General features: G+C 66.6%; 175 protein-coding genes, 1 pseudogene and 1 riboswitch. Of the genes and pseudogenes, 82 read left to right on the forward strand and 94 right to left on the reverse strand.

The genetic code is table 11. The annotated features are described in order from the left end of the window. The 11 genes from pyk to QLQ86_RS10515 all read right to left on the reverse strand — a co-directional run. The coding region (gene pyk, locus QLQ86_RS10465) for a pyruvate kinase (RefSeq protein ID WP_282816883.1) at nt 1-1,459 on the reverse strand (1,459 nt) is incomplete at its 3' end. After that, nucleotides 1,456-2,781, reverse strand: a complete 1,326-nt coding sequence (locus QLQ86_RS10470) for a glycerate kinase type-2 family protein (RefSeq protein ID WP_282816884.1) — start codon at nt 2,779-2,781, stop codon at nt 1,456-1,458. The genes QLQ86_RS10470 and pyk, both read right to left, overlap by 4 nt. Nucleotides 2,782-2,981: 200 nt before the next feature. Continuing rightward, a complete protein-coding gene (locus tag QLQ86_RS10475; RefSeq protein ID WP_282816885.1) occupies nt 2,982-3,869 on the reverse strand; it encodes a 2-hydroxy-3-oxopropionate reductase in 888 nt (295 codons plus the stop codon). A gap of 211 nt (nt 3,870-4,080) precedes the next feature. Then, nucleotides 4,081-4,860 carry a hydroxypyruvate isomerase gene (hyi, locus tag QLQ86_RS10480; RefSeq protein ID WP_282816886.1) on the reverse strand — a complete coding sequence of 260 codons (780 nt, stop codon included), beginning with the start codon at nt 4,858-4,860 and terminating at the stop codon, nt 4,081-4,083. A 50-nt stretch (nt 4,861-4,910) separates the two neighbouring features. Continuing rightward, the gene (gene gcl / locus QLQ86_RS10485; RefSeq protein ID WP_282816887.1) at nt 4,911-6,686 is read right to left on the reverse strand and encodes a glyoxylate carboligase; all 1,776 of its coding nucleotides are present in this window, start codon (nt 6,684-6,686) and stop codon (nt 4,911-4,913) included. A 250-nt stretch (nt 6,687-6,936) separates the two neighbouring features. Further along, the gene (locus QLQ86_RS10490; RefSeq protein ID WP_282816888.1) at nt 6,937-7,701 is read right to left on the reverse strand and encodes a 2-keto-4-pentenoate hydratase; all 765 of its coding nucleotides are present in this window, start codon (nt 7,699-7,701) and stop codon (nt 6,937-6,939) included. A gap of 3 nt (nt 7,702-7,704) precedes the next feature. Next, complete coding sequence (hydA, locus tag QLQ86_RS10495) at nt 7,705-9,135, reverse strand: dihydropyrimidinase (RefSeq protein ID WP_282816889.1); 1,431 nt, start codon at nt 9,133-9,135, stop codon at nt 7,705-7,707. Nucleotides 9,136-9,163: 28 nt separating this feature from the next. Further along, nucleotides 9,164-10,465 carry a TRAP transporter large permease gene (locus tag QLQ86_RS10500; protein ID WP_282816890.1) on the reverse strand — a complete coding sequence of 434 codons (1,302 nt, stop codon included), beginning with the start codon at nt 10,463-10,465 and terminating at the stop codon, nt 9,164-9,166. After that, on the reverse strand, nt 10,462-11,073 hold the full coding sequence (locus QLQ86_RS10505; RefSeq protein ID WP_282816891.1) for a TRAP transporter small permease subunit: 612 nt from the start codon (nt 11,071-11,073) through the stop codon (nt 10,462-10,464). Before QLQ86_RS10505 ends, QLQ86_RS10500 begins: the two co-directional genes overlap by 4 nt. A 57-nt stretch (nt 11,074-11,130) precedes the next feature. Continuing rightward, nucleotides 11,131-12,189, reverse strand: a complete 1,059-nt coding sequence (locus QLQ86_RS10510) for a TRAP transporter substrate-binding protein (protein ID WP_282816892.1) — start codon at nt 12,187-12,189, stop codon at nt 11,131-11,133. A gap of 61 nt (nt 12,190-12,250) precedes the next feature. Continuing rightward, nucleotides 12,251-12,988, reverse strand: coding sequence for a maleate cis-trans isomerase family protein (locus QLQ86_RS10515; RefSeq protein WP_282816893.1), 738 nt, complete (start codon nt 12,986-12,988; stop codon nt 12,251-12,253). A gap of 269 nt (nt 12,989-13,257) precedes the next feature. On the opposite strand from QLQ86_RS10515, the gene QLQ86_RS10520 reads away from it, so the two are divergent. The 5 genes from QLQ86_RS10520 (at nt 13,258) to QLQ86_RS10540 (ending at nt 17,647) form a co-directional block, all read left to right on the forward strand. Further along, nucleotides 13,258-14,256 (forward strand): TRAP transporter substrate-binding protein, encoded by a 999-nt coding sequence (locus tag QLQ86_RS10520; protein WP_282816894.1) that lies wholly within the window; start codon nt 13,258-13,260, stop codon nt 14,254-14,256. Continuing rightward, nucleotides 14,253-14,807: a TRAP transporter small permease gene (locus QLQ86_RS10525; RefSeq protein WP_282816895.1), complete on the forward strand. Its 555-nt coding sequence runs from the start codon at nt 14,253-14,255 to the stop codon at nt 14,805-14,807. The genes QLQ86_RS10520 and QLQ86_RS10525 overlap by 4 nt, the downstream gene beginning before the upstream one ends. Then, nucleotides 14,804-16,084, forward strand: coding sequence for a TRAP transporter large permease (locus tag QLQ86_RS10530; protein WP_282816896.1), 1,281 nt, complete (start codon nt 14,804-14,806; stop codon nt 16,082-16,084). Before QLQ86_RS10525 ends, QLQ86_RS10530 begins: the two co-directional genes overlap by 4 nt. Nucleotides 16,085-16,125: 41 nt before the next feature. Beyond that, nucleotides 16,126-16,896: an aspartate/glutamate racemase family protein gene (locus QLQ86_RS10535; RefSeq protein ID WP_282816897.1), complete on the forward strand. Its 771-nt coding sequence runs from the start codon at nt 16,126-16,128 to the stop codon at nt 16,894-16,896. 64 nt (nt 16,897-16,960) lie between these two features. After that, a complete protein-coding gene (locus QLQ86_RS10540; protein WP_282816898.1) occupies nt 16,961-17,647 on the forward strand; it encodes a GntR family transcriptional regulator in 687 nt (228 codons plus the stop codon). A gap of 79 nt (nt 17,648-17,726) precedes the next feature. Here QLQ86_RS10540 and QLQ86_RS10545 read toward each other — a convergent pair whose 3' ends face one another. The 3 genes from QLQ86_RS10545 to puuE all read right to left on the reverse strand — a co-directional run bounded on the left by QLQ86_RS10545 (nt 17,727) and on the right by puuE (nt 20,297). Then, the gene (locus QLQ86_RS10545; RefSeq protein ID WP_282816899.1) at nt 17,727-18,215 is read right to left on the reverse strand and encodes an ureidoglycolate lyase; all 489 of its coding nucleotides are present in this window, start codon (nt 18,213-18,215) and stop codon (nt 17,727-17,729) included. Nucleotides 18,216-18,224: 9 nt separating this feature from the next. Beyond that, nucleotides 18,225-19,058 carry a bifunctional allantoicase/(S)-ureidoglycine aminohydrolase gene (locus tag QLQ86_RS10550; protein WP_282816900.1) on the reverse strand — a complete coding sequence of 278 codons (834 nt, stop codon included), beginning with the start codon at nt 19,056-19,058 and terminating at the stop codon, nt 18,225-18,227. A 300-nt stretch (nt 19,059-19,358) separates the two neighbouring features. After that, the gene (puuE, locus tag QLQ86_RS10555) at nt 19,359-20,297 is read right to left on the reverse strand and encodes an allantoinase PuuE (protein WP_282816901.1); all 939 of its coding nucleotides are present in this window, start codon (nt 20,295-20,297) and stop codon (nt 19,359-19,361) included. A 404-nt stretch (nt 20,298-20,701) separates the two neighbouring features. Here puuE and QLQ86_RS10560 point away from each other — a divergent pair, with 404 nt between their 5' ends. The 9 genes from QLQ86_RS10560 to QLQ86_RS10600 all read left to right on the forward strand — a co-directional run bounded on the left by QLQ86_RS10560 (nt 20,702) and on the right by QLQ86_RS10600 (nt 29,887). Next, nucleotides 20,702-21,448 carry an aspartate/glutamate racemase family protein gene (locus tag QLQ86_RS10560; protein WP_282736786.1) on the forward strand — a complete coding sequence of 249 codons (747 nt, stop codon included), beginning with the start codon at nt 20,702-20,704 and terminating at the stop codon, nt 21,446-21,448. 143 nt (nt 21,449-21,591) lie between these two features. Further along, entirely contained in the window at nt 21,592-22,974 is a 1,383-nt protein-coding gene (locus QLQ86_RS10565) for an NCS1 family transporter (protein WP_282736787.1), read from the forward strand. 66 nt (nt 22,975-23,040) lie between these two features. Then, a complete protein-coding gene (locus tag QLQ86_RS10570; RefSeq protein ID WP_282816902.1) occupies nt 23,041-24,498 on the forward strand; it encodes an NCS1 family nucleobase:cation symporter-1 in 1,458 nt (485 codons plus the stop codon). A 174-nt stretch (nt 24,499-24,672) separates the two neighbouring features. Next, nucleotides 24,673-25,422, forward strand: coding sequence for a FadR/GntR family transcriptional regulator (locus QLQ86_RS10575; RefSeq protein ID WP_326521281.1), 750 nt, complete (start codon nt 24,673-24,675; stop codon nt 25,420-25,422). Beyond that, entirely contained in the window at nt 25,419-26,567 is a 1,149-nt protein-coding gene (dgoD, locus tag QLQ86_RS10580) for a galactonate dehydratase (RefSeq protein ID WP_282816904.1), read from the forward strand. Before QLQ86_RS10575 ends, dgoD begins: the two co-directional genes overlap by 4 nt. Before the next feature lie 45 nt (nt 26,568-26,612). Further along, nucleotides 26,613-27,383: an SDR family NAD(P)-dependent oxidoreductase gene (locus tag QLQ86_RS10585; RefSeq protein WP_282736791.1), complete on the forward strand. Its 771-nt coding sequence runs from the start codon at nt 26,613-26,615 to the stop codon at nt 27,381-27,383. Further along, the gene (locus QLQ86_RS10590; protein ID WP_282816905.1) at nt 27,380-28,378 is read left to right on the forward strand and encodes a 2-dehydro-3-deoxygalactonokinase; all 999 of its coding nucleotides are present in this window, start codon (nt 27,380-27,382) and stop codon (nt 28,376-28,378) included. The genes QLQ86_RS10585 and QLQ86_RS10590 overlap by 4 nt, the downstream gene beginning before the upstream one ends. Before the next feature lie 19 nt (nt 28,379-28,397). Beyond that, a complete protein-coding gene (locus tag QLQ86_RS10595; protein ID WP_282816906.1) occupies nt 28,398-29,012 on the forward strand; it encodes a 2-dehydro-3-deoxy-6-phosphogalactonate aldolase in 615 nt (204 codons plus the stop codon). Continuing rightward, nucleotides 29,009-29,887: an SMP-30/gluconolactonase/LRE family protein gene (locus tag QLQ86_RS10600; RefSeq protein WP_282816907.1), complete on the forward strand. Its 879-nt coding sequence runs from the start codon at nt 29,009-29,011 to the stop codon at nt 29,885-29,887. Before QLQ86_RS10595 ends, QLQ86_RS10600 begins: the two co-directional genes overlap by 4 nt. Nucleotides 29,888-29,891: 4 nt before the next feature. Here the strand turns inward: QLQ86_RS10600 and QLQ86_RS10605 are convergent, their stop codons facing one another. The 3 genes from QLQ86_RS10605 to uraH all read right to left on the reverse strand — a co-directional run bounded on the left by QLQ86_RS10605 (nt 29,892) and on the right by uraH (nt 32,310). Continuing rightward, the gene (locus QLQ86_RS10605; protein WP_282736795.1) at nt 29,892-30,623 is read right to left on the reverse strand and encodes a GntR family transcriptional regulator; all 732 of its coding nucleotides are present in this window, start codon (nt 30,621-30,623) and stop codon (nt 29,892-29,894) included. Between the two features lie 80 nt (nt 30,624-30,703). Continuing rightward, complete coding sequence (locus QLQ86_RS10610) at nt 30,704-31,906, reverse strand: urate hydroxylase PuuD (protein ID WP_282736796.1); 1,203 nt, start codon at nt 31,904-31,906, stop codon at nt 30,704-30,706. Nucleotides 31,907-31,956: 50 nt separating this feature from the next. Then, complete coding sequence (uraH, locus tag QLQ86_RS10615; RefSeq protein ID WP_282736797.1) at nt 31,957-32,310, reverse strand: hydroxyisourate hydrolase; 354 nt, start codon at nt 32,308-32,310, stop codon at nt 31,957-31,959. A gap of 228 nt (nt 32,311-32,538) precedes the next feature. On the opposite strand from uraH, the gene uraD reads away from it, so the two are divergent. Next, a complete protein-coding gene (gene uraD, locus QLQ86_RS10620; RefSeq protein ID WP_282816908.1) occupies nt 32,539-33,063 on the forward strand; it encodes a 2-oxo-4-hydroxy-4-carboxy-5-ureidoimidazoline decarboxylase in 525 nt (174 codons plus the stop codon). 161 nt (nt 33,064-33,224) lie between these two features. Here uraD and QLQ86_RS10625 read toward each other — a convergent pair whose 3' ends face one another. Together QLQ86_RS10625 and QLQ86_RS10630 are read right to left on the reverse strand one after the other, a co-directional pair. Further along, nucleotides 33,225-34,688 carry a uracil-xanthine permease family protein gene (locus tag QLQ86_RS10625; RefSeq protein ID WP_282816909.1) on the reverse strand — a complete coding sequence of 488 codons (1,464 nt, stop codon included), beginning with the start codon at nt 34,686-34,688 and terminating at the stop codon, nt 33,225-33,227. A gap of 179 nt (nt 34,689-34,867) precedes the next feature. Beyond that, nucleotides 34,868-35,731: a hypothetical protein gene (locus QLQ86_RS10630; RefSeq protein ID WP_282816910.1), complete on the reverse strand. Its 864-nt coding sequence runs from the start codon at nt 35,729-35,731 to the stop codon at nt 34,868-34,870. 251 nt (nt 35,732-35,982) lie between these two features. Here QLQ86_RS10630 and QLQ86_RS10635 point away from each other — a divergent pair, with 251 nt between their 5' ends. Then, complete coding sequence (locus QLQ86_RS10635; protein WP_282816911.1) at nt 35,983-36,606, forward strand: phosphoribosyltransferase; 624 nt, start codon at nt 35,983-35,985, stop codon at nt 36,604-36,606. 105 nt (nt 36,607-36,711) lie between these two features. On the opposite strand, the gene QLQ86_RS10640 is transcribed toward QLQ86_RS10635, so the two are convergent. The 3 genes from QLQ86_RS10640 to QLQ86_RS10650 all read right to left on the reverse strand — a co-directional run bounded on the left by QLQ86_RS10640 (nt 36,712) and on the right by QLQ86_RS10650 (nt 38,674). Beyond that, nucleotides 36,712-37,068 (reverse strand): phasin family protein, encoded by a 357-nt coding sequence (locus tag QLQ86_RS10640; RefSeq protein ID WP_282736802.1) that lies wholly within the window; start codon nt 37,066-37,068, stop codon nt 36,712-36,714. 183 nt (nt 37,069-37,251) lie between these two features. After that, nucleotides 37,252-37,941, reverse strand: coding sequence for a glutathione binding-like protein (locus QLQ86_RS10645; protein WP_282735278.1), 690 nt, complete (start codon nt 37,939-37,941; stop codon nt 37,252-37,254). 25 nt (nt 37,942-37,966) lie between these two features. Next, complete coding sequence (locus QLQ86_RS10650; RefSeq protein WP_282816912.1) at nt 37,967-38,674, reverse strand: glutathione S-transferase N-terminal domain-containing protein; 708 nt, start codon at nt 38,672-38,674, stop codon at nt 37,967-37,969. Nucleotides 38,675-39,021: 347 nt separating this feature from the next. Between QLQ86_RS10650 and QLQ86_RS10655 the strand changes: the two genes are divergently transcribed. Together QLQ86_RS10655 and QLQ86_RS10660 are read left to right on the forward strand one after the other, a co-directional pair. Then, nucleotides 39,022-40,719, forward strand: a complete 1,698-nt coding sequence (locus tag QLQ86_RS10655) for an L-lactate permease (protein ID WP_282735276.1) — start codon at nt 39,022-39,024, stop codon at nt 40,717-40,719. Between the two features lie 129 nt (nt 40,720-40,848). Further along, nucleotides 40,849-42,291, forward strand: coding sequence for a phospholipase D family protein (locus QLQ86_RS10660; protein ID WP_282816913.1), 1,443 nt, complete (start codon nt 40,849-40,851; stop codon nt 42,289-42,291). Nucleotides 42,292-42,297: 6 nt separating this feature from the next. On the opposite strand, the gene QLQ86_RS10665 is transcribed toward QLQ86_RS10660, so the two are convergent. From QLQ86_RS10665 to QLQ86_RS10710, 10 genes are all read right to left on the reverse strand, one after another. Continuing rightward, entirely contained in the window at nt 42,298-42,822 is a 525-nt protein-coding gene (locus QLQ86_RS10665) for a gamma carbonic anhydrase family protein (protein WP_282735274.1), read from the reverse strand. 34 nt (nt 42,823-42,856) lie between these two features. After that, nucleotides 42,857-43,870, reverse strand: a complete 1,014-nt coding sequence (ltaE, locus tag QLQ86_RS10670; protein ID WP_282735273.1) for a low-specificity L-threonine aldolase — start codon at nt 43,868-43,870, stop codon at nt 42,857-42,859. 73 nt (nt 43,871-43,943) lie between these two features. After that, on the reverse strand, nt 43,944-46,949 hold the full coding sequence (locus tag QLQ86_RS10675) for an FAD-binding and (Fe-S)-binding domain-containing protein (RefSeq protein ID WP_282816914.1): 3,006 nt from the start codon (nt 46,947-46,949) through the stop codon (nt 43,944-43,946). Between the two features lie 36 nt (nt 46,950-46,985). Further along, nucleotides 46,986-48,194 (reverse strand): pyridoxal-phosphate-dependent aminotransferase family protein, encoded by a 1,209-nt coding sequence (locus QLQ86_RS10680; protein WP_282735271.1) that lies wholly within the window; start codon nt 48,192-48,194, stop codon nt 46,986-46,988. Nucleotides 48,195-48,256: 62 nt separating this feature from the next. Then, nucleotides 48,257-49,444, reverse strand: coding sequence for a CaiB/BaiF CoA transferase family protein (locus tag QLQ86_RS10685; protein WP_282816915.1), 1,188 nt, complete (start codon nt 49,442-49,444; stop codon nt 48,257-48,259). A 35-nt stretch (nt 49,445-49,479) separates the two neighbouring features. Then, the gene (locus tag QLQ86_RS10690) at nt 49,480-50,265 is read right to left on the reverse strand and encodes an enoyl-CoA hydratase/isomerase family protein (protein ID WP_282816916.1); all 786 of its coding nucleotides are present in this window, start codon (nt 50,263-50,265) and stop codon (nt 49,480-49,482) included. 28 nt (nt 50,266-50,293) lie between these two features. Then, entirely contained in the window at nt 50,294-51,574 is a 1,281-nt protein-coding gene (locus tag QLQ86_RS10695) for a TRAP transporter large permease (protein ID WP_282735268.1), read from the reverse strand. Further along, complete coding sequence (locus tag QLQ86_RS10700) at nt 51,571-52,089, reverse strand: TRAP transporter small permease (protein ID WP_282735267.1); 519 nt, start codon at nt 52,087-52,089, stop codon at nt 51,571-51,573. Before QLQ86_RS10700 ends, QLQ86_RS10695 begins: the two co-directional genes overlap by 4 nt. Nucleotides 52,090-52,165: 76 nt before the next feature. Beyond that, nucleotides 52,166-53,239, reverse strand: coding sequence for a TRAP transporter substrate-binding protein (locus QLQ86_RS10705; RefSeq protein WP_282735266.1), 1,074 nt, complete (start codon nt 53,237-53,239; stop codon nt 52,166-52,168). 139 nt (nt 53,240-53,378) lie between these two features. Beyond that, the gene (locus QLQ86_RS10710) at nt 53,379-53,840 is read right to left on the reverse strand and encodes a GlcG/HbpS family heme-binding protein (RefSeq protein ID WP_282735265.1); all 462 of its coding nucleotides are present in this window, start codon (nt 53,838-53,840) and stop codon (nt 53,379-53,381) included. 180 nt (nt 53,841-54,020) lie between these two features. Here QLQ86_RS10710 and QLQ86_RS10715 point away from each other — a divergent pair, with 180 nt between their 5' ends. After that, nucleotides 54,021-54,704, forward strand: coding sequence for a GntR family transcriptional regulator (locus QLQ86_RS10715; protein WP_282816917.1), 684 nt, complete (start codon nt 54,021-54,023; stop codon nt 54,702-54,704). A 3-nt stretch (nt 54,705-54,707) separates the two neighbouring features. Here the strand turns inward: QLQ86_RS10715 and glcC are convergent, their stop codons facing one another. Further along, complete coding sequence (gene glcC / locus QLQ86_RS10720; protein ID WP_282816918.1) at nt 54,708-55,487, reverse strand: transcriptional regulator GlcC; 780 nt, start codon at nt 55,485-55,487, stop codon at nt 54,708-54,710. Nucleotides 55,488-55,682: 195 nt separating this feature from the next. Here glcC and glcD point away from each other — a divergent pair, with 195 nt between their 5' ends. The 5 genes from glcD to QLQ86_RS10745 all read left to right on the forward strand — a co-directional run bounded on the left by glcD (nt 55,683) and on the right by QLQ86_RS10745 (nt 60,367). After that, entirely contained in the window at nt 55,683-57,182 is a 1,500-nt protein-coding gene (glcD, locus tag QLQ86_RS10725) for a glycolate oxidase subunit GlcD (protein WP_282735262.1), read from the forward strand. Nucleotides 57,183-57,191: 9 nt separating this feature from the next. Next, the gene (gene glcE / locus QLQ86_RS10730; protein WP_282816919.1) at nt 57,192-58,295 is read left to right on the forward strand and encodes a glycolate oxidase subunit GlcE; all 1,104 of its coding nucleotides are present in this window, start codon (nt 57,192-57,194) and stop codon (nt 58,293-58,295) included. 1 nt (nt 58,296) lies between these two features. Beyond that, entirely contained in the window at nt 58,297-59,532 is a 1,236-nt protein-coding gene (gene glcF / locus QLQ86_RS10735) for a glycolate oxidase subunit GlcF (RefSeq protein ID WP_282816920.1), read from the forward strand. Between the two features lie 10 nt (nt 59,533-59,542). After that, entirely contained in the window at nt 59,543-59,944 is a 402-nt protein-coding gene (locus tag QLQ86_RS10740) for a GlcG/HbpS family heme-binding protein (protein WP_282816921.1), read from the forward strand. A 156-nt stretch (nt 59,945-60,100) separates the two neighbouring features. Then, the gene (locus QLQ86_RS10745; RefSeq protein WP_282735259.1) at nt 60,101-60,367 is read left to right on the forward strand and encodes a DksA/TraR family C4-type zinc finger protein; all 267 of its coding nucleotides are present in this window, start codon (nt 60,101-60,103) and stop codon (nt 60,365-60,367) included. Nucleotides 60,368-60,402: 35 nt separating this feature from the next. On the opposite strand, the gene QLQ86_RS10750 is transcribed toward QLQ86_RS10745, so the two are convergent. Both QLQ86_RS10750 and QLQ86_RS10755 read right to left on the reverse strand, forming a co-directional pair. Beyond that, on the reverse strand, nt 60,403-60,687 hold the full coding sequence (locus tag QLQ86_RS10750) for a hypothetical protein (protein ID WP_282735258.1): 285 nt from the start codon (nt 60,685-60,687) through the stop codon (nt 60,403-60,405). Between the two features lie 248 nt (nt 60,688-60,935). After that, nucleotides 60,936-62,591, reverse strand: a complete 1,656-nt coding sequence (locus QLQ86_RS10755; protein WP_282735257.1) for a BCCT family transporter — start codon at nt 62,589-62,591, stop codon at nt 60,936-60,938. A gap of 105 nt (nt 62,592-62,696) precedes the next feature. Here QLQ86_RS10755 and QLQ86_RS10760 point away from each other — a divergent pair, with 105 nt between their 5' ends. Genes QLQ86_RS10760 through QLQ86_RS10770 form a run of 3 tightly spaced genes read left to right on the forward strand, consistent with a single transcriptional unit; the run spans nt 62,697 to nt 66,114 of the window. Continuing rightward, nucleotides 62,697-63,617 carry a DMT family transporter gene (locus QLQ86_RS10760; RefSeq protein ID WP_282816922.1) on the forward strand — a complete coding sequence of 307 codons (921 nt, stop codon included), beginning with the start codon at nt 62,697-62,699 and terminating at the stop codon, nt 63,615-63,617. Nucleotides 63,618-63,668: 51 nt separating this feature from the next. Then, nucleotides 63,669-65,240, forward strand: a complete 1,572-nt coding sequence (locus QLQ86_RS10765; RefSeq protein ID WP_282735255.1) for a bifunctional GNAT family N-acetyltransferase/carbon-nitrogen hydrolase family protein — start codon at nt 63,669-63,671, stop codon at nt 65,238-65,240. Nucleotides 65,241-65,244: 4 nt separating this feature from the next. After that, entirely contained in the window at nt 65,245-66,114 is an 870-nt protein-coding gene (locus tag QLQ86_RS10770) for a M90 family metallopeptidase (protein ID WP_282816923.1), read from the forward strand. Here the strand turns inward: QLQ86_RS10770 and QLQ86_RS10775 are convergent. Further along, a complete protein-coding gene (locus QLQ86_RS10775) occupies nt 66,051-66,929 on the reverse strand; it encodes a LysR family transcriptional regulator (protein WP_282816924.1) in 879 nt (292 codons plus the stop codon). The two genes, QLQ86_RS10770 and QLQ86_RS10775, sit on opposite strands and share 64 nt — an antisense overlap. A 126-nt stretch (nt 66,930-67,055) precedes the next feature. On the opposite strand from QLQ86_RS10775, the gene QLQ86_RS10780 reads away from it, so the two are divergent. Together QLQ86_RS10780 and QLQ86_RS10785 are read left to right on the forward strand one after the other, a co-directional pair. Next, nucleotides 67,056-68,231 (forward strand): TauD/TfdA family dioxygenase, encoded by a 1,176-nt coding sequence (locus QLQ86_RS10780; RefSeq protein WP_282735252.1) that lies wholly within the window; start codon nt 67,056-67,058, stop codon nt 68,229-68,231. An 85-nt stretch (nt 68,232-68,316) separates the two neighbouring features. After that, entirely contained in the window at nt 68,317-68,997 is a 681-nt protein-coding gene (locus QLQ86_RS10785; RefSeq protein WP_282735251.1) for a TVP38/TMEM64 family protein, read from the forward strand. A 5-nt stretch (nt 68,998-69,002) separates the two neighbouring features. Here QLQ86_RS10785 and QLQ86_RS10790 read toward each other — a convergent pair whose 3' ends face one another. Then, nucleotides 69,003-70,331, reverse strand: coding sequence for a glycosyltransferase (locus tag QLQ86_RS10790; protein WP_282735250.1), 1,329 nt, complete (start codon nt 70,329-70,331; stop codon nt 69,003-69,005). Beyond that, nucleotides 70,328-71,278: a LysR family transcriptional regulator gene (locus QLQ86_RS10795; RefSeq protein WP_282735249.1), complete on the reverse strand. Its 951-nt coding sequence runs from the start codon at nt 71,276-71,278 to the stop codon at nt 70,328-70,330. Before QLQ86_RS10795 ends, QLQ86_RS10790 begins: the two co-directional genes overlap by 4 nt. A gap of 108 nt (nt 71,279-71,386) precedes the next feature. Between QLQ86_RS10795 and QLQ86_RS10800 the strand changes: the two genes are divergently transcribed. The 3 genes from QLQ86_RS10800 (at nt 71,387) to QLQ86_RS10810 (ending at nt 74,491) form a co-directional block, all read left to right on the forward strand. Beyond that, on the forward strand, nt 71,387-72,460 hold the full coding sequence (locus QLQ86_RS10800) for a tartrate dehydrogenase (RefSeq protein WP_282816925.1): 1,074 nt from the start codon (nt 71,387-71,389) through the stop codon (nt 72,458-72,460). A gap of 279 nt (nt 72,461-72,739) precedes the next feature. After that, on the forward strand, nt 72,740-74,131 hold the full coding sequence (locus QLQ86_RS10805; protein ID WP_282816926.1) for an NAD(P)/FAD-dependent oxidoreductase: 1,392 nt from the start codon (nt 72,740-72,742) through the stop codon (nt 74,129-74,131). Between the two features lie 12 nt (nt 74,132-74,143). Further along, the gene (locus tag QLQ86_RS10810) at nt 74,144-74,491 is read left to right on the forward strand and encodes a hypothetical protein (protein WP_282816927.1); all 348 of its coding nucleotides are present in this window, start codon (nt 74,144-74,146) and stop codon (nt 74,489-74,491) included. Between the two features lie 86 nt (nt 74,492-74,577). Here the strand turns inward: QLQ86_RS10810 and wrbA are convergent, their stop codons facing one another. Beyond that, on the reverse strand, nt 74,578-75,174 hold the full coding sequence (gene wrbA / locus QLQ86_RS10815) for an NAD(P)H:quinone oxidoreductase (RefSeq protein WP_282816928.1): 597 nt from the start codon (nt 75,172-75,174) through the stop codon (nt 74,578-74,580). 377 nt (nt 75,175-75,551) lie between these two features. Here wrbA and QLQ86_RS10820 point away from each other — a divergent pair, with 377 nt between their 5' ends. Beyond that, nucleotides 75,552-75,995: a hemerythrin domain-containing protein gene (locus tag QLQ86_RS10820; RefSeq protein WP_282735244.1), complete on the forward strand. Its 444-nt coding sequence runs from the start codon at nt 75,552-75,554 to the stop codon at nt 75,993-75,995. Here the strand turns inward: QLQ86_RS10820 and QLQ86_RS10825 are convergent. Next, nucleotides 75,992-76,870 carry a class I SAM-dependent methyltransferase gene (locus tag QLQ86_RS10825; protein WP_282735243.1) on the reverse strand — a complete coding sequence of 293 codons (879 nt, stop codon included), beginning with the start codon at nt 76,868-76,870 and terminating at the stop codon, nt 75,992-75,994. The genes QLQ86_RS10820 and QLQ86_RS10825 overlap by 4 nt on opposite strands. Nucleotides 76,871-77,113: 243 nt before the next feature. On the opposite strand from QLQ86_RS10825, the gene QLQ86_RS10830 reads away from it, so the two are divergent. The 6 genes from QLQ86_RS10830 to QLQ86_RS10855 all read left to right on the forward strand — a co-directional run bounded on the left by QLQ86_RS10830 (nt 77,114) and on the right by QLQ86_RS10855 (nt 82,270). Beyond that, nucleotides 77,114-77,941 (forward strand): DUF1338 domain-containing protein, encoded by an 828-nt coding sequence (locus QLQ86_RS10830; RefSeq protein ID WP_282735242.1) that lies wholly within the window; start codon nt 77,114-77,116, stop codon nt 77,939-77,941. Continuing rightward, the gene (locus QLQ86_RS10835) at nt 77,931-78,917 is read left to right on the forward strand and encodes a succinylglutamate desuccinylase (protein ID WP_282816929.1); all 987 of its coding nucleotides are present in this window, start codon (nt 77,931-77,933) and stop codon (nt 78,915-78,917) included. Before QLQ86_RS10830 ends, QLQ86_RS10835 begins: the two co-directional genes overlap by 11 nt. A 207-nt stretch (nt 78,918-79,124) precedes the next feature. Beyond that, the gene (locus QLQ86_RS10840; protein WP_282735240.1) at nt 79,125-79,895 is read left to right on the forward strand and encodes an ABC transporter ATP-binding protein; all 771 of its coding nucleotides are present in this window, start codon (nt 79,125-79,127) and stop codon (nt 79,893-79,895) included. A 22-nt stretch (nt 79,896-79,917) separates the two neighbouring features. Continuing rightward, nucleotides 79,918-80,622, forward strand: coding sequence for an ABC transporter permease (locus QLQ86_RS10845; protein WP_282735239.1), 705 nt, complete (start codon nt 79,918-79,920; stop codon nt 80,620-80,622). Further along, nucleotides 80,622-81,353, forward strand: coding sequence for an ABC transporter permease (locus tag QLQ86_RS10850; RefSeq protein WP_282735238.1), 732 nt, complete (start codon nt 80,622-80,624; stop codon nt 81,351-81,353). The genes QLQ86_RS10845 and QLQ86_RS10850 overlap by 1 nt, the downstream gene beginning before the upstream one ends. Nucleotides 81,354-81,499: 146 nt before the next feature. Next, complete coding sequence (locus tag QLQ86_RS10855; protein ID WP_282735237.1) at nt 81,500-82,270, forward strand: transporter substrate-binding domain-containing protein; 771 nt, start codon at nt 81,500-81,502, stop codon at nt 82,268-82,270. Between the two features lie 72 nt (nt 82,271-82,342). On the opposite strand, the gene QLQ86_RS10860 is transcribed toward QLQ86_RS10855, so the two are convergent. From QLQ86_RS10860 to QLQ86_RS10895, 8 genes are all read right to left on the reverse strand, one after another. Next, nucleotides 82,343-83,083 (reverse strand): glutamine amidotransferase-related protein, encoded by a 741-nt coding sequence (locus QLQ86_RS10860; protein ID WP_282735236.1) that lies wholly within the window; start codon nt 83,081-83,083, stop codon nt 82,343-82,345. 81 nt (nt 83,084-83,164) lie between these two features. Then, complete coding sequence (locus QLQ86_RS10865; RefSeq protein WP_282816930.1) at nt 83,165-84,346, reverse strand: iron-containing alcohol dehydrogenase; 1,182 nt, start codon at nt 84,344-84,346, stop codon at nt 83,165-83,167. Between the two features lie 14 nt (nt 84,347-84,360). Continuing rightward, nucleotides 84,361-85,746: an aldehyde dehydrogenase family protein gene (locus QLQ86_RS10870; RefSeq protein ID WP_282816931.1), complete on the reverse strand. Its 1,386-nt coding sequence runs from the start codon at nt 85,744-85,746 to the stop codon at nt 84,361-84,363. Between the two features lie 258 nt (nt 85,747-86,004). Then, nucleotides 86,005-87,384 carry a glutamine synthetase family protein gene (locus QLQ86_RS10875; RefSeq protein WP_282816932.1) on the reverse strand — a complete coding sequence of 460 codons (1,380 nt, stop codon included), beginning with the start codon at nt 87,382-87,384 and terminating at the stop codon, nt 86,005-86,007. A 93-nt stretch (nt 87,385-87,477) separates the two neighbouring features. Beyond that, nucleotides 87,478-88,533, reverse strand: coding sequence for a TRAP transporter substrate-binding protein (locus QLQ86_RS10880; protein WP_282735232.1), 1,056 nt, complete (start codon nt 88,531-88,533; stop codon nt 87,478-87,480). An 88-nt stretch (nt 88,534-88,621) separates the two neighbouring features. After that, nucleotides 88,622-89,944 (reverse strand): TRAP transporter large permease, encoded by a 1,323-nt coding sequence (locus tag QLQ86_RS10885; RefSeq protein ID WP_282816933.1) that lies wholly within the window; start codon nt 89,942-89,944, stop codon nt 88,622-88,624. Next, nucleotides 89,941-90,453, reverse strand: coding sequence for a TRAP transporter small permease subunit (locus QLQ86_RS10890; RefSeq protein ID WP_282816934.1), 513 nt, complete (start codon nt 90,451-90,453; stop codon nt 89,941-89,943). The genes QLQ86_RS10885 and QLQ86_RS10890 overlap by 4 nt, the downstream gene beginning before the upstream one ends. A gap of 169 nt (nt 90,454-90,622) precedes the next feature. Continuing rightward, on the reverse strand, nt 90,623-91,582 hold the full coding sequence (locus QLQ86_RS10895; RefSeq protein WP_282816935.1) for a LysR family transcriptional regulator: 960 nt from the start codon (nt 91,580-91,582) through the stop codon (nt 90,623-90,625). Nucleotides 91,583-91,683: 101 nt separating this feature from the next. Here QLQ86_RS10895 and QLQ86_RS10900 point away from each other — a divergent pair, with 101 nt between their 5' ends. Then, on the forward strand, nt 91,684-92,508 hold the full coding sequence (locus tag QLQ86_RS10900; RefSeq protein WP_282816936.1) for a TraX family protein: 825 nt from the start codon (nt 91,684-91,686) through the stop codon (nt 92,506-92,508). Between the two features lie 30 nt (nt 92,509-92,538). Here the strand turns inward: QLQ86_RS10900 and QLQ86_RS10905 are convergent, their stop codons facing one another. The 3 genes from QLQ86_RS10905 to QLQ86_RS10915 all read right to left on the reverse strand — a co-directional run bounded on the left by QLQ86_RS10905 (nt 92,539) and on the right by QLQ86_RS10915 (nt 95,451). Next, a complete protein-coding gene (locus tag QLQ86_RS10905; protein ID WP_282816937.1) occupies nt 92,539-93,741 on the reverse strand; it encodes a cation:proton antiporter in 1,203 nt (400 codons plus the stop codon). Nucleotides 93,742-93,808: 67 nt separating this feature from the next. Next, nucleotides 93,809-94,162: a cytochrome b5 domain-containing protein gene (locus tag QLQ86_RS10910; RefSeq protein ID WP_282735226.1), complete on the reverse strand. Its 354-nt coding sequence runs from the start codon at nt 94,160-94,162 to the stop codon at nt 93,809-93,811. Then, nucleotides 94,159-95,451 carry a ferredoxin reductase family protein gene (locus QLQ86_RS10915; RefSeq protein WP_282816938.1) on the reverse strand — a complete coding sequence of 431 codons (1,293 nt, stop codon included), beginning with the start codon at nt 95,449-95,451 and terminating at the stop codon, nt 94,159-94,161. The genes QLQ86_RS10910 and QLQ86_RS10915 overlap by 4 nt, the downstream gene beginning before the upstream one ends. Before the next feature lie 249 nt (nt 95,452-95,700). On the opposite strand from QLQ86_RS10915, the gene QLQ86_RS10920 reads away from it, so the two are divergent. Then, nucleotides 95,701-97,140, forward strand: coding sequence for an ethylbenzene dehydrogenase-related protein (locus QLQ86_RS10920; protein ID WP_282816939.1), 1,440 nt, complete (start codon nt 95,701-95,703; stop codon nt 97,138-97,140). Next, nucleotides 97,137-97,688, forward strand: a complete 552-nt coding sequence (locus tag QLQ86_RS10925; protein ID WP_282735223.1) for a DUF2231 domain-containing protein — start codon at nt 97,137-97,139, stop codon at nt 97,686-97,688. The genes QLQ86_RS10920 and QLQ86_RS10925 overlap by 4 nt, the downstream gene beginning before the upstream one ends. 77 nt (nt 97,689-97,765) lie before the next feature. Here QLQ86_RS10925 and QLQ86_RS10930 read toward each other — a convergent pair whose 3' ends face one another. Further along, on the reverse strand, nt 97,766-98,878 hold the full coding sequence (locus QLQ86_RS10930; protein ID WP_282735222.1) for a 5-(carboxyamino)imidazole ribonucleotide synthase: 1,113 nt from the start codon (nt 98,876-98,878) through the stop codon (nt 97,766-97,768). Between the two features lie 27 nt (nt 98,879-98,905). Further along, nucleotides 98,906-99,427 (reverse strand): 5-(carboxyamino)imidazole ribonucleotide mutase, encoded by a 522-nt coding sequence (gene purE, locus QLQ86_RS10935; protein WP_282816940.1) that lies wholly within the window; start codon nt 99,425-99,427, stop codon nt 98,906-98,908. Nucleotides 99,428-99,661: 234 nt separating this feature from the next. On the opposite strand from purE, the gene QLQ86_RS10940 reads away from it, so the two are divergent. After that, on the forward strand, nt 99,662-100,180 hold the full coding sequence (locus tag QLQ86_RS10940; RefSeq protein ID WP_282816941.1) for a hypothetical protein: 519 nt from the start codon (nt 99,662-99,664) through the stop codon (nt 100,178-100,180). 69 nt (nt 100,181-100,249) lie between these two features. Here the strand turns inward: QLQ86_RS10940 and QLQ86_RS10945 are convergent, their stop codons facing one another. The 6 genes from QLQ86_RS10945 to QLQ86_RS10970 form a co-directional block, all read right to left on the reverse strand. Then, nucleotides 100,250-102,259, reverse strand: a complete 2,010-nt coding sequence (locus tag QLQ86_RS10945; protein ID WP_282816942.1) for a TRAP transporter permease — start codon at nt 102,257-102,259, stop codon at nt 100,250-100,252. 25 nt (nt 102,260-102,284) lie between these two features. Next, nucleotides 102,285-102,794: a DUF1850 domain-containing protein gene (locus QLQ86_RS10950; RefSeq protein WP_282735218.1), complete on the reverse strand. Its 510-nt coding sequence runs from the start codon at nt 102,792-102,794 to the stop codon at nt 102,285-102,287. A gap of 4 nt (nt 102,795-102,798) precedes the next feature. Next, the gene (locus QLQ86_RS10955) at nt 102,799-103,758 is read right to left on the reverse strand and encodes a TAXI family TRAP transporter solute-binding subunit (RefSeq protein ID WP_282816943.1); all 960 of its coding nucleotides are present in this window, start codon (nt 103,756-103,758) and stop codon (nt 102,799-102,801) included. A 164-nt stretch (nt 103,759-103,922) separates the two neighbouring features. Then, nucleotides 103,923-105,119: an L-2-hydroxyglutarate oxidase gene (gene lhgO / locus QLQ86_RS10960; protein WP_282816944.1), complete on the reverse strand. Its 1,197-nt coding sequence runs from the start codon at nt 105,117-105,119 to the stop codon at nt 103,923-103,925. An 86-nt stretch (nt 105,120-105,205) separates the two neighbouring features. After that, a complete protein-coding gene (gene glaH, locus QLQ86_RS10965) occupies nt 105,206-106,186 on the reverse strand; it encodes a glutarate dioxygenase GlaH (protein WP_282816945.1) in 981 nt (326 codons plus the stop codon). A gap of 154 nt (nt 106,187-106,340) precedes the next feature. Continuing rightward, nucleotides 106,341-107,780: an APC family permease gene (locus QLQ86_RS10970; RefSeq protein ID WP_282816946.1), complete on the reverse strand. Its 1,440-nt coding sequence runs from the start codon at nt 107,778-107,780 to the stop codon at nt 106,341-106,343. 407 nt (nt 107,781-108,187) lie between these two features. On the opposite strand from QLQ86_RS10970, the gene QLQ86_RS10975 reads away from it, so the two are divergent. The 4 genes from QLQ86_RS10975 (at nt 108,188) to QLQ86_RS10990 (ending at nt 113,761) form a co-directional block, all read left to right on the forward strand. Then, on the forward strand, nt 108,188-108,466 hold the full coding sequence (locus QLQ86_RS10975; RefSeq protein ID WP_250060479.1) for an XRE family transcriptional regulator: 279 nt from the start codon (nt 108,188-108,190) through the stop codon (nt 108,464-108,466). A 259-nt stretch (nt 108,467-108,725) separates the two neighbouring features. Continuing rightward, nucleotides 108,726-109,502: a sulfate reduction electron transfer complex DsrMKJOP subunit DsrO gene (gene dsrO, locus QLQ86_RS10980; RefSeq protein WP_282816947.1), complete on the forward strand. Its 777-nt coding sequence runs from the start codon at nt 108,726-108,728 to the stop codon at nt 109,500-109,502. Continuing rightward, nucleotides 109,486-110,667, forward strand: a complete 1,182-nt coding sequence (gene nrfD, locus QLQ86_RS10985) for an NrfD/PsrC family molybdoenzyme membrane anchor subunit (RefSeq protein ID WP_282816948.1) — start codon at nt 109,486-109,488, stop codon at nt 110,665-110,667. The genes dsrO and nrfD overlap by 17 nt, the downstream gene beginning before the upstream one ends. Continuing rightward, entirely contained in the window at nt 110,660-113,761 is a 3,102-nt protein-coding gene (locus tag QLQ86_RS10990) for a molybdopterin dinucleotide binding domain-containing protein (protein ID WP_282816949.1), read from the forward strand. Before nrfD ends, QLQ86_RS10990 begins: the two co-directional genes overlap by 8 nt. A gap of 29 nt (nt 113,762-113,790) precedes the next feature. Here the strand turns inward: QLQ86_RS10990 and egtD are convergent, their stop codons facing one another. Continuing rightward, a complete protein-coding gene (gene egtD, locus QLQ86_RS10995; RefSeq protein ID WP_282816950.1) occupies nt 113,791-114,753 on the reverse strand; it encodes an L-histidine N(alpha)-methyltransferase in 963 nt (320 codons plus the stop codon). 137 nt (nt 114,754-114,890) lie between these two features. Between egtD and selD the strand changes: the two genes are divergently transcribed. Then, nucleotides 114,891-117,185, forward strand: coding sequence for a selenide, water dikinase SelD (selD, locus tag QLQ86_RS11000; protein WP_282816951.1), 2,295 nt, complete (start codon nt 114,891-114,893; stop codon nt 117,183-117,185). Between the two features lie 45 nt (nt 117,186-117,230). Here the strand turns inward: selD and senB are convergent, their stop codons facing one another. Then, entirely contained in the window at nt 117,231-118,226 is a 996-nt protein-coding gene (gene senB, locus QLQ86_RS11005) for a selenoneine biosynthesis selenosugar synthase SenB (protein WP_282816952.1), read from the reverse strand. A 23-nt stretch (nt 118,227-118,249) separates the two neighbouring features. Here senB and senA point away from each other — a divergent pair, with 23 nt between their 5' ends. Continuing rightward, the gene (gene senA, locus QLQ86_RS11010) at nt 118,250-119,611 is read left to right on the forward strand and encodes a selenoneine synthase SenA (RefSeq protein WP_282816953.1); all 1,362 of its coding nucleotides are present in this window, start codon (nt 118,250-118,252) and stop codon (nt 119,609-119,611) included. 159 nt (nt 119,612-119,770) lie between these two features. On the opposite strand, the gene arcC is transcribed toward senA, so the two are convergent. From arcC to QLQ86_RS11050, 8 genes are all read right to left on the reverse strand, one after another. Then, on the reverse strand, nt 119,771-120,682 hold the full coding sequence (arcC, locus tag QLQ86_RS11015) for a carbamate kinase (RefSeq protein WP_282816954.1): 912 nt from the start codon (nt 120,680-120,682) through the stop codon (nt 119,771-119,773). Between the two features lie 77 nt (nt 120,683-120,759). Continuing rightward, nucleotides 120,760-122,013, reverse strand: coding sequence for an arginine deiminase (locus QLQ86_RS11020; protein ID WP_282816955.1), 1,254 nt, complete (start codon nt 122,011-122,013; stop codon nt 120,760-120,762). Between the two features lie 141 nt (nt 122,014-122,154). After that, nucleotides 122,155-123,843 carry a dihydroxy-acid dehydratase gene (gene ilvD, locus QLQ86_RS11025; RefSeq protein WP_282816956.1) on the reverse strand — a complete coding sequence of 563 codons (1,689 nt, stop codon included), beginning with the start codon at nt 123,841-123,843 and terminating at the stop codon, nt 122,155-122,157. Nucleotides 123,844-123,891: 48 nt separating this feature from the next. Beyond that, entirely contained in the window at nt 123,892-125,466 is a 1,575-nt protein-coding gene (locus QLQ86_RS11030) for a hypothetical protein (protein ID WP_282816957.1), read from the reverse strand. A gap of 68 nt (nt 125,467-125,534) precedes the next feature. Then, a complete protein-coding gene (locus QLQ86_RS11035; protein WP_282816958.1) occupies nt 125,535-126,923 on the reverse strand; it encodes an SLC5/6 family protein in 1,389 nt (462 codons plus the stop codon). Further along, a riboswitch (TPP riboswitch) is annotated at nt 126,913-127,032 on the reverse strand. (Overlaps the previous gene by 11 nt.) A 65-nt stretch (nt 127,033-127,097) precedes the next feature. Continuing rightward, entirely contained in the window at nt 127,098-127,685 is a 588-nt protein-coding gene (locus tag QLQ86_RS11040; protein ID WP_282735201.1) for a peroxidase-related enzyme, read from the reverse strand. 116 nt (nt 127,686-127,801) lie between these two features. Continuing rightward, the gene (locus tag QLQ86_RS11045) at nt 127,802-130,921 is read right to left on the reverse strand and encodes a DUF3427 domain-containing protein (RefSeq protein WP_282816959.1); all 3,120 of its coding nucleotides are present in this window, start codon (nt 130,919-130,921) and stop codon (nt 127,802-127,804) included. A gap of 239 nt (nt 130,922-131,160) precedes the next feature. After that, on the reverse strand, nt 131,161-132,660 hold the full coding sequence (locus QLQ86_RS11050; protein ID WP_282816960.1) for a CoA-acylating methylmalonate-semialdehyde dehydrogenase: 1,500 nt from the start codon (nt 132,658-132,660) through the stop codon (nt 131,161-131,163). A gap of 255 nt (nt 132,661-132,915) precedes the next feature. Between QLQ86_RS11050 and QLQ86_RS11055 the strand changes: the two genes are divergently transcribed. Next, the gene (locus tag QLQ86_RS11055) at nt 132,916-133,866 is read left to right on the forward strand and encodes a LysR family transcriptional regulator (protein WP_282816961.1); all 951 of its coding nucleotides are present in this window, start codon (nt 132,916-132,918) and stop codon (nt 133,864-133,866) included. Nucleotides 133,867-133,938: 72 nt separating this feature from the next. Next, nucleotides 133,939-134,955: a GlxA family transcriptional regulator gene (locus QLQ86_RS11060; RefSeq protein ID WP_282816962.1), complete on the forward strand. Its 1,017-nt coding sequence runs from the start codon at nt 133,939-133,941 to the stop codon at nt 134,953-134,955. Between the two features lie 79 nt (nt 134,956-135,034). Here the strand turns inward: QLQ86_RS11060 and QLQ86_RS11065 are convergent, their stop codons facing one another. Next, on the reverse strand, nt 135,035-136,405 hold the full coding sequence (locus QLQ86_RS11065) for a selenium-binding protein SBP56-related protein (RefSeq protein WP_282816963.1): 1,371 nt from the start codon (nt 136,403-136,405) through the stop codon (nt 135,035-135,037). A gap of 448 nt (nt 136,406-136,853) precedes the next feature. Here QLQ86_RS11065 and katG point away from each other — a divergent pair, with 448 nt between their 5' ends. Next, on the forward strand, nt 136,854-139,034 hold the full coding sequence (gene katG, locus QLQ86_RS11070; RefSeq protein WP_282735197.1) for a catalase/peroxidase HPI: 2,181 nt from the start codon (nt 136,854-136,856) through the stop codon (nt 139,032-139,034). A 93-nt stretch (nt 139,035-139,127) separates the two neighbouring features. Here katG and QLQ86_RS11075 read toward each other — a convergent pair whose 3' ends face one another. Continuing rightward, entirely contained in the window at nt 139,128-140,597 is a 1,470-nt protein-coding gene (locus QLQ86_RS11075; RefSeq protein WP_282816964.1) for a protein adenylyltransferase SelO, read from the reverse strand. Between the two features lie 105 nt (nt 140,598-140,702). Continuing rightward, complete coding sequence (locus QLQ86_RS11080) at nt 140,703-141,575, reverse strand: LysR substrate-binding domain-containing protein (protein ID WP_282816965.1); 873 nt, start codon at nt 141,573-141,575, stop codon at nt 140,703-140,705. 122 nt (nt 141,576-141,697) lie between these two features. Between QLQ86_RS11080 and QLQ86_RS11085 the strand changes: the two genes are divergently transcribed. After that, nucleotides 141,698-142,582 carry a DMT family transporter gene (locus QLQ86_RS11085; protein WP_282816966.1) on the forward strand — a complete coding sequence of 295 codons (885 nt, stop codon included), beginning with the start codon at nt 141,698-141,700 and terminating at the stop codon, nt 142,580-142,582. A 93-nt stretch (nt 142,583-142,675) separates the two neighbouring features. Beyond that, nucleotides 142,676-143,182, forward strand: coding sequence for a methylated-DNA--[protein]-cysteine S-methyltransferase (locus tag QLQ86_RS11090; protein WP_282816967.1), 507 nt, complete (start codon nt 142,676-142,678; stop codon nt 143,180-143,182). A 51-nt stretch (nt 143,183-143,233) separates the two neighbouring features. Here QLQ86_RS11090 and QLQ86_RS11095 read toward each other — a convergent pair whose 3' ends face one another. Further along, entirely contained in the window at nt 143,234-143,905 is a 672-nt protein-coding gene (locus tag QLQ86_RS11095; protein WP_282816968.1) for a GntR family transcriptional regulator, read from the reverse strand. A 184-nt stretch (nt 143,906-144,089) separates the two neighbouring features. On the opposite strand from QLQ86_RS11095, the gene dctP reads away from it, so the two are divergent. From dctP to QLQ86_RS11130, 7 genes are all read left to right on the forward strand, one after another. Further along, nucleotides 144,090-145,091 (forward strand): TRAP transporter substrate-binding protein DctP, encoded by a 1,002-nt coding sequence (dctP, locus tag QLQ86_RS11100; protein WP_282816969.1) that lies wholly within the window; start codon nt 144,090-144,092, stop codon nt 145,089-145,091. Nucleotides 145,092-145,166: 75 nt separating this feature from the next. Continuing rightward, on the forward strand, nt 145,167-145,685 hold the full coding sequence (locus QLQ86_RS11105; protein WP_282816970.1) for a TRAP transporter small permease subunit: 519 nt from the start codon (nt 145,167-145,169) through the stop codon (nt 145,683-145,685). A gap of 2 nt (nt 145,686-145,687) precedes the next feature. Then, entirely contained in the window at nt 145,688-147,022 is a 1,335-nt protein-coding gene (locus QLQ86_RS11110; RefSeq protein ID WP_282735189.1) for a TRAP transporter large permease, read from the forward strand. 16 nt (nt 147,023-147,038) lie between these two features. Beyond that, on the forward strand, nt 147,039-148,394 hold the full coding sequence (locus QLQ86_RS11115; RefSeq protein WP_282816971.1) for a malonyl-CoA decarboxylase: 1,356 nt from the start codon (nt 147,039-147,041) through the stop codon (nt 148,392-148,394). After that, complete coding sequence (locus QLQ86_RS11120) at nt 148,391-149,908, forward strand: malonate--CoA ligase (protein ID WP_282816972.1); 1,518 nt, start codon at nt 148,391-148,393, stop codon at nt 149,906-149,908. The genes QLQ86_RS11115 and QLQ86_RS11120 overlap by 4 nt, the downstream gene beginning before the upstream one ends. Nucleotides 149,909-149,917: 9 nt before the next feature. Next, a complete protein-coding gene (locus tag QLQ86_RS11125; RefSeq protein WP_282816973.1) occupies nt 149,918-150,517 on the forward strand; it encodes a 2-hydroxychromene-2-carboxylate isomerase in 600 nt (199 codons plus the stop codon). Further along, on the forward strand, nt 150,514-151,251 hold the full coding sequence (locus QLQ86_RS11130; protein ID WP_282816974.1) for a haloacid dehalogenase type II: 738 nt from the start codon (nt 150,514-150,516) through the stop codon (nt 151,249-151,251). The genes QLQ86_RS11125 and QLQ86_RS11130 overlap by 4 nt, the downstream gene beginning before the upstream one ends. 9 nt (nt 151,252-151,260) lie before the next feature. Here QLQ86_RS11130 and QLQ86_RS11135 read toward each other — a convergent pair whose 3' ends face one another. Beyond that, nucleotides 151,261-151,911, reverse strand: coding sequence for a flavin reductase family protein (locus QLQ86_RS11135; protein ID WP_282816975.1), 651 nt, complete (start codon nt 151,909-151,911; stop codon nt 151,261-151,263). 78 nt (nt 151,912-151,989) lie between these two features. Beyond that, a complete protein-coding gene (locus QLQ86_RS11140; protein ID WP_282816976.1) occupies nt 151,990-152,442 on the reverse strand; it encodes a hypothetical protein in 453 nt (150 codons plus the stop codon). Nucleotides 152,443-152,617: 175 nt separating this feature from the next. Here QLQ86_RS11140 and recC point away from each other — a divergent pair, with 175 nt between their 5' ends. The 3 genes from recC to recD are packed head-to-tail and all read left to right on the forward strand — an operon-like array spanning nt 152,618 to nt 162,556. After that, entirely contained in the window at nt 152,618-156,313 is a 3,696-nt protein-coding gene (gene recC, locus QLQ86_RS11145; RefSeq protein WP_282816977.1) for an exodeoxyribonuclease V subunit gamma, read from the forward strand. Beyond that, a complete protein-coding gene (recB, locus tag QLQ86_RS11150; protein WP_282816978.1) occupies nt 156,310-160,347 on the forward strand; it encodes an exodeoxyribonuclease V subunit beta in 4,038 nt (1,345 codons plus the stop codon). The genes recC and recB overlap by 4 nt, the downstream gene beginning before the upstream one ends. Beyond that, nucleotides 160,340-162,556: an exodeoxyribonuclease V subunit alpha gene (recD, locus tag QLQ86_RS11155; RefSeq protein ID WP_282816979.1), complete on the forward strand. Its 2,217-nt coding sequence runs from the start codon at nt 160,340-160,342 to the stop codon at nt 162,554-162,556. Before recB ends, recD begins: the two co-directional genes overlap by 8 nt. Here the strand turns inward: recD and QLQ86_RS11160 are convergent. Continuing rightward, entirely contained in the window at nt 162,545-162,700 is a 156-nt protein-coding gene (locus QLQ86_RS11160; protein WP_282816980.1) for a hypothetical protein, read from the reverse strand. The genes recD and QLQ86_RS11160 overlap by 12 nt on opposite strands. A 121-nt stretch (nt 162,701-162,821) precedes the next feature. Between QLQ86_RS11160 and QLQ86_RS11165 the strand changes: the two genes are divergently transcribed. Together QLQ86_RS11165 and QLQ86_RS11170 are read left to right on the forward strand one after the other, a co-directional pair. Continuing rightward, on the forward strand, nt 162,822-163,838 hold the full coding sequence (locus QLQ86_RS11165) for a TauD/TfdA dioxygenase family protein (protein WP_282816981.1): 1,017 nt from the start codon (nt 162,822-162,824) through the stop codon (nt 163,836-163,838). 186 nt (nt 163,839-164,024) lie between these two features. After that, a complete protein-coding gene (locus QLQ86_RS11170) occupies nt 164,025-165,218 on the forward strand; it encodes a GGDEF domain-containing protein (RefSeq protein ID WP_282816982.1) in 1,194 nt (397 codons plus the stop codon). 231 nt (nt 165,219-165,449) lie between these two features. Here the strand turns inward: QLQ86_RS11170 and QLQ86_RS11175 are convergent, their stop codons facing one another. The 3 genes from QLQ86_RS11175 to QLQ86_RS11185 all read right to left on the reverse strand — a co-directional run bounded on the left by QLQ86_RS11175 (nt 165,450) and on the right by QLQ86_RS11185 (nt 169,032). Then, a complete protein-coding gene (locus QLQ86_RS11175) occupies nt 165,450-166,121 on the reverse strand; it encodes a hypothetical protein (RefSeq protein WP_282816983.1) in 672 nt (223 codons plus the stop codon). Next, entirely contained in the window at nt 166,122-167,522 is a 1,401-nt protein-coding gene (locus tag QLQ86_RS11180) for a selenium-binding protein SBP56-related protein (RefSeq protein ID WP_282816984.1), read from the reverse strand. It lies immediately after the preceding gene. Between the two features lie 925 nt (nt 167,523-168,447). Then, nucleotides 168,448-169,032, reverse strand: coding sequence for an ion transporter (locus QLQ86_RS11185; protein WP_282816985.1), 585 nt, complete (start codon nt 169,030-169,032; stop codon nt 168,448-168,450). A 110-nt stretch (nt 169,033-169,142) separates the two neighbouring features. On the opposite strand from QLQ86_RS11185, the gene QLQ86_RS11190 reads away from it, so the two are divergent. Then, nucleotides 169,143-169,763: a tyrosine-type recombinase/integrase gene (locus QLQ86_RS11190; protein ID WP_282816986.1), complete on the forward strand. Its 621-nt coding sequence runs from the start codon at nt 169,143-169,145 to the stop codon at nt 169,761-169,763. A 123-nt stretch (nt 169,764-169,886) separates the two neighbouring features. Here QLQ86_RS11190 and QLQ86_RS11195 read toward each other — a convergent pair whose 3' ends face one another. Then, nucleotides 169,887-170,393, reverse strand: a complete 507-nt coding sequence (locus QLQ86_RS11195; RefSeq protein ID WP_282816987.1) for a GNAT family N-acetyltransferase — start codon at nt 170,391-170,393, stop codon at nt 169,887-169,889. Between the two features lie 563 nt (nt 170,394-170,956). Continuing rightward, on the reverse strand, nt 170,957-171,487 hold the full coding sequence (locus tag QLQ86_RS11200; protein WP_282816988.1) for an outer membrane beta-barrel protein: 531 nt from the start codon (nt 171,485-171,487) through the stop codon (nt 170,957-170,959). Nucleotides 171,488-171,630: 143 nt separating this feature from the next. Between QLQ86_RS11200 and QLQ86_RS20200 the strand changes: the two are divergent. Continuing rightward, nucleotides 171,631-171,905, forward strand: a pseudogene (locus QLQ86_RS20200) (hypothetical protein); the annotation flags it as partial. A 237-nt stretch (nt 171,906-172,142) separates the two neighbouring features. Here the strand turns inward: QLQ86_RS20200 and QLQ86_RS11210 are convergent. The 6 genes from QLQ86_RS11210 to QLQ86_RS11235 form a co-directional block, all read right to left on the reverse strand. Next, nucleotides 172,143-172,784: a hypothetical protein gene (locus tag QLQ86_RS11210; RefSeq protein WP_282816990.1), complete on the reverse strand. Its 642-nt coding sequence runs from the start codon at nt 172,782-172,784 to the stop codon at nt 172,143-172,145. A gap of 680 nt (nt 172,785-173,464) precedes the next feature. After that, the gene (locus QLQ86_RS11215; RefSeq protein WP_282816991.1) at nt 173,465-173,965 is read right to left on the reverse strand and encodes a hypothetical protein; all 501 of its coding nucleotides are present in this window, start codon (nt 173,963-173,965) and stop codon (nt 173,465-173,467) included. 104 nt (nt 173,966-174,069) lie between these two features. Continuing rightward, complete coding sequence (locus QLQ86_RS11220; protein WP_282816992.1) at nt 174,070-175,431, reverse strand: KAP family P-loop NTPase fold protein; 1,362 nt, start codon at nt 175,429-175,431, stop codon at nt 174,070-174,072. A gap of 374 nt (nt 175,432-175,805) precedes the next feature. After that, nucleotides 175,806-176,681: a hypothetical protein gene (locus QLQ86_RS11225; RefSeq protein WP_282816993.1), complete on the reverse strand. Its 876-nt coding sequence runs from the start codon at nt 176,679-176,681 to the stop codon at nt 175,806-175,808. A gap of 105 nt (nt 176,682-176,786) precedes the next feature. Further along, nucleotides 176,787-177,248, reverse strand: coding sequence for a hypothetical protein (locus QLQ86_RS11230; RefSeq protein WP_282816994.1), 462 nt, complete (start codon nt 177,246-177,248; stop codon nt 176,787-176,789). Between the two features lie 269 nt (nt 177,249-177,517). After that, on the reverse strand, nt 177,518-177,847 hold the full coding sequence (locus tag QLQ86_RS11235; RefSeq protein ID WP_282816995.1) for a DUF427 domain-containing protein: 330 nt from the start codon (nt 177,845-177,847) through the stop codon (nt 177,518-177,520). A 228-nt stretch (nt 177,848-178,075) separates the two neighbouring features. On the opposite strand from QLQ86_RS11235, the gene QLQ86_RS11240 reads away from it, so the two are divergent. The 7 genes from QLQ86_RS11240 to QLQ86_RS11270 all read left to right on the forward strand — a co-directional run bounded on the left by QLQ86_RS11240 (nt 178,076) and on the right by QLQ86_RS11270 (nt 183,329). After that, nucleotides 178,076-178,363, forward strand: coding sequence for a sll1863 family stress response protein (locus tag QLQ86_RS11240; protein WP_282816996.1), 288 nt, complete (start codon nt 178,076-178,078; stop codon nt 178,361-178,363). Nucleotides 178,364-178,379: 16 nt separating this feature from the next. Beyond that, complete coding sequence (locus QLQ86_RS11245; RefSeq protein WP_282816997.1) at nt 178,380-179,060, forward strand: 5'-methylthioadenosine/S-adenosylhomocysteine nucleosidase; 681 nt, start codon at nt 178,380-178,382, stop codon at nt 179,058-179,060. Between the two features lie 126 nt (nt 179,061-179,186). After that, entirely contained in the window at nt 179,187-179,519 is a 333-nt protein-coding gene (locus QLQ86_RS11250; protein ID WP_282816998.1) for an antibiotic biosynthesis monooxygenase family protein, read from the forward strand. A gap of 16 nt (nt 179,520-179,535) precedes the next feature. Further along, a complete protein-coding gene (locus QLQ86_RS11255) occupies nt 179,536-180,390 on the forward strand; it encodes a sirohydrochlorin chelatase (protein WP_282816999.1) in 855 nt (284 codons plus the stop codon). Nucleotides 180,391-180,509: 119 nt separating this feature from the next. After that, the gene (locus QLQ86_RS11260; RefSeq protein WP_282817000.1) at nt 180,510-180,908 is read left to right on the forward strand and encodes a DUF4168 domain-containing protein; all 399 of its coding nucleotides are present in this window, start codon (nt 180,510-180,512) and stop codon (nt 180,906-180,908) included. A gap of 296 nt (nt 180,909-181,204) precedes the next feature. Then, entirely contained in the window at nt 181,205-182,224 is a 1,020-nt protein-coding gene (locus QLQ86_RS11265) for a CNNM domain-containing protein (RefSeq protein WP_282817001.1), read from the forward strand. Nucleotides 182,225-182,369: 145 nt separating this feature from the next. Beyond that, nucleotides 182,370-183,329, forward strand: coding sequence for a LysR family transcriptional regulator (locus QLQ86_RS11270; RefSeq protein ID WP_282817002.1), 960 nt, complete (start codon nt 182,370-182,372; stop codon nt 183,327-183,329). On the opposite strand, the gene QLQ86_RS11275 is transcribed toward QLQ86_RS11270, so the two are convergent. From QLQ86_RS11275 to QLQ86_RS11300, 6 genes are all read right to left on the reverse strand, one after another. Next, nucleotides 183,303-184,040 carry a glutathione S-transferase family protein gene (locus tag QLQ86_RS11275; protein ID WP_282817013.1) on the reverse strand — a complete coding sequence of 246 codons (738 nt, stop codon included), beginning with the start codon at nt 184,038-184,040 and terminating at the stop codon, nt 183,303-183,305. The two genes, QLQ86_RS11270 and QLQ86_RS11275, sit on opposite strands and share 27 nt — an antisense overlap. A 4-nt stretch (nt 184,041-184,044) precedes the next feature. Beyond that, complete coding sequence (locus tag QLQ86_RS11280; RefSeq protein WP_282736721.1) at nt 184,045-185,088, reverse strand: methylenetetrahydrofolate reductase; 1,044 nt, start codon at nt 185,086-185,088, stop codon at nt 184,045-184,047. Continuing rightward, on the reverse strand, nt 185,085-185,567 hold the full coding sequence (locus QLQ86_RS11285) for a methylenetetrahydrofolate reductase C-terminal domain-containing protein (protein WP_282817003.1): 483 nt from the start codon (nt 185,565-185,567) through the stop codon (nt 185,085-185,087). The genes QLQ86_RS11280 and QLQ86_RS11285 overlap by 4 nt, the downstream gene beginning before the upstream one ends. 79 nt (nt 185,568-185,646) lie before the next feature. After that, entirely contained in the window at nt 185,647-187,296 is a 1,650-nt protein-coding gene (locus tag QLQ86_RS11290) for an acyl-CoA synthetase (RefSeq protein ID WP_282817004.1), read from the reverse strand. Between the two features lie 72 nt (nt 187,297-187,368). Then, complete coding sequence (locus QLQ86_RS11295) at nt 187,369-188,169, reverse strand: enoyl-CoA hydratase (RefSeq protein WP_282817005.1); 801 nt, start codon at nt 188,167-188,169, stop codon at nt 187,369-187,371. 26 nt (nt 188,170-188,195) lie between these two features. Then, nucleotides 188,196-188,645 (reverse strand): OsmC family protein, encoded by a 450-nt coding sequence (locus QLQ86_RS11300; protein WP_282736717.1) that lies wholly within the window; start codon nt 188,643-188,645, stop codon nt 188,196-188,198. A 460-nt stretch (nt 188,646-189,105) separates the two neighbouring features. Here QLQ86_RS11300 and QLQ86_RS11305 point away from each other — a divergent pair, with 460 nt between their 5' ends. Next, nucleotides 189,106-190,530, forward strand: coding sequence for a dihydrolipoyl dehydrogenase (locus QLQ86_RS11305; RefSeq protein WP_282817006.1), 1,425 nt, complete (start codon nt 189,106-189,108; stop codon nt 190,528-190,530). Nucleotides 190,531-190,697: 167 nt separating this feature from the next. Further along, nucleotides 190,698-191,189 (forward strand): Lrp/AsnC family transcriptional regulator, encoded by a 492-nt coding sequence (locus QLQ86_RS11310; RefSeq protein ID WP_282817007.1) that lies wholly within the window; start codon nt 190,698-190,700, stop codon nt 191,187-191,189. Between the two features lie 208 nt (nt 191,190-191,397). Here QLQ86_RS11310 and QLQ86_RS11315 read toward each other — a convergent pair whose 3' ends face one another. After that, a complete protein-coding gene (locus QLQ86_RS11315; RefSeq protein WP_282817008.1) occupies nt 191,398-192,663 on the reverse strand; it encodes an MFS transporter in 1,266 nt (421 codons plus the stop codon). Nucleotides 192,664-193,197: 534 nt separating this feature from the next. Here QLQ86_RS11315 and QLQ86_RS11320 point away from each other — a divergent pair. From QLQ86_RS11320 to QLQ86_RS11340, 5 genes are all read left to right on the forward strand, one after another. After that, a complete protein-coding gene (locus tag QLQ86_RS11320; protein WP_282817009.1) occupies nt 193,198-194,367 on the forward strand; it encodes a glycine cleavage T C-terminal barrel domain-containing protein in 1,170 nt (389 codons plus the stop codon). Between the two features lie 202 nt (nt 194,368-194,569). Further along, a complete protein-coding gene (locus tag QLQ86_RS11325; RefSeq protein ID WP_282817010.1) occupies nt 194,570-195,046 on the forward strand; it encodes a methylenetetrahydrofolate reductase C-terminal domain-containing protein in 477 nt (158 codons plus the stop codon). A gap of 141 nt (nt 195,047-195,187) precedes the next feature. Beyond that, nucleotides 195,188-196,063, forward strand: coding sequence for a formyltetrahydrofolate deformylase (gene purU / locus QLQ86_RS11330; protein ID WP_282817011.1), 876 nt, complete (start codon nt 195,188-195,190; stop codon nt 196,061-196,063). 14 nt (nt 196,064-196,077) lie between these two features. Further along, nucleotides 196,078-196,938, forward strand: coding sequence for a bifunctional methylenetetrahydrofolate dehydrogenase/methenyltetrahydrofolate cyclohydrolase FolD (gene folD, locus QLQ86_RS11335; RefSeq protein ID WP_282736710.1), 861 nt, complete (start codon nt 196,078-196,080; stop codon nt 196,936-196,938). Nucleotides 196,939-197,019: 81 nt separating this feature from the next. Next, on the forward strand, nt 197,020-198,245 hold a 1,226-nt coding region (locus QLQ86_RS11340), incomplete at its 3' end, for a BCCT family transporter (RefSeq protein WP_282817012.1).

Below are 198,245 nucleotides of genomic sequence, written 5' to 3' on the forward strand. Positions count from 1 at the left end.
CGAGGATCTTCAGGGTATTGGTGCCGCCATGGGCGTTCATGTGGTCGCCCCGGGTGAGGATCACGTGGTCGCCGGGCTCGGCGATGCCCTGCTCCACCAGTCGCTGCAGCGCCCGGTCGTTGAGCTCGGCGGCCGACATCTCGCTGGTGTCGAAGGGCAGCGAGACCACCCCGCGATAGAGCGCCATACGCCGCTGGGCCACCGGGTTGTGGGCCAGGCCGACGATGGGCAGCCCCGAGCTGATGCGCGAGGCGATCAGCGGCGTGTAGCCGGAGGCGGTCATGCAGGCGATGGCGGCGACCCCGGCGAGGTGGTTGGCGGCGTACATGGCGGAGAGCGCGATGGTCTCGTCGATCTGCGAGAAGCCCTCATGGATGCGGTGGCCGGACTCCTGGATGCGCCGCTCGCGCTCGGCGCCCAGGCAGACCCGGTCCATGGCCGCGACGGTCTCCACCGGGAAGTCGCCGGCGGCGGTCTCGGCGGAGAGCATCACCGCATCGGTGCCGTCGAGCACCGCGTTGGCGACGTCGAACACCTCGGCGCGGGTGGGCAGCGGGGCCTCGATCATCGACTCCATCATCTGGGTGGCGGTGATCACCGCGCGGTTGAGCGTGCGGGCGTGCTTGATGATGCGCTTCTGGGTGCCGATCAGCGCGGCGTCGCCGATCTCCACGCCCAGGTCGCCGCGCGCCACCATCACCGCCTCGCTGGCGCGGATGATGGCGTCCAGCGTCTCGTCGTCGGCCACCGCCTCGGCGCGCTCCAGCTTGGCCACCAGGCCGATCTCGCGGCCGGCCTCGCCGAGCCGCTCGCGGGCCTCGACCATGTCGGCGGCGCTGCGCGGGAAGGAGATCGCCAGGTAGTCGACGCCGATCGCCACGGCGGTCTCCAGGTCGGCCTTGTCCTTGTCGGTCAGCGCCGGGGCCGAGAGGCCGCCGCCCTGCTTGTTGATGCCCTTGTTGTTGGAGAGCGTACCGCCCACCACCACGCTGGTGTGGATCAGGTGGTCGGCGACCCGGTTGACGTCGAGCACCACCCGGCCGTCGTCGAGCAGCAGGCGGTCGCCGGGGCCGACGTCGTCGGCCAGGGTCTTGTAGTCGCAGCCGACGCGGGTCTCGTCGCCCTGGTCGCTGCCCAGGCCCATGTCGAGGATGAAGGACTGCCCCTCCTCGAGTTCCACGGCGCCCGCCTTGAAGCGGGCGATGCGGATCTTGGGGCCCTGGAGGTCGCCCAGGGCGGCGACGCTGCGCCCCAGGCGGTCGGCGATGGCGCGGACCCGTTCGAGGCGGCGGCGGTGGTCATCGGGGCTGCCGTGGGAGAAGTTGAGGCGCACCACGTCGACGCCGGCCTCGAGCATCGCCTCGAGGACGCCCTCCCGGTCGCTGGCCGGGCCCAGGGTGGCGACGATCTTGGTGCGACGGATGGGGGTATGGGGCGGAGCAGGAAGGGGACGGGTCATGGGGTCCTCGGCAGTACCAGGATGGCACGGAAATCGTTGACGTTGGTGCGCGTCGGCCCGGTGACGATCAGATCGTCCAGGGCCGCGAAGAAAGTATACGCATCATTGCGTGACAGATAATCGACGGGGTCAAGGCCCCGGGCGTGGGCACGCGCCCAGTCCTCGGGGGCGAATAGCGCCCCGGCATTGTCCTCGGACCCGTCGATGCCGTCGGTGTCGATGGCCAGGGCATGGATGCCCTCGGCGCCGCGCAGGGTCTCGAACAGCCCCAGCAGGTACTCGACATTGCGCCCGCCCCGGCCGTCGCCCTGCACGGTGACGCTGGTCTCGCCTCCCGAGAGCAGCAGCAGGGGGGCGCGGCGTCCGTCGCGGGCGGCCAGCGCCAGGCGTCCCTGGGCACGCCCCAGCTCCCGGGCTTCGCCTTCCAGGTCGTCGCCGAGCAGGCGCACCTCGACACCCGCGGCCTCGGCGGCGATGCGGGCCGCCTCGAGGGCATCCCGGGCCCGGGCGAGGACCTCGCTCGCGTCGCGGGCGAAGGCCTTGTCCCCGGGATGCGGGGCCGGGGCATTGGCCGCCAGGTGACGGCGCACCCCCGCGGGGATCGCGATGCCATGGCGCTCGAGGATCGTCAGGGCGTCAGCGGGCGTCGTGGCGTCCGGCAGGGTCGGCCCCGAGGCCACCAGCGAGGCCTCGTCGCCGGGCACGTCCGAGATCAGCCAGGTCAGCACCCGGGCCGGGTGGGCCGCCGCGGCCAGGCGGCCGCCCTTGATGGCGGAGAGATGGCGGCGCACGGCATTGATCTCGCGGATCGGCGCACCGCAGCGCAGCAGTTCCCTGTTGATCGCCTGCTTCTCGGCCGGGGTGATGCCCGGCGCCGGCAGGCTCATCAGCGCCGAGCCGCCACCGGAGATCAGCGCGATGACCAGGTCGTCCGCGCCCAGGTCCGCCACCGCCTCGAGCATGTGCCGGGCGGCCCGCTCGCTCAGGTCATCGGGCATGGGGTGGGAGGCCTCGAGGACCTCGATGTGGCGACAGTCGACACCCCGCCCTTGTACACCATGGCCATGACGGGTCACCACCAGGCCCTCGAGGGGCGCCTGGGGCTGGCGGGCCTGCCAGGCACGCTCCAGCGCCGCGGCCATGGCGGCGGCGGCCTTGCCGGCCCCCACCACCCGGGTGCGGCCTCGCGGCGGCGCGGGCAGCACGGCGGGCAGCAGGGCATCGGGATGGACGGCGGCAACCGCGTGCTCGGCCAGCTGCCGGAGCCAGGCCCGCGGCGTCTCGGCCGGGTCGCGGGCGACCAGCGGGGTCAGGGTATTCATGGGGATCTCCTTCACGAAAAAGGCCCGGTGACGAGCGGGGTGCTTCAGGGGGAACCCGCCACCGGGCAAGGATCGCCATCGGCGATCCGGCAGGCGACGACCCGACGCCTGCCGTCAGGGAGCAGTCACCTCCCTGTCGCCCGCCGGCTCAGGAGAAACGGCGGGCAGAACTCACGACCTGTACAGGGGCACGAGCCCCTTCACTCCTGGCCCACCTCGTGGTCGGCCAGCGCCTCCAGGGCCCGCAGGATGCCGGCGTGATCCCAGTCGGCGCCGCCGTGGGCGGCACAGGCCTGAAACAGCTGTTGGGCGTTGGCGGTGCCGGGCAGCGCCAGGTTGAGGCTGCGTGCCCCGTCCAGGGCCAGGTTGAGGTCCTTCTGGTGCAGGCGGACCTTGAAGCCCGGGTCGAAGGAGCGGCTGATCATTCGCTCGCCGTGAACGTCGAGGATCTTCGACTGGGCCAGGCCACCGAGCAGCGACTCGCGCACCTTGGCCACGTCGGCCCCGGCCTTGGAGGCGAACAGCAGGCCTTCGGCCACCGCCTCGATGGTCAGCGCCACCACGATCTGGTTGGCCACCTTGCAGGTCTGGCCGGCGCCGTGGCCCCCGATGTGGGTGATGGTCTTGCCCATCACCTCGAGGATCGGCATGGCGCGCTCGAAGCCCTCCTGGGTGGCGCCCACCATGATCGTCAGCGCCGCGTTGATGGCGCCACCCTCGCCGCCGGAGACCGGGGCATCGACGTACTCGCCGCCGGCCTCGTGGATGCAGCGGGCGAAGTTCTGGGTCGCCAGGGGGGCGATGGAGCTCATGTCGATCACCAGGGTGCCGGGCCTGAGGCCCTCGGTGACGCCGCCCTCGCCGAAGAGCACCTCCTCGACGTCGGGGGTGTCGGGCACCATGGTGATGATCACCTCGGCCTCGGCGGCCACCGCCGCGGGATTCTCCACCTCGCGCATGCCCTTGTCGGCGAGGGTGGCATCGAGGGTGCCGCGCTTGACCGTCACCAGTTCATGGCCGGCGTCCAGCAGGTGGCCCGCCATGGGACGGCCCATGATGCCGAGGCCAATAAATCCGATCTTGCTCATGGTCTCTCTCCTGTCGTGTCTTGTTACCTTGCTTCGATGAGGTGCCTGCATGTCTGCTCGGGGCTGATCCGGCGACAGGCCCTGCGAGGAGGCGCTGTGAACCCCTCCCTGGGCGCTACCGATGCCGTCCCTGGCATAGGACCTCCTCTTCGGCCTGCCCCCGGCGCCCCTCGCTGTGACTATCAGTCGCTATTCCCGATAAGTAGGACCTTCAGCCGCAGACGGCGTCCAGCCAGCCAAGCCCCTCCTGGGTGCCCGCCCTCGGCTTGTACTCGGCGCCGACCCAGCCTTGGTAGCCCAGGCGATCGAGGTGCGCGAACAGGAAGGGATAGTGGATCTCGCCGGTGCCTGGCTCGTGGCGCCCCGGGTTATCGGCGATCTGGACATGGGCGATGCGATCGAGGTGCTTCTCGATGGTCGGGGCCAGGTCCCCCTCCATGACCTGCATGTGGTAGATGTCGTACTGCAGCTTGAGGTTGTCGCTTCCCACCTCGTCGAAGAGGGCGAGCGCCTGCTCGGTGCGATTGAGGAAGAACCCCGGGATGTCGCGTGTGTTGATCGGCTCGGCGAGCAGCAGGATGCCGGCGGCCTCGAGCTTCTCGGCGGCGAAGCGCAGGTTGTCGACCAGGGTGCGGTGGGCATCGGCCTCGCTGACGCCCTGCGGCGGGATGCCGGCCAGGCAGTTGACCTGGGTGTTGCCCAGCACGCGGGCGTACTCGATCGCCTCGTCGACGCCGCTGCGGAACTCCTCGACGCGATCCGGGTGGCAGGCGATGCCACGCTCGCCGGCCCCCCAGTCGCCCGCCGGCAGGTTGAACAGTACCTGGGTCAGGCCATGGTCATCGAGGCGCTGCTTGATCGCGGCGGCCTCGAACTCGTAGGGGAAGAGATACTCCACGCCCCGGAAGCCGGCACCGGCGGCGGCCGCGAAGCGGTCGAGGAACGCCTCCTCGGTGAACAGCATGCTGAGATTGGCGGCAAACTTGGGCATATCGAACTCCTTGCGTCTTGCCTTCTGGATGGTGTCTCGACGAACCGCGGTCAGACGGTGGCGGTGATGGCACTGGGGGCATCGGTGACGCTCTCGGCCAGTTCCTCGAATTCGTTGATGGCGTCGATCTCGGTGCCCATGGCGATGTTGGTCACCCGCTCGAGGATCACCTCGACCACCACCGGCACCCGGTGCTCGGCCATCAGCTCCCGGGCCTGGGCGAAGGCCGGGCCGATCTGCTCGGGCCGAGTCACGCGCAGCGCCTTGCAGCCCAGCCCCTCGGCCACGGCGAGGTGGTCGACGCCGTATTCGCCCAGCTCGGCGGCATTGACGTTCTCGAAGGAGAGCTGGACACAGTAGTCCATGTCGAAGCCGCGCTGGGCCTGGCGGATCAGCCCCAGGTAGGCATTGTTCACCAGCACGTGGATGAAGGGCAGCTTGAACTGGGCGCCGACCGCCAGTTCCTCGACCATGAACTGGAAGTCATAGTCGCCGGAGAGCGCGACGATCTCGGCCTCGGGGTCGGCGCGCCGCACGCCCAGCGCCGCCGGGATGGTCCAGCCCAGGGGGCCGGCCTGGCCGCAGTTGATCCAGTGGCGCGGCTTGTGGACGTGAAGGAACTGGGCACCGGCGATCTGCGACAGGCCGATGGTGCTGACGTAGCGGGTGTTCGGGCCGAACGCCTTGTTCATCTCCTCGTAGACCCGCTGGGGCTTGACCGGCACGTTGTCGAAGTGGGTCTTGCGCAGCAGGGTGCGCTTGCGCTCCTGGCACTCCGCCGCCCAGGCCGTGCGATCCTTGAGGCGGCCCGCGGCCTTCATCTCACGGGCCACCTCCAAGAAGAGGTCGAGTGCCGCGCCGGCGTCGGAGACGATGCCATAGTCGGGCCCGAACACCCGACCGATCTGGGTCGGCTCGATGTCCACGTGGACGAAGGTGCGACCCCGGGTATAGGTCTCCACCGAGCCGGTATGCCGGTTGGCCCAGCGGTTGCCGATGCCCATCACGAAGTCCGAGGCGAGCAGGGTCGCATTGCCGTAGCGGTGGGAGGTCTGCAGCCCCACCATGCCGGCCATCAGCTCGTGGTCGTCGGGGATCGCCCCCCAGCCCATCAGGGTGGGGATGACCGGCACCCCGGTGAGCTCGGCGAACTCGACCAGCCGGTCCGAGGCATCGGCATTGATGATGCCGCCGCCGGCCACGATCAGCGGGCGCTCGGCCGCCTGGAGCATGGCGATGGCCTTCTCGGCCTGGGCCCGGGTCGCGGCGGGCTTGTAGGCCGGCAGCGGCTCGTAGGTGTCCGGGTCGAACTCGATCTCGCTCATCTGCACGTCGATGGGCAGGTCGATCAGCACCGGCCCCGGGCGCGAGGAGCGCATCAGCTGGAAGGCGTGCTGGAAGGCGCGTGGTACCTGGGCCGGCTCGAGCACCGTAACCGCCCACTTGGTGACCGGCCCGGCGATCGCCTGGATGTCCACCGCCTGGAAATCCTCCTTGTGCAGCCGGGCGCGGGGCGCCTGGCCGGTGATGCAGAGGATCGGGATGGAGTCGCCCGAGGCGGAATAGAGCCCGGTGATCATGTCGGTGCCGGCGGGGCCGGAGGTACCGATGCACACCCCGATGTTGCCGGCCTTCGTGCGGGTGTAACCCTCGGCCATGTGCGAGGCGCCCTCGACATGGCGGGCCAGGACATGGTCGATGCCACCCAGCTTGCGCATCGCGGCATAGAAGGGATTGATGGCAGCACCGGGTACCCCGAAGGCGACATCGATGCCTTCCTTGCGGAGCACGTGAACGGCGGCTTCAGCGGCAGTCATGCGCGTCATGACATTTCCTCCTGTGAGGGGATTGTTGTTTTTGAAAAATATTTCTGTATACAGAGACTAGGCACCCCGCCGCGGGCCGTCAATATTTACTGGAAAATATTTCCACTTAATTTGGAATAATAAAATACCCAAGCCATTTCATTGGCTTGGGTTACTGAAAAATATACAGAAAATCAGTCTCTCACGTCAGGTAGGGCACCGACGTTGGGAGCCACCAGAGGCGAATCAGGGATGCTTTCGTATCCAATGCTCAAGCATCGAGCCGCAACAGCGCTTCGCCGATCCCGGGGAAGGCCAGCCTGGCCTCCTGCCCGGCACGCATCGCCACCACCCCGTTGAAGGTGCCGGTGGTGATCACCTCCCCGGCATCGATCCCACGCCCGCTGGCACGAACATGCGCGTTGATCATCTCCACCAGCAGTCTCGCCGGGTCACCGCCGGGGTGGCCGCCCTTCCCGCTGATCACCGTCTCGCCGTCCAAGTCGAGGCGGTAGGGCGCATCGCGCATCTGGCTCAGGTTTTCGGGCGGTGCAGCAGCGCCTAGCACGAAGGCTCCATGGCTCAGCCCATCGGCCAGCTGCCACAATGGCGGCACCTCGGGCCAGGCCTCGAAGCGGCTGTCGACCAGCTCGATTGCCGCATGCAGGCTGGCCACCCGGGGAATGATCTCCTCGAGCCGATAGGGCACATCGCGCGGAACCACGGCCTCCCCCATCACTACGGCCAGTTCGGGCTCCAGATAGACGCGGTGGAAGTCACCACGCGAGAAGCGGGCTGGCGACAGCTGGCTGCGTTCTGCGAACAGCCGCGAGTAGCGAGGGATTTCGCCCATGACGATGCCGCCCAACTTCCAGCCGCTGGGGGTGCCGAGGGCCGCGGAGATGCGCGCCTGTAGGGCATAGGCCTGCGTCTCGTCCTCCAAGACCAGGTCCTCGGGGACCGGGATCATGGCCCCGGGGGGATAGGCCGCCAGCAGGCGTTGGGCGGCCGTCTCGATCACGGTGTCAGGCTGCATGCCTCAGAACCCCTTCGCCTGCCCGCGCGGCCGGGCCGGCAGCGGCTTGTCACAGGTCAGGAAGCGCCCATGCCCTGCCTCGGCGCTGGGCTCTCCGTCGCGGGAAACCGCGACCCCCCGGCACAGGGCCAGCATCGGGCGCCCGGTCAGTTCGAGGCCCTCGTAGGGGGTGTAGTCCACGGCGTGGTGCAGCGAGGCGTTGCGCACAGTCGAGTGCGCCCGAGGATCCCAGAGGGTGAGGTCGGCATCGCTGCCGATGGCGATGGATCCCTTGCGCGGATAGAGGCCGTAGATCTTCGCGGGATTGGTGGCAGTCAGGGCCACGAATCGGGTCGGGTCGATTCGCTGCTTGATGACCCCCTCCGAGAAGAGGATCGACAGGCGGGTCTCGAGCCCCGGAATCCCATTGGGGATGTGGTGGAAGCCAGCCTCCTCCCCGTGCAGCTTCTTGCCCCGGGGATCGTCATAGCGAAACGGCGCGTGGTCGGATGAGAAGACCTGGAAGACCCCGCTCTCCAGAGCCTGCCAGACCGCCTCCTGGGCCGCCTTGTCGCGTGGGGGCGGGCTGCACACGCACTTGGCCCCTTCGAAGCCTTCCTGGTCGAGGTCAGAGGCGGTCAGCATCAGGTACTGGGGGCAGGTCTCGCCATAGACACGCAGGCCGCGACCCTGAGCCCAGCGGATCTGCTCGATGGCCTCGGGACCGGACACGTGAACGATCAGCAGCGGCACGTCGATCAACTCCGCCAGCGAAATGGCCCGGTGGGTAGCCTCACGCTCGGCGATCGCCGAATGTGCCACACCGTGGTAGAACGGCGACGTCTGCCCCTGGGATTCGAGCAGCTCAGTCAGGTAGGCGATGCAGTCGGCGTTCTCGGCATGCACCATCACCATGCCGCCCTCGCGGCGGGCCATGGCCAGCACCTCGAGCACTTCGCGATCGTTCAGCTTCAGATCGTCGTAGGTCAGGTAGATCTTGAAGGAGCTGTAGCCCTCGGCGATCAGCGCCGGCAGCTCCTCCTTCAGTACCGATTCGGTCGGATCGGTGACGATCATGTGAAAGGCGTAATCGACCATCGCCTTCCCCTCGCTGCGGCGATGGTAGTCCTCCACCGCTGCTCGCAGACTCTGGCCCTTCTGCTGGGCGGCAAAGGGAATCACCGTGGTCGTGCCGCCACAGGCCGCCGATCGGGTGCCTGTCAGGAAGTCGTCGGCCATGACCGCCCCATCCCCCAGCGGCTGGTCCAAGTGGCAGTGCGCATCGATGCCGCCCGGCATCACCCAAAGCCCCCGGGCATCGATGACCTCGCCGGCTTCTCCCAGGTCCTGGCCCAAGGCGACGATGCGCCCATCCTTGATGCCGATATCGGCATCGTAACTGTCGGCCGCGGTGATGATGCGGCCATTGGTGATCAGGGTATCGAAACGAGTCATGTCCATTACCTTGTCGTTTTTCCGGAACCTAGCCCATGGCCTCGGGCAGCCACATCACGAGTCCGGGCCAGAGAATGATCAGCAGCACGAACAGCAGCATGATGGCCAGGAACGGCAGGCTGCCGACCATCACGTCGGTGATGGAGCCGCGCCCGCGCACGCCCTGGACCACATAGAGGTTCATGCCGATCGGCGGGGTGATCAGAGAGATCTCCATCATGATCACCAGGAAGATGCCGAACCACACCGGGTCGAAGCCGAACTGGACCACCATGGGCACCACGATGGGCACGGTCGCGATCATCATCGACAACGTCTCGAGGAAGCAGCCCAGCACGAGATAGAAGACCACCAGCGCCAGGATCAGACCCAGCGGCGTGAGGCCCAGGTCAGCGACCCAGCGTGTCAGGGTGGTGGGGATGCCAAGGATCCCGACGATGTAGTTGAGGAAGAAGGCCGCCACGATGATCAGCATGATCATTGCCGTGGTGCGCGCCATCGACAGGAAGCACTCGTGCAGCATCGTCCAGGTCAACTTGCGGTTCCAGGCGGCCAGCCCCAAGGCCGCGATGACGCCCAGGGCGGCCGCCTCGGTAGGCGTCGCCCAGCCGCTGTAGATGCTGCCGATGACGATAGCGAACACGAAGGCCGGGGGCAGCAGGTCCACCAGCGAGGCGAGACGCTCGGGCAGGGTCGAGCGCTCGGAGGCCTGGCCTACCACCCCGGGTCGCAGCAGGCTGAAGGCCATGATGGTCAGCATGAAGGCCCCCGCCAGAGCCAGTCCCGGAAGTATCCCCGCGATGAACAGCTTGCCGATGGAGGTGTTGGTGATGGCGCCGTAGATGATCATGTTGATGCTGGGCGGGATCAGGATACCCAGGGTCGCCCCGGCCGCCAGGGTGCCGAGCGCCAGCCGCTCGCTGTAGCCACGCTCGGCGAAGGCCGGCAGCGCCACGGTGCCGATGGTGGCCGCTGTGGCTACCGAGGAGCCCGACATTGCGGCAAACACCGAGGAGGCTCCGATGTTGGTATGCAGCAGCCCGCCCGGCATGCGATCGAGCCACACCGAAAGCGCGCTGTACATGCGCTCGGTAATCCCGCTGCGAAGGAGCAATTCTCCCAGCAGGATGAACAAGGGAATCGCCGTCAGGATGAAGTCATTCAGGGTGCCCCACAGGGTATCGCCGAAGGAATAGAGCAGCGGCGTACCCAGGTACATCAGGGTACCCAAGGTGGCGATGGTGAAGATCGACACGGCCACGTGGATGCCGGCCGCCATCATGCCCAGCATGATGACGAAACCGACCATGACCTCGAAGGCTCCGATCATGACCCTGCCCTCCCCTGCTCGGTGGCGATGCCGCTGCCATAGTCCTGGCGCGCCTCGTCCAGTTCATCGTCGGTGGAGCGCGGTCCATACTCCCGGTCCAGCGTCGCCAGTTGGCCGGTGACCAGCAGCTTGACTGCCCGGCCCGCCAGCAGCACCGTCAGTACGGTGAAGACGCCAAGCCCCATCACCCAGAGACTCTGCGGGATCCACAGCGGCGTCTGCAGTGGCGTGCTGGCCAGGCTGCCGAACTCCAGGGTTTCCTTGAGCGTTTCGACAGCGCGCCACAGCATGAAGGCCGAGAAGGCTGACAGCAGCAATATCGCGATGGCGTTGAGCGGTGCCTGCAGCATTCGTGGAAGGCGCGTCAGCAGCACGTCGACCCGAGTATGGGCACGGTGCAACAGGGCGTAGGCGAAGCTGAAGGAGACGCCGATGGCCAGCACGTAGCCACCGATCTCGTCGACGCCTTGCAAGGAGAAGTTGAACAGTTTGCGAGCCACCACCTCGAAGGTGATCAGCAATGAGAGCCCGAGGGACGCGTAGCCGGCGGCTATCGCGGCGCCATGCGCCAGCCGCCTGGCCAGCAGATAGGGGTGCTGTGAAGACATTGTGATACTCCCATGAGGCTCCGGCCGATCCGTGCCGACCGGAGCGCGCCAGCGGCATTACTCGGTAATGGTCATGCCGGCGGCATCACCCACCGTCTCATTCCAGACCTTGACGCAACTCTCGTACTGCCGGCTGCAGGTCCCGGCCCACACGGGGAGCACTTCTTCCTTGGTGATCGCTTCCACCTGCTCACGGGAGGCCGGATCGATCTCCACCAGCGCCATGTCGTAGGCCTCGTGACGGGAACAGCTGTCCTGGCCAGTGTTGCAGGCGATGGCATCGTCGTTGACGCCATAGGCCAGCTCCCACATCTGCTCCTCGAGCCGCTCGAATGCCTCGGTAAGCGCCTGCTGTTGCGACTCGTCGAAACGGTTCCAGGTATCCAGATTCATGAAGTGACCCTGGACCGAGTAGGAAAGCGGCAGTGGCACGAAGGTATCGGTCACCTCGGGCCACTTGCCGTTGTTGCCGGCGGAGGGAGCGGTGACACCGCAGTCTGCCACGCCGCGCTGCAGTGCCAGATAGACCTCGCTGAACTGCAGGGTTACCGGGGTCGCACCTAGCCCCTCCACCAGCCGAGACATGGAAGGGGTGAAGACACGTACCTTCTTGCCGGAGAGGTCACCTACGTCGTCGATGTCCCCGTTGCAGAACATCATCTGCGGGCCGAAGGGCCAGAGCGTCATCAGCTTGGCGTTGAAACGCTCCTGCAGGCGCGCGTCGAAGGCCTCCCGCACGGCATCGACTGCTTCGCGTTGGGCATCCAGGTCCGGCGACACCCCCGCCAGGTCGATGCCCTCGAAGAAGGGCTCGTCACGGGAGGCCATGCCGATCTGCACCGACATGACGTCGAAGGCCCCAGAGCGGATGTTGCGCAGGGCATCGGCAGCCTCCACGCCGATGGCATCCATGGTGTTGTAGACCACCGCCAGGTCGTCACGGGCGTTCAGCTCCTCGAAGAAGGGACGTTCGACCTCATCCACGTGAAGCTTGTTGCCCGAGAAGTTGCCGACCACGCGCAGCGTGGTCTCGGCCTGGGCCAGGCCGCCAGCCACGATGCCGCCCGCCAGTGAAACGCCGAGCGCCAGGGCCTTGAAGGGAGTCTTGATGGACATGAGGTCACCTCGTCTTTGACTTTGTTGTGGGTGGTGCATCGATCATCGAGCGTCCGTGTCATCACGCGCCGAGGCGCGGGTCCTGGAAGAGCTGCCCCCAGCCCGTGACTCGAGTGGGGTCAACTCCGGCCAGCGCCAGCGTCTTCCATACCGTGACGCTCACCGAGTCGTATATCGGAATACCGAGCTCCCGCTCCAGGGCCGGCACGATGCCCGCCCCGCGCAGGTTGGTGCAGAGAATGGTGATTGCCTGGGGGGCATCACGGGCGACATCGCGGACCATGTCCGCCAGGGTCTGCTCGTCATACTCAGAGAACGAGAAGTTGCCCTTGTCGTTGAGGTGCCGCTCACTCACCACCTCGAATCCCTCCGAGGCGTAGTTGGCGACGATCGCCGATTGGATGTCCTCCAGGTAGGGCGTCACCAGCCCCAGGCGCGTCACCCCGGTGCGCTCGAGCGCCTCGTTGAGTGCCAGCACGCTGGTGGTGGCCGGCACGCCGGTGGACTCGGTGATGGCAGCGCACAGTCGACGATCGGCCGCGAAGCCCATCCAACTGGCGGAGGTGCCGTTCCAGGCGATGACATCCATGCGGGCATCGTTGAGCAGCCTAGCGGCCTCGAGCAGCGGCGCTGGGTCGAACTGGGCCAATGCCTCATCGCGCATGGATATCTCGCGGACGGTGAAGCGCTGGAAATGGGCGGTGACCTCGGGGAAGAGGTCCCTGAGCAGCGCCGCGGTATAGGGCTCCAGCACGGTGTTGGAGGACGGCGTGAGCATGCCAATGAGGGTGCGATCCATGGGTGGCTCCGGGATTGTTCTTGATATTCGGTATACTGTATCCGAGATACAGATAAATCCTTGCACAGGAGCCGAACTTTGCAAGTGCCAAACTGATAAAATGCCGCTTTTAGAGGATAAAAAATCTACTAACTTGTTGAATTATATGTATTAAAAAAAATACAGTATTCAGTATTTTGTATTTCTTTAAAACCTGTCCTAAGGTTCACCTAGTCGCCCTGCCCTGGCAGACGACCGCCAAACCATTCGTGGAAGAAGAGGACTCCCGCATGACAACAACAACGCGCATTGCCCAATACTCCGCCACGGCACTGCTGACCCTCAGCCTCGGGTCGCCCCTGGTGGCCAATGCCGAGACCCTGCGTTTCGGTGGTAACTTCACCGACGATCACTCCAGCAGCCGCGCCATGGAGATCTTTCGTGACAGCCTGGCCGAGCGCACCGGTGATGACCTGACGGCCCAGTTGTTCCCCAACATGCAGTTGGGCGGCGCCGGCGAGAACGTCGACCAGGTCAGCACCGGCGCCATCGCCGGCACCTGGATCGGCATCTCCTACCTGTCGCGTACCGTGCCCGAACTGGAGGCCATGAGCCTGCCCTTCGCCTTCGACAGCCGCGACGAGGCCTTCGCGCTGATCGACGGCGAGGTGGGTCAGATGCTCGACGAAAAGCTTGCCGAGAAGGGCTTCACCGCCCTGGGCTATATGGAGTTGGGCTTCCGCCACGTCACCAATGACGAACGACCCATCGAGTCCATCGAGGACTTCGAGGGCCTGAAGATCCGCCTGCAACCCAACGAGACCCACCTGGACACCTTCCGCGCCATCGGTGCGAATCCAGTGTCGATGGACATCAACGAGGTCTACGGGGCCCTGCAGCAGGGCGTTCTGGACGGCCAGGAGAACCCCTACAGCATCATCAGCACCAAACGGCTGGACGAGGTGCAGCAGTACCTCTCCGACAGTGGGCACTTCTACGACTTCATCGTGGTCGTCGCCAACCGCAGCACCTTCAACGACCTGAGCGACGAGCAGCAGCAGGCGGTTCTCGAAGCGATGGATGAGGCCGTGGCCTGGCAGCGTCAGACCGCCGCCGAGGAGGACCAGGCAGCACGCGAAACCCTGATCGAGCGGGGCATGGAGTTCACCCCCATCAGCGACGAGACCCGCGCCGAACTGCGCGAGGCCAGCCAGGGCGTGGTGGATGACCTGCGCGAGAAGATCGGTGCTGAGATCGTCGACCGGGTCCTCGAGGAGCTAGCGTCATGACACCCGCAGGGCAGCGGCTGGAGGCAACCGCCTCCAGCCCCTTCAAGCGCTCTTTCCTGTACGGGCTCGTGATCCTGGATCGCAGCTCGTACTACGCCATTCTTGTGGCGATGGGCATGATGACGCTGCTGGTGTCCGCCCAGGTGTTCACCCGCTACGTGCTGTCGAGCTCCATCGACTCCGCCGACGAACTCTCGCGGTTGTTCTTCGTGTGGGCGATCTTCCTGGCCATCCCCCACGGCATCAAGGTCGGTATTCACGTGGGCATCGATGCCCTGGTGACCCATTTCCCGGAGCCCCTTCAGCGCCTGCTCGCCCAGCTGATGTCCTGGGTCGGCGCCGCCATGATGGGCGCGCTGTTCTGGATCAGCATCGGTGCGGTGGCCAGCAAGTGGCAGGAGATGATGCCGACCCTGCCGGTCACCGCCGCCCTCTTCTACATCGCCGTGCTGGTCTGTGCGGCACACAGTTGCCTGCATCTGGTGGCTCAGGCCCTAGGCCTGGAGCCACTGCCCAGCGCCCCGGAACGTCGCGGAGGAACCCCGTCATGACCCCGGCCATCGTCTTCACCTTCCTGGGCTTCGCGCTGTTGCGCATGCCCCTGGCCTTCGCCCTCGGCGTCGCCTCACTGGTCGGCCTTTATGTAGGCGGTATGGACTTCTCGGTGCTGCCTCAACGCATGATGCACTCGGTCAACAGCTTCCCGCTGATGGCCATCCCTCTCTTCATGCTGGCGGGCGAGCTGATGGTGGCAGCCGGCATCCTGCAGCGCCTGGTGGATTTCGCCAACTCGCTGGTTGGTCGCGTGCATGGCGGGCTGGCCCACGTTGCCATCGTCGCCGGCATGGTGCTCGCGGCGGTGAGCGGGGCCGCCGTCGCCAGCGCCAGCGCCCTGGGCAGCTCGCTGGTTCCCTCCATGCGCCAGCAGTACGGCACCGGCTACAGCAGTGCCGTGGTCGCCTCGGCTGCCAATCTTGGCGCCATCATCCCGCCCAGCAATGCGATGATCGTCTATGCCCTGATGGCCGGTTCCACGGTCTCGGTGGGCGGACTGTTCATGGCAGGCGTAGTGCCGGGCATCATCCTGGCGCTTGGCTTCATGGGGCTGGCGACCTTCATCTCACTGCGGCGCCGCTATCCGCTGGCCGGCGGCGAGCTCGGCCTCAGGCACGTGCTGGTTCAGACATGGCGTGCACTGCCGATCCTGCTGATGCCCATCGTGGTGGTCGGCGGCATCGTCGCTGGGGCCTTTACCCCTACCGAGGGGGCGGCGATCGCCGTGGTCTATGCCCTGTTCATCGGCTTCTTCGTGACACGTCAGTTGCACATCGCTGACCTGCCCCGGGCGATGTTCAACGCTGCCATCACCGCCGCCATGGTGGGCGCGCTCATCGCCTTTGCCTCGACCATGACCTTCGCCTTCACCCTCGACCTGATTCCCATGCAACTGACCAGCTGGCTGCAGGACTTCACCCAGGATCCGCTGGTGTTCCTGCTGCTGGTGATGGTGCTGCTGATCGGAGTGGGGATGTTCATCGAGTCCAACGCGGCCTACATCATGCTGGTGCCGCTGCTCGCCCCCATCGCCCTGACCTACGGGATCGACCCGTTGCTGTTCGGCTTCCTCTTCGTGATGAACCTGGTGGTGGGCATGATGACGCCCCCGGTGGGCGTGCTGCTGTTCGTGATGTGCGGCATCTCCCGGATCAGCCTCAACGAGCTGATGAAGAGTGCCTGGCCCTTCATCGCCTTCCAGTACGCCATGCTCTTCGCCTGCATCGCCTTCCCGGGCCTCGTTACCTGGCTGCCTCGCGCCCTGGGCTACTGAGCCGACCCACATCATAACCATAACGATTGAAGGAACACGCCATGAAACTCCTGGTCATCAACCCCAATATTTCAGGCGACGTGACCCGCCTGATCGAGTCCGAGGCACGCCGCAGCATCCGACCCGGTACCGAGCTGACCATGGCCACCGCCCCGTTCGGGGTGGCCTATATCGAGACGCGAGCCGAGGCACAGATCGGCGGCTATGCCGCCATGCAAGTCGCCGCCGAGTGCCATGCCGACCACGACGCGGTGGTGATGGCCGCCTTCGGCGACCCCGGCCTCTCCGCCCTGCGCGAGATCCTGGGGATCCCGGTGGTGGGGATGACCGAAGCCGCTCTGGTCAGCGCTTGTCAGGTCGGCAGCCGGTTCTCCGTCATCGCCATCTCCCAGCGCATCCAGGCCTGGTATCGGGAGACGATCTCGGCCTGCGGGTTCAGCAGCCGCCTGGCCAGCATTCGTGCTCTGGATGAACCCCTGGCGCATATCGGCCGGATCCAGGAGGATCAGGGCGAGAGGCTGGTTGCCCTGGCGGAACGCGCCGTACAGGATGATGGCGCCGATGTATTGATCCTCGCCGGGGCCCCGCTGGCGGGCCTGGCCCGCAGCGTGGCCGGCCGCTTGCCGGTGCCGGCCCTGGATGGTGTTACCTGCGCCCTGCATCAGGCCCAGGCTCTGGTCGACCTCGGCGCCGCGGCGCCCATCGCCGGAAGCTTCGCCCTGCCTCCCGAAAAGCCCTGTAAGGGGCTGCCCGAGGCGCTTGCCCGGCTGGTGGGTCGAGACCTTGCCAGGTCCGTCACACCGGTCGGCTGATTGTGTCTTTACCAAGTGTTCGGAGACAATCGCCGCGTCTCCTCAGCAAAGAGGAATGGATGACATGACGATGGAAGGAGCCGCCCTGCTCGGGCGACGACGCATCACGACGCCCTCGCTGGCCGAGGAGGCATACCAGGCACTGCACGACCTTATCGTTCACGGGCGACTGGCACCGGGTCAGCGGCTGATCGAGCCGGAGCTGTGCGAGCAACTCGGCATTTCCCGCACACCGCTGCGCGAAGCCCTGAAGATGCTGGCCGCGGATGGCCTGGTGACGCTGCGGCGCAACCGCAACGCTCAGGTATCGCTGATCGACCCCCAGGAGTTGGAGCATCTCTTCGAGGTGGAAGCCGGTCTCGAGAGCCTGGCCGCGAGCCTGGCCGCTCAACGCATGACGAATACCGAACTCAAGCGACTGGAGACGCTGCAGGAGCGCCTGGAGCGGCTCCTGAAGAAAGGGGATCGGAATGCCTACTTCGAGCTCAACCAGCGGATTCATGGCCTGATCGTGGCCGGTGCCAAGAACCCGGTGCTCGCAGAGACTCACCGAAGCCTGCTGGGGCGGCTGGAACGGGCACGCTACCTGGCCCTGGACCGCCTTGGCCGCTGGGGCGAATCCACCCAGGAGCATCGCGAGATCCTGGAGGCACTTAAGGCCCGGGATAGTGACCTGGCACGACGCCTGCTGGCCGATCATGTGCAGCATACCGGTGATGCAATCGCCGCCATCAATCGCCCGCTTCCCTGACCTCATGGCAAAGCGTTTTCCTGATGGAGGGCACACGGTGCCTCCGGCTTCGTGAGCCCTCGATATCCCCGGTGGGTGTTCAGTCCAGAGTCACGCGAACCGCCACCGGATGCTCGTCGCAGTTGTTCCCCTCCCCACCGCGATCGATCACCAGAAATTCCCCTTCCCGCTCCAGCACCGACTGGATGGCGTGCCAGGTGCCGGCATGGTAGTTGACCCCCTGGCGGCCGTCGGTGACGAAGGCGCGCACCTCGGCGGGATCGATCTCGTCGCCCGGCGGTGCGACGACCACCACAAACCTTTCTTCATGGAGCGGCATGAAGGCCTGGCTGCCCAGCGGGTGACGCTCGAGGAAGTCGAGCTCCAGTGGTATTTCCACCGGCTGGCTGACGAAGATGCTGATCAGCGTCCTCGCCCCCTCCCCAAGCGTCTCGACTTTCGCCAGATCGTGATAGCGCCGGGTGCGCCCGGCGTTGATGGGAAACCAGTCCGCCCTACGAGTATCGATGACGTCGCCGAAGAGGGCGAAGGCCTCGGCAGTCAGCGGTTCGGCTTTCAGTTCCAGCATGTCGACCTCCTAGCGACCACCCAGGCGCAGCTTCGGGTGGCGATTGACGTCCTTGTAGAGCAGGTAGCGGAACGGCCCCGGGCCGCCGGCGTAGCAGGCCTGGGGGCAGAAGGCGCGCAGCCACATGAAGTCCCCGGCCTCGACCTCCACCCAGTCCTGGTTGAGGTGGTAGACCGCCTTGCCCTCCAGCACATAGAGGCCGTGTTCCATGACGTGGGTCTCGTCGAAGGGAATCACCGCGCCGGGCTGGAAGGTGACGATGTTGACGTGCATGTCGTGGCGCACGTCGGCCGGGTCGACGAAGCGCGTGGTGGCCCAGCGCCCCTCGGTATCCGGCATCTCGTTGGGCGCGATATCGTTCTCGTTGACCACGAAGGCCTCAGGCACCGCGAGTCCCTCGACCCGCTCGTAGGCCTTGCGCACCCAGTGGAAGCGCACCGGAGAGTCGGCCTCGTTCCTCACCCGCCAGTCGCTACCCGGCGGGATGAAGGCGTAGCCACCGGCTGCCATGTGGTGGCGCTCGCCGGCCAGGGTCAGGGTCATCTCGCCCTCCACCACGAACAGCACGCCCTCCGCTTCGGGGTCGAGCTCGGGGCGCTCGCTGCCGCCGCCGGGGGCGACCTCCATGATGTACTGGGAGAAGGTCTCGGCGAAGCCGGAGAGTGGGCGCGCCAGCACCCAGAGTCGGGTGCCCTCCCAGAACGGCAGGTTGCTGGTGACGATGTCGCCGAATACCCCCTTGGGAATGACGGCATAGGCTTCGGTGAATACCGCCCGGTCGGAGAGCAGCTGGGTCTGGGGCGGATGGCCCCCGTGCGGAGCATAGTAGGTGCGTCGGTTCATGGTATTTCCTGAATCATTGGATCTCTGGCTTCGCTTTGGGGATAAGTCCCTCGGGGCTGATCCGGGGCGACAGGCCCCGGAGCGCCGGACCGTCGAGGAGGCGCTGTGAACCCTTCCCTGGGCGCTACCGACGCCCTGCGGCGCTCTCGCATCCTGCTCCGCTTGCAGGGCCGGTGCTGACCATCCATGGTCAGCCCGTTCGGAGCAATGCTCCTCACCCCTGGCGTAGGACCTCCTCTTCGGCCTATCCCCGGCGCCCCTCGGTCGTCCAGGAAGCGAACCCACTCGAGTGCAATTTTTTTAGCGGCCCGGCGCCGGATGGTGCTCCGCCCAGTGCCGGGCGATATCCACCCGCCTCGCCACCCAAACCCGGTCGTGGGCCTCGATATGGTCGAGGAAGCGCTGCAGGGCGCGGAAGCGGCCCGGGCGGCCCAGCAGGCGGCAGTGCATGCCCACCGAGAGCATCTTCGGTGACTCCTCGCCCTCCGCGTAGAGCACGTCGAAGGCGTCGCGCAGGTAGGTGAAGAAGTGGTCGGCGGTGTTGAAGCCCTGGGGCGCGGCGAAGCGCATGTCGTTGCTGTCCAGGGTATAGGGGACGATCAGGTGGTCGTGCTCCATGCCTTGGCTGTCCGCCTCGCGGGTCCAGAACGGCAGGTCATCGCCGTAGTAGTCGCTGTCGTAGAGGAAGCCACCCTCATCGAGCACCAGCCGGCGGGTGTTGGGGCTGTCGCGACCGGTGTACCAGCCCAGCGGCTTCTCGCCATAGAGGCGCTGGAAGATCGCCATCGCCTTCTTCAAATGCTCACGCTCGACCTCTTCCGGCACCTCCTGGTAGTGGATCCAGCGGTAGCCATGGCAGGCAACCTCGTGACCCAGCTCCTTGAAGGCATGGGCCACCTCGGGGTGGCGCTCCAGGGCCATGGCCACGCCGAACACGGTGAGCGGCAGGCCGCGGCGCTCGAACTCGCGCAGGATGCGCCATACGCCGGCCCGCGAACCGTACTCGTAGATCGACTCCATGCTCAGGTGACGATCGGGGAAGGCGGGGGCACCGATGATCTCGGAGAGGAACTGCTCGGAGCCCTCGTCGCCGTGCAGCACGCAGTTCTCGCCACCCTCCTCGTAGTTGAGCACGAACTGCACTGCGACCCTCGCCCCACCCGGCCAGTTGGCATGGGGCGGGGTGCGGCCGTAGCCGATCAGGTCACGGGGATAGTCGGATGAGCGAAGGTGCGTCATGGCAAAGCGTCCTGGTTGTTCTGGCCCCTTACCCGGCAAGGAAGCCGAGGGCGGCGCGCATCGTGTATACAATACAAACATAGAGTGTGCCCATGTCATCCGCAACCCCTCGACCAAGCCCAGGGCAAGATCAGCACAACCGAGGACGCCAGCCACAATTATTGTATACACAAATTATCGATAAATGTCCGCAACTTGCTGCCAGTCGTGTCCGCTCACCGGGCTGCCAGACCGGCGACATTTGCGAAGATCGCCTACCTTCAATCTCAACTACTTGATATTCAAGAGTTAAATTTCCGATCAGCGCACCGCACATCCGGACTTGCAGCCTGTGCCCACGCGGGCTATTTTGTGTACAAAGACAAACTATCTTGTTCACGAAAAATTCCAGGAGAACCCGCGCCATGCACATCCGCGTCATCAACCCCAATACCAGCGCCGAGATGACGGCGACGATCGGAGAGGCGGCGAGCCGCATCGCCTCCCCCGGTACCCGCGTCTCCGCGCGACATCCGGACCATGGGCCAGTCTCCATCGAGAGCCACTTCGACGAGGCCGTCAGTGCGGTCGGCGTGCTCGAGGAGGTGCTGGCCGGGGAGCGCGAGGGCGCCGATGCCTACGTGATCGCCTGTTTCGGTGACCCCGGCCTGCTGGCCGCCCGCGAGTTGACCCGGGCGCCGGTGATCGGTATCGCCGAGGCCGCCTTCCATATGGCCACCCTGATCAGCACCCGCTTTTCCATCGTCACCACCCTGGGGCGCACCGGCATCATCGCCGAGCACCTGCTCGAGCAGTACGGCTTCTCCCATCACTGCCGGCGGGTACGCGCCGCGGAGATTCCGGTGCTCGACCTGGAGGAGAACGGCGATGCCGCCCTGGTGCGCATCATCGATGAGTGCCGGCGAGCCCGCGACGAGGACAACATCGGCGCCATCGTGCTGGGCTGCGGCGGCATGGCCGACCTGACCGACACCATCAGCCGCGAGGTCGGCCTGCCGGTGGTCGAGGGGGTGACCGCCGCCGTCAAGCTGGCCGAGGCCCTGGTTGGCCTGCGGCTTTGCACCAGCAAGCATGGCGACCTGGCCTTCCCGCGTCCCAAGCCCTTCACGGGGCGCTTCGAAGGTTTCTCCCAGTTGACGTCGGAGCGCTGAACGGCACGCTTCGTGCATCGATAGCCGTAACGAACAACCACAACGCATCGCGCCACGGGCGCACGCCACGCCGCAAGCCTTCCACGGCAGCCCACTGCCGGAAGACAACCACAAGCACAGAAACGACTTGCGAGGACATCACCATGAGCCATCCCACTCCCGAAAGCACGGCCGCGGCCCCGGGGATCGCCGCATCTCCCACACACGCCGACCGGGGCACCAAGGCCCCCGGCCAGGAATCCCTGGCGCCCCAGCAGACCCGCATCATGGGCCGGCCCTCCTACTTCCTGGCCTGGTTCGGTGGCTGTGTCTCGATCGGCACCTTCGCCATGGGCTCCAGCGTGGTCGGCACGCTGAACCTGATCCAGGCGACCCTAGCCATCGCCATCGGCTGCTTCGTGATCGGCATCGCGCTCGCCATCAATGGTGCCGCCGGCTACAAGTACGGCATCCCCTTCATGGTCCAGGCGCGCAGCGCCTTCGGCTTCGCCGGGACCCGCATCCCGGGACTGGTACGCGCCGTGCCGGCCATCGTCTGGTACGGCTTCCAGAGCTGGATCGGTGCCGGCGCCCTGAACATGGTCTCGGCGACGCTGTTCGGCTTCGATAACCTGGTGTTCTACTTCATCACCTTCCAGTTCCTGCAGATCGGCCTGTCGGTGATGGGCTTCCAGGGCATCAAGTGGCTGGAGAACATCGGCAGCGCCTTTATCCTCGCCTCACTGACCTACATGTTCTATGCCACGGTGCAGCGCTACGGCGACGAGCTGTCGGCCAGCCTGCTGACCATGGAAGGCTCCTGGGGCATGCCGTTCTGGGGCGCCACAATGCTGTTCCTGGGCATCTACAGCACAATGATGCTCAACGTCAGCGACTACTCCCGGGAGCACAAGCACGGCACCGGCCCCGGCATCCTGACCACCATCTATGCCATGTCGATCCTGCCCTGCACCCTGTTCATGGGCCTGATCGGCTACATGGTCTCCGAGGCCACCGGCACCGCCGACCCCATCCAGGTATTCGCCAACGCCGTCGACAACACCCCGCTGCTGATGACCACCCTGCTGTTCATTGCCTTCGCCCAGGTCACCACCAACGTGCTCAACAACGTGGTACCGCCGACCTATGTGCTGATGGACGTATTCAAGATGAAGTTCCCGATCGCCACCGTGATCGTCGGCCTGCTGGCCTTCGCCACCTTCCCCTGGAAGCTGGTGCAGCCCGAGTCCGCCGCCGGCCTGCAGCTCTTCGTGCAGACCTACTCGGCCTTCCTCGGTCCGATCTTCGCCATCCTGGTGGTCGACTACTACATCATTCGCCGCCGTACCCTGGATCTCGGCAAGCTGTATGACGAGACCGGCCCCTACCAGGGCGTCAACTACGCCGCCCTGATCGCCACCCTGGTGGGCATCGCCGCCGCCCTGAGCTTCTCCGCGGTCTCCTGGTACGCCAGCCTGATTCCGGCCGGCCTCACCTACTACCTGCTGATGAAGCACTGGGCCCCCTGCCAACGCTTCTGCCAGTAGGTCTGTCACGACGGCTCGACCGAAGCCGGTCGAGCCGCCCGAGCAACAATGACAATGGTGACCCCGATGAAAGAGAGCGAACTGGACATCCAGACGATCGACCCGACGCTGTACAACGAGGACCTGGCGCCGCTCAAGCCCAGCGAACGGAACTGGGGCGCCTTCGAGATCTTCAACGTCTGGTCCAACGACATCCAGAGCCTGTTCGGCTACACCCTGGCGGCCTCGCTGTTCCTGACCTACGGGCTTAACGGCTGGGCGGTGATGGCGGCGATCATCCTGGCCGGGGTGATCGTGATGTATCTGGTCAACCTGACCGGCAAGCCCAGCGTGAAGTACGGCATCCCCTTCCCGGTGATGGTGCGCGCCAGCATGGGGGTGCGCGGTGCCAACCTGCCGGCGATGCTGCGAGCCATCATCGGCATCTTCTGGTACGGCGTGCAGACCTACTTCGCGTCCACCGCCGTGGCCCTGCTGATCACCGCCCTCGTCGGTGCCGGCAACGGCAGCACCTTCCTGGGCCTCTCGGCCGTGGCCTGGGTCTCCTTCGTGATCGTCTGGCTGTTCCAGATCGCGATCTTCTGGCAGGGCATCGAGCGCATCAAGCACTTCCTCAACTGGGCTGGCCCGCTGGTCTATGTGGTGATGGTGGTGCTGATGATCGTGGTGTGGTTCCAGGCCGGCAGCGACCTGCTGCCCGCGGTGAGCACCATCTTTAGCGCCGACACCGAACGCTCGGGCAGCGCCGTGGGCGCCTTCCTCGCCATCGTCGGCACCATGGTCGCCTACTTCGCCGCGGTGGTGATCAATTTCGGCGACTTCACGCGCTTCGTGAAGACCGAGCGCCAGATGAAGCTCGGCAACCTGCTGGGGCTGCCGCTCAACGTCGCCTTCTTCTCGTTCATCGCCCTGATCATCACCGCCGGCACCCTGGTGCTGTTCGGCGACGCCCTGACCAACCCGGCAGACATCGTCGAACGGGTCGACTCCCTGCCGCTGACCATCGTCGCGGCGCTGACCTTCTTCGCCGCCACCGTGGGCATCAACCTGGTCGCCAACTTCATCCCGCCGGCCTACGACCTGGCCAACCTCTTTCCCAGCAAGATCAGCTTCAAGGTGGGTGGACTGATCACCGCCGTGCTGGCCTTCTTCGTCGGCGCCCTCTGGGTCTCGCTGATCAGCCGGATCGGCGTGCCCGGGTTCGTCAATGCGCTGGGCGCGGTCGTCGCCCCCTTCTACGGCATCATCGTGGTGGACTACTACCTGGTGAAGCGCCAGCACCTAGACATGCAGGAGCTGTTCTCCTCCGCGCCGGGCAGCGCCTACTACTACGTCAAGGGCTGGAACCGGCGCGCACTGCTGGCCTTCGGCGGCGCCGCGCTCTTCTCGATCTCCACCGTGCTGGTGCCGGCGCTCTCCGGCCTCAACGGCTACGGCTGGATGATGGGGGCTGCCCTGGGCGGGCTCTTCTACTTCGGCCTGATGCAGAGCCAGCGCTCGGTCAGCGTCACCAGCGGCGCCTGAGACGCGCCCGCCGCTCATGACGCGCCCCGGGCCACGGCCCGGGGCGCGTCATTTCCCGCAACTTGAGTCACCTGCCAGCCCATCCCTCCGTCATAGCCCGGTCACCCTCATCTTGCCCTTGTTAAATGTCTGACATTATATACTATAAGATCAGATATTTTATCGGAGCCGATGATGCTCGATGATCTTGTCCTTCCCGCCGATGGCGGCGCCCCGGCGCTGGCGGCGGTCCTGGCCCGCGCCATCCTCTCCGGGCAGTTGCCGGCCGGGAGCGACTTCCCGCGGGAGAAGGACCTCTGCGAATACTTTGCCGTGAGCCGCAACCGGGTGCGCAACGCCCTGGCCAGCCTGGCCGCCACCGGGCTGGTCGAGCGCACCGCGGGGCGCGGCAGCCGGGTGCGTGAGGTCACCGACTGGCACCTGCTCGATCCCCTGATGAGCGACTGGCTCGCCGGCCTGTCGCGTCCGGACCCGCGCCTGGTCCGCGAGATCTATGCCTTCCGCCTCTCCGCGGAGCCACAGGTGGCCGAGCTGGCCGCCCTGGCGGCGGACGGCCGGGACCTGGAACGCCTGGAGGCCGCCTTCACGGGCATGCGCGACACCGCCGGCGCCGGCCTGCACCAGCAGCACGCCGAGCATGATGTGGCCTTCCATGCTGGCGTCTACCAGGCCACCCACAACCTGGTGTGGCGCCAGATGGGCCACCTGCTGCGCCCCTCCATCATCGCGCTGATACAGCACTCCCAGCACCAGGCCGACTCCCTGGAGGACAGCCTCGAGCGCCACCGCCGGGTGATGGAGGCGATCCGGCTGCGCCAGCCAGAGACCGCTCGCCGGGCGGCCCGGGCGGTGCTCGAGCGCACGGCGACGGACCTGGGACTGATCCCGGATTCCACTCTTCCCACCGAAGGATACCCCGCATGAAGATCACCCGACTCAAGACCTGGCAGGTACCGCCGCGCTGGCTGTTCCTCAAGATCGAGACCGACGAGGGCTGCCATGGCTGGGGCGAGCCGGTCATCGAGGGTCGCGCGGCCACCGTGGAGGCGGCGGTCCATGAGCTCGCCGACTACCTGGTCGGCCAGGACCCGCACCGCATCGAGCACCTGTGGAACACCCTCTATCGCGCCGGCTTCTATCGCGGTGGGCCGATCCTGATGAGCGCCATCGCCGGCATCGACCAGGCGCTGTGGGACCTCAAGGGCCGTGATCTGGGGGTGCCGGTGCACCAGCTGCTGGGCGGCGCGGTGCGCGACAGGATGCGCATGTACGCCTGGACCGGTGGCGATCGCCCCAGCGACGTGGGCGCCGGCGCCCGCGTGCTGGTGGAGCAGGGGTTCACCGCCTTCAAGATGAACGGCACCCCGGAGCTGGCGATCGTTGACTCGCACCGCAAGGTCGACGAGGCGGTGGCACGCGTGGCGGAGGCCCGCGACGCCGTGGGGCCCGAGGTGGGCATCGGCATCGACTTCCACGGCCGTGTGCATCGTCCCATGGCCAAGGCGCTGCTGCGCGAGCTGGAGCCCTTCCACCCGATGTTCGTCGAGGAGCCGGTGGCCCCCGAGCACCTGCCCTGCCTCAAGCAGATCGCCGGCGGCCTGGGCTATCCGCTGGCCACCGGCGAACGGCTGCACACCCGCTTCGAGTTCCGCGACCTGCTCGCCGACGGCATGATCGATATCATCCAGCCCGACCTCTCCCACTGCGGCGGCATCAGCGAGGGGCTGAAGATCGCCGCCCTGGCCTCGGCCCACGACGTGGCGCTGGCCCCGCACTGCCCGCTCGGCCCGCTCACGCTGGCCGCTTCCCTGCAGCTCGATGCGGTGTGCCATAACGCCTTCATCCAGGAGCAGAGCATGGGCATCCACTATAACCGCGACAATGACGTGCTCGACTACCTGGTCGACAAGTCGGCGCTGGCCATCGAGGACGGCTTCTGCGCCATCCCCCAGGAGCCGGGGCTCGGCGTGGAGATCGATGAGGCCTTCGTCGAGGAACGCGCGCGGGTCGGCCACCGCTGGCGCAACCCGGTATGGACGCATGAGGACGGATCCATCGCCGAATGGTGAAAAATGCCGATCTGTTTCAGCGTTTCCTGAGAAAAGGAGAAGGACATGAGTTTCAACTTTCACGATCTGACCTTCGGCGACCTGAAGGGCCAGAGCGTCTTCATCACCGGCGGTGGTTCGGGCATCGGCGCGGCACTGACCGAGGGCTTCCTGGCCCAGGGCGCCAGGGTGGCCTTCGTCGGCCTGTCCGACGCCGGCGAGTTCTGCGACGCCATGGAGGCGAAGTACGCCAACCGGCCACTGTTCATCGAGTGCGACATCCGCGACGTGGCGGCGCTCGAGGCCGCCGTCGCCCGGGCCCGCGAGACTCATGGCCCGATCGGCGTGCTGGTCAATAACGCCGCCCGGGACACCCGCCACTCGCTGGAGGAGTGGAGCGTCGAGGAGTGGGACGACGCCATCGCCACCAACCTGCGCCCACAGTTCTTCACCGCGCAACAGGTCGCGCCGGACATGCGTGCGCTGGGCGGCGGCGCCATCATCAACCTGTCGTCCAACAGCGTTCACCTGGGCCTTTCCGGCTACCCGACCTATGTCACCGCCAAGGCCGGCATCCTGGGCCTGACCCGGGCGCTGGCCCGGGAGCTCGGCGGTGATGCCATCCGCGTCAACTGCCTGATCCCCGGCTGGGTGATGACCGAGCGCCAGAAGGCGCTGTGGGTCAACGACGCCGACCTGAAGGAGTGCCTGGAGCAGCAGTGCCTCAAGGAGGCGATCCCGGTGGAGGACATGGTCGGCCCCTGCCTGTTCCTGGCGTCAAACGCGTCGAGGATGATGACCGGCCAGGAACTGATCGTCGACGGAGGCCGGGCATGAGCCAGACCCGCGAGGTCGCCGAGCGCCTCAGCTGGGTCGCCGTGGACTGGGGCTCCAGCAACCTGCGCGCCTGGGCCATGACGGACGACGGACAGGTGGTGGCCCGCGCGGGCTCCGAGCGCGGGATGCTTGCGCTGACGCCTGACGACTACGAGGCCACCCTGCTGGCGACAATCGGCGACTGGCTGCCCGCCGAGGGCCGCGTGCCGGTGCGGGTCTGCGGCATGGCCGGTGCCCGCCAGGGCTGGCGGGAAGCCGCCTACCTGCCGGTGCCGACGCGGCTGGACGGCCTGGCCCGGGGCGCGGTCAGGCCCGCCCTCGAGGATTCGCGCCTGGACGTCATGCTGCTGCCGGGACTCTGCCAGCACCCCGATGACGCCGGACGCCACTTCGATGTGATGCGCGGCGAGGAGACCCAGCTCGCCGGCCTGGTCGCCCGGGAACCCCGGACCACGGGCCCCGTCTGCCTGCCCGGCACCCATGCCAAGTGGGCCCGCCTCGAGGCGGGCGCGATCACGCGCTTCGCCACCTACCTCACCGGCGAGCTCTACCAGTGGCTCGCCGGCCAGTCGGTGCTTCGGCACTCCCTGAACCACGGGCCGGGCGAGGACGACCTGGCCGAGCCCGGCGGCCACGAGGCCTTCGTCGCGGCAGTGCAGGAGGTGGCGGCCGCCCCCGAGACCTTCGCCACTCGGCTGTTCGGCCTGCGCGCCCAGGACCTGCTGGACTCTGGTCTGCCACCTGGCCAGGCGCGCGGCGCACGACTGGCGGCCAGGCTCTCGGGCCTGGTGATCGGCCTGGAACTGGCCGGTGCCCGGGCGGCGCTGGCCGAGGGCGAGACCGTCACCCTGATCGGTACCGAGACGCTCGCTGCCCGCTATGCCCTGGCCCTGGAGGCGCTGGCCATCGGCTGCCGTTGCGTCGATGGCGAGGCCGCGGTGCTGGCCGGCCTCGGCCTGGCCCATGCCACTCTCGCCAGAGCCCCCCGAACCTGAACTCGAATGGAGCGCCACCATGTCCCTTCCCCTGATCGGCATCCTGCGCGGCATCACCCCCCACGAGGCCGTCGAGGTCGGCGAGGCGCTGCTCGCCGCCGGCATCGAGCGCATCGAGGTGCCACTCAACTCCCCCGACCCGCTGGAGAGCATCCGCCGGCTCGCCGGGGCGCTGGGCGACCGGGCCCTGATCGGCGCCGGCACCGTGCTGACCCCGGGCCAGGTGCGCGACGTCTTCGCCGCCGGCGGACGCCTGGTCGTCTCCCCCAACTGCCGCCCGGCGGTGATCGAGGAGAGCCGCCACCTGGTCATGGAATCCTGGCCCGGCGTGGTGACCCCCTCCGAGGCCTTCGAGGCCCTGGACGCGGGCGCCACCGGGCTGAAGCTGTTCCCGGCGGTACAGGTCGGCATCGAGGGCATGAGTGCCCTGCGCGCCGTGCTGCCGGCGGGTACCAGGCTCTTTGCGGTGGGAGGCATCGGCATGGACAACTTCGGCGCCTGGCGCGCCGCCGGCATCGATGGCGCCGGCCTGGGCAGCGCGCTCTACACGCCCGGCCTCACCGCCGCCGAGGTGGGCGAACGGGCCAGGGCGCTGGTCGCCGCCTGGCGCGCGGCCGACGGCGAAGCAACATGAATGGCGCCACGGCCAGGGTGGCGGTCGCCTGCGGCTGCGAGCTCGGCGAGGGGCCCCAGTGGCATGCCGTCTCTGGGCGCCTTACCTGGTGCGACATCCTCGGCCGCCGGCTGCACTGGCTGGACCCCACCAGCGGCGAGACCGGCCACCGCGCGCTCGACCAGATGGTCTCGCTGGCGGTGCCCATCGCGGGAGGTGGCATGCTGCTGGTCGGTGAGGATCGCCTGGCGCGCTTCGACCCGACAACCGGTGTCCTGGAGCGCTTCTGTGACTTCGAGGCCGGAAACCCGCTGACACGCGGCAACGACGGCCGGGTCGACCGCCACGGCAGCCTGTGGCTCTCCAGCATGGGAAAGGGTGCCGAGCTCGGGGCCGGACGACTCTACCGCCTGCACCGCGGCACCCTGGTGGAGCTGCGCGCCGGACTGACCATCCCCAACGCGATCTGCTTCTCCCCCGGCGGTGAGGTCGCCTGGTTCACCGATACCGCGAGCGGGGTCGTGATGCGCTGGCCGCTGGACCGCGAGGGCTGGCCCCTGGGCGAACCGGCGCCCTGGGCCGACTTCTCGGCGCAGCCGGGCAACCCCGACGGGGCCGTGGTCGATGCCGAGGGGCACCTGTGGCTCGCCCTGTGGGGGGCCGGCCGGGTGGTGCGCCTGGACCCACAGGGCCGCGAGGTGGACGCCATCACGCTGCCGACCTCGCAGCCCTCCTGCCCGGCCTTCGGCGGGGAACGCCTCGACCGGCTCTACATCACCACCGCGCGGGAGGGCATGGACGCGGCCCGGTGGCGGGAGGAGCCCGACGCCGGACACCTCTTCGTCGCCGACCCCGGGGTGCCGGGCCTCGCCGAGCCGACGTTGCGCCTGGCCTGAGCCCTCAGTCGGAGAAGATGCGGTGGAGGTCCGGCGCCTCCGCCTCCTCCTCGACGATGGAGAGCGAGGCCTCGATGGCCTTGAGGTGGCGGCCCATGAAGGCCTGGGCCCGCTCCCCGTTGCCGGCCTCCAGGTAGACGATCAGGTCGTCGTGGTCGTGGGACTCGCAGCCGAGGTGGCCGGGGTTGCCATAGACCGCGAGGATCAGCGAGGAGCGCGAGCAGAGCCGCTCGACGAAGTCGGCCAGGGTGGCATTGCCGGCGATGCGTGCCAGGCGGGCGTGAAAGTCCGCCGACAGCCGGATCGCCGTGCTCTGCTCGCCGGACTTCAGGGCCTGGCGCTCGCGCCGGGCCATGTCGCGAAGCTCGTGCAGGTCGTCATCGGTGATGCGCCGGGCGATCTCCGGGATCAGGCCGCACTCGACCATCTGGCGGGCGTCGAACACGTCCTTGGCTTCGTCGGCCGTGGGCCGGGTCACGCTGGCTCCCCGGCGCGGGGTCAGCGTGACCAGCTGCTCCAGGGCCAGGCGCTGGAGGATCTTGCGGATGCCGGTCCGGCTGATGCCGAAGACCTCGGCCAGGGCGTCCTCGCGCAGGCGTGCCCCGGGCCTGAGGCGGTGCTCGATGATGGCGTCACTGATCGAGCGGTGGATCTCCTCGTGGCGCTCGGCACCGTCCCCATTCTTGCCCGGTCGGCCCGCGCCGCCACGTTCGTCAACCGTCTGGCGCTGGTTCATCGAGTCCCCTCCTCCCCTGTTCGTCACCGGCATGCGCGATCATTGTATACATATCGGCGGCCTGCCGGCGACCGGCCGGTTCACTCCTCCCAGGCGGCGATGGTCTCGCGCTCCTCCTCGGTCATTCCGGTCATGTTGCCCAGCGGCATGTAGCCGCTTGCCACCACTTCCTTGACCTTCGCCTGCTGGCTCTGGAGCTGTTCGAGGGTGTCATAGGCCATGCCGGCCGGCGGCGCATTGAAGCCCTGCTGGGTCGGCTCGCGGGAATGGCAGGCCACGCAGCGCGCCTCGACGATCGCGTGTACCTCATCGAGGTCAGGGCCCGACGAGGCCGTGGCATTGGCCTGGCCGCCGCCGGAGGGGGCCCCCATCCAGAACGCCACCAGGAGCAGGGCCACCCCGGCCACCGGATAGGCCGGGCGCTTGTGACCGGCATGCATCAGCACGAAGTACTGGCGGATCAGGGCGCCGGCGAAGATGAACAGCGACATGATCACCCAGGCCAGCTCATGGGAATAGGCGAAGGAGTAGTGGTTGCTGATCATCAGCAGCACCACCGGCAGGGTGAAGTAGGTGTTGTGCACCGAGCGCTGCTTGCCGCGCTTGCCATCCAGGGGATTCGGCGTCTCGCCGGCCTTCATCGCCTTCACCATGCGACGCTGGCCGGGAATGATCCAGAAGAAGACATTGGCCGACATCGCGGTGGCCATCACCGCGCCGGTGAGCAGGAAGGCGGCACGCCCCGAGAAGATCTGGCTGCTCAGGTAGGCCACCACCACCATCATCACCGCCACGGCGATGCTCAGCAGTCCGTCGCGCTGCATGTCGGGGCTGATGCGCTTGCACAGCTCGTTGTAGACCACCCAGCCGGCCAGCAGGAAGGCCAGCGCCATGACATTGGCCTGCCAGCCGCTCATGCCCGCCGCCCAGGCCCAGTCGCTGCCCGGATTCACCAGGTAGAAGCTCGGGTTGACCATGTAGAGGATGACGAACAGGCCGAAGCCGGTAAGCCAGGTGGTATAGGCCTTCCAGAACGACCAGTGCAGGTCCTCGGGCAGCTTGGCGGGGGCGCTGGCGTACTTCTGGTTATGGTAGAAGCCGCCACCGTGCACCGCCCACATCTCGCCGAAGACGCCCTTCTCCCGGTCCTCGGCGGCCTTGGGTGTGCGCAGGCTGTTGTCCAGCATCACGAAGTAGATCGACTCGCCGATCCAGGCGATGGCGGCGATGACGTGCAGCCAGCGCAGCATGAAGTTGGTGAAATCCAGCAGATAGGCTTGCATGAGGGGAACCTCGTCTTGCGTGTTGTTGTGGAGGAAGGCGGTGGCGCCCCTCAGCTGCCGCGGTAGGTGGAATAGCCATAGGGGGAGAGCAGCAGCGGCACATGGTAGTGCTGCCCGGCATCGGCCACGCCGAAGCGCAGCGGGATCACGTCGAGGAAGCGCGGCTCCTCGGCCTCGATGCCCCGGGCGCGCAGGTAGTCGCCAGCGTGGAAGACCAGCTCGTACTCGCCGGTGGCGAAGTCGCCGCCCTCCAGGAGGGGGGCATCGCAGCGCCCGTCATCGTTGGTGACGACCTCCTTGAGCCGGGTGCGGGTCTCGCCCTCGAGGCGGAAGACCTCGATGCGGATGCCCTGGCCGGGGCGGCCCTGGGCGGTGTCCAGCACATGAGTGGTCAGGTATCCCATGGGGTTCTCCTTTGCGTGTCGCGTCGGTACGTGCCTGGCGCTGCCCTGACCGGGCAGGCATCATGAAGTCCACAATGAGGACAGTTTTAGCCTTTATTGGGGTACATTTCAAAATTTTTTTGTATACACTTTATGGAAAGGGCATCGAGATACTTCGATCACCCGCCACGGCCTGCCCGCCGCCGCGTGCGCCACCAGGCCGCAACACCAAGCAGAGGAGCCCCCAGGATGACCGACAAGATCCTCACCCCGCGTCCCAGCCGGCTGGACCAGCAGGCCTTCGTGACCCACTACGGCGACATCTACGAGCACTCTCCCTGGGTCGCCGAGCTCGCCTGGCAGCGCGGCCTGTCTTCCTCCGAGGACACCCCCCAGGGGCTCGCCGAGGTGATGGGTGCCGTGCTGCGTGAGGCCAGCCCCGAACGCCAGCTCGAGGTGATCCGTGCCCACCCGGACCTCGCCGGCAAGGCAGCCGTCGCCGGTGAGCTGACCGACGACTCGACCCGCGAGCAGGCCGGCGCCGGCCTCGACCAGTGCACGCCCGAGGAGCTGGCCCGCTTCGAGCGCCTCAACGCCGACTACAAGGCGAAGTTCGGCTTCCCCTTCGTGATGGCCGTCAAGGGCAGCGACCGTCATGCCATCCTTGCCGCCTTCGAGGCGCGCCTGCCCAACGACCCGGCCGAGGAGCGCCGCACCGCCATCGAGCAGATCAACCGCATCGCTCGCTTCCGCCTGGACGCCCGGATCAACTGAGCGATGGGCTCCTCCGGCACGCCCGCCGGCCGCTAAGAGGGGCCCCGCCCCCGCTGAGCTCCCCAAACGCAAGCGAGCAGCCGAGAAGTCGGCTGCTCGCTTGCAGCCTTGCCGGACGGGGGCTTCTCCCACCCGGCAAGGCGGATCACGCGGCACTCGCCTCAGCCGCCTCGCGCGCCCCCCGCGGCACGGCTGGCCCTGGCGCCTTCCCGCCCGGCAGCACCGATCTCCTCGGCATGGGGGCCACCCTCGGTCTGGCCGGCGGCCTCCGCATCCGCCCTGGCGATCTCCTCGCGCTCCCGGGCCTCGTCGGCCAGCGAGGTGCGGGGCAGCACGATATTGAGCACGAAGGCGGTGATGGCCGCCACCACGATGGGCGCCCCACCGATGAGGTTCTTCAGCATCGCCGGGAACTGCTCGATCGCGGCGGGCACCTGGGCGATCCCCAGGCTAAGCGCCAGCGCCAGCCCCACGATGGTCATGTTGCGGGCCGACAGCTCATCCTTGATGAGCAGCTGGATCCCGGTCATGGTGATCATGCCGAAGACGATGATGGTGGCCCCGCCCAGCACCGGGTAGGGAATGGTGGTCATGATGGCGCCGAACTTGGGACTCAGGCCGGCCAGGATCATGAACAGCCCGGCGATGGCCAGCAGATAGCGGCTGATTACCTTGGTCATCGCCACGATCCCGACATTCTGGCTGAACGTGGAGGTCGGCAGGGCCCCGAAGAAGGCACTCACGACCGTAGTCAGGCCGTTCCCCAGCAACCCGCCGGTCAGCTCTCGAGTCTTCAGCTCGCGGTTCATGCCGCCCACGGTAGTGGCGGACAGGTCGCCGATGGTCTGCACGGAGTTGATCACGCAGATCACGACCATGGACACGATGGCGGCGGTATGGAACTCCATCTCGAAGGGCATCACCTCCGGCACCGCGACCCACTCGGCCTCCGCCACGGAGGCGAAGCTGACCATGCCAAGGGCCAGCGAGAGCAGGTAGCCCACCAGGATGCCGACCATGATGGCCGACAGCTTGACCACCCCCCTGCCGAACTGGGAGGCCACCAGGACCGTGAGCAGCGTGACCAGGCCGACGGCCCAGTTGATGGGCGCCCCGAACCCCGGCGCGTCGGTGTTGCCGCTGCCCGCCATGTAGCGGATGGCGATGTCGTAGAGCGACAGGCCGATCACCAGCACCACGGTCCCCGCCACCACCGGCGGGAAGAGGTGTCGGATGTACTGGATGAAGTAGCCCACCACCATCATGGTGATGCCGCCGACCAGCTGGGCGCCGATGAGACCCTCGATGCCGAACTGGCCGCCCACCGCGATGAGCGTGGGCACATAGGCGAAGCCCACCCCGAAGATGGCGGGGAGTCGCGCACCGAACTTCCAGACACCGTAGAGATGGAAGAGCGTGCATACCCCGGAGGCCAGCACGGCGATCTGGATCAGCAGCAGCTTCTCGGCGGGCGTCGCGCCCACCACGCCGGCGATGATGATGGGCGGCGTGATGACACCGGCCAGCATGGCGAGGACATGCTGCAGGGAGATCGGCAAGGCCTTGGGTAGCGGTGGCTTGCCGTGGAAATCGAAGATCGAGGTGTTCCTGGGGTTTGTCTGCATGGGTAAGACCACTGCTGTTGTTGTCTTCATATTTTTGTATACAAAATACCCTGGCATACTGTCGCACACTTTGAAATTCACTTACTCACAAAGTCGTACACAATCATAGTCCGGCGCTGTCCGGGTTCCCGACAGCCGTCAGCTGGGCGGGAGCCCCGTGATCGCCGGTCGCGCCCGGCCTAGAGGTGCCACTCCAGCTGGAACATCAAGGCATCGGTATCCACGCCCGGCTTGCCGTGGTTGCCGAACTTGTTGCGCCAGTACTCATAGCCGGCGCCGACCCACAGGGTGTTCTCGCCACCCCAGGCCAGCCGCCCCACATCCAGCATCAGGCTGGACCGCATCAGCTGCTCGGTCTCGGTGGCCACCCCGAAATAGTCGTCGCCCTTCTCGCCGTTGAGGTTGAAGAAGCCCTGGAACTTCATCGGCAGCGGGCCCGCCTCGAACGGCAACCCCCAGGCCAGGCTGAGCTGGTAGTAAGGGTCGAAGGAGAGACTGTTACGGTTGCCGGGCAGGCCACAGGCCTCGAGGCCGCAGTGGTTCCACTCATGGCTGTAGAGGAGGCTGAGGTCGACGAAGCCGCGCGGCACATCGAGCTTGAGGGTCGGCCCCACCAGCAGCTGGCGCTTGCGCGGCGCGAAGGCCGTGTTCTTGGTATTGAGGTCGACGCCGACCGTCAGTGCCATGTCCCTGACCGGGCCGAAGGCGATCGGCGCCTCCAGGATCTTGCCGGCGTGAAGCTGGTGACGGTAGACGAGGTAGGCCTCGGTGGCGCCGCTGCTGCTGCCACTGGCCGGGTCGGCACTGTCCGACTGCAGCAGGTCGAGGTTGAGAAAATTCTGGCCAAGCGCGTAGCCGGTGACATGGGTGACCTGCAGGACGTGCTTTGCCACCCGGTCGGAATTGCCGGGCTCGTGGAACTGGGTGCCGTAGCGGTAGCCGATGGCGGTATCGCTCCAGTCGTCCGCCTGGGCCGCGCCGGTCGCGAGCGTGGCCAGGAGCGCAGCACCGGCGGCCCATTGGCGGGAGGGGCTATCGAGCATGGAAGCATCTCCGGTTGTTGGTGTTGTAGCGAGACGGTCTTGCTTGCCGGGCCGGCGTGCCCGCGACGCTTGGACGACACTCGGCCCGACAATATGTCTTACACTACACAAATATTTTGTATACCGGAAACAATTTCCATTGACCACACTGAGAGGCGCGACAAGGTCGACACCCGCGCCGGACGAGTGTTTCGCACAGCAGTAGTGGCGGCCTACACTGGAGACACCTCTTCCCAATCAGGAGCACCGACATGTTCCGTGATCGCCTCGATGCCGCCGAGCGCCTGGCTCGACGCCTCTCCCACCTGAAGGGGCAAGACCCCCTGGTCCTGGCCATCCCGCGGGGCGCGGTGCCCATGGGCCGACTGATCGCCGATGCCCTCGAGGGCGACCTGGACGTGGTGCTGGTACGCAAGCTGGGGGCACCGGGCAATCCCGAATTTGCCATCGGCGCGGTCAGCGAGGATGGCAGCGTGGCGTTGGAGGAAACGGCGCGGCGGTACCGCGAGGAGGCGGTGACCCGCGAGACGGAGCGGCAGCGAGCCCTGCTCGAGGAGCGCCGCCGCCGCTATACGCCGGTGCGTGCCCCCATCGACCCGAAGGGACGCATCGTGGTGGTGGTGGATGATGGCAGTGCTACCGGGGCCACCATGGCGGCGGCCCTGAGCACCCTGAGATCACGGGGTCCGCAGACGCTGATCGCCGCCATGGGGGCGGCTCCGCCGGACACCGTGGCACGGCTCGAGACCCTGGCCGACGAGGTGGTCTGCCTGGAGATGCCCTGGAACTTTCAGGCCGTGGGCCAGTTCTTCGCCGACTTCAGGCAGGTAGAGGACGAGGAAGTCATCGCGCTGCTGGGCAGCGAACACGGCTGAGGGGGTCAGGAGGCCCGCGAAAAAAGAACACGGGCGCCACCCGAGGGTGACGACCCGTGAATGCCGGCCGGAGCCGGCGCTTGCCATGCTCGATGTCCTATCGCCTTACTTGGCTGCCGTGGTGGCGGCCTTGACGCCGTCCTCGGCGAGCTTCTGGCTCTTCTGGACGTACTCCTGGCTCAGGCTCATGATCTTCTCGGCGTCGCCGCGCAGACGCTCGCCCATGTCCTGGGTGGCCTTCTGCTGGGACTGCACGACCGACTTCAGGCTGTCGGCGTCACGCACGTCCAGCCAGCCGCGGGCCTGGGCCAGGCCCATGTCGGCCAGGGCACGGACCGCGTCGAACTGGGCGGCGACCAGCTTCTCGGTGTAGTCGAGGTTGAGGGCGCCGAAGTTGCGTGCGGGTGCCACGAACATGGACTCGAACTGTTCGGTGGCCTGTTGGGTGGTTGCCTTGCTCATGAAACACCTCCATTTGTGGTGGGACTCCAGGGCCTGTCGCCCGGTGCTGCATTGCAACATAGCAGGCCTTTTTGTGCGGCGCAACATGAAGAGGGACATATCCGTCCAGTACCACGCCGTCGGCCATGAACAACGACGCCCGGCCGGGGCCGGGCGTCGCGGGGAGGGGCGAATGCGTGCCGCTCAGTGCTCGCCGAACAGGTGCCGGCGGGCCTCCTCATCCATCTCCACCCCGTTGCTCGGGTTGACCCGCTCGACCAGCGCATAGGCCCGCTGCACCGCCGGGCGCGCCTCGATGGCCTGCATCCAGCGCAATACCTCGGGAAACGCCTCGATGTCCTGGCCCTGCCTCTCCCAGGACCTCACCCAGGGGTAGGTCGCCATGTCGGCAATGGAGTAGGCGTCGCCCCCCAGGTAGTCGTGGTCCTGCAGGCGCCGGTCCAGCACGCCGTAGAGACGGGCGGTCTCCCGGACATAGCGCTGGACGGCGTAGTCAATAGTCTGCGGTGCGTAGTGGCGGAAGTGATGGGACTGACCGGCCATGGGCCCCAGCCCGCCCATCTGCCAGTAGAGCCACTGCAGTACCACATAGCGCTCGCGCCCGGCTCCGGGCAGGAAGCGGCCCGTCTTGTCGGCCAGGTACTCGAGGATGGCCCCTGACTCGAACAGCCCCAGGGGCTGGCCGCCATCCACCGGCGCCCGGTCGACGATGGCCGGGATGCGGTTGTTGGGGGCGATCTCGAGGAACTCCTCGGAAAACTGCTCGCCACGGCCGATATTGACCGGCTTGACGACATACTCGAGCCCCGCCTCCTCCAGGAAGATCGAGACCTTGTGCCCGTTGGGCGTCGTCCAGTAGTAGAGGTCGATCACCGCTCTCCTCCTCGGGCCCTTCGCCTCAGCGATAGGCTCCCTCGATGTCGGTGATGCGCAGGGCCTTGCGCCCCAGGCCGCCGTGCTGGTCGAGCATGCGCTCGAGCCAGCCATGTACCGGGTCGGCGTTGGAGACCAGGTCGGCGCTGGAGACACAGCGTGCCCACATGAAGCTTCCGAAGACGAGGTAGTCGGCGCCGGCCGGGGCCTCGCCGTCGAGGAAGTCGGCCTCCTTGAGCCGGCCGCGCAGCGGTTCCAGGGCCGCATCCAGCTGGGCCAGCCCCTTGGCCGGGGAGTGGAACTCCTCCAGGGTCCGGCCGAAGCGCTTCTCGCGGGTCTCGCGGAAGTAGGCCCGGTCGTCGGGATGGATGGCGTTGAGCAGGTCCATGACGATGGTGCGCATCATCGCCGGGGCCAGTGAACGCTCGGCATAGTGCTTGAAGAAGCACCCACGCGCCTCGGCCAGGCCCCCGCCCAGCAGTGGCGCCTCGGGATAGGTGCGGTCGAGGTAGCGCAGGATCTCGTAGCTGTCGGTGACCACCGCGTCCCCGTCGACCAGCACCGGCACCTTGTCATGCTCGGCGAAGGCCAGGGCCTGCTTCTCGGAGAAGCGCCAGGGCCGCGTCTGAACCTCCAGCCCCTTGTGGGCCAGGGCGTAGCGTACTCGCCAACAGAAGGGAGAGAAGCGCAGCCCCTCGTCAATGCCGCAGAGATCATAGAGCACCCGTGTCATGCCGCCTCCTGGTATCCGGTCATGGGTATGGCCCGATAGTGCCAGCCTTTGCCGCACACCGCCAACGCCGTCGCAGGCGGGTCGCCCGGCGACAACGGCTTGTCCATTAGTCTAATATCCCGCGCGGAAGCGAGAGGATCCCGCCTGCCGGCATGCCGCGGAAGCCCCTGAATCAGCGGCTATTTCAGAAAAATCCGTTGCATTCCGGCGCCCTTGAGGATTGGTCATACCAGTTATCCAGCAATGGTCAAGCCCTACACTTGCGCTTTAAGGTGCGCCCTTCTTCATGCCCCGCACGGTCGGGGAGGCTCCACGACCAACCGTTCCAACGTGAAAGGAACCCCTCCATGAACGAAACGATACTCGCACTTCTCGCCTTTGTGCCCCTGGTGCTGGCAGGTGTGTTGCTGATCGGCTTTCGCATGCCCGCCAAGACCGCCATGCCGGTGGTTTTCGTGGTCTCGGCGCTGATCGCCCTGTTCGCCTGGGAGATGAGCTTCAACCGGGTTCTGGCCTCGACCCTGCAGGGGCTGATGCTCACCGTCTCGATCCTGTGGATCATCTTCGGCGCCATCCTGCTGCTCAACACCCTGAAGCACTCGGGCGGCATCACCGCGATCCGCAAGGGCTTCTCGGGCATCAGCCCCGACCGCCGTGTACAGGCGCTTATCGTCGCCTGGCTGTTCGGCTGCTTCATCGAGGGCGCTTCCGGCTTCGGCACCCCCGCCGCCGTGGCCGCCCCGCTGATGGTGGCGCTGGGATTCCCGGCCCTGGCCGCCGTGGTGGTGGGCATGATGATCCAGTCCACGCCGGTGTCGTTCGGTGCCGTGGGCACGCCCATCGTGGTGGGGGTCTCCGGTGGCCTGGATCGCGCCGGCATCACCGAGACCCTCGAGTCCGGCGGCTCCAGTTGGGAGGTCTTCTTTCGGCTGGTGACCAGCGAGGTAGCCATCACCCACGGCATCGTCGGCGTCCTGATGCCGCTGATCATGGTGGTGGTCATGGTGCGCTTCTTCGGGGCCAACAAATCCTGGAAGGAAGGGCTCTCCATCACCCCCTTCGCCATCTTCACCGGTGTCTGCTTCGTGGTGCCCTACATGCTGGCGGGCGTGCTGCTGGGGCCGGAGTTCCCGTCGATGATCGGCGCCATGGTCGGCCTGGCCATCGTCGTGCCCGCCGCGCAAAGGGGTTTCCTGATTCCCAAGGACACCTGGGACTTCCCGGACGCCAAGTCATGGCCGGACGCATGGATCGGCAAGCTGGTGATCAAGACCGAAGACATCGTGGGCAAGAGCCCGATCACCACCCTGATGGGTTGGGTGCCCTATGTGCTGCTGGCCGTGTTCCTGGTGGCCTCGCGCACTATCGAACCGCTCAAGAATGCGCTGACCTCGCTGAGCCTCGGCTGGAGCAATATCCTCGGCGAGACCGGTGTTTCTGGCAGTATCGAACCGCTCTACCTGCCCGGCGGCATCATCCTGATGGTGGTGGCGGTGACCTACTTCCTGCACCGCATGAACGCACGCGAGATGTCGGCGGCCATCCATGAGTCGACCAAGACCATCTTCGGTGCCGGCTTCGTGCTGATCTTTACCATTCCCATGGTGCGGATCCTGATCAACTCCGGCGTCAATGCCGCCGACCTGGTCTCGATGCCGGTGGCCATGGCCCAGTTCGTCGCCGACGGGGTGGGCGGAGTCTATCCGTTCTTCGCTCCAGCCGTGGGTGGGCTGGGGGCCTTCATCGCCGGTTCGAACACCGTCTCGAACCTGATGCTCTCCGACTTCCAGTTCAACGTCGCTCAGCAGCTCGGCGTCTCCACCGCCATGATGGTCGCCCTGCAGGCCGTGGGCGCCGCGGCAGGCAACATGATCGCCATCCACAACGTGGTCGCGGCCTCCGCCACCGTGGGCCTGCTGGGCCGCGAGGGCGAGACCATCCGCAAGACCATCCTGCCGACGATCTACTACCTGGTTGCCGCCGGGTTCATCGGGCTGGTGGCCTTCTATGTGCTCGGCATATCGGACCCGCTGATGGGCAGCTAGCCGCCCTCAGGGCATTCCGCGTGCAACAGAACGCCCCGGTCGATCGCCGGGGCGTTCTGTCGTCTGCCGCTCGCTCTTTTCCGCGAGCTGTATCAGGCTGAAACGCATACCGCACGGGAGAGCCGAGACGTGACCGACCGCAAGCGTTTCTGGCGCCGCAAGCGCTGGTACCTGATGGCCTTCCTGCTCGTCTATGCGGGGGTGCTGGGCTATCACCAGTTCAAGCCACTGCCGGACGGCATCTCCTACGCGAGCGAGGTGTACCGCGTCGACGAAGCGGGCTTCTTCCGTGATCTCACCCACCATGAAGGCGACGAACGTCACGTCGACCAGCAGATCTTCCCGCGGCTCTGGCGGCTGATCGACGAGGCGGACGATTTCATCGTGATCGATGTGTTCATGATGAACGGCCTGGTCAATGAGCCGTCGCAGGGCTATCCACCGCTCAGCGATACCCTCCTGGCACATCTGCTCGCCAAGCGAGAGGCCCATCCGGACATGCCGATCGTGTTCATCACCGACGAGGTCAACACCGGTTACGGCTCCTACGCGGGGGACTGGCTGGTGCCCCTGAAGGAAGCGGATATCGAGGTGGTGATCACAGACCTCGAGCCGCTCAGGGACTCGACCCCGATCTACTCGACGCTTTGGCGCATGGGGATTCAGTGGTTCGGCCAGGAGGGCCACGGCTGGCTCGCCAATCCCTTCGTCGACGACGGGCCACGCCTGACGCTGCGCTCCTACCTGAAGCTCTTCAACATCAAGGCCAACCACCGCAAGGTGTTCATCACCGAGGATGCCGCGCTGGTCGCCTCGGCCAATGTCCATGACGAATCGGGCTTTCACGAAAATGTCGCCTTCGAGGTCGACGGGCCGATCATTGCCGAGATGCTCAAGGCCGAACAGGCGGTGGTGGATCTCGGCGACAGCGGTGTCAGCCTGCCGCGTTACACCGGGCGGAGTGGCGAAGCGCGGGGAGAACTGAGCCTGCAGTACACCACCGAGGGCCAGACCCTGAGAAAGGTACTGGAGACCCTGGAGACGGCGGACGAGGGGGATGAGCTGTGGCTCGGCATGTACTATCTCGCCGACCGCCACGTGATCAATGCGATAACGGACGCCGCCAACCGCGGCGTCCAGGTCGCGATGATCCTCGACCCCAACGAGACCGCCTTCGGTCGCCGCAAGACCGGGCTCCCCAATCGCCCGGTGGTCGAGGAACTGCTGGAGGACACCGACGGTGCCGTGCAAGTACGCTGGTACGCCGTGGAGATCGAGCAGTACCACCCCAAGATGATGCTCCTGAAGCAGGGTGACCGCGCCACCGTCATCAGTGGGTCGACCAACTTCACCAGACGCAACCTCGCCGACTTCAATCTCGAGGCGAGTCTGCTGATCGAGGGGCCGGCGGATGCCCGGGTGATGCGCGAGGTGGAGGCCTATTTCTTGACGCTATGGCTCAACCGCGGCGGTACCTACACCCTCGATCAGACGGAGTACCAGAACGTGCTGACGGCCTGGCAACGCGTCATCTACGCGGCGCAGACCTATCTGGGCCTGACCACCTTCTGAGGGGCGTCAGCCGATGCGGGTCAGGTCGGTGGCATGGCGTCGGCCACGCTCCACGTAGCCCTCGGCATTCTTCCTCAGGCCCTCGATGGCCTCGGTAGAGAGCTCGCGCACCACCCTGGCCGGCGCCCCCACGATCAGCGAGCCGTCCGGGAAGCTAGCCCCCTCCTTGACCACCGCCCCGGCCGCCACCAGGCAGTTCCTGCCGATCACCGCGCCGTTGAGGATCACCGCCTGGATCCCCACCAGGCTGCCGTCGCCGACGGTGCAACCATGCAGCATGGCCTGGTGCCCCACCGTCACGCCCGTGCCGACCGTGAGCGGGTAGCCGGGGTCGGCGTGCAGCACCGCCCCGTCCTGGATATTGCTGCCCTCGCCGACCTCGAGGTGGTCGGTGTCGCCGCGCAGCACCGCCTGGTACCAGACGCTGGCGTTGCGCTTGAGGGTGACCCGACCGATCACATCGGCCGTCTCGGCCACGTAGACGTCGTCACCGATCGCGGGACGGTCGTCGCCATACTGATAGATCGCCATGGATAGGGTCTCCTGTGGATGATGAAAGGCCCGCTCAGGCCCCCGCCCGGGCCACGAAGGTCCGGAAGGCGGCCAGGATGCGGGGGATAGCATCGTCGCTGATGTCCAGGTGCAGGACCAGGCGGGTGGTCGCGCCCACGGCCGCCAGGATCCCCCGGGACGCCAGGTGCGCCTCCAGGGCCCTCCCGTCGGCCTCGCGCACCGCCAGGAAGACCATGTTGGTGTCGCAGGCCTGCACCGCGATCCCCTCGATATCGGCCAGCCCGTCCGCCAGCTGCCGGGCACGGGCGTGATCCTCGGCCAGCCGCCCGACGTGATGCTCCAGGGCATGGTGACACCCCGCCGCCAGGATGCCGACCTGGCGCATGCCGCCGCCCAGGGTCTTGCGCCAGCGACGCGCCCTGGCGATGAAGGCCTCATTGCCCACCAGCACCGAGCCGACCGGGGCCCCCAGTCCCTTGGAGAAGCACAGCGACACGGAGTCGAAGCCCTCGCACAGCGCCGCCAGGGGCCGTCCACTGGCCACCGCCGCGTTGAACAGGCGAGCGCCATCCAGGTGGGTGGCCAGGCCATGGGCGCGTGCCAGGGCAATGGCCTCGGTCTGGTAGTCGGCGGGCAACACCCGGCCGCGGAAGGTGTTCTCCAGGGCCAGCAGCCGCGTCCGTGCATGGTGGATGTCCGCCCCCTTGATCGCGGCCTGCACCTTGTCCAGGGGCAGGGTGCCATCGGGGTCATGCTCGATGGGCTGGGCCTGGATGCCGCCGAGGGCCGCGGCACCGCCCCCCTCGTCGCGGTAGATATGCGCGAGCTGGCCGGCGATGAACGCGTCGCCGCGCTGGCAGTGCGTCAGCAGGGCCGCCAGGTTGCTCTGGGTGCCCGAGGGAAGGAAGAGCCCGGCGGCCTTGCCCGCCCGCTCGGCCACGGCGGCCTCGAGGGCGGCGACCGTGGGATCGTCGCCCCAGACGTCATCGCCGACCTCGGCCCGCGCCATGGCCTCGCGCATGGCCGGGGTGGGCCGCGTCACGGTGTCACTGCGCAGATCGATCATGGTCAACCGCCTCGTTCGGGTGTCGGGGAAGGGAGCCGACGGCCCCCTGTGCGGGGCGCCGCCGGCCGCGGTCTCAGGCCAGCGCGCGCTCGAGGAGCCGGGCCACATGGAGGGCCTCCCGGCCGCTGCCGTCCCGGATCTGGTGGCGGCAGCTGGTGCCGTCGGCCACCAGCACGGCATCCTCGGCGGCCTCGCGGATCGCCGGCAGCAGCGACAGCTCGGCCATCTGCATCGAGGCGTCGTAATGCTCCGCCTCGTAGCCGAAGCTGCCCGCCATGCCGCAGCAGGAGGACGCGATGGTCTCTACCTCGAGGCCGGGGATCCAGGAGAGCACCTGCTCGACCGGACGCACGGCATCGAAGGCCTTCTGGTGGCAGTGGCCATGCAGCATCGCCCGCGGGTGATCCACCGGCTTGAGGTCGAGCGGCAACTCGCCCGACGCATGGGCCCGGACCAGGAACTCCTCGAACAGGAAGGCCGCCCCGGACAGGGCCTCGGCCTCCTTGCCGAAGCCGTACTGGAGGAACTCGTCGCGCATGGTCAGCAGGCAGGAGGGCTCTAGCCCGACGATCGCCACGCCCCGTCTGACATGGGGCATCAGGTGGTCCAGGGTGCGACGCGCCTCCAGCCGCGCCTTGTCGAACTGCCCGGAGGAGAGGTAGGTCCGTCCGCAGCACAGCGGCCGCTCGCCCTGCCTGACGTTGAGGTGCACCCGGTAGCCGGCGGCTTCCAGCACCCGCTTGGCCGCACGGGCATTCTCGCCTTCCAGGTAGTTGTTGAAGGTATCGACGAACAGCAGCACCTCCCGCGGGGCCTGGACCACCTCACCCTGCGATTCGGCGAGGAAGTTGCCGCAGAAACGCGGGAAGTCGCGCTGCGCCGCGAGCCCCAGGGTCGCCTTGACCCGGCGCGAGAGGAACGGCACGCGTTCCACGGCACCGAGCAGGCCGGAGAACCGACTGGCCCAGGGCGCATAGCGAGGCATCTCGCCGACCATGCGATCGCGCCACGACAGCCCTCGGGCCTTCGCCCGGGCAGTGCGTGCCTCGATCTTGAACTTGGCCATGTCGACACCGGTGGGACAGTCGCGCTTGCAGCCCTTGCAGGAGACGCAGAGGTCGAGCGCCTCCTTGACGTCGTCGCTTGCCAGCCCCTCATCGCCGAGCTGGCCGGAGAGCACCAGGCGCAGGGTGTTCGCACGCCCCCGGGTGAGGTGCTGCTCGTCGCGGGTGATGCGATAGCTCGGGCACATGGTGCCGGCATCGAACTTGCGGCAGTGGCCGTTGTTGTTGCACATCTCCACCGCCATGGCCAGGCCATGGGTGGGGTCGCCGGCGCTGCCGGGCTCGCCCTGCTCGCCGGTGAGCGGGTCGCGGGTGAGGTTCCACCCCGACCAGTCGAACACCGGGGTCAGCGGGATCCTCCGGTACCCCTTGGAGAAACGGAAGTAGCGCTCGTCATCCATTCTCGGGGTGTCGACGATCTTGCCCGGATTGAGCAGGTTCTCGGGGTCGAAGAGCCGCTTGACCTCCTTGAAGGCGTCGTTGAGGCTCGGCCCGAACTGCCAGGCCACCCACTCGCCCCGGCACAGGCCGTCGCCGTGCTCGCCGGAGTAGGCCCCCTTGTATTCCCGCACCAGGGCGGAGGCCTGCTCGGCGATCTCGCGCATCTTCTCGGCACCGTCGCGGCGCATGTCGAGGATCGGCCGCACGTGCAGGGTGCCCACGCTGGCGTGGGCATACCAGGTACCCTCGGTGCCATGGCGGTGGAACACGTCGGTCAGCCTGTCGGTGTACTCGGCCAGGTGCTCCAGCGGCACCGCGCAGTCCTCGATGAAGGAGACCGGCTTGCCGTCCCCCTTCATGCTCATCATGATGTTGAGCCCGGCCTTGCGTACGTTCCACAGGGCCTGCTGCTCGGCAGGCGCGGGCATGGCCACCACGCTCTCGGGCAGGCCCAGGTCGGCCATCAGCTCGTTCAGGCGCTCGAGAGAGGCGAGCTGGGCCTCGCGCTCCTCGCCGGCGAACTCCACCAGCAGCACGGCCTCGGGCCTGCCGATCAGGGCCTTCTCGATCACCGGGCGGAAGGCCGGGTTCTCCAGCGAGAGGTCGATCATGGTGCGGTCGACCAGTTCCACGGCGGAAGGGTCCAGGGTAACGATGTGCTGGGTGAGGTCCATCGCCTGGTAGAAGGTGGGGAAGTTCACCACCCCGAGCACCTTGTGCTCCGGCAGCGGCGAGAGGCGCAGGGTGATCCGGCGGCTCACGGCGAGGGTGCCCTCGGAGCCCACCAGCAGGTGGGCCAGGTTGACGCGCGCGTCCGGGTCATAGGGCTTGGGGCTCTGGCAGTCGAAGAGGTCGAGGTTGTAGCCGCCGACGCGGCGCAGCACCTTGGGGAAGTGCTCGCGGATCTCGGGGGCCACGCCCTCGGCGATGGCCTTCACCCGCTCGGCCAGTTCGCGCACCCGTCCCGAGGCCGGGAGCTGGTCGACGAACCCGAAGTGCCCCTCGCTGCCGTCGGCCAGCAGCGCGTCCACGCCCAGCACGTTGTGCACCATATTGCCGTAGCGGATCGAGCGCGAGCCGCAGGAGTTGTTGCCGGCCATGCCGCCGATGGTGCACTGGGCACTGGTGGAGACATCCACCGGGTACCAGAGGCCGTGGGGCTTGAGCCAGGCGTTGAGGTGATCGAGCACGATCCCGGGCTCGACCACCACGGTGCGCGCCTCGGGGTCGAACTCGACGATCTCGTCGAGCCCGCGGGTGCTGTCGATCACCAGCGCCTCGCCCACCGTCTGGCCGCACTGGCTGGTGCCGGCGCCGCGCGCCAGTACGGGTACCCCGGCGTCCCGGGCAATCTCCAGCGCCAGCGCCAGGTCCTGCTGGTGGCGGGGAATCGCCACGCCCACCGGCGTGACCTGGTAGATGGAGGCATCCGTCGAGTAGCGGCCCCGCGAGGCGTCGTCGAACAGCACCTCGCCCTCGAGTTCGCGTGACAGCCGGGCCGCCAGGTCGGTGACCGGCTTGATCCGGGCATCGGGGGCCCTGCCGGCCCGGGAATTGTCCTTGAGGGACGTCATGTGATCTTCCTCCGCCATGCGTGGCACTGCCGGTGGTCAGCGGGCGGCCTCGAGGGAGTGGCCGGCGAAGTAGTCCAGCGCGGCCGTCACGCCGCTGCCCTTGAGGGGCACGCCCGCCAGCTTCAGACCCGCCTCGCAGCCGCCCAGGGTAGCGATCAGGGTCAGGTCGTTGCAGTCGCCCAGGTGGCCGATGCGGAACATCTTGCCTTTGGCCTTCCCGAGCCCCGTGCCCAGAGACAGGTCGAAGCGCTCGTAGATGATCCGGCGCACGTCGTCGGCGTCGGTGCCCTCGGGCATCACCACGCCGGTGAGCACCGGCGAGTAGACGGCCGGGTCCTGGCACTGGATCTCCAGCCCCCAGGCCTGAACCGCCGTGCGCACGCCGGCGGCCCAGCGCTGGTGGCGCGCCAGCACGTGCTCCAGCCCCTCCTCGAGCAGCATGTCCAGCGACTCGTTGAGGCCGTAGAGCAGGTTGGTGCTGGGGGTATAGGGCCAGTAGCCGTTCTGGTTGGCCTCGAGGATCTCGTCCCAGGCCCAGAAACTCTTCGGCATGCGGTTGTGGCGGCTCGCCTCGATGGCCTTGTCGGAGACCGCGTTGAAGCTGATGCCGGGCGGCAGCATCAGCCCCTTCTGGGAGCCGGAGATGGTGACGTCGACCCCCCACTCGTCGTGGCGGTAGTCGGCACTGGCCAGCCCCGAGATGGTATCGACCAGCAGCAGCGCCGGATGACCGGCGGCGTCCATGGCGCGACGCACCGCGGCGATGTCGCTGGTCACCCCGGTGGAGGTCTCGTTGTGCACCACGCAGACCGCCTTGAGCTTGTGCCCCGTGTCTTCCCTCAAGCGCGCCTCGATCATGTCGGCCTGCACGCCGTGGCGCCACCCCTCGTAGCCCGGCAGGCCGATGAACTCGGGCTCGAGTTGCAGGCGACGCGCCATCCTGTGCCACAGGGTGGCGAAGTGGCCGGTCTCGAACATCAGCACCTCGTCACCCGGCGAGAGGGTATTGGACAGCGCCGCTTCCCAGGCGCCGGTGCCCGATGCCGGGTAGATGATCACCGGGTTCTCGGTCCTGAAGACGTTCTTGACCTTGCCGAGCAGTTCCCGGCCCAGCGCCCCAAACTCCGGCCCCCGATGGTCGATGGTCGGCAGGCTCATGGCGCGCAGGATGCGATCCGGCACCGGGGAAGGGCCGGGTATCTGCAGGAAGTGGCGGCCGGCGGGATGGAAGTCGAGGTTCAGCATGAGTCAATCTCCGTGCATCTTGTTCTTGGATAATGAATGCAATCCATGTCTCGAAAAGGCGCCTACTTGATGCAGCCCTCGGCCCTCAGGGTCTCGAGCTCCTCGGCAGACAGCCCCATGCCACCGAGCACTTCATCGGTGTGCTGAGCAAACAGCGGCGCTGGATGACGGATCTGCGACGGGGTGCGCGAGAACTTGCTGGGAAAGCCGATGGTTTTCATCTTGCCAATCGTCGGGTGATCCATCTCCTGCACCATCCCGCGCGCCAGGTAGTGCTCGTCGCTCATGGCCTGGGCGAAGTCGTTGATCGGGCCCGCCGGCACCCCGGCCGCGTCACAGCGCGCGAGCCAGTCATCGACGTCGCGCTCGGCCATGAGCGACTCCAGCAGTGCCTCGAGTTCCTCGACATGCTGGCCGCGGTCGTGGTTGGTCAGGAAACGTGAGTCTTCCATCAGCTCGGGGCGTTCCAGCACGTCCCGGGCGAACCGTTCCCAGGTGCGCTGGTTGGCGCAGCCCAGCATCAGGTAGCCGTCACGGGCCTTGACCGCCTGGTAGGGGGCCGAGACCCGATGGCGCCAGCCGGTAGGCTCGGGTACCCGGCCCTCGGCAAAGTAGGCCGCCGCCTCCCAGGTGAACCAGGGCAGGCCACACTCGGTGATGGCGATGTCGATGTGCTGGCCCTCGCCGGTGTTCATCCGGTGAATGACGGCGGCCAGGATGGAGTAGGTGGCGGTCAGCCCGGCACCGATATCGTAGACCGCGATGCCGGTCTTGAGCGGACGACGCCCCGGCTCGCCGGTCATCGACATCAGCCCGGTCATGCCCTGGGCGACCAGGTCGAAACCGCCCTTGTGCTTATAGGGGCCGGTCTGGCCGTAGCCGGAAATCGAGCAGTAGACGATGCCCGGGTTGATCGCCTTGATGGTGTCGTAGTCGATCGCCAGCGACTGGGTGACCCCGGTGCGGTAGTTCTCGACGATGACGTCGGCATCGCGCGCCAGGCGATAGAAGATATCCCGGGCCCGGTCCTCCTTGAGGTTGAGGGAGATGCTCTTCTTGTTGCGGTTGATCTGCGAGAAGCAGGTCGACTCGTCGTTGACGTAGGGGCCCATCTGGCGGCTGTCGTCGCCGCCGTTGAGCTTCTCGACCTTGATCACCTCCGCGCCCATGTCGGCCAGCACCATGGTGCAGTAGGGGCCGGCCATGATCTGGGAGATGTCGAGGACCTTGAGGTTCTGCAGTGGCAGCATCGGTGTGCTCCCTCCTTGGGGGTCTGTCGGCATGGCTAGCGGCCCGTCCACTCGAAGGGCGTCTTGTGGACGAACCGGTTCACCGCCGCCTTGAAGTCGTCGCTCATGTAGCAGGTAGTGACCCAGTCGTCCCCGGCCTCGGGGTCGGGACGACGTTCGGCCAGCACCCGTCCCACCAGCGCCTTGCTGGCCTGGACGGTGAGCGGGGCGCGCCCCGCGAACTCGGCGGCGATGGCGGCCACTTCCTCATGGATCACCCCGGCGTCGAACACCCCGTTGACCAGCCCCGCCTCGCGGGCCTCCTCGGCGTCGAACAGCCGGCCCATCATCAGCGCCTCCTTGGTGCGGGCCACGCCGACCATGTCGACCAGCCGCGAGACGTTGGTCATCGACAGGGTGTTGCCGAGCGTCCTGGCGATGGGCACGCCGAACTTCATGGTGGGCGTGCAGTAGCGGAAGTCGCAGACCAGCGCCAGGGCCGCCCCGCCCCCCACGCAGGCCCCCTCGACCAGGGCGATGGTGGGCCTGGGCAGGGCCTCGAGCTTGCCCACCACCCGGTCGATGCGCCGCTCGTAGCCGATGGCATCCTCGGGGGCGGCGAAGTGCGTGAACTGGGTGATGTCGGTGCCGGCCACGAAGGCCTCGCCCCCCACCCCGTGCAGCACCACCGCCACCACCGAGTCATCCTCCGCGAGCCGGTCGCAGCAGGCCTCCAGGGCGTCGTACATCGCCCAGGTCATGGCGTTGCGGTTCGCCGGGCGATTGAAGCCGATCCAGGCGATTCCGCCCTCGCGGCGGACGATCAGGGCATCGTCGGACATGGGAATCCTCCCCTCGGGATCATCGGGTTCATCGGTAGAACAGCTCCACCAGGCCCATGGGGACCACCGGCACGTAGGTGACCAGCATCAGCAACACGAACAGCAGGATCATGAAGGGCACGTTGGCCTTGGCCACGTCCCAGATGTCCGCCTTGGCCACCGAGCAGGCCGTCATCAGCACGCTCGCCACCGGAGGGGTCTGCTGGCCGATGGCCAGGTTGAGGGTGACGATCATGCCGAAGTGGACCGGATCGATGCCGACCATCATCACCAGCGGCATGACGATGGGCACGGTGAGGATGATGGCGGCCGCCGAATGCAGGATCATGCCGATCGCCAGCAGGAAGACGTTGAGCAGCGCCAGCACCATGTACTTGTTGCTGGTGAAGTCGCCGATCACCGCGGCCAGCGTCTGGGGCAGCTGGGCGCGGGTGAGGAAGTCCCCGAGCAGGGCGGAGCTCGCCACCAGCAGCATGACCACGGCGGTCTGCACCCCGCCCTCGACCATGGCCCCGCGCAGCGTACTCCAGCGCAGCTCGCCGTAGCGGAAGCTGATCAGCAGCGCCGCCAGCACCGCCAGGGCGGCGCCCTCGGTGGCGGTCATGAAGCCGCCGAAGATACCGCCGAGGATGATCAGCGGCAGCAGGAAGGCGAGGCTCGCCGCCTTGAAGGTGGCCCACACCCGGGACAGCCGGAAGGTCTCCTCGACGGGGTAGTTGTAGCGGACGGCGAAGTACCAGGCGAGCGCCATCATCGACAGCCCGCCGAGCAGGCCGGGGACGATGCCGGCCACGAACAGCTGCACCACCGAGGTATCGGCCATGGCGGCGTAGAGGATCATCGGGATGGACGGCGGGATGATGATCGCCAGCGACGCCGAGGACGAGGTGATCGCGGCGGTGAAGTCCGCCGGATAGCCCTTCTTCTTCATCGCCGGCATCAGGATGGAGCCGAGGGCGGCGACGTCGGCCACTGCCGAGCCCGAGATCTCGGCGAAGAACAGCGAGGTGCCGATGTTGACCATTGCCAGCCCGCCGCGGATGAAGCCGAGCAGCGCCGAGGCGAAGTCGATCAGCCGCCGGGAGATGCCTCCCGTATTCATGATCGCCCCGGCCAGCACGAACAGCGGGATGGCGATCAGCGGGAACTTGGTCGAGCCATCGAACATCACGATGGGGAAGCTGAGCAGGCTGTTCGGCCCCTGCAGCACCAGCATGGCGACCAGGGATACGGCGCCCAGCGCCACGGCGATGGGCACGTTGATGAAGATCATCGCCAGCCCGGAGAGCAGGATCAGGGCAGTCGTCATTGCAGTTCCTCCACGATGTCCTGCTCCGAGGGCGGGCGCCTGCCCTGCCAGGCCTCACGGAGGATGGTGGGCAGGTTGATCAGCTCGGCGATCACGTAGAGCCCGGCGCCGATGGGGATGGTCGACTGGGTGACGGCGATCGGGATCGGCACGCTGACCAGGGTTGAGCCGCCGAGGATCTGGATGGTGCGCACGCCATAGAAGGCAAGCAGCACGAAGAAGGTGATGATGATGGCCTCGCCGATCAACACCAGAGTCACGCGCACCACCGGTGGCCGCGAGTAGACCAGGCCGGGCACGCTGATATGGGCACGCTTGAGGGCGGCGAGAGCGGCGCCGTAATAGGTCACCCAGGCCAGCATCACGGCCGCCACCTCGTCGTACCAGCCGAGAGAGTTGCCGGTAAAGCGAAAGGTGACACCGAGCAGCACGACCACCGCCAGGGAAACCACCAGCAGCATGGTGATGACTTCGAGCAGCCACTCGAAGCCGGATCGCAGTCTCGCAAGGGACATGGAAGCCACTCCGTCGAGCAGAGGAGGGAGACCGCCCCGGGTGTGGGGCGGTCCTCGGTCGGGGGTTCGAAGCGGGCTACTCTTCCTGGCCGAGCGCCAGTACGCGGTCGACCAGGTCGCCGCCGCCTTCCACTTCCTCGTCGAAGAGATCGTAGATGGGACCGCTGGCATCGATGAACGCCTGCTTGTCGGCCTCGTTGACCTCCATGCCGGCAGCCTCCATCTCGCCGAGGAGCTCCTCATCCTGCCGGGCAGCGGTCTCGTAGACGAAGTCCTGGACCTCCCGGGCCGTCTCCGCCAGCACGTCGCGGACGTCCTCGGGCAGGTCCTCCCAGTGGTTGCTGGAGACCACCACATAGGCCGGCGTGTAGACGTGGTTGGTCATGGACAGGTAGTCCTGGACCTCCTGGAACTTCTGGGAGTAGATCTGCACCAGGGGGTTCTCCTGGCCATCCATGGTGCCGGTCTGCAGCGCGGTGAACACCTCGGAGAGGGCCATGGGCGACGGGTTGGCGCCGTACTCCTCGAACATGCGTACCCGCCAGGTGCCCTTGGGCGTGCGCAGCTTGAGGCCGTCCAGGTCCTCGGGCGTGTTGATGGGCCGCTCGTTGTTGGTGATCTGGCGGAAGCCGTTCTCCCACACGGCGAGGATCTTGTAGCCCTCCTCCTCCGCCAGCGGGAAGAGGTCGGGTTCGAGGACCTCATCGATGACCCGCTTCATGTGCTCCCGATCCTTGATCAGGTAGGGCATCTCGAACAGGCCGAACTCGTCGACCACCGAAGACATGACGGTGGACGGCAGCGTGAAGGTCAGCTGGCCGAGCTTGAGCTTCTGCATCATGGAGCTGTCGCCGCCCAGCTGGCTCGACCCGTAGACCACTACCTCGTAGTCGTCGCCCAGCCGCTCGTTGGCCCGCTCGGCGAACTCCTTGGCGGAGGCATCGAACAGCGAACCGGGATTGCCCACGTGACCGAACTGCAGCTCGGTCTGGGCGAGACCGAGCGCTGGCGTCAGGCTCAGGGCCAGTGAGGCGCTGGCGAATGCTGTCTTGATCATCTTCATCGGATACTCCAGTGCTGACTTGTTGTTGTAGGTGTCCTGCCCGGTTGTGGCGCCTTCCCGGGCAGTCTCCAGGCCGTGGCGGCTCATGGAGGGCCACCCGGGGTACCCCGGCGGCCCGAGTCATCCTCGGCCATCCAACGGCGCGGTGAGTCCGACCGTCACGAATTCAATCTGAATTCAAAATTCATTATTCGGTATTAAACTTTGGTCGAGCGCGACCCCCGGATCAGTCGGGCTCCAGCCCCCAGGCCAGTCCCGCCGCCTCGATGCCGGCGATGGCGGCGGCCTCGTCCTCGCCCGATGAGGCGCCACTGGCGCCGACGGCGCCGATCACCCGGGCGTCGTCGTCAAGGATCAGTACCCCGCCGGGCACCGGGACGAAGTGCCCGCCCGAGGCTGCGGCCACGCTGGCGAGGAAGGCCGGTCGCTCGGCATTGCGGGCGCCGACCACGCCGCTCGAGGCGCCATTGCCCAGGGCGGCGAAGGCCTTGCCCTGCGCTACCGGGAAGCGCAGCGGGGCACAGCCGTCCTCGCGCTCGGCGGCGACGACGTGCCCGCCACCGTCGAGCACCACCACCGTGAGAGGCTCCATCGAGGCCTCACGCGCCCTGGCGAAGGCCCCGTCGAGAATGGCTCTGGCCCGGGAACGGCCAAGCTGGAACTGACTACGGAAGACCTTGCCGGCCATGGGAGACTCCTGAATGTTCGTCGAGGTGGATATTGGTTGTATTTTGAATTCATAATACCTTTCGTGAAATAATGCCAGCCTGGTCCGTCCCCACCCGAGGGGGAACCGGCAGGCCCGGCAACGCGGCCGGCGCCCCGGCCGGGACCACCAAGGACGCCATTGCCTCGAGGGACCCATGCCATGAGCAAGATCCATCATCGCAGCCTCTACCTGGAAGTGGCCGACCGCGTCCGCGAACTCATCGAGCAGGGGGATCTCGCACCGGGCGAGCGGATATCGGAGAAGCAGCTCTGCGAGCGGTTCGGGGTGTCCCGTACGCCGCTGCGGGAGGCGCTGAAGGTGCTCGCCTCCGAGGGTCTGGTCGAGCTGCTGCCCAATCGCGGCGCCAGGGTCGTGCGCCTGACCCTGAAGATGGTCAAGGATACCTACGACCTGATGGGGGCCCTCGAGGGGCTGGCAGGCGAGCTCGCCTGCCAGAACATCAGCGACGAGGAGATCAAGGTCATCCGCGCGCTGCATGACGAGATGCTCCGGCACTATCGCGATCGCAACCTGCCGGACTACTTCCAGGTCAACCAGAGGATCCATGAGGGGATCCTGTCCGCCTCGGCGAACGAGGTGCTTCAGGAGACCTACAGCAACCTCAACCAGCGAGTGAAACGGGTCCGCTACTCGAAGAAGATGACCGACGACTTCTGGCGCAAGGCCGTCCAGGACCACGAGCACATGATCCTTGCCCTGGAGGCGCGAGACGGCAAGCGCCTGGGACAGATCCTCCGTGACCATCTCTGCAACAAGCTCGAGGTGGCCTCCCTCGCCGGCGTGATCGAGGACGAGACCACCCTCGATGTCGCCACCTCCTGACCCTTACTCCCAGCCATCGAGGCGCATGGCCGAGCGCTCCAGTCGCTGGTCCTCCGCCTCGATCTCGCGCAACTGCTCGCCCACGCCGGAGAGATGCTCCAGGGCGACACGCCGGGCGAGGACCGGCTTGCCCTCGATGACCGCGCGATAGAGCCGCGCATGCTGGCGATTGATCATCTCGCGGGAGCTCGGGCGGTGATAGAGGTTCTTCACCGAGGCGAACACCGAACTCAGCAGCAGGTCGGTGAGGCTCTGCAGGGTGTGCACCAGCACCGGGTTGTGGGACGCCTGACAGACGGCCAGGTGGAAGCCGTGATCGAGCCGTGCCAGGCGCTCGACATCGATCGACTCGGCGCTCTCCACATAGTCGACCATCTCCCGATAGCGGCGGGTAATCAGCACCCGGTCGGAGGGCGTGCCCCGGCTGGCCGCCAGGCTGGCCGACTCGCCCTCGAGCAGGGCCCGCACCTCCAGCAGGTCGAACAGCGTCCGCGGGTGGTCGCGGAAGAGATGCATCAGCGGCGTGTCCTGGGCCGCCGTGACCAGCTCGGCCACCACCGAGCCCCTCCCCTGCCGGGTGACGATGACCCCCTTGCTGCGCAGCGTCCTGAGCGCCTCCCTCAGGGAGGCACGGGAGACCTGCAGCCGCTCGCTCAGGCGCCGCTCGGAGGGCAGCAGCTGACCCGGGCGGAACACGCCGTCGAGGATCAGCTCCTCGAGCCTGGCCGCGATGGCATCGGGCGTGCGTGAGGTGGTGACCAGCTCATCATGGTAGCGGGGCATGATGGTCTCCTCCGGGGGGATGTCCTACCGTGGCGCGAGGGTGTACCTTGGAAATACTTTCCAGAATTATACTCACAACTGGTCTGACCAGCGAACCAGAGACTGGACACGCCCGTCAAGAAAGCACAGATTGAAGGCCACAACCGGTCATTGCCCGGCCCGCGCGGGTCATGGGCCATCCAGCGAGGAAGCCACATGAACATCCTCTACGACGAGCGGCTCGACGGCGAGCTGCCGGACATCGACAAGGCCGACGTCCTGGCCGACCTGCAGCAGGCGGCGCCCGGGCTCACCCTGCTGCACCGCGAGGAGGACCTGCGCCCCTTCGAGTGTGACGGCCTCTCCGCCTACCGCGTGCTGCCCATGCTGGTCGCCCTGCCCGAGACCCTCGAGCAGGTCGAGACGCTGATGAAGCGCTGCTGCGCCCTGGGCGTGCCGGTGGTGACCCGCGGCGCCGGCACCGGCCTCTCCGGCGGCGCCCTGCCCCTCGAGAAGGGCGTGCTGCTGGTGATGTCGCGCTTCAACCGCATCCTCGACGTGGACCCGGACGCCCGCATCGCCCGGCTCCAGCCCGGCGTGCGCAACCTGGCGATCTCCGAGGCGGCGGCGCCCTACGGCCTCTACTACGCGCCGGACCCCTCCTCGCAGATCGCCTGCTCCATCGGTGGCAACGTGGCCGAGAATGCCGGCGGCGTGCACTGCCTGAAGTACGGGCTGACCGTGCACAACGTCATGAAGGTGGAGGTGATCACCATCGAGGGCGAGCGCATGACGCTCGGCAGCGAGGCGCTGGACGCCCCGGGCCTCGACCTGCTGGCCCTGTTCACCGGTTCCGAGGGCATGCTCGGCGTGGTCACCGAGATCACCGTCAAGCTGCTGCCCAAGCCCGAGACCGCCAAGGTGCTGATGGCCAGCTTCGACGACGTCGAGAAGGCCGGCCGCGCGGTGGGGGACATCATCGCCGCCGGCATCATCCCCGGCGGGCTCGAGATGATGGACAAGCTCGCCATCCGCGCCGCCGAGGACTTCGTCAAGGCCGGCTATCCGGTGGAGGCCGAGGCCATCCTGCTCTGCGAGCTGGACGGGGTGGAGGCCGACGTCGACGACGACTGCGCCACCGTGCGCGCGGTGCTCGAGAAGGCCGGGGCCACCGGCATCCAGCAGGCCCGCGACGAGGCCGAGCGCGCCACCTTCTGGGCGGGGCGCAAGAACGCCTTTCCGGCGGTGGGGCGCATGTCGCCGGACTACTACTGCATGGACGGCACCATCCCGCGCCGCGAGCTGCCGCGGGTGCTGAAGGGCATCGCCGACTTCTCCGAGGAATATGGTCTGCGGGTCGCCAACGTCTTCCACGCCGGCGACGGCAACATGCACCCCCTGATCCTCTTCGATGCCAACCGCCCCGGCGAGCTGGAGCAGGCGGAGGAGCTCGGCGGCAAGATCCTCGAGCTGTGCGTCGAGGTCGGCGGCTCGATCACCGGCGAGCACGGCGTGGGCCGCGAGAAGATCAACCAGATGTGCGCCCAGTTCAACCCGGGCGAGCTGGCTACCTTCCATGCGGTCAAGGCGGCCTTCGACCCCGAGCGCCTGCTCAATCCGGGCAAGAACATCCCCACGCTCGCTCGCTGCGCCGAGTTCGGTGCCATGCACGTGCACAACAATGAACTCCCGCACCCCGAGCTGCCCCGATTCTGAGGATTCCCCATGGTGGAGACACGCCCCCAACCGACCGACCAGGACATCAGCGAGGCGCTCGCCGAACGCGTTCGCCGGGCCACGGCCGAGGGTAGCCCGCTGCGCCTCGTCGGCGGTGATACCAAGGCCTTCTACGGCCGCCCCGTCGACGGCGAGCCCCTGTCCACCCGCGAGCACCGCGGGATCACCTACTACGACCCGGTGGAACTGATCGTCTCGGTGCGCAGCGGCACGCCGCTGGCCGAGCTCGAGGCCACCCTGGCCGACAACGGCCAGATGCTCGGCTGCGAGCCGCCCCACTTCGGCGCGGACGCCACCGTGGGCGGCATGGTCGCCACCGGCCTCTCCGGCCCCCGCCGGCCCTGGGCCGGCAGCGTACGCGACTTCGTGCTGGGCACCCGGGTGATTAACCACGAGGGACACCAGCAGCGCTTCGGCGGCGAGGTGATGAAGAACGTCGCCGGGTACGACCTGTCGCGGCTGATGGTGGGCGCCCAGGGGACCCTGGGGCTGATCACCGAGGTCTCGCTCAAGGTGCTGCCCAGGCCCGGCGCCAGCCACAGCCTGCGCCTCGAGATGCCGCTGGCCGACGCCCAGGCGAGGCTCGCCGAGTGGGGACGTCACCCGCTGCCCATTACCGCCGCCGCCTGGCACGCCGACGCCCTGCACCTGCGCCTGGAGGGCGGGCCCAGCTCGGTTGCCGCCACCCGCGAGCGCCTCGGCGGCGACGAACTGGACGCGGACTTCTGGACGGCGCTTCGCGAGCAGACGCTGGACTTCTTCTCCCGGGAGGACGCCCGCGCCCTGTGGCGCCTCTCGCTGCCCCACAACACGCCCTCGCTGGCGCTTGCCGGCGTCCAGGAAGCGGACCTGCTCCACGACTGGGCCGGCACCCAGCGCTGGTTGCGCAGCGACCTGCCCGCCGACACCATCCGCGAGGCCTGCGCCCGCGCCGGCGGCCACGCCACCTGCCTGGGCTCCCGCGAGGGACCGGGCCAGCCCGACCCTTTCATGCCGCTGGAACCGGTGGTGGCGAAGTACCATCGAAACCTGAAGGCCCAGCTGGATCCGAAGGGCATCTTCAACCCGGGCCGACTCTACGCGGAGCTCTGAGATGCAGACGCACTTTACCGAGGAAGACCTCAAGAAGCCCCATATCCGCGAGGCCGACCGCGTCCTGCGCACCTGCGTTCACTGCGGCTTCTGCAATGCCACCTGCCCCACCTACCAGTTGCTGGGCGACGAGCGCGACGGCCCGCGCGGGCGCATCTACCTGATGAAGGAGATGCTCGAGAGCCCGGAGGACGACACCCAGGTCACCGAGGAGACGCGGCTTCACCTCGATCGCTGTCTCACCTGTCTCAACTGCGAGACCACCTGCCCCTCCGGGGTGGAGTACCACAAGCTGGTCAATATCGGCCGTGCCGAGATCGAACGTCGCGTGCCCCGCTCGCTGCCCGAGCGCACCCTGCGCTTCGGGCTGCGCAAGGCCCTGGTGGACCCCCGTCGCTTCAAGGCGCTGCTCAAGCTGGGCCAGACCTTCCGGCCGCTGGTGCCAGGCACCCTCAGGGACAAGATGCCCCCGGCACCGGTGGATGCGGGCGCCCGCCCCGAGGGCAAGCGCCACGCGCGCCAGATGCTGATCCTCGAGGGTTGCGTGCAGCCGGGGCTCTCGCCCAACACCAATGCCGCCACCGCCCGGGTACTGGATCGTCTGGGAATCGGCCTGACCCCGGCCCCCGAGGCCGGGTGCTGCGGCGCCATCGACTTCCACCTCAACGCCCAGGAAGCCGGCCGCGCGCGCATGCGCGCCAACATCGACGCCTGGTGGCCCCACGTGGAGGCCGGCTGTGAATCCATCGTCCAGACCGCCAGCGGCTGCGGGGCCTTCGTCAAGGAGTATGGCGAGATGCTCGCCGACGATCCCGACTATGCGCACAAGGCCGAGCGCATCAGCGCGCTCGCCCGAGACCTGGTGGAGGTGCTGCACGACGAGGACCTCGCTGCCCTCGAGGTGAAGGAGCGGCGCCGGCTCGCCTTCCACTGCCCCTGCACCCTGCAGCACGCCCAGAAGCTCGGTGGCGCCGTGGAGCAGGTGCTCGGCCGGCTCGGCTTCGCCCTCACCCCGGTGCAGGACGCCCACCTTTGCTGCGGCTCGGCAGGCACCTACGCCGTCACCCAGCCGGAACTTGCCACCCAGCTGCGCGACAACAAGCTCGATAACCTCGAGGCCGGCAACCCGGAGGTGATCGTCACGGCCAATATCGGCTGCCAGACCCACCTGGCCGGCGCCAACCGCACTCCGGTGAGGCACTGGATCGAGATCGTCGACGAGGCACTAACCCCCTAAGGAGAACACCATGCAGACCAAGCCCGTACTGACCCTGGATGACGTCAACGCCATCCTCGACGCCGCCCAGCAGGAAGCCCAGGCCAACGGCTGGGCCGTGACCGTGGCCGTGGCCGACGATGGCGGTCACCTCCTCGGCCTGCGCCGCCTCGACGGTGCCCCGCCCTTCAGCGCCGACGTCGCCACCGAGAAGGCGCGCAATGCCGCCATCGGACGCAAGGAGACCCAGGTCTTCGAGGACATGATCAACAACGGCCGGACCGCCTTCGTGACGGCCCCCATGCAGGCCCTGCTGGCCGGCGGTGTCCCGGTGCTCATCGATGGCCAGGTGGCCGGCAGCGTCGGCATCTCCGGCGTCAAGCCGGACCAGGACGTCCAGGTCGCCAAGGCCGGCGTCGCCGCCATCGGCTGAGCGTCTAGCGCCCTGCTCACGACGAGGCCCCGCTTGTGCGGGGCCTTTCTGATGGCAGTGACGCTCGCCGCCGGGGCATGGAACTCCCCCCGGGAATGGTCCAGACTGAGATGATAGCCGGGCAGACCGACGCGACAAGCGCGCAGGGAGGGCTCAGTGGCGGGAGGATGGTCGAAGGATGGCGCCGTCCAGGAGCAGATCGACAGCACCGTCGAGGATGCCTTGGCGCGCTCGCGCCGGCAATTGCCGGACGGCGAAAGCGCCGAACACTGCGCGCAGTGCGGGGACCCCATCCCCCAGGCGCGCCGCGAGGCGATAAGGGGCGTGCGCTTCTGCGTCACCTGCCAGGCCGAGCGAGACAAGCGCCCGTCGGGCCACGCCGGTTACAACCGCCGCGGCAGCAAGGACAGCCAACTGCGCTGACGCGCCCCGGCTTCCGGCCGAATGCGCCCTGTCACTCAGGATGCCCCTTCCTCATCGTCCGTCTCGTCAGTCTGCTCCTCACACTCCTCCTCGTCCGCTTCATCGGGGGGGCACCCGAACCAGTTCTCCGTCGGTTCGGCCCCGCCTCCCGGCGCCTCCGTGGTGCCCTGCTCTTTGAATTCAGACTTGTCGAGATGCTCCTGCATTCGCTCGTTGGACTCCTCTGGGCCGGTCTCGCTACCGGAGGATCCCGAGGACTCCTGGGCGACTGCCGTCGTCGCCAGAAGGGAAAGGGCCAGGACGGCCAGCAACGTGTTCATGTGCAGACTCCTTGCAAGTGGTAAGGGGGGGCATGCCGCTCCTTGAGCTAAGCGGCAATCCAGGGGGACCACAAGGGGAATCTCGTCACGGGAGTCTCCCTCGCATTCAGCTCACTGCCCGCGGCAGCCTTGCTTGATGCTCCCGGCCCGGCGTTAGCGGGAGACGGTTCCGCCGGCAGGGGACCGCCATGCCCCCTCCCTTTCCTGTCCGGCCGCGCGGCAACACGCTCGGCAAGGCCAAGGGTGCGTCATGGCGAGGACGTGCGGCGAAGCTCGCCGTTCAGCGCCATGATGATGGAGTAGCACATCAGCAGCATCACGATGGAGAACGGAATCGCCGTTGCCGTCACCCCGGCCTGAAGCGCCGACAGGCCGCCGCCGAGAAGCAGCACGATGGCGACCAGGCCCTCCACCGTCGCCCAGAACATGCGCTGGGTCCTGGGCGCATCGACCTTGCCGCCGGCCGTGATGGTGTCGATCACCAGGGAGCCCGAATCCGACGAGGTCACGAAGAAGATCAGCGCCAGGACGATGCCGAGGGTGGACATCAGCCCCGTCAGCGGCAACTCGTTGAGCATCCCGAACAACGACAGTTCGGGGCTGTAGTTGTCGATCACGTACTCCTTGACCAGGCTGGCGTCCGGGTTGGCATAGAGCTGGTCGAGCGCCGTGGCACCGAAGACGCCCATCCAGATGAAGATGAACAGGCTGGGAATGACCAGCACGCAGGTCACGAATTCCCGGATGGTGCGGCCCCGCGAGACCCTGGCGATGAACATGCCGACGAAGGGCGCCCAGCTGATCCACCAGGCCCAGTAGAAGATCGTCCAGTCCTGGCGATAGGCATCGTCGTCGCGCCCGAAGGGCGCCGACAGCGCGACGAAGTCCGTCACATAGCTCACCAGGCCTGTCCAGAACCCGTTCAGGGCCACCAGCGTCGGGCCGGCGAACAGCACGAAGAAGAAGAACAGCACGGCCAGGATCATGTTGAGCTCGGAGAGCTTCTTCACACCGCCCTGGAGACCGCGCCAGACGGACACCAGCGCCACCGCCGTCACCAGGATGATGATGATGACCTGAGTGGCGGCGCTCACCTCCAGGCCGAAGACGAAATTCATCCCCGCATTGGCCTGCTGTGCGCCGAGCCCGAGGGAGGTGGCCAGGCCGAACAGGGTGGAAAAGACCGCCAGGATATCGATGACATGCCCCCACCAGCCCCAGACACGATCGCCGAGGATCGGGAAGAAGGCCGAGCGAATGGAGAAGGGCAGCCCCTTGTTGAACGTGAAGATGGCCAGCGCCAGGGCCATCACCACATACACGGCCCAGCCGTGGATGCCCCAGTGGAGGTAGGTGCCGGCAATACCCAGGGCGGTTGCTTCGGGAATGGCCTCTGGATCCAGCGCTCCGTCGGCCCCGAAAGGCGAAGGGATGCCGAGCGGCAGGGAGACATTGGCATGATAGACCGGCTCCAGCACGCCGAAGAACAGCAGCCCGATGCCGATGCCGGCGGCAAACAGCATCGCGAACCAGGAGAGATAACCGTAATCCGGCCGGGCGTCAGGACCACCCAGCCGTATCGATCCGTAGGGCAGCAGCACGAGCGCGATGCAGAACAGGATGAAGAAATCGACCACGATCATGAAATACCAGTCCAGCGAGCCGGTCGAGAAGCCGACGATGGACTGGAAGATGCTGCCGGCTCGCTCGGGGAACAGCAGGGTGAGCACGATGAAGACGACCGACGCGAGCGCCGATACGACAAAGACTCGGTTATGAATATCAAAGCCGAAAGGCCCCAGCTGCCCCTCGATATTATCCTGGCCAACGACGTAATCCGTCTCCATGTCGCTGTTGGCGGCGTGCGATGACGGATCGTTCGTCGGGTCGCTCGGATCACTCATGGCAGACTTCCTCTGGCGATGGGATGTCAAGGAGCATCAGTTTACCATGCTCTTCTTTCCGGCCTCTGGCAGCATGAGGCCCGGATTCAACGTGTCGAGGATGCCATGCCACTGCTCACCTTCCTGCCCCCGCTGGGCGCCGTGCTGATCTGGTCGGGCAACATGACCATCAACCAGCTCACCGTGGGCAGCATCGCCCCGAGCAGCATCGCCTTCCTGCGCTGGGTGCTGGCGCTGGCCGTGCTGACACCCTTCGTGCTGCCCGTGGCCTGGCGCCATCGCGACGCCATCCGCCGCCAGTGGCCGAAGCTCGCCCTGCTGGGGCTGCTGGGCATGGCCATGTGGCAGGGACTGGCCTATGTGGCCGCCGAGACTACCTCGGCCACCAACATGGGCATCCTCGCCGCCATGGTGCCGCTGTTGACCGTGCTGCTCAGCGCGCTGATCCTGCGCGAGGCCCCGAGCCTCGGCGGCACCCTGGGCGGGGTGCTGGCACTGGCCGGTGTGTCGGTGCTGCTGGGGCATGGCGACCCGCGGTCGCTGCTCGAGCTCGAGGTGGCCCTCGGTGACCTGCTGATGGTCGTGGCCGCCACCTGCTATGCCCTCTACGGAGTGATGCTCAAGCGCTGGCCCCTGGACATGCCGCCCTGGGTGGTGCTCTACCTCCAGGCGGCCTTTGCCACCCTCTTCCTGCTGCCCGGCTACCTGCTCGGCCCCATGACGCCGGTGGATGGTCACAACGTCTGGCTGATCCTCTATGCGGGCATCCCCGCCTCGATCGTCACCACCTTCCTGTGGATGCGGGCCATCCGCCAGATCGGTGCCAGCCAGGCCAGCATCTTCATCAACCTGATGCCGGTGTTCAGCGCCCTGATCGCCATGGCCTTCCTCGGCGAGCGGGTCGCGCTGTTCCACCTGAGCGGCGGAGCCCTGGTGCTGGCGGGGGTCATCATGGCCCAGACCCTCACCCGGCCGCTGGGGCGGCTCTCGGCAGGGGCGACGCGCCTCGACCGGGGCCCGCGCTGAGCATGGTAGACTGCGGCGAGACTGCCCCCTGACCCGAAGGAAGGACGCGCCATGTCCCTCGACGACCTGCACCTCAACCTGCGCAACCTCACCCCGGACGACTACCCGCAGCTCCAGGCGCTGATGGACCGGGTCTACGACGACATCGGCGGCGCCTGGCCCAGGCCCACCATCGACAAGCTGATCAAGGAGTTCCCCGACGGTCAGATCGTCATCGAGGACGACGAGACCATCGTCGGCGTGGCCCTGACCGCGCTTGTCGACTACGACACCTTCTCCAATCCCCACCAGTACGACGACCTGATCGGCAAGCGCGAGACCATCCTCAACGACCCCGATGGCGACGCCATGTACGGGCTCGACGTGCTGATCCATCCGGACTATCGCGGCTACCGGCTGGGCCGGCGCCTCTACGAGGCGCGCAAGGAGCTGTGTCGCTCCATGAACCTGCGGGCGATCCTGGCCGGCGGGCGCATCCCCCAGTACCACGAGCACGCTCACGAGCTCTCCCCGGCCGAGTACCTCGACAAGGTGGCCCGCAAGGAGATCCACGACCCCATCCTCTCCTTCCAGCTGGCCAACGACTTCCAGGTCAAACGCCTGCTGCGCAAGTACCTGCCGGAGGACGAGAAGTCCCAGGGCTATGCCACCCTGCTGGAGTGGAACAACATCCTCTTCGAGCCGGCGGAACGGGTGCTGGAGAACCGCCCCACCCAGGTCCGCGTCGGCGCCGTGCAGTGGCAGATGCGCGAGTTCGACTCGGTGGAGTCGGTGCTGCAGCAGGTGGAGTACTTCGTCGATGCCCTGGCCGACTATCAGAGCGACTTCGCGGTCTTCCCGGAACTGTTCAACGCCCCGCTGATGGGGCTGCAGGACCGCGCCGCCCAGCAGGACCAGATGGCTGCCATCCGCTTCCTGGCCGGCTTCACCGACCAGTTCAAGACCGAGCTGTCGCGCATGGCGGTCTCCTACAACATCAACATCATCGCCGGCTCGATGATCGAGCTGGGCGAGGATGACCTCCTCTACAACATCGCCTACCTGTGCCATCGCGACGGCAGCATCGAGCGCCAGGCCAAGCTGCACATCACGCCCCAGGAGCGCCGCGACTGGGTGATCGAGGGCGGCGACGAACTGCTGGTGTTCCAGACCGATGCCGGCCGGGTGGGCATCCAGATCTGCTACGACGTGGAATTTCCCGAGCTCTCACGGCTGCTCGCCGACCAGGAGATGGACATCCTCTTCGTGCCCTTCTGGACCGACACCAAGAACGGCTATCTGCGGGTGCGCCACTGCGCCCAGGCCCGGGCCATCGAGAACGAGTGCTACGTGGTGCTGTGCGGCAGCGTCGGCAACGTGCCCTCCATCGAGAACATGGAGATCCAGTACGCCCAGTCGTCGGTCTTCTCGCCCTCGGACTTCGCCTTCCCCCACGATGCCGTGCTCTCCGAGACCACGCCCAACACCGAGATGATCATGTTCTCGGACCTCGACCTGACCCGCCTGACCGTGGTGCGGGCCGAGGGCTCGGTGACCAACCTCAAGGACCGCCGCAAGGACCTCTTCGACCTGCGCTGGCGGGACTGGTCCTGGAAGTCCGGGGCCAACCTGGAGGAGGGCTGACGCCATGCTCGGCCGGCTGCTGCGCCTGGGGGGCCGGCGCTTCGAGGCGCGCCACCCCTTTCCCGAGGCGCTCTGGCGGGAGGCCCGGGAACGCGTGCCGCTGCTCGCCGCCCTGCCCGAAGAGGATGCCGAGCGGCTCGGCCAGCGCGCCTGGCAGTTCGTGCATGCCAAGCGCCTGAGCCTGCACCCGGAGCTTGCCGAGACCACCGACTTCGACCCACCCGCCCGGCTGGCCCTGGCGGCCCAGGCCTGCCTGCTGACCCTGGGCTGGGAGGAGGAGGAGCACCGCGAGGCCTTCGCCAACGTTCACGAGATCCTCATCCTGCCCGACGCCTTCCGGCGCCAGGTGGAGGAGATGGACGAGGCCGGCGTGGTCCACGAGTATGTCGACGAACGCGCCGGCGAGACCTCCTCCCAGGGGCCGGTGGTGGTCTCCTTTCCCGACCTGATGGAGAGCGGTGACTTCTCGGGCTTCAACGTGCTGATCCACGAGCTGGCCCACAAGCTCGACCTGGGCAACTCCCTGGACGTGGATGGCTTTCCACCGCTGCCCAGGGAGATCGACCCGAAGGAGTGGCACCGGGTCTTCATGGGCGTCTGGGAGGACCTGCAGTCGCGCCTGGCGTGCGGCGAGCCGACGCCCATCGACGACTACGCGGCGACCCACCCCGGCGAGTGCTTCGCGGTCTGTTGCGAGCATTTCTTCACCGCCCCGGACGTGCTCGTGCAGGCCTACCCCGCGCTCTATGTGCTGCTGGTTCGCTACTTCCGCCAGGATCCCCTGGCCCGCTGTCCGCCGGCCACTGCGGCTCATCCCGGCTCGGCATCCACCTCGCGGGCGAGCCACGACCACAGCAGCGACGCCTCCTCCTGACGCTGACCCCGCGCCGAACGTACCAGCCAGAAGCGCTCGTCGGTGGGCACGGCGAGATCGAACGGAGCGACGAGGTCATCACGCCCCTCGAACAGGCGCCGGTGGGTCAACGCCACGCCTCCGCCCTGGCTGGCCAGCGCCAGGGTCATGGCCTGGTTGTCGCAGGTCAGCGCCGGCGAGCGCGCGTCGAGGCCGGCCACCCCGGCCCGCTCCAGCCAGCTCGGCCAGCCCACGGCGAAGCCTGCCGCATGCAGCAGGGTCACGCCCGCCAGGTCGGCGGGTGCCGCCAGGCCGCGTGCCACCGCCGGGGCACACACCGGCAACAGGCGCTCGACACCCAGCGACAGCGCCTCCATGCCCGACCAGCCGCCGCCTCCGTAGCGGATCTCGATATCCGCCCCCTCGGGGCCGAACTCGCCGGACCAGATGGCACTGACCAGGCGCACGGCGATCGCCGGATGGGCACGATGGAAGGCCAGCAGCCGGGGCGCCAGCCAGTTCTGCTGGATGACCGGCGTGGTGCGCAACGTGACCGAGCGTGCCGTTGCACTGCCGAAGACCTCTCGGGTGCCTTCGCCGATGCGCGCGAACCCCTCGTGGATGCTGGGTAGCCACGCCTGGCCCGCCGGCGTCAGTGTGAGGCTTCGCGGGTGACGCACGAAGAGCTTCTGCCCCAGGCGGTCCTCGAGCAGCCGGATGCGCTGGCTGATGGCCGCCTGGGTCACCCCCAGTTCGCGACCGGCGGCCGTGAAGCTCAGGGTGCGCGCGGCCGCCTCGAAGGCCTGTAGCCAGATCAGCGGGGGCAAGGAACTCATGAAATAGCCACCCATAAGCTGTGCTTGGTCATAGGGGCCAGATTAATCGTTTGTCAGCCGCCGGGCCAGCCGTCACCCTCGGGGCTCCCCGTCACCGTCATGCCCGACATTCCAGAGGAGGACCGCATGGACGCCACTGCCCCCCACGCCGCCACCGCCGAGCCGGTGGAGATGCAGGAGTTGGCCCCCTACGCCCAGGCCCCGCGGCTACGCGACGGACGGGCCGACGATAGCGGCATCCACCTGGCCTGGGAGGATGGCGAGCAGGCCCGCCTTCCCTGGCTCTGGCTGCGCGACCACTGTGCCTGCCGCGCCTGCCGCCATGCCCAGACCCGCGAGCGCCTCGTCCTGCCGCTGGCGACCATCACCCGCCCCCGGGAGGCCCGCATCGAGGCCGGCCACCTGCACCTGGTATGGGAGGATGGGCATGAGAGCCGCTTCGACGGCGGCTGGCTTCACCAGCGTCGCCCCGGCGTGGAAGCGGCCACGGCGCTGCCCGCCCCGCGCCCCTGGCCCGAGGGCTTTCGCCCCGAGCGGGTCGACCACGCGGCCTTCACCGGCTCTGTCGAGGGTGAGCGGGCCTGGCTCGAGGCCCTGCTGCGCGACGGCCTGGTGCTGCTCGACAACGGGCCGCTGGCCGACGAGGAGGTGAGCCGCCTGGCCAGGCGAATCGGCCCGCTGCGCTCGACCAACTTCGGCGCCCGCTTCGATGTCCGCTCCAAGCCCAACCCCAACAACGCCGCCTACACCGCCATCGGCCTGGCACTGCACACCGACCTGCCCAACTGGCGCCAGCCGCCGGACATCCAGTTGCTCTACTGCCTGGAGAACGGCGCCGAGGGGGGCGAGTCGCTGTTCGCCGACGGCTACCGGGTCGCCGAGGCCCTGCGCCGCGAGGACCCGGAGGCCTTTCGCCTGCTCAGCGAGACGCCCATCGACTTCCGCTTTCAGGACGAGGAACAGGACATCGCCGTGCGCGCGCCGATCCTGCACTGCGACGCCGACGGGCGCGTGGTGGAGGTGCGCTTCAACAACTGGATCCGCGACACCCTGCGCCTGCCGGCGGAGCTCATCGAGGCCTGGTACGCCGCCTATCATCGCTTCTGGACGCTGCTGCACGAACCCCGTCATCGGCTCGCGTTCAGCCTGGCCCCGGGCGAGATGGTCGCCTTCGACAATCGCCGCGTGTTGCACGGCCGCGGCGCCTTCGACCCCGACAGCGGGCGACGCCACCTTCAGGGCACCTACCTCGACCGCGACATGCTCGAGTCGCGGCTGCGGGTGCTGGCGCGCCACGCCTGACCCGGCTCACCGCCGGCCGGCCATTGGCCAGCATGCCCCCGCCCCGTATGCTGTCGCTTTCCCAGCCGCCAAGGCGCCCGCCCGCATGCCCCGTCCGCTCCTGCTTCCGCTGATCGCCCTCATCCTGCTCGCCGGCCTGGCCGTGGGCTGGCAGTGGCTGGCCAGCGAGGACCTGTTGACCGTCGCCACGCTGCAGCGCCTGGTCCAGGGCTCCCTGGCCTGGCGCGACGCCCCCTGGGCGGTGCTGGTGGTGATGGCCATCTACGCCGGGGCGTCGCTGGTGATGTTCCCGCTCAGCCTGCTGGTGGCGCTGACCGGGCTGCTGTTCGGCCCCTGGTGGGGCTTTGCCCACGCGCTGGCGGGTACCCTCGCGGCCTCGATGCTGACCTGGTGGGTGGGCCGCCGGCTCGGCCGCGAGGCGCTGATGCGCCACGGCGGCCGGCATCTGCGCGGGGTCTCGCGCTACCTGTCGGGGCGTGGTATCCGCACCATGACCCTGGTCAACCTGCTGCCGCTGGCCCCCTTCACCCTGACCAACATGATGGCCGGGGCCTTCCGCCTGCGCTTTCGCGACTACATGATCGGCTCGATGCTGGGTATCGTCCCCGGGCTGGCCGGCGTCACCCTGCTGGGCAGCCAGTTGGGCGAGCTGGCCACCGCCGAGAGCCGCGGTGAGCTGCTCTGGGCCGCCGGTGGCCTGCTGGCGGGAATCGCCCTGCTGGCCGGTCTCAAGGCCTGGTCCGACCGGCGCCGCCGCGCCCGCTGACGGGGCTATTTCCGCGGCACCTCGCTCTCGTCCTCCGCCCGGTGGCCGGGCCACCAGGCGGGACGGTCCTGCTCCCACTCCTCCTGCACCAGGTGGCGCAACAGGCGGCCGCGATGGCGGAGCATATGCCACTCGGCCCCCAGCCGGTGGCGCACCCGCTCCCAGCCGCCCTCGTCGGCATGGGTGAAGGGGCCGCCCCGGGCGATGGCACGGCGATAGACCGCCAGGCAACGCTCGGCGCAGCGTCCTTCGTCGTAGTCGGCCGCGGTCTCGAGGGCGGACTCGGCCAGCGGCCGGCGGACGCCGGGATCCGCCAGGGCGACCAGCGCCTCGGCCATGGCGTCCACGTCATCCGTGGCGAGCAGCCGCCCGTTGCGGCCGTCGACCACCACCTCGCGCACCCCGGGGGCATCGATGGCCACCACGGGCAGGCCGGCCGCCATGGCCTCGGCCACCACCATCCCCTGGGTCTCGCTGTGGGAGGCGAAGGCGAAGACGTCCATGGCGTGGTAGGCATCGATCAGCGCCTGGCCCTGCAGGCGACCGGTGAAGTGCAGGCGCCCCGCCACGCCCCGGGCGTCCGCCAGCGCCTGGATGTCGCCGCGGGCCTCGCCCTCGCCCACCACCAGGAAGTGGGCCCCGGACTCGCGCACCAGCGCCTCGGCCACTGCCTCGGCCAGGAACGCCAGGTTCTTCTCCAGCGCCAGGCGCCCCAGGTGGCCGATCACGTAGGCCCCGTCAGGAATGCCGAGGCGTGCGCGCCAGTCCCGGCCGTCGCCAAGAGCAAACCGCGCGGTATCCACGCCGCTCGGCACCACGCTGATGCGGGGATTGGCCTCGCGCCGGTGCAGCAGGTCACGGATGCTCTCGCTGGGTGCGATCACCTCGTCGCACAGCCAGGTGTACTGGGTGGCGAGCGCCACCGCGAAGCGCTGCATGCGCGGCGAGTCGCCGGGCACATAGTGGGTGTAGTGCTCGTAGAGCGTGTGGTGGGTGAAGATCAGGGGCAGGCCGTAGGTCTCCGCCGCCCGGGCGGCCGTATCGCCCAGCAGGAAGGGGTGATGGGCATGGACGATATCGGGCTCGAAGGCCTCGATCGCCTCGTGGAGCTGGCCGGGAATCGGCACCGGCAACGAGAAGTCGCTGCCGTTGAAGTGCTGCACCGCCACCACCCGCACCACGTCGCGCTCCTCTCGCGGCTGCCCCTCCAGACGCGGCGCCACCACCAGCACCCGGTGGCCGGCGACCTGCAGCTGGCGCTTGAGCCGCTGCACCGACTCGCTGACCCCGCCGACGATGGGCAGGTAGGTATTGGTGAACATCAACACATTCACGGCAACAAGGCTCCTCGGCTGGCAGTGGCGACATTCTGCAGGGAGGGCACGCGGCTGGCCATCTCCTGTTCAAGATAGGCGACGAAGGCGCGGATGCGCGCCGGCACGTGCCGATGCTGGCGATAGACGGCGTGGAAGTCGGCACGCACCCCCTGCCAGTCGGGCAGCAGCTCGACCAGGCGACCATGGGCCAGGTGGTCGTGGACGTCCCACCAGGAGCGCAGCGCGATGCCGTGCCCATCCAGCGCCAGCCGCATGACCACCTCGCCGTCGTTGCTGGCCAGCGGCCCGGCCACCTTCACCGCCTGCTCCACCCCGGGGTCCTCGCGCTGCTGGAAGCGCCACACCGCGAAGTCACTGTCGTTCTCGCGCAATAGCAGGCATGCCTGCCCCGACAGGTCCGCCGGCGAGATCAGGGGCGGAAGGGCCGCCACCCGGGCGGGGGCGGCACAGAGCACACGACGGTTGGCCAGGATCCGGCGGGCCACCAGCCGGGAGTCCGGCGGCTCGCCGACGCGGATGCCGATGTCGAAGGCCTGGTCGCCCAGGCTCAACGGGAAGCCGGAGAGTTCCAGGCTCGCCTCGATGCCGGGATGGTCCCGACAGAAGGCCGAAAGCAGCGGAGCCACGTGGCGGCGGCCGAAGCCGAAGGTGGCGTTGACCCTCAGGGGGCCGGAGAGCTCGGCCCGATGCTCGCCGAGGGACTCCTCGAGCTCGCTGAGCTCCTCGAGGATCATCCCGCCCCGCGCCAGGTAGCGCTCGCCCTCGGCGGTCAGCGTCAGGCGCCGTGTGGTGCGGCTGGCCAGCTCGACCCCCAGCCGCGCCTCGAGCTGCTTGAGGCGCTTGCTTACCGCCGACAGCGACAGGCCCAGTTCGCGGGCGGTGGCGGTGAGGCTGCCGGCATGGGCCAGGCGCCGGAAGAAAGCCAGGTCATCGAGGGGCGTCATGCCATTCTCCACTTTCATTCAACAATGAGTTGAATGGTAACCCGATTATCTTTCCTCCGTGCAGGACTAGACTGGCAGGCACGACCCATGCACCCTAGGAGGAGATCCATGTCCCATCGCATCGCCGTCATTCCCGGCGACGGCATCGGCAAGGAGGTGATGCCCGAGGGGCTTCGCGCCCTCGAGGCCGCCGCCAAGCGCTTCGGTATCGACCTGAGCCTCGAGCACTTTGACTTCGCCAGCTGCGACTATTACGCCGAGCACGGCCAGATGCTGCCCGACGACTGGTTCGAGCAGCTCAAGGGCGCCGATGCCATCTTCTACGGTGCCGTGGGCTGGCCGGAGACGGTACCTGACCACATCTCCCTGTGGGGCTCCCTGCTGCAGTTCCGTCGCCGCTTCGACCAGTACGTCAACCTTCGCCCGTGCAAGCTGCTGCCCGGCGTGAAGAGCCCGCTGGCAGATCGCAAACCCGGCGATATCGACTTCTACGTGGTACGCGAGAACACCGAGGGCGAGTATTCCAGCGTCGGCGGCAAGATGTTCGAGGGTACCGATCGCGAGGTGGTGATCCAGGAGACCGTGATGACCCGCACCGGGGTCGACCGGGTGCTGAAGTACGCCTACGAGTTGGCCCAGAGCCGCCCGCGCAAGAAGCTCACCTCGGCCACCAAGTCCAACGGCATCGCCATCACCATGCCCTGGTGGGACGAGCGCGTGAAGGCGATGGGCGTGCACTACCCCGAGGTGTCGGTGGACCAGTTCCATATCGACATCCTCACCGCCAACTTCGTGATGCACCCCGACTGGTTCGACGTGGTGGTGGCCAGCAACCTGTTCGGCGACATCCTCTCCGACCTGGGACCGGCCTGCACCGGCACCATCGGCGTGGCCCCCTCGGCCAACATCAACCCGGATGGCCACTTCCCGAGCCTCTTCGAGCCGGTCCACGGCAGCGCCCCGGACATCGCCGGCAAGGGCATCGCCAACCCCATCGGCCAGGTCTGGTCCGCCGCCATGATGCTCGAGCACCTGGGCCACCCGAAGGCCGGCCAGGCCATCGTCGATGCCTTCGAGGCGGTGCTCGCCGAGGGCGACAAGGCAATGCTGACGCCGGACGTCGGCGGCCATGGCACCACCGAGGCCCTGGGCCGCGCCATCGCCGAACGCATCGCCGGCTGAGCGAGCTCACCCTCCCGATACGCGACGGCCACCGCGCAGGCGGTGGCCGTCGTCGTTCCGGCTCCCTTCATTACCCCCTCAGGAACGGCGCTCGATCACCTCGTCGTCGTGTACTTCCTCCCGGCAGGAGATCATCGCCTCTGGATAAACGCCGGAAGTCTGACGTGCATCAAGCTCCCGCATGCCAATGAAGGGTGCACGCGCAGGATAGGCTAGGTTATAAGCTTATAAATGATAGGACATGACTAGGCTGCCAACCCCTTGCGCAGGAGTCCTGACATGACACGCCACCTCGCCCCCCCTCGAATGGACCGCCGCCAGCTGCTCAAGCTGGGACTCGGCGCCGGCGCGGCAGGCCTGCTGCCACTGGCCGGCCTCGAGGCCACCACCGTCCCGACGCGTGCCCACATCGTCATCCTCGGCGGCGGTGCCGCGGGCATGGCCATGGCCAATCGCCTTGCCATGCGGCTTTCCGGCGCCCGCATCACGGTAGTGGAGCCGCGCGAGATTCACCACTACCAGCCGGGCTGGACCCTCGTCGCCTGCGGCGTCTGGCATCCCGACAGGACCCTGCGCTCCAATGCCGACTTCATGCCCCGCGGGATCGACTGGATCCGCCAGCCCGCCGTCGGGGTCGATGCCGAACAGCGCCGGGTCTCCCTGGCCGACGGAAGTATCGCGGAGTACGACTACCTGGTGGTCGCCACCGGCCTGCAGCTCAACTATCACCTGATCGATGGCATGTCGCCGGAGCTGATCGGTAGCCACGGCATCGGCAGCGTCTATGCCAGCCTCGAGGGCGCCACCCGCACTCGCGACGCCATCGACGAGTGGCTCGCCAGGGGCAGCGGTCAGGGCCTCTTCACGGCGGCGCCCACCCCGGTGAAGTGCGCCGGCGCGCCGCTCAAGATGACCTTCACCACCCTCTCTCGCATCAAGGATACCGGACGACGCGACGCCTTCCGGCTGGACTACCTGACCCCCGGCGAGGCCATGTTCAGCCAGCCCTGGATCGATGACTTCCTCAAGCGACGCTTCGACGACGAGGGAGTCCAGCGTCGCCACCATTACCGACTCTCCGCCATCGACCCGGGGGCCCGTCAGGCGGAGTTCACCTTCGTCGGACCGGCCAGCGAGTTCACTTCCCACCACGAGCTTCGCCAGGAGGAGTTCGGTCGCGAGGGCGAGATGACCGAGGTGATCGACTATGACTTCATCCATGTGGTGCCCCCAATGAGCGCCCCGGACGTCATCCGCGAGAGCGACCTCATCGCCCGGGAGGGCCCCTTCCGCGGCGAGTGGCTGGATACCGACATCCACACCCTGCAGCACAACCGCTACCCCGAGGTGTTCGGCATCGGCGACGTGATCGGCGCCCCGATCAACAAGACCGCGGCCAGCGTCAAGGCCCAGGCACCGGTGGTAGAGGCCAACCTGCTGGCCCAGCTCCAGGGCCAGGCGCTGCCCGCCCGCCACAACGGCTACACCTCCTGCCCGCTGATCACCGATATCGGCAAGGCCATGCTGGTGGAGTTCGGCTACGACAACGACATGGCCTTCCTGCCCTCCTTCTCCTTCATCGACCCGAAGGAAGAGTCCTGGGTGGCCTGGGTACTGAAGGACTACCTTCTGCAGCCCGCCTACTACGCCATGCTGGAAGGACGTGTCTGAGGAGACCTGACCATGAACTTCACGCTGTCCGGCATCCTCGCGGTGCTGTCGCATGCCATCCCGCCCTTCCTGGCGCTGATCCTGGCGCTGCTGGCACTGCTGGTGATCGCGCAACTGCTCGGCCGCCTGCGCGGCTATCGGTTCACCGCCTACCGTTGCGTGCCGGCCGCCATCGTCGCCCTGCTGGCGGGGCTTTCGACCCTGTGGTGGTTGCCGCAATTGACCGGCTCGCGCCTCGCCTTCGTGGCCACGGCGACCGACTGGGCGGCGCTGGTGGCGGCGGCGCTCGGCGTCGCCCTGCTCACCTGGCTGGTGCTGCACCCGCTGAGCTACCTGGTCCGCGGCCCCCGCCGATACTGAAACCCTCAAGTGACAGGACCCCGACCGCGCTCTGCGCGCAGAGTGCGGGCGGGGCCTGGGGTGCGACCGGATGGCGCGGAGCGGCGTCAGCCGGCCAGCTTCGCGGCGATGCGCGCCACGTGCTCGCCCTGGAAGCGGGCGATCTTGAGTTCCCGCTCGTCGGGCTGGCGGGAGCCGTCGCCCCCGGCGATGGTGGAGGCGCCGTAGGGGTTGCCGCCGCCGGCCTGGTCGAAGACGTACTGCTCGCCGATACCATAGCCCAGTGGCACGATCACCATGCCGTGGTGCGCCAGGGTGTTCCAGAAGGAGGTGATGGTGGTCTCCTGCCCACCGCCGGTACCGGTGGAGGTGAAGACGCTCGCCACCTTGCCGCGCAGCTTGCCGCCCGCCCACAGGCCGCCGGTCCGGTCGAGGAAGGTGCGCATCTGGCCGGACATGTTGCCGAAACGAGTCGGGCTGCCGAAGATCACGGCGTCGACGTCGGCCAGTTCCTCGGGGCTCGCCTCGGGGGTATCGAAGGAGCGGCCGCCGGCCTTGGCGAAGGCCTCGGGGTCCATGGTCTCGGGCACCCGCTTGAGGGTGACCTCGACGCCTTCGACGTCGCGCGCCCCTTCCGCCACGGTGCGGGCCAGGGTATCGATATGGCCGTACATGGAGTGGTAGAGCACCAGTATCCGGGTCATTCGCATGCCTCCTCTTGCGGGTCAGTCGTGTAGCAACTCTCAGTGTAGAATCGACAGAAACGAAAGGAAGCGAAGAATCTCGACGCTATCGATCGACACGTTCGAAACGCCCCCCCCCCTGCACCACACCCCTTCGAGGATCCGCACCCGGTCCGCGGCCAGCAATGGCAGGCAGCAACCGGCCGGAGGTGACGCGCGTCAGGGATGTCTTGACCACGGGCCCGCACGCGTCGTCCTGAACACCCGATGGCATCGATGCCTGGCCCGATATTCCTGCGGGAGATCCTGGCCTATGCTGATTCGGGCCTGCGATGCATCGCACTCGCAGGGCCTCTAGCTGGCCACGGCCCGATGTCCCCAGATCGAGGAGCCCCACCATGACGATCTTCGAAGCCTTGCGCGCGGACCATGACATCCAGCGCGACCTGCTGGAAAAGCTTCTGCAGACGTCCGGCGACAGCCAGGAGCGAGAGCGACTTCACCACCAACTGCGCGCCGAGCTTCAGCACCATGCTGCCGCCGAAGAACGCGCGCTCTACATGCCGATGTTGGCGATCGACCTGACCCAGGAGAAGGCACGACACAGCGTGGCAGAGCACCATGAGATCGACGAGCAACTCGAGACCCTGGAGGCCACCGACTACGCCTCGCCTGCATGGCTGACCCAGGCCAGGAAGCTGAGCGAGCTGGTGATTCATCACCTCGATGAGGAGGAGCACGAGGTCTTTCAACTCGCCGGCCGGGGGCTTGCGGAGCACCAGAAAACCGATCTTGCCGACGACTATCGGCAGGAAATGGCGAGACAGCGGCAGGACGCCTAGAAGTCCGATGAAGGGCGGGACGCCCGGAAGACGCCCTCGATGATCCTGACCCGGTCCGCGGCCAGATTGTCGCGAAGGTTGCGCCCCATTTCCGCGAAGACATCACCGAAGATCAGCGCCGGCCCGGGCAGCGCGGGCCCAGGCGGCGTCCCATCACCCTCACGGCGGCTGTGCTTGCGTCGCCAGGCGAGCGCCGATTCGGTGACGTCCTGCACCACCACCGGAGCGTAGCCGCCCTCGGCCAGCAGCGCCTCCAGGGCATGCCGGGAACGCAGATGGCTGGTCTCGACACGGCGCGCCCAGGGGACCGGCAGGCACAGCGGTGAGGGGGCGTCGCCGGCCACCACCTCGTGCAGCAGCACCGTGCCCCCCGGCACCAGCAGCCGGTGCCACTCGGCGAGCACCGCGGCGATGTCGGGCATGTTCATCAAGGCATGCTGGCACCACACCACGTCGAAGGTGCCATCCGCCAGGGGCGTGTGCGCCGCATCGGCGCACAGGAAGCGCGTCCGGTCGTCGAGGCCGGTGGCGCGGCTCAGCCAGCCGGCCACGTCGACGAAGGCCGCGGTGATGTCCAGCCCGATGACCTCGCCGCCGAATTCCGCCGCCAGCAGCCGGCTCGCCCCGCCGGTGCCGCAGCCCACGTCCAGCACCCGGCTGCCCGGGGCGAGGCCTCCCAGGGCAGCCAGGGAGCGACTGGCCCGTCGTCCGCCCAGGTGCAGCTGGTCGATGCCGGCGACCTCGTCCAGGGTGAGATGGTCCGGGTCGCACCCCGCCTCGCGGAAGGCCGCCCGCAGCCGCATCGTCAGGCTTTGTCCGCTCCGCGCGCCCGGCGCATCATAGTGGGCATCGAGGTGGCGGGCATGGTCGGTCATGGCACTCTCCTGTGGGTACGCGGCGTTGCCAGTCTAGCCGTGGAAGGCCTCGCTCCCCATCGTGCAATGGTCACAGCCGCGCCGCGGCTCGAAGTGCTACGGCAGTAGGCCTCGCCCCTGGCCAGGCGCGGATTTTCACCCTGGGCCCCGCCACTTTCATCCGACCGACGCTCGCCCTTGAGTCCACCGGCGACGGACGGGATGGTGTCGTCAGCCACCACAACATCGACAACAGGTGCCCACATGCCTTCCGACATGAGCCTCGAGCAGTTCTTCTCGCGCCTCTGGGACGACTACACCGCCATGACGCCCCAGGCGAGCCGCATCCATGATGCCCTGGTCGCCGATGGCGAGACCGTCGTCAACGACCACGTGGCCTTCCGCACCTTCGACCGCGGCCCCGTCCGCCTGGCCGACCTGGAGCCCCACCTGCTGGCGCTGGGCTACACCCGGCTGGAACCCTACGACTTCGAGGCCAAGAAGCTGCGCGCCTGGGGCTACCTGCCACCGCGAGAGGACCAGCCCAGGGTCTTCCTCTCGGAGCTGAAGTGCCGCGAGCTCTCGGCCCGGGCCCAGGAGATCATCGACGAGTTGGTGGACCAGATCGACCCTGCGCGGATCGCCTCGCCCGAGGTGATGTGGGCCGGCCGCCTGTGGGAGACCCCGACCTGGGGGGAATACCGGACCCTGGCGGAGGAGAGCGAGTACGCCGCCTGGCTGTCGATCATCGGGCTGCGGGCCAACCACTTCACGGTCAGCGTCAACCACCTGCGCCGCCACGACACCCTGGAGAAGCTGCTGGCGAAGGTCGAGTCGCTGGGACTGGCCATCAATGCGTCCGGCGGACGCATCAAGGGCTCCCCCGAGGTGCTGCTCGAGCAGGCCTCGACGCTCGCCGACCGCATGCCCTTCACCTTCTCCGGCGGCCGGGTGGAGGAGATCCCCACCTGCTACTACGAGTTCGCTCGCCGCTACCCGGATGCCGAGGGCCGGCTCTACCAGGGCTTCGTCGCCGCCAGCGCCGACCGGATCTTCGAGTCCACCGACGCCGGTTCCGACCATGCTGGCTGAGTGGCTCGACCAGGGCCTGGAGGGGCGCCCCCCTTCCCGCGCCGAGGGCAGGGTGTCCGGGGGGCGCTTCCGGCTGTCCGCCCCGGGGGTGCTCGAGCTCGTGCCGGACGACCCCGCGCCGGAGGCGAGGGCCTGCGTGCTCTCGGTCGGCGTCCACGGCAACGAGACGGCCCCCATGGAGCTGCTGGGCGAGGTCCTGGCCCGGCTGGAGGCCGGGCAGCTCTGCCTGGGGGCCCCGCTGCTGGTGATCCTGGGCAATCCCGAGGCGATCCGGCTCGGCCAGCGCTACGTCGCCACCAACCTCAACCGGCTGTTCCGCCGCGACCTCGAGGAGGCGGGTGACGAACCCGACCGGGCCCGGGTGCTGATGGCCGCGGTGGACGCCTTCTACGCCCGCCATGCAGGCCTCTCCCGCCTGCACTACGACCTGCACACCGCGATCCGCGAGAGCCGCTTCCCGCGCTTCGTGGTCGAGCCCTTCGCCGAGGCGCCGACGCCCCCCGAGCAATGGCGCTGGCTGGCCGCCGCCGGCATCCAGGCGGTGCTCCACCAGCACCGTCACAGCTGGACCTTCTCGCACTATGCCAAGCACTACCATGGCGCGGCGGCCTTCACCCTGGAACTGGGGCGTGCACTGCCCTTCGGCCACAACGATCTCGCCCCCCTGGCCCCCATGGGCCGGCTCCTCCAGGCGCTGGTCGAGGGCCGCGAGCCGGCCACCGCCGCCCCCGGCACCCTGGCCTTCTTTCGCGCCGAGCACGAGCTGCTGCGCCACAGCGAGGCGTTCCGGCTCTGCTTCCCGGACGATACACCCAACTTCAGCGAGTTCCCGCCCGGCACCCGGCTGGCGGAAGACGCCGTGGCCGGCGAGACCCGCGTCGGCGAGACCCCCCTGTCGGTGGTCTTTCCCAATGCCGAGGTCGAGATCGGCGCCCGGGCGGCGCTGCTGGTGGTGCCGAGCCCGCCACCGGACTGACGCCGCCCCGGCACCCCCACAACAACAACCGCCAGGAGACTCCCCATGCCCCATGCCATCCCCGTCCCGGACCGCGGTAGAATACCCGGCGCGTCGCGGTGCCCTTCCGGAAATCCTCCGGCCTGTTAGAATCGCCCCCTTCTCGATCCCGGCCCGCGCCGGCCGACCTTCGATGCGGCGGACCGCCCACGATCTGGAGCCCGTTCCATGGCCGATACCCCGATTCCGCTGGAAGTGCGCGACATCACCAAGCGCTTCGGCGACACCGAGGTCCTGAAGGGCCTCTCCCTGAAGGCCCACAAGGGCGATGTGATCACGCTGATCGGAGCCTCCGGCTCCGGCAAGAGTACCTTCCTGCGCTGCATGAACCTGCTCGAGCAACCCGACGAGGGCGACCTGATCGTCCACGGCGAGGAGATCCGCTTCAAGAAGACCCGACACGGCCGCGAACCGGCCGACTGGAAGCAGGTCGTGCGCATGCGCGCCAAGCTCTCCATGGTCTTCCAGAACTTCAACCTCTGGGCCCACATGACCCTGCTGGAGAACATCATCGAGGCCCCGGTGCATGTGCTCGGCAAGCCGAAGAAGGAGGCCGTCGAGCACGCCCGCGCACTGCTCGAGCGGGTGGGCCTGACCGAGCGCGCCGACGCCTATCCGGCACAGATGTCCGGCGGCCAGCAGCAGCGCGGCGCCATCGCCCGGGCGCTGGCCATGGACCCCGAGGTGATGCTCTTCGACGAGCCCACCTCGGCGCTGGACCCGGAGCTGGTGGGCGACGTGCTCAAGGTCATGCGCGACCTCGCCGAGGAGGGGCGCACCATGATCCTGGTGACTCACGAGATGGCCTTCGCCCGCGACGTCTCCAGCCAGGTGATCTACCTGCATCAGGGCGTGATCGAGGAATACGGCCCGCCAGAGGCGGTGTTCGGCAGCCCGCGCTCCGAGCGGCTCAAGCAGTTCCTGGCGCCCAAGCACTGAGCCAGCCCACGAGGAGAGCCCCATGATCGATCTTCACGGCTACGGCCCACGCCTCGCGGAAGGCGCCCTGATCACCATCGAGCTGGCGGTGCTCTCGCTGGTCCTGGCCATCGTGCTGGGCCTCGCGACCGCCAGCGCCAAGATGTCGCGCAACTGGCTGGCCCACCGCATCGGCACCCTCTACACCACCATCATCCGCGGCGTTCCCGACCTGGTGCTGATGATGCTGCTGTTCTTCGGCGGCCAGATCGGCATCAACATGGTCACCGACCAGCTCTACGAACGCTTCGGGTGGGACGTCTTCATCAACGTCAACGAGTTCGTCGCCGGCGTGGTCACCATCGGGCTGATCTTCGGCGCCTACATGGGCGAGACCTTCCGGGGCGCCTTCCTGGCGGTGGACAGCGGCCAGATCGAGGCCGGACGCGCCTATGGCATGAACCACTGGCTGGTGTTCCGGCGCATCCGCTTCCCGCAGATGATGCGCCACGCCATCCCGGGCCTCTCCAACAACTGGATGGTGCTGCTCAAGACCACCGCCCTGGTCTCGGTGATCGGCCTCACCGACATGGTCCGCGTGGCCGCCGAGGCCTCCAAGGCCACCCGCGAGCCCTTCACCTTCATGATCATCGTCGCGGCCGTCTACCTGCTGATCGCCACGGCCTCGGAGTGGGGCTTCGCGCGGCTGCAGAAACGCTATGACGTCGGCTACCGGGAGGCGGACTGATGGAAGCCCTGATGACCTGGCTGGAGGCCCAGCTCGCCGACAACAGCATCTTCACCCTGCAGACCCTCGGCTACTACGGCGAGGGCCTGGTCACCACCGTGCAGCTGGTGGCCCTGTCGCTGATCATCGGCCTGGTGCTGGCGGTGCCGCTGGCCATCGGGCGCGGCTCGCGGCATCGCTGGATCAGCCTGCCGATCTTCCTCTACTGCTACGTGTTCCGCGGCACGCCGCTGCTGGTCCAGCTCTACCTGATCTACTATGGCGTGGTGTTCGTCGAGGGGATCCAGGAGACCTGGCTGTGGGTGATCCTCGAGAAGCCCTTCGTGCCGGCGCTGATCGCCTTCACCCTGAACACCGCGGCCTACACCACCGAGATCTTCCGCGGCGCCATCAAGTCCACGGACCGGGGGGAGATCGAGGCGGCGCGGGCCTATGGCATGTCCCGGGGGCTGATGCTGCGGCGTATCGTGCTGCCCAGCGCCTTCCGGCGCGCCCTGCCCGCCTACGGCAACGAGGTGATCTTCATGCTCCACGCCAGCGCCATCGCCAGCGTGGTCACCATCATGGACCTGACCGGGGCGGCCCGTTTCGTCTATGCGCGCTACTACGCGCCCTTCGAGGCCTTCCTGTTCGTGGCGGCCATCTACCTCTGCCTGACGTTCGCCATCCTCTACCTGTTCCGCTACCTGGAACGGCGCCTGCTGGCGCACCTCAAGCCGGTCAGCGGCTGACAGGCAACGACAAGGAGCGTAAAACAAGCGTTGGGAACCGGCGTTTGAATGCGGCCGGCTCCCCCTTCCGACGGGCCCGGGCATCCGCTATCGTGGTTCCGTCGTCACCCACGAGGTGAAACCACCAACAACACGGGAAGACACCCATGAAACTTCACAAGATCCTGAGTCTCGGCGTGTTCGGCGCCGCCCTGGTCGCCGGCAGCGCCAGTGCCGAGGTCCGCGACATCCGCATCGGCGTCGACGTGCCCTACGAGCCCATGGAATACCGCACCCCAGAGGGCGAGCTGACCGGGTTCGACATCGACCTGGGCAATGCCCTGTGCAAGGAGATCGGCATCCAGTGCGAATGGGTCGTGCAGGGCTGGGACGGCATCATCCCCGGCCTCCAGGCGCGCAAGTACGACGCCATCATGTCCTCGATGACCATCAACGAGCAGCGCCGTGAACAGGTGCTGTTCTCCGAACCCTACATCACCCCGCCGTCGGCCTGGTTCGCCCCCGCCGACGTCGAGATCGGCACCCCGTCCGAGGAGACCCTCGACGGCCTGACCCTGGGCGTGCAGCGCGGCACCCTGCAGGACAACTATGTGACCGACCTGTACGGCGACGTGGCCGACGTCAACCGCTACGCCACCGCCGACGACATGGTGCTGGACATGGACTCCGGTCGCCTCGACGCCGTCTTCCTCGACTTCCCGATCGGCAAGTCAACCCTCCTCGACAGCGAGGCCGGGGACTACAAGCTGGTCGGCGAGAAGATCACCGAGCCCAAGGAGTACTTCGGCGAAGGCTTCGGCATCGCCTTCCGCCAGCGAGACCAGGAGCTGGCCGAGGCCTTCAACGCGGCCCTGGCGACGCTGAAGGACAACGGCACCTACGACGAGATCCACGAAAGGTACTTCAGCACGGACTGACCCGAGCGGCTCAGCTGCCAGCCGACACGACCGGGGCCCCAGTGGCCCCGGTCCTGCGTTCGGGCCCGACCCTCAGGGCGGGGCCTGGGGGGCGTTCTCGCGCCTCTGGATGGCCCGGCGCATGAAGGCCAGGATCCAGCGCACCATCAGGGTGTCGTCCACCGGCGCCGAGAGCGACGCCTCCCCCTCGCGTACCCGGTGGTGGCCGACCAGGTCGGCGCGCAGCGCCATCAGGTCCCGGGAGTAGGCCCGGGTGAACTCGGGATGGCCCTGCACGCCGAGGAAGTGCTCGCCGACCTGCATCAGGTAGGCCGGGCAGAAGTCGCTGCCGCCGAGCACCCGGGCACCCTCCGGCAGCCGCTCCACCTGGTCCTGGTGGCTCACCAGCAGGTCGAGTCCCGGCTGCCAGGGCGTCATCCAGTCGGCCCGCTCGGTGACTCGGTTGAACGACATGCCCACGCCCCAGCCCTTGCCGCTCTTCGCCACCTCGCCGCCCAGCGCCCTTGCCATCAGCTGGTGGCCGAAGCAGATGCCCACCAGCGGCTTGCCCGCCGCCCAGAGGGCGCGCACGAAGGCCTCGAGCGCGGCGATCCAGGGCAGGTCGTCATTGACCCCGAACTTCGACCCCGTGGTCAGCCAGGCGTCCACCGCCTCGATGTCGTCGGGGATCTCGCCGTCCAGGCAGCGCCAGACCCTGAACGCCAGGCTCGGGTCGACGCGATGGAACAGCACCTCGAACATCTCGGGATAGTTGCCGTGGGTCCCGCGCAGCTCCGGTGCCACGTCGTCACACTGCAGCAGTCCGATCACCATGCCCTGCCCTCCCCGCGTCATCTCGCCCCCTGCCTCAAGCCCAGCACCGCGGCGCCGCGGCCGGCCACCCGCTCGACCCGTTCAGAGCCGGCCCTCTACGGCCGCCACGAAGAGGTCGCGGTACGCGTCGGCCGTGAAGGCGACGGGGTTGGTCCCCGAGGAGGGATCCTCCACCGCCATCCGCCCCACCCGGTCAGCACGCCCGGTGTCGATGCCCAGCTCGGCCAGGGTGTGCGGGATACCGAGCCGCTCGCGCAACTCCAGCACCCAGTCGATCACGCTGGCCGTCCCCGGCTGGGCCAGGGCGAGGTAGCGCCCCAGGCGCACCATGGGCTCGCCGATGGCCCGCTCGTTGGCGCGCAGCACATAGGGCATCAGCACCGCATTGAGGGTGCCGTGGTGGGCGTCATGCAGGGCCCCGAGGGGATGGGCGAGGGCGTGCATGGCGCCCAGGCCGCGCTGGAAGGCGGTGGCGCCCATGCTCGAGGCCACCAGCATGTTCATGCGCGCCTCCAGGTCCCCGCCGTCGGCATAGGCCCGGGGCAGGAAGTCACGCACCCGCCGCACCCCCTCCACGGCGATACCCTCCGCCATCGGGTGGAACTGCCGCGAGCACCAGGCCTCCAGGCAGTGGGAGAGCGCGTCCATGCCGGTGGCCGCGGTGATGGTCGCCGGCAGGCCGATGGTGAGCTCCGGGTCGAGGATGACCCGGTCCGGGAGCATGCCGGGATGGAAGATGATGCGCTTGACGTGGGCCGCCTCGTCGGTGATCACCGAGGCGCGCCCCACCTCGGAGCCGGTGCCGGCGGTGGTGGGCACCGCCACGCAAGGCACGATGGCCGCGCCGTCGGCATGGGTCCAGTTGTCGCCCACGTCCTCCAGCGCCCACAGCGAGAGCCCCTCGCGCTGGCGGGCCATCAGCGCCACGGCCTTGGCGGCATCGAGCCCCGAGCCGCCGCCGAAGGCGATCACCCCATCGTGGCCGCCGTCGTTGAAGGCGGCCACCCCGGCCAGCACGTTGGCCCCGGTGGGGTTGCCCTTGATCTCGCTGAACACCCCGATGGCCAGGCCATCGGCCCGGGCCAGGTCGAGGATGTCGCGCACCATGGGCAGGCCGGCCAGGCCCGGGTCGGTGACCAGCAGCGGCGCGGTCATGCCCAGTTCCCGGCACAGCCCGGGAAGCTCACGGATACGGCCGGGCCCGGTGAGGATGGGGGCCGGGTAGTTCCAGCCCATGCGGTAGTGGTCGGGATCGAAGCTCATGGGGACCTCCGCCGTCAGGCATGCTTGAGATGGAAGGACTTGGGTCGGGTCAGGGTCTCGTAGCCCAGCCGCGACAGCGAGCAGCCGCGACCGGAGCACTTGACGCCCGTCCAGGCCAGCTCCGGGTCCAGGGTGTCGCAGCGGTTGGTGAAGACCGTGCCGGCCTCCAGCCGCCGGGCAATGGCCTCGCCGGCGACGAGGTCGCGGGTGAACACCGCCGCGGTCAGGCCGAAGGCACTGTCGTTCATCAGCGCGATAGCCGCCTCGTCGTCGGCCACCGGCATGACGCCGACCACCGGGCCGAAGTTCTCCTCGGTCATCACGCGCATGGTGTGGTCGACCCCGGTCAGCAGCTGGGGCGCCAGGTAGGCGCTGCCCGGTACCGAGAGCGGGTAGTCGCCGGGGTCGATCCAGGCCGTGGCGCCGGCCGCCACCGCCTCCTCCACCTGGCCGCGCACGAAGTCCGCCGCCGCCGGCCTGATCAGCGGGCCGAGGGTCGTCGCCGGGTCGGTGGGATTGCCGAGCCGGAGCTGGCGCACCCAGGCCACCGAGCGCTCGACGAAGGCGTCGTGGATCGAGGCGTCCACGTAGAGGCGCTCGATGGCGCAGCAGCTCTGCCCCGAGTTGAAGAAGGCCCCGTCCATCACCCCCTCCACCGCGGCGTCGAGATCGACATCGGCGCGCACGTAGGCCGGATCCTTGCCCCCCAGTTCCAGGCCGGTGGCGATGAAGCGCCCGGCGGCGTTGCGCTCGACCATGGCCCCGCCCGCCAACGAGCCGGTAAAGGCGACGTGGTCGACACGCGGGTCACGGATCAACGCCTCGGTGTCGGCGTGGGAGAGGTGCAGGTGCTGGAAGACGCCTGCCGGCAGCCCGGCCTCGTCGCAGGCCTGCTGGAGGCGCTCGGCACACAGCGGCGTCTGGGCGGAGTGCTTGAGGAGCACGCTGTTGCCGGCAATGATCGCCGGGACCAAGGCGTTCACCGCGGTCATGTAGGGGTAGTTCCAGGGCGCCACCACCAGCGACACCCCCAGCGGCTCGCGGGTGATGTAGCGCGTGAAGCCGGGCTTCTCTGCCAGGTGGATCGGCGCCAGCGCCTCCTCGGCCAGGGCGATCATGGTCCGCGCCCGCTCCTCGAAACCGCCCACCTCGCCGGCGGCCGCGGCGATGGGCCGCCCCATCTGCCAGGTCAGCTCCTCCGCCAGGACGTCGCGGCGGGCCACGAAGGCATCCACCATGCGCGAGCAGAGACGCGCGCGCTCGTCCAGCGGCACCTCGCGCCAGGCACGCTGTGCCGCCACCGCCCGCTCGAGGGCCGCCTCGATGGCCGCCGCGGAGGCCTGTTCCCGCTCGACGTAGACCGAGCCGTCCACCGGTGAAATCGTGCGTTGTATGGCCATGCTACCCTCCTCGGACAAATGACAGGTCAACCGGTGTCAGCACTCGCGGCTGATCCGGCGACAGGTCTCGAAATGTCGGACCATCGCGGGGGCGCTGTGAATCCCTCCCTGGACGCTACCGATGCCCCGCTTCGCTCTCGCGTCCCGCTCCACTTGCAGGTCCGGTGCTGGCCATCCTTGGCCAGCCCGTTCGGAGCAGTGCTCCTCACCCCTGGCATAGGACCCCCGCTACGACCTGTCCCCGGCGCCGCTCGGCGCTCAGATGATCTCGAAATAGCGATCCAACTCCCAGTCCGTGATATGGCGCCGGAACTGGCGCTCCTCCCACTCCCGGGTCGCCGCGAAGTGCTCGACGAAGTCGTCGCCGAAGAGGTCGCGGGCCGCCGCACAGCCCCGCAGGCGCTGGGCAGCATCCCACAGGGTGCGGGGCAGCGCCTGATGCGGCGGGTGCTGGCGATCATAGGCGTTGCCCTCGACCGGCGGGTCGGGCTCGAGGCGCTGCTCGATGCCCCAGAGCCCCGAGGCGATGGCCGCGGCCATCGCCAGGTAGGGGTTGGCGTCGGCGCTGCCCAGCCGGTATTCGACCCGCTGGGAGGCCTCGCTGCCGGGAATCACCCGCAGCGCGGTGGTGCGGTTCTCGACGCCCCAGGTGGCATCGGTGGGCGCCCAGAAGCCGGGGATCAGCCGGGTGTAGCTGTTGATGGTGGGCGCGAACATCGCCAGCAGCTCCGGCATCAGGGCCTGCTGGCCGGCCACGAAGTGGCGCTGCAGGTCGCTCATCCGGTCCGGCGCCGCGGCATCGAAGAAGGCCGAGGCGCCACTCCCGGCGTGGCGCAGCGACAGGTGGACATGGCCGCTCTGCCCGGGATAGTCCGGCGACCACTTGGCCATGAAGGTCGCCATCAGGCCGCGACGCTGGGCCCACACTTTGGTGAAGGTCTTGAACAGCGCCCCCTTGTCGGCGGCGGCGAGCGCCTCGTCCACCCCGATGGCCGCCTCGAGCACCCCGGGGCCGGTCTCGGTATGCAGCCCCTCGATGGGGAAGTCCATGACCTCGGCCATGGCCAGCAGCTCGTGGTAGAGCTCGCCATGCACCGAGCTCCTGAGCATGGAGTAGCCCATCATGTCGGGGGTGAACGGTCGCAGGTGGCGAAAGCCCTTCTCGCGGACCGATTCCGGCGTCTCATGGAAGAGGAAGAACTCGTACTCCAGGGCGGCGCGGGCCGTGAAACCCATCGCCTCGGCCCGGGCCAGCACCCGCCTGAGCAGGCCGCGCGGGCAGATCGCCTCGGCGGAGCCCTCGAACTCGGCGAGGAACAGCAGCATGTCGCCCTCGGCGGGCACCTCCCGGCAGCTCTCCGGCACGATCCGCAACGGCGCATCCGGATAGCCGGTATGCCAGCCGGTGAAGCGCACGTTGTCGTAGAGCTCGTCCTTGCTGTCCCAGCCCAGCACCACGTCGCAGAACGGGAAGCCCTTCTCCAGGGAGGCGAAGAACTTCTCGCGTCCCATGTACTTGCCGAGCATCACGCCGTCGATGTCGAACATCCCCACCTTGACGTGGCTGAGGCCCCGGGACTCGACGATGCGGCGTGCGTCCTCGGCACTGGCTACCGCTCTTGGCTGCAATCGGCTCATGGCACCTCCTCATCCTGCCTGGTCCTGTCCCGCCGCCGACGAACGGCGACCCTGCGGGGCGGGCGACATAGGCCGCACCACCCCGTCCACTGTTCAGGAGTAGCGGTAGGGAGGGCCGGCCTCCTGCATGGTCTGCCGATAGTCCTTGAGGATCTGCACCACCCGGGCGCTTCGCTCGCTCTCCTGGGCGATCTCGTCCCAGAACGCCAGCGCCTCGTCCTCGATGGTCTGCCACTCCTCCTCGGGGATCGAGGTCAGCTCCAGCTTGCCGCCGGTAGTGCGGTAGTGCGCCTCGCCCCACCAGTACCAGTGCTGGCGATAGTAGTGGGAGCTGTCCATGCATAGCCGGAACAGGGTCTTGAGGTGCTCCGGCAGTTCCTCCCAGCGCTCGGTATTGGCGAAATACGACCCGGCCCAGGCGCCGGAGATGTTGTTGGTCAGGTAGTAGTTGCTGACGTCGGCCCAGCCCACGGTGTAGGCCTCGGTGATGCCGGCCCAGGCGATGCCGTCGAGCTCGCGGGTCTGCATGGCGACCTCGATGTCCTCCCAGGGCAGGGTCACCGGCACCACTCCGAAGCGGCTGAGGAAGCGCCCCGCCGTGGGGAAGGTGAAGACACGCTTGCCCTCCAGATCCTTGATGCTGCGGATCGGGTCCCGGGTAACGAAGTTGCAGGGATCCCAGGAGCCGGAGCCTAGCCAGGTCACGCCCTCCACCTCGCCGTAGGCCTCCTCCCAGATCTCCTTGAGGCCGTAGTGGTGGAACAGCGCCGGCACGTCGAGGCTGTAGCGCGAGGCGAAGGGGAAGTAGCCGCCGAACACCGAGACATCCACCGGGGCGTTGATGGAGTCGTCATCGCTCTGCACGGCATCGATGGTGCCGCGCTGCATGGCACGAAACAGCTCCCCGGTGGGTACCAGCTGGTCGGCGTAGTAGAGCTCGATCTCCATCTCGCCGTTGGCGGCCTTGTTGAAGGCATCGATGGAGGGCTTGATGACGTGCTCGGCCAGCGCCGGGCCGGCATAGGTCTGCAGGCGCCAGCGGATGGGGCTGGACTGCGCCTTCACGTAGGGGGCACCGACGGTGGCCGCCCCGACCGTGGCGGCGGTGGCCACCCCGGCCTTCTTGAGGAAATCGCGACGGTTGGTCATGGTTCTTCTCCTGCGATGGTGGTTGTTGTTCGGCAAGGTCGTTGCAGTCGCGTGTCGGCACCTCCTTGGGCGCGCTCGCCCCGGTCGCTCAATAGCCGCGATAGAGCTGCGGCAGCCACAGTGCCAGTTGCGGAAAGGCGGTGATCAGCGCCAGCCCCACCAGCATGATGCCCACGAAGGGCCAGACGCTGCGGTAGATGTCCCCCAGCGAGATCTCCGGCGGCGCCATGGCCCGCATCAGGAAGAGGTTGTAGCCGAAGGGCGGGGTCATGTAGGCGATCTGCACGGTGATGGTGTAGAGCACCCCGTACCAGATCGGGTCGAAGCCCAGGCTGATCACCAGTGGCACGTAAAGCGGCGCGACGATCACCAGCATGGCGGTATCGTCGAGGAACATGCCGAGCAGGATGTAGGAGAGCTGCATCATCACCAGTATCTGCCAGGGGCTCATGCCGATACGGTCGAGAAAGAGCCCCTCGATGGCGCGCACGGCACCCAGCCCGTCGAACACCGCCCCGAAGCAGAGCGCCGCGAGGATGATCCACATGAACATGCAGCTGATGCCCAGCGTCTTGTGTAGCGTCGCCTCCATCACCTTGCCGTTGAGCCGGCGCTTGGCCAGCGCCGCCAGGGTCGCTGCCAGGGCGCCGACGGCCGAGCTCTCCACCAGGCTGGTCACGCCCATCAGGAACAGGCCGGTCATGAAGAAGAAGATCAGCAGCGGCAGGATGCCGGCGCGCAGCAGGCGCAGCTTCTCGGCCAGTGACAGGTTGCGCTCCTCGGCGGGCAGCGCCGGTCCCAGGTGGGGCTGGAAGTGGCAGCGCACGACGATGTAGAGCACGAAGAGTCCGGCCAGGATCAGCCCGGGGATGGCCCCCGCCAGCCACAGCTGGCTGACCGGCTGGCGGGCGATCATGCCGTAGAGCACCAGCACCACGCTGGGCGGCACCAGGATGCCGAGGGAACTGCCCGCCTGGATCACCCCGGTGACCATGGTCTTGTCGTAGCCGCGGCGCAGCAGCTCGGGCAGCGCGATGGTGGCGCCGATGGCCATGCCCGCCACGCTCAGGCCGTTCATCGCCGAGATCACCACCATCAGGCCGATGGTGCCCACCGCCAGCCCTCCCTTCAGAGCACCCATCCAGACGTGGAACATCTCGTAGAGCTCGCCGGCAATGCCCGATTCCGAGAGCATGTAGCCCATGAAGATGAACAGCGGCAGGGTCAGCAGCGGATACCAGTTCATCAGCTGGATCGCCGCCGTGAACGGCATCTCCACCCCGCCATTACCCCACAGCAGCAGCGCCGAGGCGGCCCCGACGAAGCCGATGACGCCGAACACCCGCTGCCCGGTGAGCAGCAGCAGCATCATGGTCGAGAACATCAGCGCGGCGATGGTCTGGTAGGTCATTCGATGACCTCCCCGCGGATCCGCGCGATGTCCTTGAAGAAGGTCGAGAGACACTGCAGCAGCATCAGCAGGATGCCGAAGGTCATGATGATCTTGATCGGCGCCAGGGGCGGGGCCCAGGTGGTGTAGCTGGTCTCGCCGTAGCGCAGCGCATAGCCGGTGCTGGAGATGCCCCCCGCCAGCAGGGCCCCGAGGAAGACGAACAGCAGCAGCATGGTCATGACATCGACCAGGGCTCGCGTGCGAGCGGACCAGCGCGAGTAGAAGAGGTCCATGCGCACGTGGGAATCGAGCTGCATGGAGTAGGCACCACCCAGCAGGTAGTAGCTGGCCATCAGGAACTGGGAGACCTCGACGCCCCACACCAGCGGGCTGTTGAACAGGCTTCGCGAGACGGAGGCATAGAGCAGCACGCCGATCATCACGAAGATCAGCAGCATGACCAGGCGCCCCACCCGACGGTTGAAGGCATCCACCCAGCGCACGTAGCAGACGATGGCTCTCGGCATGGTGTTGTCGTTGTTCAGGGCCGACGATGCCTGGAGTCTTGGCAGGCCCGGGAGGAACCGCAAGGAGCATCGGCTTCGACAACGGATGCACTATCGACAGAACCGATAATGCGCACCAGGGAGGCCGCACCAGACGCCTTGCCCCGTCAGGGGGCAGCGTCGCGGCGACTCAGCCGTCGAAGTGGATCCCTTGGGCCAGCCAGGGCAGCTCGCGGGTGATCTCGGCCAGGAAGTGGCGCTCGAGGAGGCGACGGCTGTCGCTGGCCAGCAGGGCCGGCAGGTCGCCGAGCTCGTCGCGGCGCGCGACCAGGGTCAGCTGGCGGGCGAAGGGGCCGGTGGGCAGGGGCGCGACCCGCACTCGTAGCCCCGTCAGGCCCGCCTGGTAGAGACACAGCGGCGTGGTGATGGTCCAGCCTGCCCCGGCACTCACCAGGCTCAGCAGGGCGAAGGTATTGTCCAGGTGCAGGCGTGCCGGCAGCTCCAGCTGGTTGAGGCGAAGGTGGCGCTCGATCGCCTGGCCGATCAGCGACTGGGGGGTATAGCGCATGAAATCGAGCTGGCGGGCCAGCCAGCGCAGGTTGTCCAGGGGTCCGGGCACCTCCTCGGGCACCACCAGCACGAAGGGCTCGCCGAGCACGGCGTGGCGCTCCAGGCCGTCGTAGTTCTCCAGCCGGTCATCGGAGATGATGATGTCCACATGCCGCGTGAGCAGCGCGTGGCCGTGCATGTGCGAGAGCCCGGTGGTGAGGGTGTAGTCCCCGGTGTGGCGCCGGATCACCTCGATCAGCGGCTGGCCGACCGCGGTGGCCAGGGAGTCCACCAGCGCCATGCGCACCTGGTGCAGCCGTCCCGCCGCCCCGGAGAGCAGCTCGCGCCGGGTGGCCCGGGCCTCCTCGAGCATCCGCCTGGCCCGGTCGTGGAACAGCCGCCCGGCGCTGGTGGGCTCCAGCGGCCGGCTGTGGCGCTTGAACAGGGCCACCCCCAGGGCATGCTCCAGGTTGGCGAGGCACTGCGACACCGAGGACTGCGTCAGCCCGAGGCGCCGGGCGGCGGCACTCTGGCTGCCCTGCTCGAGGGCCTCGACGAAGATCTCCATGCTGCGCAGGTCGAATCCGAATCCGTTTCGCATCCCGTGCTCTCCCGGCACCTTGCTGTCGCCGAATGGCGACCGGGAACTCCCGGCGGCGGCTCCGGTCAATCGGTCCGCATCGTCACGCCAGGGAGGTTCCGATGACCCCACAGGGAAATGCCACCGCCGATGCCACGGCCCATGCCGTGACGGGCAGCCCCCGTCCCTCGTCCACCTGGACCGGCTGGGGACAGTGGCTGGCACTGATCACCATGACCGTCGACCACCTGTCCCGCTACATAGTACCGGACGCCTGGGAGCTGGGCTGGGCCGGCTCTTCCATTGGCCGCATCGCCTTCCCGCTGTTCGCCGCCATGGTCGCCTGGCACGGGCTCTTCAACACCCGCAACCCGCTGCGCTATGCCCGGCGCATCCTGGTGATCGGCCTGGTCGCCCAACTGCCCTACATGCTGATGCCGCGCGCCTCCGACGCCCTGATCCTCAATATCTGCTTCACCCTCTCGCTGGGCCTGACGGGGGGCGTCTGGCTGCGCGGCCTGTCGGCGCGCCTCGCCGCCGGCACCCTCGGCCCGCCGAGGCTGGTCGCCGAGGCCGCCGTTGCGTTGGGCGTGTGGTGGCTCGCCGGCCTCTGGGTCGAGTACGGCCACCATGGCCTGCTGATGATCCCCCTCTACATGCTGGCCATGCAATACCTGCACCTGGCCGGAAGCGCGCTCGTCGACCGGCTGAAGGCCACCGCCATGGCCCTGCCGGTGCTGGCTGTCGCCGGCCTGATGAACAGCTCCGACATGGCCAAGTCGTTCACCGTCGCCACCTGCCTGGCGGCGCTGCTGCTGGCCGCCGGCGCCCACCGCCTGACCCCGGCGGTCCCGATGGCCATGCCGCGCCGGCTGTGGCTCGCCTGGTACCCGGGCCACTTCGCGGCGATGGCGCTGTGGCTGTGGCTCGTCGGCCAGCTCGGCTGAAGGCCCCACCGGGCCACCAGGCGGCGTCCGTCAGCGGAGCACCCGCCTGACCAGCAGCGGTCCGAGGATCTCGAAGACCACGGTCGAGGCCACCACCGCCGAGAGCAGCACCGGGCCGTGCTCGGGAAAGCGTTCGGCGGCAAGCAGCGCCATGCCCATCGCTACCCCCGCCTGGGGGGTCAGCGCCAGGCCGAGGTTCCCCGGCAGCTCGGCCTGGCGCTCCCGGGCGAGGCGGACACCGAGCATGCCCCCCAGGTAGCGCCCCGCCAGGCGCAGCAGGATGTAGGCCAGGGTCAGGCCGAGCGCCTCGTCCAGGTGGTAGAGATCGACGCTGGCGCCCGAGAGCACGAAGAAGAACACCAGAAAGGGCCACTCGATGTGCTCGATCTCGTTGAACGAGCGGGTGTGGTGGCGGGAGAGGTTGGCCACCAGGGCCCCGGCGAGCATGGCGGCCAGCAGCGACGAGACCCCCAGCCAGGCGGAGGTTCCTGCCAGCAGCAGGATCAGCGCGATGGCCTCGACCTGGGTCGGCTCCCCGCGGCGCAGTCGGCCGGTCAGCCAGGCAGCCGGCAGCCCGATCGCGGCCCCCAGCAGAATTGCTCCGCCCAGTTCCCAGGTCGCATGCAGCAGTGCCAGGCCGCCATCGCCCGAGAGCCACCAGCCGAGCAGCGCCATGGCCAGGCCGAAGGCCAGGATGCCCCAGCCGTCGTCGATGGCGACGATCCCCAGCAGCAGTCGGGCGCGCAGTCGGCTGTCGCCGCTCTCGTTGACCGTCTCGCTGACCGCCGCGGGGTCGGTAGCCACGGAGATGGCGGCCAGCGACACCGCCACCGCCAGCGGGAATCCCAGCGCCAGCAGGCCGAGGCCGACGGACAGCACTCCGGCCAGGATCACCGACAGCGAGACGATCAGTATCAGCGAGCCTGTGCTGCGCAGGCGATCCAGGGTCAGTTCCCCGCCGAGCAGGAAGGCCACCATCACCAGGGCCACCTGGATCAGCGGCTCGGCCAGGCCATCCAGGGGCCGGGCACCGGGCTGGTCCAGGCCCCATTGCTGGATGACCGCCACCCCGACGCCCACCAGCACCAGCAGCGAGATGCGCGGCAGGCGGGTTCGGCTGGCCACCACGTCGGCGAGGATACTCGTGGAGAGGATCACCCCCAGCAGCATCAGGCTGGCCGCGGCAAAGCTCGGATCGACGGGCAGCCAGGAGAGTGTGTCGGGGAGAGTCACCGTGTCGTTTCCTCATCGCTCGGGGGCGGGTAGTCGAGCGCCCAGCCTAGCATGGAGACGCAACCGCCTAGTCGACCAGCCGGCCGATCCGGAAGCGCTCCAGCATGCCCTCGGCGAAGCTGCTGTGGGGCCGACCGGGGCGCTTGTTGTCCCAGGCATCGCTGGCATCGCGGCCGCACCACTCGAGGATCACCGCCGCAGGGGTCGGGTGGTCGGCGATGAAACCGGTGACGTCGTAGACCGTGCCGTGGATGGCCTTCCAGCAGCTCTCGGCGCTGTCGTGGCGAGCCAGCTCCTCGCGGGTGATGGTCTCGGGGTCGCCGGGGACCGCCGCATCCGGCGAGGAGAGCGCATGGATCGATACCAGGGTCAGCACGCTGGAGAGGAAGGCGACGAAGGCGGTGTAGGCGAAGGTGTTCACAGGAAACCGAGGACCTCGCTATGGATGCGTGAGCGTGGCACCCCCTGGCCGACGAGCAGCCGCCTCAGGTGGGCGTTCATGGCCGGCGGGCCACAGAGGTGGATCTCCCGCGCGGCGACGTCGGGGCAGTGCGCGGCGAGGAAGGCCACGTCGAGGGTACCCCGCTCGAGGTAGTAGTGCGCCACCACCGAGAAGCCTGCCAGCCGCTCGGCGATCGATTGGAGCTCGTCCAGGTAGTAGGCCCGCTCCGGGCGGTTGGCCAGGTAGACCAGCAGCACCTGCCCCTCCACCGCTCCCCTCGCCAGCAGGTCGCGGGCCCCGCCGACGAAGGGCGTGATGCCGATGCCCCCGCCAAGCCAGAGCCGGTGGCGCCCCGGCGGATGACGGCCGAAGAAGTCGCCGTAGGGACCCTCGACCCGCGCCATCGAGCCCGGCGTCACCGACTGTAGCGCGTGGCTGGCATCCCCCAGGTCCTTGATGCCGATGCGCAGGCGGTCATCGGCCGGGGCCGAGGCGAGGGTATAGGGATGCTCCTCGCCACGGCCGGCCGAGAGCGTCTCGTCCAGCGGGGCCAGGTAGACGAACTGGCCGGGCTCGTGGACCAGCCGCCGCCCCTGCGGGGCGAGCACCAGCTCCACCACCCCCCGGGCCAGGGGCTCCACCGCCTCGATGCGATAGGCCAGTCGCGCCCGGGGCGAGCCCAGCTTGCGCCAGGCGATGGCCGTCAGGCCTGCCAGCCCCAGCAGCCACCAGGGCCAGGCCTCCCCCGCCAGCGGCAGGGCGTGGGTCAGGGCCAGCAGCAGGGCGGCGGCCGACACCAGGTGCAGACGCTTCCAGGCCTGGTAGCGGGGCCGGCCGAAGAAGCCGAAGGTGGGGGCGAGGAACAGCACCATCGCCAGCCAGGCCAGCCAGCCGAGCCAGATGGCGCCTCGGGAGAAGGGCGGAAAGAGCACCTCTACCGCCACCGGCAGTCCCTGCGGCACCGCCGCCAGTGCCAGCGCCAGGGCGTGGACCATCAGCAGCACGAAGGCGCCGAAGCCTAGGGCGTGGTGCAACCGCCAGACCCGGGCCAGCCCCCCGAAGGGACGGTCCCACCCCGGCACCCGGACGCTGATCGCTGCCGCCAGCAGCATCATGGCAAGGCCCAGGATTCCCGTGGCACGGCCAGCCCACGCCAGCCAGTCGCCGGCATCGTTGGCGGGCCACCCCAGCCGCGGCAGGGCCACCACCAGCGGCAGCAGCACGGCCACCGCCAGGGCGAGATCGCCCGCTCTCGGATGGTGTCGCATCCTCCCTCCCCTGCCCCGGTGTCATCCTCCCATTGTTGTCCTGATGGTGCCGGGATCAATGGAAAGCCTCGCAAGTCGACGCTTCCTTGATCCCGGTCAGCCAGGACAGGCCAGGGATACCGAAGGCCTCGCCATCAAGGCATGTGACGCCTTGTCGCACCCGGCTTGACCTGTGTCATGCCATGGGGATCGCCAGGGTCCACACTGAAGGTCCGACACATCACCTTACTCCCTGATTCAGGAGGTCACATGGCACGTCAAGACAAGGGCGCCACCCCCTGGCTGGTCCTGGGGTTGCCCGTCGCGCTGGGCCTCGCCTGGATCACCCAGGGAACCGGGGTGATCGAGGACGACCCGGAACGCAACATCTCGATCCCCGATGAGCTGACCCTGCCGCTGCAGGTCCAGGCCGCCTATAACGAGGAGCAGATCTACTTCAGGTATCGCTGGCCCGCAGAACAGGCCCATGTCTACCATGACATGCTTCGCTACACGGATGGCGAGTGGGTCCGCCACGGCAACTCCCGGCCGGGCCCCGATCCCGATGGCACCTACGAGGATCGGGTCGCCATGCTGGTGGACGACGGCGGCGTCCCCGACTTCGGTCGCTATGGCGGCTACATCACCGTGGGTGACCGGATGCGCTTCTTCAGCGACTCGGCGAGCCCGGCCGAGGTCTCGGAGCACCCCCACCTCGGGCAGCAGCTGGGGCACAGCGACGTCCGCAAGTACCTGCCCGCCACCCGCACCGACCAGAACGACTGGCGAAGCGTGGCGGATGCCGATGTCCTCGCCGCCCAGCGTGAAGCCGGCTATTTCCTCGACCTCTGGCACTGGCGGGCCGGGCGCTCCAACCCCATTGGCGCCTCGGATGACCAGTGGGTCGGCGAATACCGCAACAGCGATGCCGGCTCGGGGCCCTATACCACCAACTGGGATGGCGACAACGACCAGCCACTCTGGATGCTCGACCCCGAGGAAACGGGCCAGCGTGCCTTGCGCTGGGAGGACGTGGTATCCGGAGAGGTCGATTTCGACGGCCTTTACTACCTGTCGGAAGAGAACCGGACCGACTTTGATCCCGACCATGACTGGCAGGAGGGTGACGTGATCCCTCGCCGCCTGCTGCGCCAGCCCGAGGGCTCTCGGGGCAGCATCGCCGTCCACGGCCAGGCACGCTGGGAGGACGGCTACTGGGACGTGACCCTGGTGCGCGACCTGGACACCGGCAACCCGCTGGACGACAAGATCCTCACCGAGCAGGGGATCTATGACGTCGGCATCGCCGTCTACCGCAATGCCACCGGCAGCCGCTGGCACTATGTCTCCCATCCCTACTCCCTGGGGCTGGGGCGTGATGCCGACCTCCAGGCCGTCAGTTTCTCCGGTAGTTCGCCCGACTGGAGCGATGACTGGTTCGACATGACCCTCTTCTATCCCGGGCAGGTTGACTGGCCGCTGCTGATCAGCCGCGCCCATGCCGGTGCGGAGGACATCGCCGAGGGCACCCCGGTGCGCGCGCGCCACAGCGAGAAGCAGCTGGCGCTCTATGGGGTGGAGATGGAGTTCAATGACGCCATCACCTGGCGGTGGTGGATGACCCTGTTGGCCGGACTGGTCGCCATGCTCGGCGTGACCCTCGCCCTGCTCCCCGGCTTCCGTTCGACTCGTGAAGGAGACCGCTCATGACCGGCATGCACCATATGCTCGTCCACTTCCCGGTAGGCTTCTGGGCACTCGCCACCCTGATGATCCTGGTCGGCGCCCTGCTGCCCGGCCGGATGGCCGAACTCAGTCGCGCCGCCCTGCTGCCGGTCCTGGTCCTCAGCCTGCTCGGCGCCCTGGCCGCCATCGTCACGGGGTTCCTGGTCTGGCCACTGGAGGCCAGCACGCACAGTCCGCTGGCCCGCAATCACATCCTGATGGCACTCTGGTCGCTGGGTATCTTCGCCATGCTGACCGTGCTCGTCTGGCGCGCGGGCAGCGCGGCCTTCGACGGAGCACGGCGCTGGGTGCTGGTGATCCTGGCATTGATCGGCGGGCTCTTCTTCGCCGCTGCCGGCACCCTGGGTGGCCATCTTGTCGGTGCTCCGACGCTGTTTTCCGATGTGCTCGGCCTGATGGGGTGGGAGGTCTATACCACCTTCTACAGCCCTTTCTGGGTCAGTGCCGTGATGGTGCTCATCGGGATCGCCTGTGCCGTTGTGGGGCTCAAGGGGCGCCGCACCGCCAGCTGATCCCCCACCCTGCCCTGCCGCCATGAAGAAGGCCCCGCATCAGCGGGGCCTTCTTCATGGCGGCGGACTAACCCGGCCTACTCGAAACTGAAGCGCGGTGCCGGGGCGTCCGGCAGCAGGGCTGCGCAGGCGCGCACCCGCTCCAGCAGCGCGCCGTGAGTGGGCGCCAGCAGGTTGACGTGGGCCAGCTTGCGACCGGGGCGCTCGCTCTTGTCGTAGCGGTGCAGGTGGGCATCCGGCAGGGCCAGGATCTCGGCCGCCTCGCCCTCCCGGCCGATCACGTTGACCATGCAGGTCGGCATGCGCGCCGTGGTGTCGCCCAGCGGCAGCCCCTGGATGGCACGCAGGTGGTTCTCGAACTGGCTGGTCACCGCGCCATCGATCGACCAGTGGCCGGAGTTGTGCACCCGGGGCGCCATCTCGTTGGCCAGCAGGCTGCCATCGGCGCACTGGAAGAGCTCCAGGGTCAGCACGCCCACGTAGTCGAGCTCGTCGAGCAGCGAGCGGATGTAGCCGTCGGCGACCCGCTCGACCCCCTCGTCCAGGTCCGGCAGGGGCGCGATGGAGTAGCGCAGGATCCCGTCCACGTGCTGGTTCTCGGCCATGGGATAGAAGGCCACCTCGCCGTCGCGGCCACGCACGGCGATGATCGACACCTCGCGCACGAAGTCGACGAAGGCCTCCACGACCAGCCGCGGGTGGTTGATCGCTCGCCACGCCTCGTGCGCCTCGGCCGGGTCGCGGAGTACCGCCTGACCCTTGCCGTCATAGCCCTCGGTAACCGACTTGGCCACCACCGGGCAGCCCAGCTCGCGGGCCGCGGCCTCCAGCTCGTCGGCGTGCTCGACCAGGCGGTAGGCGGGGGTGGGGATGCCCAGGCGATCGAACAGCGCCTTCTCCTCGGCGCGGTTCTGGCAGACGCGGATCGCCTCGCTGGAGGGATAGACCGGCCTGACCTCCTCGATGGCCTGGACCAGCGAGACCGGCAGGTGCTCGAACTCGTAGGTCACGAGATCCACCTTCTCCAGGAAGGCCTCGAGATGCTTGCGGTCGGTATCGATCATCACGTCCCCGATGCCGGCACTGGGGTGCCCGGTGGTGTCGAGGAAGGTGAAGTGGTTGGCCAGCGGATAGCCGGCGAGCGCCAGCATCCGGCCGAGCTGGCCGGCACCCAGGACTCCGATATTCATGGTTGGCTCCTCACTCATCGCTGTCGATCAGGGCTGCGGACGCGGGTCGGGCCGGGGATCAGGGTGGTCCAGCACCGTGCGGGTCTGCTCGGCACGGAAGGCCTCCACCGCGGCCCGCACCCCGGCATCCTGCAGGCCCACGATCTGCGCGGCCATCAGCCCCGCATTGGTGGCGCCGGCCTTGCCGATGGCGAGCGTCCCCACGGCGATGCCGCCGGGCATCTGCACGATGGACAGCAGCGAGTCCAGGCCCTTGAGTGCCTTGGATTCCACCGGCACGCCGAGCACCGGCAGCGCCGTCTGGGAGGCCACCATGCCCGGCAGGTGGGCCGCCCCGCCGGCACCGGCGATGATCACCGAAAGGCCCCGCTCGGCCGCGCCCTTGGCGTAGTCGAAGAGCAGGTCAGGGGTGCGGTGGGCCGAGACCACCCGGGTCTCGCAGGGCACGCCCAGTCGCTCGAGCATCGTCACCGCATGCTCCATCACCGGCCAGTCGGACTTCGACCCCATGATCACGCCGACCTTCGGCGCCTGTGTATCGGACTGCATGGCCTGCTCCTCGGCGGCTGCCTCTGTGCGGGAAAGAGTGCGGAAAGGAAAGCCGAACATTCTAGCGCTGCGGGCCTGCACCGTCATCTTGACCAGTCGGACAGCCACTCCCCCTCCCCTGCTGTCGCCGCATCAAGACACCCGTTTGCATGCTGGATGCGATATTGGTTGCTAGCTTCAAGGTGAGGGGGCCGCAAGGACAAGCCCACCTGGAAACTCTCAAGGAGAATGATCATGAAGCGTTCACTGATTTTCACTTCGGTACTGGCCGGCTCACTGCTGCTTGTCGGCTGCGACTCCGACAGCGAACCGACCGACCAGGCCACGCAGCAGGAGCAGGAAGAGGCGGCCGAGCAAGAGCTCCAGCAGGCGGAAGAGTCGGCAGAGCAGACTGCCGACCAGGCTTCTGACGACACTGCCGAGGCCACCGGCGACGCCGAGACGGAAGGGGCTGCCGACGACGACACCCAGGCTGAAGCGGCCGCCGACGAGGAAACCGCCAGCGAGGAAACCGGCGAGGCCGAGGCTGACCCCGATGCGGACGCCGAGTCCGAGGCCGATGCGGACACCGAGTCCGAGGCCGATGCGGACACCGAGTCCGAGGCCGGTGCAGACGCCGAGTCCGAGGCCGATGCGGACGCCGAGTCCGAGGCCGGTGCAGACGCCGAGTCCGAGGCCGATGCAGACGCCGAGTCCGAGGCCGATGCGGACGCCGAGGCCGAGGCCGACGCCGAGACGTCCACCTCCCAGTAAGCCGACTGGCCGAAACGACTGGGCCCGCCCGGCATTCCCGGGCGGGCCCAGTGCGTCCTGCCATGCCCCTCAGCCGACCGAGGCCCTCGCCTCGCGGCGGCTGGCCAGCCAGTTGCCGGCCAGCCCCAGCACCATCACCGCCACCCCGGCCACTTCCACCATCAGGTTGGGGTAGAAGGCCGCGACGATCGCCGGCAGCAGCACCATGCGCACCGGCCAGGACATCCAGGTGAAGAGGAAACCTTCAAGGGCCGCGGCGAAGGCCCCCAGGGCCAGGAAGCCGATGAACGCGGTCCATACCAGCACCGGCAGCGACCCGCCCATGATGATCTCCGGGTTGTAGACCATGAACAGCGGGATCAGGTAGAGCCCCTTGGCGAACTTCCAGGCCTGGAAGCCGGTCTCCATGGGCTTGGCCCCGGCGATGGCCGCGCCGGCGAAGCCGGCCAGGGCGATGGGCGGCGTGACGTTGGAGTCCTGGGAGTACCAGAACACCACCAGGTGGGCGATCAGCAGCGGCACGCCGAACTCGGCGGTCAGCGCCGGCCCCACCAGCACGATCAGCACGATGTAGCTGGCGGTGACCGGCAGGCCCATGCCCAGCACCAGGCTGGCCAGCAGCACCATCACCAGCGCCAGCAGCAGGTTGCCGCCGGAGAAGGCCATCATCATGGAGGAGAACTTCAGCCCCAGCCCGGTCAGGCCCACCACGCCGACGATCACGCCGGCCACGGCACAGGCCATGGAGACGGCCACGGCATTGCGCGCGCCCAGTTCCAGGCCGCCGACCAGCTTGACCAGGCCGGCCTTCAGCGCCTCGCGCAGGGTCTCCCCGGTGACCCGCTGCCCCTCGCGGGGTGCGATGAACAGGAACCACACCGCGAAGCGCAGCACCGCCACGGCCAGCATGGTGAGGATGGCGTAGTAGCCCACCCGCATCGGCGACATGTTCATCACCAGCAGCCACACGAGCACCAGCAACGGCAGCAGGAAGTGCCAGCCGGCGCCCATCACGTCGCGCATCTGCGGCAACTCGGAGCGCGCCATGCCCTGCATGCCCTGCTTCAGGGCAATGATGTGCACGAAGAGGTAGACGGTGGCGAAGTACATGATCGCCGGCAGGATGCTGACCTTGACCACCTCGAGGTAGGGCATCCGGGTGTACTCGGCGATCAGGAAGGCCCCCGCGCCCATCAGCGGCGGCATGATCTGCCCGCCGGTGGAGGCGGCCGCCTCGATGCCGCCGGCCTGGTGGGGCTTGTAGCCCAGGCGCTTCATCAGCGGGATGGTGAAGGCCCCGGTGGTCACCACGTTGGCGATGGCGCTGCCGGAGATCGAGCCCATGCCCGCCGAGGCGATCACCGCCGCCTTCGCCGGGCCGCCGCGCTGACGCCCGGTGGCGGCATACGCCAGGTCGATGAAGAACTTGCCGGCGCCGGTGATCTCCAGGAAGGCCCCGAACAGCACGAAGATGAAGATGTAGGTGGCCGCCACGCCCATGGGCAGACCGAAGATGCCTTCCTGGCCCAGGTAGAGCTGGCCGACCAGGCGGTCCAGGTTGTAGCCGCGGTGCTCGAGGATGCCGGGCAGGAACTGGCCCAGCCACGGCAGCTCGCCACGTGGGCCGGCGAAGGCGTAGAGGATGGCGACCATCCCGATGATGGTCATGCCCAGGCCCACCGCCCGGCGCGCCGCCTCCAGCACGGTGATGGTGGCGATGCAGCCGACCACGATGTCGGTCTGGCTCCAGAAGCCGGCGCGGTTGATGATCTCGTCGAGGTAGAGCACCAGGTAGCCGCCGGTGATCAGCGCCCCGCCGAGGAAGACCGCGTCGACCAGTCCGCTGACGGGCCCGCGATCATGCTTCGGCCCCAGCAGCGGGAACATCAGGAAGGCCAGCATCATGATCAGCATCAGGTGGATGCTGCGCTGGTAGAAGAGGCCCAACGGCTGGATGCCGGCGGAGTAGAGCTGGAACAGTGACAGTCCCACCGCCACCAGGGTGATCAGCCACAGCACCGGGCGGGAATGGTTCGCCTGGCTGCCGGGAATGATGGGGGAGGTACCCGAATCGCTCATCGTGGTTCTCTCGCAGGGTTGTCGTTCAGTCGGGGGAGGCGGCGGGCAGGGTCAGGCGGATCGTCACCCGCCGGTTCTCGGCCAGGCCGCTCAGGCTGACCCGGGTGCCGTCGATCACCAGGCGGTGGTCGACGCGCAGGGCGCCCACCCGCAATCGGTAGGCGTTACCCGGTACCGGCTCGTCGATCGCCTCGATCCAGTAGCCGCCCTCGCCGTCGGAGACCTGGCGGCCGCGCCCGGGAATATGGTCCAGCCCCGCGGCGAAGTCGGGCAGGTGGCTACGCTCGAGCACCATGCGACCCTCCCGGTGACGATAGCAGTCCAGCACCGGGAATCCCTCGACCGAGTGGTTCCACTCCAGGCACCAGCCCTCCCCCTCGGGCATCGGCACGCTCACCAGGCGCTCGCCGTCGGCGTCCAGCACCTCCAGCCGAGCCTGGTCGACCGCGAACGCTGGGCTACCGGCCGCCAGGCCCGCACAAAGCAGCAGGGCGGGCAGCCTGGCCCGCCCTGCTTTCAGGCACGAATCACGCATCGCCTCAGGGACGCTGGTGATCCTGGATCTCGGCACCCACTTCCTCGTAGTAGCGCAGCGCGCCCGGATGGAAGGGAACCGGGGTCGACTCCGCGCTGAACTCCACGGTGGTATCGTTGGCCGCCGGGTGGATGGCGATCAGCTCGTCGGTGTACTCGAAGAGGACCTTGGTGATCTGGTAGGCCAGCTCCTCGTCCATCTCGCTGCTCACCGCCAGCACGTTGGGGATACCGATGCTCTGCACCGCCTCGTCCATGCCCTCGTAGAGGCCCGCTTTCAGCTTGTAGGCGGCGAACACGGGCTCGGCTTCCCTGGCCTTGTCGATCTCCTCCTCGGTCAGGCCGATCAGGCGGATGTCGCGGGTGGTGGCCAGGTTCATGATCGAGCTGGTGGGCGGCCCCACGCTCCAGAAGCCGGCGTCGATGTCGCCGTCGCGGATGGCGTCGGCGGTCTCGTTGAAGTTCAGGCGCCGCGGGTCGAAGTCGTCATAGGTGATGCCGTTGGCCTCGAGCAGGGCCTGGGCGTTGACCTCGGTGCCGCTGCCCGGCGCGCCCACGGAAACCGTCTTGCCCTCGAGGTCGGCGAGCGACTCGATGCCGGAATCGGCCAGGGTGACGATCTGGACGGCGTTGGGGTAGATGGAGGCCAGCGCGCGGATGTTCTCCAACTGGCGGCCCTCGAAGTCGCCGGTACCGTTGTGGGCCTGGTAGACGGTGTCGGCCAGCGCCAGGGCAAGGTCGGAGTCCCCCCGCCACACCAGCCCCATGTTCTCCACGGAGGCACCGGTCACCTCGGCCACGGCCTCGTAGCCCTCGATATGGTTGCCGATCAGCTCGGCCAGGCCACCCCCGTAGGGATAGTAGGTACCGCCGGTACCGCCGGTGGCGATGGAGAGCTGCTGGGCGGCAGCCAGGGGGGCCGTGGCCATCAGCGTGGCGGCGGCGGCGTACTTGAGAAATCGCATGGCAATCCTCCGATCCTGGGACCAGGTTTGTTGTGAATTGTAGCGGCGCCGGCATCTCATGGCGCCTCGCCTCACGCTAGCATGGTCGCTGCGTGAGAACCCAATGCCACTATTTCTACGTTCCCGGGGATTTTCGGCAATTCATCCAAGGTCGAACCCTGTCCTCATTCCTCGACCAGCGCCTTCACCTTGTCGACGATATGCGCCCCGATGGGGATCGCCGAGGTGGCCGCCGGCGACGGGGCGTTGCCCACGTTCACGGTGCGTGGCGTGTTGACGAACAGGAAGTCGTCCACCAGCTTGCCGTCGCGGGACACCGCCTGGGCCCGAACCCCGGCCGGATAGGGGCCCAGGTCCTCCAGCCCCAGGCTGGGGCAGTACTTGCGCACCAGCTCGAGATAGCCCCGCTTGTGCAGCGAGTTCTTCATCTCCGTGAGGCCCGGGCGCAGGTTGCGGCCCAGCACCTTGAGGATGCCCGGGTCGCTGAACATCCTCGCCATGTCACCGAGCGACACGTCACGCCGGCGGTAGCCCTCGCGCTTGAAGGCCAGCACCGCATTGGGGCCCACGGTGACGGAACCGTCGATCATTCGCGTCAAGTGCACGCCCAGGAAGGGCATGGAGGGATCCGGGATCGGGTAGATCAGGTGGTTGACGATGTCGTTGTGCGTCTCCGGCAGCCGATAGTACTCGCCGCGGAAGGGACAGATGGTGAAGCCGGGATCCTGGCCCAGCATGCGTACCACCCGATCGGCCATCAGCCCCGAGCAGGTCACGAGATAGCGCCCGGTGAACTCGCCGGCGCCGGTGGTCACCACCACCTCCTGGCGTCGTTCCTCCAGGGCGGTGACCTCGGCCATGTAGCGGATCTCGCCGCCCCTCCGCTCGAACTCGGCGGCCATGGCCCGGGTCACCGCGGCGTAGTCGACGATGCCGCTGGAGGGCACGAAGATGCCGCCGACCCCGGTGATATTGGGCTCGCGCTCGGCGAGTGCCTCGGGCCCCAGCCACTCGCGCTCCAGGCCGTTGGCCTCGGTGCGTTCCCACAGCGCCTGCATGCGCTGCATCTCCAGGTCGTTGGTGGCCACCAGCAGCTTCCCGCAGCTGTCGTAGGGGATGCCATGGACGTCGCAGAAGGCCTTGGTGGCCCGGTTGCCCTCCAGGCAGAAGCGCGCCTTGAGACTCCCGGGGGTGTAGTAGACGCCGGCGTGGATCACGCCGCTGTTGTGGCCGGTCTGGTGGCGCGCCGCCTCGCGCTCCTTCTCCACCACCAGCATGCGGCGATCCGGATAGGCCTGCTTGAGCTGCATGGCGGTGGACATGCCCAGGATGCCCCCGCCGATGATGATGAAATCGTACATGCCGTCCTCGCTCCTCCAATGAGACGGCCACGCCGTCGTCACGGCGTGGCCTCGTCAGTCTAACCCCTCGGTCGGGTTCCGGCGCCTCAGACCTGGCGCGGGTTGCGCAGGGTCTTGGCATGGGTGAAGTAGCCCCGCTGGCGCATCAGCTCGCGACGCAGCTCCGGATGTGCCTTGAAGCGGTCGCGGCCATGCAGCCAGAAGTGGTTGTTGATCAGCAGGAAGCTGCCCACCGGATTGGGCACCGAGAGGATCGCCGGGCTGTTCTCGAGCGACTCGGAGAGGTCGGTCAGCCAGTTGCCCTCCTCGAAGTCCTTGGGCTGCACGAACTGGTCGATGTAGGACATGATCGGCAGGCCGCTGGCGTCCACGTCGAAGACCGCATGGTAGACGTCCTTGGCGACGTTCTTGCTGGGCGGTGCGGTCCAGCGCATCGCCCGGCGCGCCAGCGGATGGTGGTAGAAGCGCTCCAGCCCCTCCCAGTCGTCCAGGTGCAGCAGCAGCGAGTTGCCGCCCTCCATGTGCTGCTCGTCGATCTTCATCATCAGCACGTAGTCGGTGTCCTGCTCGACGAAGGTGCCGTCGTTGTGCAGCTCCATCACCCGGTGGGGCTGGCGCAGGTAGCTGTCGGACTCGTCGACGTTGCGCACCACGAAGCGGGCATAGTACTGGCCGCTCATGGCGTCGTAGTTGGAGCGACCCATCAGGTGCGCCACGGCGGTGGCGAACTTGACCATCTCGTCGGCCTGCTCGACAGAGCCGAGCCCTTCGGGAACCACCTGGAAGCCACCGGTGGCGCGATCCACCAGGGTGTTGACCAGCACCGGCTGCAGGGTGTTGTCGCAGAGGTCATCGAGGATCCTCGCCACCCGGAAGCGCAGCATGGACTTGTACTCCAGGGCCTGCACCGGCCACTCGGCCACGGCCTCGAGGAAGGCCTCGACCACCTCGCGGCTGACGGTCAGCTGCAGCAGGCGCGGCGACTGGGCGGAAGGCGCCAGCGTGAAGCCGCGGATATCGGTGGGCAGGGGCATGGCGGTCTCGGGAAGTTGGGTCAGTACGGTCATGTCAGGGGCTCCATGGCATTACGTGGACACAATCTAAAAATATCTATATTTTTTATTTTTGTCAAAAATAAAGGACGGCCATTGGCCATCCTTTGCGCTCTGTGTTCGATGGCCGCCCCGGGCTCCCGGGGCGGCCGCCTGCAGGGCCGAGGGATCAGCGACCGGGATAGGGGTCCGCGCCGGCCAGCTCGCGCTTCATCATGGTATCGCTGTAGGCGACGCCATAGCGGTTACGCGACCAGGCATAGAGGACCAGGCCGATCGCCATCCAGCCGGCGAACATGAACCACTCGATGGTGGAGAGCGCCGAGGGGCTGCCCGGCAGGTACATGCCGATCAGCATCACCGACAGGATCACCGACAGGGCCCCCACGGTCTTGCCACGGCGGACCCGGAAGGGGCGCGCCATCTCCGGCTCGCGCCGGCGCAGCACCACGAAGGAGAGCGCGACGAAGAGGTAGGCGATGACGATGCCCAGGCCGCCGGCCACCACCAGCCAGACCAGCGCCTGGCGGCCGAAGAAGGGCGCGATGGAAGAGAGCACCCCCATCACCAGGATGGCGTTGGTCGGGGTGCGGTGCTTCGGGTGCAGCTTGGCCAGGAAGGCCGGCAGCATGCCGGAGTGCGCCAGCGCGTAGATGGCCCGCGAACCGCCGATGTAGAAGGCGTTCCAGCTGGTGATGATGCCCGCGATGCCGGCCAGGATCATCAGGTTACCGGCCCAGGGCGCATGGAAGGCTGCCTGCATGGCATCCGGCACCGCCAGGGAGCTGGCGCCCAGCGCCTCGGGATCGAGCATCAGCGCGGTCCCCAGGATGATGAAGGAGTACCAGAACACCGCCAGGATCACCGAGATCATCAACACCCGGCCGATCTCGCGGAACGGCAGGTTGATCTCCTCGGCGGCCTGCGGGATCACGTCGAAGCCGACGAACATGAAGGGCACCATGATGATCACCATCATGATGCCGCCCATCACGCCCTCCTCGACGCTGAACAGCGGCTGCATGGTCTCGGTGCTACCCTGGAAGAGGGCGCCGGTGATGAACAGGATGCCGACCGCCAGGATGAGCAGCGTCACCACCTTCTGGACCAGGGCGGCGGTGCGCACGCCGATGTAGTTGATCCACATCATCAGCACCGACCCGGCCACGCCGACGGCGACCCAGGTGGCCTTCACGTCCCAGCCGGCGATGTTCCACATCTGCCCCACGGCATAGTTCGGGAAGAGGTGCTCCACCACGGTGGGCAGCGCCACGGCCTCGAAGGCCACCACGCTCACGTAGCCCAGGGTGATGGCCCAGGTGCAGAGGAAGGAGGCGAAGTGCCCCATGGCCCGGTAGCTGTAGACGTGCTCGCCCCCGACCTGGGGCATCGCCGAGGCCAGCTCGGCGTAGGTCAGGCCCACCAGCACGATGATCAGTCCGCCGATCAGGAAGGCGGTGATCGCTCCCAGGCTGCCGGCCGACTGGATCCAGCTGCCGGTCAGCACGATCCAGCCCCAGCCGATCATGGCGCCGAAGGCCAGGGCCAGCACATCCTTTCGGGCTAGGACTCGCGTCAGGTGCGTCTCCGTGGACGTCTCGTTGTTCATGTCAGCCTCTTGGTCAGTTGTCGATTGTCATGATGTAAGATTTTTTCACGAAACATCGACAAAAATAGTAAACGAAGGACAAACGTTCAAGAAATATTGAACACCCGGCGACTAGACATTTGTCGCAGCCACCCCCATGCAAGTCGCGGAATCCCCCACAAGTCAGGGCGATGCCTCCCCTCGGGAGGCCTTGCAATATAAGGATATGCGTATCCAGAGGCTGCCACCCGCGCCACTTGCCGGCCATCGGCGGGGCCGCCCGGAAGTTCGATATTCTGCACACCCTGCCTCGGGCCGCAACCCCGCGACGGGCCCCCGTATCCCACCAAAGAATCAGCGAATCGATACTGGCAAAATCGCCGTATAGACCCCATAGTGTGGCTGTCGAAACCGCCCACTGGAGCATCATGAGCACGGCACGTCACACCGCCCACGCGGAACTCACCGACCCCCCGCGAAGCTGCCCTGACCTCGATGTCAGGGACCTGGAAAAGCGTACACGCCTCATGCGCATCATCACGCGACTGATCGCCGTGTCGGACCTCGGTAGCCGAGAGATCGCACGCCGCGCCGGTCTGCCGATGCAGAAGATCAGCGACCTCCTCTCGGGGAAGCTGGAGCACCTCTCCGTCGACGAGCTTCGCCTCGTCTACCGCACCATCGACCCGAGCGGCTCACCGCCCTGATCGCCCCTCCCGCGGGAGGCCGGCACGATGACGAACAGCGAACGCTCCGCCCTGCAGGCGGGGCGTTTTTTCTTGCCTGCCCGGAGAAAAATCCCTTACGCCTCAATGGCTTGCCGTAACATTACGCCAGGATTAAGAGCTTGCTAACGATCTCTTGATCGACATCAAGTGCCTAGACCTTGGTCGCAGGTAGCCTTCCGGTATCACCCCCTGACCCGTCGTGCGGAAATTCCGCCCCACCCAGGCCACCGGAGGCGCCATGGACCCCATTCGCCGCACCCTGCTCGGCCAGCTGGCCCGCCTCAGCGCGGGCGCCGCGATGGTGCCGCTCTCGAGCATCGCCAGCGCCGGCATCAACCAGCAGCCACCCCGTCGCGAAGGCGACCCCGGCAAGCGCTACGGCATGCTCATCGACCTGCGCCAGTGCATCGGCTGCCAGGCCTGCACCGTGTCGTGCCATATCGAGAACGCCGCCCCGCTGGGCAGCTTCCGCACCACCGTCTCCCAGTACGAGGTCGCGCACCAGGAGACCGGTGAGGTCGCCACCTTCATGCTGCCGCGCCTGTGCAACCACTGCGAGAACCCGCCCTGCGTGTCGGTGTGCCCGGTGGAGGCCACCTTCCAGCGCCAGGACGGCATCGTGGTGGTGGACAGCGACCGCTGCGTGGGCTGCGCCTACTGCGTCAACGCCTGCCCCTACGATGCCCGCTTCATCAACGAGCGCACCCAGACCGCCGACAAGTGCACCTTCTGCGCCCATCGCCTGGAAGCCGGCCTGCTGCCGGCCTGCGTGGAGAGCTGCGTGGGCGGCGCGCGGATCATCGGCGACATGCGCGACCCCGAGAGCCAGATCAGCCGCATGATCGCCGAGCATCGCGAGGCGCTGATGGTGCTGCAGCCAGAGAAGAACACCCTGCCCCAGGTCTTCTACCTCGGCATGGACGAGCGCTTCGTCACTCGCCCCGACGCCGAGCCGGTGGCCCTGGACGTCCTCGACCCCCACGGCAAGGAGATGGGCTATGAATTCCGCCATTGAGCTGCTCGCCCCGCGCTACGACATCGCCTGGTACCCCTGGGCGGTGCAGTACTTCTTCCTGATCGCCCTCTCCTGGGCCACCCTGTGGCTGGCCGCCCCGGCGCTGGTGTTCGGCAGGCAGCGCTGGCTGCCTACCGCACGCCTGGCGCTGCTCGCCTGCCTCACCACCACCCTGGTGGCCCCGGTGGCACTGCTCGCCGACCTGCACCAGCCGCTGCGCTTCTGGCACTTCTACGCCTATGCCAACAGCCACTCCTGGATGTCCATCGGCAGCCTGATCCTGCCCCTCTACGTGGTGGGCGTGATCGTGCTGGCCTGGCTCGCCTGGCGCCCGGCGCTGCAGGCCCATCGTCAGGTCCCCGGGCTCAGTGGCCTGGTCGCCCGCTGGCTGTCGCTGGGTGATGCCCCCACTCCGCGCGCCCTGCTGGTGCTGGTGGGTCTGGGTACCCTGGCCCTCTCCACCGGCATCATGCTCTACACCGGCGCCGAGGTGGCCATCGTCAAAGCCCGCCCGCTGTGGCACACCGTGTGGCTGCCGCCGATGTTCGTGGCCACCGGCTTCATCGCCGCCACCGGCCTGATCCTGGTGCTCAATCGTGTGGCCGGTGAGCGCAGCACGACGGTCAGCCGCCAGATGCTCAAGGTGCTGCTGGGGGCCTGCCTGTTCGCCGGCCTGATCGCCGGCAGCTGGTTCCTCGACGGCATCAACGCCAACGTCGGCTCCGTGGCCACGGCCATGGAGTCGGTGCGCGGCAGCGCCGAGTGGCGCAGCACCGCCCTGTGGGGTGGACTCACCGGCGTGGTCCTGTTCGGCGCCGTGCTCACCCTGCTCACCCGCCCCGCCTCACGCCGCCCGGCACTCCATGCCTGGGCCTGGGTGCTCGGCCTGGTGGCCCTGCACGTCGGCTGGATGTTCCGCTGGGTGGTGCTGATGGACGTGCAGACCGTGGCCCGCCACAGCGCCGGCTTCCACCACTACGGCATTCCCGCCGGCTCTTCCGGCATCCTCGGCATCGTCGGCACCTTCGGCCTGTGGCTCGCCGCCCTCCTGCTGATCGACCTCTTCGTGCCGTGGCGCCAGGCCCGCCAAGGCGGCAGTGCCGCCGACATCTCCCCCGCCGAACCGGCATCACATGACGTTGAAGGAGCGCCCAGCCATGGATAAGTCACGTCGTCGCTTCATCCAGGGCGCCGTCGCCGCCGGCGGCGCCGCCACCTTCGCCGCCGGCTACTCCGACCCGCTGCTCAAGATGGGCAAGGGCGTCACCGGCAGCGCCGGCGAGAAGCCCGAGCATCGCATCCATGGCAACTCCCTGGCGCCGGAGTACACCGTCGACCCCGAGAGCGGCGAGCTGACCCTCAACCCGGACCAGCGCGTGGCCTTCACCGTCTGCTACGGCTGCACCACCAAGTGCGGCGTGCGGGTGCGCGTCGACAACGACACCGACCAGGTGCTGCGTGTCTCCGGCAACCCCTACCACCCGCTCTCCGCCGACGAGCACCTGCCCATGCGCACCCCGGTGGTCGAGGCCCTGCGCGGGCTGAGCGCCCATGGCGACCAGGGCCAGCAGAACCGCTCCACCGCCTGTGCCCGCGGCAACGCCATGATGGCGCAGATCGACAGCCCCTTCCGCGTCACCCACTGCCTCAAGCGGGTGGGCGAGCGCGGCGGTCGCGAGTGGCAGAAGATCTCCTTCGAGCAGCTGATCGAGGAGATCTGCGAGGGGGGCGACCTGTTCGGCGAGGGCGACGTGGACGGCCTGCGCGCCATCCATGACCACGACACCCTGATCGACCCGGAGAACCCCGAGTTCGGCCCGAAGGCCAACCAGCTGATGGTGATGGAGGCCACCGACTACGGCCGCTCTGCGCTGCTCAAGCGGTTCACCATGAACGCCTTCGCCACCCGCAACTATGGCCATCACGGCTCCTACTGCGGCCTGGCCTATCGCATGGGCGCAGGCGCGGTGATGGATGACCTGGCCAAGAACGCCCATACAAAGCCGGACATCCAGAACGCCCGCTTCATCCTCTATGTGGGCACCGCCCCCAGCCAGGCCGGCAACCCCTTCAAGCGCCAGGGCCGCCTGATCGCCCAGGCGCGCGCCGCCGGCACCCTGGATTACGTGGTGGTCGACCCGGGCCTCAACGCCTCGGCCTCCCATGCCGCCGATCATAACCGCTGGGTGCCGATCCGCCCGGGCAGCGACAGCGCCCTGGCCATGGGCATGATCCAGTGGCTGCTCGACAACGAGGGCTATGCCAGGGATTTCCTGGCGCTGCCCGGTCAGCCCGCCGCCGAGGCCGCCGGTGAGGCGACCCACACCAACGCCACCCACCTGGTGATCGATACCGAGGGTCACCCGCGCCGCGGCCGTTTCCTGCGCGCCAGCGACCTGGGCCAGGCCGAGGCCGGCAGCGACGACGACCTCCCCATGGTGGTGGCCGACGACGGGCTGGTGGCGAGCGACGCGGTGATGGCCGCGGAGCTGTTCGTCGACCGCGAGGTGGAGCTCGCCGGTCTTGAGGAAGGGAGTGGCGAAAGCGTGCGCGTGAAGAGCAGCATGACCCTGCTGCGCGAGGCCGCCAACGAGTTTGAAATGGCGACCTACGCCGGGCACTGCGGGATCCCCGAGGCCACCATCGTCAAACTGGCAGAGCGCTTCGCCCGCCACGGCCGGCGCGCGGTGGCCAACTCCCACGGCGGCATGATGTCGGGCAACGGCTTCTACGCCGCCTTCGGCATGCAGATGCTCAACGTCCTGGCCGGCAACCACAACCGCAAGGGCGGCAGCGCCGTGGGCGGCGGCCAGTTCAACGGCGTGGGCGAAGGCCCCCGCTACGACCTGGCCAACTTCCCCGGCAAGCGCGGCCCACAGGGCGTGTTCCTCTCCCGCTCGCGCTTCCCCTACGAGAAGTCCTCCGAGTACCAGCGCAAGGTGGCCGCCGGCGAGAACCCCTACCCGGCCCGCGCTCCCTGGCGCTCGCTGGCGCCGCCCACCCTCACCGAGCACCTGCCCTCGGCGCTGGACGGCTACCCCTACCCGATCAAGGCGGTGATCGGCTGCATGGCCAACCCCATCTATGGACAGGCGGGCCTGGAGGCGCTGATTGCCGAGAAGATCAAGGACCCGAAGCGCCTGGGTCTGTTCGTGGCCGTCGACGGTTTCCTCAACGAGACCAACCGCTACGCCGACTACATCGTGCCGGACTCGGTGATGTACGAGGTGTGGGGCTTCACCGGCTCGTGGAAGGGCAGCCTGGGCAAGATGACCACCGCCTGCTGGCCGGTGGTGGAGCCGCGCCAGCAGAAGAGCGAAGAAGGGGAGCCGGTCTCCATGGACAGCTTCTTCATCGCCGTGGCCAAGCGCCTGGGCCTGGCCGGCTTCGGCGACGAGGCGATCCCCGACGCCGAGGGCAAGCTGCATCCGCTCCACCGCGCGGAGGACTTCTACCTGCGCGCCGCCGCCAATGTGGCCATGCAGGGTGAGCCACTGCCCGCCGCCGACGAGAGCGATATCGCCCACGCCGGCCTGGCGCCACTGATGCCGCGCATCGAGCGTACCCTGAAGCCCGAGGAGCACGGCCCGGTGGCCTACCTCTACGCCCGGGGCGGGCGCTTCGAGGACTTCAAGGACCACTTCAAGGGCGAGAACCTCACCAGCGCCTGGAAGCGCACCCTGTGCGTCTACAACGAGCAGGTCGGCACCAGCATCGACACCCGTAACGGCGAGCCCAACCGCGGCGTGCCCTTCCACGGCATGCCGAAGCTGGCCGACGGCCGCGCCATGCGCGAGGTGTTCACCGAGGAGGAGTGGCCGCTGCTGGCGTTCTCGTTCAAGTCGAACCTGATGAACTCCTACGCCATCGGCCTCGAGCGGCTGCGCATGATCAAGCCCTACAACCCGGTGATGATGCACCGCCAGGACGCCGAGCGCTTCGGCATCACTCACGGCGATACCATCCGCATCGAGAGCCCCGGCGGCAGCGTGGTGGCACTGGCGCTGGTCGGCGAGGGCGTGATGCCAGGAGCCCTGGGCATCGAGCACGGCTACGGCCACCGCGACCTGGGGGCCACCCCCCACGTGATCGACGGCGAGTCCCAGCCCGACCTCGAGTGGCTGCGCGCCGGCATCAACATCAACGACCTGGGCTTCAAGGACCCTACCCGCAGCGTGGACGGCACCTGGCTGGAGCCCATCAGCGGCGCCGCCGTGCGTCAGGGCCTGCCGATCCGCGTGACCCGGGTCGAGGCCTGACGGGCAGCGCCGTTCAGCCAGCCGAGCGGCTAGTCGCTCGAGAGGTAGTGCACGCTGAACAGCGCCTCGTCATCACACCAGACGGCGCGTGACCGGTAACCGGCACGCGCCGCCAGGGCCTGGAACCCCGCCACGCTGTACTTGCAGGAATTCTCGGTATGCAGCGTCTCGCCTTCCTCGAAGGCGAAGTGCTGTCCGTCGAGGGTGATGGCCTGCTGCCGCCGGCTTACCAGGTGCATCTCGATGCGCGATGCCGGCGCATTGAAGAAGGCCCGGTGCCGGAAGGCATCCACCTCGACCGCGGCACCCAACTCGCGGCGCATGCGCTCCAGCAGGTTCAGGTTGAAGTCGGCCGTGACACCCGCGGCATCGTTGTAGGCCGCCTCCAGGATGTCGTGGTCCTTGACCAGGTCAACGCCGATCAGCACCCCGCTGCCCGGCGGCATCGCCTGACGCAGGCGGGCCAGGAAGGCCTCGGCCTCACGCGGCGTGAAGTTGCCGATGCTCGAACCGGGAAAGAACGCCACCACCCGGCGGCCCTCGACGCCCGGGGGCAGCTCGAGGCGGCGTGAGAAATCCCCCCAGGCGGCATGCACCTCCAGCCAGGGGTAGTCCGCCGCCAGGCGACGGGTACTCTGCAGCAGGAAGTCGCGCGAGATGTCCATGCCCAGGTAGCGGCGGGGACGCATCGCCTCGAGCAGCAGCCTGACCTTGCGACTGGCGCCGCTGCCCAGCTCGACCATCAGCGATTCCGGCCCGACCAGCGCGGCGATCTCGTCGGCGACCGCAGAGAGGATGCCCTCCTCGGTGCGGGTCAGGTAATACTCGGGCTGCTCGCAGATCGACTCGAACAGCCGCGAGCCCCGCTCGTCATAGAAATACTTGGGCGACAGGGCCCTGGGCGAGCGGCCAAGCCCGATGATCACCTCCTCGCGAAACGAGGGCCCCGCCTCGTCGAGATGCTGGTCATGGAACTGCACGGCAGTGGTCATCGAGGTCCCTCCCGGGCAAAAGGTTCGGGTGGCAGGAGACGACAACACGCGGCCATCGCGATGGCGTCGTACCATCGTTTTACCTTTAGACTGAGGCGGCAACGCCGATGTCTCACCAATCTAGAGCGAGCCTGACCATGCAGCAACCGCAGCAGCCCCAGGGGTTACAAGCGTTACGGGATATCGTCCTGGTCGGCGGCGGACACACCCACGTGGGCGTGCTGAAGCGCTTCGCCATGAAGCCCGAACCGGGCGTCAGGCTCACCCTGATCTGCCGTGACACCCACACCCCCTACTCGGGCATGCTGCCGGGCTACGTCGCCGGGCATTACACCTACGACGACGTGCATATCGACCTGCGCCGACTGGCGGAATATGCCGGGGCACGCTTCTTCAGCGACGAGGTGATCGGCATCGACCACGCTGCCCGGACCGTGCTCTGCCGCTCGCGCCCCCCGGTGCCCTATGACTGGATGTCGATCAATATCGGCTCGACGCCGCGCGTGGAGGCGGTCAGCGGCGCCGGCGAGCATGCCGTCCCGGTCAAGCCGATCCACCAGTTCAACGACCGCTGGCAGACGCTGCTCCGTCGCATCGAGGCGCACGCTGGCCGGACCCGCGTGGCGGTGGTCGGCGGCGGCGCCGGCGGCGTCGAACTGCTGCTGGCCATGCAGTACCGGCTGGGCAGGGAACTGGCCGCCCGGGGGCGCGACCCGGCCGAGCTCTCCTTCGCGCTCTTCACCCGCGGCGAGCAGATCCTGCCGACCCACAATGCCCGGGTACGGGCGCAGTTCCGCGACACCCTGGCCCGCCGCGGCGTCGAGGTGCACACCGCCACCGAGGTCGTTGGCGTCGAGACGGGCCGCCTGCAGGCCGCCGACGGCACCTGGCACCCCGCCGACGAGATCGTCTGGGTGACCAACGCCGGCGGCGCCGCCTGGCTGCGCGACACACGGCTGGCCCTCGACGACGACGGCTTCATCGAGGTCGACGACACCCTGCGCTCGCCGTCGGACCCGCGCATCTTCGCCGCCGGCGACATCGCCACCCAGGTCAACCATCCCCGCGAGAAGGCCGGGGTCTTCGCCGTGCGCCAGGGCCGACCGCTGGCCGACAACCTGCGCGCCGCCGTGATCGGCCGCCCCCTGAGGCCCTACCACCCCCAGGCGAGATGGCTGGCCCTGATCAGCACCGGCGACCGCCACGCCGTGGCCTCGCGGGGCGGGCTCTGCCTCGCCGGCGATTGGGTGTGGCGCTGGAAGGACGGCATCGACCGGCGCTTCATGGCCCGCTTCAACGACCTGCCGCCCATGGACGAGAACGGCAGGTCCGCCCCCCGGGCCAGCCGGGTGGTGCTGGACGAGGAGGAGCGCAGCCAGGCGATCTCGGCCATCGCCATGCGCTGCGGCGGCTGCGGGGCCAAGGTGGGCGCCTCGGTGCTCTCCCGGGCCCTCTCGACCCTCGAGCCGGTGGTGCGCGAGGAGGTGCGGGTCGGCCTGCATGCCCCGGACGACGCCGCCGTGGTGCGGGTACCGCCGGGCAAGGACATGGTGCATACCATCGACTTCTTCCGCGCCTTCATCGACGACCCCTATGTGTTCGGCAAGGTCGCCGCCAACCACGCCCTGGGCGACATCTTCGCCATGGGCGCCGAGGCGCAGACCGCCACCGCCGTGGCCACGGTGCCCCAGGGGCTCGAGGCCAAGGTGGAGGACACCGTCTATCAGATGATGCGCGGCGCCGTGGAGGTGCTCAACGAGGCCGGCTGCGCCCTGGTCGGCGGACATACCGGCGAGGGCAGCGAGCTGGCGCTGGGGTTTGCCGTCAATGGCCTGATCGATGCCGGCGGTGACAGTGCCCTGACGAAAGGCGGCCTGCGACCCGGCCAGGCGCTGATCCTCACCAAGCCCATCGGCACCGGCACCCTGTTCGCCGCCCATGCCCGACTCGGCGCCCGCGGGCGCTGGATCGATGCCGCCCTGGCGAGCATGTGCCAGTCCAGCCGGCAGGCGGCAAGCTGCCTGCGCGAACATGGCGCCACCGCCTGCACCGATCTCACCGGCTTCGGCCTGCTGGGTCACCTGGTCGAGATGACCCGCCCCTCGGGCGTGGATGCCGAGCTCGACCTGGCGGCCCTGCCGCTGCTCGAGGGCGCGGAGGAGACCGTCGCCGCCGGCATCCTGAGCTCCCTGCAGCCCGCCAACGTGCGCCTGCGCCGGGCCATCCGCGACCAGGCCGACTGGGTCGAGCACCCTCGCTACCCGCTGCTCTTCGACCCCCAGACCGCCGGCGGCCTGCTGGCCAGCGTGCCCGCCGAGCGCGCCGAGGCCTGCCTGGAAGCCCTGCGCGGGCTGGGCTATGCCCGGGCCAGCGTCATCGGCCGGGTCCTCGAACCCGGCGAGGCGCTGGAGCCCATCCGCCTGACGGGCTGAGGGCCGACGTTAGAGTGCCGAGAGGGCGCCGAAGGAGAAAGGGTATCAGGCGGTCAGGCCACAGGCGGCGATGACCCGCGCCAGCCCCTCGCGCTCGGCCTCGGGCCGGAACAGCGGCGCACGCGACAACACCTGGCGGCGCAGCCGGTCGACGAAGGCCGGCTCCACCTCGGCGCGGCGCAGCAGGTCGCGCAGCGCCGCGGTATCGGTCACCGGGAAATAGCCGGCATAGTCGTCGCCCAGCAGGCCGCGGTTGCCCGGGATGTCGGAGGCCACCACCGGCAGGCCGGCCACGCAGGCCTCGCTGACCACGTTGGCGCCCCCTTCCATGCGCGAGCTGATCACCATCAGCCGGGCCCTCGCCATCCACTGGCGCACCCGCCAGCGGGGCTGGTTACCCAGCCAGCGGTAGCGGGGGTTGTCCGCCATCTCGTCACGCGCCGCCCTTGCCCAGGCATCCTCCAGGGCGCCGCCCAGCTGGATGACCCTCAGGCGCGACGCCGCCGGCAGCTCGCGCATCGCCAGGGCAGCACGCAGCGGGTCCTTCTCCTCGCGCAGGTGGCCGGCCACCAACACATCCAGGTGCCGGCGGCCCGGCGGCGGGGCACGCGGCGGCAGGGGGAGTGCCGACTGGTGGACGACCTGCAACCGTGACAGGAAACGCGAGGGAAGGTCCTCGGCCAGGCAGTCATGCAGGCCAACCAGGACATCCGCGGCGGCCAGGCTCTCCTGGAACGCCTCGGGATGGCTGTGCTGGAAGCGATAGACGTCCGTGCCCGTCAGCACCACCACCAGCGGGCAGCCCGGGAAGGCCTCGCGACAGGCGAGGATGGCCGCATGGCTGCGCCAGGCGTGCAGCGCCATCACCAGCTCGGGCGGCTTGCCGGCGATGTGCCACCGGCCCGTGTCCTCCTCCGAACCGGCGACCCGCACCCGGCAGCCCAGCGCTCGCAGCAGGCCCGCCCAGCGGGTCGCCGTGGCCCGGTTGCCGGCGCGTGACCCTCGACCCGCCGGGGTGATCAGGGCTACCTTCAATCCCATGCCGTCTCCTTGAAGAGGTCGAGATGCCATCCACAACACTCGGCATACCGCCGACGCCACCCCGGGGCGCCGATGAGCTGGCGGAGATGCTCGTCGATGCCCGCACGCGCAGCCTGGCACTGATGCGCGATACCCTCGAGGCCCGCGAGCTGGGCCCGCGCCTGGCAATCGTCAACCCGCCGCTCTGGGAGCTCGGCCACCTGGGCTTCTTCCACGACCATTTCGCCCTGCGCGGCCTCCATGGCCTGCCCGACTACCAGCTCGCCGGCGCCGACCGGCTGTTCGACTCCAGCAGCATCGCCCACGACGACCGTTGGGCGCTACCGCTGCCCTCCCGCGAGCAGACCCTGGATTACCTGTCGCGGGTGCAGCAGGCGATGCTCGAGCGCCTGCCCGATGGCGAGGCCAGCGCCGCCCAGAGCTATGTATACCAGCTCACCACCCTGCACGAGGACATGCACGGCGAGGCCTTCCTCTATACCCGCCAGACCCTCGGCGACCCGGCCCCGGACCTGGGCACGCCCGTTCCTGGCCAGGCTCCGGAAGAGCACCCGGAAGAAGGCCCCGCCGGCGGGCTGCCCGGCGACGTCGTCATCCCCGGCGGGCGCCACCGGCTGGGCTCCGACGAGGCCGTGCCCTTCCGCTTCGACAACGAGAAGCCGCCCCTGGAGGTCGAGGTGGCGCCCTTCTCGATCGCCCGGGCGCCGGTCACCAATGGCGAGTTCGCCGCGTTCGTCGAGGACGGCGGCTACGCGCGCCGCGAGCTGTGGAGCGAGGCCGGCTGGCAGTGGCGCGAGCACCAGGCGCTGCAGGGGCCGATCTACTGGCGCCGTGACGCCAATGGCCACTGGGAGGAGCGGTGCTTCGACCGCTGGGTGCCGCTGGCTCCCCACCAGCCGGTCGTGCACGTCAGCTGGCACGAGGCCGAGGCCTGGTGCCGCTGGGCCGGCCGGCGCCTGCCGAGCGAGGCGGAATGGGAGGTCGCCGCGAGCCGTTCGCCCTCCCCGGACGGGGGCTCGCTCGCCCCCGGCAAGCGACGCTTCCCCTGGGGCGACGCGCCGCCGGCTGCCGACCGCGCCAACCTGGACGGCTGGCGCCTGGGCCGGCTTGACGTGGCGGCGCTGCCCGAGGGCGACAGCGCCTTCGGCTGTCGCCAGATGCTGGGCAACGTCTGGGAGTGGACGGCCTCGCCCTTCGCCCCCTTCCCGGGTTTCGAGCCCGAGCTCTACCGCGACTACTCGGCCCCCTGGTTCCGGGAGGGGCGCTACGTGCTGCGCGGCGGCGCCTGGGCCACCCGCTCGCGGCTGGCCCATAACAGCTACCGCAACTTCTTCACCCCGGACCGCCACGACACCCTGGCCGGCTTTCGCACCTGCGCCCGTTGAGCGGCGCGCTTCAGGGTTCAGCTCCTGCGTGGCGTGTTGCGCAGCGCCTCGAAGCCGATGATGACATCCCGCATGGCGAAGACATTCTGCCGTTCCTGGTGAGCGGCATGGGTACGACCCACCGCCCGAACAAGCTTCCTGCTGCGTCAGCATCGCGTCCTAGGCGTCGGCCGACACCCGCGTGCCCGCCCTTCCCTCGAGTATGGCGACGGCATCGACCAGCCGGCCGATGCCGCTGATACCGCCGGTTTCGGCAAAGTCACAGGCGGCCGCCAGCTTCGGCCCCATGGAACCGGCAGGCAGGTCCATCTCGCGGGCCTGGGCAACCGTCAGTTCGTGAACCGGTGCCGCGGCATCGGTCCCGTAATCCCGGTACACCCCGTCCACATCGGTCAGCAGCAGCAGGGCATCCGCGCCAAGCTGGCGAGCCAGCAGCGCGCTGGCGGCGTCCTTGTCGATCACCGCCTCCACGCCGATCAGGCTGCCATCGTCCCGGCGCAGGACCGGTATCCCGCCGCCCCCGGTGCACACCACCACCACGCCCTGGGCGAGCAGCAGCTGCAATACCCGCAGGTCTGGAATCTCCAGCGGCCTCGGCGAGGGGACGACCCGACGCCACTTGTCACCGTCCTGTGCGATGCGCCAGCCGGCCGCCGACGCCCGACGCTCGGCCTCGGCCCGTTCGTAGATCGGCCCGACGAACTTGGTGGGGGCGGCAAAGGCGGGATCCCGGGGATCCACCACCACCTGGGTCAGCAGGGTGGCCACCGGCCGATCATGGTCGAGCGCGTTCTCCAGCTCCTGCTCGATCATGTAGCCGATCATGCCCTCCGTCTCGGCCCCCAGCAGGTCCAGCGGATAGGCCTCATCCGGCTGGTAGGCGGCAGCCTGCAGCGCCAGCAGGCCCACCTGGGGGCCGTTGCCATGGGTGATCACCAGGCGGTGCCCGGCACGCACGATGTCGGCCAGTGCGCGGACCGCCACCTGCACGTTCGTCCGCTGCACCGCTGCCGTCAGCGGCTCCCCGCGCTTCAGGAGGGCATTGCCGCCCAACGCCGCCACTACCAGCATGTCAGCCTCCCCGGGTCGCGACGAGGATCCTGCTGAAGGCTCTCGAGAGCGTATGCCATGATGCTTCCCCTCCCCTGTCAGACAGGATCACGTCGGGTCGGGCAGCTCATGCAGCGCCCGCCGCCGCGGCCTCGGCCCAGCTCGGCGCCGGGGATGGCCAGCACCTCGATACCCGCCGCCTCCAGCGCCGCATTGGTGTCATCGTTGCGGTCATAGCCGACGACGACACCGGGGCTCAACGCCAGCACGTTGTTGCCGTCGTTCCACTGCTCGCGCTCCCGTTCTTCCGGGCTGTCGCCGCCGGTGGGGACCACCTCCAGCGCCGGATAGCCCAGGACGTCTGCGACCAGATCGAACAGGTGGCGCGGGTCCCGCTGGAACGCCAGGGGCCTGTCACCCTCGCCGGGGCGCAGGTCATAGCAGACCACCGCCTCAGCGACCTCCTTGAAGGCGGTCACCACGTTGCCGCCACAGAAGGTGAAGACGGTATCCAGGTGCATGGCCGAGCGGGACCTCGGGAGCTGGCAGGCCACTACCCGGGTCACGCTGTCATCGTCGAACAGTGCCTTCGCCAGCTGGCCGATGGCCTGGGGCGAGGAGCGCTCGCCCATGCCCACCAGGACCGTGCCGTTCCCCACCGGCATGATGTCACCGCCCTCGAGGGTGGCGAGGCCGTGGTCGGCCAGGGGATCCCCCCAGTGCACCTTCACCCGGCCGGCGAAGGCCGGGTGAAAGCGATAGATGGCCGCCATCACCAGGGTTTCGGGCTGGCGGGCGGCCCAGTGCATGGGATTGAGGGTGACGCCGCCATGAATCCAGGCGCTGCAGTCGCGGGTGAACAGGAAGTTGGGCAGGGGCGGCAGCACGAAACCGGAATGCCCCAGATGGTTGCCGAACAGCCCCACCGGCTCGAACGGCAGGTCCCTCACCCCCAGCCCGCCGATCAGGAACCCGGCCAGGGCCTCGCTCGGCAGCTCGTCTAGCCAGGCGCGCAGCTCCGACACCATGCCCACCCCGATGTGGTTCCAGGTGATCCGGTGGTCCAGCACCCAGGCGCGGGCTTCCTTGATATCGAGGGTCTCGGCCAGCAGGTCATTGACGTCGAGCACCTCCACGCCCCTGGCCCGCATCACTCCGGCAAAGACGTCATGATCCTTCTGGGCCTGCTTGACCCAGAAGACGTCGTCGAACAGCAGGGCATCGCAGTTGGAGGGCGTCAGCCGCCGATGGGCCAGGCCGGGACGGCAGACGATCACCTGCCTCAGGGTGCCGGTCTCGGAATGCACGCCAAGGGCGGGGCAGACATGACGAAGCTCCTTGCCACCGGGCAAAGCAGCGAGTCACCGGGGCGGATGACCACGCTGATGGACGGGACTCCGCGGGGAGGCATGACTTGCCCGCGGAGCAGGTCGTCTCCCGTCGGCCGGGCGATACAGGCAGCCGGCCGGGAGGCGGGGGAAGGCGGTTGCCGGCTACTCCGGCAGGTCGGTCACCGCCCCGGTGGAGGCCGAGCTCACCGTGCGCGCGTACTTCGACAGCACCCCGCGCGTGTAGCGCGGCGCCGGCTGGCGCCAGGCGGCGCGGCGGCGGATCAGTTCCTCGTCGGAGAGGTCGACGTCGATGGTGTCGACCTCGGCGTCGATGGTGATCAGGTCGCCATCCTCCACCAGCGCCAGGGGGCCGCCGTCGAAGGCCTCGGGCGTCACGTGGCCCACCACGAAGCCGTGGCTGCCGCCGGAGAAGCGCCCGTCGGTGATCAGCGCCACCTCGCTGCCCAGCCCCCGGCCCATGATTGCCGAGGTCGGGGTGAGCATCTCGCGCATGCCGGGCCCGCCCCTGGGCCCCTCGTAGCGGATCACCACCACGTCGCCGGCCACCACGGTGCCGTCGTTGATGCGTGCCTGGGCCTCCTCCTCGGAGCCGAACACCCGCGCCGAGCCGGAGAAGCGCGTGCCCTCCTTGCCGGTGATCTTGGCCACCGCCCCTTCCGGCGCCAGGTTGCCGTGCAGGATGCGCAGGTGGCTCTCGGCCTTCACCGGGCGGTCCAGCGGGGCGATGATCTGCTGGTCATCGGGATAGGGGGCGACATCGGCCAGGTTCTCGGCCAGCGTGCGACCGGTCACCGTCAGGCAATCGCCGTTGAGCAGGCCGGCGTCGAGCAGGGTCTTCATCAGCGGCTGGATGCCGCCGATCGCCACCAGCTCGCTCATCATGTAGCGGCCGCTGGGGCGCAGGTCGGCGACCACCGGCACGCGCCGGCCGATCTCGGTGAAGTCGGCGAGCGACAGCTCCACCCCGATGGTGCTGGCCATGGCGATCAGGTGCAGCACCGCGTTGGTGGAACCACCCAGGGCGATCACCACGGTGATGGCGTTCTCGAAGGCCTGGCGGGTCATGATGTCGGAGGGCTTGATGTCGCGCTCGAGCAGCTCGAGCACCGCCGCGCCGGCTGCCTCGCAGTCGGCGCGTTTCTCGCGTGACACCGCATTCTGCGCCGAGCTGCCGGGCAGGCTCATGCCCAGCGCCTCGATGGCCGAGGCCATGGTGTTGGCGGTGTACATGCCGCCGCAGGAGCCGGGGCCGGGGATGGCCGTCTCCTCGATCTGCTTCACCTCGATCAGGTCCATGTCGCCGCGGCTGTAGGCGCCCATGGCCTCGAACACCGAGACGATGTCGGTATGCCCGGTGCCCGGCAGGATGGTCCCGCCGTAGACGAAGACGCTCGGCCGGTCGAGCCGCGCCAGCCCCATCAGGCAGCCCGGCATGTTCTTGTCGCAGCCGCCGATGGCCACCAGGCCGTCGAAGCCCTCGCAGCCGGCCACCGTCTCGATGGAGTCGGCGATCACCTCCCGCGACACCAGCGAGTACTTCATGCCCTCGGTGCCGTTGGCGATGCCATCGGAGATGGTGATGGTGTTGAAGATCACCCCCTTGCCGCCGGCCCCGTCGGCCCCGTCGCTGGCCCGGCGGGCCAGCTCGTCGATATGGCTGTTGCAGGGCGTGAGGTTGCTCCAGGTGGAGGCGATGCCCACCTGGGGCTTGGCGAAGTCCTCGTCGGTGAAGCCCACCGCTCGCAGCATGGCGCGGCTGGCGGACTTGCCGACCCCGTCCACTACCTCGGCGGAATGGCGGCGGCGGCGATCGTCAGGTGTGTCACTCATGGTCGGGCGTCCTCTTGCGGTGTCGGGGGTTCCCCCCGAGGGTGGTCGTCAGGGTACGGCATCTTGGCGTGTCGCTGCGAGAGCGGAGGCCGGCCGCTCGAAGGCTGCCTCGAACAGCCGGGGGTCGTCGAAGTGGCGCCGGCCGACGAAAACCGTGGCATGGGTCCCCCACTGACGCATGGCGCCGGGGCTCAGGATGCCCGATGGCCACAGCAGGAAGCGCTCGAGGCGCTCGGTATGCGGCACCAGGCCATCGGGGCCATAGAGGCTGCGGCGTCCGCCACCGGGCAGCGCCAGGGAGCGCCGGCCATGGTCGGGTGGCGCCGACGCCGCCTTGAGCGCGTAGCGGCGCGTCTCGGCCACGCCGATGTGGGAATCCGCAAGGCCGAGGTTCTCCACATAATGGCTGACCGCGGCGAGGCGCACCGCCAGCCGCTGTCCCGCCACCAGGCGTGGTGCCTCGCTGGGCGTCAGCGGCGCCTCGCGCAGGTCCGCGTCCGCGGCCACCTCGACACGCTCGAGGGGCGGCACGGGAAAGAAGAGGTGGTAGCAGCCACAGGGATGGATGCTGTCGTGGATCAACGGCCGCCCCCGCTCGTCGAGGGTGACCCGCCACACCAGGCCGTCGAGGCGCCCGCCGAGCAGGTCCAGCGCGCCCTGCCTGGAGCGAGCCGGGAACCACAGGGTATAGACCAGCTGCGGCAACAGCTCGCCCTCGAAGCGGGTATGGCTCAGCCGCACGTCGGCCACCGGACGGGTGGTGTCCACCCGCGGTAGCGGTCCTTCGGGGCCGGCGAACCAGTAAGGGGCGCCGAAACGGTCGTCGTGACTCCGGGTCTCGACGAGAAACACCGGGGCATGGTACGCCGCCAGGCGCAGCAGCGCCTCGCGCTCGAGCTCGACGAAGCCGAGCGGGCTGCGCGGCGCCTCGCGAAGCCACCGAGCGGCGGCGTCGGCATCCCGAGGCTGGCCGCTGGGCGGCGCATAGCGGACCAGGGGAGCCTCGGCCGGCATCGTCGCGAAGGAGGCCTCGAAGGTGTCCAGGTGGCCTGCCTTCCAGCGGTTGTAGCCGATGGCCAGGCCGAGGCGGGTCAGGGGATAGAGCCCCAGCGCCCGGCGCCAGGTCCGGTAGTGGTCGGGAGCCTCGACCGCCGCCCGCAACCGCTCGCGGGCCGGCCCGCTTCCCACCCCGGCCAGCAGCTCACGCTGCATCAGGCGCTCTGCGCAGGCATGGACGGCCTCGGTCGGCTCGGCGCCGGTCGGGAGTGGGTCCCGTCCGGCAGCCGGCAGGTTAGCGGCCTCGATGGCGCGCGCCTCGGCATCCAGCCCGCGCATCCGGGTCACCCAGTCGGCGAAGGCCGCGTCGGTGTCCAGTTCGTCACCCAGGCTCGCGAGCAGACGGTCGGTACGCAGGTAGGGGAAGCCGGCCACCCGGGCCGCCCCGGCATCGGTCACCCCGGCCTCTGCCACCGCCGCATCGAAGGCGGCCAGCCGCTCCAGGCAGCGGGCGTCCCGCGGGTCGCGGTCGACAACATCCGAGCGCCAGTCGGGACTGGCAGCACAGCCCGCCAGCAGCCCGAGCAGGAGAAGCACCCCGGGGCGCACCGGTGAGCAGACCTGCATGGCGCGATTCCTCGCGAACACGGATGGACCCCCTCAGCGTGGCCGCCCTCCGCCGAACTGGCAACGTCTCAAGCCGGACGCGCCTTCCCCGCCGGCCGGAGCCACGCGATCAGCAGGCTGACCAGGGTGGAGGCGAGAAGCGCGCCCAGGAACGGCGGCAGGGTCGGGATGCTGCCGGGGAAACTCGCCGCCAGCACGCCCGCCGCGGGGCTGCCCTGGGCGACCCAGCCCGGCAGGATGGCGCCGAGCATGCCCGCCACGCCGCCGGCCACCGCGGCCGTGGCGCTCATCCGCGACCAGAGCCCCAGCAGCACCGGCACCACGATAGCCGCACAGAGCAGGTCGGCGATCAGGAACAGCCGCAGCACCGAGAGCCCCTGCAGCGCCACGACCACCACCGGCACCATCAGCGCCACCGTGACCATCCGTGCCGCGCCGATGGAGAGCCCGCGCCGACCGGAGCCCGCCACCACCAGCGAGGCGAGGCCGTTCTGAAGGGTATCCACGCTGGAGGCGACCAGGGTGACCGCCAGCACCAGCGCCGGCAGGGCCAGCCAGCCCGGCGCCTCCGCGAGCAGCGCGAAGAAGGGGATCGGCGGCTCGCCCAGCGCCACGCCGGCCATGGCGGCCAGCATGCCGAGGCCGCCCACCGCCATCACCACCAGCACGGTGACGCCGCCGCCCAGCCAGGCCCCGCGGCCCAGGGCGCGATCGTCGCGCGCCGCCCACACCCGCTGCCAGTAGCCCTGGTGGAAGAGGTTGGCCGCGGTCACCGCGATCACCAGGGTCAGCGCCACGGCGAGCGCGCTGCCGGCGGGGATCGACGGCAGCGCGGCGTCCACCGGCATCTCGGGCAGGCGCATCAGCGCCACGCCACCGACCAGGGCCAGCAGCGCGATCAGCAGCCAGGCCTGCCAGCGGTCGGTGGCGAGGCTCGCCCGCAGGCCGCCCACCGCCGTGTAGAGCAGCGTGGAGACCGCCACGCCGATCACCACCAGCGCCGGCGGCACGTCGGAGAGCAGTGCGGTGATGGCACCGATGGCCGTCAACTCCGCGGCCAGGAAGCAGGCCATGTAGAGGACTGAGACCAGCGACACCCAGCGCCGCACCCCGACGCCATAGCAGGCCTCGGCGAACTCGCCGATGCTGCGCCCCTCGGGCAGGTGGCGGCGGATCGCCGGGCCGTAGAGCCCGAGCACGATGAACGGCAGCGCCGAGCCGATGGCATAGCCGGCCAGCGCCATCGGGCCGACGAAGGCCCCGATCTCGGGGGGCGCGAAGAGGATCCAGGCCCCCATCCCGGAGGCCAGGAAGGAGAGGCCCAGCGACTGGGCCCCCTGGGAGTTGCGCGCGGTAACATAGTCGTCGAGGGGGCCATCGGCCCGGCGGGCCCTGAGGCCCAGGAAGGCAAAGCAGAGCAGCGCCGCGCCGAGCACGGCAGACGTCAGGTAGGGCATGTCGCACTTCCTCCGCCGGTATGAACCGGATCAGGTTCCAGGGTCAGCGCCATGCGCTCTCTCAGCCCCGGCCGACACTCTCGGCGTCGAGACTCCCCTGGCGACAAGTGAATGGATTGTGGGACCTACCACTTGGTAGGTCAAAGTCAATCCTAACCTAACTGGCGGTATTCATCACTTCTCCCGCGGCACCCTCCCCATCAGGTAGAACTCCTCGTTCGGAGGTGTGCCGGTCAGGGTGACCAGACGGTTGGAGAGGCCGAAGAAGGCGGCGATGGCGCCGATGTCCCAGATATCATCGTGGGTGAACCCGGCCGTTTTCAGGCGGGCCTCCCACTCGTCGGTGAGCTCTCCCACCTCCAGGCCGCAGTAGAGGGCGAAGTCCAGCATAGTGCGATGGCGCTCGCTGATCGGCGCGGTGCGATGATTGATCGCCACCTGGTCGGCGAGCAGCGGGTCCTTGCTGTAGATCCGCACCAGGGCGCCGTGGGCCACCACGCAGTAGAGGCAGCGGTTGCGGGCGCTGGTGGCCACCACGATCATCTCCTTCTCCGCCTTGGTGAGCGTGTCGGACTCGCGCTCCATCAGGGCATCGTGGTAGGCGAAGAAGGCGCGAAACTCGGCCGGTCGGTGAGCCAGCATCAGGAAAACATTGGGCACGAAGCCGGCTTTCTCCTGTACCGTCAGCATGGCATCGCGGACATCATCGGGCAGGTCGTGGATCGATTCGGGGACGGAGAAGCGGCTGATCGGCGCGGACATGGAGGCTCCAGGCGTTGTGGTTGTTGGCAATGCCACCAAGTTATCAGTTAACGTCAACGTCAACATGCCGGCAAAGGTCGAACCTCCTCCGGTATTCCGCTTTGGCTACCCTGTCGCTATGCCGGCCTCGCATCCTCGAATAGCTCCGCGGGCATCGGATACTCCAGTTCCCAGGTCATGGCGATGGGACGATCTCCTTGATAGCCTTTCAGCGCCTTGGCCGGTCCCAAGAAGATAAACGGTGCCGTCTCTCCCTCGATCCGCTTGGTCAGGCGAGCGAAGAAGAGGATCGTATAGCCACGCTCTTCGAAATGGAGATAGTTCTGCCCCGTCGGGCTCTCCTGAGTGACGGTTGACTGGCTCTCCCAGTGCAACAGTCTTCGGCTGATGGGATAGTCGCGATAACGCGTGGTAGGAGAGAAGTCTCCCTCGTCCTTCTGGAAGGTGACCAAGTGGATATAGGCACGAATGTCCTTGGCGTGGATGACGCCCACCCCGGTGGCGCCCGGTTTCTCAAGGCTGGCCAATCCCAGAGCCGCCTTAATTTCGGCGGTGCCATAAACACCATGCAGTAGTAGCCCGCAGTCGAACGGCAAATCATTCAGGGGTTGCAGCGGTACTCGCAGATGGCCACGCCGCCAGGCGGCAATCTCCACGGCATCGGCCGCCACACTGGGGTTAGCGCGCCACTTCTGCAGCGACTGCTCGAGACTATCCACGCCGACCAGCCCGCCCTTCCGGGCCCACAGCAGATAGTGCAACGCCGTTTGCTGAGCCACGTCGTAGCGACCCAACGCCTCCTGAACCGTCCCGTCTTGACCGCCAATGTCCTCGAGGGCTCTCAAGAGCACTGGATCGCTACGCAAAGCGATACGCGGTAGCGCCTTGCGGGCCTGATCGAGGTCCGGGTCGGCAGGGAGTGGGTTGCGGTCGGCTATCGCCTTCCACTCCGACCAACTCCTGCGCGACAGCACCTGTACCGGTGACAGTCCCGTCACCTCCAGGAAACGCCCAAACGTCAGTGGCTGCCCTACTTCCTCCGGCCAAGTGCGCAGGGTCTCGGGGATAAACTGATTTAAGTCACTGAGCACCGCGCGAATCTTGCTTAGAACTCGCTCCCGAGCGACCCGTTCAAGCTGAATACTGCAGCCAGGGGGCAGGCTGGGGAACTCGGCCTCTACCTCTCGGTCAAGTCGCTGCCGCTGGCCGGAAAGCAATGCAGTGAACTTGGTATCCAACCGATAACGCCGGTGAGTTTGGCCCACAAAGTCCAAGACAGTCAGACACTCCTTACCTGGCGCGTGACGCAGTCCGCGCCCCAGCTGCTGCAGAAATACCGTCAGGCTCTCGGTGGGGCGTAGAAACATCACCAAGTTGATATCCGGAACATCCACCCCTTCACTTAGCACATCGACAGTAAACAGAAACGGTAAGCTGCCCTCGCGGAACTCACGAAGCCGCTCAGCGCGAATCTCTGCCGGAGTGTCACCGACTAGAACGGCGGCCCGATAGTCATCGCCCAACCTGTTGAAGCACTCAGCCATATACTCGGCATGGCGCACCCCGACACAGAATCCCACCGCCCGCACGCCGGTCAGGTCAGGCTGGTAACGCTCAAGTGCCTGTCGGACGGTATCCACCCGTTGTCGAGCACGAAAATCATCGCCGGTCAGTAGATTCTCAATCTGGCGGGCATCATAGCGTCCATTGCGCCACAGGCTGTCGTCGCTGAGGTCTACGCTATCGCTGACCCCGAAGTAGTGGAAGGGACACAGCAGCTTTTCTTCAAGCGCCTCGGGCAGGCGAATTTCCGCGGCGAAGTCGCCATCGAAATCCGGAAGAATACTGGTGCCGTCCATGCGCTCGGGCGTGGCCGTCAGCCCCAGCAACACGGCAGGTTTTAGCTCCTCGAGTAGCGCCCGATAGCTGCTAGCAGTCTCATGATGCGCCTCATCAATCACCACATAGTGAAAGTGGTCTGTTCCAAGGGATTCCCAAGGCCGTTGTCCATTCAGCGTTTGCACCGAGGCAAACAGGTGACGGTGCTCCGTCGGCGAATGCCCGCCCACCCAGAGTTCGCCGAAGTTCTGATCACGAAGCACGGTGCGGTAGCAGGCCTGGGCCTGCTCCAAGATCTCCTTGCGATGGGCGACGAACAGCAGCGGTACCTGACGACCCTCGCGCTCACAGATCCGTCGATAGTCCAGTGATGAGATCACGGTCTTTCCGGTACCGGTGGCCGCCACGACCAAATTGCGGTAGGAACCGCGCTGACGCGCGGCATCGATCGCTTCCAGGATTCGTAGTTGGAACGGCCGCGGCGTAATCTCGGCGAAGAAGGTCATCCCTCGGCGGTCACGATCCTTGTGCGCCGCGATCGCTTGTCGAAAGCGGATAAAGTCCGCCTGAGTGTAGGGCTCGAACTCATCGCTCTCCCAATAGGCCGAGAACTCCGCCTCGAAACGTTCGAGGATATGTGACATGTCCTGAGCGGTGACCTTGACGGTCCATTCCAGACCTTGGGTCATTGCCGAGTGGGACATGTTCGCCGAGCCAATATAGGCGGTGGAAAAGCCACTATTCCGCCAGAAATGGTAGGCCTTGGCGTGAAGGCGGGTACCACCGGTATCGTAGGAGACGCGCACGCTGACATTGGGCTGTTGGGTCAGCCACTCCAATGCCGTAGGGTCGCTCGCGCCCATATAGCTGGTGGAGATCAGGCGAACTGGCACGCCTCTCTCGGCCAAGCGCTCGAAGGCGGGCATCAAAAGCCGCAGACCGGACCACTTAATGAACGAGATCAGGACATCGACGCTATCTGCCGTCGCCATCTCGGCCCGCAGCTCATGCTCCAATGGCGGGTCATGTCCCAAGCCGGTGAGTAGTGCACTCGTAGAAAGCGGGGTATTCGGGCGGGGTAACGGCTCGCGGCTATGCCCGATCTCAGTAAGAATCGGCTTGTCGGCGCTGAGCAGCCGTTTGCGAGTCAGATAGTCGAGGCCGTCGGTGGCTGACACCAGCTCTATAATGCGGTTCAGGAGAGGAAGCCGCTGCTGGGCGTCCACGATCCGTAGAGCACGGTGAAGCAGTTGGCCGACAAACTGGGAGTAGGCATGGGGCGCGGTCTCATCATCGAGAGAGCGAAGCACCGGCTTAAGCTCTGGGTGCGCTTCCAACTGCGCCATTAGTTCTTCATCGAGCAGCCGCTCGTAGAGCCCTTCCGGTAACCGTTCCATGGTGTATCTTCCCTGCCCTGTCGATGCCGTCCAGGGTAGCAGTAACCGACAGGCGCTGGGCGCCTGCAACATCATTCGTCGAGGCGTCGAACCGCCGGAAACCCGAGTGCCCACAGGCTGAGAGGTAGTCATAACCGGCTCAGATCACTGCTATCGCGCAATAAATTGCGCTCCCACAAAAAAGTACGGCCCCGCCTCTCTCGAGACGGGGCCGCCGACAGCCTCGCAGCGGGCCGGGATCAGCTCAGCGAGATGGTGCTGTTGATGCCGCTGGAGACGTTCTCCGGCTCGAACCAGCGCGCGGTCACGGTCTTGGTCTGGGTCCAGAAGGCGATGGCCTGCTTGCCGTTGGGGCCCAGGTCACCGAGCTTGGAGCCGCGAGAGCCGGTGAAGCTGAAGTAGGCCACCGGCACCGGAATCGGCACGTTGATGCCCACCTGGCCGACGTCGATGTCGGTCTCGAAGCGGCGCGCCACCCAGCCGGAGTTGGTGAAGATGGAAGTGCCGTTGCCGTTGGGGTTGGCGTTGATGAAGGCGATCGCCTCATCCAGGGTGTCGACGCTCACCACGCAGAGCACCGGGCCGAAGACCTCCTCGCGATAGATGGTCATCTCGGGAGTCACGTCGGCGAACAGGGTCGGGCCGACGAAGTTGCCGTTCGGGTAGCCCTCCACCTGGCAGCCGCGGCCGTCCACCAGCAGCTTCGCGCCCTCCTTCTCGCCGGCGGTGATCAGCCGCTCCACGCGCTCCTTGGCCTGGGGGGAGACCAGCGGGCCGAGGTCGGCGTCGGTCTGGGTGCCGGGGCCCACCTTCATGCTGCGGGTGCCCTCGACGATGTCGTCCAGCCACGCGCGGGCCTCGCCCACCAGCACCACCACGGAGTTGGCCATGCAGCGCTGACCGGCGGCACCATAGGCGGAACCCAGCAGGTTGTTGATCGCCTGGCTGCGGTTGGCGTCGGGCATGATCACGCAGTGGTTCTTGGCGCCCATCATCGACTGCATGCGCTTGCCGGCGGCCGCGGCGCGGTTGTAGAGCAGCGAGCCCACGTGGGTGGAGCCGATGAAGGAGAGCGCCTTGATGTCGCTATGGTCGGCGATCTGGTTGGCCACGTCCGGGCCGCCGTGGACCACGTTGAGCACCCCGGCCGGGATGCCCGCCTCGTGGGCCAGCTCGACCAGGCGCATGGTGGAGCTCGGGTCCTGCTCGGAGGGCTTGAGCACGAAGGTGTTGCCGGTGGCGATGGCCAGCGGGAACATGAAGCAGGGCAGCATGATCGGGAAGTTGAAGGCGGTGATGCCGGCGCCCACGCCCAGCGGCTGGTTGAGGGTGTAGACGTCCACCTCGCTGGCGGCGTTCTCGGCCAGCTCACCCAGCTGGAGGCTGGTGATCGAGCAGGCGTGCTCCACCACCTCGAGGCCGCGGCCCACCTCGCCGGCGGCGTCGGGCAGGGTCTTGCCGTGCTCCTCGGTGATCAGCGCGGCCAGCTCGTCGGTGTTGTCGCGGATCAGCGCCTGCAGCTTGAGCATGATGCGCATGCGCTTGGCCAGCGGCACCTTGCGCCAGGTCTTGAAGGCCTCCTTGGCGCTGGCCACGGCCGTCTCTACCTCCTCGGCGGTGCAGAACGGCACCCGGGCCACCACTTCCTGGGTGGCCGGGTTGACCACGTCGCGCCACTCCTGGCTCTGGGACTGGACGGGCTGGCCGTCGATGTACATGGGAATCTCGCGAACGGACATGGTGGCATGCTCCTCTGGGCTGTTCCTGCCCCGACCGCGACCTGGCTTGTCGTTGTGGTCGGCCATCGTGCGGCGCCGCGCTGGCGGGCCGGGGCATTAGACTTTGTGTGTATGTATACACGAAACGTGGTGACATCGAGTCTATACAGACGTCGGATGGCGTGACAACGGGCACTCGGGCACATTGTTTGTGCACCTATGCACAACAACCGGTCACAAGAACCCGGGCACGACCCGCGACCAACGAGGGCCTCCATGCTCGACTGGCAGGACATCCAGATCTTCCTCGAGGTGGCGCGCAGCGAGCGGCTCACCGACGCCGCGCGCCGGCTGGGGCTCGACCACTCCACCCTGTCGCGGCGCACCCGGCGCTTCGAGCAGGCGCTCAACACCCAGCTGTTCGAGCGCAGCACCCACGGCTACCACCTCACCGAGGCCGGCCAGCAGCTGCTCGCCCATGCCGAGGAGATGGCCCGCCACGCCTTCGAGGCCGGCGAGAGCCTCACCGACAAGAACCACCAGATCAGCGGCCAGATCCGCCTGGGGGTGACCGAGGGCTTCGGCACCTGGGTGATCGCCCCGCTGCTCTCGGCCTTCTGCGAGCGCCATCCGGGTGTCACCCTGGACCTGCTCGCCCTGCCCCGGGTGGTCAACCTGAGCCGCCATGAGGCGGACCTGGCCATCACCGTGGAGCGCCCGGTGAGCCCGGGCCTGGTGATCTCGCGGCTCTGCGACTACCGGCTGCGCCTCTACGGCAGCGAGGGCTACCTGGCCCGCCACGGCAGGCCGCAGCGCCTCGCCGAGCTGGGCAAGCACCGCCTGGTGGGCTACGTCGACGACCTGATCTTCAGCGAGCAGCTCAGCTACCTGGAGCCGCTGCTCGACCCCGCCGTGGTGGGCCACCCCGGGCCGCACTTCGCCATGCGCAGCACCAGCGTCACCACCCAGCACGCCGCCTGCCTGCACGGGGCGGGCCTCGCCGTGCTGCCCTGCTTCATGGCCAGCGCCTCGGCGTCGCTGGTGAACGTGCTGGCGGACGAGGTGGCGATCGACCGCCAGTTCTGGATCACCGCCCGCCAGGAGCAGCGCCGCCTGGCCCGGGTACGCCTGCTGTGGGACTTCCTGCGCGAGGCGCTGGAGACCAATCGCGCCTTCCTGATGGGCGAAGCGAAGACGATGGTGGTCCCCGAGGTCGGCCCCTACTGAGGCCACGCCTCCAGGCGTCGGAACACGCGCCGGGCAGTGGCGAAACGGGGGCGAAACTGCCACGTTTTCGATATGGACGCGTCCTCTTCAACCAAGCATGTCAGCCTGGTCGCCGCACCGGACATCATCCTCGGCACCCTGGCCGGCCTGCTCGATGTCTTCGGCTGCTTCAAGGCCCTGGGCTGGTTCGACGAGGCCCTGCCCCGGCATCCGCCCTTCTGCGTGGACATCGTGGCGCCGGGACATGCGCCCCGGGTCCTGAGCGGCGGTGTGGCCCTGGCATCGCCGCGGCCCCTGCGTGACGTGACGCACACCGACCTGGTGCTGCTGCCCTCGCTGATGGTCACCGACGGCGAATGGCACACCGGGCGGCACCCGGAGCTGGTGGGCTGGCTGCTTGCCATGCACGAGGCCGGGGCTGAGCTCTGCTCGGCCTGCTCCGGTTCCCTGCTGCTGGCCGAGACGGGCCTGCTGGACGGTCGCACTGCCACCACGCACTGGGCCTATGCCGACACCTTCCGCCGCCACTTCCCGCACGTCACCCTGCAGCTGGACAAGGCGTTGATCGTCGAGGGCGAGCGCCACGAGATCGTGATGTCGGGTGCTTCCTCGTCCTGGCATGACCTGGCGCTCTACCTCATCGCATGCCACCTGGGCACGGCAGTGGCTCAGGCCGTGGCCAGGTTCTTCGCCTTCGACCTGCATGGCGACAGCATGGAGGCCCATGCCGTCTTCATCCCGCGCCTCGACCATGGTGATGCGGCGGTCGAGCATGCCCAGCACTGGATTGCCCGACACCTGGCATGCCACTCACCGGTAGAACGGATGGCCGCCTGCAGCGACACCTCGGAGCGCAGCTTCAAGCGCCGCTTCCTGAAGGCGACCGGCTATACGCCGATCCACTACGTCCAGGCCATGCGTGTAGACGAGGCGAAGCGCCTGCTCGAGCGGACCCGACAACCGATCGACGAGATCGCCTGGAGCGTGGGTTACGAGGATCCGACCTTCTTCCGCCGCCTGTTCAAGCGCCGGGTCGGGGTCACCCCCGGCGCCCACCGGCGCAAGTTCAGCGTACCAGGCGAACCATGATCAACCGGCAGGGCCCGGGGAACGGAGAGTGGGAGGCGCCGGGCCCGCGCCTCGCACCCTCCGGGCGGAGTGGCCGGATTCAGTGATGCCCGGCCTCGATCGCGATCCCGGGATCGAACAGCATCATGTGCGGGCCCATGGGCCGGGTAGCGTCCTGGGTCTGCACGCGCGAGAAGTCCGCCCAGGCGCTGCCATCCCCGGTCACGTGCGACAGCCCGCCCCCGGCGGTGTCCACCTCGAGCAGGTAGATGCCGTAGGCGTCGTTGCGGGGGCCAAACTCGGGATCCGCATCCAGCGTACTCAGCACCGCGTTGGTGACGTAGAGCCGCTCGCCGTCGGGGCTCAGGCGCATCATGCACGGGTGAGGCACCTCGGCCTCCCCGACCAGCTCCGGCTGGTAGGGCTCACGGATGTCGTACTGCTGCACGTTGTCACCGAACCAGTTGGCGATGTAGAGGTAGCGGTCGTCGGGCGAGAGCGTCATGTCGCAGGGCAGTGCGAGATCGCTCAGCACCCGGTGGAAGTCCAGCCGGCCGTTGCCGTCCTCGTCCTCCCACAGCCAGGCGCCTCCGGAAGTGCCCACGGTATAGCCGTAGCGCGAGTCAGGCGCATGAAACCAGTCCGCCTCCGTGGCGCCAGTGTCCTCGCCCAGGTTCACGACCTGGATCACCTCCTCCTTCTCCACGTCCCAGACGCTGACCGTGTCGCCATTCGGTGAATAGGGGGGCTGCAGCACGTCTCCCGGATAGCCCCAGGTGGTGGTGACCATACGATTGAGCCCTTCCTTGAGGGCGATGTCATACATGTACTCGGGGCCGCCCTGGTTCGGCGCCCGGTCGGGCCCCGGGCCGAAGTGGCGAACGAACTCGGCCGTCTCGTCGTCGATCAGCACCAGGCCGCCGGGGCCGGTGCTGGAGGTATCCGCGCCGAGCATCGAGACCAGCGCGACCCCGCCGGTCAGCGGGCTCACCGTGTGCGGGGCAATATAGCCGCTCTCCTCACGCAGGCCATCCTCCTGGTGGATACGCTCGGGCTTCAACGGGTCCTCGGCGATATCGAACACGTAGAAGCGGTCGGAGAAAAGCCCCGGGATGAGCAGCCGCTGCTGGTCCAGCGAGTAGCCCCAGTGATGGACGTTGTCGCCTGCCTCGGGGAGCATCCGGGTGGCCAGGATCTCGCCGTAGCGATCCGGCTTCTCGGGGTCGGCACCGACGATGGCGAGCATGTCCGGGCGCGCCTCGTCGTCGCCATTGGTGGCGACCACGTAGAGGAACCGCTCGCGTGGTGCATCGTCACCCGCCTCGGCAGCGTCCGCTGCCAGGGTGGGACCGCTCGCCAGGACCAGGGCGATGCTGGCGGCCAGCGATGCCCTCCCCGAGCCCGACGGGGGCAGGCGCATCCCAGGGGCCTGGTCGACTGTCCGTTCCTGCCATGGCGTCTTCGTCTTCATCTCGCCTCCTCCTCTTCAGGTTTTCCCGTACTGCCGTTGCGTCAGGATCAGCATCGCGCGCCGGGGAACCAAACAGGAGAGGGGGATATGCCAGGTCCGGGGCATTTGTGCCAGCCCGCACGAACGGAGGCTTCCGGCTCGAGCTTTCGGCGGCTTGCCGAAGGGCGAACCCGTGCGGCCTGCTGGTGCCCACCGGCCTGGCCCGAGTGCCATTGTCAGGCGAAACAGCCCGGGCATGGGTGGCACGATAAAGATTCGCTATCGACATGGTCGGCAATGTCACATTGAGCTTATGGACCGCCGGGGCGTAAGTTGAAGTCACAGGGCAAGGAGTCCCGGCCGTCAGGCCGCCGGCAGACCAATGGTTGACCGGCTCATTGTCCCGCAGGACTGCCATCGTCTATACACAGGTAGCAGTTCAATCAACGCAGCCAGATTGGAGAGCGATATGGGTGATCAGCAGAACGCCGGCAAGTGTCCGGTGATGCACGGAGGCCAGACCGCCAGCGGTCATTCCAACACCGACTGGTGGCCGGAGTCCCTGAACCTGGACATCCTTCATCAGCACGATCGCAAGACCGACCCGATGGGCGAGGACTTCGACTATCGCGAGGAGGTCAAGAAGCTCGACTTCGATGCGCTCAAGAAGGACATGCACGCCCTGATGACCGAGAGCCAGGAGTGGTGGCCGGCCGACTGGGGCCACTACGGCGGCCTGATGATCCGCATGGCCTGGCATGCGGCCGGCACCTACCGCATCGCCGACGGCCGTGGCGGCGGCGGCACCGGCAACCAGCGTTTCGCTCCCATCAACAGCTGGCCGGACAACGGCAACCTCGACAAGGCGCGGCGCCTGCTGTGGCCGATCAAGAAGAAGTACGGCAACAAGGTCAGCTGGGCCGACCTCTTCATCCTGGCCGGCAACGTCGCCTACGAGTCCATGGGCTTCAAGACCTTCGGCTTTTCCTTCGGTCGCGAGGACATCTGGCATCCCGAGAAGGACATCTACTGGGGAGCCGAGAAGGAGTGGCTGGCACCGTCCGACGAGCGCTACGGCAACGTCGAGAAGCCCGACACCATGGAGAACCCGCTGGCCGCGGTGCAGATGGGCCTGATCTACGTCAACCCCGAGGGAGTCAACGGCAACCCGGACCCGCTCAAGAGCGCCGAGCAAGTCCGCGAGACCTTCGCCCGCATGGCGATGGACGACGAGGAAACCGCGGCGCTGACCGCCGGGGGCCATACGGTCGGCAAGACCCACGGCAACGGCGATGCCGAGGCCCTTGGGCCGGAGCCGGAGGCCGCCGACGTCGAGGCCCAGGGCTTCGGCTGGCTCAACCCCAACCTGCAGGGCAAGGCCGCCAACGCCGTCACCTCCGGCCTGGAAGGGGCCTGGACCAAGAATCCCCTCGAGTTCGACATGGGCTACTTCGACATGCTGTTCGGCCATGAGTGGGAGCTCAAGAAGAGCCCTGCCGGCGCCAACCAGTGGGAGCCCGTCGACATCAGGGAGGAGGACAAGCCGGTCGACGCCACCGACATGTCCACTCGCCACAACCCGATGATGACCGATGCGGACATGGCGATGAAGATGGACCCGACCTACCGGGCCATCTGCGAGAAGTTCATGAAGGATCCGGAATACTTCAAGGACTGCTTCGCCCGTGCCTGGTTCAAGCTGACCCACCGCGACATGGGGCCGAAGTCGCGCTACATCGGCCCGGAAGTGCCGGACGAGGACCTGATCTGGCAGGATCCGGTGCCGGCCGGTAACACCAACTACTCCGTCGAGACGGTCAAGAAGCAGATCGCCGGGAGCGGTCTGTCCATCGGCGAGATGGTCAGCACCGCCTGGGACAGCGCCCGTACCTTCCGCGGCTCCGACATGCGCGGCGGCGCCAACGGCGCACGCATTCGCCTGGCCCCGCAGAAGGACTGGGAAGGCAACGAGCCGGATCGCCTGGCCAGGGTGCTCAAGGTCTACGAGAAGATCGCCGCCGACAGCGGCGCCAGCGTGGCCGACGTGATCGTGCTCGGGGGAAGCGTGGGCATCGAGCAGGCGGCGAAGGCCGCCGGCCACGATATCCTGGTGCCCTTCGCGCCCGGTCGCGGCGACGCCAGCGACGAGATGACGGACGCCCCCTCGTTCGAGTACCTGGAGCCGCTGGCGGATGGCTTCCGCAACTGGCAGAAGAAGGACTACGTGGTCAAGCCGGAGGAGATGCTGCTCGACCGCGCCCAGCTGATGGGGCTGACCGCCCCGGAGATGACCGTGCTGGTCGGCGGCATGCGCATGCTCGGCACCAACCACGGCGGCAGCAAGCACGGCGTGTTCACCGACCGTGAGGGTCAGCTGACCAACGACTTCTTCGTCAACCTGACCGACATGGGCAACACCTGGAAGCCGGCGGGCAACAATCTCTACGAGATTCGCGACCGCAAGAGCGACCAGGTGAAGTGGACCGCCAGCCGCATCGACCTGGTGTTCGGCTCCAACTCCATCCTGCGCTCCTACGCCGAGGTCTACGCCCAGGACGACAACCAGGAGAAGTTCGTCAGGGACTTCGTCAAGGCCTGGACCAAGGTGATGAACGCCGACCGCTTCGACCTGGAGAAGCTCCAGGCGTGACAGTGCTCCAAGCCGGGCAAGCAGCCTGGCTTATACAGAGGCGCCCGGGTAAGCACCCGGGCGTCTTTCTGTCTGTCTGGCGAGTGGCGGCACTCAGGTCCCGCAGAAGGTACGGAAGACGGCCTCGCTGGGCGGGGCCGGCCGAGTGTAGTCCTCGCGGCCGGGCTGCTCGGTGAAGGGGTCGGCCAGTACCTCGCGCAGGGTCTCGAAGGGCGCGAAGTCGCCCTCGGCGGCGGCGGCCAGGGCCTCCTCCACCCGGTGGTTGCGGGGGATATAGAGCGGATTGACCGCGCGAATCCGCCCGGCGACCTCCGCCATGCCGACGTCCTCCCGGGCCAGCCGCTCGCGCCAGCGCGGCAGCCAGGCCTCGATGCCTTTCCGGACCTCGAACAGCTCGAGCAGGGCGGGATCATCCTCCTCGACCGCCTCGCCAAGGCGGCGGAAGGCCAGGGTGAAGTCGGCACGACCGGTCTGCATGGCCTCGAGAAGGGCCTCAACCAGCGCACGGTCGCCCTCCTCTTCCTTCACCAGCCCCAGCTTCTCGCGCATCACCGCCAGCCACTCGGCCTCGTATTGCCCCTCGAAGGCCTTGATCACTGCGGTGGCACGCTCCACCGCGCGCTCCTGGTCGTCATCGATCAGCGGAATCAGCGTCTCGGCAAGGCGCGCCAGGTTCCACTGGGCGATCCACGGCTGATTGCGATAGGCATAGCGGCCGCCCTCGTCGATGGAGCTGAACACCATGGCCGGGTCGTAGGCCTCCATGAAGGCACAGGGGCCATAGTCGATGGTCTCGCCGGCGATGCTGCAGTTGTCGGTGTTCATCACCCCGTGGATGAAGCCCAGCCCCATCCACCTGGCCACCAGCGACGCCTGGCGGGCCTGTACCGCCTCCACCAGCGCCAGGTAGCGCTCGCTCTCTTCCCGTTCCGCGAGTGCCGGGTAATGGCGCTCGATGGCCAGGTCGGCCAGGGTGCGTACGGCCTCCAGGTCATCGCGGGCGGCGAAGTACTGGAAGGTGCCCACGCGAAGGTGGCTGGCGGCAACGCGGGTCAGCACGGCGCCGGGTTCCGGCACGCGCCGGAACACGCGCTCGCCGGTGGTCACGGCGGCCAGGGCCCGGGTGGTGGGCACGCCCAGCACATGCATCGCCTCGCTGACCAGGTACTCGCGCAGCACCGGGCCCAGGGGGGCACGACCGTCGGCCCCCCGCGAGAAGGGCGTCATGCCGGCCCCCTTGAGCTGGATATCGCGCAGCCGCCCCTCGCGGTCGGTCACCTCGCCGAGCAGCACCGCCCGACCGTCGCCCAGCCGGGGGTTGAAGTGGCCGAACTGGTGGCCGGCATAGGCCTGGGCCAGCGGCTCGGCGCCTTCCGGCACGGCATTGCCGGCGAACCATTCGGCGGCCTGGTGCTCCTCGAAAGCGGCCAGGTCGAAGCCCAGCTGCTCGGCCAGCGGCCGGTTGAAGGCCACCAGCCGCGGGGCCGTCACCGGCACGGGATCGAAGCGCAGGAAGAACCGATCCGGCAGGCGGGCGTAGCGAAGGGTGAACTCGGGAAACATGGCGACTCCGATCGACGGCCGAGACTCGGCCTGAGGATGAATACCTGAGTATAACGCTCGGGATTACCGCTTTCGACCCATCGTGCCCATGGCCGGCCGGAGCGCTCAGTCCGCGTTTGACACCGGCGAGAGCTGCTCGCGGATCAGCTCGGCCAGGCGTCGGGCCGGCTCGGTGGGCCGCCGTGCGGCACGGTGCAGGGCCAGTTCCACGGCGGGCAGCGGCGGCAGGCCGCTCGACTCGTCCAGGGCGCGCAGCTGCGGCGTCAGCATGCTGCGGGTCACCACCACGATGGCCAGCCCCGCCTGCACCACCGGCCCGAGGCCGACCATGGACTGGCTGGTGTAGGCCACCCGCCAGTCGCGGCCGGCGGCGGCCAGGGCGTCCTCGGCCACCTCGCGGAAGAGATCGGCCCCGGGCGAGTAGAGCCCCAGGGGCAGCGGGTCGGACAACGCGGGCTGGTGCTGCAGCCCGACCGCCCAGGCCAGCGGCTCGCGTCGGATCATCTCGCCGCCGGGCGAATTTCGCTGGCGGGTGACCAGCGCCAGGTCCAGCTCGTCGGCGCGAACTCGTTCGACCAGGTCGGCGCTGGTGCCGCAGGTCACCTGCAGGCGCACCTCGGGATAGAGCTGGTGGAACCAGGAGAACACCGAGGTCAGCAGGCTGGCGTAGTCCTCGGGAATCCCCAGGTTCAGCTCGCCGGTGACGCGCCGCGTCCGCATGTCGGCCAGCGCCTCGTCATTGAGCGCCAGCATCCGGCGGGCATGGCCCAGCAGGCGATCCCCCTCGGCGGTGAAGCGCAGGCGTCGACCTTCCCGCTCGTGCAGGGAGACGCCCAGCGCGCTCTCCAGCCGCTGCAGCTGCATGCTGACGGTGGACTGGGTATAGGCCAGGCGCCGCGCGGCAGCGGTGACGCTGCCCGTGTCGGCGACGGCCACCAGGGTACGCAGCAGGCTGAGGTCGAGGGTCGGGGCTCGCATCGATACATCACCAGTCTTGATGAATTGGATCAAGAATGATCGTTATCGTGATGAATATGGCATGGATAGCATGGCGGCACCATCCACCCGGACTTGTCCACACGCTATCGGAGGCCACGACCATGCAGCTCCATACCTCTCGGCTCATTCGCTCCCCCTGGCTCGGCGGGTGCGCCGCAGCGCTGGCGGTGGTGCTCTGGGCACTGGTACCGCTGCTGGTGAGCGCCGCCGGGGAACTGCCGCCGCTGCGCCTCTCGGCCCTGGCGCTGCTGGCCGGGGCGCTGGGCACACTGCCCATGGCACACGGCCGCCAGCGCCGCGGCGCGACGCTCTCGAAAGGCCATGGCGTGCTGGTCCATGTCGGGGTGGCGCTGCTGGTGGCCGGGGCGGTGGGCGCCTGCTTCGCCAGCTTCTCCCTGGCCCCCCCCGCCGAGGCCGCGCTGATCACCTACACCTGGCCGGTGCTCTTCCTGCTGGCGAGTCGCTGGCTCGTGCAGGGGCGCCTGACCCTGGCCACCCTCGGCGGGGCCCTGCTGGCGTTCTCGGGCGCCGCCCTGCTGGTCGCGCCCCAGGCCCTGACGGGCGGGCTCTCCGGCGCCTGGAGCGGCTACCTGCTGGCGCTGGTGGCGGCGCTGTGCTGGGCGCTCTACTCCCTGGCCTGCCAGGTCCCGGGCTGGCGCCTCGGCGAGCGCATGCCGCACCTGCTGCTCACCGCCAGCGTCATGACCGGCGTCGCCAGCCTGCTGCTGGAGGGGGTCAGCGAGCTGCCCTCGCCCCAGGCACTGCTGGCCACCGCGGCCCTGGGCCTGGGCCCCTACGGCATCGCCATGCTCGCCTGGGACCGCGCCCTGGGCGACCCGCAGGCGGCGCGGCTGGGTAACCTGGCCCACGCCGTGCCGGTGCTCGCCACGCTGTTCCTGGTGCTGGCCGGGGTCACCGCGCCGGACTGGCGGCTGCCGGTGGCGGCGGTGCTGGTGCTCGCCGGCAGCATGACCGCCTCCCGCTGACAGCGGGGCACGTTGCGATACACTCAGGGGTAGAGCCGCTCCGGGCGCCCTGCCCGTGGCAGGGCACCCGCCCGCTACCCTGGAGGCCAGACGATGAGCCGCGACATCCCCCCCGATCACTATCTGGACTACTATCGCCCGCCCGGCAGCGACGCCCTGGGCCTCGTGCGCATTCACGCCAGCGCCACCGGCATTACCGGAATCGAGTTCGTCGAGGAGGCAGACGCCCCCGCACGGCCGAACGCGCTGACCGAGCACGCCCGCGAGCAGCTGGACGACTACTTCGCCGGGGCCCGCCGCGACTTCGACCTGCCGCTCTCGCCGACGGGCACCGACTTCCAGCAGCGGGTCTGGGCGGCACTCGCCACCATCCCCTTCGGCGAGACACGCAACTACGCCGAGATCGCCGAACAGCTGCGTTGCAAGGGCGGCCAGCGCGCGGTGGGTGCCGCCAATGCCAGGAATCCCCTCGCCATCGTGGTGCCCTGCCACCGGGTGATCGGCAGCGACGGACGCCTGACCGGCTATGCCGGCGGCCTGGGGCGCAAGCAGTGGCTGCTCGCCCACGAGGCGGGGGAGATACCGCTGGGGCTGTTCTGACGGGCGGCGAAGCGTCCGCCCGGGACAGGCTCCTCGGGTCGACCGACGCCGTCAGACGGCGTCGAGTCGGGCCCCGAAGCGGCGCACGCTGGAGACGAAGTCGCTGAAACGCTCGCCCTGGATCACCACGTGCGCTCGCAGCAGGCCTTCCGCCCGCTCGGCATCGCCATGCTCGATGGCCGCGAGGATCTCCCGGTGCTCGTCCAGGGAGCGGCCCATGCGCTTGCGGACCTGCAGCTGCAGGCGGCGATAGGGCTTGAGGCGCTGCTTGAGCTGGCGCGCCTCCTCGGCCAGGAAACCGTTGTGGCTGGCCGCGTAGATGGCGTGGTGGAAGCCCTCGTTCTCGTAGTAGTACTCGTCGGTGTCGCCGGCCTTCGCCGCGGCCTCGCAGCGCATCAAGGCCTCGCGCAGGGCGTCGACCTCCTCCTCGGTGATGCGCCGTGCGGCAAGCCGTCCGCACATGCCCTCCAGCTCCGCCATCACCTCGAACATCTCGATCAGCTGGTCGAGGCCCACCCTCGCCACGAAGGTGCCCTTCTTCGGCGTCACCGTGACCAGGCCGCTGGCCACCAGCTGCTGGATGGCCTCGCGCACCGGGGTGCGCGACACCTCGAAATCGCGACACAGGGCCTCGGGGTCGAGGCGTTCACCAGGCGCCCGACGGCCATTGATGATGTCGTCCTCCAGGGCATCGCGGAGCCGCTGGGCATTGGACCGTTTCATGCGCTTTCCCCTCCTTCCCTGCGCCGGTTTGACGCGGAATACGGCAGGGCTTCCACCTTTGTCTAGCCCGACCAAATTGACACTAGTATAGCCAGGGGTCTATTGATGTATACATCAGCGATGCTGATGGACATTTCATTTCACAACAACTCATATCCACAACAACAACGTCTCTGGAGATGCCATGAAACCCTCACTCACCCCCGTCGTGGCGGGCCTGGCCCTGGCCGCCCTCGCCGCAAGCTCCGTCGCTTCCGCCCAGACCGTGCTGCGCGCCTCCCACCAGTTCCCCGGCGGACAAGGGGACGTGCGCGACGAGATGGTGCAGATGATGGCCGACAAGGTCGCCGAGGCCGATGTCGGTCTGGAGATCCAGGTCTATCCCGGTCAGTCGCTGTTCAAGGCCGACGAGCAGTGGGGCGCACTGGTTCGCGGACGCCTGGACATCACCGCGTTGCCGCTGGACTACGCCAGCGGCCGCCATCCCGAGTTCTCCGCCACCCTGATGCCCGGCCTGGTACGCAACCACGAACACGCCCAGCGCCTCAACGACTCCGAATACATGGAGATGATCAAGGAGGTCATCCAGGAAGGCGGCGCCCGGGTACTGGCCGATGCCTGGCTCTCCGGGGCCTTTGCCTCCAGCCAGAACTGCATCACCTCGCCGGAGACCGTGGAAGGACAGAACTTCCGCGCCGCCGGCCCCGCCTTCGAGGAGATGCTGGAGGCCGCCGGGGCCTCGATCGCCTCCATGCCTTCCTCGGAGATCTACACCGCCATGCAGACCGGGGTGCTGGACGCCGCCAACACCTCCTCCATGTCGTTCGTCTCCTACCGCCTCTACGAGCAGGTGGAGTGCCTCACCGAGCCCGGCGAGCACGCCCTGTGGTTCATGTACGAGCCGATCCTGATCTCCGAGCAGGTCTGGCAGGAGCTCGACGAGGCGCAGCAGGAGGCGCTGACGGCCGCCGCCGACGAGGCCGAGGAGTTCTTCGCCGCCGAGGCCGCCGCCATCGACCAGCAGATGGTCGACGTGTTCGAGGAGAACGGCGTCGAGGTGGTCAGCATGAGCGAGGAGGACTACAACGCCTGGCTGGAGATCGCCAAGCAGAGTTCCTACAAGAACTTCGCCGATAATGTCGAGAACGGCCAGGCCCTGATCGACGCCGCCCTCGCGGTGGAATGACGCCAACGCTGCGATCCACTCGGACCCGACCGGCCGCCCCTGCGAGGGCGGCCATCCGCCATATCGGAGGGCCTCATGGAACACTCCCGCACTGACGCCACGACGCCCGGCGGGCTCGTCGGCGGCTATATACGCCTGATGGACAGGCTCTCTGGCGCCACCGCCTTTCTCGCCGCCGCCTTCTTCATCGCCGGCGTGGTGGTGGTCTGCCAGATGGTGTTCGTGCGCTACATCCTCGGCCAGAGCACCAGTTGGCAGACCGAGTTCACGGTCTTTTCCGTGACCGCCGCCATGCTGATGGGCAGCCCCTATGTGCTGATGACCGGCGGCCACGTGGCCATTACCCTGCTGCCGGACGCGATCGGTGGCGTGATCGGCAAGCTGATGAAGCTCATCGCGGCCCTGGTTGGCCTCGGCTTCTGTGCCGCCCTGGCCTACGCCTCCTGGATCTACGTCGCCGAGGCCTGGCACGGCAGCTGGACCACCGGCTCCGTCTGGAACCCGCCCCTGTGGCCGGCCCTGCTGCCCATGGCCATCGGCATCACCCTGCTGACGCTTCAGTACGTCGCTGAAATACTGCGTGGGGAGGGCTGAACATGGATCCCGTTACCGCCGGCATTCTCGTCGCCATCGGCCTGGTCGTGCTGATGGCCATCGGCACGCCCATCGCCTTCGCGCTGGGCGCCATCTCCTTGATCGCCCTGGTCGCCGACCGCGGCATGGCAGAGCTGACCTATTTCGGGGAAACCTTCTTCGACCGCATCGCGGAATTTGGTTTCGTCGCAATCCCCATGTTCATCCTGATGGGCGCCGCGGTGGCCTCATCGCCCACCGGACGCGACCTCTACCGCTCGCTGGATCTCTGGCTCGGCAGGCTGCCCGGTGGCCTGGCGATCTCCAATATCGGCGCCTGCTCGATCTTCGCCGCCCTCTCCGGTTCGTCACCCGCCACCTGCGCGGCCATCGGCAAGATGGGCATTCCCGAGATGCGCAGCCGGGGCTATCCCGATGGCGTGGCCGCGGGCTGCATCGCCGCCGGGGGCACCCTGGGCATCCTGATCCCGCCCTCGGTGACCATGATCATCTATGGTATCGCCACCGAGACCTCCATCGGCCGCCTGTTCATCGCCGGCATCGTGCCCGGCTTCATGCTCGCCGGGCTGTTCATGGTCTGGACGCTGATCGCCTGCAAGCTGGCCGGCGGCTACGGCACTCCCATGGTCACGGCCACCGAGAAGATCAAGCAGACGGTGCGCCAGAATGTCGACGCCAACCTCAAGGCACTGGTGCGGGTGCTGCCCTTCCTGGCCGTGGTGATCGGCATCCTCTTCGCGCTCTATGGTGGGGTCGCCACCCCCTCCGAAGCCGCCGGCGTCGGCGCCTTCTTCTGTATAGCGCTGGCCGTCATCATCTACCGCATGTGGCAGGTCAGGCCCCTCACGCTGATCATGCGCGACGCGCTGCGCGAGAGCGTGATGATCATGCTGATCATCGCCGCCGCCGAGGTCTTCGCCTATGCCCTGTCGTCGCTGTTCATCACCCAGACCGTGGCCGGCGCCATCGCCGACCTCGAGGTCAATCGCTGGGTGCTGATGGGGGTGATCAACGTCTTCCTGCTGGTGGCCGGCTTCTTCCTGCCGCCGGTGGCGGTGATCGTGATGACGGCGCCGATCCTGCTGCCGATCATCCTGGCCGCGAACTTCGATCCCTACTGGTTCGCGGTGATCCTCACCATCAACCTGGAGATCGGTCTGATCACGCCACCTGTGGGGCTGAACCTGTTCATCATCAACAGCATCGCGCCGGACATCTCGCTGCGTGACGTGCTGATGGGCAGCCTGCCCTATGCGCTGTGCATGGTGCTGGGGATCCTGCTGCTGTGCTTCTTCCCGGGACTGGCCACCTGGCTGCCCGATCTGCTCATGGGCTGATGGAGGATTCTCGAACGTGAACATGACCTTCCTGCAGGAGATGTTCCAGTCGATCACCCAGCGCGACGCCCTGCTGCGCCGCCGCCAGGGAGACGGAACGCCGCCGGACCACCGCCGCCTGGTGGAGGCCTGCCACCGCCTGCTGGAGAGCGACGGGGAGGCCTCGAGCATTGCCCTGGCCAGCCGTGCCCTGGGCATGTACCAGCGCCTCGAGCCTGCCGAGCGACTGCGCTTCTTCGAGCGGCTGGCCAGCGACTTTGCCGCCGAGCCGACGGAGATCGACGCGGCCTACGCGCGCTATGCCGAGCAGCGCGACAACGACAGCCTGGAGGCGCTGTTCGAGGCCTGCGAGCCGCGCCGCCAGGAGCTGATCCGCCGCCTCAACCTGACCAGCGGCGGCACCGCCGAGCTGGTGCGCATGCGCGAGGACCTGCTCGGCCTGCTCCGCGAGCACCCCGAGTTCTCGGCCGTCGACGCCGACTTCGCCCACCTCTTCGGCTCCTGGTTCAACCGCGGCTTTTTGATGCTCAAGCGCATCGACTGGAACACCCCGGCCTCGATACTCGAGAAGATCATCCGCTACGAGGCGGTGCACGAGATCCGCGACTGGGACGACCTGCGTCGCCGGCTGGACGCCCGGGACCGGCGTTGCTTCGCCTTCTTCCACCCGGCGATCGGCGACGACCCGCTGATCTTCGTGGAGGTGGCCCTGCACAAGGGCCTGCCAGCACGCATCCAGCCGATACTCGCTGGCGAGGATGTCGGCATCGACGACCCCGAGATCGCCGACACCGCCGCCTTCTTCGGCATCAGCAACTGCCAGACCGGCCTGCGCGGCATCTCCTTCGGCAACTTCCTGATCAAGCAGGTCGTCCAGGAGCTCAAGCAGGAGCTGCCCCAGCTCAAGCACTTCGTCACCCTCTCGCCGGTGCCCGGCTTCGCCCAGTGGCTGGCCGAACGGCGCGAGGACGAGAGCCTGCCCTTGGCGCTGCGCGAAACCCTCGCCGAACTGGAAACGCCGGACTGGCACGGCGACGCCGAGCGGGCCGAGCGACTCAAGGCAGTGGTCAAGCCACTGGCCGCCCGCTACCTGGTGGAGGAGAAGAACGCCCGCGGCCAGCCGCTCAACCCGGTGGCCCGCTTCCACCTCGGCAACGGTGCCGAGCTGCATCGCATCAATTGGCTGGGCGACGTCTCGAAGAAGGGCCTGAGGCAGGCCGCCGGCATGATGGTCAACTACCTCTACGTGCTCGAGGACATCGAGCGCAACCACGAGAACTACACGGCCAACGCCACCGTGGCTCGTTCGAGCGAGGTCAAGGACCTCGTCCGCAAGGCCAGGAAGCTGGCCAAGGGAGAGAATACAAAATGAATCACAACCTCTTCGCCACCTTCGCGCGGCGCATGCGCGAGCGCGGCGACGCCGACTTCATCACCACCCGCCAGGGCCACGGCTACAGCCACGCCGAGGCCCTGGCCACCACCGCACGCCTGGCCGGCGCCCTGGTCGAACTGGGCGTGACGCCGGGCGACCGCGTGGCGGTGCAGGTCGACAAGAGCCCCGAGGCGATCCTGCTCTACCTGGCCACCCTGCGCGTGGGCGGGGTCTACCTGCCGCTCAACACCGGCTATACGGGAGAGGAGATCCACTACTTCCTCGGCGATGCCGAGCCGGCGCTGTTCGTCTGCCGGCCAGGGGATGCCGAGGACGCGCGCAGCATCGCCGCCGATACCGGCTGCCCGCAGGTCGCCACCCTGGGCACGGCGGCCGACGGCAGCCTGATGGAGGCGGCCGAGACGGCCACGCCCCGCGACGCCATCGTCGAGCGCGATGACAACGACCTGGCGGCGATCCTCTACACCTCGGGCACCACCGGGCGCTCCAAGGGCGCCATGCTCACCCACCGCAACCTGGGCTCCAACGCCGCCACCCTGGCCGAGGCCTGGCACTTCAGCGAGGAGGACCGGCTGATCCATGCCCTGCCGATCTTCCACACCCACGGCCTCTTCGTGGCCTGCAACGTCACCCTGATGGCCGGCTCCAGCATGCTCTTCCTGCCGAAGTTCGACGCCGATGTGATCTTCGAGGAGATGCCCCGCGGCACCGTGCTGATGGGCGTGCCGACCTTCTACACCCGGCTGGTGGCCGATGAGCGCCTGACGCCGGAGGTCACCGCCAACATGCGCCTGTTCGTCTCCGGCTCGGCGCCGCTCACCGCCGAGACCCACCAGGCGTTCGAGCAGAAGACCGGCCATGCCATCCTCGAGCGCTACGGCATGACCGAGACCAACATGAACCTCTCCAACCCCTACGACGGCGAGCGCCGCGCCGGCACCGTGGGCATGCCGCTGCCCGGCGTGGAGTACCGCATCACCGACCGCGAGACCCACGAGCCGGTACCGAAGGGCGAGATCGGCATGCTGGAGATCCGCGGGCCCAACGTCTTCGTCGGCTACTGGCGCATGCCCGAGAAGACCCGCGAGGAGCTCCTCGAGGATGGCTTCTTCGTCACCGGCGACCTGGCGATGGTCGACGAGCGGGGTTACGTGCACATCGTCGGCCGCGACAAGGACCTGGTGATCACCGGCGGCTACAACGTCTATCCCAAGGAGGTCGAGCAGGTGATCGACGAGCTCGAGGGTGTCCACGAGTCCGCGGTGATCGGCCTGCCCCATCCCGACCTGGGCGAGGGGGTCACCGCCGTGGTGGTGCCCGAGCCGGGGGCGAGCCTGGACGAGGCGCGGGTGCTCGACCACCTGCAGGGCCAGCTGGCCAAGTACAAGCAGCCCAAGCGGGTCTTCTTCGCCGACAGCCTGCCGCGCAACACCATGGGCAAGGTGCAGAAGAACCAGCTTCGCGAGCAGTACCAGGACACCTATCGCTGAGGAGCGCCCGTGCCGACCACGATCCGCTACTACTACACCCACGTCTCGCCGTGGAGCTACCTGGGCCACGCGCGCCTCGGCGAGATCGCCGCCCGTCATGGGGCCAGGATCGACTACGTGCCGATCACCCTCGGGGCGATCTTCCCCCGAACCGGCGGGCTGCCGCTGGCCAAGCGCGCCCCGGAGCGGCAGGCCTACCGCATGGCCGAGCTCAGGCGCTGGCCCCAGCGGCTGGGCATTGCCCTCAACCTGGAACCGGCACACTTTCCCACCGACGACCGTCCGGCGGCCCGGCTGGCACTGACGGCGAAGGCACAGGGGCATGACATCGCCGGGCTGTCGCTTGCGCTGATGCGGGCCTGCTGGGCCGAGGAGCGCGACATCGCCGACCCCGGGACCCTGCGGGAGATCGCCGCGGCCTGCGGGCTGGACGGCGCGGCGCTGCTGGAGGACGCCGAGAGCGGGGCGGGCCAGCAGCGCCTGGACGAGGCCTGCCAGGCCGCGCTGGCCGATGGCTGCTTCGGGGCGCCCTGGTACCTCCTCGACGGTGAGCCCTTCTGGGGCCAGGACCGCCTGGAACTGCTCGAGGAGGCCCTGGAGAACACATGAGCCCGCGACCGCCTGCCGCCCTGGCCGATGTCAGGGCCCTGACCTTCGATGTCTTCGGTACCGTGGTGGACTGGCGCAGCAGCGTCATCCGCGAGGGCGAGACGCTGGGCGCTCGCCTGGGCCTGGCGGTGGACTGGGCGGCCTTCGCCGACGCCTGGCGCGGCGGCTATGCGCCCGCCATGGACCGGGTGCGCCACGGCGAGCTGCCCTGGACGCGCCTCGATGACCTGCACCGCATGACCCTCGACCGCCTGCTGGACGACTTCGGCATCGCCGACGCCCTCGACGAGGCCGAACGGGAGCGCTTCAACCGCGTCTGGCACCGCCTGGATCCCTGGCCGGACAGCGTGGCCGGCCTGGCCCGCCTGCGCGAGCGCTACGTGCTGGCCACCCTCTCCAACGGCAACATGTCGCTGCTGGTGAACATGGCGAAGCGCGCCGGCCTGCCCTGGGACTGCGTGCTCTCGGCGGAGCTCGCCGGCCACTACAAGCGCGACCCCGAGGTCTACCGCATGGCGACCCGCCTGCTCGACCAGCCCCCCGAGCGGGTGCTGATGGTCGCCGCCCACCTGGACGACCTCCAGGCCGCCCATCGCGAGGGCTTTCGCACCGCCTTCGTCCGGCGCCCCCTGGAGCACGGCCCCGATGCCACGCCCGACCTCAGCGTCGACCCCTGCGTCGACCTGGTGGCCGACGACTTCCATGACCTGGCCGACCGGCTCGGCCTTCCCTAGGAGCGGCCTTCAGCCGCCGCGCTGCTGGCGGCTCATGGCGCTGCCCGAGGCGGGGCGCTCCACCTCGAAGAGGTCGCTGCAGCGGGCGTAGTCGTTGCCGGCCATGCGGCCGATGGGCCTGAGCGCCTCGGCATCCACGTGGCGCCCGTCCCAGAGGGCGTCGTCGACATGGATCGACACCACCTCGGCCAGCACCAGGTTGCCGGCCAGCGGCTGGTCGCCGAAGCGGATGATCTCGCGCAGGCGGCAGCCGAAGGCCACCGGCGCCGAGGCCACCCGCGGCACCGAGACACCCGCCATGGTGACCTTCTCCAGGCCCGCGTGGGCGAACTCGTCGTCGCCGTGCTCGAGCCCCGCGCTGGTGGCGTTCATCTCCTCCACCAGCCCCTCGCCGCTGATATGCACCACGCACTCGCCTACCTCGCCGAGGTTGCGGATGGTGTCCTTGGGATTGGCATCGCCGTCGAGCAGCGGCGAGAAGCCCAGCACCGGCGGGTTGACGCTCACCACGTTGAAGAACGAGAAGGGTGCCAGGTTGGTGTTGCCCGCCGCGTCCCGGGTCGAGACCCAGGCGATGGGGCGCGGGCAGATGCTGCCCGAGAGAAGGCGGTAGATCTTGCCCGGGCTCAGCCCGTGCTCCTCCAGCAGGTAGTCGCTCATGGTGTGGCCTCGCTTCGTGGGTCGGGCTCGAGAGTGTCGCCTCCGCGGGCCTCAGTTGTCCAAGGGACGCCGACACGACTACTCGAAGCTGGTGCAGACGGGCGCCTGCTGGGCGGGGTCGTGGGCCACCTCGAGGCTGACCGGCTCGCTGACGTTCGTGAGGGCGGCACGCCACTGGTGGTCGACGTTCACCGGGTCGCAGCTCCCTTCGCTGCCGCCGCCGAAGTTGGCGTCGATCCAGTAGTGGACGTCGTAGAGCCGGCCCTCCTGAAGCGCGCCGGGGAAGGTGAAGGAGAAGGCCGGCGGCTCCTCCGCCGCCACGGTGCCCTGCTCGGTGGCCACGACCTCGCCCGCCGTCACGTCGTAGAGCGCCACCCGGATGGCCTGGCCGCCATGCGGCGCGATGAAGGTGCCGTCGCCGCTGAAGGTGAGGTCATGGCCCTCACCGGCCAGGGTGGGCGCCGCCGCGACCAGCAGCACGACGGCCAGCGGGCACCAGGCGCCCTTGGCGAGGGGGGTGAAGCCTGTCATCACATGCCTCCTTTCTGGATCTTCTGGGTATGACCTTGGCCATATCGCGGCCTGCTTCCCAGCATAGTTCACGGTGCGTCAGCCGCGGTGCATGTCCCCATTGCCTCCGGGGCAGCGGCAACCCCTGCCCTGTGGCACCATGAGAGGCCCCGGCACCCAGCGAAGGAACCGCGCCATGCCCCTCACCGCTCTCCAGGGCCCTGAACTCGAACCCGGCTTCATGGTGATCCACGGCAATCGCCTGGAGGCGCTGCGCGGCCTGGCGGTGGAGTGGATGCGCCGCCACCCGCTGGGGCCGCTGGAGAACGAGACGATCCTGGTGCAGAGCAACGGCATCAGCCAGTGGCTCAAGCTGGCGCTCGCCGAGGACCGCGCCAACGGCGGCACCGGCATCGCCGCCGCCCTGGACGTGACCCTGCCGGCGCGTTTCCTGTGGCAGGCCTACCGGGCCGTGCTGGGAGAAGACGCGGTGCCGCCGGTCTCCCCGTTCGACAAGCCGCGGCTGGTGTGGCGACTGATGCGCCTGCTGCCCGCCCTGCTCGATTCGCCCACCTTCGCGCCCCTGGCGCGCTTCCTGGAAGACGACGACGATCTGCGCAAGCGTCACCAGCTGGCCGAGCGCCTGGCCGACCTCCTCGACCAGTACCAGGTCTACCGCGCCGACTGGCTGGCGGCCTGGGCGGCGGGCGAGGACGTGATCCTTACCGCCCGCGGCGAGGCACGCCCGCTGGCCGAGGAGCAGGGCTGGCAGGCCGAACTGTGGCGCGCGCTGCGCAATGACATTCTTCAAGCCCAGGGCCCCGAGGGCCTGGCCTCCAGCCGCGCGGCGGTGCACGAGCGCTTCCTCGAGGCATGCCAGGCGCTCGATCCGGCCAGCCGTCCCCCCGGCCTTCCCCGCCGGGTGCTGGTATTCGGCATCTCCTCGCTGCCGGCCCAGACCCTGGAGGCGCTGGCCGCCATGGCGCGGGTCAGCCAGGTGCTGCTCTGCGTGCACAACCCCTGCCGCCACTACTGGGCGGACATCATCGAGCACAAGGACCTGCTGCGCGCCGAGCGCCGCCGCCAGCAGCGCCGCCCCGGCATGCCGGCGGACCTCGCCGAGACCGAGCTGCACCTCCACGCCCAGCCGCTGCTCGCCGCCTGGGGCAAGCAGGGCCGCGACTACCTGCGCCTGCTGGACGAATTCGACGAGCAGCAGGCGTACCGTGGCCTCTTCGAGGGCGAGGCGCTGCGCATCGACCTCTTCGACTCGCCGCTGGGGGAGTCGCCCCAGAAATCCCAGGAAGAAGAGCAGGCCGCGCCCAGCCTGCTGCGCCAGCTGCAGGACGACATCCTCGAGCTGCGCCCGCTCGCCGAGACCCGCGAGGCCTGGCCCGCCGTGGACCCGGCCCGCGACCGCTCGCTGCGTTTCCAGGTCGCCCACAGCGCCCTGCGCGAGGTGGAGATCCTCCACGACCAGCTGCTCGCCGCCTTCAGCGAGGACCCCACCCTCAAGCCCCGCGACATCCTGGTGATGGTGCCCGACGTCGACCAGTACGCCGCCGCGGTGCAGGCGGTGTTCGGCCGGCTGGACCCCGACGACCCGCGCCATATCCCCTTCACCCTCTCCGACCAGGCCAGCCGCCACCGCCTGCCGCTACTGATCGCCCTCGAATCGCTGCTGCGCCTGCCGGAGCTGCGTCTCTCGGTGAGCGACCTGCTCGACCTGCTGGAGGTGCCGGCCATCCGCGCGCGCTTCGGCATCAATGAGGCAGACCTGCCCACCCTGCGCCGCTGGATCGAGGGCGCCGGCATCCGCTGGGGACTCGACGCCCGCCAGCGCCAGAGCCTCGACCTGCCGGAAGGCCTCACCGCCAACACCTGGGCCTTCGGCCTGCGCCGGCTGCTGCTCGGCTATGCGGTGGGCAGTGCCACCGAGGGTCACTGGCAGGGCATCGAGCCCTATGACGACATCGGCGGGCTGGAGGCGGCGCTGGCCGGCCCGCTGGTCACCCTGATCGACACCCTGGAGGCCCAGTGGCAGACCCTGGCCAGGCCCTGCGACGTGGCCACCTGGGGCGAGCGGCTGCGCGGCCTGCTGGAGGCCTGCTTCCTGGCCGATTCCGACCAGGACCTGATGGCGCTGACCCGGCTCGAGCAGGCGCTGGAAGCCTGGCAGGAGAGTGCCGAGGAGGCCGGGCTCACCGAGCCCCTGCCGCTCTCGGTGGTGCGCGAACACTGGCTCGCCCAGGTGGACGAGGCGAGCCTCTCCCAGCGTTTCCTGGCCGGGGCGGTGAACATTGCCACCCTGATGCCGATGCGCGCCATCCCCTTCCGCCACGTCTGCCTGCTGGGCATGAACGACGCCGACTACCCGCGGGTCCAGCGCCCGCTGGACATCGACCTGATGGCCCAGGACTACCGCCCCGGCGACCGCTCGCGCCGCGAGGACGACCGCTACCTCTTCCTCGAGGCGCTGCTCTCGGCCCGCGACCGGCTGAGCATCAGCTGGGTGGGGCGCAGCATCATCGACAACACGGAGCAGCCGCCCTCGGTGCTGCTCGGCCAGCTGCGCGACCACCTGGCCCGGGGCTGGCGCTTATCGTGTAGAGCGTCACCCGGGCATGACGACGATGACGGCAAGGCGCTGCTGGCCGCGCTGACCACCGAGCATCCGCTGCAGCCGTTCAGCGCCGAGTACTTCCGTGGTGCGGCATCGGGCACCGGTGGAGAGGGATCCAGCCTTTTCACTTACGCCCACGAGTGGCGCGAACTGCACCGCCCCGACGCCGAGCCCGCGCCGGCACCGGCCGCGGAGCCGCCGATGGCCCCCTTCCGGCAGGAGGTCCCGCTGACGCTGGCCCAGCTGGGCGCCTTCCTCAAGGCGCCGGTGCAGGCCTTCTACACCACCCGGCTCAAGGTCCATCTGGAAACGGAGGCCATGGAGCGGCTCGACCATGAGCCCTTCCGGCTTGATGGCCTCGACCACTGGCAGCTGCAGCACGTGCTGATCGAGGCGAGTCGCGAGGCGGTGGAGGCCGGCGAGCCCCATGAGCCCGCCATGCTGGCCACCCTGGAGCGCCTCGAGCGCCAGGGCCGCCTGGCCATGGGCGGCTTCGCCGAGCGCATGCGCGACGATCTCGTCGAGCCCATGGACACGCTCTTCGCCGACTACCGCCAGGTGCTCGAGGCGTGGCCCCACGCCCTGGACGAGCCGCTCGGTGTCTCGCTGGACCTGCAACGGGAGCTGGGCGAGGGCCTGGCACTGGAGGACTGGCTGGGCGAGCTGCGCGTCAACGACGCCGGCGAGCGCTGCCGGGTGCTGCTTATCACCAGCAGCCTGGTCAAGAAGAACAAGTACCAGTGGCGACACTGGCTCACCCCCTGGGTGGCCCACCTGGCCGGCCAGCTGGAGGGCCCCATGACCACCCGGCTGCTCTCCCGCGCCGGCGGCGGCACCCTGGCCCCGCTGCCCGCCGAGGAGGCTCGCGCACACCTGGCCGACATCGCCGCGGCCTGGCAACACGGCATGGTCACGCCCCTGCCGCTGGCCCGTGACACCGCCTTCGCCTGGCTGGAGAAGGGCGGCACCCCCCAGGCCATGACCCGCTGGCTCGCCGGCGCCGCCGACGAGGAGAGCGAGAAGGCCTGGAAGGCCGCCGACACCGCCTTCCACGGCAGCGGCTACAACAACGACCATGGCGAGCGCGGCCGCGACCCCTACCTGATGCGCCAGTGGCCGGAGCTGGAGGTCATGCTGCGGTCCTCGGAGGGCGGCGGCTTCGCGGTGCTGGCCGAGCGGCTCTACGCCCCGCTGCTGCGCGCGGTGAAGACGCCGAAGGAGAAGAGCCCCAAGGGGAATGGCGACAAGGGCAAGGGAGGCCAGGCATGAGCGCACAGGACCAGACGCCCCCGACCCTGGACCCGATCCACCTGCCGCTCACCGGCAGTCGGCTGATCGAGGCCAGTGCCGGCACCGGCAAGACCTTCACCATCGCCCTGCTCTACGTGCGCCTGGTGCTGGGCCCGCGGGACGAGGCCGACGCCGAGAGCTTCCCCCGCGCCCTCACCCCGCCGGAGATCCTGGTGGTGACCTTCACCAACGCCGCCACCCGGGAGCTGCGCGACCGCATCCGCGCCCGGCTGGTGGAGGCGGCGGATGCATTTCTGGCGTCAAGGAATGGAGACGGATCGTCGGCGGCAGGCCCCGAAGTGTCGGACCATCGAGGAGGCGCTGTGAACCCCTCCCTGGGCGCTACCGACGCCATCCCTGGCGTAGGACCTCCTCTTCGGCCTGCCGCCGACTCTGCCACGTCCAGCTCGAACGATAGCCCGACGGGAGACCTCTTCGACGAACCGCCAGTGGATAACTTGGGCTCAGTGGATAATTCCTCCGCTGGCTCCGCTCCCTCCAGCGACCCGCTGCTGGCCCTGCGCGACAGCTACCCCCGCGAGCGCTGGCCCGCCTGCGCCCGCCGCCTGCAGCTCGCCGCCGAGTGGATGGACGAGGCCGCGGTCTCCACCATCCACTCCTGGTGCCACCGCATGCTGCGCGAGCACGCCTTCGAGAGCGGCAGCCTCTTCTCGCTGGAGATGAACCTCGACCAGTCGGAGCTCGAGCTCGAGGTGGCCCGGGACTACTGGCGCAGCTTCTACTATGCCCTGGACGCCGAGGCCCTGGCGGTGGTCACCCGCTACTGGGAGACGCCCGATGCCCTGTCCGAGGACGTGCGCCGCCTGCAGGGCGACGCCGACCTGCTGCCCGACGCCCCGCCCCCCGCGGGCGCCCTGGCCAGCATGCAGGCCGAACGCGCACGGGTACTGGGCGAGCTCAAGGCGCCCTGGTCCGCCTGGCTGGACGAGCTCGCCGAGCGGCTGGAGACGGCCGCCGCCGCCAAGGCCTTTGACCAGCGCAAGCTCAACAGCCGAAGCCGTGCCGGCTGGCTGGGGGCGCTACGCGACTGGGCCCACGACCCCGAACTCGCCACGCCGGCGCTGACCGACACCGCCTGGAAGCGCCTGACACCGGAGGGCATCGCCGAAATCTGGCAGCAGGGCGAGCCGCTGGACCACCCGGCCCTGCACGCCCTGGCCGAGCTGCCGGGGCGGCTCGAGGCCCTGCCCGATGCCCACGCCGACCTGCTGGCCCACGCCGTGCACTGGATGGCAGAGCGCCGTGAGCGCATGCAGCAGCGCCGCGCCGAGCTCGGCCCCGACGACCTGCTCGAGCGCCTCGACCGCGCCTTCGAGGGCCCCGCCGGCAAGGCGCTGGCGGCCCACGTGCGTCGCCAGTTCCCGGTGGCCCTGGTGGACGAGTTCCAGGACACCGACCCGGTGCAGTACCGGCTCTTCGACCACGTCTACCGGCTGGCCCGGGCGCCGGATCCCGAAGACCCCAGCGCCGTCCTGCTGATCGGTGACCCCAAGCAGGCGATCTACGCCTTCCGCGGCGCCGACATCCACACCTACCTGCAGGCGCGACGCGACACCGCCGGGCGCCACGTGACGCTCAGCACCAACTTCCGCTCGGCCACCGCCATGGTGGAAGCCGTCAACCGGGTGTTCCGCTTCGCCGAGGCCCACCCCGCCGGCCGCGGTGCCTTCCTGTTCAAGACGCCCGAGGGCGACAACCCGGTACCTTTTTTACCCGTGGTGGCCAAGGGCAGGAAGGACGCCCTGACCCGCGATGGCGAGCCGCTGCCGGCCATGACTCTGTGGCATTTGACGGGCGGGCATCTACCGGGCGACGAGACCGAGGGGCCGAGCGATGGACTCAGCAAGGGCGCCTACTTCAAGGAGATGGCCGCGCGCTGTGCCACCCGGATGGCCGAGCTGCTGCGCGAGGGCCAGCAGGGCCGCACCGGCTTCGGCGCGCCGGGCGAACCCTTCCGCCCCCTGAAGCCCTCGGACCTTGCCGTGCTGGTCAACAACGCGGGCGAGGCCAGGGCGATCCGCGGCGCGCTGCTCGAGCGCGGCATCAAGAGCGTCTACCTCTCCGACAAGGAGGGGGTATTCGAGACGCCCGCGGCCCTGGAGCTGGAGGTGTGGCTCGCCGCCTGCGCCGAGCCCGACAGCGAGCGGCGCCTGCATGCGGCACTGGCCATGCCCAGCCTGGGGATGGGCCTCCACGATCTCGACGCCCTGCAGCACGACGAGCTGGCCTGGGAGGAGCGCGTGCTGCAGTTCCGGGCCTACCACCGCCAGTGGCAGCGCCAGGGCGTGCTGCCCATGCTGCACCGACTGCTGGCCGACTTCGCCGTGCCCACCCGGCTGCTCAGGAGCGCCAGTGGAGAGCGACACCTCACCGACCTCCTGCACCTGGGCGAGCTGCTACAGCAGGCCAGCGCCGAGCTGGACGGCGAGCACGCCCTGCTGCGCCACCTCAGCGAGGCCCGCAGCCAACCGCCGGCGCAGGCCGACACCCACCGCCTGCGCCTGGAGAGCGACGCCGACCTGGTTCAGGTGATCACCATCCACAAGTCCAAGGGGCTGGAGTACCCGCTGGTCTTCCTGCCCTTCATCTGCGCCTTCCGCGAGAAGAAGGCCACGGACCTGCCGCTCACCTGGCACGACGAGGCGGGCCGGCGCCACCTCTCGCTGGAGGCCGACGAGACGGTGCTGGCCCGCGCCGACGACGAGCGCCTGGGCGAGGACCTGCGAAAGCTCTACGTGGCCCTGACCCGCGCCCGCCATGCCACCTGGCTGGGCATCGCCCCGCTCAAGGGACTGGAGCGCAGCGCCATCGGCCAGGTGCTCACCGCCGGTGCACCGCTCTCGCCGCTCTCGACAGACGGCCTGCTGGATGCGCTCTTCCCCCTCGCCCAGGGGGCAGAGGAGACGGAGCTGTCGGTGGAGCCGGCGCCCGAGCCCGATGCCCTGGTGGTGCCCATCGAGACCGGCAGTGAGGCGCTGCGCGAGGCACTCACCCCCGCCCGCCGCGCCCGGGAGCACTGGTGGATCGCCAGCTACTCGGCACTGCGGCTGGGCGTCGAGCGCATAGGTGTGGGGGAGGAAGCGCCCGAAACAGCGACCTTGCCAGAGCCCGAGACCGCGCTTTCCATGGAAGAGCCCGAAACCGCTCTTGAAGCCACCGCCCGGGAGATGCGCGACGAACCCCAGGACCCGGCCCAGCCTGCCCAGCAGGCGAGTGACGGTTCGCTCCACCGCTTCCCCCGCGGCCCAGCGGCCGGCACCTTCCTGCACGGCCTGCTGGAGTGGGCCGGGCACGAGGGCTTTTCACGGCTGGCCGCCGAGCCCGAGCGCCTGGACGACGCCCTGGCGCGGCGCGCCAACCTGCGCGGCTGGCGCGAGCGCATCCCGGCGCTGCAGGCCTGGCTGCGTGGCCTGCTGGAAAGCGAGCTGCCGGTGCCGCAGGCCCCGGAGGGGGCGGTGGCGCCGCTGCGCCTGGATCGGCTGGAGAGCGCTCACTACCAGGTGGAGCTGGAGTTCTGGTTCGCCGCCCACAAGGTCGACACCGCCCGCCTGGACGCCCTCGTGAGCGCTCACACACTGGACGGTGCCGCTCGCCCGGCACTGGAGCGCGACCGGCTCAACGGCATGCTCAAGGGCTTCATCGACCTGGTGGTGGAGCACGAGGGTCGCTTCTACGTGCTCGACTGGAAGTCCAACCACCTGGGCCGCGACGACGAGGCCTACGCCGAGGCGGCCATGGCGGAGGCGGTGCGCGAGAAGCGCTACGACCTGCAGTACTGTCTCTACCTGCTGGCCCTGCACCGCCTGCTCAAGTCGCGGCTGCCGGACTACGACATCGACCGCCACCTGGGCGGGGCGCTCTATGTCTTCCTGCGCGGCCAGCACGCGCCCTCCCGCGGCGTGCACCGCGAGCGCCCGCCACGAGAGCTGATCGAGGCGCTGGACGCCCTGTTCCGCGACGCCGATGCCACTCCGGAGACCAGCCATGAGTGACCACCCGCATACCGCCCATGCCGCCACCGCCGAGGCCCTGCACGATACCGAGGCACTGTTCGCCCTGCTCGACCGCTGGGTGGCCCGCGGCTGGTTGCGGACCCTGGACCGCGCCTTCGCCGCCTTCCTGGCCCGGGAGGTGCCCGATGCTTCCGCCCCGCTGCTGCTGGCCGCGGCGCTGGCCAGCCATCAGCTCGGCCGCGGCCATGTCTGCCTGGATCTCGAACGCACCCTGGCCGAACCGGACCTGGCGCTCTCGCTGCCGCCGGAAGGCGACAGCCTGGAGGACCCGCCGCCTAGGCCCAGCCAGCTGCTCGGCGAGCTTGCGCTGGCCGACTGGCAGGAAGCGCTCACTCACCCGCTGATCGTCGGCCACGGCCCGGGCAACACCCCGCTGGTGCTCGACGGCCCCCGGCTCTACCTGCGCCGCTACTGGCAGCACGAGCGCTCGATCCAGCAGCATATCGCCGCCCGGCTGGAGAGCGGCGCCAACGACGCCCACAACACCGACACCCTGGCCCAGGCCCTCACCGCCCTCTTCCCCTCCAGCGACACCCTGGACTGGCAGAAGGCCGCCTGCGCGCTGGCCGCCCGCTCGCCCTTCGCAGTGATCACCGGCGGCCCCGGCACCGGCAAGACCACCACCGTGGTCAAGCTGCTCGCCCTGTTGCAGACCCTGGCGCTGGGTGGCGGGCAGCGAGCGCTGCGCATCCGCCTGGCCGCCCCCACCGGCAAGGCCGCCGCACGGCTCAACGAATCCATCGCCGGGCAGGTCAGCTCATTGCAACTGGATAGCCTGGCCCCACTGCTGACTGCCTCCGAGAAGGATGAGGGCAGCAACCCATTGTGGGAGCCCAATTTATTGGGCGATGGCGGTGTCAGCAGGCTCAGATCCGCCATCCCCACGAAGGTCACCACCCTGCACAGGCTTCTCGGTTCAAGGCCCGATACCCGCCACTTCCGCCACAACGCCCGCCACCCGCTGCCGCTGGACGTGCTGGTGGTGGACGAGGCCTCCATGGTCGACGTGGAGATGATGGCCGCCCTGCTCGATGCCCTGCCGCCCCGTGGGCGCCTGGTGCTGCTGGGCGACAAGGACCAGCTCGCCTCCGTGGAGGCCGGCTCCGTGCTGGGCGACCTGTGCGCGCGGGCCGAGGGCGGCCACTACACGCCCGAGACCGCCGACTGGCTCGCCGAGGCCACCGGCCAGGCGCTGCCCGCGGGGATGCGCGACGCCGAGGGTGCCCCGCTGGACCAGGCCATCGCCATGCTGCGAGTGAGCCACCGCTTCGATGCCGAGAGCGGCATCGGCCAGCTGGCCGGCGCGGTCAACCGCGATGAACCCGACAAGCGGAAGCGCGAAGCTATCCGTGGCGTTCTCGACCACGGCTATGCCGACCTCTCCCACCTGAAGCTCGAGGCCGACCACGACCGCAGCCTGGAGCGGCTGGTGGCCTCGGGCCACGCTGCGGGCTTCCCGAATTCAGGCGAGGGCCGCATGCTGCGCGGCCAGCCGCTGCCGCCGCCGGTGGGCTATCGCCACTACCTGGAGGTAATGAAGGCCGCCGCGCCCCAGGCGGGCGCGGATGGCGAGATCGACCGCGAGGCCCTGGACGACTGGGCCCGCGCGGTGCTCACCGCCCACGGCCAGTTCCAGCTGCTCTGCGCCCTGCGCCGTGGCCCCTGGGGCGTGGAGGGGCTGAACGAGCGCATCCGCACCGCACTGGAGCGGGAGGGGCTGATCGACACCGGCGATGGCCGCCGGCTCTGGTACCCCGGCCGCCCGGTGCTGGTGACCAGCAACGACTATGGCCTGGGGCTGATGAACGGCGATATCGGCATCACCCTGGCGCTGCCGCAGCCTACAAGCTCCAGCGATGGCGCAAAACGCGGCCCCGCGCTGCGCGTGGCCTTCCCCGCCGGGGACGGCAGCGGCCAGATCAAGTGGGTGCTGCCCAGCCGCCTGCAGGCGGTGGAAACGGTCTACGCCATGACGGTGCACAAGTCCCAGGGCTCGGAGTTCACCCACACCGCCCTGCTGCTCCCCGATGCCCCCAACCCGATCCTCACGCGAGAGCTGGTCTACACCGGCATCACCCGCGCCAGGCACTGGCTCACCCTGGTCGAGACCGGGCGCGGCCAGCTGATGGAGGCGGTGGAGAGGCGCGTGATGCGGGTGAGCGGGCTCGGGAGGTCGTCAGCTCACTGACGTTGCATTCAGCACCAGGTCACCAAGCGCGGTGTCCTCAGCCAGCGGCCGGTGGAGATCCTTGATGAAGCACTGATGCATCATCGCCAGGCGCTGCGGCACACCTGACCCGCGTTTGGAAAACGGGGTTGTCTCTGCCAGCATGATCCGCCCATACATCCTGTGCTCGGATGACGGCGCTGCTTTCCTGGCGCACCCTGCTGCACTGACGCTCTCGGCGGCGCTTTCATCCTTCTTGCAGCGAGCTGAACCACAGGAGGCCCGCATGAAACCCCGTCAATCGACGCTACCACCCCTGGATCCGTCACGCGTTGCCACGATCGAGGCATTCGGTGGAACCATCACCCCGCTGGATCCTCTGGGTGCGCAGGTAGAGGGCATCGACTTGTCATCCAGGGACGTGCCGCCACCCGAGATTCTCGAAGCACTGGAGCACGAGATGGCGAACCGCGGGTTTCTTGTTTTCAAGAACGAGAAGCCATTGGATGCCGATGATTTTCTCCGGGCCAGCTGTTGGTGGGGCGGCAGGGAATTGCACAGCACTCATGGCGTCCATCCGGCGACGCCTGGCGGCAATCAACATATCTTCCGCCTGTCGAACGATCAGCGTCACGGGATCCCGGGTGTGGGACCGCAATGGCACAATGATGGCAGCTTCAACGCAGACACCTTTTCACACTCGGGCTACCACATCATTCGGCCGGCCGAAAAAGGCGGAGGGACATACTTCGCCCATCAGGGTGCCGCCTATGATGCTCTCCCGGAGGATCGAAAGGAGTACTGGAGCCGTCTTTCCTCGGTGAACTCCGCGTCGGGCGTCGTTCACCCCGTGGTGCATGAGCATCCCATATCCGGTCGCAAGTGCATCTGGTTGCATCTGGGCATGACAGGGGCGGTGATTGAAAAGCTACCCGATGAAGATGCCTTTCGCCTGTTGAATGCCGACGAAATGAAACGGCTCTGTCATGAATACAACGACATCCTGAATGCCGGGCTGGAGGATGGATACGCCACCGCCTACGAGTATCAGGAAAACGACTGCGTATTCATCGACAACCTCGCCGTTGCGCATCGGGCGGCGCCCGAGGCCCATTTGCCGGTCGAGGAGCAGGGCTTGCGGATCATGCACCGCAGCACCGTTCGCGGCGTGCAAGACCTGGCGCCGGGATTCGGGCTGCCGCAACACGTCGATATTCAGGGGCCCAATCCATTAGGCGAAGGGGTCTGGAAAGGCGGCGGTATCGGCTTTCGATGGGAAGATGGCATTCCCATGCAGAACTGAACGACGCGGTGGCGCAACGGGTCAGCGGGCCACGAGCCGGATGAGCGTTGGCACCCGCCCGTTTTCCCGTCATCTAGAAACGCTTATATTACAATGTGCCGGCAGGAGGGATGCTCACCCCGAACGCCAGAACGGTGAAGTCTTCTATAACTACTGGACGGGGAGAGTCGGCCGTTGTCGTCACCCATGACAAGCCAACGTCTGAGCCGGCTGACCGGTCAGTTTCTCGAGCCAGGCAGGGAAGCGCTGTATCGCCAGGACATCGCGCCCAGGGTTCGCCTCGAGTCCGGCCTGGCGCTCTGCGTGGCGGCCCTGGTCTTCGGCATGTTTGCCATCTCCGACTACCACTACACCGGCGTCAGCACGGAGCTCTATCTGCTGCTCGCCATGCGCCTGATGGTGGTGGCCTCCTGCCTGGTGCTGGCCTTCGTCATCGGACGCGTCGGCGACTATAACCGCAGGGTGTGGCTGCACGCCCTGCCCCTCTGGATACTGGCGACGGCCATCATCCTGATCGTTCCCCTGCGCCCCGAGAGCCTCCCCACCCAGGTCACCGCGGTGGCGGTGGCCACCATGGCGTTCTACCTGCTGATCCCCAACCTGCTGCCCGTCGTGGCCATCGCCAGCCTCTACCTGAGCCTGGGCTTCCTGGCCTCAGCGGTGATGGTGGCGGACACTCCTGCCGTGGTGGCACTGCGCATATCGCTGCTGCTGATCATGACCAACGCCGTGGGCTTCTTTGCCCTGCTGCGCCTGGAAAAGCTGCAGCGAAAGCAGTTCGCGCTCCTGCAGGAAGAGCGTGTCCAGAACCACCAGCTGGTCGAGGAAATCTCTCACCGCAAATCGCTGGAAGCCCAGCTGCGCAGGGTCGCCGAACGGGATGCGCTGACGGACCTCGACTCCCGCAGCCACTTCATGACGCGAGCTGAGGCGCTGCTTCGGCGCTCGCGGCATGAACAAGCGCCCTTCAGCCTGATGATGATAGACGTGGACCACTTCAAGGCCATCAACGATACCTGGGGGCACAGCCAGGGCGATCGGGTGCTGGCCGCGATCGCGGAAACCTGCAAGCGATCCCTCCGGCCCCAGGACGTGATCGGGCGTTTCGGGGGCGAGGAATTCATCGTCGCCCTGCCGGACACTCACCTGAAGGACGCGCAAATGGTAGCGGAACGGCTGCAGAGGAAGGTCGCCGAGCTGCCGGTGAGGGAGGAGATGCCCGAACACCGCCTGACCGTCACCATCGGTATCGCCGGGGTTCTCGCCGAGGAGACCGACTTGGCCGATCTGATAAACCAGGCGGACCAGGCCCTATACGCCGGCAAGCACGGCGGCAGGAACCGGGTCGTGATGAGTCAGGAAGTGGAAGACGAGGCGTGATGGGGTAGCCATCGGAGAAGTCGCAAGGCTATGTGAAGGCTGTGGCATTGCCCTATTGTGGCCCCTTCTCCCGCAAGGAGCACTGCTGAGGGCAGAGCGTTGGTCACGGCCGAGGCCGACGTCGGCGATATCGCCCCCTCGACAGTCGCCGCGAACCGTTGCGAAGCCTACGTCACACACCACCAAACAGCCTGGCAAACAGCTCGGTCCGAGATCGGGTCCGCGCCTGCGTCAGTGCCCGTTGATGGCCAGATACAGCCCCGAGAGGCCGACGAGGATCAGGCTCAACGCCCAGACCAGATCGAGGTTGAACCATGTGCGCTTCAGAAACCTGAGCCCGAGGTAGTAATAGGTCCCTGCGGCGATCACGCCGCCGGCCACCGTCATGGCAGCGGTATGTGCCAGCGCCACGACGAACGCCGAGCCGATGTTGCGCCCCATCAGTTCGCGCGCGGCCGCGTGGCCGGCCTCGCCCTGCTCAGTTCCGGAAATGCCCAGGTAGATCGGCAGCAGCATCAAGCCGGCACCGTGCGCCATCGCGGCGAGAAACGACCAGAGCACCAGGCGCGAGGGATGCACCCGGGCAAGAATCCTCGGATGCCGGCGATTGATCAGCAGGTAGGCGCCTGCGGCAATCACCAGTGCTGCGGCGCCGACGCGGATTTCGGTCTGCCAATCGAGCAGTACGGTCATCATGGAGAAGGGCAGCAGGATCGCCAGCATCGCCAGAAGGTGGCCGGCCGCCAGCGCCCCGAGCGCCTTGACCATGGCCTGGCCCCGCCCGTCCATCAAGCTGGACGATACGGCAAGCGGCCACCCCATCCCGGGATTGACGCCGTGATAGAACCCGGAAAGCAGGACGGCCCCCCAAAGGGCCGTCACCGTGCCCGCGTCGAGCCCCATTCAGAGGTTGGGATAGCAGAAACTGTCGGTCGAGCAATCACCGCCCTCAAGCCGGATCTGGTGGGCGCGATAGCCCTTGGGGAAATCGACGTAGAAATCGGGATCGAGCGTCAGACCGCCATTGTCACCGACACGGGCCATGACCATCTGGCCTCCCTCCTGCCCGGGATAGAACTGATTGTCCCATGAGGAATAGAGCGAGTTGGTCCAGTAGACCCGTTTGCCGTCGCGGCTGATCTCGACCATCTGCGGGCCAAAGGCGAAGGCCCCGCCGCCTGGATGGGGCGTGCCACGGCCGATGCCGCCCAGTTCCACCTTTCCGGTCAGGACCGGGTTCATGGGGTCCGACACGTCATACTGGTGCATCTCGCCCAGGCCCCAACAGGCCACGTACAGGTACTTGTCGTCGAGACTGAGATCGATATCGGTGACCAGCGGTGGCACCGCCTCGAATCCCTGCAGGAGCGGCGGCAGGTTTTCCGCCACCTCGGGGCGCGGATCGATGGTGATGGTCTTTTTGGACTGCCAGGTGCCATCGTCACCGCGCCACCAGGTGAAGATCGCGCCTTGCAGGTTCGTGGTGTCCACGACAATGCCGCAAAAACCGTAGGATTTCTTCGGGTCGTGCGCGGGCCGAATCTCCAGCGCCATCTGGTAGTTCTCGCCGAAATCCATCGTCTGGATATTCTTGCGCCGGCGCAGATCCCAGAAGTGGATCGAATGGCCGTACTGGTTCGCCAGAAGATCCTCGGCGACGATGCCATTCTCGAACTGCGGCGGCAGCCCCCATTCGGAACTGACCATGTAGTCCTGCGGCAGGTTCCACCAGAAATCGTAATGCTTGTCCTGCTTGCCCCGGTCCATCTCGTAACGGCCGAGGATCTCGAAGGTCTCGCAATCCATGATGAAGACGCCGGGCGGTCCGTCCGTGCCCTCCGCGCCGCCGCCACCGAGTGTCGAGACATAGATGCCCTCGGGCCCGCAATGGACGGTGTGGGGGCGCGAATAACCGGTCTTCTCGAAAACCTCTTCGGGCTCGATGATCTTGTGGATCTTCGCGTCGAGCGGGTCTTTCACGTCGATCACGTAGATGCGCGAGGAGCGGATCCCCGGCACGATCAGGTAGCGGCGCTCGAGGAAGGCATGACCGGACATCGGCGACAGCGACGAGGAACAGGCGTTCCAGCCGAAATGATGGAACTCGTCGCCTGTATAGGGCATGGCCAGGGTGTGCACGATGGTGCCATAGCGGTCGGAGTCCGGATTCAGATCGACCACGGCGAGCGCGTCCGGTTGCGCGCCGTCCGGGCTGAGCATCACGGTGAAGCCATAGTTCTCCACGGGCGCCTGCATGGCCAGCTGCGCCGTGGCGTGGAATGTCGGGTCGGGTCGAAAAGTCATGGTGCCCTCCCTTGGAAAGGACAGGAAATCCACCTGCGTCGTTGACAAGACCACCGCAGTCCCAGGATCGCTCCACCGAGGCGGCCGTGCGCCTGTAGGCGCTGCGGGCGAGCAGCGCCGGAAAACGGCCACGCTTGCCGGCGGCCCCGCCATACCAGCGAGTCTAGGACACTCCGATCACCTTCGCCTGCCTGCCCAATCCGAAGGTAGACACCGTTTTCGCTCTCTACCGCTGACCCCGTTTCCGCTGCCCCCGTTTCCGCTGCCCCCGTATCCATGGCTCAGTCGCCGGAATGCGCGTCCATTCTCGATTCCAATGCCTGCCTGGTCGAGGTCGGCATTGACGTCGACTTGCGCGTCTTCTTGACGAAAAAAGACCTCTGTCACCTCGTAGGTGGCATGCACATCACGCGTAACCACTGCATAACAAGTACTAGACGGAGCGTTCTATGATTAGGCAAACGTGCGGGCACGTTTGCGCGACAAATGTAGCCTGCCAAGGTTATCTCAAGCCATTGATCCCTATATTTATTAATTAATATTAGGCTATATATTCAAAATTCTCACGCCCGATGCCTTTTCCGAAATGGACGCTTCGGGTTGCCAGCTGCCAAAATCTATTCATCAGCATAGACTAACATTACTCATTCGGCCAGAAGCGGTCTTTTAGTGAGTACTGATATAATTCGGAGCGGCAATCCTGTCCGGCGTAGGCCCAGTCAGCGAACAGGGACGAAACCACTCGAGCGATATTTTATGCGCTCGTTCGACGAATACGAGTCACCAATTAACGTCGTCCTATCGAGTAGAAAGGTGTCCCTTATTTTCTGCTTATATCTGGCCTTATCTGGCGAGTCAGGCAGTCTATTGCAGAGACTCCAGAATGAGGATGAGCGCGATATTGACCCATCGGAAAGTTAGCCGGCTATTCGCTCAAGTCTTGGTGCTTTGATCGCTCCTCTCGACGCCGCTTGCGAATGGTGCTGGACTTTATAAATGGCAGTAATTTCAGCAGGGCCGTGACAATGCGTGATCGATAGTACTCGACGCGAACGATGAAGCGGACAGCCCAGTGTTCCTTCCCCAGCTTGTCCTTGGCCGCTGTCATCGCTGCATTACTGCCGGCGTTGCGGACGCTGGACAGGCGGAATAATTCAATCTGTCGGAGCAGCGCCGATTGTCGCAGCAGTGGCAGTGGGCGGAGAAGTCTTGCCAGCCGAGTGGACTGGAGTATCTCGTGCAGCATTGGAAAGGAAAACAGGATAATCAATACCGACAGCCAGTTGTCTTTTGTAGTTTGCCAGCGGTTTTGCGAGATGGCCATATAGAAAGCATATTCGACCATAAATACTGCCCAGATCAGCCAATCGGCGACAGTGATCAGGGGGTGTTCCACTTCTAACCAGTATGCAATCGTCAGCGGTATTGTAAGTATGGCGGCAATGATGACCGCAAAGATCAGGTAATTGCTGAGCGACTCTTCACGCGCAGATCCAAGCTTCAGTCGCATCGGGTCTCTCCCGCTACCCTGAATGGCCGCAAAGGGTCGAATGCTGAATCCATCACACGTTGAGCATGTTTTGGACCATCCTATACATTCCATCCGTGGAGGTCCATGCCATGAACGTTTCAGAAACCAATACCCGCGAACCATGGAACAAAGGCAAGCTGGTTGGTCAGAAAACACCTTTTCGCATCAAAGACATCTGGGCCATTCGTGTCCGGCTGCAGCTTGCTGAGAAGGTACGAGACTTGGCGGTTTTCGAGCTGGCAATCGATAGCAAACTACGCGCCTGTGACTTGGTGGCTTTGCGTGTCCGAGATGTGACCCATGGTGACCATATATCGTCAAGAGCCACTATAATGCAGAAGAAGACGAAGAGACCGGTACAGTTTGAGATAACCGATCAAACTCACAATGCTCTAAAAACATGGATTCTACGTGCCAAGCTTCGAAACGAGGACTACCTATTCCCAAGCCGTTCGAGCAGGATAGATCACCTGTCTACGCGACAGTACGCCCGGATTGTTAAAAGCTGGGTAACCTCTATCGGGCTGGACCCATCAGCCTATGGCACTCACACTCTTCGACGAACTAAAGCAACTCTAATCTACCGCCGAACAAAAAATCTGAGAGCAGTTCAGCTGTTATTGGGCCATACGAAGCTTGAAAGCACTGTTCGATACCTTGGCATTGAGGTAGATGATGCATTAGAAATGTCCGAGAAAACTGAAGTATAAGAAAGAATAGCGACGACCTAATTTTTGGTCGTCGCTATTCGGCCAGAAGCAGTCTTTTGCCACATTCTTATATAACGCCCTGGGTGAGCTGCGCTGCTTTGCCACGTAGGCTCCACACCGTTGTTAGTCCCGAGCACCAAACGCCTCATGGAACGTGACCACTCCGCTGGGGAACGATGGTCCAAACGACAATGCCTGAAAATACTCCGGTGGCACATCAGAAAGTATCAAGCTGGATTCAGGCTTGAAGCCGAAACGTGAGTAATACGCTGGATCTCCCACCAATACACAGCCCGCCGCGCCCTGCTCCTGCAATAGACGCAGAGCACTCTGCATGAGAAGACTGCCGATGCCTTTTCTTTGAAGTTCCGGCTTGACCGAGATTGGGCCGAGCCCATACCAGCCCTCAGAACCATCCGAGATCGAAACCGGCGATACCGCCACATGGCCTACGACTTCTCCCTCCTGCTCAGCCACGAGCGAGATGGCAAGGGCACCAACCTTACGCAGGGCATCAACAATGAACTGTTCGGTATGCGCCGTGTGCGGTGCGTTGCGGAATGCAGCGCGCGTTAGGTCGTGGACGGCCGCAGCATCTGAAGATAACTCCTGACGGACAACCAGGTTCATCGCACATTCTCTCTTGGGGCTAAGAGTTCAGAACTTCCTGGGAAGGCCGCTTTGGGTCGCCAACAGTCTATATTGACCATACATGCATAGACTGATATTCTGCAACCGCCCAGAAGCGGACGATTGATCAAATCTAATATAACGCTTGAGCTATCGGGCGTCGTAAGGACGTGCCGACTTAAAGAGCAATTAGGAAAATCACTCCTCCACGAGAAGCTCGCCTACTTCATTCAGTACATGTAGGAAAACAGCAAGGTTGCCAAGCCCCCTCTGTCAGGATTGATGTCGTGTGCCCGTGAAATTCTGAAGCGTGGGAAGGGGAGTCAAATTCCACGGTTAATCGAAGGGTTGCGGCCAGTCCTACGTGGACGAGCCAGCTACTTCATTCTGGAAGTGTTTGATCAATGGCTGCCGACTGCATTGCGTGATAAGGCGACAGTAGAAGTGTCCCAGAACCCGGCGTCGGAAATGACAGGTGCTGATTTCAGATGTCAATCTTGCCCGGTGGTGTGAGAGGACGGGGGAGGCAACTCCCCCTCCTATTCGGTGCGTGATCGAGCAGTTTAGAACTTGAACAATGCACCGATGGAAAACAGATCAATGTCATTGTCAATATCATACCACTCCCACTCACCGACAATACCGAGCTGGTCAGTGAACATATATTGACCGCCGAGGCCATACATGAGGTCGGTGCCATCGTCGTTAATGCCGGAAGCAGCACCGCCCCCTTTAACATCCCACATAATCATTCCGAACTTGCCGAACACGCCGAACTGCTCGTTGAGCGGCAGAATGCCTTTCGCAGCGAGCGTCCAGCCGTCCGCTTCGGCGCTGACTGCCGAATCGTCTTCGGATCCACTGATCTCACCAAAATCTACCCAGGCGGCCTCGAAGGCGATATTCGAATTCATCTCCCAACCGCCGAAGATCTTCCAGCTGGTGTCCTTATCGTCGCAATTGGTGACACCATCGCACGCATCGATGGTTGCCTGCCCGATGCCCGCTCCACCATAGAAGCCATTCTCTGCGAGGGCATTGCCCGTCAGACCCAGCGTCAACAAAATGGCACCAATGATTTTCGTTTTGTTCATGACCTGCTCCTAATAGCAGCCCCGCAAGAATCATCCGGACAAACCTTTTATACCTGCTGTGCAACAGTATAGTGTAATTCGACTGACCTTCCCCTCTACCTGAATCCGAGAGGCCGACCCTGGAATGCATCTAACCCACTGACCTGCATGGCAATATAGCGGATATCGCCATTCGCCCAGAAAGTACTATGCGGCAGCGCTTTCAGATCACCGGTGTCGACAGCATCGATAGCCGCTTCCCCACCACCTGTGCATGCGCACCAGCGACGTGGTCAAGAGCTACCTGGGCCTGCCGTGTCTGAGCATGAGCGACTATGACGCTATCCTTCCGCCGCGACAAGCCCTTCCAGCAGCTGCTGCCCCTGCAAAGGTGCCGAGCACGGCGACGCTACGACAGCGGCTTCGACAGCCAGGAGCACCTGGCGCTTCTGGAACAGCAGCGGCTGGCCTTTGCCGCCATGTCAGCTTTGGGTCGCGAACAGTCAATAATGATTCCATCAGCATAGGCTAACATTCCACATTCGGCCAAAAGCAGACGTCCAGCACATCCTGAATGAGGTGTGACGCTTATTAGCGTCAGCTGCATCGCCTTTGTAAGGTGTCGAGTCTCGGATGTTCAGCTGAGCTAAGGATAAAGCCCGGTATACCCACCTCCTTAGCCTCGGCGCAACAATGGCTCGAGGTGCTGTCGATATAGTTGGACGAGATCTATGCCAAACCCCGCAATGTTGGGCTGAAGAAGCAAGACATTGCTTTGAACTTCCTTGGCGGTTGCAATTTCGCGATAAGTGACCTCGACGTAGAGGTTGTTTTTTCTAATGCGGTCTTCCATGCCTTGGTCAAGCCGCTCCTTGATCTGTTTTTTCATGTCTTCATTATACAGCGATTGGGCAATTCGGGTGATTGACGAGCCGTAAAGTGAAGAGACTTTATCTCTCTCCTGAAACGAACGCTCTTGATACGCGGTCTTCGCAAACGTAATAGGATCCTTCTTATTCTCCGAGAGCAACAGAGATGGGTGAGCTACTACGAAATCTTTTAGGAAATCGCACCTTGCCAGAAACTCGTCCAAGAGAAAGTTTGCAATCGCCTCGAGAGTCATCGTTGAGTAGGTAATTCCTCGAGAGTTCATCTCCTGAAGGACCTGCGTAGTCATCTTCGGTATCTCGCGATTTCGCTCAGTGAATTCTTGATCAGCGATTTCTTTAAGGTAGTGCTTAAGCATAGGTATCATGCCCGACGCCTGATATTGATTAGTCAGCCGGCACGGATATCCTGATGAACGTGCCAGCAGCATTTACTTCCATGTCAGCTTTGGGTCGTCAGCTGCCAGCTGCTGTTTATCAGCATAGACTAACGTTCCCCATTCGGCCAGAAGCAGACGTTGCAATCATGCTGATATAACGCTTAGGTAACCGGCGCCGGAGCGCCAGCGTAGGGAACCAAAAGCGGTACGCTTTTGGCCTCCGGTTGACCGTATTGTTCGACCACTGCTTACACTGACATCCATCCCGAAAACGTTCTGAAAAAGGGGACACTGATTAGAAGATAGACTACGATAACAACAAGTTGTGTAGCTATAAATACGAGTCTGTTCTTAAATTTCTGACTCAAGAAAAGTGGCAAAAACAATAGCAAATTGATGACCAATGAGGCGGCAATAAAGATAAACCTCCACGCCAGTAGCGAGTCTAAAACGCCCAAGGACCAGTATGAGACGACTAAGGGAATGATCACTGGCAGCAGGGCTTTCGCCGGGAATGGCAATGGGCCATGTTGAATATACTTTGCCAGAGCGAAGCTGAGTGTGGTCGCGAGCACTGCGGTGATCAGATATGGATATGCGTGGGACTTCTTCATTTTCTCGTGGCTCGAACGCGAAGCTTAGCGGCGCCCTTGCAATGGAGGCGAAGCCGCAATGAAAAGGGCGTCCGGCGGACATCGGCCGCGCACAACAGCGACTGGTTAAATACAGGCTTACTCAGACCCTGAGTCCCATGAATAGCTGGCATTTTTACCTTTTCCCTTACCGAGTTTTTTGCGGTCAATCATCCGGGATTCAAACTTAAAGCTCTCGTCTATTTTGACAACGAGTAGCTTGTTGAAATTGCCTGCCCTCTTGACCACTACCTTACCTTTACCTTTTTCAGGGGAAATCGTCTTGATCTCTACCCAGTCATTCCCCATGCGACCATCTGAGCCGGCCATACCAGGGCGATGGCGCTCGATCCCATATTTAATCTCAGCGTAAAGCTCACCGAGCTCTCCCCAAATTTGAAGGTAACGACCAGTGAGCTCGTAGTACTCTGCTGCGGAATAAACCAAATCCTCAAACACCTTGATAATTTCGATGGGTGCATTGGGAAACTCAGCCTTGAGGTCTTGCTCGTGCAATTGACCATTAATCCACTCCCAGCTGATCCATTCGCCATCATCACAAATGCCATCAGATGGATCGCTGATGGGAAGTCCTGTCATTGCACACCGCATCTCGGTGCCTCCCTGTATTTAACACCCGCATTTGCGGCTAGTTTGGAGCGCAGCGGAAAACCAGTCCGACAACATGCGCTTGTTATACGTTCCTATGCAACAGTAAACATGCTTAATTTTTGGATAAATATAGGCATTAGTCGCTCTCGTTCTACATTGTACTGCCACAACGATTGGCCGAAGCTTCTTATTCGATCATTTTCATCCAGCTGTTCAAACTGCTCATCCGTTATAAGCGAAAACTTAAGCCACATTGTTAAAAACTGCAGCCTTCTCAAATTTCTATCTTCTTGATCATGCTCAGATAGCCCAGTCTTTTGGCAAAGCTCTTCGTAGGTTATTTTTTGATGTAAGAGAGCCTCATACACGGATGGATCAACTACTTTTATAACGGCCAGAAAAGAAATTACTGGGACAAGCCTAAGTTGATTTTCTGATGAAGATGCGTAAAAAACAGCCAGATTTGTGTAGACCCGCTCAAGTTGGCGTAATGACAAATTAAAGTGCATTGCGAGCACGTCCAAGGAATCCAATAGATTGCGGCCATCTCCCCACGTTTCAATTTCATGTATATCGAAAAGTCTTTTATTGTACTGATTGATATCGCTATAGTGACGGTCACCAATTTTCTTGGGGATCGCAGTTTCTATGTTAATGAATTTTTGAAGATAAGTGTGCGCATCTATGTTTTCTCCGTAAACACACTTAACGGCTTCTTCAAGCTGCTTTCTATGCATGACGAGCACAAATACAACATTCTTCACAGAAAATAGATGCTTAACTTTTTCGATTAGCTCTACGGCGTAAGTGGGTTTACATCGATCCAGCTCATCGATAATTATTACGAGAGGCTTGTCACCTTCAGGACTAAGAAGGCTTGGCATTTCCGATAGTAAGCTTTTAAATGACTGAAGCAGCTCTACATCTTGCTTGTGTGATGCTAGCCTTTCACCAACAAAGTCTCCTACGACTGTAGACAATCCTTTAGCTACATCGGATTGGATATCTTTTAATTCTTCTATGTCACTATTCTTTATTGCACCCAATGTGGCTGCTTTAATTCCGACCTTAGCAGTCCAGGATAACAATTGAACTCCAACGTGCTTTGCCTTTTCACTAAATTCCTTTGACCTTTCAGAATCCGAGCTTACAGAATTCTCTTCAATATATGTTGTAATTGCACTAGCAACAGCAATAAATGCATCATCTATATAATCGTTTGCAAAAGCATCAATATATATACTAGGCACCTCCGCCTGGTTAAGCATGCCTTGCCACATTTTTACAAACGTAGTCTTTCCTTCACCCCACTTTCCATCGAGAGAGATAACAAGCTCATCGCTTGACTGAGAAACTAAATTCAATAGAGATTGACCAAAATTACTTCGACCAAGGACATCTTGCTCGAATGCCTCATCTTCTCCGACGATAATCGGGGGGGTAACGATGTTCATTTATACTCCTTTACGTATAACAGGTATTAGACCGCACGGTCTGATATCGGATGAACGCGCATGCACGTTCAACAATGTTATACTGCACGCCACCTTCCTCCTAACCCATTGAAATTCATAAATAACAAGAACAGCTCGGCTACATAACACTAGTCACCGCGCATGCCGCATAACAAGGATGAACGAGCATGCTGCCTTTGCCGTCATGGCTGCTTAGGGTCGTCAGCTGCCAAACGGCTTTCATCAGCATAGACTAACATTCCTCGTTCGGCCAGAAGTGGTCTTTGAGTGAGAGCTAGTATAACGCCGCTAATCAACGGAAATTTCGGAGCGCAGCGGAGAAAATTGTCAGAGTGAATTTGCATTGTTATGTTTTAATACTGTGTGATGATGTGATCAATTGCATTCGCGGCAAAACGTTTGTTTAGCTTATCAATCAGCTTTCTTCTTGAAATGTTGTAGTCTCCGGCTCTCTCGTCCAATTGCCTCGGATTACTCGTAATCTTTTTCTGATCTCGCTTGAAACTCTGGTATATGCTTTCAACCATCTTCTCAATATCAGTGATGAATTTTGAGTAGGCTTGGTCCCCAATCATGCTTGACGGTATCGTTTGGACGAGGACTGTCTTTGACCAGTTGTCATGCAAGACCCCAACTTTCAAAAATGCCTTGATAGAGACAAGTGCGGATTCAAAGTTCTGGTAGTTCCTTTCGAGGAGAAAGTCCTCAGTAAAAGCAGGGCGGTCAAAAGCAAGACGTACGGCTGCCAGATGATTTTTCAGTTCAGCTTGGCCAAAGTGCTCCCTGAATGATTCGTAGCTTGATGTCATTACGGATTGGAAGCGATTGATGTCTCGATTTATGTCGTCCCAGAACCAAATCTGCAATCTGAATGGATGAGCTTTATGAGAATTCAGGTTTATGACGTGATCTTGTAGCTTAGTGTCGATTCTTGCCGTGGTAGCGATAATCAATAAATCTAAAGCAGGAGAGAATTGTTGAGCTTTGATAATTTCCGCGTCGATAATTGTTGTAGTCAATGATTCTTTTTTGGTTTCTTTGCATTGCAGACCAATATGCTTATCAAGGTGGTCTTGCGCATATACATCGATACCTTTCTGCGCTTGCCCCAGACGCCCATATTCTTGGACTGAACTTTCAAGAAATCGAACTCGAGCCACTTCTACAATTAGGTCTTGGAAGTCTTGCCAATTCGAGGGTGGTGGTAAAAAAACTTGCAATTGGTTCATAAGGTGCTCTTAGGCTGGCCCATTTCCGACTAATGTAAAAATATAACGCTTGGCTTTGCGGCGCACCGTAGCGCTCGCGGAAGTGCGTCCGACAACAGCCATTTGTTAAGGATCGATCTTTTTTCTATATCTTGGTGGTCGGCCGAAAGCCTGCCGGAGTTTCGAAATGCCTTCACCCAAGGGAGGAAGCTCTACTGACAATGGCCCAAGCTTATACTTGCCCCCCGACACCACGACAGCTATAGCCAGTATGATGGCAACCCCCGAGAAGACTATGGTGAGAGGGTTATCCCTCTTAATATCAACGATACCCAAAGTCTTATCGCCCAGGTCAGCATAGGCAAGTGATGTAATATCCCGCCAGTCAAGATCTTTCAGCTCTAGCTCTACCTCATTAATTAAAGGACGCAAGCCCTCATAATTTGGGAAATCATCATCCGAACTATCAACATGAAGAGCCGCTGCGTAAAGCGCACGGAAATGGTAAAGAAACTCAGTTAATTCGGCAACATCAATTGGATTTCCATCGGTTTCAATAACCACTTCAAGTGTTTGAGTATCTTGCATTTATTGTCCTTTCCCTGATAGTGAAACGAGATTCTTAACAGGTACTAGAAGGCCTGCTTGTTGAATTTCTTGAACGAGCACGCGAGTTCAAGAATATTATGCCGCGCGCACGCAGAGGGCCTAATGTACTGAAATATCGAATATTAAGTATAGCTCAACCACATAGACCCAATCACCGCGCATGATGCATAACCCCGGTGAACATGCTTGCTGCTTTTGCCACCGTGCTCCCTCCCCTTTCTGGGATGTCCGCTTCGGGTCGAAACCGGTCATTCAACTTCTTCATCATAAAATGCCAATTTCCCAGCAAGCGTCTCCATTCCGCCAATAGGCTGCTGATAACTCCAAGCCACATCCTTGTGCTCACCAAATGAGAAACACGAGGCATCGCCCTTGAACGGGCAGTGGGTCACGGTCTCGGAGGGGGTCAGCAGGTCCATCCGTACGTCGTCGCGGGGAATATACTGCCGTGGCGGGTAGCCGCGTTCTCGGAGTTCGATGGCGCGGGTGGTGTCGGCCAGCAGGGTGCCGTCGATGACGACCCGCACCCGGCTTGAATGCGGGTGCAAGGTGATGCGCGCCGCGGGGGCATCAATCATGGTCGTTCCCTGTATGTTTTTTCTAATATGCCAGCAGGGTAGCAGTCAGCCTCTCCGGCGCCGATGGCCAATCGCTTACATCGAAGGTATAGCGGGAGGGGCGTGCAGGCACACCGCGGCCTTGCGAGGCCCCCCGACCGATATGCCACCCTGAGGGAAGTGTCCTGTCGGCCCGACGACAGGCTATCTTCAAGGTTCCATGAACCCGAAAACGGAAAGGAGCGCCCCATGAGCAACAGGGAAGCCTACGAACAGAAGCTGCGCGCCAAGCTCGATGAGCTGCAGGCCGAGGTGGACAAGCTGAAGGCCCGGATCAGGGGGGCCGAGGCCGATGCGCGTATCGATCGGGAGGAAGAGATCGACCGGCTCGAGGCGAAACGTGAAGAGATGCGCAAGAAGCTCGAGGAACTGCGCCACTCCAGCGACGACGCCTGGGACGACATCAAGGCCGGAGCGGAGCGTGCCTGGGGATCGCTGAGCGACGCCATCGAGAGGGCGCGTTCCCGCTTCAAGTGAACGAGCACGCACCCCGATGCACACGCCCCCTCCCCGTGCCACCCGGGGCGATGCGTTCGGCGCGGCCAGGCTGACGGTCCTGGGCGGCCGCGACGTCCTCTTCGTGATGGCGGCCGAGGCCGAATACGGCCCGCACCTCCAGGCGCGTTTCGCCCCCTTCATGACCGGCGTCGGCCCCGTCGAGGCGGCCGTCGAGCTCACCGCCGCCCTGGCGGCCCTCGCCCGGCACCAGCGCCTGCCGCACCTCGTGGTGTCGCTGGGATCGGCCGGCAGCCGGGTTCTCGAACAGACCGAGGTCTACCAGGCGACCTCTGTCACCTACCGCGACATGGACGCCTCCCCGCTGGGTTTCGCCAGGGGCGCCACGCCCTTTCTCGACCTGCCGGCGACCGTCCCGTTGCCCCTGCGCATTCCCGGCATTCGGGAGGCTTCGCTCTCGACCGGCGCCAATGTCGTCTCGGGTTCGGCCTATGACGCCATCGCCGCCGACATGGTGGACATGGAGAGCTATGCCTGCCTGCGCGCCTGCATGCGCTTCGAAATGCCGCTCGTGGTCCTGCGCGGCATCTCGGACGGCAGGACGGAACTGCGCCACATCGACGACTGGACGGAGACTCTCCATGTCATCGACGAGAAGCTGGCCACTGCCGTCGACCGCCTCGGCGAGGCCATCGCCGCAGGCCATGTGACGCCCTGAGGCGCCGGGTCGTGGCAGGCCGGTGGCCAGCGCGCGGCGCGACGGCTTGCGGTGGCCTTGCCCAGCCTCGGTGAAGGTGCCATCGTCATCCCTCCCTTCCCTGCCTGACGACAAGGAGCGAGCACCGTGTACATCGCCATGAACCGTTTCCGGGTCAATCCCGAGAGAACACAAGAGTTCGAGCAGATCTGGCTGGAGCGGGACACGCACCTGCAGGGCCTGCCCGGCTTCGTCGAGTTCCACATGCTGCGCGGCCCCGAGAAGGAGGACCACGTGCTCTACGCCTCCCACACCGTCTGGCGCTCCCGCGAGGATTTCGAGGCCTGGACGCACTCCGAGGCCTTCCGCAAGGCGCACGCCAATGCCGGCCAGAGCAAGCGCGAGGGGCTCTACCTGGGCCCGCCGAGTTTCGAGGGCTTCGAGGTCATCCAGACAATCAGCGAGGCGGACAACGCCTGAACCCACCGAGGCCTCCATGAGAAAGATCCTGCTCGTCGACAACGGCTCCCTGCGCCCCCAGGCCACCCTCAACCTGCGCCGCCTGGCCCGGGCCCTGAGCCGGACCACCGGCCACGAGGTCGAAGCCGCCTCCCTGCTGCACTCTTACAAGATCCCCGCGGAGGCGCTGGAGGGTCGCAAGGCGGTCTCGCTGGGGCCGCTCGCCGAGCAGCTGGCGGCAGAGGGCGCGACCGAGCTGGTGATCCTGCCCTTCTTCTTCGGCCCCAGCCAGGCGCTGACCCGCTACCTCCCGGAGCGGCTGGCCGAGGTGCAGGCCCAGTACCCAAAGCTCGACATCAAGGTGGCGCTGCCGCTGGTCGACACCCTGGCGCCGCTGGACCTGCGCCTGGCACAGCTGCTGGCCGACAACGTGCGCGAGCAGATGGATAGCCTCTCGCCGCCGAAGGTGGTGCTGGTCGATCACGGCAGCCCGATTCCCGAGGTCACGGCGGTGCGCAACTACCTGGCCGGCCAGCTCAGCGTGTTGTTGAGCGAGGAGGCCAGCTGCGTCACCTTCGCCTCCATGGAGCGCCGCGAGGGCGAGGCCTACCGCTTCAACGAGCCGCTGCTGGTCGATCTGCTGGCCTCACCGGCCATGGCCGACAGCGAGGTGATACTCGCCATGCTGTTCCTCTCCCCGGGGCGTCATGCCGGCGAAGGCGGCGACATCGCGGAGATCTGCGAGCAGGCGATGGCGCACTCGCCCGGCCTGCGCGTCACCACCACGCGCCTGGCGGGTGAGCATGATGCCATCCTCGAGGTGCTCACGACCCGTCTGTCCGAGGGCCTGGTCGGCTCGCCGCTGCTGCTCTCGCTGCCGGCGAGCGAGTGAGCCCGCCGCGAGGCCGGGCCGCCATCCACACATTCTGTTACAGAACATCATGAACTCCTCATAGCTGGCGGCATCACAGGGCAGGCACGACCGCTCAAGCAAGCCACATAGAGGTATTCATGCAAAAGCTCACCGCCCTGTTCTCCGCCGCCCTGCTTTCCGCCGGCCTGTTGGCCACCTCGGCCGCGCACGCCCAGGAAGGGTCCGCCGCCACCGGCCAGCAGGACCCGTCAGCTGCCACCACGGCACCCCAGGCCAGCGCTGACGACTTCTCCGACGAGGATATCCAGCAGTTCTCCGTTGCCGCCGAGGAGGTCTCCAGCATTTCCCAGGAATACGGCCAGAAGTTCCAGCAGGCCGAGGGTGAGCAGGCCCAGCAGGAGATCCAGATGGAAGCCAACGAGAAGATGGTCGAGGCCGTAGAGGACAGCGGCATGGATGTGGATACCTTCAACGCCATCGGTCAGGCGGCCCAGCAGGACCCCGAACTGATGAAGAAGATCCAGGAACAGTCCTGATCCCCCCGAGCACGTTTCCGCCGACTCCCATCGGCTACTATCAGCAGGCCTCCCTAGCGGGAGGCCTTTCTGTTCGGGACCGAACATCACGCGGAGAGCAAGCCGATGCGACCCGGTGCCACCTCCCCCCTGCACCCTGACGGCACATGGCCCATCGGGCACCCGGCAACCACGCAATCCGCGTGAGTGCCTCGCCTCCAACGCGGGGCTGGCTGCCTTGCAAGCCGTGGGGCGTTCAACGATGATCCTGTCACTGCCGGCAACTCCCTTGTCCCCGGGCGACTCATCGAGGCTCCATGCTACTACTGGCTGCATTCGCCATCCTTTCCATCGGCGTATCCTTCATCTGCTCGCTGCTCGAGGCGGCGCTGCTCTCCATGACGCCGAGCTATGTCGCCCAGTTGCGCGACTCGAGACCGGAGCTCCACGAAAAGCTCACCCGCCTGAAGCAGAACATTGACCAGCCCCTTGCCGCTATCCTGACCCTGAACACCATTGCCCATACCGTCGGGGCCACAGGGGTCGGGGCCCAGGTGACGGTGGTCTTCGGCGAGGCCTGGCTCGGCATCGCCTCGGCGGTGATGACCCTGCTGATCCTCTTCCTGTCGGAGATCATTCCCAAGACCATCGGGGCGACCTACTGGCGACCCCTCTCCTCAATGATGGCCACAACGCTCGACGGCATGATCTGGATACTGAAGCCCTTCCTCTGGATGTCCGAACAGATCACCAAGCGCATCGGCAAGGGCGCCCACGACACGGACATGCGCGGCGAGATCAAGGCCCTGGCACAGATCGGCCTCGAGGAGAAGGCGCTGGAGGCCGATGAGACACGGGTCATCATCAACATCCTCAACCTGCACGACATCCAGGTGAAGAGCGTGATGACGCCGCGGACCGTGGCGTTGACCGTGAAGCCGCAGATGACGGTAGACGAGTTCGACGTTGCCCTGGGGCGCTCGCCCTTCACCCGCTTTCCCGTGATGGACGGCGGTGAGCAGGCGCTGGGTTATGTCCACAAGGCCGACACCTACCATGCGGAGGGGGACGCGAACCTCAAGTCGCTGATGCATCCCGTCAAGTCGGTGACGGCCGAGGATAACGTCGAACAGGTCTTCACGATGATGGTCCTGGACCGACAGCACCTCTGCGTGGTGTATGACGACCTCGGCACCTGGGTCGGGCTCATCACCCTGGAAGACGTGATCGAGACCATCCTGGGCCAGGAGATCGTCGACGAGACCGACAACGTGGACAACCTTCGCAAGTATGCCCGGCAACGCTGGACCAAGACGCTCAAGAAGGAGCGAGCCTGAGGCTCATCGGCGCTCGCCCCGGGCTCGAGCGGGCGCCTGCCCGGGATGCGCGACGAGCTGACGTTCTCCCGGCAGCGCTTATCGTGACCCTTGACGGGGCACCTGGTCACGAAGTGCCCCACTGCCATTGCTGTGAGAATTCGCCATGTCACGACTCCCCCCCCTGATCGCACTCTCCTATTTCGAGGTCGCCGCGCGCACCAGGAGTTTCGCCGCGGCCGCCAAGGAGCTCAATGTCACGCCGGCGGCGATCAGTCACCAGATCAAGTCGCTCGAGGAGTATCTCGGCGTCGATCTGTTCGTCCGCCACCACCGACGAGTCAGCCTGACCCCGGCCGCGCGCGTGGCCCTGCCGGAGCTGCATGAGGGGTTTGATACCCTGGGTCGTGCGGTGGACAAGATCCGCGCCTATGGCGAAGAGCGCCTGATCGTCACCGTGTGCGCCGAACCCCTGTTCGCCACCAAATGGATCGTGCCACGCCTGCACCGTTTCTATGCCCGTTGCCCGGACGCCGAAGTGCGGCTGCAGGCGAGCCTGCATTCGGTGGATCGCCTCCGTGACAGCGACTTCGGCCTGGCCGATCTCAAGCGCGCGGGCATCGACGTTTCCGTGCGACTCGGCTACGGCAACTACGCGGACCTGGCGCCCCAGCGGCTGATGAGCCTGGATCTGGTGCCCATCTGTACACCGGACCTGGCCGCCACCGTGGAGGATGTCGACGCACTGCGCGGACTGCCGTTGCTGTGTGACAGCACCCTCACCCGCCTCAACGAGCCCTACGGTTGGAGAGCGTGGTTCAGGCAGCAGGGACGTGACATCGGAACGCTACGGGAGCTGCGATTCGGCAACGGGCTACTGGCACTGGAGGCGGCCATCGCCGGCCAGGGCGTGCTGCTCGGCAGCCGGGAGCTCCACCAGGCGGAGCTGAGTGCCGGAAAGTTGGCGGTGCTGGCCGATTCTCCCCTGAACTGTGACCAGGCGTACTACCTGGTCAGTGCGGGCGAAGGCCTGGAGCGACCGATCGCCGGGCAGTTTCGTGAATGGCTGCTGGATGAAGCCAATATGCCCTCACCCGGTCTAGCCGGTGACGCCGCGCAGGTCTAGGGCAGGGTAGTCGGGCGCGATGAACAGCCGCCCCACGATCCCTTCTGCGTTGGCCGCACGACGGATGCCCGGCCGCTCGGCCAGCGCCTCCAGCAAGCCAGCAAGCCTCGGCAAGCGCTCCCAGGGAAGCGCACGGCAGGGGTCATCGACGGGGTAGAGCTGCATCCAGCGCACCAGACAGGCCAGGTAAGGATCGAGCACGCTGGGCCCTTCCTCGAGCAGCCAGGGCCCCCGGCCATGTTCGGCGAGCGACTCCAGTTGCATGAGATGCGCCACCATGCGTGGCCGAAGTGCATCGCGCAGCCGCTGGGCATCCTCCGCCCGAGGCGCATAGCGTGGCGTATAGAAGCAGAGTCGAAGCTCGGTGTGGACAGTGTTGGAGAGAAAGAACAGCCAGGCCAGCAGGCGGCCGCGGCCTGCCGGTTCTGCAAAGCGTGCGCCGTGGCAGCGCTCGGCAAGGTGCAAGAGGATGGCACCGGTCTCGAAGAGCGCCGTTCCATGGCGCGCATCCACCAGTACCGGCAACAGGCCCTGGGGGTTGAGCCGACGGAAGGCCGGGGCATCCAGTCCACCCGCGGCCCGGTCGACCCGCTCCTCTCGATAGGGAATGCCTTCGCTCTCGAGCACCATGCGCACGACCAGGTTGGCGCTGTCGGGCGAACCGTAGAGACGGTAGTCAGGCAGCGTCCCGGTGTCGGTATCGAGGTCCATCACGCTAGAGCTGCACGGCTTCCGGGGATTCGGGGTTGAGCGCTTTCGGGTCATCGCGCCCCGGGTACCAGGGCACGCGGCCCTCGAGCACCCCCGTCGTCTCGATGATCTCCGCCACGCTGTGCTCCTGGCGGTAGGCCATGATGTGCGCGCCGCTGACGCCCGGAATCTCGCGGATCTCGTGAAGCAGGTCCATGCACAGCCGCTTGCCCTCCTCCTTCTGGTTCTCGGCCCCCTCGAGCCGAGCGATCACCGCGTCGGGGATATGCACCCCGGGGACATTCTCGCGGATCCAGCGGGCGCTTCGTGCCGAGGCCAGGGGCCCGATCCCGGGCAGGATGAAGACGCGGTCGGGACCTTCCAGCAGACCGAGGTCGTTCACCTTGAGCATGAAGTCGCGCAACCGCTCGATATCGAAGCAGTACTGGGTCTGAATGAACTGGGCACCGGCCGCCACCTTCTTGGCCAGGCGAAGGGGTCGCCAGTCCAGCGGCGGCACGAAGGGGTTCTCGGCCGCACCGAGAAAGATCCGCGGGGGCGTCTCGATGCGTCGCCCGCTCTCGAAGCGCTGCTCGTCGCGCATGTTGCGGGCGACCTGCAGCAGCGAGATGGAGTCGAGGTCGAAGACCGGTTTGGCCTGGGGATGGTCGCCGGCCTGCACACCGTCACCGGTCAGACACAGCAGGTTGCAGGCGCCCATGGCCGCGCCACCGAGGATCTCGCCCTGCATGGCGATGCGGTTACGATCACGGCACGAGATCTGCAGGATGGTGGCATAGCCGACCCGAGTCAGCAGCGAGCAGACGCTGACGCTGGACATATGGCAGTTGGCGCCGGAGCCATCCGTGGCGTTGATGGCATCGACATAGCCATCGAAGATGGCCGCCCGCTTGAGCACCTCTGCCGGGTCGGCAGAGTCCGGCGGGTCGATCTCGCTGGTGATGGCGAACTTGCCCGCCCGCAGCACCCGCTCCAGCCGCCCGGGGGAGACATGGCCGGGCAGGATCGGCAAAGAGTAGCCCGGAACGGGCTCGTCATCGAACTTCATCTTGTTGTCTCTCTGTTGGCGGTTGAAGACGAGGTATCGTCCAGCTGGCGTGCCACGCGAAGCCAGGACGAGCTTCCCGTGAGGCGATGGTCGACCGGCAACTGGACGGCGTGGATGAGATCGCCCTGCTTCATCTGACGGCTTCCTTCCCAGGCATCGACCCAGACACACACCATCTCGGGCTTCACCTCGCAATGCCCATCGGCACGCACTCCGCCACAGGGGCCGTTGCGCAGTGTCTTGGGGCAGTTCATGGGACAGGACATGCCGGTGGCAGAGAGAATGCACTGACCGCACATCTGGCAGTCGAAAAGCGCCCCCTTGGTGGCCTGTTCCACCCTCCTGACCGGCGCCTCGACACGCTCGTGACCGAGTCGCCGCCACACTGGAGCGAGCTTGAACAACACCGGCTCGAAACGCCGGTAGATCATCTCGAAGAGTCTGGAATGGCGAACCACCCAGCGACGCACCCTGTGCATGATAGTTTCCTTCTTTCGTCGAGGGGCAGTGGCCTCGTTCCGCCAGCGCCACTGCTTCACCGCCTCGGCCTCGATCAACTCAGGCGGACAGGCTGGTCTCAAGCTGCTTGCGCAACTGGAACTTCTGGATCTTACCCGTGGGGGTGGTCGGCAAGGGTCCGAAGATCACCTTCTTGGGCGCCTTGAAGCGGCTGATATTCTCCCTGCAGAAGCGGATCAAGGCGTCTTCGCTCAGCTCGCTACCGGGCCGCAACTGGACGAAGGCCGCGGGGACTTCGCCCCACTTGGCATCCGCCATCGCCACGACCGCCGCAAGCTCGACCTCTTCATGCCGCTGGATGATCTCCTCGACCTCCATCGAGGAGATGTTTTCCCCGCCCGAGATGATCACGTCCTTCAGTCGGTCGCGAATCTTGATGTAGCCATCCGATTCCACCACACCCAGGTCACCGGAGTGAAACCAGCCGCCGGCAAAGGCTTCACTGGTCGCGGCCTCGTTGCGCAGATACCCCTTCATGACGATGTTGCCCCGGAACATGATCTCGCCCACCGTCTCACCGTCGGCAGGGACGGGCTCCATCGTGGCCGGGTCGAGTACCGCGATGCCCTCCTGCAGGGGATAGGTGACCCCCTGGCGTCCATTGAGCCTGATCCGCTCCTCCAGGGGGCGTTGGTCCCAGCCATCCTGCTTGGCACACACCGAGGCGGGGCCGTAGGTCTCGGTCAGCCCGTAGACGTGGGTGAGCTCGACGCCGAGCGTCTCCATCCGTTCCAGCACGGACGCCGGCGGGGCCGCACCGGCGATCAGCCCCGACACCTTGTGGTCGATCGGATCCTGCCCGGCACCGGCAGCACCGGCAGCATCGGCGATCATCGAGTGGACGATGGGCGCACCGCAGTAGTGGCTGACCCGATGCTGCCTGATCAGGCGCAGGATTTCCTCCGGGTCGACCCGGCGCAGGCAGACGCTGGTCCCGCCGATCGCCGCCAGCGTCCACGGGAAGCACCAACCGTTGCAGTGAAACATCGGCAGGGTCCACAGGTAGACCACGCCGGAGGGCAGGGTCCAGGACAGCACGTTGCTGACCGCATTCAGGTAGGCGCCCCGATGGTGGGTGACCACCCCCTTGGGGTTGCCGGTGGTGCCGGACGTGTACCCCAGCGCAATCGCATCCCACTCGTCGACCGGCAGCTGCCAGTCGTCCAGCGCCGGCTGCTCGGCCAGCAGCGCCTCGTACTCCAGGTCGCCGATCAGGCGCTCCTCTCCCTGGCTCGGGTCAGAGACGTTGATCACCGTGGGCTCCGGCCCTTCCAGCCGGGCCAGGGCCTTCTCGACCACGTCCACGTACTCGGGGTCCACCAGCAGCAGGCGCGAGCGGCTATGCGAGAGGATAAAGGCCACCGCCTCCGGATCCAGGCGAATGTTGATCGCATTCAATACCGCGCCCAACATGGGAACCCCGAAGTGGGCTTCGTACATGGCCGGAACATTAGGCAACATGACGGCCACCGTATCGCCCCTTTCGATGCCGAAATGCTTCAACATGGAGGCCAGTCGACAACAGCGGGCATAGGTCTGCTGCCAGCTGTAACGCGTCTCGTTGTAGATCAGCGCCGTCCTGTCAGGATAAACGGCGGCAGCCCGCTTGATGAAGCTCAAGGGTGACAATGGCACATGATTCGCCGCCGTCTTCTCGAGAGCCTCATTGAAATGGCAAATATCACTCATGGTCTTACCCCTGTTCTTGTAAGGGAGGGTTCAGCACCCCGGGCTTTCCACCGTCATTTCGATTCTCTGGCGCTAGTGGCCGGGCTGCTGCCAGACGGGCTTACGCTTGGCGAGAAAGGCATCGATCCCCTCGCCTGCGTCAGGGCTCAACATGTTCTCGGCCATCACATCGCCGGCAAAGTCGTAGGCGTCCTCCAGGGCCATCTGACGCTGGGGGTGGAACATGGACTTTCCAAAGCGCACCGCCGCAGGGCTCTTGCTCAGGATCTGGGCCACCTTGTCGGCCACGGCAGCGTCCAGATCGGCATCATCGGTGACGCCACTCACGAGCCCCCACTCCAAGGCCGTATCCGCATCGATGAAGTGGCCGGATACCAGCATGTCGAACGCCCGCTTGGGGGGTATGTTGCGTGACAGCGCCACGGCGGGGGTCGAACAGAACAGGCCCACGTTGATGCCCGATACCGCGAAGCTGGCCGAACGGGCGGCGATGGCCAGGTCGCAGCTGGCCACCAACTGGCACCCCGCCGCCGTGGCCATGCCCTGGACGTTGGCGATGACCGGCACCGGCAGCGCGACGATACTCTGCATCACGCGGCTGCAGCGACGAAACAGCGCCTGGTAATAGGCTTGATCAGGATTGGCACGCATTTCCCGGAGGTCGTGACCCGCACAGAACCCCCGCCCCTTGGCTCCGATCACCACACAGCGAACGGCAGGGTCGACGGCAATTGCGTCCAGTTCCTGCTGCAACGCGGTCAGCATCGCCTCGGAAAGGGTGTTGAACTTTTCCGGCCGATTCAACGTGAGATAGACAGCGCCGTCCTTATCCTCTCTAAGCAGAATACTTTCCGATGATTGGCTGTGATTCATGAATGACTCCCGCCAGGAATGGCTGATTAAACATCATTGATCGTCACCTCGGCGGTGATCGAGTTGCGGATGAAACAGTTCTTGTGGGCGTTGGCATGGATCCTGGATATCGCCTTCTGGTCAGGCACCTTGTCGCCGCCGAAGGTAATTCGGGGCGACAGCTCGATACGCGTGATCTCCATGCCTTTCCTGTCATTGCTCTCCAGGTGGCCGACGGGATCGTCATCATAGGATTCGACCCGATACCCCTGAAAATCGGCGATCGCCAGGAAGAACAGCATATGACAGCTGGACACCGCGCTGACCAGCATCTGCTCCGGGTCGGCGCAGCTTGAGTCCCCCTTGAATTCCACCGACGCGGAAACGTTGACCTGCTGGCCACTATCAAATGTCACAAGATGGTTGCGCGAGTAAGTATCGGCATCGATTTCGTGAGGGTTTCGCTGCCAACGGATGGCGGACTGGTGGACTGACATGGGTAGGCTTCCTTTCTGCGAATCACCGAATCGTATGTGATCCGGGAAGCGCCCGGAAAGCGAGGATTTCTAAGCAGTTGGGTTAGCCTGGCTAACGTGAGGCCTTGCAACCTCCAGAGGGAGGCCTTGTATGCACCACCATCCCCTGCCATGAGCGGACCCGGACCGCCAGCCCGCCAACCCGCCAACCCGCCAACCCGCCAACCCGCCAACCCGCCAACCATGGATTAGAATAAATAACCCAAATACTTAGAATCTATCGCTTTACCGCTTGAAAGGCCCCGGATAGCCTGCCTTGGGCTGACGACATTTAAACCATCTCACTAAACGCAGCAAACGCTTTTTACTATCGTCCCGGCAGCCTTCAATCATTGGGCCAGGGGGTGCAGCCAATGGCGACACCCCTCAACCACCCAGGTACACCTTGAACAATACAACACCTTTTACAATGAGGCGCCGCATGAGCGAACCTGTCATGAAGACCATGAATGTTGAATACGCGATCATCGGTGCCGGGACCGCCGGGCTGGGCGCCTACTCGAAGATCAGCCGCCAGACCGACAGCCTGGTGATGATCCAGGACGGTCCCTACGGCACCACCTGTGCACGGGTCGGCTGCATGCCCAGCAAGCTGATGATCACCGCTGCCGATTACGCGCACCACCTGGACAACAGCGAGTTTTTCGGGGTGACAGCGACGGGTCGCGTGGATGGCCGCAAGGTCTTCGAACGGTTGCGCCGAGAGCGAGATAATCGCTTTGTCGCCAACAATCTCCGCTACGTCGACAAGATTCCGGCCCATTACAAGCTTGAGGGGCGCGCCCGCTTTATCGGACCGGGCCGCCTCAGGGTGGGGGAATCGGTTGAGGTCAACGCGAAGAAGGTCATCCTCGCCTGCGGCTCCAGGCCTGCGATCGGCGAGGTGTTCGAGCCCGTCATGGCCCGCGTCCTCACCAGCGATACGATCTTCGAGCTGGAGGACCTGCCCCGCTCGATCGCCGTGATCGGTACGGGAGTGATTGCGCTGGAGCTGGGGCAGGCACTCCATCGACTGGGCGTCGAGACGACAATTTTCGGCCGCTCCGGGAGGATCAACGCCCTCACCCATCCGGCCATGCAGCAGCAAGCGCTCGACCTCCTCGGCGCCGAACTGGATATCTACCCCGTGGGCCGGGTGGTAAGCACCCGGGAGGACGCTGAAGGCGCCTGGATCGAGTATGAGCAATCGAATGGACAGCGGCTCACCAGGGTGTTCGACAGGGTACTCGTTGCCACGGGGAGGACCCCCAACGTGGACCGGTTGGGTATGGAGCATACGGGCGTGGAAGTCACCGACTCAGGCGCAGTGACCTTCGATCCGCAGACGATGCGCTGCTCCGACCTTCCTATCTTTATCGCCGGCGATGTGACCGACCACCTGCCATTGTGGCACGAAGCCTTCGACGAGGGGCGTATCGCCGCCGATAATGCATTGAGCTATCCGAATCCGGTGCCTGCACAGCGCAGACCACCGTTGATGGTGGCCTTCACCGATCCCCAGATCGCCACCATCGGCCAGAGCTTCCGGCAACTTGAAGGCCAGGAGATCGTCATTGGCGACCTGCCGTTTACCAGTCCTCGCCATGTGGTCTGGAACAAGGTCCAGGGGCGCATCCAAGTCTATCTGGACGCGAAAACCAGCGTCATACTGGGCGCCGAGTTGCTCGGGTACAAGGCCGAACACCTGGCACACCTGCTTGCCCTGGCCATCACGCACGGCATGACGGCCGAGCAGGTCCTGTCGATGCCGGTCTACCATCCCAGCGCCGAAGAGCTGTTACGGGACGTCTTGATCGACGCCCGGGACAAGTGCAGGCGCTACGAAGCCGAAAGCATGAGCCATTGACCCGACTCGTTCATCATGGCGCGGAATACGCAGCGTCTCCATCAGTCCATGTGTCGACCGTCACGAGGCCAATTCCATCGCAACGATCTAAACTGTGCACTCAGGCCAGATCCACATGAAACGACGACGGCCCCTCCTTCGGGAATCACGCTAGAGGCTGGGAACACATGAGGAAAATTACCATTGATGCTGCGGACATGCGTATTCTGTCCGCAGTGCAGCAGCACGGGCAGCTCAGCAAGACAAGGCTGTCAGAGCTGGTCAACCTTTCTCCGACGCCCTGCTGGATTCGTTTCAACCGATTGAAGGAAGCTGGCCTGATACGTGGCTATCATGCGGACATCTCGCTGGACAGGATCGTGGATGTCTCGAAAGTCATCGTGACCGTTTCGCTGAAGGGGCATCAAAAATCGGCTTTCGAACGCTTCGAGGCCTATATCCGCCAGGTGGACGAGATCGTCGAATGCATCGCCACGGGTGGCGGCATGGATTATGTCTTGAAAGTCGTCGCGCCCAGCCTTTCCGCCTTTCAGAACGTAATGGACGAGCTTCTTTCGGCGGAGCTGGGGGTCGAACGCTACATGACCTACATCGCAACCAGAGACATAAAGTCGACTCACCCCAAACTTGCCTGCTTGATGGCTGACTCAGGAAACTGAACCGGAAGCGCAACATATCGGCGACAGGCTCCGATATCCGTTCGGCAGCACTCCCCTACGGGGACCGACTCTGGCAGATCGCCGCTACCGAGATCCGAGCGCTCATCGAGACGCTGTGTGATCGACCTCGGACATGGCCGGGTATCGGTCACCGGCCCATGTATGGCTTGGGGAGTACTCAGGTGCCCGGATACCCACAGGCCCGCCGTCATGGGGTGACGGCGGGCTTTTCCGCGTCATCCACGTCGGGCTCCTCCAGTGGCTCGCCCTCCTCGTTCTGGATCTGGTGATCGTACGCCGCCTGGAGACCGGTGTCCTCCTCGTCCTCCTCGGCCTGGGCGATGTGGCCCGGGTAGAAGGGCGACAGGATCGCCACCAGGATGCCGAGCGCGGCGAACATGGCAAAGGCATCGGCGTAGCCGAAGGCATCCACCAGTCCACCGACGACAGGCGAGCCGGACGCCTGCCCCAGCGATACCGCCATGAAGGGCAGTACCGGCCCCATCGACAGCCGGCCCGGCAACAGGCGGATGCCGGTCATGAGATAGAGCCCCGTCAGACTCATGTAGGCCAGGCCGAAGACCAGTGCAGAAAAGACGGTCAGCAATGACTGACCGGGGCTGGCGGCCAGCAGTGCCAGGCTCGCGGCCAGCATCATCAGCATCAGTGCCTGCGTGATGGGTGGGTTGTTGCGATCGGCCAGGTCGGCCACCGCGGCCCCGCCGAGGCCGGCGATGCCCACCGAGAGCCATAGCCATCCGGTGGCGCCGGACGGCAGGCCGCCGAGGGTGACCACCAGGTCAGGCGCGAAGATCCAGTACGCGGAGGAGATGAAGCCCATCAGGAAGGCAAACAGCGAGAGCCTGACAAGGCGCGACCAGGGCAGTTCACTGATAGGGGGCGGCGGCGCGGCGTTCCCCGGCATGATCCGCGACACCGAGGGCAGGAAGAGCCACGCGGCAATGACGCCGATGCCTGCCAGGATGGCGAAGGAGAGGTACGCCAGGCGCCAGGCGCCGGCCAGGAACAGCACTGTCGGTACGGCAACGATCACGCCGATGCTGGTGCCTGCGTTCATGACCGAGCTGACGCGCCCGTGCATCGAGCGTTTCACCACCGCCTGCATGGCGGCCGTGAGCGCGGGCATCATCAGGCCGGTGCAGATGCCGCATGCGAACACCCCCACGCCCAGCATCAGCGCGTCGGGGGCCAGGCCGCCGACGCCGAACGCCCCGGAGAGCACCGCCGTGTTGCGGGCCCCGAGATGATCGGTGGTGAACGGCGCGATCGCCGTGGCCAGCAGGAAACTGATGAGCGGCAGCGCGCCGATGATGCCGATCACATACGGCGTGAGTTCCAGCTCATCCCGGATAGGGGGCACGAATAGCCCGAAGGCGAAGCGTGCGAGCCCGTAACTGATCGCGACCAGCGCGGCGCCAAAGATCGCAAACCCTGTGCTCGATAGCGTCTTCATGGTGCCTCCACGCGACAATCATCGACGATTCCGGCCCATGCAGTTGCCAGACGCTCCCCCTGCCGCGGGATGCCTCCCCGTTGATGCGCGATATCACGCTTTCTCTTGATCACCATGCATCCCTCACATCCTCGATTCATGGAATGACTGCCCGACCCTGGAACAGCAGGCAAGGGCAAGAGGGCCAGCGCCGTCCCCTCCCGGTTCTGCGACGAAAATGAAACAGAGCCCGGGATACCGCCAGTTGCCCCAGCCCCAACGGTATCAGACTCCCCCCTGCTTTGACTTCGGGATGAGCCAACGACGGGTCGCCCGATTGCTGGAGCAGTGAGTCAATCCCACGCCAGCGGCGTAGGGGCCTGGTATGGATAAACCGGACCAAATGGACTGCGCTGCGTAAAAAACTGGTCTGTTCAGTTCTGATTCGCCGTGATTTTAGGCCGCTTCACACCGCCATGTGAGCCTATAGTGAGCTGTGCCGAATCAGCCAGTTCGCGCGGTCTCTTGAACTTAACATCACGAAAGGTAATTACAATGACAAATCTTACTTCAGCCAACATAGAAAAAGAAGATGACTTTGGGTTCGGGACTCAGATCCGGAAATCCCCCTACTTTGACGCAACGGTCCGCTGGGGAGCAAAGGGCTTTTCAGTATACAACCATATGTATATTCCGCGTGACTTCGGGGATCCGGAACAGAACTTCTGGAACCTCGTGAATGAGGCAATCCTTTGCGATGTTGCCGGCGAGCGGCAGGTGGAGATCACCGGCCCGGATGCGGCGAAATTCGTGCAGAGCCTAACCCCGCGTGATCTGTCGGAAATGGCTGTTGGACAGTGCAAGTATATCCTCATCACCAATGCGGACGGTGGCATTCTGAACGACCCGATCCTGCTACGGCTGGCAGAGAATCACTTCTGGATCTCGCTGGCTGACAGCGACATCCTGTTGTGGGCGCAAGGTATTGCGGTTCATGCCGGGATGGATGTCAGCATCGGCGAACCCGATGTCTCCCCTCTGCAATTACAAGGCCCGAACTCGGGCGAGGTGATGAAGCAGCTCTTTGGCGAGGGCATCATGGACCTGCGCTACTACTGGTTGCGCGAGATCGAGCTTGATGGCATTCCACTGATTGTCTCGCGCACCGGCTGGTCGAGCGAACTGGGCTATGAGCTTTATCTGCGTGATGGCACGCGGGGGGATGAACTCTGGGAAAAGATCATGGCTGCAGGTGCGCCCTTTGGGTTGAAGCCTGGTCATACCTCTACGATTCGCCGCATCGAAGGTGGAATGCTTTCCTATCACGCTGATGCGGACATCAACACCAATCCTTACGAGCTTGGGATGGACCGTCTGGTGAACCCGGACATGGAAGCAGAGTTTATCGGCAAGGCCGCGTTGCAGCGCATCCGTAAAAATGGCGTGAGTCGCAAGCAGGTCGGGCTGCGTATTGATATGGCGCCCCTCAAGAGACCCAACACCAGGTTCTGGCCCCTCAGCAAGGATGGCGAGACCGTCGGGAAGGTGACCTCTGCGGTCTATTCCCCGCGCCTCGAGCAGAACATTGCTCTGGCCATGGTGGCCACTGAACATGCCGCGATTGGCACTGAACTGCAAATTCCAACCGCATCCGGCCCCGTGAAGGCGGTTGTGGTCGAAAAGCCCTTCTTCGACCCCAAAAAGAAAATCGCCATATCGGCTTGAATAACAGCCTGGTGGTTGACCTACAAAGCACCTGCATCCGTGAGCGCCATGGAACCTTACAATATCAGCCTCTTGACCAGGAAAGTATTTATCTGGAAAGACAAGAAGTTTTTTGTTGATTTCAAGGGGCGAAGAAGGTGTCTCACGGATCCAGGGATCAATGATCAGCTCCACAGTGGCGTTGCCGTGAAAGGAGAGACATATGTATTCCATTCGTCTTTGGGCCGTGCGGCACGCAAGATTCCTTGAGGGCGTATACCGAATATTCGAACCGGTGATCGTCAAGTTGCAGCCGCTTTGGAGTTCGGTAGGCTACCAGCGCGCAGAAAAGCCGGTGAGCATGCTGGAGAAGCTCAGCAAGGGATTGCTTTTCGACTGCAAGATGTGTGGTCAGTGCATCCTCAGTTCTACCGGAATGGCATGTCCCATGAACTGCCCTAAATCCTTGCGCAACGGTCCTTGTGGTGGGGTACGCGCCAACGGCCACTGTGAGGTCAAGCCGGAGATGCGATGTGTCTGGGTCGAAGCCTGGGATGGAAGTCAGAAGATGAAAGGCGGCGACAAGATCCAGGTGGTGCAACTGCCAGTGGATCACAATCAGAAGGACAGTTCCTCCTGGCTGCGTGTCGCACGTAATGCCTCGAAGCTGACCGAAGGCCATAACGAGGCTTCAAGGTGACTTCTAACGATGTGGACCTTGGTCGCAATAGTGAACAACCCGCCAGGCAATCCATCCTGATGCCTGAATAAACAACATCAACGACATCAATCTGCTGTCAGCGAATCAACCAACTAACATCAAATATAAAGGTTATCTGCCATGAGACAAGTCACGGACTACTCCAACCAATACATCCTCACTGTCAGCTGCAAGACTGCGCCAGGAATCGTTGCCGGGATTGCATCTTATATCACAGAGCGCGGCGGCTATATCGCAGAGCTATCTCAATTCGATGACAAGATCAGCGGTCAGTTCTTCTTGCGGACGTTATTCAATATCATCCCGGACTCCCGACATACCTTTGAAGACATCCGCATTGGATTTAATGCCCTGGCAGACAAGCATGGCATAAAGTGGGCGATGCATGAGGTCAGCCACCCGACCAAGGTCATGATCATGGTATCCAAGTTTGACCACTGTCTGGTCGATCTTCTTTACCGTTATCACAAGGGCGAATTGAATATCGATATTACGGCGGTAGTATCCAACCATCTGGATCTTCAACCGCTAGTTGAACGTGAAGGCTTTCGCTTTGTTCACCTGCCAGTGACACCAGACACCAAGCTGGAAAAGGAAGCCGAGCTGCTCAGTATTATCAACGAGACAGGAACCGAGCTGGTGGTACTGGCGCGGTACATGCAAGTCTTGTCCGATAGCCTCTGTAAGCAGCTGCACGGCCGGGCCATCAATATCCATCACTCCTTCCTGCCCGGCTTCAAGGGTGCCAAGCCTTATCATCAGGCATTTGAGCGTGGCGTCAAGCTGATTGGTGCCACTGCGCACTACGTGACCGCTGACCTGGATGAAGGCCCGATTATCGAACAGTCCGTGCTACCCGTCAATCATGCCTACTACCCGGAAGAACTTGTTGCCCTTGGCCGAGATACCGAAACCAAGGCACTGGCAAGCGCCGTTAAACTTCATACAGAGAACCGCGTGTTTCTTTCGGGCAACAAGACCGTTATTTTCAAATAGACGCAGGGGGCATGATGGCTCAATTAATAGACGGAAAACAGCTTTCGGATCAGGTCTTGCAAGAAGTCGCTTCTGAAGTCGAGCTGCTCAAGGGTAAGTATGACATAGTGCCGACGCTGGCTGTCGTGTTGGTGGGGGAGGATCCCGCTAGCCAGGTGTATGTGAGAAACAAGGTGAAGCGGGCGACCGAGGCGGGGATGGGCTCTATTGAACACCGCCTTGATGCCGAAACCTCCCAGAACACCCTGAATGCGCTGATCGATCATCTAAACAATGATCCTGAGGTGCACGGCATTCTGGTGCAGCTTCCACTTCCATCACACCTCAATGAGGATGAGGTGATAGCGTCCATCCATCCGGCCAAGGATGTTGATGGCTTCCACCCACTAAACGTCGGGGCACTTGCTTCCGGGCGGCCATCGCTAGTGCCGTGCACGCCACAAGGTTGCATGATCATGCTGCGCCAGGTCCATCCGGACCTTAGTGGCAAGAATGTCGTGGTGGTGGGGCGCTCCAATATCGTGGGAAAGCCGATGGCTGCACTACTTTTACAGGCAAACTGCACTGTCACTATTGCGCATTCACGAACGAGGAACATCGAATCACTGTGCCGCAATGCCGATATTGTGGTAGCCGCGGTCGGCCGGGCGGAGTTCATCAACGCTGACTGGATCAAGCCCGGTGCAACGGTCATTGATGTCGGTATCAACGCCATTGATGTCAATGGCAAGAGAAAGCTCGTGGGTGATGTGGATTTCGAATCGGTTGCCCGCGTGGCGGGTGCAATTACGCCGGTACCCGGTGGCGTGGGTCCAATGACGATCGGCTGCCTGCTGTTGAATACGACACGTGCCGCAAGGCGTCAGCTGGCCTGACCTTTATATCTCCCCCACACACGCCAGAAATGTCCGGCATCGCCTTACAGGCGACGCGACAATAACAACAGAGGACCTCACATGAACCACAACGACGATCCCACCATGGCCCCGGGCCATGACAACACCCAGGTGCTGGGCCTGGATTTCCACAACCCCGTATTTCCCCTCTCCGCCCTGGCCATCCTGGCCTTCATCCTCTATGCCCTGGTCTACCCCGATGCCGCCAACGCCCAGTTGACGGCCGCACGGGGCTGGTCCATCGAGCACTTCGACTGGCTGTTCATGATCGTCGGCAACCTCTTCGTGCTGCTCTGCCTGGTGCTGATCGTGCTGCCCCTGGGGCGCATCCGGCTGGGCGGCCAGGACGCCCGGCCGGAGCATTCGCTGGTCTCCTGGTTCAGCATGCTGTTTGCCGCCGGCATGGGCATCGGCCTGATGTTCTGGAGCGTGGCCGAGCCGGTAGCCAACTACACCGACTGGTACGGCACGCCGCTGAACGCCGCCGCCGGCACCCCGGAAGGGGCTCGTGCCGCCATGGGCGCCACCATGTTCCACTGGGGACTGCATCCCTGGGCCATCTACGGTGTGGTGGGCCTCTCCCTGGCCTTCTTCGCCTACAACCGTGGGCTACCGCTGAGCCTGCGCTCCGCCTTCACCCCGCTGCTGGGTAACCGGGTACGTGGCTGGGCCGGCCACCTGATCGACATCACCGCGGTACTGGCGACCATCTTCGGCCTGGCCACCTCCCTGGGCTTCGGGGCCTCCCAGGCCGCCGGCGGCCTCAACTACCTGTTCGACGTCCCCAACACCCTCGGCACCCAGCTGGCGATCATCGTCGGCGTCACGGTGGTGGCGCTGTTCTCGGTATGGCGGGGCATCGACGGGGGCGTGAAGCTGTTCTCCAACATCAACATGGTGATCGCCTTCGCCCTGCTGGCCTTCGTGGTGATCACCGGCTCCACCCTGCTGTTCCTCAACGGCCTGTGGGACACCACCCTGGCCTACGCCAGCCATGTCGTGCCGCTCTCCAACTGGATCGGCCGAGACGACACCACCTGGTACCACGGCTGGACGGTGTTCTACTGGGCCTGGTGGATCTCCTGGTCGCCCTTCGTCGGCATGTTCATCGCCCGGGTCTCGCGCGGGCGCACGGTCCGCGAGTTCCTGACCGCCGTGCTGCTGGTACCGACCGTGGTCACCATCGTCTGGATGAGCGCCTTCGGCGGCACCGCCCTGGCCCAGTCCGCGGCCGGCGTCGGCGAGCTGGCCCATGGCATCAGCGACGTCTCCCTGGCGATGTTCCA

The organism is Halomonas rhizosphaerae (genome assembly GCF_030012485.1).
GTDB lineage: Bacteria > Pseudomonadota > Gammaproteobacteria > Pseudomonadales > Halomonadaceae > Halomonas > Halomonas rhizosphaerae.

Bases quoted from the DNA above. Each gene is read 5' to 3' on its own strand.
- QLQ86_RS11275 (WP_282817013.1), bottom strand. From the start codon at position 184,040: ATGGACCTCGATACCGACACCGGGACGCTGCCTGACTACCGTCTCTAC.
- QLQ86_RS10635 (WP_282816911.1), top strand. From the start codon at position 35,983: ATGTTCCGTGATCGCCTCGATGCCGCCGAGCGCCTGGCTCGACGCCTC.
- glcD (WP_282735262.1), top strand. From the start codon at position 55,683: ATGAACATCCTCTACGACGAGCGGCTCGACGGCGAGCTGCCGGACATC.
- puuE (WP_282816901.1), bottom strand. From the start codon at position 20,297: ATGACGCACCTTCGCTCATCCGACTATCCCCGTGACCTGATCGGCTAC.
- QLQ86_RS10520 (WP_282816894.1), top strand. From the start codon at position 13,258: ATGACAACAACAACGCGCATTGCCCAATACTCCGCCACGGCACTGCTG.
- QLQ86_RS10885 (WP_282816933.1), bottom strand. From the start codon at position 89,944: ATGACCTACCAGACCATCGCCGCGCTGATGTTCTCGACCATGATGCTG.
- QLQ86_RS10750 (WP_282735258.1), bottom strand. From the start codon at position 60,687: ATGAACACGTTGCTGGCCGTCCTGGCCCTTTCCCTTCTGGCGACGACG.
- QLQ86_RS10860 (WP_282735236.1), bottom strand. From the start codon at position 83,083: ATGGTGATCGGACTGCTGCAGTGTGACGACGTGGCACCGGAGCTGCGC.
- QLQ86_RS11215 (WP_282816991.1), bottom strand. From the start codon at position 173,965: ATGACAGGACTTCCCATCAGCGATCCATCTGATGGCATTTGTGATGAT.
- glcE (WP_282816919.1), top strand. From the start codon at position 57,192: ATGGTGGAGACACGCCCCCAACCGACCGACCAGGACATCAGCGAGGCG.
- glaH (WP_282816945.1), bottom strand. From the start codon at position 106,186: ATGACCGTACTGACCCAACTTCCCGAGACCGCCATGCCCCTGCCCACC.
- QLQ86_RS10805 (WP_282816926.1), top strand. From the start codon at position 72,740: ATGACACGCCACCTCGCCCCCCCTCGAATGGACCGCCGCCAGCTGCTC.
- QLQ86_RS11230 (WP_282816994.1), bottom strand. From the start codon at position 177,248: ATGCAAGATACTCAAACACTTGAAGTGGTTATTGAAACCGATGGAAAT.
- QLQ86_RS11305 (WP_282817006.1), top strand. From the start codon at position 189,106: ATGAGCGAACCTGTCATGAAGACCATGAATGTTGAATACGCGATCATC.
- QLQ86_RS11225 (WP_282816993.1), bottom strand. From the start codon at position 176,681: ATGAACCAATTGCAAGTTTTTTTACCACCACCCTCGAATTGGCAAGAC.
- QLQ86_RS11280 (WP_282736721.1), bottom strand. From the start codon at position 185,088: ATGAAGTTCGATGACGAGCCCGTTCCGGGCTACTCTTTGCCGATCCTG.
- QLQ86_RS11295 (WP_282817005.1), bottom strand. From the start codon at position 188,169: ATGAATCACAGCCAATCATCGGAAAGTATTCTGCTTAGAGAGGATAAG.
- QLQ86_RS11095 (WP_282816968.1), bottom strand. From the start codon at position 143,905: ATGAAACGGTCCAATGCCCAGCGGCTCCGCGATGCCCTGGAGGACGAC.
- glcF (WP_282816920.1), top strand. From the start codon at position 58,297: ATGCAGACGCACTTTACCGAGGAAGACCTCAAGAAGCCCCATATCCGC.
- QLQ86_RS10940 (WP_282816941.1), top strand. From the start codon at position 99,662: ATGAAGCGTTCACTGATTTTCACTTCGGTACTGGCCGGCTCACTGCTG.
- QLQ86_RS10880 (WP_282735232.1), bottom strand. From the start codon at position 88,533: ATGACCAACCGTCGCGATTTCCTCAAGAAGGCCGGGGTGGCCACCGCC.
- QLQ86_RS10590 (WP_282816905.1), top strand. From the start codon at position 27,380: ATGAGCCAGACCCGCGAGGTCGCCGAGCGCCTCAGCTGGGTCGCCGTG.
- QLQ86_RS10575 (WP_326521281.1), top strand. From the start codon at position 24,673: ATGCTCGATGATCTTGTCCTTCCCGCCGATGGCGGCGCCCCGGCGCTG.
- QLQ86_RS11090 (WP_282816967.1), top strand. From the start codon at position 142,676: ATGAGCCGCGACATCCCCCCCGATCACTATCTGGACTACTATCGCCCG.
- katG (WP_282735197.1), top strand. From the start codon at position 136,854: ATGGGTGATCAGCAGAACGCCGGCAAGTGTCCGGTGATGCACGGAGGC.
- QLQ86_RS10655 (WP_282735276.1), top strand. From the start codon at position 39,022: ATGAACGAAACGATACTCGCACTTCTCGCCTTTGTGCCCCTGGTGCTG.
- QLQ86_RS11240 (WP_282816996.1), top strand. From the start codon at position 178,076: ATGAGCAACAGGGAAGCCTACGAACAGAAGCTGCGCGCCAAGCTCGAT.
- QLQ86_RS11165 (WP_282816981.1), top strand. From the start codon at position 162,822: ATGAAACCCCGTCAATCGACGCTACCACCCCTGGATCCGTCACGCGTT.
- QLQ86_RS11035 (WP_282816958.1), bottom strand. From the start codon at position 126,923: ATGCCCTACCTGACGTCTGCCGTGCTCGGCGCGGCGCTGCTCTGCTTT.
- QLQ86_RS10780 (WP_282735252.1), top strand. From the start codon at position 67,056: ATGGACGCCACTGCCCCCCACGCCGCCACCGCCGAGCCGGTGGAGATG.
- QLQ86_RS10705 (WP_282735266.1), bottom strand. From the start codon at position 53,239: ATGAGCCGCCACGGCCTGGAGACTGCCCGGGAAGGCGCCACAACCGGG.
- QLQ86_RS10915 (WP_282816938.1), bottom strand. From the start codon at position 95,451: ATGCGACACCATCCGAGAGCGGGCGATCTCGCCCTGGCGGTGGCCGTG.
- QLQ86_RS10540 (WP_282816898.1), top strand. From the start codon at position 16,961: ATGACGATGGAAGGAGCCGCCCTGCTCGGGCGACGACGCATCACGACG.
- QLQ86_RS10825 (WP_282735243.1), bottom strand. From the start codon at position 76,870: ATGACCGACCATGCCCGCCACCTCGATGCCCACTATGATGCGCCGGGC.
- QLQ86_RS10900 (WP_282816936.1), top strand. From the start codon at position 91,684: ATGACCCCACAGGGAAATGCCACCGCCGATGCCACGGCCCATGCCGTG.
- dgoD (WP_282816904.1), top strand. From the start codon at position 25,419: ATGAAGATCACCCGACTCAAGACCTGGCAGGTACCGCCGCGCTGGCTG.
- QLQ86_RS11060 (WP_282816962.1), top strand. From the start codon at position 133,939: ATGGACGCGTCCTCTTCAACCAAGCATGTCAGCCTGGTCGCCGCACCG.
- wrbA (WP_282816928.1), bottom strand. From the start codon at position 75,174: ATGACCCGGATACTGGTGCTCTACCACTCCATGTACGGCCATATCGAT.
- QLQ86_RS10950 (WP_282735218.1), bottom strand. From the start codon at position 102,794: ATGCGTGATTCGTGCCTGAAAGCAGGGCGGGCCAGGCTGCCCGCCCTG.
- QLQ86_RS10795 (WP_282735249.1), bottom strand. From the start codon at position 71,278: ATGACGCCCCTCGATGACCTGGCTTTCTTCCGGCGCCTGGCCCATGCC.
- hyi (WP_282816886.1), bottom strand. From the start codon at position 4,860: ATGCCCAAGTTTGCCGCCAATCTCAGCATGCTGTTCACCGAGGAGGCG.
- lhgO (WP_282816944.1), bottom strand. From the start codon at position 105,119: ATGTACGATTTCATCATCATCGGCGGGGGCATCCTGGGCATGTCCACC.
- QLQ86_RS10600 (WP_282816907.1), top strand. From the start codon at position 29,009: ATGAATGGCGCCACGGCCAGGGTGGCGGTCGCCTGCGGCTGCGAGCTC.
- QLQ86_RS11265 (WP_282817001.1), top strand. From the start codon at position 181,205: ATGCTACTACTGGCTGCATTCGCCATCCTTTCCATCGGCGTATCCTTC.
- nrfD (WP_282816948.1), top strand. From the start codon at position 109,486: ATGAATTCCGCCATTGAGCTGCTCGCCCCGCGCTACGACATCGCCTGG.
- QLQ86_RS10775 (WP_282816924.1), bottom strand. From the start codon at position 66,929: ATGAGTTCCTTGCCCCCGCTGATCTGGCTACAGGCCTTCGAGGCGGCC.
- recB (WP_282816978.1), top strand. From the start codon at position 156,310: ATGAGCGCACAGGACCAGACGCCCCCGACCCTGGACCCGATCCACCTG.
- QLQ86_RS11045 (WP_282816959.1), bottom strand. From the start codon at position 130,921: ATGGAACGGTTACCGGAAGGGCTCTACGAGCGGCTGCTCGATGAAGAA.
- folD (WP_282736710.1), top strand. From the start codon at position 196,078: ATGGCTCAATTAATAGACGGAAAACAGCTTTCGGATCAGGTCTTGCAA.
- QLQ86_RS11290 (WP_282817004.1), bottom strand. From the start codon at position 187,296: ATGAGTGATATTTGCCATTTCAATGAGGCTCTCGAGAAGACGGCGGCG.
- QLQ86_RS11140 (WP_282816976.1), bottom strand. From the start codon at position 152,442: ATGACAGGCTTCACCCCCCTCGCCAAGGGCGCCTGGTGCCCGCTGGCC.
- gcl (WP_282816887.1), bottom strand. From the start codon at position 6,686: ATGACGCGCATGACTGCCGCTGAAGCCGCCGTTCACGTGCTCCGCAAG.
- dctP (WP_282816969.1), top strand. From the start codon at position 144,090: ATGAAACCCTCACTCACCCCCGTCGTGGCGGGCCTGGCCCTGGCCGCC.
- QLQ86_RS10550 (WP_282816900.1), bottom strand. From the start codon at position 19,058: ATGAACCGACGCACCTACTATGCTCCGCACGGGGGCCATCCGCCCCAG.
- QLQ86_RS10895 (WP_282816935.1), bottom strand. From the start codon at position 91,582: ATGCGAAACGGATTCGGATTCGACCTGCGCAGCATGGAGATCTTCGTC.
- QLQ86_RS11135 (WP_282816975.1), bottom strand. From the start codon at position 151,911: ATGAGCGACTACCTGCTGGAGGAGCACGGGCTGAGCCCGGGCAAGATC.
- egtD (WP_282816950.1), bottom strand. From the start codon at position 114,753: ATGACCACTGCCGTGCAGTTCCATGACCAGCATCTCGACGAGGCGGGG.
- QLQ86_RS11315 (WP_282817008.1), bottom strand. From the start codon at position 192,663: ATGAAGACGCTATCGAGCACAGGGTTTGCGATCTTTGGCGCCGCGCTG.
- QLQ86_RS10490 (WP_282816888.1), bottom strand. From the start codon at position 7,701: ATGCAGCCTGACACCGTGATCGAGACGGCCGCCCAACGCCTGCTGGCG.
- QLQ86_RS10770 (WP_282816923.1), top strand. From the start codon at position 65,245: ATGCTCGGCCGGCTGCTGCGCCTGGGGGGCCGGCGCTTCGAGGCGCGC.
- QLQ86_RS11220 (WP_282816992.1), bottom strand. From the start codon at position 175,431: ATGAACATCGTTACCCCCCCGATTATCGTCGGAGAAGATGAGGCATTC.
- QLQ86_RS10955 (WP_282816943.1), bottom strand. From the start codon at position 103,758: ATGCGATTTCTCAAGTACGCCGCCGCCGCCACGCTGATGGCCACGGCC.
- QLQ86_RS10945 (WP_282816942.1), bottom strand. From the start codon at position 102,259: ATGAGCGATTCGGGTACCTCCCCCATCATTCCCGGCAGCCAGGCGAAC.
- QLQ86_RS11130 (WP_282816974.1), top strand. From the start codon at position 150,514: ATGAGCCCGCGACCGCCTGCCGCCCTGGCCGATGTCAGGGCCCTGACC.
- QLQ86_RS11065 (WP_282816963.1), bottom strand. From the start codon at position 136,405: ATGAAGACGAAGACGCCATGGCAGGAACGGACAGTCGACCAGGCCCCT.
- QLQ86_RS10525 (WP_282816895.1), top strand. From the start codon at position 14,253: ATGACACCCGCAGGGCAGCGGCTGGAGGCAACCGCCTCCAGCCCCTTC.
- QLQ86_RS10835 (WP_282816929.1), top strand. From the start codon at position 77,931: ATGCTGGCTGAGTGGCTCGACCAGGGCCTGGAGGGGCGCCCCCCTTCC.
- QLQ86_RS11185 (WP_282816985.1), bottom strand. From the start codon at position 169,032: ATGCGACTGAAGCTTGGATCTGCGCGTGAAGAGTCGCTCAGCAATTAC.
- QLQ86_RS11080 (WP_282816965.1), bottom strand. From the start codon at position 141,575: ATGCGAGCCCCGACCCTCGACCTCAGCCTGCTGCGTACCCTGGTGGCC.
- QLQ86_RS11170 (WP_282816982.1), top strand. From the start codon at position 164,025: ATGACAAGCCAACGTCTGAGCCGGCTGACCGGTCAGTTTCTCGAGCCA.
- QLQ86_RS11270 (WP_282817002.1), top strand. From the start codon at position 182,370: ATGTCACGACTCCCCCCCCTGATCGCACTCTCCTATTTCGAGGTCGCC.
- senA (WP_282816953.1), top strand. From the start codon at position 118,250: ATGCCATCCACAACACTCGGCATACCGCCGACGCCACCCCGGGGCGCC.
- QLQ86_RS10640 (WP_282736802.1), bottom strand. From the start codon at position 37,068: ATGAGCAAGGCAACCACCCAACAGGCCACCGAACAGTTCGAGTCCATG.
- ilvD (WP_282816956.1), bottom strand. From the start codon at position 123,843: ATGAGTGACACACCTGACGATCGCCGCCGCCGCCATTCCGCCGAGGTA.
- QLQ86_RS10970 (WP_282816946.1), bottom strand. From the start codon at position 107,780: ATGAACAACGAGACGTCCACGGAGACGCACCTGACGCGAGTCCTAGCC.
- QLQ86_RS10890 (WP_282816934.1), bottom strand. From the start codon at position 90,453: ATGCCGAGAGCCATCGTCTGCTACGTGCGCTGGGTGGATGCCTTCAAC.
- QLQ86_RS10515 (WP_282816893.1), bottom strand. From the start codon at position 12,988: ATGGATCGCACCCTCATTGGCATGCTCACGCCGTCCTCCAACACCGTG.
- QLQ86_RS10870 (WP_282816931.1), bottom strand. From the start codon at position 85,746: ATGGCCATACAACGCACGATTTCACCGGTGGACGGCTCGGTCTACGTC.
- arcC (WP_282816954.1), bottom strand. From the start codon at position 120,682: ATGCTGGTAGTGGCGGCGTTGGGCGGCAATGCCCTCCTGAAGCGCGGG.
- QLQ86_RS10850 (WP_282735238.1), top strand. From the start codon at position 80,622: ATGGAAGCCCTGATGACCTGGCTGGAGGCCCAGCTCGCCGACAACAGC.
- glcC (WP_282816918.1), bottom strand. From the start codon at position 55,487: ATGCCCCGCTACCATGATGAGCTGGTCACCACCTCACGCACGCCCGAT.
- QLQ86_RS10530 (WP_282816896.1), top strand. From the start codon at position 14,804: ATGACCCCGGCCATCGTCTTCACCTTCCTGGGCTTCGCGCTGTTGCGC.
- QLQ86_RS10810 (WP_282816927.1), top strand. From the start codon at position 74,144: ATGAACTTCACGCTGTCCGGCATCCTCGCGGTGCTGTCGCATGCCATC.
- uraD (WP_282816908.1), top strand. From the start codon at position 32,539: ATGACCGACAAGATCCTCACCCCGCGTCCCAGCCGGCTGGACCAGCAG.
- QLQ86_RS10560 (WP_282736786.1), top strand. From the start codon at position 20,702: ATGCACATCCGCGTCATCAACCCCAATACCAGCGCCGAGATGACGGCG.
- QLQ86_RS10830 (WP_282735242.1), top strand. From the start codon at position 77,114: ATGCCTTCCGACATGAGCCTCGAGCAGTTCTTCTCGCGCCTCTGGGAC.
- QLQ86_RS10845 (WP_282735239.1), top strand. From the start codon at position 79,918: ATGATCGATCTTCACGGCTACGGCCCACGCCTCGCGGAAGGCGCCCTG.
- QLQ86_RS10800 (WP_282816925.1), top strand. From the start codon at position 71,387: ATGTCCCATCGCATCGCCGTCATTCCCGGCGACGGCATCGGCAAGGAG.
- QLQ86_RS11235 (WP_282816995.1), bottom strand. From the start codon at position 177,847: ATGATTGATGCCCCCGCGGCGCGCATCACCTTGCACCCGCATTCAAGC.
- QLQ86_RS11160 (WP_282816980.1), bottom strand. From the start codon at position 162,700: ATGCTGGCAGAGACAACCCCGTTTTCCAAACGCGGGTCAGGTGTGCCG.
- QLQ86_RS10975 (WP_250060479.1), top strand. From the start codon at position 108,188: ATGAGCACGGCACGTCACACCGCCCACGCGGAACTCACCGACCCCCCG.
- QLQ86_RS11260 (WP_282817000.1), top strand. From the start codon at position 180,510: ATGCAAAAGCTCACCGCCCTGTTCTCCGCCGCCCTGCTTTCCGCCGGC.
- QLQ86_RS10765 (WP_282735255.1), top strand. From the start codon at position 63,669: ATGTCCCTCGACGACCTGCACCTCAACCTGCGCAACCTCACCCCGGAC.
- QLQ86_RS10755 (WP_282735257.1), bottom strand. From the start codon at position 62,591: ATGAGTGATCCGAGCGACCCGACGAACGATCCGTCATCGCACGCCGCC.
- QLQ86_RS11110 (WP_282735189.1), top strand. From the start codon at position 145,688: ATGGATCCCGTTACCGCCGGCATTCTCGTCGCCATCGGCCTGGTCGTG.
- QLQ86_RS10740 (WP_282816921.1), top strand. From the start codon at position 59,543: ATGCAGACCAAGCCCGTACTGACCCTGGATGACGTCAACGCCATCCTC.
- QLQ86_RS11120 (WP_282816972.1), top strand. From the start codon at position 148,391: ATGAATCACAACCTCTTCGCCACCTTCGCGCGGCGCATGCGCGAGCGC.
- QLQ86_RS11320 (WP_282817009.1), top strand. From the start codon at position 193,198: ATGACAAATCTTACTTCAGCCAACATAGAAAAAGAAGATGACTTTGGG.
- QLQ86_RS10690 (WP_282816916.1), bottom strand. From the start codon at position 50,265: ATGTCCGACGATGCCCTGATCGTCCGCCGCGAGGGCGGAATCGCCTGG.
- QLQ86_RS11245 (WP_282816997.1), top strand. From the start codon at position 178,380: ATGCACACGCCCCCTCCCCGTGCCACCCGGGGCGATGCGTTCGGCGCG.
- QLQ86_RS10535 (WP_282816897.1), top strand. From the start codon at position 16,126: ATGAAACTCCTGGTCATCAACCCCAATATTTCAGGCGACGTGACCCGC.
- QLQ86_RS10630 (WP_282816910.1), bottom strand. From the start codon at position 35,731: ATGCTCGATAGCCCCTCCCGCCAATGGGCCGCCGGTGCTGCGCTCCTG.
- uraH (WP_282736797.1), bottom strand. From the start codon at position 32,310: ATGGGATACCTGACCACTCATGTGCTGGACACCGCCCAGGGCCGCCCC.
- QLQ86_RS10500 (WP_282816890.1), bottom strand. From the start codon at position 10,465: ATGATCGGAGCCTTCGAGGTCATGGTCGGTTTCGTCATCATGCTGGGC.
- QLQ86_RS10650 (WP_282816912.1), bottom strand. From the start codon at position 38,674: ATGACACGGGTGCTCTATGATCTCTGCGGCATTGACGAGGGGCTGCGC.
- QLQ86_RS10675 (WP_282816914.1), bottom strand. From the start codon at position 46,949: ATGACGTCCCTCAAGGACAATTCCCGGGCCGGCAGGGCCCCCGATGCC.
- QLQ86_RS10715 (WP_282816917.1), top strand. From the start codon at position 54,021: ATGAGCAAGATCCATCATCGCAGCCTCTACCTGGAAGTGGCCGACCGC.
- QLQ86_RS10585 (WP_282736791.1), top strand. From the start codon at position 26,613: ATGAGTTTCAACTTTCACGATCTGACCTTCGGCGACCTGAAGGGCCAG.
- QLQ86_RS10625 (WP_282816909.1), bottom strand. From the start codon at position 34,688: ATGCAGACAAACCCCAGGAACACCTCGATCTTCGATTTCCACGGCAAG.
- QLQ86_RS11055 (WP_282816961.1), top strand. From the start codon at position 132,916: ATGCTCGACTGGCAGGACATCCAGATCTTCCTCGAGGTGGCGCGCAGC.
- QLQ86_RS10470 (WP_282816884.1), bottom strand. From the start codon at position 2,781: ATGAATACCCTGACCCCGCTGGTCGCCCGCGACCCGGCCGAGACGCCG.
- QLQ86_RS11190 (WP_282816986.1), top strand. From the start codon at position 169,143: ATGAACGTTTCAGAAACCAATACCCGCGAACCATGGAACAAAGGCAAG.
- QLQ86_RS10865 (WP_282816930.1), bottom strand. From the start codon at position 84,346: ATGAGCTTCGATCCCGACCACTACCGCATGGGCTGGAACTACCCGGCC.
- selD (WP_282816951.1), top strand. From the start codon at position 114,891: ATGCAGCAACCGCAGCAGCCCCAGGGGTTACAAGCGTTACGGGATATC.
- purE (WP_282816940.1), bottom strand. From the start codon at position 99,427: ATGCAGTCCGATACACAGGCGCCGAAGGTCGGCGTGATCATGGGGTCG.
- hydA (WP_282816889.1), bottom strand. From the start codon at position 9,135: ATGACTCGTTTCGATACCCTGATCACCAATGGCCGCATCATCACCGCG.
- QLQ86_RS11180 (WP_282816984.1), bottom strand. From the start codon at position 167,522: ATGACTTTTCGACCCGACCCGACATTCCACGCCACGGCGCAGCTGGCC.
- purU (WP_282817011.1), top strand. From the start codon at position 195,188: ATGAGACAAGTCACGGACTACTCCAACCAATACATCCTCACTGTCAGC.
- QLQ86_RS11255 (WP_282816999.1), top strand. From the start codon at position 179,536: ATGAGAAAGATCCTGCTCGTCGACAACGGCTCCCTGCGCCCCCAGGCC.
- QLQ86_RS11175 (WP_282816983.1), bottom strand. From the start codon at position 166,121: ATGGGGCTCGACGCGGGCACGGTGACGGCCCTTTGGGGGGCCGTCCTG.
- QLQ86_RS11285 (WP_282817003.1), bottom strand. From the start codon at position 185,567: ATGCACAGGGTGCGTCGCTGGGTGGTTCGCCATTCCAGACTCTTCGAG.
- QLQ86_RS10710 (WP_282735265.1), bottom strand. From the start codon at position 53,840: ATGGCCGGCAAGGTCTTCCGTAGTCAGTTCCAGCTTGGCCGTTCCCGG.
- QLQ86_RS10855 (WP_282735237.1), top strand. From the start codon at position 81,500: ATGAAACTTCACAAGATCCTGAGTCTCGGCGTGTTCGGCGCCGCCCTG.
- QLQ86_RS10820 (WP_282735244.1), top strand. From the start codon at position 75,552: ATGACGATCTTCGAAGCCTTGCGCGCGGACCATGACATCCAGCGCGAC.
- QLQ86_RS10925 (WP_282735223.1), top strand. From the start codon at position 97,137: ATGACCGGCATGCACCATATGCTCGTCCACTTCCCGGTAGGCTTCTGG.
- QLQ86_RS11200 (WP_282816988.1), bottom strand. From the start codon at position 171,487: ATGAACAAAACGAAAATCATTGGTGCCATTTTGTTGACGCTGGGTCTG.
- QLQ86_RS10920 (WP_282816939.1), top strand. From the start codon at position 95,701: ATGGCACGTCAAGACAAGGGCGCCACCCCCTGGCTGGTCCTGGGGTTG.
- dsrO (WP_282816947.1), top strand. From the start codon at position 108,726: ATGGACCCCATTCGCCGCACCCTGCTCGGCCAGCTGGCCCGCCTCAGC.
- QLQ86_RS10930 (WP_282735222.1), bottom strand. From the start codon at position 98,878: ATGAATATCGGAGTCCTGGGTGCCGGCCAGCTCGGCCGGATGCTGGCG.
- QLQ86_RS10505 (WP_282816891.1), bottom strand. From the start codon at position 11,073: ATGTCTTCACAGCACCCCTATCTGCTGGCCAGGCGGCTGGCGCATGGC.
- ltaE (WP_282735273.1), bottom strand. From the start codon at position 43,870: ATGATCGATCTGCGCAGTGACACCGTGACGCGGCCCACCCCGGCCATG.
- QLQ86_RS11310 (WP_282817007.1), top strand. From the start codon at position 190,698: ATGAGGAAAATTACCATTGATGCTGCGGACATGCGTATTCTGTCCGCA.
- QLQ86_RS10565 (WP_282736787.1), top strand. From the start codon at position 21,592: ATGAGCCATCCCACTCCCGAAAGCACGGCCGCGGCCCCGGGGATCGCC.
- QLQ86_RS10570 (WP_282816902.1), top strand. From the start codon at position 23,041: ATGAAAGAGAGCGAACTGGACATCCAGACGATCGACCCGACGCTGTAC.
- QLQ86_RS10685 (WP_282816915.1), bottom strand. From the start codon at position 49,444: ATGCTGCCACTGCAGAACCTCAAGGTCCTCGACATCTCCCAGATCATG.
- QLQ86_RS10700 (WP_282735267.1), bottom strand. From the start codon at position 52,089: ATGTCCCTTGCGAGACTGCGATCCGGCTTCGAGTGGCTGCTCGAAGTC.
- QLQ86_RS11030 (WP_282816957.1), bottom strand. From the start codon at position 125,466: ATGCAGGTCTGCTCACCGGTGCGCCCCGGGGTGCTTCTCCTGCTCGGG.
- QLQ86_RS11040 (WP_282735201.1), bottom strand. From the start codon at position 127,685: ATGTCCGCGCCGATCAGCCGCTTCTCCGTCCCCGAATCGATCCACGAC.
- recD (WP_282816979.1), top strand. From the start codon at position 160,340: ATGAGTGACCACCCGCATACCGCCCATGCCGCCACCGCCGAGGCCCTG.
- QLQ86_RS10875 (WP_282816932.1), bottom strand. From the start codon at position 87,384: ATGAGCCGATTGCAGCCAAGAGCGGTAGCCAGTGCCGAGGACGCACGC.
- QLQ86_RS10665 (WP_282735274.1), bottom strand. From the start codon at position 42,822: ATGGCGATCTATCAGTATGGCGACGACCGTCCCGCGATCGGTGACGAC.
- QLQ86_RS10605 (WP_282736795.1), bottom strand. From the start codon at position 30,623: ATGAACCAGCGCCAGACGGTTGACGAACGTGGCGGCGCGGGCCGACCG.
- QLQ86_RS10475 (WP_282816885.1), bottom strand. From the start codon at position 3,869: ATGAGCAAGATCGGATTTATTGGCCTCGGCATCATGGGCCGTCCCATG.
- QLQ86_RS10510 (WP_282816892.1), bottom strand. From the start codon at position 12,189: ATGTCCATCAAGACTCCCTTCAAGGCCCTGGCGCTCGGCGTTTCACTG.
- QLQ86_RS11195 (WP_282816987.1), bottom strand. From the start codon at position 170,393: ATGAACCTGGTTGTCCGTCAGGAGTTATCTTCAGATGCTGCGGCCGTC.
- QLQ86_RS11050 (WP_282816960.1), bottom strand. From the start codon at position 132,660: ATGTCCGTTCGCGAGATTCCCATGTACATCGACGGCCAGCCCGTCCAG.
- QLQ86_RS10595 (WP_282816906.1), top strand. From the start codon at position 28,398: ATGTCCCTTCCCCTGATCGGCATCCTGCGCGGCATCACCCCCCACGAG.
- QLQ86_RS10610 (WP_282736796.1), bottom strand. From the start codon at position 31,906: ATGCAAGCCTATCTGCTGGATTTCACCAACTTCATGCTGCGCTGGCTG.
- QLQ86_RS10695 (WP_282735268.1), bottom strand. From the start codon at position 51,574: ATGACGACTGCCCTGATCCTGCTCTCCGGGCTGGCGATGATCTTCATC.
- QLQ86_RS10760 (WP_282816922.1), top strand. From the start codon at position 62,697: ATGCCACTGCTCACCTTCCTGCCCCCGCTGGGCGCCGTGCTGATCTGG.
- QLQ86_RS11210 (WP_282816990.1), bottom strand. From the start codon at position 172,784: ATGCTGCTGGCACGTTCATCAGGATATCCGTGCCGGCTGACTAATCAA.
- QLQ86_RS10785 (WP_282735251.1), top strand. From the start codon at position 68,317: ATGCCCCGTCCGCTCCTGCTTCCGCTGATCGCCCTCATCCTGCTCGCC.
- senB (WP_282816952.1), bottom strand. From the start codon at position 118,226: ATGGGATTGAAGGTAGCCCTGATCACCCCGGCGGGTCGAGGGTCACGC.
- QLQ86_RS11325 (WP_282817010.1), top strand. From the start codon at position 194,570: ATGTATTCCATTCGTCTTTGGGCCGTGCGGCACGCAAGATTCCTTGAG.
- QLQ86_RS10680 (WP_282735271.1), bottom strand. From the start codon at position 48,194: ATGCTGAACCTCGACTTCCATCCCGCCGGCCGCCACTTCCTGCAGATA.
- recC (WP_282816977.1), top strand. From the start codon at position 152,618: ATGCCCCTCACCGCTCTCCAGGGCCCTGAACTCGAACCCGGCTTCATG.
- QLQ86_RS11085 (WP_282816966.1), top strand. From the start codon at position 141,698: ATGCAGCTCCATACCTCTCGGCTCATTCGCTCCCCCTGGCTCGGCGGG.
- QLQ86_RS11075 (WP_282816964.1), bottom strand. From the start codon at position 140,597: ATGTTTCCCGAGTTCACCCTTCGCTACGCCCGCCTGCCGGATCGGTTC.
- QLQ86_RS10840 (WP_282735240.1), top strand. From the start codon at position 79,125: ATGGCCGATACCCCGATTCCGCTGGAAGTGCGCGACATCACCAAGCGC.
- QLQ86_RS11300 (WP_282736717.1), bottom strand. From the start codon at position 188,645: ATGTCAGTCCACCAGTCCGCCATCCGTTGGCAGCGAAACCCTCACGAA.
- QLQ86_RS10990 (WP_282816949.1), top strand. From the start codon at position 110,660: ATGGATAAGTCACGTCGTCGCTTCATCCAGGGCGCCGTCGCCGCCGGC.
- QLQ86_RS10545 (WP_282816899.1), bottom strand. From the start codon at position 18,215: ATGCTGGAACTGAAAGCCGAACCGCTGACTGCCGAGGCCTTCGCCCTC.
- QLQ86_RS11105 (WP_282816970.1), top strand. From the start codon at position 145,167: ATGGAACACTCCCGCACTGACGCCACGACGCCCGGCGGGCTCGTCGGC.